This is a genomic window from Massilia sp. Se16.2.3, assembly GCF_014171595.1.
Classification (GTDB): domain Bacteria; phylum Pseudomonadota; class Gammaproteobacteria; order Burkholderiales; family Burkholderiaceae_D; genus Telluria.
Map to the genome: position 1 here is coordinate 2625988 of NZ_CP050451.1, position 224151 is coordinate 2850138.

The 224151-nt window shown below is 66.3% G+C and carries 206 protein-coding genes, 4 tRNA genes, 1 other RNA gene, 26 pseudogenes and 1 riboswitch (1 of these 238 only partly in view); of the genes and pseudogenes, 117 read left to right on the top strand and 120 right to left on the bottom strand.

Annotation, left to right across the window (positions count from 1 at the left end; all coding sequences use genetic code 11):
* Positions 1-71: 71 nt before the first annotated feature.
* Positions 72-212 (top strand): CBS domain-containing protein, encoded by a 141-nt coding sequence (locus tag G4G31_RS25915; protein ID WP_229425557.1) that lies wholly within the window; start codon positions 72-74, stop codon positions 210-212.
* Between the two features lie 106 nt (positions 213-318).
* Here the strand turns inward: G4G31_RS25915 and G4G31_RS11975 are convergent, their stop codons facing one another.
* Positions 319-1011, bottom strand: a complete 693-nt coding sequence (locus G4G31_RS11975) for a UPF0149 family protein (protein ID WP_182991588.1) — start codon at positions 1009-1011, stop codon at positions 319-321.
* A gap of 115 nt (positions 1012-1126) precedes the next feature.
* On the opposite strand from G4G31_RS11975, the gene G4G31_RS11980 reads away from it, so the two are divergent.
* The 3 genes from G4G31_RS11980 (at position 1127) to G4G31_RS11990 (ending at position 4610) form a co-directional block, all read left to right on the top strand.
* Positions 1127-2137 carry a serine/threonine protein kinase gene (locus G4G31_RS11980; protein WP_182991589.1) on the top strand — a complete coding sequence of 337 codons (1011 nt, stop codon included), beginning with the start codon at positions 1127-1129 and terminating at the stop codon, positions 2135-2137.
* A gap of 391 nt (positions 2138-2528) precedes the next feature.
* Positions 2529-3596, top strand: a complete 1068-nt coding sequence (locus G4G31_RS11985; protein ID WP_182991590.1) for a hypothetical protein — start codon at positions 2529-2531, stop codon at positions 3594-3596.
* Between the two features lie 42 nt (positions 3597-3638).
* Entirely contained in the window at positions 3639-4610 is a 972-nt protein-coding gene (locus G4G31_RS11990; RefSeq protein WP_182991591.1) for a hypothetical protein, read from the top strand.
* Between the two features lie 258 nt (positions 4611-4868).
* On the opposite strand, the gene G4G31_RS11995 is transcribed toward G4G31_RS11990, so the two are convergent.
* Together G4G31_RS11995 and G4G31_RS12000 are read right to left on the bottom strand one after the other, a co-directional pair.
* Positions 4869-5285: a hypothetical protein gene (locus G4G31_RS11995; protein WP_182991592.1), complete on the bottom strand. Its 417-nt coding sequence runs from the start codon at positions 5283-5285 to the stop codon at positions 4869-4871.
* A 125-nt stretch (positions 5286-5410) separates the two neighbouring features.
* Positions 5411-6469, bottom strand: coding sequence for a DUF475 domain-containing protein (locus tag G4G31_RS12000; protein WP_182991593.1), 1059 nt, complete (start codon positions 6467-6469; stop codon positions 5411-5413).
* Between the two features lie 187 nt (positions 6470-6656).
* Between G4G31_RS12000 and G4G31_RS12005 the strand changes: the two genes are divergently transcribed.
* The 3 genes and pseudogenes from G4G31_RS12005 to G4G31_RS12015 all read left to right on the top strand — a co-directional run bounded on the left by G4G31_RS12005 (position 6657) and on the right by G4G31_RS12015 (position 11758).
* The gene (locus tag G4G31_RS12005; RefSeq protein ID WP_182991594.1) at positions 6657-7076 is read left to right on the top strand and encodes a divergent PAP2 family protein; all 420 of its coding nucleotides are present in this window, start codon (positions 6657-6659) and stop codon (positions 7074-7076) included.
* Positions 7077-7338: 262 nt separating this feature from the next.
* Entirely contained in the window at positions 7339-8505 is a 1167-nt protein-coding gene (locus G4G31_RS12010) for an efflux RND transporter periplasmic adaptor subunit (protein ID WP_182991595.1), read from the top strand.
* 3 nt (positions 8506-8508) lie between these two features.
* Positions 8509-11758: pseudogene (locus tag G4G31_RS12015) on the top strand (efflux RND transporter permease subunit).
* A gap of 224 nt (positions 11759-11982) precedes the next feature.
* Here the strand turns inward: G4G31_RS12015 and G4G31_RS12020 are convergent.
* The 5 genes from G4G31_RS12020 to G4G31_RS12040 form a co-directional block, all read right to left on the bottom strand.
* Positions 11983-12465 carry a hypothetical protein gene (locus G4G31_RS12020; RefSeq protein ID WP_182991596.1) on the bottom strand — a complete coding sequence of 161 codons (483 nt, stop codon included), beginning with the start codon at positions 12463-12465 and terminating at the stop codon, positions 11983-11985.
* A gap of 643 nt (positions 12466-13108) precedes the next feature.
* Positions 13109-13603 carry a hypothetical protein gene (locus G4G31_RS12025; protein WP_229425558.1) on the bottom strand — a complete coding sequence of 165 codons (495 nt, stop codon included), beginning with the start codon at positions 13601-13603 and terminating at the stop codon, positions 13109-13111.
* Between the two features lie 482 nt (positions 13604-14085).
* Positions 14086-15048 carry an NAD(P)H-hydrate dehydratase gene (locus tag G4G31_RS12030; protein WP_182991597.1) on the bottom strand — a complete coding sequence of 321 codons (963 nt, stop codon included), beginning with the start codon at positions 15046-15048 and terminating at the stop codon, positions 14086-14088.
* 11 nt (positions 15049-15059) lie between these two features.
* Positions 15060-15824, bottom strand: coding sequence for a histidine phosphatase family protein (locus G4G31_RS12035; protein WP_182991598.1), 765 nt, complete (start codon positions 15822-15824; stop codon positions 15060-15062).
* 100 nt (positions 15825-15924) lie between these two features.
* Positions 15925-17325: an L-cystine transporter gene (locus tag G4G31_RS12040; protein ID WP_182991599.1), complete on the bottom strand. Its 1401-nt coding sequence runs from the start codon at positions 17323-17325 to the stop codon at positions 15925-15927.
* 267 nt (positions 17326-17592) lie between these two features.
* Between G4G31_RS12040 and G4G31_RS12045 the strand changes: the two genes are divergently transcribed.
* A complete protein-coding gene (locus G4G31_RS12045) occupies positions 17593-19305 on the top strand; it encodes a methyl-accepting chemotaxis protein (RefSeq protein WP_182991600.1) in 1713 nt (570 codons plus the stop codon).
* A gap of 210 nt (positions 19306-19515) precedes the next feature.
* Entirely contained in the window at positions 19516-20580 is a 1065-nt protein-coding gene (locus G4G31_RS12050; RefSeq protein ID WP_182991601.1) for a PEP-CTERM sorting domain-containing protein, read from the top strand.
* 25 nt (positions 20581-20605) lie between these two features.
* On the opposite strand, the gene G4G31_RS12055 is transcribed toward G4G31_RS12050, so the two are convergent.
* From G4G31_RS12055 to G4G31_RS12100, 10 genes are all read right to left on the bottom strand, one after another.
* Positions 20606-20947 (bottom strand): hypothetical protein, encoded by a 342-nt coding sequence (locus G4G31_RS12055; protein ID WP_182991602.1) that lies wholly within the window; start codon positions 20945-20947, stop codon positions 20606-20608.
* 212 nt (positions 20948-21159) lie between these two features.
* Positions 21160-21235: transfer RNA gene (locus tag G4G31_RS12060), tRNA-Lys, on the bottom strand.
* A 104-nt stretch (positions 21236-21339) separates the two neighbouring features.
* A complete protein-coding gene (ybgF, locus tag G4G31_RS12065; RefSeq protein WP_182991603.1) occupies positions 21340-22095 on the bottom strand; it encodes a tol-pal system protein YbgF in 756 nt (251 codons plus the stop codon).
* A 265-nt stretch (positions 22096-22360) separates the two neighbouring features.
* Positions 22361-22882 (bottom strand): peptidoglycan-associated lipoprotein Pal, encoded by a 522-nt coding sequence (pal, locus tag G4G31_RS12070; RefSeq protein WP_182991604.1) that lies wholly within the window; start codon positions 22880-22882, stop codon positions 22361-22363.
* Between the two features lie 46 nt (positions 22883-22928).
* Positions 22929-24194 (bottom strand): Tol-Pal system beta propeller repeat protein TolB, encoded by a 1266-nt coding sequence (tolB, locus tag G4G31_RS12075; RefSeq protein WP_182991605.1) that lies wholly within the window; start codon positions 24192-24194, stop codon positions 22929-22931.
* Positions 24195-24225: 31 nt separating this feature from the next.
* A complete protein-coding gene (tolA, locus tag G4G31_RS12080) occupies positions 24226-25167 on the bottom strand; it encodes a cell envelope integrity protein TolA (protein ID WP_308601978.1) in 942 nt (313 codons plus the stop codon).
* Between the two features lie 5 nt (positions 25168-25172).
* Positions 25173-25604 (bottom strand): biopolymer transporter ExbD, encoded by a 432-nt coding sequence (locus G4G31_RS12085; protein WP_182991606.1) that lies wholly within the window; start codon positions 25602-25604, stop codon positions 25173-25175.
* Positions 25605-25621: 17 nt separating this feature from the next.
* A complete protein-coding gene (tolQ, locus tag G4G31_RS12090) occupies positions 25622-26305 on the bottom strand; it encodes a protein TolQ (RefSeq protein WP_182991607.1) in 684 nt (227 codons plus the stop codon).
* Positions 26306-26352: 47 nt separating this feature from the next.
* Positions 26353-26757: a tol-pal system-associated acyl-CoA thioesterase gene (ybgC, locus tag G4G31_RS12095; protein WP_182991608.1), complete on the bottom strand. Its 405-nt coding sequence runs from the start codon at positions 26755-26757 to the stop codon at positions 26353-26355.
* A 313-nt stretch (positions 26758-27070) separates the two neighbouring features.
* A complete protein-coding gene (locus G4G31_RS12100) occupies positions 27071-27823 on the bottom strand; it encodes an SDR family oxidoreductase (protein ID WP_182991609.1) in 753 nt (250 codons plus the stop codon).
* 137 nt (positions 27824-27960) lie between these two features.
* A riboswitch (ZMP/ZTP riboswitch) is annotated at positions 27961-28066 on the top strand.
* 108 nt (positions 28067-28174) lie between these two features.
* Here G4G31_RS12100 and glyA point away from each other — a divergent pair.
* Entirely contained in the window at positions 28175-29422 is a 1248-nt protein-coding gene (gene glyA / locus G4G31_RS12105) for a serine hydroxymethyltransferase (protein WP_182991610.1), read from the top strand.
* Between the two features lie 91 nt (positions 29423-29513).
* Positions 29514-29972, top strand: coding sequence for a transcriptional regulator NrdR (gene nrdR, locus G4G31_RS12110; RefSeq protein ID WP_182991611.1), 459 nt, complete (start codon positions 29514-29516; stop codon positions 29970-29972).
* 42 nt (positions 29973-30014) lie between these two features.
* On the opposite strand, the gene G4G31_RS12115 is transcribed toward nrdR, so the two are convergent.
* From G4G31_RS12115 to G4G31_RS12130, 4 genes are read right to left on the bottom strand one after another with little or no spacing between them, the layout of a single operon-like run.
* Complete coding sequence (locus tag G4G31_RS12115; RefSeq protein WP_182991612.1) at positions 30015-31121, bottom strand: hypothetical protein; 1107 nt, start codon at positions 31119-31121, stop codon at positions 30015-30017.
* A 30-nt stretch (positions 31122-31151) separates the two neighbouring features.
* A complete protein-coding gene (locus G4G31_RS12120) occupies positions 31152-31988 on the bottom strand; it encodes a sugar phosphate isomerase/epimerase (protein WP_182991613.1) in 837 nt (278 codons plus the stop codon).
* A 4-nt stretch (positions 31989-31992) separates the two neighbouring features.
* A complete protein-coding gene (locus G4G31_RS12125) occupies positions 31993-32754 on the bottom strand; it encodes a pyridine nucleotide transhydrogenase (RefSeq protein ID WP_182991614.1) in 762 nt (253 codons plus the stop codon).
* A 53-nt stretch (positions 32755-32807) separates the two neighbouring features.
* A complete protein-coding gene (locus G4G31_RS12130) occupies positions 32808-33932 on the bottom strand; it encodes an NAD(P)-binding protein (RefSeq protein ID WP_182991615.1) in 1125 nt (374 codons plus the stop codon).
* A gap of 480 nt (positions 33933-34412) precedes the next feature.
* Between G4G31_RS12130 and G4G31_RS12135 the strand changes: the two genes are divergently transcribed.
* From G4G31_RS12135 to G4G31_RS12165, 7 genes and pseudogenes are all read left to right on the top strand, one after another.
* A complete protein-coding gene (locus G4G31_RS12135; protein ID WP_229425559.1) occupies positions 34413-34859 on the top strand; it encodes a type IV pilus modification protein PilV in 447 nt (148 codons plus the stop codon).
* 44 nt (positions 34860-34903) lie between these two features.
* On the top strand, positions 34904-35878 hold the full coding sequence (locus tag G4G31_RS12140) for a PilW family protein (protein ID WP_229425560.1): 975 nt from the start codon (positions 34904-34906) through the stop codon (positions 35876-35878).
* A complete protein-coding gene (locus G4G31_RS12145) occupies positions 35800-36447 on the top strand; it encodes a pilus assembly protein (protein ID WP_182991617.1) in 648 nt (215 codons plus the stop codon). Before G4G31_RS12140 ends, G4G31_RS12145 begins: the two co-directional genes overlap by 79 nt.
* Positions 36448-36564: 117 nt before the next feature.
* Positions 36565-36969 (top strand): type IV pilin protein, encoded by a 405-nt coding sequence (locus tag G4G31_RS12150; RefSeq protein ID WP_229425561.1) that lies wholly within the window; start codon positions 36565-36567, stop codon positions 36967-36969.
* A gap of 48 nt (positions 36970-37017) precedes the next feature.
* Complete coding sequence (locus tag G4G31_RS12155; RefSeq protein ID WP_229425562.1) at positions 37018-37527, top strand: GspH/FimT family protein; 510 nt, start codon at positions 37018-37020, stop codon at positions 37525-37527.
* Between the two features lie 96 nt (positions 37528-37623).
* Positions 37624-38731, top strand: a pseudogene (gene ribD / locus G4G31_RS12160) (bifunctional diaminohydroxyphosphoribosylaminopyrimidine deaminase/5-amino-6-(5-phosphoribosylamino)uracil reductase RibD).
* 12 nt (positions 38732-38743) lie between these two features.
* Positions 38744-39370 carry a riboflavin synthase gene (locus G4G31_RS12165; protein WP_182991618.1) on the top strand — a complete coding sequence of 209 codons (627 nt, stop codon included), beginning with the start codon at positions 38744-38746 and terminating at the stop codon, positions 39368-39370.
* Here the strand turns inward: G4G31_RS12165 and G4G31_RS12170 are convergent.
* Complete coding sequence (locus tag G4G31_RS12170; RefSeq protein WP_182991619.1) at positions 39309-40250, bottom strand: nuclease-related domain-containing protein; 942 nt, start codon at positions 40248-40250, stop codon at positions 39309-39311. The genes G4G31_RS12165 and G4G31_RS12170 overlap by 62 nt on opposite strands.
* 200 nt (positions 40251-40450) lie before the next feature.
* Between G4G31_RS12170 and G4G31_RS24560 the strand changes: the two genes are divergently transcribed.
* Genes G4G31_RS24560 through G4G31_RS24570 form a run of 3 tightly spaced genes read left to right on the top strand, consistent with a single transcriptional unit; the run spans position 40451 to position 42392 of the window.
* On the top strand, positions 40451-41179 hold the full coding sequence (locus G4G31_RS24560) for a hypothetical protein (protein WP_202033737.1): 729 nt from the start codon (positions 40451-40453) through the stop codon (positions 41177-41179).
* The gene (locus G4G31_RS24565) at positions 41176-41799 is read left to right on the top strand and encodes a hypothetical protein (protein WP_202033738.1); all 624 of its coding nucleotides are present in this window, start codon (positions 41176-41178) and stop codon (positions 41797-41799) included. Before G4G31_RS24560 ends, G4G31_RS24565 begins: the two co-directional genes overlap by 4 nt.
* Positions 41703-42392, top strand: a complete 690-nt coding sequence (locus G4G31_RS24570) for a S9 family peptidase (RefSeq protein ID WP_202033740.1) — start codon at positions 41703-41705, stop codon at positions 42390-42392. The genes G4G31_RS24565 and G4G31_RS24570 overlap by 97 nt, the downstream gene beginning before the upstream one ends.
* A gap of 236 nt (positions 42393-42628) precedes the next feature.
* Here G4G31_RS24570 and G4G31_RS12180 read toward each other — a convergent pair whose 3' ends face one another.
* Both G4G31_RS12180 and G4G31_RS12185 read right to left on the bottom strand, forming a co-directional pair.
* Positions 42629-45538 (bottom strand): pitrilysin family protein, encoded by a 2910-nt coding sequence (locus G4G31_RS12180; protein WP_229425563.1) that lies wholly within the window; start codon positions 45536-45538, stop codon positions 42629-42631.
* Between the two features lie 67 nt (positions 45539-45605).
* A complete protein-coding gene (locus tag G4G31_RS12185; RefSeq protein ID WP_182991620.1) occupies positions 45606-48299 on the bottom strand; it encodes an EAL domain-containing protein in 2694 nt (897 codons plus the stop codon).
* 376 nt (positions 48300-48675) lie between these two features.
* Between G4G31_RS12185 and ribBA the strand changes: the two genes are divergently transcribed.
* The 3 genes from ribBA (at position 48676) to nusB (ending at position 50937) form a co-directional block, all read left to right on the top strand.
* The gene (gene ribBA, locus G4G31_RS12190) at positions 48676-49788 is read left to right on the top strand and encodes a bifunctional 3,4-dihydroxy-2-butanone-4-phosphate synthase/GTP cyclohydrolase II (protein WP_182991621.1); all 1113 of its coding nucleotides are present in this window, start codon (positions 48676-48678) and stop codon (positions 49786-49788) included.
* A gap of 169 nt (positions 49789-49957) precedes the next feature.
* Positions 49958-50440, top strand: coding sequence for a 6,7-dimethyl-8-ribityllumazine synthase (ribH, locus tag G4G31_RS12195; RefSeq protein ID WP_182987946.1), 483 nt, complete (start codon positions 49958-49960; stop codon positions 50438-50440).
* 26 nt (positions 50441-50466) lie between these two features.
* Positions 50467-50937, top strand: a complete 471-nt coding sequence (gene nusB, locus G4G31_RS12200) for a transcription antitermination factor NusB (RefSeq protein ID WP_182987947.1) — start codon at positions 50467-50469, stop codon at positions 50935-50937.
* A 258-nt stretch (positions 50938-51195) separates the two neighbouring features.
* On the opposite strand, the gene G4G31_RS12205 is transcribed toward nusB, so the two are convergent.
* Positions 51196-52083, bottom strand: a complete 888-nt coding sequence (locus tag G4G31_RS12205) for a transglycosylase SLT domain-containing protein (protein WP_229424914.1) — start codon at positions 52081-52083, stop codon at positions 51196-51198.
* A 517-nt stretch (positions 52084-52600) separates the two neighbouring features.
* Between G4G31_RS12205 and ubiD the strand changes: the two genes are divergently transcribed.
* The 10 genes and pseudogenes from ubiD (at position 52601) to G4G31_RS12245 (ending at position 60262) form a co-directional block, all read left to right on the top strand.
* On the top strand, positions 52601-54100 hold the full coding sequence (gene ubiD / locus G4G31_RS12210; RefSeq protein WP_182987949.1) for a 4-hydroxy-3-polyprenylbenzoate decarboxylase: 1500 nt from the start codon (positions 52601-52603) through the stop codon (positions 54098-54100).
* A gap of 89 nt (positions 54101-54189) precedes the next feature.
* An RNA gene (gene ffs / locus G4G31_RS12215) (signal recognition particle sRNA small type) lies at positions 54190-54288 on the top strand.
* A gap of 180 nt (positions 54289-54468) precedes the next feature.
* Positions 54469-56653 (top strand): annotated as a pseudogene (locus G4G31_RS12220) (DNA polymerase III subunit gamma/tau).
* Positions 56654-56698: 45 nt separating this feature from the next.
* Positions 56699-57028 (top strand): YbaB/EbfC family nucleoid-associated protein, encoded by a 330-nt coding sequence (locus G4G31_RS12225; RefSeq protein ID WP_182987950.1) that lies wholly within the window; start codon positions 56699-56701, stop codon positions 57026-57028.
* Positions 57029-57038: 10 nt separating this feature from the next.
* Positions 57039-57341, top strand: coding sequence for a YciI family protein (locus G4G31_RS12230; RefSeq protein WP_182987951.1), 303 nt, complete (start codon positions 57039-57041; stop codon positions 57339-57341).
* A 14-nt stretch (positions 57342-57355) separates the two neighbouring features.
* The gene (gene recR, locus G4G31_RS12235; RefSeq protein WP_182987952.1) at positions 57356-57946 is read left to right on the top strand and encodes a recombination mediator RecR; all 591 of its coding nucleotides are present in this window, start codon (positions 57356-57358) and stop codon (positions 57944-57946) included.
* Between the two features lie 232 nt (positions 57947-58178).
* Entirely contained in the window at positions 58179-58766 is a 588-nt protein-coding gene (locus G4G31_RS25925) for a glycosyltransferase (protein ID WP_229424915.1), read from the top strand.
* Positions 58708-58869: a hypothetical protein gene (locus G4G31_RS25930; RefSeq protein ID WP_229424916.1), complete on the top strand. Its 162-nt coding sequence runs from the start codon at positions 58708-58710 to the stop codon at positions 58867-58869. The genes G4G31_RS25925 and G4G31_RS25930 overlap by 59 nt, the downstream gene beginning before the upstream one ends.
* Positions 58866-59312, top strand: a complete 447-nt coding sequence (locus tag G4G31_RS25935; RefSeq protein WP_229424917.1) for a glycosyltransferase — start codon at positions 58866-58868, stop codon at positions 59310-59312. The genes G4G31_RS25930 and G4G31_RS25935 overlap by 4 nt, the downstream gene beginning before the upstream one ends.
* A 146-nt stretch (positions 59313-59458) precedes the next feature.
* Complete coding sequence (locus G4G31_RS12245) at positions 59459-60262, top strand: DUF2334 domain-containing protein (protein WP_229424918.1); 804 nt, start codon at positions 59459-59461, stop codon at positions 60260-60262.
* 30 nt (positions 60263-60292) lie between these two features.
* On the opposite strand, the gene G4G31_RS12250 is transcribed toward G4G31_RS12245, so the two are convergent.
* Positions 60293-60571 carry a hypothetical protein gene (locus G4G31_RS12250; RefSeq protein WP_182987953.1) on the bottom strand — a complete coding sequence of 93 codons (279 nt, stop codon included), beginning with the start codon at positions 60569-60571 and terminating at the stop codon, positions 60293-60295.
* A 190-nt stretch (positions 60572-60761) separates the two neighbouring features.
* On the opposite strand from G4G31_RS12250, the pseudogene G4G31_RS12255 reads away from it, so the two are divergent.
* Positions 60762-63178 (top strand): annotated as a pseudogene (locus G4G31_RS12255) (penicillin acylase family protein); the annotation flags it as partial.
* Positions 63179-63196: 18 nt separating this feature from the next.
* Here G4G31_RS12255 and G4G31_RS25940 read toward each other — a convergent pair.
* From G4G31_RS25940 to G4G31_RS12275, 6 genes are all read right to left on the bottom strand, one after another.
* A complete protein-coding gene (locus tag G4G31_RS25940; RefSeq protein ID WP_229425693.1) occupies positions 63197-63991 on the bottom strand; it encodes an FG-GAP repeat protein in 795 nt (264 codons plus the stop codon).
* A 145-nt stretch (positions 63992-64136) separates the two neighbouring features.
* Positions 64137-66371, bottom strand: coding sequence for a bifunctional diguanylate cyclase/phosphodiesterase (locus G4G31_RS12260; RefSeq protein ID WP_182987954.1), 2235 nt, complete (start codon positions 66369-66371; stop codon positions 64137-64139).
* Positions 66371-66871, bottom strand: coding sequence for an Hpt domain-containing protein (locus G4G31_RS28275; RefSeq protein ID WP_308621383.1), 501 nt, complete (start codon positions 66869-66871; stop codon positions 66371-66373). Before G4G31_RS28275 ends, G4G31_RS12260 begins: the two co-directional genes overlap by 1 nt.
* On the bottom strand, positions 66820-69189 hold the full coding sequence (locus G4G31_RS12265; protein ID WP_308621385.1) for an ATP-binding protein: 2370 nt from the start codon (positions 69187-69189) through the stop codon (positions 66820-66822). The genes G4G31_RS28275 and G4G31_RS12265 overlap by 52 nt, the downstream gene beginning before the upstream one ends.
* 321 nt (positions 69190-69510) lie before the next feature.
* Positions 69511-69708: a YbdD/YjiX family protein gene (locus G4G31_RS12270; protein ID WP_182987955.1), complete on the bottom strand. Its 198-nt coding sequence runs from the start codon at positions 69706-69708 to the stop codon at positions 69511-69513.
* Entirely contained in the window at positions 69708-71774 is a 2067-nt protein-coding gene (locus G4G31_RS12275) for a carbon starvation CstA family protein (RefSeq protein ID WP_182987956.1), read from the bottom strand. Before G4G31_RS12275 ends, G4G31_RS12270 begins: the two co-directional genes overlap by 1 nt.
* A 354-nt stretch (positions 71775-72128) precedes the next feature.
* Here G4G31_RS12275 and G4G31_RS12280 point away from each other — a divergent pair, with 354 nt between their 5' ends.
* From G4G31_RS12280 to G4G31_RS12290, 3 genes and pseudogenes are all read left to right on the top strand, one after another.
* A complete protein-coding gene (locus G4G31_RS12280; RefSeq protein ID WP_229425597.1) occupies positions 72129-73118 on the top strand; it encodes an HDOD domain-containing protein in 990 nt (329 codons plus the stop codon).
* A gap of 104 nt (positions 73119-73222) precedes the next feature.
* Positions 73223-75287: pseudogene (locus tag G4G31_RS12285) on the top strand (putative bifunctional diguanylate cyclase/phosphodiesterase).
* Between the two features lie 173 nt (positions 75288-75460).
* A tRNA-Ser gene (locus G4G31_RS12290) sits at positions 75461-75550 on the top strand.
* Positions 75551-75638: 88 nt separating this feature from the next.
* Here G4G31_RS12290 and G4G31_RS12295 read toward each other — a convergent pair.
* The gene (locus G4G31_RS12295) at positions 75639-76049 is read right to left on the bottom strand and encodes an OsmC family protein (RefSeq protein WP_182987957.1); all 411 of its coding nucleotides are present in this window, start codon (positions 76047-76049) and stop codon (positions 75639-75641) included.
* Between the two features lie 246 nt (positions 76050-76295).
* On the opposite strand from G4G31_RS12295, the gene G4G31_RS12300 reads away from it, so the two are divergent.
* From G4G31_RS12300 to G4G31_RS12330, 8 genes and pseudogenes are all read left to right on the top strand, one after another.
* Complete coding sequence (locus tag G4G31_RS12300) at positions 76296-76775, top strand: hypothetical protein (RefSeq protein WP_182987958.1); 480 nt, start codon at positions 76296-76298, stop codon at positions 76773-76775.
* Between the two features lie 241 nt (positions 76776-77016).
* Positions 77017-77499 (top strand): hypothetical protein, encoded by a 483-nt coding sequence (locus tag G4G31_RS12305; RefSeq protein ID WP_182987959.1) that lies wholly within the window; start codon positions 77017-77019, stop codon positions 77497-77499.
* 41 nt (positions 77500-77540) lie between these two features.
* Positions 77541-80060 (top strand): dockerin type I domain-containing protein, encoded by a 2520-nt coding sequence (locus G4G31_RS12310; RefSeq protein ID WP_182987960.1) that lies wholly within the window; start codon positions 77541-77543, stop codon positions 80058-80060.
* Between the two features lie 20 nt (positions 80061-80080).
* Positions 80081-80392 (top strand): annotated as a pseudogene (locus G4G31_RS29075) (cohesin domain-containing protein); the annotation flags it as partial.
* Positions 80393-80558: 166 nt separating this feature from the next.
* Positions 80559-80669 carry a PEP-CTERM sorting domain-containing protein gene (locus G4G31_RS29080; protein ID WP_183108246.1) on the top strand — a complete coding sequence of 37 codons (111 nt, stop codon included), beginning with the start codon at positions 80559-80561 and terminating at the stop codon, positions 80667-80669.
* Between the two features lie 571 nt (positions 80670-81240).
* A complete protein-coding gene (locus tag G4G31_RS12320) occupies positions 81241-83226 on the top strand; it encodes a hypothetical protein (RefSeq protein ID WP_182987962.1) in 1986 nt (661 codons plus the stop codon).
* 442 nt (positions 83227-83668) lie between these two features.
* A complete protein-coding gene (locus G4G31_RS12325) occupies positions 83669-84745 on the top strand; it encodes a porin (protein WP_182987963.1) in 1077 nt (358 codons plus the stop codon).
* A gap of 179 nt (positions 84746-84924) precedes the next feature.
* The gene (locus tag G4G31_RS12330) at positions 84925-85362 is read left to right on the top strand and encodes a hypothetical protein (protein WP_182987964.1); all 438 of its coding nucleotides are present in this window, start codon (positions 84925-84927) and stop codon (positions 85360-85362) included.
* Here G4G31_RS12330 and G4G31_RS12335 read toward each other — a convergent pair.
* From G4G31_RS12335 to G4G31_RS12345, 3 genes are all read right to left on the bottom strand, one after another.
* A complete protein-coding gene (locus G4G31_RS12335; RefSeq protein WP_182987965.1) occupies positions 85321-86406 on the bottom strand; it encodes an SDR family oxidoreductase in 1086 nt (361 codons plus the stop codon). The genes G4G31_RS12330 and G4G31_RS12335 overlap by 42 nt on opposite strands.
* 182 nt (positions 86407-86588) lie before the next feature.
* Positions 86589-87596: a sulfate ABC transporter substrate-binding protein gene (locus G4G31_RS12340; protein ID WP_182987966.1), complete on the bottom strand. Its 1008-nt coding sequence runs from the start codon at positions 87594-87596 to the stop codon at positions 86589-86591.
* A 474-nt stretch (positions 87597-88070) separates the two neighbouring features.
* The gene (locus tag G4G31_RS12345) at positions 88071-88283 is read right to left on the bottom strand and encodes a hypothetical protein (RefSeq protein WP_182987967.1); all 213 of its coding nucleotides are present in this window, start codon (positions 88281-88283) and stop codon (positions 88071-88073) included.
* A 140-nt stretch (positions 88284-88423) separates the two neighbouring features.
* On the opposite strand from G4G31_RS12345, the gene G4G31_RS25945 reads away from it, so the two are divergent.
* The 3 genes and pseudogenes from G4G31_RS25945 to G4G31_RS12355 all read left to right on the top strand — a co-directional run bounded on the left by G4G31_RS25945 (position 88424) and on the right by G4G31_RS12355 (position 90037).
* On the top strand, positions 88424-88810 hold the full coding sequence (locus G4G31_RS25945; RefSeq protein ID WP_229424919.1) for a hypothetical protein: 387 nt from the start codon (positions 88424-88426) through the stop codon (positions 88808-88810).
* 8 nt (positions 88811-88818) lie between these two features.
* Positions 88819-89043: pseudogene (locus tag G4G31_RS25950) on the top strand (phosphatase PAP2 family protein); the annotation flags it as partial.
* A 157-nt stretch (positions 89044-89200) separates the two neighbouring features.
* On the top strand, positions 89201-90037 hold the full coding sequence (locus G4G31_RS12355; RefSeq protein WP_182987968.1) for a metallophosphoesterase: 837 nt from the start codon (positions 89201-89203) through the stop codon (positions 90035-90037).
* Between the two features lie 40 nt (positions 90038-90077).
* Here the strand turns inward: G4G31_RS12355 and cls are convergent, their stop codons facing one another.
* The 8 genes and pseudogenes from cls to G4G31_RS12395 all read right to left on the bottom strand — a co-directional run bounded on the left by cls (position 90078) and on the right by G4G31_RS12395 (position 99897).
* A complete protein-coding gene (gene cls, locus G4G31_RS12360) occupies positions 90078-91469 on the bottom strand; it encodes a cardiolipin synthase (RefSeq protein ID WP_182987969.1) in 1392 nt (463 codons plus the stop codon).
* Positions 91466-93627, bottom strand: a pseudogene (locus tag G4G31_RS12365) (site-specific recombinase). The gene cls and the pseudogene G4G31_RS12365 overlap by 4 nt, the downstream one beginning before the upstream one ends.
* A 94-nt stretch (positions 93628-93721) precedes the next feature.
* Positions 93722-94309: an NUDIX domain-containing protein gene (locus G4G31_RS12370; protein ID WP_182987970.1), complete on the bottom strand. Its 588-nt coding sequence runs from the start codon at positions 94307-94309 to the stop codon at positions 93722-93724.
* Positions 94310-94433: 124 nt separating this feature from the next.
* Positions 94434-97295 (bottom strand): TonB-dependent receptor, encoded by a 2862-nt coding sequence (locus tag G4G31_RS12375; RefSeq protein ID WP_182987971.1) that lies wholly within the window; start codon positions 97293-97295, stop codon positions 94434-94436.
* Between the two features lie 308 nt (positions 97296-97603).
* Positions 97604-98272, bottom strand: a complete 669-nt coding sequence (locus G4G31_RS12380) for an OmpA family protein (protein ID WP_182987972.1) — start codon at positions 98270-98272, stop codon at positions 97604-97606.
* A 142-nt stretch (positions 98273-98414) separates the two neighbouring features.
* Positions 98415-98561, bottom strand: a complete 147-nt coding sequence (locus G4G31_RS12385) for a lmo0937 family membrane protein (protein WP_136223041.1) — start codon at positions 98559-98561, stop codon at positions 98415-98417.
* A gap of 107 nt (positions 98562-98668) precedes the next feature.
* Positions 98669-98908 (bottom strand): hypothetical protein, encoded by a 240-nt coding sequence (locus G4G31_RS12390; RefSeq protein WP_182987973.1) that lies wholly within the window; start codon positions 98906-98908, stop codon positions 98669-98671.
* Between the two features lie 204 nt (positions 98909-99112).
* Positions 99113-99897: pseudogene (locus G4G31_RS12395) on the bottom strand (glycine zipper 2TM domain-containing protein).
* A 193-nt stretch (positions 99898-100090) separates the two neighbouring features.
* Between G4G31_RS12395 and G4G31_RS12400 the strand changes: the two are divergent.
* Positions 100091-100821: pseudogene (locus tag G4G31_RS12400) on the top strand (Crp/Fnr family transcriptional regulator).
* A 255-nt stretch (positions 100822-101076) separates the two neighbouring features.
* Here G4G31_RS12400 and G4G31_RS12405 read toward each other — a convergent pair.
* The 5 genes from G4G31_RS12405 to G4G31_RS28290 all read right to left on the bottom strand — a co-directional run bounded on the left by G4G31_RS12405 (position 101077) and on the right by G4G31_RS28290 (position 104247).
* Positions 101077-101298, bottom strand: coding sequence for a glycine zipper 2TM domain-containing protein (locus G4G31_RS12405; RefSeq protein ID WP_182987974.1), 222 nt, complete (start codon positions 101296-101298; stop codon positions 101077-101079).
* A gap of 101 nt (positions 101299-101399) precedes the next feature.
* Positions 101400-101711: a BON domain-containing protein gene (locus G4G31_RS12410; RefSeq protein WP_182987975.1), complete on the bottom strand. Its 312-nt coding sequence runs from the start codon at positions 101709-101711 to the stop codon at positions 101400-101402.
* Between the two features lie 93 nt (positions 101712-101804).
* Entirely contained in the window at positions 101805-103178 is a 1374-nt protein-coding gene (locus G4G31_RS12415) for an AsmA family protein (protein WP_308621393.1), read from the bottom strand.
* The gene (locus G4G31_RS28285; RefSeq protein WP_308621395.1) at positions 103166-103876 is read right to left on the bottom strand and encodes an AsmA family protein; all 711 of its coding nucleotides are present in this window, start codon (positions 103874-103876) and stop codon (positions 103166-103168) included. Before G4G31_RS28285 ends, G4G31_RS12415 begins: the two co-directional genes overlap by 13 nt.
* A gap of 212 nt (positions 103877-104088) precedes the next feature.
* Entirely contained in the window at positions 104089-104247 is a 159-nt protein-coding gene (locus tag G4G31_RS28290) for a hypothetical protein (RefSeq protein WP_308621397.1), read from the bottom strand.
* A 14-nt stretch (positions 104248-104261) separates the two neighbouring features.
* On the opposite strand from G4G31_RS28290, the gene G4G31_RS28295 reads away from it, so the two are divergent.
* The 6 genes from G4G31_RS28295 (at position 104262) to G4G31_RS12445 (ending at position 107319) form a co-directional block, all read left to right on the top strand.
* Positions 104262-104453, top strand: a complete 192-nt coding sequence (locus G4G31_RS28295; protein WP_308621399.1) for a DUF4398 domain-containing protein — start codon at positions 104262-104264, stop codon at positions 104451-104453.
* A 200-nt stretch (positions 104454-104653) separates the two neighbouring features.
* Positions 104654-105556 (top strand): OmpA family protein, encoded by a 903-nt coding sequence (locus G4G31_RS12425; RefSeq protein ID WP_182987976.1) that lies wholly within the window; start codon positions 104654-104656, stop codon positions 105554-105556.
* Between the two features lie 30 nt (positions 105557-105586).
* A complete protein-coding gene (locus G4G31_RS12430; protein WP_182987977.1) occupies positions 105587-106126 on the top strand; it encodes a bacterioferritin in 540 nt (179 codons plus the stop codon).
* A 41-nt stretch (positions 106127-106167) separates the two neighbouring features.
* Positions 106168-106503 (top strand): YqjD family protein, encoded by a 336-nt coding sequence (locus G4G31_RS12435; RefSeq protein ID WP_182987978.1) that lies wholly within the window; start codon positions 106168-106170, stop codon positions 106501-106503.
* A 17-nt stretch (positions 106504-106520) separates the two neighbouring features.
* Positions 106521-106907: a phage holin family protein gene (locus G4G31_RS12440; protein ID WP_229424920.1), complete on the top strand. Its 387-nt coding sequence runs from the start codon at positions 106521-106523 to the stop codon at positions 106905-106907.
* A gap of 22 nt (positions 106908-106929) precedes the next feature.
* On the top strand, positions 106930-107319 hold the full coding sequence (locus G4G31_RS12445; RefSeq protein ID WP_182987979.1) for a hypothetical protein: 390 nt from the start codon (positions 106930-106932) through the stop codon (positions 107317-107319).
* A gap of 735 nt (positions 107320-108054) precedes the next feature.
* Here the strand turns inward: G4G31_RS12445 and G4G31_RS12450 are convergent.
* Complete coding sequence (locus G4G31_RS12450; protein WP_182987980.1) at positions 108055-108387, bottom strand: hypothetical protein; 333 nt, start codon at positions 108385-108387, stop codon at positions 108055-108057.
* Between the two features lie 161 nt (positions 108388-108548).
* A complete protein-coding gene (locus G4G31_RS12455; protein ID WP_182987981.1) occupies positions 108549-109022 on the bottom strand; it encodes a glycine zipper 2TM domain-containing protein in 474 nt (157 codons plus the stop codon).
* Positions 109023-109214: 192 nt separating this feature from the next.
* On the opposite strand from G4G31_RS12455, the gene G4G31_RS12460 reads away from it, so the two are divergent.
* From G4G31_RS12460 to G4G31_RS12470, 3 genes are read left to right on the top strand one after another with little or no spacing between them, the layout of a single operon-like run.
* The gene (locus G4G31_RS12460; protein WP_229424921.1) at positions 109215-109775 is read left to right on the top strand and encodes a hypothetical protein; all 561 of its coding nucleotides are present in this window, start codon (positions 109215-109217) and stop codon (positions 109773-109775) included.
* Between the two features lie 60 nt (positions 109776-109835).
* Positions 109836-110150: a BON domain-containing protein gene (locus tag G4G31_RS12465; protein WP_182987982.1), complete on the top strand. Its 315-nt coding sequence runs from the start codon at positions 109836-109838 to the stop codon at positions 110148-110150.
* Positions 110151-110196: 46 nt separating this feature from the next.
* A complete protein-coding gene (locus tag G4G31_RS12470) occupies positions 110197-111450 on the top strand; it encodes an AI-2E family transporter (protein ID WP_182987983.1) in 1254 nt (417 codons plus the stop codon).
* A gap of 354 nt (positions 111451-111804) precedes the next feature.
* Here G4G31_RS12470 and G4G31_RS12475 read toward each other — a convergent pair whose 3' ends face one another.
* Positions 111805-112719: a YihY/virulence factor BrkB family protein gene (locus G4G31_RS12475; protein ID WP_182987984.1), complete on the bottom strand. Its 915-nt coding sequence runs from the start codon at positions 112717-112719 to the stop codon at positions 111805-111807.
* A gap of 153 nt (positions 112720-112872) precedes the next feature.
* Complete coding sequence (locus G4G31_RS12480; RefSeq protein ID WP_182987985.1) at positions 112873-113928, bottom strand: OmpA family protein; 1056 nt, start codon at positions 113926-113928, stop codon at positions 112873-112875.
* 469 nt (positions 113929-114397) lie between these two features.
* On the opposite strand from G4G31_RS12480, the gene G4G31_RS12485 reads away from it, so the two are divergent.
* The 3 genes and pseudogenes from G4G31_RS12485 (at position 114398) to G4G31_RS12495 (ending at position 117047) form a co-directional block, all read left to right on the top strand.
* A complete protein-coding gene (locus G4G31_RS12485) occupies positions 114398-115012 on the top strand; it encodes a winged helix-turn-helix domain-containing protein (RefSeq protein WP_182987986.1) in 615 nt (204 codons plus the stop codon).
* Positions 115013-115373: 361 nt separating this feature from the next.
* Positions 115374-116144, top strand: coding sequence for a glutathione peroxidase (locus G4G31_RS12490; RefSeq protein WP_182987987.1), 771 nt, complete (start codon positions 115374-115376; stop codon positions 116142-116144).
* A 22-nt stretch (positions 116145-116166) separates the two neighbouring features.
* Positions 116167-117047 (top strand): annotated as a pseudogene (locus G4G31_RS12495) (zinc-dependent peptidase).
* Positions 117048-117103: 56 nt separating this feature from the next.
* Here the strand turns inward: G4G31_RS12495 and G4G31_RS25955 are convergent.
* On the bottom strand, positions 117104-117373 hold the full coding sequence (locus G4G31_RS25955) for a hypothetical protein (RefSeq protein WP_229424922.1): 270 nt from the start codon (positions 117371-117373) through the stop codon (positions 117104-117106).
* 135 nt (positions 117374-117508) lie between these two features.
* Between G4G31_RS25955 and G4G31_RS25960 the strand changes: the two genes are divergently transcribed.
* Together G4G31_RS25960 and phbB are read left to right on the top strand one after the other, a co-directional pair.
* The gene (locus G4G31_RS25960; protein ID WP_229424923.1) at positions 117509-117679 is read left to right on the top strand and encodes a hypothetical protein; all 171 of its coding nucleotides are present in this window, start codon (positions 117509-117511) and stop codon (positions 117677-117679) included.
* Between the two features lie 221 nt (positions 117680-117900).
* Positions 117901-118653 (top strand): acetoacetyl-CoA reductase, encoded by a 753-nt coding sequence (phbB, locus tag G4G31_RS12505; RefSeq protein ID WP_182987988.1) that lies wholly within the window; start codon positions 117901-117903, stop codon positions 118651-118653.
* Here phbB and G4G31_RS12510 read toward each other — a convergent pair.
* The 6 genes from G4G31_RS12510 to G4G31_RS12535 all read right to left on the bottom strand — a co-directional run bounded on the left by G4G31_RS12510 (position 118650) and on the right by G4G31_RS12535 (position 124363).
* Entirely contained in the window at positions 118650-119012 is a 363-nt protein-coding gene (locus tag G4G31_RS12510) for a TraR/DksA family transcriptional regulator (protein ID WP_182987989.1), read from the bottom strand. The two genes, phbB and G4G31_RS12510, sit on opposite strands and share 4 nt — an antisense overlap.
* Positions 119013-119366: 354 nt before the next feature.
* On the bottom strand, positions 119367-119960 hold the full coding sequence (locus G4G31_RS12515; protein ID WP_229424924.1) for a hypothetical protein: 594 nt from the start codon (positions 119958-119960) through the stop codon (positions 119367-119369).
* 16 nt (positions 119961-119976) lie between these two features.
* The gene (locus tag G4G31_RS12520) at positions 119977-120837 is read right to left on the bottom strand and encodes a hypothetical protein (RefSeq protein ID WP_182987990.1); all 861 of its coding nucleotides are present in this window, start codon (positions 120835-120837) and stop codon (positions 119977-119979) included.
* A gap of 149 nt (positions 120838-120986) precedes the next feature.
* Positions 120987-121790: a 2-oxo-tetronate isomerase gene (gene otnI, locus G4G31_RS12525; RefSeq protein ID WP_182987991.1), complete on the bottom strand. Its 804-nt coding sequence runs from the start codon at positions 121788-121790 to the stop codon at positions 120987-120989.
* A 182-nt stretch (positions 121791-121972) separates the two neighbouring features.
* On the bottom strand, positions 121973-123382 hold the full coding sequence (locus G4G31_RS12530) for a DEAD/DEAH box helicase (protein WP_182987992.1): 1410 nt from the start codon (positions 123380-123382) through the stop codon (positions 121973-121975).
* A 201-nt stretch (positions 123383-123583) separates the two neighbouring features.
* A complete protein-coding gene (locus tag G4G31_RS12535) occupies positions 123584-124363 on the bottom strand; it encodes an inositol monophosphatase family protein (protein WP_182991772.1) in 780 nt (259 codons plus the stop codon).
* A gap of 174 nt (positions 124364-124537) precedes the next feature.
* Here G4G31_RS12535 and G4G31_RS12540 point away from each other — a divergent pair, with 174 nt between their 5' ends.
* A complete protein-coding gene (locus G4G31_RS12540) occupies positions 124538-125299 on the top strand; it encodes an RNA methyltransferase (protein ID WP_182987993.1) in 762 nt (253 codons plus the stop codon).
* 15 nt (positions 125300-125314) lie between these two features.
* Here G4G31_RS12540 and G4G31_RS12545 read toward each other — a convergent pair whose 3' ends face one another.
* Both G4G31_RS12545 and G4G31_RS12550 read right to left on the bottom strand, forming a co-directional pair.
* Positions 125315-126100, bottom strand: coding sequence for a DUF2145 domain-containing protein (locus tag G4G31_RS12545; protein WP_229424925.1), 786 nt, complete (start codon positions 126098-126100; stop codon positions 125315-125317).
* Between the two features lie 263 nt (positions 126101-126363).
* The gene (locus G4G31_RS12550) at positions 126364-126711 is read right to left on the bottom strand and encodes a hypothetical protein (RefSeq protein WP_229424926.1); all 348 of its coding nucleotides are present in this window, start codon (positions 126709-126711) and stop codon (positions 126364-126366) included.
* 255 nt (positions 126712-126966) lie between these two features.
* Between G4G31_RS12550 and G4G31_RS12555 the strand changes: the two genes are divergently transcribed.
* The 8 genes and pseudogenes from G4G31_RS12555 to G4G31_RS12585 all read left to right on the top strand — a co-directional run bounded on the left by G4G31_RS12555 (position 126967) and on the right by G4G31_RS12585 (position 132841).
* On the top strand, positions 126967-127488 hold the full coding sequence (locus tag G4G31_RS12555) for a hypothetical protein (RefSeq protein WP_182987994.1): 522 nt from the start codon (positions 126967-126969) through the stop codon (positions 127486-127488).
* Between the two features lie 58 nt (positions 127489-127546).
* Positions 127547-129196, top strand: a pseudogene (locus G4G31_RS12560) (GMC family oxidoreductase N-terminal domain-containing protein).
* Position 129197: 1 nt separating this feature from the next.
* Positions 129198-129677 (top strand): hypothetical protein, encoded by a 480-nt coding sequence (locus G4G31_RS25965; RefSeq protein ID WP_229424927.1) that lies wholly within the window; start codon positions 129198-129200, stop codon positions 129675-129677.
* Complete coding sequence (locus tag G4G31_RS25970; RefSeq protein ID WP_229425598.1) at positions 129587-130129, top strand: alpha/beta fold hydrolase; 543 nt, start codon at positions 129587-129589, stop codon at positions 130127-130129. The genes G4G31_RS25965 and G4G31_RS25970 overlap by 91 nt, the downstream gene beginning before the upstream one ends.
* 44 nt (positions 130130-130173) lie before the next feature.
* On the top strand, positions 130174-130869 hold the full coding sequence (locus G4G31_RS12570; RefSeq protein ID WP_229424928.1) for a response regulator: 696 nt from the start codon (positions 130174-130176) through the stop codon (positions 130867-130869).
* A gap of 73 nt (positions 130870-130942) precedes the next feature.
* The gene (locus G4G31_RS12575) at positions 130943-131485 is read left to right on the top strand and encodes a phasin family protein (protein WP_182987995.1); all 543 of its coding nucleotides are present in this window, start codon (positions 130943-130945) and stop codon (positions 131483-131485) included.
* 78 nt (positions 131486-131563) lie between these two features.
* Positions 131564-132256, top strand: a complete 693-nt coding sequence (locus G4G31_RS12580) for a TetR/AcrR family transcriptional regulator (protein ID WP_182987996.1) — start codon at positions 131564-131566, stop codon at positions 132254-132256.
* Positions 132257-132289: 33 nt separating this feature from the next.
* The gene (locus G4G31_RS12585) at positions 132290-132841 is read left to right on the top strand and encodes a TIGR00730 family Rossman fold protein (protein WP_182987997.1); all 552 of its coding nucleotides are present in this window, start codon (positions 132290-132292) and stop codon (positions 132839-132841) included.
* A 654-nt stretch (positions 132842-133495) separates the two neighbouring features.
* Here G4G31_RS12585 and G4G31_RS28300 read toward each other — a convergent pair.
* The 7 genes and pseudogenes from G4G31_RS28300 to G4G31_RS12610 form a co-directional block, all read right to left on the bottom strand.
* Positions 133496-134104, bottom strand: a complete 609-nt coding sequence (locus G4G31_RS28300) for an EAL domain-containing protein (protein WP_308621405.1) — start codon at positions 134102-134104, stop codon at positions 133496-133498.
* Positions 134101-135528: a diguanylate cyclase domain-containing protein gene (locus G4G31_RS28305; protein WP_308621407.1), complete on the bottom strand. Its 1428-nt coding sequence runs from the start codon at positions 135526-135528 to the stop codon at positions 134101-134103. Before G4G31_RS28305 ends, G4G31_RS28300 begins: the two co-directional genes overlap by 4 nt.
* Positions 135414-136304, bottom strand: a complete 891-nt coding sequence (locus G4G31_RS28310) for a cache domain-containing protein (RefSeq protein ID WP_229424930.1) — start codon at positions 136302-136304, stop codon at positions 135414-135416. Before G4G31_RS28310 ends, G4G31_RS28305 begins: the two co-directional genes overlap by 115 nt.
* Positions 136305-136314: 10 nt before the next feature.
* Complete coding sequence (locus tag G4G31_RS12595) at positions 136315-136746, bottom strand: phosphate ABC transporter substrate-binding protein (protein WP_182987998.1); 432 nt, start codon at positions 136744-136746, stop codon at positions 136315-136317.
* A 7-nt stretch (positions 136747-136753) separates the two neighbouring features.
* The gene (locus G4G31_RS12600) at positions 136754-137794 is read right to left on the bottom strand and encodes a hypothetical protein (protein WP_182987999.1); all 1041 of its coding nucleotides are present in this window, start codon (positions 137792-137794) and stop codon (positions 136754-136756) included.
* 1 nt (position 137795) lies between these two features.
* Positions 137796-138017: a hypothetical protein gene (locus tag G4G31_RS12605; protein ID WP_182988000.1), complete on the bottom strand. Its 222-nt coding sequence runs from the start codon at positions 138015-138017 to the stop codon at positions 137796-137798.
* Positions 138018-138242: 225 nt separating this feature from the next.
* Positions 138243-138759 (bottom strand): annotated as a pseudogene (locus G4G31_RS12610) (YgjP-like metallopeptidase domain-containing protein).
* Positions 138760-139037: 278 nt separating this feature from the next.
* Between G4G31_RS12610 and G4G31_RS12615 the strand changes: the two are divergent.
* Positions 139038-139421 carry a hypothetical protein gene (locus tag G4G31_RS12615; RefSeq protein WP_182988001.1) on the top strand — a complete coding sequence of 128 codons (384 nt, stop codon included), beginning with the start codon at positions 139038-139040 and terminating at the stop codon, positions 139419-139421.
* 253 nt (positions 139422-139674) lie between these two features.
* On the opposite strand, the gene G4G31_RS12620 is transcribed toward G4G31_RS12615, so the two are convergent.
* The 4 genes and pseudogenes from G4G31_RS12620 to G4G31_RS12635 all read right to left on the bottom strand — a co-directional run bounded on the left by G4G31_RS12620 (position 139675) and on the right by G4G31_RS12635 (position 142328).
* Positions 139675-140070, bottom strand: a complete 396-nt coding sequence (locus tag G4G31_RS12620; protein WP_202033615.1) for a KGG domain-containing protein — start codon at positions 140068-140070, stop codon at positions 139675-139677.
* A 112-nt stretch (positions 140071-140182) separates the two neighbouring features.
* Positions 140183-140854, bottom strand: a complete 672-nt coding sequence (locus G4G31_RS12625; protein ID WP_229424931.1) for a hemerythrin domain-containing protein — start codon at positions 140852-140854, stop codon at positions 140183-140185.
* Positions 140855-140894: 40 nt separating this feature from the next.
* A pseudogene (locus G4G31_RS29085) lies at positions 140895-141128 on the bottom strand (phasin family protein); the annotation flags it as partial.
* A 174-nt stretch (positions 141129-141302) separates the two neighbouring features.
* Entirely contained in the window at positions 141303-142328 is a 1026-nt protein-coding gene (locus G4G31_RS12635; protein WP_182988002.1) for an NADP-dependent oxidoreductase, read from the bottom strand.
* Between the two features lie 155 nt (positions 142329-142483).
* On the opposite strand from G4G31_RS12635, the gene purU reads away from it, so the two are divergent.
* The 3 genes from purU to G4G31_RS12650 are packed head-to-tail and all read left to right on the top strand — an operon-like array spanning position 142484 to position 144429.
* Positions 142484-143350: a formyltetrahydrofolate deformylase gene (gene purU / locus G4G31_RS12640; protein WP_182988003.1), complete on the top strand. Its 867-nt coding sequence runs from the start codon at positions 142484-142486 to the stop codon at positions 143348-143350.
* A 21-nt stretch (positions 143351-143371) separates the two neighbouring features.
* Positions 143372-143914 (top strand): YaeQ family protein, encoded by a 543-nt coding sequence (locus tag G4G31_RS12645; RefSeq protein ID WP_182988004.1) that lies wholly within the window; start codon positions 143372-143374, stop codon positions 143912-143914.
* A gap of 47 nt (positions 143915-143961) precedes the next feature.
* On the top strand, positions 143962-144429 hold the full coding sequence (locus tag G4G31_RS12650) for a copper chaperone PCu(A)C (protein WP_182988005.1): 468 nt from the start codon (positions 143962-143964) through the stop codon (positions 144427-144429).
* 145 nt (positions 144430-144574) lie between these two features.
* Here the strand turns inward: G4G31_RS12650 and G4G31_RS12655 are convergent, their stop codons facing one another.
* Together G4G31_RS12655 and G4G31_RS12660 are read right to left on the bottom strand one after the other, a co-directional pair.
* A complete protein-coding gene (locus G4G31_RS12655; protein ID WP_182988006.1) occupies positions 144575-145363 on the bottom strand; it encodes a head GIN domain-containing protein in 789 nt (262 codons plus the stop codon).
* Between the two features lie 116 nt (positions 145364-145479).
* Entirely contained in the window at positions 145480-146034 is a 555-nt protein-coding gene (locus tag G4G31_RS12660; RefSeq protein ID WP_182988007.1) for an RNA 2'-phosphotransferase, read from the bottom strand.
* 156 nt (positions 146035-146190) lie between these two features.
* Between G4G31_RS12660 and G4G31_RS12665 the strand changes: the two genes are divergently transcribed.
* The gene (locus G4G31_RS12665) at positions 146191-146664 is read left to right on the top strand and encodes a DMT family transporter (RefSeq protein WP_182988008.1); all 474 of its coding nucleotides are present in this window, start codon (positions 146191-146193) and stop codon (positions 146662-146664) included.
* Between the two features lie 97 nt (positions 146665-146761).
* Entirely contained in the window at positions 146762-147883 is a 1122-nt protein-coding gene (locus G4G31_RS12670; protein WP_182988009.1) for a type IV pilus twitching motility protein PilT, read from the top strand.
* A 31-nt stretch (positions 147884-147914) separates the two neighbouring features.
* On the opposite strand, the gene G4G31_RS12675 is transcribed toward G4G31_RS12670, so the two are convergent.
* From G4G31_RS12675 to G4G31_RS12700, 7 genes and pseudogenes are all read right to left on the bottom strand, one after another.
* The gene (locus tag G4G31_RS12675) at positions 147915-149741 is read right to left on the bottom strand and encodes a PPC domain-containing protein (RefSeq protein ID WP_182988010.1); all 1827 of its coding nucleotides are present in this window, start codon (positions 149739-149741) and stop codon (positions 147915-147917) included.
* A 400-nt stretch (positions 149742-150141) separates the two neighbouring features.
* Positions 150142-151025 (bottom strand): annotated as a pseudogene (locus G4G31_RS12680) (oxygenase MpaB family protein).
* Between the two features lie 57 nt (positions 151026-151082).
* Complete coding sequence (locus G4G31_RS12685; protein ID WP_182988011.1) at positions 151083-152351, bottom strand: cytochrome c; 1269 nt, start codon at positions 152349-152351, stop codon at positions 151083-151085.
* A pseudogene (locus G4G31_RS12690) lies at positions 152348-153094 on the bottom strand (cytochrome c). Before G4G31_RS12690 ends, G4G31_RS12685 begins: the two are co-directional and overlap by 4 nt.
* A 73-nt stretch (positions 153095-153167) precedes the next feature.
* On the bottom strand, positions 153168-153572 hold the full coding sequence (locus G4G31_RS12695) for a 3'-5' exonuclease (RefSeq protein WP_308621413.1): 405 nt from the start codon (positions 153570-153572) through the stop codon (positions 153168-153170).
* On the bottom strand, positions 153506-153766 hold the full coding sequence (locus G4G31_RS28315) for a hypothetical protein (protein WP_308621415.1): 261 nt from the start codon (positions 153764-153766) through the stop codon (positions 153506-153508). Before G4G31_RS28315 ends, G4G31_RS12695 begins: the two co-directional genes overlap by 67 nt.
* 31 nt (positions 153767-153797) lie before the next feature.
* On the bottom strand, positions 153798-154370 hold the full coding sequence (locus tag G4G31_RS12700; protein WP_182988012.1) for a ProQ/FINO family protein: 573 nt from the start codon (positions 154368-154370) through the stop codon (positions 153798-153800).
* An 892-nt stretch (positions 154371-155262) separates the two neighbouring features.
* Between G4G31_RS12700 and rpoD the strand changes: the two genes are divergently transcribed.
* From rpoD to G4G31_RS12715, 6 genes and pseudogenes are all read left to right on the top strand, one after another.
* Positions 155263-157677, top strand: coding sequence for an RNA polymerase sigma factor RpoD (gene rpoD / locus G4G31_RS12705; protein ID WP_374011307.1), 2415 nt, complete (start codon positions 155263-155265; stop codon positions 157675-157677).
* 1255 nt (positions 157678-158932) lie between these two features.
* A pseudogene (locus tag G4G31_RS29090) lies at positions 158933-158989 on the top strand (hypothetical protein); the annotation flags it as partial.
* A gap of 232 nt (positions 158990-159221) precedes the next feature.
* Positions 159222-159398 carry a methyl-accepting chemotaxis protein gene (locus tag G4G31_RS29095; protein ID WP_374011237.1) on the top strand — a complete coding sequence of 59 codons (177 nt, stop codon included), beginning with the start codon at positions 159222-159224 and terminating at the stop codon, positions 159396-159398.
* Positions 159395-159451: pseudogene (locus tag G4G31_RS29100) on the top strand (methyl-accepting chemotaxis protein); the annotation flags it as partial. The gene G4G31_RS29095 and the pseudogene G4G31_RS29100, both read left to right, overlap by 4 nt.
* A 64-nt stretch (positions 159452-159515) precedes the next feature.
* Positions 159516-159884, top strand: a complete 369-nt coding sequence (locus G4G31_RS29105) for a methyl-accepting chemotaxis protein (protein WP_374011238.1) — start codon at positions 159516-159518, stop codon at positions 159882-159884.
* A 201-nt stretch (positions 159885-160085) separates the two neighbouring features.
* Positions 160086-160574, top strand: coding sequence for a hypothetical protein (locus G4G31_RS12715; protein WP_182988014.1), 489 nt, complete (start codon positions 160086-160088; stop codon positions 160572-160574).
* Between the two features lie 513 nt (positions 160575-161087).
* Here G4G31_RS12715 and ppc read toward each other — a convergent pair.
* A pseudogene (gene ppc / locus G4G31_RS12720) lies at positions 161088-163925 on the bottom strand (phosphoenolpyruvate carboxylase).
* A gap of 166 nt (positions 163926-164091) precedes the next feature.
* On the opposite strand from ppc, the gene hemC reads away from it, so the two are divergent.
* From hemC to ppa, 5 genes and pseudogenes are all read left to right on the top strand, one after another.
* Positions 164092-165075 carry a hydroxymethylbilane synthase gene (gene hemC, locus G4G31_RS12725; RefSeq protein WP_182988015.1) on the top strand — a complete coding sequence of 328 codons (984 nt, stop codon included), beginning with the start codon at positions 164092-164094 and terminating at the stop codon, positions 165073-165075.
* Positions 165076-165086: 11 nt separating this feature from the next.
* Positions 165087-165855: pseudogene (locus G4G31_RS12730) on the top strand (uroporphyrinogen-III synthase).
* 151 nt (positions 165856-166006) lie between these two features.
* Positions 166007-167028 (top strand): annotated as a pseudogene (locus G4G31_RS12735) (uroporphyrinogen-III C-methyltransferase).
* Positions 167029-167100: 72 nt separating this feature from the next.
* Positions 167101-168268, top strand: a pseudogene (locus G4G31_RS12740) (heme biosynthesis HemY N-terminal domain-containing protein).
* A 528-nt stretch (positions 168269-168796) separates the two neighbouring features.
* On the top strand, positions 168797-169336 hold the full coding sequence (gene ppa, locus G4G31_RS12745; protein WP_182988016.1) for an inorganic diphosphatase: 540 nt from the start codon (positions 168797-168799) through the stop codon (positions 169334-169336).
* A 277-nt stretch (positions 169337-169613) separates the two neighbouring features.
* Here the strand turns inward: ppa and G4G31_RS12750 are convergent, their stop codons facing one another.
* The 11 genes and pseudogenes from G4G31_RS12750 to G4G31_RS12795 form a co-directional block, all read right to left on the bottom strand.
* Complete coding sequence (locus G4G31_RS12750) at positions 169614-171050, bottom strand: PA domain-containing protein (RefSeq protein ID WP_229424933.1); 1437 nt, start codon at positions 171048-171050, stop codon at positions 169614-169616.
* Entirely contained in the window at positions 171037-171336 is a 300-nt protein-coding gene (locus tag G4G31_RS12755; protein ID WP_182988017.1) for a post-PEP-CTERM-1 domain-containing protein, read from the bottom strand. Before G4G31_RS12755 ends, G4G31_RS12750 begins: the two co-directional genes overlap by 14 nt.
* A gap of 196 nt (positions 171337-171532) precedes the next feature.
* The gene (locus G4G31_RS12760) at positions 171533-172201 is read right to left on the bottom strand and encodes a choice-of-anchor J family PEP-CTERM protein (RefSeq protein ID WP_182988018.1); all 669 of its coding nucleotides are present in this window, start codon (positions 172199-172201) and stop codon (positions 171533-171535) included.
* Between the two features lie 464 nt (positions 172202-172665).
* Complete coding sequence (locus G4G31_RS12765; protein ID WP_182988019.1) at positions 172666-173739, bottom strand: branched-chain amino acid ABC transporter permease; 1074 nt, start codon at positions 173737-173739, stop codon at positions 172666-172668.
* Positions 173740-173752: 13 nt separating this feature from the next.
* Positions 173753-174781: a branched-chain amino acid ABC transporter permease gene (locus G4G31_RS12770; RefSeq protein WP_182988020.1), complete on the bottom strand. Its 1029-nt coding sequence runs from the start codon at positions 174779-174781 to the stop codon at positions 173753-173755.
* Positions 174782-174788: 7 nt separating this feature from the next.
* Positions 174789-175535, bottom strand: a complete 747-nt coding sequence (locus G4G31_RS12775) for an ABC transporter ATP-binding protein (protein ID WP_182988021.1) — start codon at positions 175533-175535, stop codon at positions 174789-174791.
* Positions 175528-176310 (bottom strand): ABC transporter ATP-binding protein, encoded by a 783-nt coding sequence (locus G4G31_RS12780; protein WP_182988022.1) that lies wholly within the window; start codon positions 176308-176310, stop codon positions 175528-175530. The genes G4G31_RS12775 and G4G31_RS12780 overlap by 8 nt, the downstream gene beginning before the upstream one ends.
* A 1-nt stretch (position 176311) precedes the next feature.
* Positions 176312-177512 (bottom strand): annotated as a pseudogene (locus tag G4G31_RS12785) (substrate-binding domain-containing protein).
* Positions 177513-177545: 33 nt separating this feature from the next.
* A complete protein-coding gene (locus G4G31_RS26000) occupies positions 177546-177821 on the bottom strand; it encodes an alpha/beta fold hydrolase (protein WP_229424934.1) in 276 nt (91 codons plus the stop codon).
* On the bottom strand, positions 177784-178443 hold the full coding sequence (locus G4G31_RS12790; protein ID WP_229424935.1) for an alpha/beta fold hydrolase: 660 nt from the start codon (positions 178441-178443) through the stop codon (positions 177784-177786). Before G4G31_RS12790 ends, G4G31_RS26000 begins: the two co-directional genes overlap by 38 nt.
* A gap of 167 nt (positions 178444-178610) precedes the next feature.
* Complete coding sequence (locus G4G31_RS12795; RefSeq protein WP_229424936.1) at positions 178611-180872, bottom strand: TonB-dependent receptor; 2262 nt, start codon at positions 180870-180872, stop codon at positions 178611-178613.
* Between the two features lie 300 nt (positions 180873-181172).
* On the opposite strand from G4G31_RS12795, the gene G4G31_RS12800 reads away from it, so the two are divergent.
* Positions 181173-182066, top strand: a complete 894-nt coding sequence (locus G4G31_RS12800; protein WP_182988024.1) for a LysR family transcriptional regulator — start codon at positions 181173-181175, stop codon at positions 182064-182066.
* Between the two features lie 181 nt (positions 182067-182247).
* On the opposite strand, the pseudogene G4G31_RS12805 reads toward G4G31_RS12800, so the two are convergent.
* Positions 182248-183379 (bottom strand): annotated as a pseudogene (locus G4G31_RS12805) (GNAT family N-acetyltransferase).
* A gap of 130 nt (positions 183380-183509) precedes the next feature.
* On the opposite strand from G4G31_RS12805, the gene G4G31_RS12810 reads away from it, so the two are divergent.
* Positions 183510-185558, top strand: coding sequence for an NAD(+) synthase (locus tag G4G31_RS12810; protein WP_182988025.1), 2049 nt, complete (start codon positions 183510-183512; stop codon positions 185556-185558).
* Between the two features lie 35 nt (positions 185559-185593).
* Positions 185594-185932 carry a P-II family nitrogen regulator gene (locus G4G31_RS12815; RefSeq protein ID WP_056339716.1) on the top strand — a complete coding sequence of 113 codons (339 nt, stop codon included), beginning with the start codon at positions 185594-185596 and terminating at the stop codon, positions 185930-185932.
* A 45-nt stretch (positions 185933-185977) separates the two neighbouring features.
* On the opposite strand, the gene G4G31_RS12820 is transcribed toward G4G31_RS12815, so the two are convergent.
* The 9 genes and pseudogenes from G4G31_RS12820 to trxB all read right to left on the bottom strand — a co-directional run bounded on the left by G4G31_RS12820 (position 185978) and on the right by trxB (position 193348).
* The gene (locus tag G4G31_RS12820; protein ID WP_182988026.1) at positions 185978-186949 is read right to left on the bottom strand and encodes a hypothetical protein; all 972 of its coding nucleotides are present in this window, start codon (positions 186947-186949) and stop codon (positions 185978-185980) included.
* Between the two features lie 277 nt (positions 186950-187226).
* Complete coding sequence (locus G4G31_RS12825; RefSeq protein ID WP_182988027.1) at positions 187227-188417, bottom strand: diguanylate cyclase; 1191 nt, start codon at positions 188415-188417, stop codon at positions 187227-187229.
* 236 nt (positions 188418-188653) lie between these two features.
* The gene (locus G4G31_RS12830; protein ID WP_182988028.1) at positions 188654-189262 is read right to left on the bottom strand and encodes a trimeric intracellular cation channel family protein; all 609 of its coding nucleotides are present in this window, start codon (positions 189260-189262) and stop codon (positions 188654-188656) included.
* Positions 189263-189302: 40 nt separating this feature from the next.
* Positions 189303-190115, bottom strand: coding sequence for a sensor histidine kinase KdpD (locus G4G31_RS26005; protein WP_229424937.1), 813 nt, complete (start codon positions 190113-190115; stop codon positions 189303-189305).
* Complete coding sequence (locus tag G4G31_RS26010; RefSeq protein ID WP_229424938.1) at positions 190094-190315, bottom strand: hypothetical protein; 222 nt, start codon at positions 190313-190315, stop codon at positions 190094-190096. The genes G4G31_RS26005 and G4G31_RS26010 overlap by 22 nt, the downstream gene beginning before the upstream one ends.
* A gap of 392 nt (positions 190316-190707) precedes the next feature.
* Positions 190708-190908 (bottom strand): annotated as a pseudogene (locus G4G31_RS28320) (GAF domain-containing protein); the annotation flags it as partial.
* Between the two features lie 423 nt (positions 190909-191331).
* On the bottom strand, positions 191332-191568 hold the full coding sequence (locus G4G31_RS26020) for a hypothetical protein (protein ID WP_229424939.1): 237 nt from the start codon (positions 191566-191568) through the stop codon (positions 191332-191334).
* Between the two features lie 145 nt (positions 191569-191713).
* Positions 191714-192376 carry a Smr/MutS family protein gene (locus G4G31_RS12840; RefSeq protein WP_182988029.1) on the bottom strand — a complete coding sequence of 221 codons (663 nt, stop codon included), beginning with the start codon at positions 192374-192376 and terminating at the stop codon, positions 191714-191716.
* 12 nt (positions 192377-192388) lie between these two features.
* Positions 192389-193348, bottom strand: coding sequence for a thioredoxin-disulfide reductase (gene trxB, locus G4G31_RS12845; protein ID WP_182988030.1), 960 nt, complete (start codon positions 193346-193348; stop codon positions 192389-192391).
* A gap of 191 nt (positions 193349-193539) precedes the next feature.
* On the opposite strand from trxB, the gene G4G31_RS12850 reads away from it, so the two are divergent.
* Both G4G31_RS12850 and lolA read left to right on the top strand, forming a co-directional pair.
* On the top strand, positions 193540-196134 hold the full coding sequence (locus tag G4G31_RS12850) for a DNA translocase FtsK (RefSeq protein WP_182988031.1): 2595 nt from the start codon (positions 193540-193542) through the stop codon (positions 196132-196134).
* Positions 196135-196319: 185 nt separating this feature from the next.
* Positions 196320-196952, top strand: a complete 633-nt coding sequence (lolA, locus tag G4G31_RS12855) for an outer membrane lipoprotein chaperone LolA (RefSeq protein WP_182988032.1) — start codon at positions 196320-196322, stop codon at positions 196950-196952.
* Positions 196953-197003: 51 nt separating this feature from the next.
* On the opposite strand, the gene G4G31_RS12860 is transcribed toward lolA, so the two are convergent.
* The gene (locus G4G31_RS12860) at positions 197004-197561 is read right to left on the bottom strand and encodes a hypothetical protein (RefSeq protein WP_182988033.1); all 558 of its coding nucleotides are present in this window, start codon (positions 197559-197561) and stop codon (positions 197004-197006) included.
* A 189-nt stretch (positions 197562-197750) separates the two neighbouring features.
* On the opposite strand from G4G31_RS12860, the gene G4G31_RS12865 reads away from it, so the two are divergent.
* Positions 197751-199055: a replication-associated recombination protein A gene (locus G4G31_RS12865; RefSeq protein WP_182988034.1), complete on the top strand. Its 1305-nt coding sequence runs from the start codon at positions 197751-197753 to the stop codon at positions 199053-199055.
* Between the two features lie 37 nt (positions 199056-199092).
* On the opposite strand, the gene G4G31_RS12870 is transcribed toward G4G31_RS12865, so the two are convergent.
* Positions 199093-199449, bottom strand: a complete 357-nt coding sequence (locus G4G31_RS12870) for a winged helix-turn-helix domain-containing protein (RefSeq protein WP_182988035.1) — start codon at positions 199447-199449, stop codon at positions 199093-199095.
* Between the two features lie 131 nt (positions 199450-199580).
* On the opposite strand from G4G31_RS12870, the gene G4G31_RS12875 reads away from it, so the two are divergent.
* The 3 genes from G4G31_RS12875 (at position 199581) to G4G31_RS12885 (ending at position 201706) form a co-directional block, all read left to right on the top strand.
* Positions 199581-200138, top strand: a complete 558-nt coding sequence (locus G4G31_RS12875) for a hypothetical protein (RefSeq protein ID WP_182988036.1) — start codon at positions 199581-199583, stop codon at positions 200136-200138.
* A gap of 99 nt (positions 200139-200237) precedes the next feature.
* Positions 200238-201533 carry a serine--tRNA ligase gene (serS, locus tag G4G31_RS12880; protein ID WP_182988037.1) on the top strand — a complete coding sequence of 432 codons (1296 nt, stop codon included), beginning with the start codon at positions 200238-200240 and terminating at the stop codon, positions 201531-201533.
* Positions 201534-201616: 83 nt separating this feature from the next.
* Positions 201617-201706 (top strand) — tRNA-Ser (locus G4G31_RS12885).
* A 251-nt stretch (positions 201707-201957) separates the two neighbouring features.
* Here the strand turns inward: G4G31_RS12885 and G4G31_RS12890 are convergent.
* On the bottom strand, positions 201958-202398 hold the full coding sequence (locus G4G31_RS12890; protein WP_182988038.1) for a thioesterase family protein: 441 nt from the start codon (positions 202396-202398) through the stop codon (positions 201958-201960).
* A gap of 109 nt (positions 202399-202507) precedes the next feature.
* On the opposite strand from G4G31_RS12890, the pseudogene G4G31_RS12895 reads away from it, so the two are divergent.
* Together G4G31_RS12895 and G4G31_RS12900 are read left to right on the top strand one after the other, a co-directional pair.
* A pseudogene (locus tag G4G31_RS12895) lies at positions 202508-203498 on the top strand (GlxA family transcriptional regulator).
* Between the two features lie 83 nt (positions 203499-203581).
* Positions 203582-203671: transfer RNA gene (locus tag G4G31_RS12900), tRNA-Ser, on the top strand.
* A 261-nt stretch (positions 203672-203932) separates the two neighbouring features.
* Here G4G31_RS12900 and G4G31_RS12905 read toward each other — a convergent pair.
* The 4 genes from G4G31_RS12905 to G4G31_RS12925 all read right to left on the bottom strand — a co-directional run bounded on the left by G4G31_RS12905 (position 203933) and on the right by G4G31_RS12925 (position 207767).
* A complete protein-coding gene (locus G4G31_RS12905; protein ID WP_182988039.1) occupies positions 203933-204418 on the bottom strand; it encodes a hypothetical protein in 486 nt (161 codons plus the stop codon).
* Complete coding sequence (locus G4G31_RS27875) at positions 204408-205934, bottom strand: tetratricopeptide repeat-containing diguanylate cyclase (protein WP_182988040.1); 1527 nt, start codon at positions 205932-205934, stop codon at positions 204408-204410. The genes G4G31_RS12905 and G4G31_RS27875 overlap by 11 nt, the downstream gene beginning before the upstream one ends.
* A gap of 11 nt (positions 205935-205945) precedes the next feature.
* Complete coding sequence (locus tag G4G31_RS12915) at positions 205946-206272, bottom strand: hypothetical protein (RefSeq protein WP_182988041.1); 327 nt, start codon at positions 206270-206272, stop codon at positions 205946-205948.
* A gap of 409 nt (positions 206273-206681) precedes the next feature.
* Positions 206682-207767, bottom strand: coding sequence for a class I SAM-dependent methyltransferase (locus G4G31_RS12925; protein WP_229424940.1), 1086 nt, complete (start codon positions 207765-207767; stop codon positions 206682-206684).
* Positions 207768-207923: 156 nt separating this feature from the next.
* On the opposite strand from G4G31_RS12925, the gene G4G31_RS12930 reads away from it, so the two are divergent.
* The 7 genes from G4G31_RS12930 to G4G31_RS12950 all read left to right on the top strand — a co-directional run bounded on the left by G4G31_RS12930 (position 207924) and on the right by G4G31_RS12950 (position 212991).
* The gene (locus tag G4G31_RS12930; protein ID WP_182988043.1) at positions 207924-208100 is read left to right on the top strand and encodes a hypothetical protein; all 177 of its coding nucleotides are present in this window, start codon (positions 207924-207926) and stop codon (positions 208098-208100) included.
* Positions 208097-208981: a neutral zinc metallopeptidase gene (locus G4G31_RS12935; protein WP_182988044.1), complete on the top strand. Its 885-nt coding sequence runs from the start codon at positions 208097-208099 to the stop codon at positions 208979-208981. The genes G4G31_RS12930 and G4G31_RS12935 overlap by 4 nt, the downstream gene beginning before the upstream one ends.
* Positions 208982-209178: 197 nt before the next feature.
* Positions 209179-210369, top strand: a complete 1191-nt coding sequence (locus G4G31_RS12940) for a zinc-dependent alcohol dehydrogenase (protein WP_182988045.1) — start codon at positions 209179-209181, stop codon at positions 210367-210369.
* 10 nt (positions 210370-210379) lie between these two features.
* Positions 210380-210982, top strand: a complete 603-nt coding sequence (locus G4G31_RS12945; RefSeq protein ID WP_229424941.1) for a hypothetical protein — start codon at positions 210380-210382, stop codon at positions 210980-210982.
* Between the two features lie 191 nt (positions 210983-211173).
* Positions 211174-211407, top strand: coding sequence for a hypothetical protein (locus G4G31_RS28325; protein ID WP_308621425.1), 234 nt, complete (start codon positions 211174-211176; stop codon positions 211405-211407).
* Positions 211408-211433: 26 nt separating this feature from the next.
* Complete coding sequence (locus tag G4G31_RS28330; protein ID WP_308621427.1) at positions 211434-211724, top strand: hypothetical protein; 291 nt, start codon at positions 211434-211436, stop codon at positions 211722-211724.
* Positions 211645-212991 (top strand): M4 family metallopeptidase, encoded by a 1347-nt coding sequence (locus G4G31_RS12950; RefSeq protein WP_308621429.1) that lies wholly within the window; start codon positions 211645-211647, stop codon positions 212989-212991. The genes G4G31_RS28330 and G4G31_RS12950 overlap by 80 nt, the downstream gene beginning before the upstream one ends.
* 195 nt (positions 212992-213186) lie before the next feature.
* Here G4G31_RS12950 and G4G31_RS12955 read toward each other — a convergent pair whose 3' ends face one another.
* Positions 213187-213897 carry a M23 family metallopeptidase gene (locus tag G4G31_RS12955; protein WP_182988046.1) on the bottom strand — a complete coding sequence of 237 codons (711 nt, stop codon included), beginning with the start codon at positions 213895-213897 and terminating at the stop codon, positions 213187-213189.
* 91 nt (positions 213898-213988) lie between these two features.
* On the bottom strand, positions 213989-215032 hold the full coding sequence (locus G4G31_RS12960; RefSeq protein ID WP_182988047.1) for a L,D-transpeptidase: 1044 nt from the start codon (positions 215030-215032) through the stop codon (positions 213989-213991).
* A 121-nt stretch (positions 215033-215153) separates the two neighbouring features.
* Between G4G31_RS12960 and G4G31_RS12965 the strand changes: the two genes are divergently transcribed.
* Positions 215154-215465, top strand: a complete 312-nt coding sequence (locus G4G31_RS12965; RefSeq protein ID WP_182988048.1) for a 2Fe-2S iron-sulfur cluster-binding protein — start codon at positions 215154-215156, stop codon at positions 215463-215465.
* Here G4G31_RS12965 and G4G31_RS26030 read toward each other — a convergent pair.
* Together G4G31_RS26030 and G4G31_RS12970 are read right to left on the bottom strand one after the other, a co-directional pair.
* Positions 215422-215853, bottom strand: a complete 432-nt coding sequence (locus G4G31_RS26030; RefSeq protein ID WP_229424942.1) for a S9 family peptidase — start codon at positions 215851-215853, stop codon at positions 215422-215424. The two genes, G4G31_RS12965 and G4G31_RS26030, sit on opposite strands and share 44 nt — an antisense overlap.
* Positions 215787-216368: an alpha/beta hydrolase gene (locus G4G31_RS12970; RefSeq protein ID WP_229424943.1), complete on the bottom strand. Its 582-nt coding sequence runs from the start codon at positions 216366-216368 to the stop codon at positions 215787-215789. Before G4G31_RS12970 ends, G4G31_RS26030 begins: the two co-directional genes overlap by 67 nt.
* A gap of 130 nt (positions 216369-216498) precedes the next feature.
* Between G4G31_RS12970 and G4G31_RS12975 the strand changes: the two genes are divergently transcribed.
* Positions 216499-216678: a hypothetical protein gene (locus G4G31_RS12975; RefSeq protein WP_182988049.1), complete on the top strand. Its 180-nt coding sequence runs from the start codon at positions 216499-216501 to the stop codon at positions 216676-216678.
* A gap of 159 nt (positions 216679-216837) precedes the next feature.
* Positions 216838-217002, top strand: coding sequence for a hypothetical protein (locus tag G4G31_RS12980; protein ID WP_182988050.1), 165 nt, complete (start codon positions 216838-216840; stop codon positions 217000-217002).
* Between the two features lie 85 nt (positions 217003-217087).
* Here the strand turns inward: G4G31_RS12980 and G4G31_RS12985 are convergent, their stop codons facing one another.
* The gene (locus G4G31_RS12985) at positions 217088-217282 is read right to left on the bottom strand and encodes a hypothetical protein (protein WP_182988051.1); all 195 of its coding nucleotides are present in this window, start codon (positions 217280-217282) and stop codon (positions 217088-217090) included.
* Between the two features lie 191 nt (positions 217283-217473).
* Here G4G31_RS12985 and G4G31_RS27565 point away from each other — a divergent pair, with 191 nt between their 5' ends.
* Together G4G31_RS27565 and G4G31_RS12990 are read left to right on the top strand one after the other, a co-directional pair.
* Complete coding sequence (locus G4G31_RS27565) at positions 217474-217608, top strand: hypothetical protein (protein WP_267873613.1); 135 nt, start codon at positions 217474-217476, stop codon at positions 217606-217608.
* Positions 217609-217680: 72 nt separating this feature from the next.
* On the top strand, positions 217681-218052 hold the full coding sequence (locus tag G4G31_RS12990) for a hypothetical protein (protein WP_182988052.1): 372 nt from the start codon (positions 217681-217683) through the stop codon (positions 218050-218052).
* A 147-nt stretch (positions 218053-218199) separates the two neighbouring features.
* Here G4G31_RS12990 and G4G31_RS12995 read toward each other — a convergent pair whose 3' ends face one another.
* The 3 genes from G4G31_RS12995 to G4G31_RS13005 form a co-directional block, all read right to left on the bottom strand.
* Positions 218200-218430: a hypothetical protein gene (locus G4G31_RS12995; RefSeq protein WP_229424944.1), complete on the bottom strand. Its 231-nt coding sequence runs from the start codon at positions 218428-218430 to the stop codon at positions 218200-218202.
* 61 nt (positions 218431-218491) lie between these two features.
* The gene (locus G4G31_RS13000) at positions 218492-221362 is read right to left on the bottom strand and encodes an EAL domain-containing protein (protein WP_182988053.1); all 2871 of its coding nucleotides are present in this window, start codon (positions 221360-221362) and stop codon (positions 218492-218494) included.
* A gap of 150 nt (positions 221363-221512) precedes the next feature.
* A complete protein-coding gene (locus G4G31_RS13005) occupies positions 221513-222334 on the bottom strand; it encodes a methyltransferase domain-containing protein (protein WP_182988054.1) in 822 nt (273 codons plus the stop codon).
* Positions 222335-222464: 130 nt separating this feature from the next.
* Here G4G31_RS13005 and G4G31_RS13010 point away from each other — a divergent pair, with 130 nt between their 5' ends.
* The 4 genes from G4G31_RS13010 to G4G31_RS27570 all read left to right on the top strand — a co-directional run.
* Positions 222465-222740, top strand: coding sequence for a hypothetical protein (locus G4G31_RS13010; protein WP_182988055.1), 276 nt, complete (start codon positions 222465-222467; stop codon positions 222738-222740).
* Positions 222734-222976: a hypothetical protein gene (locus tag G4G31_RS26035; RefSeq protein ID WP_229424945.1), complete on the top strand. Its 243-nt coding sequence runs from the start codon at positions 222734-222736 to the stop codon at positions 222974-222976. Before G4G31_RS13010 ends, G4G31_RS26035 begins: the two co-directional genes overlap by 7 nt.
* Before the next feature lie 611 nt (positions 222977-223587).
* Complete coding sequence (locus G4G31_RS26040; protein WP_229425601.1) at positions 223588-223935, top strand: GGDEF domain-containing protein; 348 nt, start codon at positions 223588-223590, stop codon at positions 223933-223935.
* 89 nt (positions 223936-224024) lie between these two features.
* Positions 224025-224151: the 5' end (the start) of a hypothetical protein gene (locus tag G4G31_RS27570; protein ID WP_182988056.1), read on the top strand. 344 nt of this gene lie beyond the right edge of the window; the window shows 127 of its 471 coding nt (coding positions 1-127); the start codon lies at positions 224025-224027; its stop codon lies off the right edge, out of view.

The window sequence follows — 224151 nt, forward strand, 5'->3', positions numbered from 1 at the left end:
TGCCGGGCGCCGCGCCGCGCGTGCAGGACGCCATGCGCCAGCGCGTGGTGGCCCTCGACGTTGCCGCGCCGATGGCCCAGCTGGTGCCGCTGCTGCGCGACGAGGGTTATCACCAGGTGGCGATCACGGGGGAGGACGGGGTGATGGTGGGGCTGGTCAGCCAGTCCGACCTGCTGGCGGCCTTGCTCGAAGAGCGGATCGAGCACGCCTAGGCGCGGCGGCCATTCCCGGCCGGGCACCCGTCCAAGCCGCGTCAGGGGCGAAAAAAAACCGGGGCAGACCCCGGTTCTTCCATCCAGCCGTACTACAGGCCGGGAATCACGCCGACTCCGCCCCGCAGCATTTCTTGAACTTCTTCCCGCTGCCGCAAGGGCAGTCGTCGTTGCGGCCCACCTTCGGCGTCTCGTGGCGCACGGTCTCGACCGCGGCCTTGCGCAGCGGCAGCCAGTAGCGGTGGATCGCCGGCAGGTTCGCTTCGATTTCCAGCGCCAGCTGGTGTGCCTTGACAGGGTCTTCGACCAGCGGCAGTTCGGCTTCCTCGATCTCGTCGGCACCCAGCAGGTAGAGCGGACGCATCAGTTCGGCCACCTCGGATTCCCAGATCGGGTCCCAGGAGCCGGGGCGCAATTCCATGCCTTCCCAGAAACCCCAGCACCAGGCTTCGGCGTCGATCAGGGTCTGGCCGGCGTGCTCGTGCTCGCAGTAGAGCGGCTCGAATTCCTTGGGCGCCACCTCGAAGGTGATCAGCACTTCGTTCATGAAGCGCATGATCAGGTTGAGGATGCGTTCTTCTTCCTTGGCATTCTTCCACTTCGGCGCCTGCTTGCCGTCCTCGCCCCAGACACGCGGCAGCCACTCGGCCGGCATGATGGTTTCCGGCCCGATCGCAATGGCCGTCAGGTAGCCGTGCAGGGTGTCCATCGTCATCGCGTCTTCCGGGCTGCGCTCGGAGAGGAGGAATTGGTCGAGTTCGTCGAATTCTTTTTCGGTCAGGGGCTGTTCGAGTTGCATGTCAGGGTCTTCGTTGCGGATGCGCGGGAACCGGGCGGCTCCCAAAGGCTGCCAGTGTAACGCCTTGGAGGCGTGCAGTGCGCGAAATAGGCCGCGCCGCCTTACAATGACGATCATGCACAACGAGTCCACCCCCACTTCGCCCGACGCCGGCCACCCGTTTTCCAGCCTCGACCCGGGCCGCGTGCTCGACGCGCTCGACAGTGTCGGCCTGCGCGGCGACGGCCGCCTGCTGGCCCTGAACAGCTACGAAAACCGGGTCTACCAGGTCGGGCGCGAGGAGGGGCCGCCGGTGGTCGTCAAGTTCTACCGTCCGGCGCGCTGGAGCGATGCCGCCATCCTCGAGGAACACGCGTTTGTCGCCGATCTGGCCGAGCAGGAAGTGCCGGTGGTGCCGGCCGACATCATCGACGGCCGTACGCTGCACAGCTTCGAAGGCTTTCGTTTCGCCGTCTTTCCGCGCCGCGGCGGGCGCGCCCCGGAACTGGACGACCCCAAGGTGCTGGAGTGGATCGGCCGCTTCATCGGGCGCATCCATGCGCTTGGCGCGACATCGGCCTATGCCGAGCGGCCCACATTGAACCTGCAAACCTTCGGACGCGAGCCCTTCGACTTCCTGCTGCGACACGACTTCATCCCGCACGAACTGCGCGCGACCTGGGCCAGCGTCGTCGAGCAGGCCTTGGCCGGCGTGGCGCGCTGCTACGAACGCGCCGGCACCGTGCCGCTCCTGCGCCTGCATGGCGACTGCCACGTCGGCAATGTGCTGTGGACGGATGCCGGGCCGCATTTCGTCGACTTCGACGACAGCCGCATGGGCCCGGCGGTGCAGGACCTGTGGATGCTGCTGTCCGGCGAACGCCATGAGCAGGTGCGGCAACTGTCCGACGTGCTGGCCGGCTACGAGGACTTCTGCGATTTCGATCCGCGCCAGCTCTACCTGGTCGAAGCCCTGCGCACGCTGCGCCTGGTCCATTACGCGGGCTGGCTGGCGATGCGCTGGGACGATCCCGCCTTTCCCGCCGCTTTTCCCTGGTTCAATACCCAGCGCTACTGGCAAGACCGCATCCTCGAGCTGCGCGAGCAGGTTGCACTAATGGATGAGCCGCCGCTCTGGCCCGTGTAGAGCGCGTTCTCGGGATACGGCTGAGCAGAAATGCGGGGTGAATACCGCGCAGTTCCAAGTGACATGATTGTCGTGTTTGACGGATAATGGTTTGGCGCGAGCGCGCGCCCAGCCAACCCGAGAACACCCATGGACAGCCAATCCGCACCACACGACGATACCGACTTCACGATCGACCTGCCTGAGTCGCAGGCTGCGCACGTTCCGGCCGCTGCGCCTGCCGGGCGCCCGCTGGAGCAGGGGGCGATCAAGGAAGCGATCGCCCGGGTCGAGGCCGAGGCCAAGGCGAACGTCGCCGCCGAGTCGCGCGCCCATGCCGAGGCGCACGCCCGCTCGCTGGCCGAGGAACGCGCCGCCATGGATGCCCAGGCCGCTGCCGCCGCGCTGGCCAATGCCCGGGCGTCCGAGCAAGCCATCGAAGCGAACCGCGCCCGCCTGGAAACCCCTGCGCGCCGCCGCCCAGGCCTCGAACGAGCGCCTCGAAGCGATGCGCCTGGAAACGGCCGACCTGCGCGCGCGCGTGCAGGCCGACCACGACAGCCGCATCGCCACCGAAGCACGCGCCCGCGCCGCCGAGGAAGCGCGCCGCCGCGCCGCCGAGCAGCTCGAAGCGGAAGCGGCGATGGCCGAGGAAGCCGCGCGCGCGGCCGAGGAATTGCTGGCCCAGACCGTCGAGGCCCGGCGCCAGGCTGCCGAGCGCCTGGCCGCGGTGCAGGCCGCCCGCGAGGAAGTGCTGCACAACGCCGCCGCCGACGCGCGCGTGGCCGTGCTGGCGCGCGAACGCGAACGGGCCGAGAAGGCGGCGCGCCAGACCGCGGAAAAGCTGGCCGAAACCGAGGCCGAAGCACTGGAACTGGCACGTCAGCGCGAACGCGCCGACCAGGTCGCCCTGTCCTCGGCCTTCGCGCGCGCCGCCGCCGAGGCCCGTGCACTGGAGGAGGCACGCGCGCTGGCCCACGTCGAACACGAACGCGAAGCGATTGCCCAGGCCCAGGCCGACTCCCAGCGGGTGGCGGCCGACACGTTGCGCACCCGCCTGCAGCTGGAAAGGAATTGCGCGACGCCGCGATCCACCGCGAGCGGGTCGAACACATGGCGGCAGCCAGCGCCGAGGCACGCATCGAAGCGGAGGCGCGCATTGTCGCTGCCACCGAGGCGCGGATCGAGTCCGACCGCAAGCTGCGCGAAGCGGCCGAGCTGCGCGCCGCGGCCGAACAGGAAGCGAGCCGGCAAGTGGAAGTGCGCCTGCAGGCCGAACGCGAAGCGGCAGCCCACGCCGCCCAGCGCGCCGAGGCCGACCGGCTGGCCGCGGCTGCGGCCGCGCGCGACGCCGAGGAACAGCAGCGCGAGCGAGCGCTCGCCGAGGAGCGCGCCGCGCAGGGCGCGCCGCTGCCGAAAGCGCGCGCGGCCGCCAACGCCGCCCAGGAGGCCGAACTGGCGGCCCAGGCCGAGACAGTAGCCGCCCAGCGTGAAGCGGCCGAACTGGCCGAGCGCCGCGCCCGTGAAGCCGAAGCCCCTGGCCGCCGCCGAGCGTGCCCATGCCGAGGCGGAAGAAGCCGCATTGGCGCGGCTGCAGGAAAAACTCGCCGTCGAACGCGAACTGGAAGCGGCCGCGCGTGCGCGCGTCAAGGCCGACGAAGAGCAGGCGCGCCTGCTGGGCGAGCAGCTGGTCGCCGAGGAACGTGCCGCGCGGGCGCGCCAGCTGGCGCTCGAGGCCCAGCGTGCCCAGGCGGCGCAGGCGCTGGAAGCGGCGCAGCAGGAAGAAGCCGCTGCGAGGCGCGAGCAGGCCGCGGCCCTGGCAGCCCAGGCGCAAGCGGCCGCGGCCGCGGAGCGTTCGCGCATCCAGGCCGAACACGCGGTGATGGAGGAAGCGCGCCTGGCGGCCGCCACGACGGCGCTCGAGACCGAACGCCAGGCAGCCGAGGCGGCACGCGCGGCGCTGGACATGGCCGAACAAAGCGCCGCCGCCCAGCGCCGCCAGGCCGAGCTGGAAGCGCGTGCGAATGAAGCAGCGGCTGCGCGCCTGGCCTCCGAACAGGAAGCGGCCCTGGCCGCACGGGTGCGCCAGGAAGCCGAGGAAGAAGCCGCACGCCTGGCCCGCGAACGCGAACAGGCCGAGGCGGCAGCGGCCCAGGCGGCCCTGGAAAAGCGCGATGCCCAGCGCGCGCTGCTGGAACACGCCCAGGCCCACGCCGAGATGCAGCGCAAGACGGCAGCCACCACCTTGCAGATGGCGCAGGCGCGGCGCGAGTTGCTGGAGCTGGAAACGAAGCGGCTGGAAGAGCAGGCCGCCGAGCTGTCGGCCACCGAGGACGCCATCAACGAACGCAAATCCGATGCGCGCCGGCGCGCCGCCTCGGAAAACATCACCCGCGAAGTCCTTGGCCGCCTGAAGCAGCAGCCGTCGGCACAGCAGGCCGCAGCCCGGCTGGCCGAAGTGATCATGAACCAGCGGCGTTCGGGGCTGGAGTAGGGTGGGGTGAATGAGGCCGGTGGCCTCATTCACAGATTCGCGCGGACGCCGTAGGGTGGGCACCCCGTTGTGAAGCCGTAATTGAGGCCCCCGGCCTCAATTACCCCACGCGGAACGATGATCTGTGTTGGCGGCTCTACTGCACAGCGTTGGCTCGAACAAGCGTCAACATCATTCCGCGTCCAGCGCTAACACCATTCATGCGTCCGCGTGGGCACGGGGTGCCCACCCTACGCATCATCCGGCGCCAACAATGTATTACATCCCCGCCGGCGCGTCGCTCGGCGCGACCGGGTTGCGCGGTCCGGTATGCACGCCGGTGACGAAATACTCGGTCTCGCCGAAGCAGGAGGTCGGCACGCCGCGGTGCTGTTCGTAGCTGATCTCGACGCGCTGGCCCATGGTCGACTCGAGCTGCTTGACCAGCTTGTCGTCGCGCACGGTAAAGGCGAAACGCTCGGGAATCGCGCCGGGCATGCTCGAGAGCAGGATTTCGCCTTCCCAGGTCTTGCACAGCCAGCCCTTCTTCGAGAACTTCTGCAGGTAGCCGGCGCGGGTACCTTCCGAGTACGACCAGGTCAGGGTGAACCAGGTGTACAAGCCCGCCAGCACCACGAGGGCGGCGATCAGGGAGAGCAGGATGGCGATGGCGCGTTGCGGCAGGGCTTTCGGCATGGTTGGTATCGTCGGTCAGGTAAGGAAGAAAACAGGTCAGGGCGCAAGGGCGCGCCGTGGCGACATTCTGCCACGGCGTCCGGGATTGTCAAAATGGCAGGCTGGATTGTCGCCAATGCGAGCGGTCACGCCACCTCGGCTTTGTCGCGCGCTTCCTCGAGTTCGTTGCGCTTGCGATGGCGGATCGAGGACCAGAGCGAGACCAGGATGAAGGCCAGCCCCGACAGGCCGGTGAACCATTCCGGAATTTCGTAGTGGACGCTGGCGAACATGATCAGCGCCAGGATGCCGATCGCGTAGTGGGCGCCGTGCTCGAGGTAGACGAATTCCTGCAGCGTGCCCTTGTAGACCAGGAACACGGTCAGCGAGCGCACGAACATGGCGCCGATCGCCAGGCCGAGCATGATGATGACGACGTCATTGGTAATGGCAAAGGCGCCGATCACGCCGTCGAAACTGAAGGAGGCGTCCAGCACTTCCAGGTAGAGGAAGCCGCCGATGCTGCCCTGGGAAATCATCTTGCCGATCGTCGGGTCTTCCTCTTCTTCTTCCAGCAGGCTGCTGATCCAGTCCACTCCGACGTAGACCAGCACGCCGACCACGCCGGAGATCAGCACGGCCAGCTTGCGCTCCTCGGGCATCAGGCTCATCGCGAAGAACACGGCCAGCAAGGTCAGCAGGATGGCCAGGCCCTCGGAGCCGTACTTGCCCACCTTTTCCTCGATCCAGCCGAGCCAGTGCAGCTCCTTTTCGCTGTCGAACAGGAAGTTCAGGAACACCAGCATCAGGAAGGCGCCGCCAAAGGCCGACACTTCCGCGTGGTGCTCGGTGAGGTGGCGCGAGTATTCCTGCGGCGTATCGATGGCCATGTGCCAGACGTCGATCAGGCCGAGGCCGGTAGCGACCGAGACGATCACCAGCGGGAACAGCAGGCGCATGCCGAAGACCGCGACCAGGATGCCGACGGTGAGGAAGAGCTTGCGCCAGAACTCGTTCCAGTGGCGTAGCACCGAGGCGTTGACGACCGCATTGTCGAAGGAGAGCGAGACCTCGAGCACGCCCAGCACCGCCGTGATCCACAAGGCCTGGATCAGGCCCGCCGTGCCGCCGTGCTGGAAGCCCCACCATCCCGCCAGGCCCATCAGCAGGACAGTGACCGCAATGGACAGCTTGAAGTGACGCATGCTTACCCCTTTGATTCCGATATTGGTTGAAATGCCACAGTTCCGTGGCATCTTAACCGTTAGATGCAGGGGAGCGGCGCAGCGCAGGTCGCCGCATGGGGTGGCTTCTGCGATAATGCCGCGCGGAATTACGCTACGCGGACCACCACTGCCCGGATCACCGCTGCTGAACCACTTAAGGAACCCCATGGACTTTGCTTATCTCGTCACGCCGGTACTGACCTGGATGGTCGTCGGCCCCATCAAATTCTTGATCAACAGTGTGCGCCAGCGGCGCTGGGCCTTCAACCTGGTCGGGAATGGCGGCTTTCCGAGCAACCATAGCTCGGTAGTCACGAGCATGGCGACGCTGATCGCACTGCGCCATGGCATCGATCACCCGGCCTTCGGCGTGGCGGTCACGCTCGCCTTCATCGTGATGATCGACGCCAACAGCCTGCGCCAGCACGTCGGCCGCCAGGCTGCCGCCATCAACCGTTTGGCCGCCGGCGCGGCCGGCCACACGACCCTGCGCGAGCGCATGGGCCATACCCTGGTCGAGATCTGCGGCGGCATCGCCACCGGTATCGGCATGGGTTTCCTTATTTATAAGGTTTTTGGCGGCTGATGCGCTGGCTGGGCGGGCAAACCCTGCCCGCCGCGCCTGTCGCGCAAGGGTATTCGCGCTCCCGCGCATGCAGTTCATCGCGCAAATACGCAGTTCATCCATACAAAACCACAACGGGCGGGATCCTCAATTGACTGGTGGGATCGCCTCCGGGATACTGCGCGCTGGCGCTTTTCATTCTCATTCTAATAAGGGCGCCCCGACAAGCCTGCGAGCTGTCCGGGGCCCCAACCATCATCAGAGTCCAACTCGGAGATCCACCATGCTGCGCAACACTCTACTCGTCCTTGCCATCGCGTCGGCCCTGGCCGCCTGCAGCAAGGAGGCGAAGGACCCGGCCAAGCCAGGCCCGAACGCCACCGCCCAGGCCAACCAGAAGGACAGCAAGCCCAGCCATGTGACGGTGGGGCCGGAAGACCTGCTGACGGTGCAGAGCGATGCGCTGGCATCCGGCCCCGTGATCACCGGTTCGGTCCAGCCCGAACGCCGCGCCGACCTGCGCGCCGAAGTCTCCGCCGTCGTGTTGCAGGTGCTTAAGGACAACGGCGAGCCGGTGAAGCGCGGCGACCTGCTCGTGAAACTCGACGAAACGGCACTGCGCGACAGCCTGCTCTCGGCCGACGCCGCCGTACGCGCGGCCGGCCAGGCGCTGGACCAGGCGAACCGCCAGCTCGAGCGCCTGAAAACCCTGCGCGCCTCGGGCATGACGTCGGCCGCCGCTTTCGATGAGGCCGAAGTGCGCCGCAACAGCGCGCTGTCGGAAGTGTCGGCGGCGAAGAGCCGCGCCGCCGTGGCGCGCCAGCAGATCGCCCGCACCTCGGTGCGCGCGCCCTTCGACGGCATCGTCAGCGACCGCAAGGTTTCCAGCGGAGATACCGCCAACGTCGGCAAGGAACTGGTGAAGGTCATCGATCCGAACAGCATGCGCTTCGAAGGACGCGTCTCGACCGACAAGATTGCCAGCGTGAAGATCGGCCAGCCCGTCAAGTTCCATATCAATGGCTACGGCACCCAGCAGTTCAGTGGTGTCGTCAAGCGCATCGACCCTTCGGCCAACGCCGTCACCCGCCAGGTCGAAGTGCTGGTGGGCCTGACCGGCGAACAGCCGCGCGTGGCCGGCCTGTACGCGGAAGGGCGCATCGACGCCGAGAGCTCGAACGTGCTGATGCTGCCGGAAAGCGCCCTGGTGCGGGCCGGCGACAAGACCTCGACCTGGCGCGTGAAGGGCAACCAGCTCGCGAAGGTGGACGTCCAGCTCGGCAGCCGCGACACGCGCACCGGCAACTACGAGATCAAGTCGGGCCTGGCCGCTGGCGACACCGTGCTGCGCAGCCCGGGCTCGAACCTGAAGGATGGCCAGAAAGTGCAGTACACCAACGCAGCCAAGGTGGCCAGCGTCGCCGCGCCGCAGGCCAGCGGAGGAAAATAAGTCATGTTCCTCTCCAATTTCAGTGTCAAGAAGCCGGTCGCCACGATCGTGCTGATCCTGGCGATGATGTGCATGGGGCTCCTGGCCCTGTCGAAGCTGCGCGTCAACCAGAGTCCCGACGTCGAGATCCCGGTCATCGTGGTCAGCATTCCGTATCCGGGCGCCTCGCCCGAGACGGCCGAGCGCGAGATCATCGACCGCCTGGAAAAACAGATGCAGAGCGTGCAGGGCGTGACCGAGGTCGAGTCTTATGCGAACGAGGGCAGTGCCACCCTGGTGCTGCAGTTCGACTTCAAGCGCAACCTGATCGAAGCCTCGGACGACGTGCGCAACGCCATCTCGGCGGTGCGCTACAAGCTGCCCACCGAGATGCGCGAGCCGATCCTGCGCCGCGTCGACCCGTCGGCGCGGCCGATCATGCAGCTGGCCCTGTCCTCGAAGAAGCAGAGCCATTCCGAGATTTCGCGCCTGGCCGAGGATGACCTGGCCGACCGCTTCCGCGCCATCGACGGCGTCTCGACGGTCAACGTGAATGGCTCGCTGCGGCGCGAACTGTCGGTGCTGCTGCGTGCGGACAAGCTGCGCGAATACAACGTCTCGGTGACGGAAGTCGCCAACGCCCTGCGCAACCAGAACACCAATGCACCGGTCGGCAAGGTGCGCGGCGTGCTCGACGAGAAAGGCATCCGCCTGATCGGCCGCATCGAGCGTCCCGAGGACTTTTCGCAGATTGTCGTCAAGCGTAACGGCGACACCATCGTGCGCCTGAACCAGGTGGCCGAGATCAGCGACGGCTTCGCCGACATCGACAGCGCCTCGATCCATAGCGGCGCTCCCAACGTCGGCATCTCGATCGTGCGCTCGCGCGACGCCTCGACCGTGTCGATCGCCAAGCGCGTGCGCGAACTGACCGCCGAGATCAACAAGGAGCTGGCGGACGGCACCGTGCTGACCGTCACCCAGGACGGCGGCGAGGAAGCACAGAGCAGTTTGAACAACGTCATCGAATCGCTGGTCTTCGGCGCGGTGCTGACCGTGTTCGTGGTCTACGCCTTCCTCAACTCGTGGCGCTCGACGCTGATCACCGCGCTGTCGCTGCCGACCTCGGTGCTGGCGGCATTCATCGCCGTCTGGCTGTGCGGCTTTACGCTGAACTTCATGACCCTGCTCGGCCTGTCGCTCGCTATCGGCGTGCTGATCGACGATGCCATCGTGGTACGGGAAAACATCGTGCGCCACATGGAAAACGGTGCCGACCGCCGCAGCGCGGCCCTGAACGGTACCGCCGAGATCGGCATGGCGGTGGCCTCGACGACCTTCTCGATCATGGCCGTGTTCATCCCGGTGGCCTTCATGCCGGGCGTGGCCGGCGAATGGTTCCGTCCCTTCGCGCTGACCGTGACCTGCTCAGTGCTGGTGTCGCTGTTCATCTCCTTCACGCTCGACCCGATGCTGTCGGCCTACTGGGGCGACCCGCCAGGCCAGCACCATGCACCAAAAAAGGGCATTTCGCGCGTGCTGGGCCGCTTCAACGACTGGTTCGACCGCCAGGCCAGCCGCTACGGCAACGTGATTGCCTGGGCGCTGCACCATCGCCGCTGGATGGGCGTGATTGCCTTCCTCAGCCTGGTTGCCGCCATCGCGCTGCAATCGACCGTGGGCGGCACCAGCTTCCTGCCCAAAGGCGACGGCAACAAGATCATGATCGAGGTGCGTACCCCGGCTTCGTCGAGCCTGCGCTATGCGCGCCTGAAGATGGAGCAGGCGGCAAGGCTCGCCCACGACATGAAGGAAACGCGCGCCACCGACGTCGTGGTGCGACCGAATGGCGGCCAGGTCTATGTCGAAATCGGCAAGCGCAACACCCGTAACCGTACGGCGGCCGAGATCGGTGCCGACCTGCGTGCCAGGGTGGCCAGCCTGGTGGGCGCCGAGTACACGGTGATCGACGACCTGGGCGGTGGCGGCAAGCCGGTGCAGATCGAGTTCACCGGCGCCGACTCGCGCAAGCTGATGGAGCTGACCTCGCTCTACATGGAGAAGCTGCGCCAGGTGCCGGGCGCGGTGGACGTGACGCTGTCGCAGCAGGATCCGAAGAACGAGCTGCAGATCGAGCTCGACCGCGGCCTGGCGAACTCGATGGGCGTGTCGGTGGGCGACGCCGCCACCGCGCTGCGCGTGGACCTTTGCCGGCATCGAGGTGGGCGACTGGGTCGACCCGACCGGCGAGACGCGCGACGTCGCGGTGCGCCTGCATCCGGACGACCGGGTCAACATCGAGAACATCGAGCGCCTGCCGATCGCGATTGCCGGCACCAATACCATGGTGCCGCTGGAGCAGATCGCCCGCATCAGCATGGGCAAGGGTCCATCGGAAATCCAGCACAAGGACGGCAAGCGCGTGATCACGGTCTCGGCCAATGTCCAGGGCCGCTCGAACGGCGAGGTCACGGCCGACGCGATGGCGCTGGCCAAGACCTTCGATTTCCCGCCAGGCTATGGCCTGGCCCTGGGCGGCGCCGGCAAGGACCAGCAGGAGCTGTTCCGCGAGATGACGATTGCGCTCCTGAGCGGCATCGGCCTGATGTACCTGATCCTGGTGATGCAGTTCGGTTCGTTCACGGCGCCGCTGGGCGTGATGCTGTCGCTGCCGCTGTCGCTGATCGGTGTGGTGCTGGCCCTCATCATCACCCGCGGCACCCTCAACCTGATGAGCTTTATCGGCATCATCATGCTGATGGGCCTGGTGGCGAAGAATGCGATCCTGCTGCTCGAGGCCGCCCGTACGCTGGAACACGAAGGCTATGACCGCGAAGAAGCGCTGATGAAGGCGGGGCGCCTGCGCCTGCGTCCGATCCTGATGACGACCTTTGCGCTGATCGCCGGCATGCTGCCGGTAGCGCTGGCCCTCGGTCCGGACGGCAAGTTCTACCAGCCGCTGGCGGTGGCCATCATCGGCGGCACGATCACCTCGACGCTGCTGACGCTGCTGGTGGTGCCGACCTTCTACGACAGCATCGAGTTCGCCCGCGAACGCATGGCGGTCAAGTTCCATCGCCGTGCCGAGCGCTGGACCGTGCTGCCGGCCTTCCTGATGACCTTCATCGAGGCCATCCTGACGCTGGTGCTGGTGCGCTTCGTGTACCGCATGATCGTCGGCGCCGGGCGCTTCGTCACCGGCCGTGGCCGCAAGCGCGGCGAGCCGGTGCCGCTGGTGAAGAAGCCACGCCGCGAGGCCGCCGAGAAGGTATGATTTCCCGCCGGTTCCGATAGAGAAAAAGCCCGCGCATGCGGGCTTTTTCCTGCTGCTTGCACAGTGGCCTGTCACGGAACACCCGTGCAGCGCCGCGCCCGTTGTGCGGGCAGCTGCGCGTGGGCGGGGCGGCACCTTCGCAGCTGTCTGGCGCATGCCTGCCGGGCTGGCAGTGCCTTTGCGCTTTCCAGGTCCGGGTGCGAGTCCGGCGCCGCCCTGGGGCATCAGTGATTGCCGCCTTCGTGTCCTGCACCCGGCTTGGTCGAGGCAGGACCGGTGCCGGTGGTGTCGCCGGTGTGGCCGACGGTCTTGCTGCCGGGAGCCGAGGTGGCCTGGGTCGGGCTGCCGCCCGGATTGGCGCCGCCGGTGGTGCCGCCCTTGCCGTCGACGACAACCGCGCCGTCCACGCCGCTGGCGCCGCCGGATGCGCCAACGCTGTCCTGCTTGGTCGATTCCTCGTTGCCGACAGTGCGCGGCGTCACGTTGGTGTTGTACTCGGTCGACGAGAGGCCGGCATTGCCCGCGTTGCCGGTGCCGGCGACGGTGCCGTCGGCCGAGCTGTTACCGGCACCTGGCGTCCTGCTCGTCACCGCGGCGGCGTCGCCTTCGCCGCCGATACCCGCGTCTTTCTGTTTGCAGCCACCCAGCAGGGCAGCCAGCACGGCAGCGGTCACGACGAGGGTAGGGAAGGTGGATTTGGTGTTCATCATGATGTCCTTGTCTAATCGATGCTGCCGGCACGCCCTGGTTTTCGCATTGCAGGGCCGCACCGGCTCGGGGGCAGAAACTGCTGTGAAGTGCACAGTGTGCGGCGGACGCGCTCCAGCGTCGGTGCGGGCGCCAACGTTCGCGAGACGAAAGCGATGCGGGTGGATGTGCGCCGGCGGATCGGCAAGCCGGACGGGGCGGACGGAACACCAGAGCCTCGGCGCAGGTGGAGCGACGCAGCAGCGGAACAGCGGAACAGCGGAACAGCGGAACAGCGGAATAGCGGAACAGCGGAACAGCGGAACAGCGGAACAGCGGAACAGCGGAATAGCGGAATAGCGGAATAGCGGAATAGCGGAACAGCGGAACAGCGAAACAGTGGCACAGCGGAACGGCGGAACAGTGGAGCAGAGAGGCGGAAATAGGGGGCAGGCCAACAGGGGAGGCAAGCCGCAAGAGGACATGCAGCAATGCTGGACGCGGAGACGCCGAGACGCGGAGACGCGGAGACGCGAAGACGCGAAGACGCGGAGACTCAGTCCGGTGCGGTCTGGCCGAGCCAGCGAGAAAAGCCGGCAAGCCGGCGGAACAACGGCAGAGCCCGCGCTGAGCGGGCTCTGCTTGGTAGGCAGCGAAGACCGATTAGCGGCCGGTGCCCGAGGTGCCGGTGGTGCTGCCGGTGCCCGACGAGTCGGTGCTGCCGGTGGTGCCGCCAGAACCGGTGGTGCCGGTGGTGCCCGAGGTGCCGCTGGTGCCGGTGCCGCCGGTGGTGCCGGTAGCGCCAGTGCCGGTAGCGCCGGTGCCGGTTGCGCCGGTGCCGGTTGCGCCAGCGCCGGTGGTGTCGCCGGTGGTGCCGGTAGCGCCAGTGCCGGTGGTGCCGGTTGCGCCGGTGCCGGTGGTGTCACCGGTGGTGCCCATTGCGCCCGTGCCGGTCGCGCCGGTGCCGGTGGCGCCCGTGCCGGTATCACCCGTGGTGCCGGTGGTGCCGCTCGTGCCCGACGTCGAGCTCGGCGCGGTGGCCGAGGTGTCGCCGGCGCCGCCGGTGCCGGCGGTGTCGTTCTTCTTGCAAGCGCCCAGCATGGAAGCCAGCAGGGCAGCGGTCAGCAGAATTTTTGGTGCTTTGGTGATTGCGTTCATTGTTTAAACTCCTCGTTCACGTCTATCTTGTGCCGTAGTCTCCAGGTGAGGCGCTGGAGGGGTAACGGCGCCAGTTCGGTTACACCATGAATCTCTTCGGCACCTCGATCACATTGCCAAACGTCGGATTGCCGCTTGCGACGCCCGAGGTATCCCGACTGCCCGGGTACCGCGCTGCTTCTCCACGTAATCCTTCGCTCGCCAAGCGTGCCCGACGTGCCAGTACGGGTTCATTGGCCTAACCCTCAGGGAACCGACGCAACACGCGGCCCCGTTCAGTGCACGAATTCGACTGTGAAAATTAGACTGCCGTAACTACCGCCAGTTCGCCGAATTGTGCCCTTCTTGCTTTATTCCGCAGTACTGCTCGCGGACTTTGATACCAGTCAAACGGTTGCCCGTTCAACCGGCCCCCCGGCGTTAGCCGGATGGTCGTTACGGGAGGCGGAACCGATTGCGGGTGCGGCTTGCGCCTTCGCCCGCTATGCCTGTTCGACGCTCCTCCCTGTGCCGGCCCCGTGGCCGGCAATCGATTCGAGTAATGCGGGGATCTCGTCGGGGATCTCCCGCGCCAGGTAGCCCAGCACACCGAGCCGCGCGGCCAGGCGTTCGCCGGCGCGCGCATGCAGGGCGACGCCCCAGCAGGTGGCCTGGGCCAGGTCCGCACCACGTGCGGCCAGGCCGGCGATGATGCCGGCCGGGGTATCGCCCGAGCCGGAAATCGCCAGGCCGACATTCCCGCCTTCGTGCTGCCACATCTCGCCATCGGGCGCGGCGATCACGGTACGTGCGCCCTTGAGCGCGACCACCGCGTTCCACTTCACAGCCGCGTCCGCCGCGCGTGCGTCCGGGGCGGCGACGATCTCGGGCTTTGGCGTGCCGGTCAGGTGCGCCATTTCCCCGCAGTGCGGTGTGACGATCACTGGCTGTTCGAAGCGGAAGGCCTTGCCAGGGTCCCAGCCTTGCGGCGCATGCAGCAGCGTGCCCATGGCACAGGCATCGAGCACGACGACGGTGTCGCTGCCCTGCAGGCGGCCCAGCAGGCCGTGCACCAGCTCGGCAGCCGCCGCTTCATCCTGCATGCCGGGCCCGATCAGGACCGCGTCGACGCGGTCGGCCAATGGATCCAGGCGGGCGATGGCATCAAGCTGGAAGCCGCCGGCTTCGGTTTCGGCCAGGCCGATCACGCGCGCTTCCGGCATGGCCAGTGCCACCAGTTGGGCAACGCTGGCCCCGGTGGCGACCGTGAGCTTGCCGGCACCGGCGCGCAGGGCGGCAGTGGCGGCCAGGATCACGGCACCAGGCATTTCGCGCGAGCCGCCCAGCACCAGCACGTGGCCACGCTCTTCCTTGTCGCCGCCCACGCCGGGCATCGGCAGGGGCCAGGCTTGCAGGAGTTCCGTGGTGACGTCGTGCATGACCGCAGCGGTATGGATGGCATTCATGGAAGCTCCGCTCAGGCCTTCGCCGCCGTCGGGACATCCTTGTCGACCGTGACCGGCGTGCCGGTTGATTCCAGCGGCGCGACGAAGTTCACCAGGCGCACCACCAGCTTGCCGCGCTTGCCCTCGTCCGGATGGAAGGCATACGAGGTGACCGAGCAGTTCGGCACGTCGCCGGCGCGGTCGTAGGCGAGGATGCTGGCCTCGTCGAGGCGCTCGATCAGGTAGCGGAAGCAGTTGACGATGACCTGGTGGGCGACGATGAGCACGCGTTCCTGGCGGTAGTCGCGCGAGAGCGTGTCGAGCACGCTGCGCAGGCGCAGGATGACATCGCACCAGCTTTCGCCGCCGGGCGGGCGGAAATAGAATTTGCCGACGTGCTGGCGCTGCGCGTAGAGCTCGGGATACTTGTGGGCGATGCCGTGCGTGGTGAGGCGGTCGAGGATGCCGAATTCCTTTTCGCGCAGGCGCTCGTCGGCATGCACCGCCAGCAGCGACTCGCGTTCGAGGCGGCGCATCAGGATCTTGGCGGTTTCGGCCGCGCGCACATAAGGGGAGTGCAGCACGACATTGGGCCGCTCGCCCCGGGGCAGGGCGGCGAACCAGGAAGCGAGGGCCTCGGACTGGCGCACGCCCAGCTCGGACAGGGGCACGTCGACGTCGCGCTCGGCGATGTCGATCTCGTGCCCGGCCGCGGCTTCGGCGACGTCGCGTGCGACGTTACCGGCGCTTTGCCCGTGCCTGACCAGCCAGATTTCCTGTGGCCACTTCTGTTCCATTACCTGCCCGTCGTTGATGTTGACATGACATCATCATAGACGGATTCGTCAGCGGGTCCGCGCACGATTCCGCGCGCAAACAATCGCAGCCGGCAGGCGTTCAGGCGGCTTGTTCTTCCCCGTCCAGATTGGTTTCCGCGTCGCTATTAAACACCGCCATGTCGGTGGCGCCGAGGACGCGCGCCGTGATTGTGCCGGCCGTGATGGAGCCGCTGACATTGAGCGCGGTGCGGCCCATGTCGATCAGCGGCTCGATCGAGATCAGGAGTCCGGCCAGTGCCACCGGCAGGTCAAGCGCCGACAGTACGATCAGCGCAGCAAAAGTGGCGCCGCCGCCGACCCCGGCCACGCCGATCGAACCGAACACGACGATCGCTAGCAGGGGCAGCAGGAAGCCGGCGTTCCAGGGATCGATGCCCACCGTCGGGGCGATCATCACCGCCAGCATCGCCGGGTAGATGCCGGCGCAGCCATTCTGGCCGATGGTGGCGCCGAAGGAGGCGGCGAAGTTGGCGATGCCTTCGGGCGTACCGAGGCGCGTCGTCTGCGTTGCCACGCTCATCGGGATCGCACCGGCGCTGGTGCGCGAGGTGAAGGCGAAGGCCAGCACCGGGAAGATTTTTTTCAGGTAGCGTGCCGGATTCAGGCCGCTGACGCCGACCAGCACCAGGTGCACGCAGAACATCAGGATGATGGCGCTGTACGAGGCCATCACGAAGCCGAGCAGGTTCAGGATGTCCTGCAGGCTCGAGCCGGCGACGACTTTCGCCATCAGCGCGAACACGCCGTACGGGGTCAGGCGCAGTACCAGGGTCACCATGCGCATCACGATCGCATGGGCGACCTGCACGAAATGGCTGAACGAGGCAAATTCAGCCGGCTTCTTGCCCGCGATGCCGGTGGCGGCGATGCCGATGAAGACCGAGAAGAACACCACCGCGATGGTCGAGGTCTTGCGCGCGCCCGTCATGTCGAGGAAGGGATTGGCCGGGATGAACGACAGCAGCATCGACGGCAGTGAAATCTCCTTTGCCGTCGACAGCGAGCCCTGCAGGTATTCGCCGCGGGCGACTTCGGCCGCGGATGCCGTCAGCCCGACCGCAGACAAGCCGTAGAGCTTGGCCATCAGGATGCCGAGCACGGCGGCCAGGGCGGTAGTGGCGATCAGGATCCCGATCGTCAGCACGCTGATCTTGCCCAGCGAGGCGGCGTCGCGCAGCTTGATGATGGCGCCAATGATCGACACCATGATCAGCGGCACCACGATCATCTGCAGCAGCTTGACGTAGCCGCTGCCGGCGACGTCGAGCCAGGCATTGGTGGCGGCCACTTCGTTCGACGCCGCACCGTAGAGCGCTTGCAGGGCCGCGCCGAGCAGCACTCCCAGCCCGAGACCGGTGAATACGCGGCGCGTGAAGGAGACATGGCGGGCCTGCATGCCGTAGAGCAGGGCGCAAACGGCCAGCGCGACGGCCAGGTTCAGGATCAGGGGCAAGGTCATGGAACGCCTTCCGTGGCAAACGAATGTTGCAGAAATTTAAACGCAGCATTCTATAGGCAAACGAACCCGGCCGCAGGAAGCGGTGCGTGAGCCTTTTGCCAAGTAGCTTGTCAGGGGAGTAAAGGAACGTTGCCGTGTAGCGACAAAACCCGCAAAACCAGCAGGGTTTTTCCGGGATTGTTTCCTTATGGATGGGGATATTTCTATAATTCAACGCAGCGTCCCGTCGCACTGTCGACCAACACCCACTCGCCCCAGCGCACCTCAATGTTCAAGACCCTCACTATCAAGACCCGGCTGATCTTTGTCATCGGCTTCCTTGCCATCGAACTGATTGCGGGATTCGCGATCGGTATCCTCAACCTGGAAAAGGCCAACGGCGCACTCGAGTCGATGTACACGGATCGGCTCAAGGCGCTGGCCCAGCTTGGCGACGTCGAGCGTGCCATGTTGCGCAACCAGGTCCTGATCGGCAAGGCAACCCAGCCGGGCGCAGCCGTCGGAGAGATCGTCGACCAGATGGCAGCCAACACCGCCATCGTGACGAAGAGCTGGACCGAATACGCCGCGACCAGGATGGACGCCAACGAAAAGCGTGCCGCCGAAAAGTTCACCGCTTCGCGTGCCGCCTTCGTCAACGGTGCCCTGCAGCCGATCGTGACGGCCCTGCGCGCCGGCGACATCGCCCGTGCCACCGAACTGATGAACGGCCCCATGCACGCCCTTGCCGTCCCGATGGGCAAGGACATCGATGCGCTGGTGCAGATCCAGGTCGAGGTCGCCCGCGCCGACTACCAGCGCTCGCAGGAGATCGTGAAAATCGTGCGTCTCGTCTGCGTTACCGGCCTGGCGCTGGGCCTGGTCATCGCGGCCGTGCTCGGCTGGCGCATGGTGCGCGCCATCGTGCGTCCGCTGGAAGAGGCGGTGAAGATTGCCGGCGCCGTCGCCCAGGGCGACCTGACCCAGAAGATCGAGGTGCGCTCGAACGACGAGACCGGCCGCCTGATGGCGGCCCTGAAGGACATGAACGATTCCCTCGTCGAGATCGTGACCCGGGTGCGTGCCGGTACCGACACGATCGCCACCGCCTCGAGCGAGATCGCCGATGGCAACCTCGACCTGTCTTCGCGCACCGAGCAGCAGGCCGGTTCGCTCGAGGAAACAGCCTCGTCGATGGAAGAACTGACCTCGACCGTCAAGCAGAATGCCGACAACGCCCGCCAGGCCAACGTGCTGGCCGGCTCGGCCTCGACGGTGGCGGGCAAGGGCGGCGCCGTGGTGGCGCAGGTGGTCGAGACCATGGGTGCAATCAACTCCCCGGCCAACAAGATCGTCGAGATCATCTCCGTCATTGACGGCATTGCCTTCCAGACCAACATCCTGGCGCTCAATGCCGCTGTGGAAGCGGCGCGTGCCGGCGAGCAGGGCCGCGGTTTCGCGGTCGTGGCCGGTGAAGTGCGCAACCTGGCCCAGCGCAGCGCCGCAGCGGCCAAGGAAATCAAGCTGCTCATCGACGACTCGGTCGAGAAGGTGCACCATGGCGCGGCCCTGGTCGACCAGGCCGGCGCGACGATGAACGAGATCGTGCACAGTGTCGGCCGCGTGACCGACATCATGGCCGAGATCAGCGCGGCCAGCCAGGAACAGAACGCCGGCATCGAACAGGTGAACTCGGCCATCGCGCAGATGGACCAGGCCACCCAGCAGAACGCCGCCCTGGTCGAAGAGGCATCGGCAGCGGCCCAGTCGCTGCAGCAGGAAGCGACGATCCTGGCGCGCACGGTCGGCGCCTTCCGCATCGAAGGCTCGGCGCCGCTTTCGGCGCCGGCCCGGCAGACGCTCGCCGCCCCGGTGGCCAGGACGGCTGCGCCTGTCCGCCTGGGCAAGCCCGCGTCGGCCAAGGCCGTCAGCAAGCTTGCCCGCGCCGCGTCCGCGCCGAAAGCTACCGCGACTGCGGGCGACGGCTGGGAAGAGTTCTGACGGCAACGTAGGTCAGCGCGCCGCGCCTGCGAGGGTAGCGGCCCGAACGGAAGGGAGGAAGGGGGCGACGGTGTCGCCCCTTTTTCTTTTTCCTTTACGCAAACACTGCCTTGAGAAAAGTCGATCTTCGGTTCTGCTGCGTTTGCGCAGACGCGTGCCGTACTGTCGCGCTTACGCTGGGAGCTCGACCGATCATTCCGAGGAGATGTCATGCGTCCTGTTGCATTCCTGCGCCTTGCCGGCGCTGCCTTGCTGGCCATGCCCCTGCTGGCGGCCGCCGTACCGCGCTATACCGTCACCGTGCTGGCCGGCGCCGGCAGTCTCGCATGGGACATCAATGCCGCCGGCCAGGTGGTCGGCGAAGAGGGCGGTAATGCCTGGCTGTACGCGGATGGGCTGTTCACGACCCTGGGTAGCGGCGCCGGGCGCGGCATCAACGACAGCGGCCAGATTGCCGGCGAATCGGGCGGCAACGGTTTTCTCTACAGCGGCGGTGCCATGACCTGGATCACCGGCTGGGGTGTCACCACGGTACGTGGCATCAACAACGACGGCACCGTCGTCGGCATGGCCGAATACGAAGACGAGGAAGAGGGTTTCGTGCGCCATGCCTACAGCTACCGCGATGGCGTTTCCACCGACCTCGGCACCCTGTACGGCATCCGCAGCCAGGCCAATGCCGTCAATAACCTCGGCCACATTGCCGGCGGCACCGATATCGGCGGAGCGCCCAACTGGCCTTTGACGCCCTTCCTCTACCGCGACGGCGGCATGAGCGACCTCGGGCCTTTCAACGGACCGTGGAGCGAAGCCATGGCGGTCAACGACCTCGACCAGGTGGTCGGCTATGCCGGCTACGCACCCCGCGGCGGCGAGCTCTATCCGCGCGGCGCCTTCCTCTGGGATGCCGGTACCACCTACGATCTCGGCGCATTGACCGGCAGCGACTACAGCTATGCCAACGGCATCAACAACCTGAGCCAGGTCGTGGGCTGGTATGGCGACGGCCTCGCAACGCGCGCCTTCCTCTACGAGAACGGTAGCCTGCTCGACCTGAACACCCTGATCGATCCCGCGTCAAGCTGGGTAGTGTCGGACGCCACCGCCATCAACGACCTTGGCCAGATCGTCGGCACCGCCTGCCGCGCTGGCGCCTGCCACGCCGTGCGCCTGGACCTTGTCGCGGCCGTTCCGGAACCGGCAGCGTGGAGTCTGTTGCTGGGCGGGGGCGTCATGCTGGGCTGGCGTCGGCGGGTGCGCGGAAGGCGTGCCTGATCCGCGCCGACGGCTGCCCGGGGTCCTACCGGCCTAACCAGCTGCTTTCGCCGAGCCGTTCGTCAGGCAAGCCAACATACCGAATGTGGATGCGTTCGGCGGGCCCGTCCGGCAAATACTCGACCGTCAACTTGCCGTCGCGCGAAGCAAGCGTCCGGTCCGTCACCGGCAGCAACTTGTGCCGCCGATACCGGTTCAGGTCGAGATAGAGCTCGTCGTCAACCAGCCGCATGCGGATCTTGCGTCCGTTGTCGAGCAGGTACTCTCCGGCGATGTCGAATTTCAGCTCGCTGGCATCGCCACGGCTGATCGAGGGAGAAGCAAGAACGGTGGTGGAAACGAAGGCGAGGCAAAGCAGTGCACGCATGGCTGTCCTCCATCGAAAGGTTCACATCGGGTGCTTACGAGGGTTGGACAGGGGAGGGGTCAACAATACTTCGCGTATGCATCGAATTTCTCTGCACACATGCCAGGTCACGCGGATCAAGGACGGCGTTCGTAGGAAACGCGAGGCGCAACCGCAAGGAAGGGAGCGAAAACAAAAACGCCAACCCGAAGGTTGGCGTTTTCGTTGAAACTTGGTAGGCCGTGCGGGATTCGAACCTGCGACCAACGGATTAAAAGTCCGCTGCTCTACCAGCTGAGCTAACGACCCGAAAGAAGCAAGATTATAGGGGCGCGCCGTCGTGCTGTCAAACGTGCAGCACCAGAATGTTGCTGTGCAGTCTTATTTCATCCGGTCAAGGCATCCAGCAGCACTTACTTCAGCGCCGCCAGCCGGTCCTTCGCCGCCTGCGCAGCCTGCGAACTCGGGAACTTCGACACCAGGGCCTGCAGCGCCTTCTTGGCCTTGGCCTTTTCCTTCAGCTGGGCGTAGCTGGTAGCGATGTTGAGCATGGCGTCCGGTGCCTTGGGGCTGCTCCCGTAAGCGGTGGTCACGACTTCCTGGGCGAGGATCGCGTTCTTGTAGTCGCCCAGCGCGTAGTAGGCATTGCCCAGCCAGTATTGCGCATTCGGGGCGTACGCCGATTCCGGATAACGCTTCACGAAATCCTGCAGGGCGCTTGCTGCGCGCTTGTAGTCCTGTGTCTTCAAGATTTCCATGGCGCTGTCGTAGGCCTGCTTTTCCGAAGGCAGCACTTCGGCGGTCTGGCCGTCGATATTTTCCTGGCGTGGCTCGAGTTTCTTGATGCGCGCGTCAAGGTCGGCATACAGGGTACGCTGGCTGTTCTGCGCCTTGGCCACTTCATTGGCCAGCACTTCGATCTGGCCGCGCAGCTTGGCGATCTCGGCCATGGTCTGTTCGTGCTGGTTCAGGATGTCGAGCGTGACCGTCTTGTCGGACTTGGCATCGAGGCGCGTCGTCAGGTCGCGTGTGATGTTGTCGACCTTGGCACGCAGGTCGAGGATGGCGCGGCGGGCTTCATCGTCGTCGAGCAGGCCGGCGGAGGCCTGCAGCGGCAGCACGAAGGCCAGCAGCATGGCGGCAAGGCGGGACGGGGACAGTTTGATCATGTCGTGTTCTTTCTAAACCAGTCGGAAGTCGAAACGGGGAGGCCCGGGGTGCATGGCCGCAGCTCGCGGCATGTTGCGATCCGAATGTTGCAATGAAAAACGGGGCGGTTGCAGTCTGCACTGCCCCCGCCCCGCTGTCAATCAGCCGCGCCTGACAGGCTCCCATGGCGGCGTTGCATTCGTCTCGCCGTACTCGCGTACTGTCTTCGACGATGCGCCTTGCCCTGGAAGCCCGTCAGGCACGGCAGGCTGCTATCTGGCCGGATTACTGGTAGACGATGTCGGCGCGGCGGTTTTCAGCCCAGGCCGATTCGCCCGAACCGGTTGCCTTCGGCTTTTCTTCGCCCAGCGACACGGCTTCCATCTGGTTCTCGGCCACGCCCAGCGCTGCCATCGAACGGCGCACGGCTTCGGCGCGCTTCTGGCCCAGGGCCAGGTTGTATTCGGTACCGCCGCGCTCGTCGGTGTTACCCTGGATCAGGACCTTGCGGCCTTTGTTCTGGTTCAGGTAGTTCGAGTGGTTCGCGACCACTGGCTTGCCGTCTTCACGCACGACGTAGCTGTCGAAGTCGAAGTAGACGCTGCGGTTGGCCAGCACGCCTTTCGGATCGTTCAGCGGATCGACGGTCGCGGTTTCCACCGGACGGATGTCGCGCGGCTCGGCGGCTGGGGCCGCTTCCGGCGTACGCTCGACGACCGGGGTCTCGGCGACTGGGGTTGGCGATTTGCAGGCTGCCATCAGGGCGGCTGCGGCGATGATGAAAGCTACACTCTTAACGTTGCGCATGGTTTTTTCTCCTGGTCTTGGTTGGTGATGTACTTCTTTTGCTTCTTTACTTCATGAAGGGACCCCAGCTGGGCTCCCGAATATTTCCCGCTTTGGTGCTCAAGCGCTGCTTGACCCGACCGTCCACCGATACGACGGCCAGCGAGACGCGCCCGCCACCTTTGTTCGCATACATGATGTACTTGCCGTTAGGCGAGAAACTCGGTTCGGTGGCGCCATCGGCCAGGCGCAGTTCCTGGCCGCTGGCGAGGTCCTTCGCAAAGAGGGAGAAGCCGCCGTCGCGCTGCGAAATCCAGGCCAGGGTCTTGCCGTCTGGAGATACGCGCGGGCTGATGTTGTAGTTGCCGTTGAAAGTGACGCGGGTCGCATTGCCGCCCGAAACAGGCATCTTGTAGATCTGCGGGCCGCCACTGCGGTCGCTGGTGAAATAGATGGTCTGGCCATCGGCCGAGAATTGCGGCTCGGTGTCGATGCCGTTGCCGGTGGTCAGGCGGCGCAGGCCGCTGCCGTCGGCGTTGACGATGTAGACCTGGTAGCTGCCCGACTTCGACAGGGCAATCGCCAGCTTGCTGCCGTCCGGCGACCAGCTCGGTGCCGAGTTGCTGCCTTTTTCGTTGGCGATCACGCGGCGCTTGCCGGTGACGAGGTCCTGCATGTAGATGACGGGTTTGCGGTCCTCGAAGGACACATAGGCGACGCGGCCGCCGTCCGGCGACCAGGACGGCGAAATGATGGGCTCGCGTCCGTGCACGGCCACGATCTCGTTCTCGCCGTCGGCATCGGCCACCGCCAGCGCGTAGCTGCGTCCGGCGCGGTTTTCCTTCACGTAGGCGATGCGGGTCGAGAAGATGCCGCGTGTGCCGGTCAGTTTTTCATAGACATCGTCGGCGATGCGGTGGGCCTGCAGGCGCGTGTATTTCGGCTGCACTTCGCCGCCCAGGGTCGAAATCTGGCTGCCCTTGACGGTGTCGTAGAGCTTGTAACGAACGGCAAAACGGCCGTCCGGCTGCTTTTGCACGCTGCCCACCACCAGGGCGTCGGCGCCGCGCGACTTCCAGGCCGCCGCATCGACGCTGGCGCTATCGCTGATGACCTGGCCGGCATTGATGACCTTGAAGACGCCGCTGCGCTCGAGGTCGTTGCGGACGATGGCCGAGATCTGGTCCGGCGCCATGGCTTCGTCGGCAAAGGCGGCAACGGCCACCGGAATCTGGTTGCTGCCTACGCCGGCGATTTCCACCTGCAGCTGGGCCTGGGCCGTCGACCCGATCAGGAGGGTGGCGGTAAATAAAAAGGTATGCAGTTTTTTCATGCGTTCTCTCGGCAAAGATTGTTCAGTGCGGTCATTCCAGGTCTTTCATGGAGAAGCCGACCACCACAGTGCGCTCCACCGTACCATCTTTCCTTTTTGGAAGTGGTGACGATTTGTTAATGCCGCGCTCCACCGCGTCGTCGAACTGCGGTATGCCGCTGCTCTTGGTCAGGCGTACCGACAGGATTTCGCCGGTCGGCAGCTGGTCGACCTTGAAGACGGCTTTCGGGTTACCCGGCACATCGGTGCTGCCGGTGAAGTTCGTGTTGCTCTTCACTTTCGCGGCAATCGCGGCCTGGTAGCTCGGGTCGCCTTTCGGTCCGCTCGACTTCTCGGCGCTGCCGGTGCTGCCGATTGCGCCCATCATGCGCTTGAGGTCGTCGGCGCGCATCTTGTCGAGCTTGGCCTGGTCGGCCTTGTCGGCCTTGAGCTTGGCGGCTTTCTCTGCGGCGGCAGTTTTCTTCTTGTCTTCGTCGGCTTTCTTATCCGCTTCCTTTTTCTCGGCTATTTTCCGTTCCGCATCTTTCTTGTCGGCCGCGTCCCTTTTCTTCTGTTCGGCGATCTCTTTTTGACGAGCGATGTCGCGCTCCTTCTGGTCGATCTCGCGCTGCTTCTTCAGTTCAGCCAGCTTCTTCTCGCGCTCAAGCTTGATCTCCGCCTGGCTCGGCTTCACCGGCTCCGGCTCGACCGCTTTCGGAGGCGGCGGCACCGGCTTCGGCTGCGGCGCCGGCTCGGGTTCCGGTTCGGGTTGCGGCGGCGTCGGCAGGGGTGGGGCGGCAGCCGTTTCGACCTTCATGTCCCAGACCTCGGCCTCGACCGCGATCGGCTCCTTGTTCTGCCAGCTGATGCCGAACCAGAGAAAAGCGAGCAGCACGGCGTGCACGCCCACCGCCAGCAGGATGGCCGGCATGCGGTTCGGTTCGGGAGGCACCGTGTAGGGGGCGCCTGGGGTGGCTGGCTTCATTGCGGACATGCTGTTTATTTCGTCGCGAGGCCGACGCGGTTGATTCCCATTTTCTTGGCGGCCGAAATCAGTTCGATGACGTCGGCGTACTTGCTCTCGCGATCGCCGGCGATCAGCACCGGATAATCCGGATGGTCTTCATGCAGCTCGCGCAGGCGTGCGAGCAGGGCGGAGCGGTCCGGCACCGCTACCGTCGGCGCGCTTTCCTTGCCGCCGACGCCGATCGTCATGCCACCCTCGGGCTTGACCGTCACCTGGATATAGGTGTCCGGCGGCAGCGACGATTTTTCCGCCTGCGGCAGGTTGACCACGTTCGGCGTTTCGTTGGCCGGCACCGCCATGAAGATGATGAGCAGCACCAGCATCACGTCGATGTACGGGACGACGTTGATTTCGGATTTCAGTTTGCTGCGGCGTCCACCGCGCATGCTGCTGGAAAAAGCCATGTCGAATGCTCCGGCGCTCAGCGCGACTGGCGCTGCAGGATGTTGGAGAATTCCTCGACGAAGCTCTCGAAGCGGATCGCGAGGCGGTCGATGTCGTGGGTGAAGCGGTTGTAGGCGACGACGGCCGGAATCGCGGCGAACAGGCCGATCGCGGTGGCGATCAGGGCTTCGGCAATGCCGGGCGCGACCACCGCCAGCGTTGCCTGCTGCACGCTGGCGAGACCGCGGAAGGCGTTCATGATGCCCCAGACCGTGCCCAGCAGGCCGATGTAGGGCGAGACCGAGCCGACCGAGGCCAGGAAGTTCAGGTGCAGGTCGAGGCCGTCGAGTTCGCGCTGGAAGGCCGCGCGCATCGCACGGCGCGAGCCGTCGAGCACGGCGCCCATGTCGAGCGCATCGCGCGACGCCTGCTTGCCCTTGATGAATTCACCCATGCCGGCTTCGAAGATGCGTGCCAGCGGGCCGCTCTGTTCGCGCTGGGCGGAAGCGGACTGGTGCAGGGTATGCAGGTTGCCGCCGGCCCAGAAGCTGCGCTCGAACTGTTCCGTCAGGCGGCGCGCGGCGCGGATGGCGAACAGTTTGCGGAAGATGTACGACCAGCTCACCACCGACAGCAGGAGCAGGAGCAGCATGATGAGCTGCACGAGGATGTGCGCGTTGCTGATGAGGGCAAGGAAGGAAAGGTCGTGGGTCGGTGTCATCGGGTGAGCAGGGAAAGCAATATTGTTGGTTGAATACTTTTATTGATTCAAGCGGCACGCATTTTATCAGCGACATCCTCGGGGAGCGAGCGCGGGCGTACCGTGGCGAGGTCGACGCAGCCGACCTTGACGCTGGCCGCGGCCAGCAAATGCTCGCCGCGCCAGGCCTTCTGGGCAAACCGCACCGAGGCGGGGCCGAGCTTGTCCACTTCCAGCGTCAACCGGATTTCGTCGTCCAGGCGGGCAGGGGCGTGGTAATCGATGTTCGCGTTCTTGACCACGAAAGCGGCACCCGAGCGCTCGAGCAATTCCTGCTGGCCAATGCCCGCAGCGCGCAGCCACTCGGTGCGCGCACGCTCGAAGAACTTCAGGTAGTTCGCATAGAACACGATGCCACCGGCGTCGGTATCCTCGTAGTAGACACGTACTGTCCAGGTGAAAACGGAAGGCATGTCAGATTGCCAAAAATGATAAAAGGAAACATTTTACGCTATCGCCGCCAATGTTCGCCAGCGAACATGGTTGGGACAGGCAACCATACCCGAGATGCATGCAAGTCGGCGCGCGTAGTAGACGGGAGACAATGCTGTCAGGACAATAACTGTAACACTTTCTCACAATTATCGAAGCTTGGGCGCACGCATGTGCAGCAGCGCTCGTAGGGTGGACGGGTTTCCCGTCCACGCGTTCAACGGTAACGTGCACATCGTGCCACCAGCCGTGTGCCGGTTGTGCTTGGACGCGTGGATGGCAGAGCCGTCCACCCTACACTGACGTCCGCTTGATAGTGAACGGCGAAAATCCCTGGCAAGTCGGCATCAGCTCGATACTGTTGACATTCACATGCGGCGGCAGGGTGGCGATCCAGTAGGCGGTCTCGGCGATGTCGCTGGCCGTCAGCGGCGTCGTGCCTTCATAGACCTTGGCCGCGGCCGCATCGTCGCCCTTGAAGCGCACGTTCGAAAACTCCGTACCGCCACAGAGGCCCGGCGCCAGGTTGGTGGCGCGCACGCCGGTGCCGACCAGGTCGGCGCGCAGGTTGAGGGTGAACTGGTCCACAAAAGCCTTGGTGGCGCCATACACGTTGCCGCCCGGGTAAGGGTAGGCCCCCGCTACCGAGCCGAGGTTGATCACCAGGCCGCTGCCGCGCTCGACCATCGCCGGCAGCAGGGCGCGCGTCATCGTCACCAGCCCTTGGCAATTTGTGGCGATCATGGTTTCCCAGTCATCCAGCGATGCGTCCTGTGCCGGTGCCGTGCCCAGGGCCAGGCCGGCGTTGTTGATCAGGACATCGATCTGGCGCCAGGATTGCGGCAACAGAGCAAGGGCTTCCTCGATCGAGGCCTTGCTGGTCACGTCCATCTCGACCGGCAGCGCCGATTCGCCCAGCTCCGCCGCCAGCGCCGCCAGCCTGTCCTTGCGGCGGGCCGCCATCACCACCTGGTGGCCGTTGCGGACGAAAGTGCGCGCCATCTCGGCGCCGAAACCGGCGGAAGCGCCGGTGATGAAAACGATCATGTGAGTTCCTCGGTGGCAGAAGCAACAAGATTGTAGCCGATATACTGGTAGCAGCCGGCCCGGTCCCCCGCTTGGGAGGGCCGCATGGGAGGTTCCTTGCCCTCGCCGGTCAGTTCACATACAATCCCGAGTCCATTTGCGTCTCACGTAACTGGCGAAAACCTCGGTGTCCTTGATGCCGTGGCAAGGTGGATATCCACCGGGGAACGTGAGACTTCACCGCCGTTCGCCTGGGCAGCCGACAATGGGACTGTGTTGCTGCGCGACTGTCCGCTTCATTGACCATGCTGCTGGCCCACGCCGATCCAACACTGCCGTTGCCCGGTTCTCTTATCGATTGGAGTTTTGTACATGTTTGCAAAAGATCACACGCTGGCCAAGATTGACCCGGAACTGTGGGATGCCATTCAGAAGGAAAACACCCGCCAGCAAGACCACATCGAGCTGATCGCTTCGGAGAACTACACCTCGCCAGCCGTCATGGAAGCGCAGGGCTCGCAGCTGACGAACAAGTATGCCGAAGGCTATCCAGGCAAGCGCTACTACGGCGGCTGCGAATACGTCGACGTAGCCGAGCAGCTGGCGATCGACCGCGTCAAGGAGCTCTTTGGCGCCGAAGCGGCAAACGTGCAGGCGAACTCGGGTTCGCAGGCGAACCAGGGCGTGTTCTTCGCCATGCTGAAACCCGGCGATACCATCATGGGCATGTCGCTGGCCGAAGGCGGCCACCTGACCCACGGCATGGCGTTGAACATGTCGGGTAAATGGTTCAACGTCATTTCCTACGGCCTGACCGAGCAGGAAGACATCGACTACGAACAAATGGAAGCTTTGGCCCGCGAGCACAAGCCGAAGATGATCATCGCTGGCGCCTCGGCATTCGCGCTGCGCATCGACTTCGAGCGCTTCGCCAGGGTCGCCAGGGAAGTCGGCGCCTATTTCATGGTCGACATGGCCCACTACGCCGGCCTGGTCGCCGCGGGTGAATACCCTAACCCGGTGCCCTACGCCGACTTCGTCACGTCCACGACGCACAAGTCGCTGCGCGGCCCGCGCGGCGGCATCATCCTCATGAAGGCCGAGTACGAGAAGCAGATCAATTCGGCGATCTTCCCGGGCATCCAGGGCGGTCCGCTGATGCACGTCATCGCCGGCAAGGCCGTGGCTTTCAAGGAAGCGCTGTCGCCTGAATTCAAGGCCTACCAGCAGCAGGTCGTGAAGAACGCGAAAGCCCTGGCGGAAGCGCTGATCGCGCGCGGCCTGCGCATCGTGTCGGGACGTACCGAGTCGCACGTGATGCTGGTCGACCTGCGCGCCAAGGGCCTCACCGGCAAGGAAGCCGAAGCCATCCTTGGCCAGGCCCACATGACCTGCAACAAGAACGGCATCCCGAACGACCCGCAAAAGCCGTTCGTGACCTCGGGCATTCGCCTGGGCAGCCCGGCCTTCACCACCCGCGGCTTCAAGGAAGAAGACGCGACCAAGGTAGGCCACCTGATCGCCGACGTGCTCGACAACCCGCACGACGCCGCCACCATCGAGCGCGTCAAGGCCGAAGTCAAGGTCCTGACCGACAAGTACCCGGTCTACGCCCGATAAACCGGGACGTCGCCCCGGCGACGGCAAGACCGCAAAGGAACGGTAGTCCGGCATCCCGGGCTACCCTTCCTTTTTCGTTTATGATTGCACCATGAAATGTCCGTTCTGCCAGCATGAAGATACCCAGGTCCTCGATACGCGTGTATCCGAGGAGGGCGACGCCATCCGGCGCCGGCGCCGCTGCGTGCAATGCGACAAGCGCTTCACCACCTACGAGCGCATCGAACTGTCGATGCCGATCATCGTCAAGAAGAACGGTAGCCGTACCGAATTTTCATCGAGCAAGCTGCGCGGCAGCCTGATGCTTGCCTTGCGCAAGCGCCCGGTATCGGCCGAGGCCATCGACGGCGCCGTCGCCTCGATCGAGGAAAAGCTGCTCACCAGCGGCCGGCGCGAGGTCGACACCGGCTATGTCGGCGAGCTCGTCATGCAGGAACTCAAGCGGCTGGACGAAATCGCCTACATCCGCTTCGCTTCCGTCTACAAGGACTTCAAGGACCTGGCCGAGTTCCAGCAGGCCCTGGCCGAAGTCGGCCATACCCACAAATAAACAAGCCCGTACGCGTCACGCACGGGCCCGATGCAGGCTTCGCTAACGCGTGCGCGCAAAGTAGGACGCTTCGATCGCGTCCGCATCCCGCGCGCGCGAGACAAAATCGGCGATGTTCGCGGCCTGGGCCAGCGGGTCGAAGGCCGAGCCACGGAGAAAAGCCGCTACCTCGTCCAGTTGCTGCGGTGTGACGCGGCTGCGGCGGGCGGCTTCGATCGCCTCGGCGAACGTGGCCGGCTCCGTCTCGTCATACTGGTACAGGATGTGCGGCACGCTGTCCTGCAGGCGGCATTCTTCCGGATGGCGCGGCCGTGGGCTCACGACGACGCGGCCCAGCCACAGCGATTCGACCGTGCGGCAGGCGAGTCCCCGGAAAATCGAGGGCAGGTTCACGATCAGCGGCAGGTGCTTCAGCACTTGGGTGTAGTGGGCAAAGGCGGCGTGCTTCAGCTGCCGGTAATGCTCGAACAAGTCCTCCGCCTGCAGCGGATCGTTCGCGGTGGCCAGCGCCAGGATGTCCTGGTGCACCTCGGTGAAGGCGTCCGGATAGGTGATGCGTCCCGCCGTGATCTGGCCGGCCAGTCCGGCCTGGCGCAGGAAACGCTGGCGCTTGGCATACATGCTGCCGACGAAAGCCAGTTCATTCGACACGTTCACCTCCAGCCCCGGCGACGGATCCGAGGAGGTAAATGGCGACCACAGCGCGCGCACGCCCATCGACCGCAGCACATCGGCGTCATGGCGATCGAAAGCGATAAAGGCGTCCAGCCACAGCATCGTCTGCATGATGGCGCGCAGGCGATGCTGGGGCATGACGTCGGCGTTTTCGCCATGGTCGTGGAACAGCGTTTCGATGGCGATGCCGGCAATCGGAATACCGCGCTGTTTCAGGGTCAAGAGCGGCGGAATCGGAATCTGGTGCGTGTTCGCATCCATGCGGCACAGGCCATGCACCACATCGATCAGCGCGAAATCGTAGTGTTCGCGGCTGGCCAGCAGCTCCAGGCGCGCGGTATGCGGCATCAGCACGCAATCGACTTCGTGGCCGCAATCGCGCAGTGCCGCCGGAATACCTGCCGAACAGTGGTAGGCCAGCGAGACGGAATCGGAAAACTGGTTGAATTCGTACTGGATGAACAGGATTTTCATTATTGGTATCTTTGAGGAGGGGCGTGCGCTTCAACTGCCGGGATGACGATAATGCCGGACCGCGAGCCCGAGTGCGCTGCGCACGGCCGCGACGGGATCCTCGGTCGCCGGCGTCAGCATTTCGATCGACACGGTCATGTCCGGCGGAAGAGCGTGGCGCAGCAGCGCGCCGAGATGAGCATGGTCCGCCGCGCTTCTTCCCAGCGGCTGCAATCCCGGCTCGCTGATGTGGACATGTCCGATCAGCTCGCGGTAACGCACCAGCAAATCCGCGGCGTCTTCTCCATTGGCCGTCACCGACCCGATATCGAACTGTAGTCGAATCGCCGGATGCGCGGTTTCCCGCACCATCTCCGCCGCTTCCGCCGTGCCGAGCATGAAATTGCAGCCGTAAGCGGCGGGATTCGCCTCGAGGCAGACGATGCATCCCGAGGCGGCCGCGATATCGCCGAGGCGGCGGAAGAAATCGATGGCCATCGCGGTGGTGGTCGCGTCATCGATGCCGCTGCGGTCGCGGTTTTTTGGCGAACCGAATACCAGGCGTTTCGCTCCGAGGGCGCCGCCGATGGCGGCTATGCGGGCCAAGTGGTTCAGCATCGCTTCCTGCACGGCCGGGCTGCCGAACATGTTCAGACCCGTCGTACCGAAAAGCAGGGCCTGCATCGCGACGATATCGATGCCGCATTCCTGCCACGCGCGGCGAACGGCATCGAGGCCTTGCGTGTTGGATTCCTGTTTCGCATCGGCGATCGGAAAATATTTTCCGGGTGCGATTTCGATGGCATCGAACGCGAATGCATGCAACAGGCCAGCAATGCGGTCATCGTATTCGGGGTTCCATGCGAGATTGGAAATGGACAGGCGCATGGCTTCATGCGCCCCGGGCATAGTCGCGCACGGCGGCCAGGGTCGCTGCCTTGTCGTATTGGTAGGCGCCGCTCGTACCGAACAATGCCGCGTGGCGGGTACGAAAATCGTAGCGGGCCGCTTCGCCTTCGGTCTTCGAAGGCAGGCGCACACCAAAACCTTCCAGCGCGATCTCCTCGACACTGATCGGCTCGGCCGTCAGGTGGACCAGGCGCAGGCCGGCGTCGCTGGCGATGGCGATGTCCTTCCACAAATTCATCATCGGGTAGAACTGGAACACGCCGCGCGGGTCGATCTGCGCCAGGTTGTTGCCATGCTTGAGGTCGAAAATGACATTCTTGCGCAACCCGGCGCCGACCAGGCCCGGCAGCCGCACCGTGAGCGCGTTGTGGAAACGGGCGGCGACGAATTGCTCCAACTGACGGCGGTGCAATCCGTAGGGCTGCAGGCCGGCGTCAATCACCGGCGAGGTTTCATCGACACCGACTGGATCGGCAAAGACGTCGACGGTGCTGATCAGAATGAGACGCCTGCATGCGACCTGATCGAGGCAGCGCATCAGGCTGTCGATCGCTGCCTTGTCTTGCGCGGGCGAAGCGTTGGCCTTCCATTTCACGCCCGGTGCTCCGGCGCAGACCACCGTATCGAAGCTGCGGCCGCGGATCTCGTCGATATTCGTCGATCGGTATAGCGCCGGGAAATCCGCCTGCGCCATCAGGGTCGAGCCGACGAAGCCGGTATGGCCAATCAGTGCGTTCTCATGCATGCCAGCAGCCGCTCCTTCAATCGATTGCAATCCGGCCCGGCCGGTGCCGGGCCTCAATAGGCGAAATTGTAATCGGGATTGTAATGCTGCCAGAATCCGCTTGCCTCGCCGCGATAGGCCTGCTCGGCAGGGTCGGCAAACGAGGCGGGCTCGTTCTCGATGCCCAGGATATTCAGGATCTTCTCGAACGAATAGAAAATCGAGTCGACTTTCCCCGACAGCACACTGATGACGCGGCGGTCCTGGTGGACGTAGCAGCTGCGGTCGTCATAAGCGCCAACCGGTTTGGTCTTGATCGCCAGCTGCGGTCCGAGGTAACTGAATTCCTTGCCGAAGGAGGGCAGGTAGGCTTGCACCTGCGCCTCCATGCGCTCGCGATGCTCGGCCAGTTTGCCTGCCGAAACACTGGACAGGAAGGCGCGCGCCTCGGCGGACGTCCTGAAACGTCCCAGCGGCGTATGCGGAACGCTGGACAGCGTGTACACGCCCCGCTTTTCGGTCGGATACAGCGAGCACAGATCGCCGTCGACGAAGGTATAGGCGGGGAAATCGGCCTCGGTGCGGTAATAGAACAGGATCGTCGGCTCGTAGAACACGTCCACTGGGGGCTTGGTCAAATGGCCCCAGGTCGTGTCGATCAGCCAGTCGAAACGCTGGCCATTGATGCAGGGCGCGTCGGTGGTCGTTTGATCGAGGCTGACTTTCGTGCCGAAGACGGCGCAGTCCTTCAGTTTGCTCCAGAAGTAGTTGCGCGCCTTGCTGGTCAGGATCACCCTTTCGTCGCAGCGGATGATGCCCCCGACTTCCTTGCCGCCCAGGCCATAGGGCGTGGCGCGCACCTCGTGGAAGTCGATGCCGGACGAGATCATGATCTGGCGATAAGTCATGAAATCGATGAGCGAGTCTTCCTTCGGAATGACGTAGAAATTCCTGTCGATTTTCTCGGACAGGAAGGGATAGCGCTCGATGAAGCGGTTGAAACCGTCGCGCGTCTGGATCCGGGTGCGGTGATGGCGCGCGTAGTGAAAACCCTGGTGCAGGCGGAACTGGTTGTTGCCTGACGCTTCGGGAAAGACGCCCATGTGCTGCTCGAACAGGGTGACGTCGTACCCGAGCATCTTCAAGGTGGTCGCGAAATGGCAACCGTACCAGCCGCTACCGACAACAGCAATTTTCATGGTCTTCGACAGTTTTATTGGATTATTCAGCGGCACCTGCAGCGCGCCTGTTGGCCGGATCGGGTACCGGCATCACGCACCGCTCCCATAGCCATGGTGCGGGCAAACCAGGATTGTATCGGCGCCTTGCCTGGCGGCACCTTCGAAACAGCGGGCGAAAACCCGTCCATTTCATCGTACGCAGGCCGGCAGGGGCAATGCGGAGGGGCCGCACAGGGAGCGACGCAGCGACCACTCAGCCGCCTTCGCGTGCCCTGCACACGCTTGAGCCAACGCAGGCGCGCACCGGGGCTCGCTGATAACTTCACATCTCGCGCGATGGTGCGCCAACTTGCCTGTGGAGGTTTCCTTGCAGCGGTGTCGGCACGGCAGTCTTCGGCTCCAGCGGGAGCGCGCTTTCACGCTCGTCGAGGTGCTGGTGGCACTATTCGTGCTCGCCGTCGGCGTGGCCGTGGTGCGGCCGCCACCCAGGCACGCACGATGCGCCTGCGCCAGCAGGCCGCGCTCGAGTCCGAGGCTGTCCAGCTTGCCGCGTCGCTGGGCGCGCGCATGCGTGCCAACCCGGTACAGATGGCCTTGCCGGATGGCGCCAACCCCTATCTGTCCTTCGACTACGACGCCGCCGGCGGCGACCCGCCCGCCGCGCCCGCCGACTGCCATGGCAGCGGCGGTTGCGACCCGGCGCAGCTGGCACTGTTCGACCTCCACGAGACCGCGCGCACCCTGCGCGCGGCCTTCCCAGGCGGACGCATCGTCGTCTGCCGCGACAGCCGCGCCTGGAATGCCGCGCTGGGCACACTGGATTGGGAGTGCGCGGGCGGCGCCGGCGCGCCTGTCGTCGCCAAGCTCGGCTGGCGTATCCGCGGCGCAACCGCGGACGGGGCTGCCGAAGCGGTGCCGGTCGTCGCGATGGTGGTGGCGCGATGAGGGCGCGGCGCAGGCAAGCAGGCCTCACTCTGCCCGAGCTGCTCGTGGCGCTGGCGCTCAGTCTCGGCGTGCTGCTGGCGGCCGGCATCCTGCTGGCGGGCGCCCAGGCCTCCTACCTCGCGCATGCCGACGCCGCCGACGTCGACGACAGCGGCCGTTTCGCGCTGGCGCTGGTCGGGCGCGCCGTGCGCCAGGCGGCATTTGTCGACTGGGAGCACAGCGGTGCGGCGGCCTCCGCGGCGACGGCGCCGGCTGCGATTGCCGGGCTGGACGACCGCTCGCTGGGCAGGAATACGGCCGCCATCAGTGCCCCGCTGAGCGAGGCGGTCAATGGCAGCGACGTGCTGGCCCTGCGTTATCCCGGCGCAGGCAAGGCACCCGACGGCGACGGCAGCGTACTCAATTGCGCCGGCTTTGCCGTCCATGGGATGGAAGAGGGCTGGAGCATCTTCTATGTGGCGAAGAACGCCGACGGCGTGGCCGAGCTGCGCTGCAAGTACCGCGGCACGGGTAGCTGGAGCGCGGACGCAATCGTGGCCAATGTCGACGGATTCCAGGTCCTGTACGGGGTCGACATGGACGTCCCGGGCGACGGCGTGCCGAATCGCTACCTGAACGCGACGGCGCTGGCCGCGCTCGATGCCGCACTGGTGCCAGGCGGCGCCACGGCGGCCGAACGCGATGCCGATTTCGCCCGGCGCACTTGGTGGAAGCGGGTAACAAACGTGCAAGTGGCGCTGCTGCTGCATGGCGAACGGCCGGCGCAGGGCGCGGTCGTCCCCGCGGACCATGCCATGTTCGGTCTCGCGTACGCCGAGACCTTCGGGAGCGCCGACCCGGGCGTCAGGCTGGTGCCGCCCCCGCCGGCGGGCGGGAAGCGCGCGCCGCTGCGGCGCCTGTTCACGGCCGTGTTTGCCGTCGGTGCGGCGGTGCCCCAGCCATGGTCCGTCCCGCTTCATTCGCCACCGAGCGCGGCGCAGCCCTCGTCACCGTGCTGTTCCCGGTGCTGGCCCTGTTGACGGTGACCATGTCCGGCGCGCGCGCGGCGCTGGCGGCCGCGAAGTCCGCCAGCGCCGAGCGCGATCGCCTGGTCGCGCATGCGCTGGCCGACGCCGCCCTGGTCGACGCCGAGCGCGACATCGACGGCGGCGCCGGCGCCGGCACGGCGCGCGCGGCCATCTTCGCCACGGGCGATGCCGGCGCCTTTCTCGAGCGCTGTGCGGGGTCGGCGGAAAGGCAGGGTCTGTGCCAGGCCGTACCTGCCCCGGGAATCCCTGCCTGGCAGCTGGCCGACCTGACCGGCGAGGCCGGCGTCGACTACGGGCGCTTCAGCGGCCGGGTACTGCCCGAGGGCGGGCCGCTGCCGGCGCGCCTGCCGCGCTACCTCATCGAATTGCTGCCCGCGCCGTCCGGTGGCGCGCTGTACCGGATCACCGCGATCGGCTTCGGCACGGGCGAGGCGACGGTCGTCGTCCTGCAGGTCTATTACCGCAGAGCGCTTGCGGGCGCAGCGCCCGGGGCGCCTGGCATCCGCCTCGGCTGGCGCGAGATTGCCAACTGGCCCGAATTGCACCGGGCCGCTTCCTGACAACCACGAGGAGACACCACGATGTATTGCGCGATGCCCGGCACGACATGCAGGACCAATGGGCGCGGATCCGGCTGCCGACGCGGATCCGGACGGGGGTTTTCCCTGATCGAGTTGATGGTGGTGCTGGTGATCCTGTCGCTGCTGGCCGTGGTGGCCTTCCCCAGCTATTCCAGCTACGTGAACAGGGCACGCCGGCTCGAGGGCCAGGTGGCGTTGGTCGACGCGATGCAGCAGCAGGAACATCATCACGCGCTGCACCACAGCTACGTCGCCTTCTCGGCCGCGGCGCCACGCGAGGGACTGCGCTGGTGGTCCGGCAACAGCGCGCTTGACAGCGCCTACGAGCTCGACGCCGAGGCCTGTCCCGGCAGCGAACTGCGCGACTGCGTGCTGCTGCGCGCGCGTCCCGGTACGCCGAATGTCGACGTGCGCTACCGCGACGCCGAATGCGGCGTCCTGACGCTCAGCAGCCGCGGCGAGCAGGGCGCGGACGGCCCGGGCAAGCGTTGCTGGCCATGAGGGCGCGGCGCACTACGGCAGGCTTCACCCCTGGTCGAACTGCTGGTCGTGGTGGCGGTTGCCGCCACGCTGCTGGCGGTGGCGCTGCCCGACCTGCGCGCCCCGGTGCAGTCAACCCAGCTGCGGGCAGCCTCCAACGACCTGTTCGACGCGATCGGCCTTGCGCGCGCCCAGGCGATCGCGCGCAACGAGCGCATCGCGTTGAGGCCGCGCGACCCGACCGGGCTCGACTGGGCGCAGGGCTGGACCGTCTTCGCCGACCGCGACGACAACGGCGTGCCCGGCGCGGGCGACGATATCCTCGCCGTGCACGGGGCGCTGGCGCCGGGCGTGGCGCTGGCGTTTGCCCTCACGAGTCCTGCGCCGCCGTACTACATCGCCTACAATGGCGCCGGACGCAGTTGCAGCGCGACGAGCAGCGGTGCTGCGCGCTGGGGCACGCTGTCGCTGTTTCATGGCGGCGGCATCCGCCGTATTAAAATCAACATGCTGGGACGGGCGCGCCTGTGCAACCCCGCGCGCGACGACAATTGCGACGGCGCCGCTGCGCCGCCTTGAGAGGGAACGCCGCCTCGAGCGGCGCCGGCCCGGGAACCGCGCTGAAGAGCGAAACTGAAGAACCACAGAGTGCAGATCGAGAACGACACCGACGGCATGGCGCTGGCCCCGGAATGGGCGGCGAAGGGCATGTACATCACCGCGCCGAATCCGCGCGTGGGCTGCGTCATCGTGAAGGGGGGGCGTCGTCATCGGCGCCGGCCACACCCAGCCCGCGGGCCAGGCCCATGCCGAGATCCGGGCACTGCGCGACGCTGCCGCGCGCGGCAACGATGTGCGCGGTGCCACGGCGTACGTCACGCTCGAGCCCTGCAGCCACTACGGCCGCACGCCGCCGTGCTCGAAGGCGCTGGTGGAAGCGGGCCTCGGGCGGGTAGTGGCTGCCATGGGCGACCCGAATCCGCTCGTTGCCGGGCGCGGCATGGCCCAGCTGCGGGCGGCCGGCATCGAGACCGCAACGGGCCTGCTGGCCGATGCCGCCTGTGAACTGAACATCGGCTTTTTTTCTCGCGCATGCGCCGCGGCCGCCCCCCGGGTGCGCCTGAAAACCGCGGCCAGCCTGGATGGTTTTACCGCCCTCGAGAGCGGCGAAAGCCAGTGGATTACCGGGCCTGATGCCCGTGCCGACGGCCATGCCCGGCGCGCGCGCGCCTGCGTCATCCTGACCGGCATCGGCACGGTCAAGGCGGACGACCCGCAGCTCACCGTGCGCGGGATCGATACCCCGCGCCAGCCGCGCCGTGTCATCGTCGACAGCCGTCTCGAGATTGCGCTGGACGCGCGCATCCTGCAGGGCGAACCCTGCTGGATCGTGGCGGCGGGCGCATATCCCGAAAAAGGAAGCCCTGCTGCGCGCCGCCGGCCACGAAGTGATCGTGCTGGCCAACGGCGCCGGCAAGGTCGACCTGCCGGCCCTGATGCTGGAACTGGGCCGGCGCGAAATCAACGAAGTGCACGTGGAAGCCGGCGCGAAGCTGAACGCCTCCCTGTTGCGCGAAGGCTGCGTCGACGAGCTGCTGGTCTACCTGGCCCCAGCCTGATCGGCGCCGGGCAGGGCATGTTCGCGCTGGCGCCGCTGGCGCGCCTGGCCGACAAGACCGCATTGCGTTTTCACGAGGTGAAGCAGCTCGGCGCCGACCTGCGCATCCTGGCGCGCCTGGACACGCCCGCACCAGCCGGGATTGAACCCGATATTCACACCTAAAGGACAAGCTGCATGTTTACTGGAATCGTCGCCGCCGTCGGCAACATCAACTCGGTCTCGCCACTGGCGGGCGGCCAGGACGCCGGCGTGCGCCTGGAGATCGACGCCGGCGGCCTGCCGCTGGCCGACGTCGCGCTGGGCGACTCGATCGCCATCAACGGCGCCTGCATGACCGTCGTCGCCAGGACCGACACGGCCTTTTCGGTCGACGTCTCGCGCGAAAGCCTGAACCGCACCGTGGGCCTGGACGCGCCGGGCGAAGTCAACCTGGAAAAGGCGCTGACCCTGGCCGAGCGCCTGGGCGGACACCTGGTCTCGGGCCACGTCGATGGCCTCGGGCGGGTGCACAGTTTCGAGTCCGTCGGCGAATCGCGCGAGCTGGTCATCGATGCGCCGCACGAGCTGGCCAAGTTCCTGGCCTACAAGGGCTCGGTGGTCGTGAACGGCGTGTCGCTGACCGTCAACCGGGTCGAAGACCTGGAAGCCGGGGGCGGCAAGGTGTGCCGCTTCTCGATCAACCTGATCCCGCACACGATCGAGGTCACGACCCTGAAGCACCTGCACGCGGGGGCCCGCGTCAATCTCGAGATCGACCTGATCGCACGCTACGTCGAGCGCATGCTGTCGGCTGCGCGCTGAACGCAGGTTCCACGGCGCCGGGCGGGCGCGTCAGGCCGATGCTCGCACCGCGTCGCGGGTGCTGGCCGGGCTGCTGGCCGGGGCATGGACCGGCGGATGCGGGACGGTAGCTGCCGAGGCAGACGCCGAGGCGGGAGCCGATGCGCGCGTGGCGTCCTGCGGCTTGAGCCCCTGCCGACTCCGAAGCGCGCCATGGTGTCGGCGGTCGACGGCCGGTGCAGCCCGGCGAGGCGCTTGGCGATGTCGCCGATGGAATCGTACAGGCCCGTGCGCAGCAGTCCGCCCATGGGCGCAAGCGCGCCGCCGGGCCTTCGGACAGGCCGTGCAGCCTGTCGAGGAAGACGTCGGCCTTCATCAGCGCGGACGTATCGAAGCGGCGCGGGCGTTCGATGCGCGCGGTCGGCGCCACCAGTACCAGCGCATCGATCGCGACGTCCTGCAGGCCGAGATGGGCCAGGGCCCGTCGCAAGACCCGGGCATTGTGTTCGCATTGCGCTAGCGGCGAGGGTGCCGGCTCGAAGCGCCTGGCGTCCGCGTTCCAGCGCAGGTAGCTACCGTCATCGAGGATCCTGACGTCCTGCGCGAAGCATTTGGTGTCGAGGATGTAGAAACGGCGCGTACGGTGGATCAGGACATGGTCGATCTGGGCCACGTGGCCGCTGCGCGAGTCGAGCCGCAGGTCGTGGATGACGGCAGTGCGGGTGGCGTTCCGGAGCCACGAGTCGAGCAGGCAGGTCGCTTCCCGTTCGCTGCGGATGCCGGCGCGCATCGCGCGCAGCTCCCGCTCGATCAGGGGCTGCTTGTCCGGTCCCGCCAGCTTCAGCATGCGCTCGAGGATGGCCACGACCGGTTCCTTGTTGTCGATATCCTTGTAGATCATCCTCGGCTCCTGGCTAGATCGAGTGTTCAAGTCTAGGGCTGCGTCAACTATCCGCCACCGGATTTCTTGCATCAAAGCAAAATTACCCTTCCCGCATGAATTTTGTTGCGCGGCGGACGCATGCGAATCCGCGTAGACTGCGCGTTGCCGTTCAAACACGAGCTGGGCCCGCGAGAGGCAGCCGAACACGAGGAGAGAAGATGAGAATGCAAAGAACAGCGGCAGGGGTCACGCTGGCCATGCTGGCATTGGCCGCGCCTGGCGCGCAGGCGGCGCAGATGCGCGAATACCGCGCGCTCGCCATCAGCGCCGGTGGCGAGCGCATTGCCGCAGTCGAGGCCGTCGACCCGGGCGTGCCCGGCCAGCGTGCCCACGGCCGGGTGGTGGTGCGCGATGCCGCCAGCGGGCGCATCGTGTCCGAATACGATCCCTGCGCCACCTGTTCTTACGATTTCCCCAGCTTCTCGCCCGACCGCAGCGCGCTGGCCTTCATCGCCTCCGACGCCCGGGGCGGCGTCGCCACCTTGTGGGTGGCACGCGGCGGCAAGACCGTGCCGGTGGGTGCGGTCAAGGGCGTGGCCAACACGGCGCGCTGGTCGCCGGACGGCGCCAGCATCGCCGTGCTGGCCACGGTCGGCGCCACCAAGCAGACCGGCGCCGTCGAAGCCGGCGCGCGCCTGGTCGGCGAGATCGGCAGCAGCGAGGATGCCCAGCGCATCGCGGTGGTGCCGACCGCGGGCGGCACGCTGCGCCTGGTCTCGCCCGCCGATACCTATGTCTACGAATACGACTGGACGCCGGACGGCCGCGGTTTCGTCGCCACCAGCGCCGGGGTAATGGCGACAACAACTGGTGGGTCGCGACGCTCGGCCACGTCGACGCGGGCAGCGGCGCGCTGCGCATCGTCGCGGCGCCGAAGATGCAGATGAGCCTCCCGCACGTCTCGCCCGACGGGCGCACGGTCGCGTTCGTCGGCGGCCTGATGAGCGACTTCGGCTCGGTGGGCGGGGACATCTTCACGGTGCCGCTGGCCGGCGGCGAGCCAGTCGACGTCACGCCGCGCTACGCCGGTTCCTTCAACGGCCTGGCGTGGAAGGGCACCCAGCTGCTCGCGTCGAGCCTGCAGGGCAGCGACATGGCCGTGGTGACGATCGACCCGGCCGCGCGCAGCGTGCGTACGGTGTGGTCCGGGCCGGTGGCGGCGAACGGCTCGCGTGACGGCCGCATCGTCTTCAGCGCCGACGGCGCAGCTGCCGTGTCGGTGATGGAAAGCTTCGAGCAGGCGCCGCGCATCGTGGCAGGCCGCCTGCCGGAGTTGAAGCCCGTCACGCACGACAATGACGGCTTCGCCCCCAGGTTACCGCACGCAGCATCAGCTGGAAGAACGAAGGACACACCAGCCAGGGCTGGCTGCTCGGGCCCCGCAATCCGAAGGCGGGCAGCAAGCATCCGATGGTGGTGCTCGTGCACGGCGGCCCGGCATCGGCCGCGATGCCGCGCTTCGTTGCCGAGGGCGAGTTCGGCAATCCTCTGGTGCGCGACCTGGTAGCGCGCGGCTACTTCGTGTTCCAGCCCAATCCGCGCGGCAGCTACGGCCGGGGCCTGGCCTTCACGATGGCCAACCGGCGCGACTTCGGCGGCGGCGACTGGCGCGACATCCTCGCCGGGGTCGACGCCGTGCTGGAGGCGGCACCCGTCGACGGCAACCGCCTCGGCCTGATGGGACACTCCTATGGCGGCTTCATGACCATGTGGGGCGTCACCCACAGCACCCGCTTCAAGGCCGCCGTGGCCGGGGCGGGCATCGCCAACTGGATCAGCTACTACGGCCAGAACGGCATCGACCAGTGGATGGTGCCCTTTTTTGGTGCCACCATGTACGACGACCCCGCCATCTACCGGGCCGCCTCGCCGATCGAATCGATCAGGAAGGCGAAGACACCGACCCTGCTGTACGTGGGCGAGCGCGATGTCGAGACGCCGGCGGTGCAGTCGATGGAATTCTGGCACGGCCTGCGCGCGATGGGCACGCCGACGGCGCTCGTGATCTACGACGGCGAAGGCCACGCGATCAGGAAGCCGGAACACCAGCTGGACCAGCGCAAGCGGACGGTGGAGTGGTTCGACAGGTATTTGAAATAGGGAGCCGTGGGCACAGGGTGCCTCGGCGGCCCCGCCCACCCTGCGGTTCTTGCCAACGGTCTGCGGACAGGCATCGAGCATTCGCGGCGATCAACACCCGGGCAACCCAGGGTGGGCACTCCGTGCCCACGCGCTACAGGCTTCGCCTTGCACCCGCGGCAGCGAAATCGCCGCTCGCGACGTTTCCGTGAGCCGCCATACGCCGGCGGTTCAGGCAATAGCGTACTACCCCAGGGTCAGTTTGCCTGGGCGGCGGCCGCTTCCTTCATGGCAGGCGCGGGCTGCTGCGACGGCTGCGCCGCTTTCGCTTTCTTCTCCGGATACAGCACCACCTGCACGTAGTTGTTCGTGTCCAGGTAGCGCCGCGCCGCCTGCTGCACGTCGGCCACGCTCAGCGCTTCCACGCGGGCCTCGTGGGTGAGGAGGGTGGCCGGGTCGGTGCCGTCCATCAGCGCCGACTGGATGCGTCCCAGCCAGTAGCCGTTCTCGCGCAGCGCCTTGCGGTAGTTCTGGATCCAGTTCTGCTTGACCTTGGCCAGGTCGGCCGCGCTCGGACCCTCGCGTTTGAGGCGGTCGAATTCCTCGAACGTGGCGGCGATCACCTTGTCGACGTTTTCCGGGCCGGTCGGCAGCGTCAGCGACAGCGAATAGCTGCCGTAAGGGATGCGGCCGAGCGAACCGCCGGCGCTGCCGCCGTAGATCAGCGACATCTTCTCGCGCAGCACCTCGATGATGCGGATGTTGAGCACTTCGCTCAGTGCCTGCAGGCGCATCTGCTCGTCTTCCGAGAACGGCGCTTCGCCGGTGAAGGTCAGCGAAATCGTGCTCTTCGGTTCGGTGCCGCTATGGACCGCGCGCTTGACCACGCCGCGCACGGGGCGCAGGCCGACGTCGCGCCAGCCGATCGGAAGCTCGGGCGTGGGCAGGCTGCCGAGGTAGGTTGCCAGCAGCGGTTTCACCCGCTCCAGGTCGAAGCTGCCGACCATCACGAAGGTCAGGTCCTTCGCGCTCGCGAAGCGCTCGCGGTAGATCGCGATGCTGCGGTCCAGGTCGATCTGCGCATACTCTTCCGGACGCAGCGGCCGTGGCGCGCGCGGGTGGTTGTTGTAGAGGGTGGCGACGAGCGCGTCGCCGAAGCGCGCGCCTGGCTGCGCATCGCGGTTGCGCGCGGCTTCGACCTGCTTGCCGATGAAGGACTTGAACAGGTCCTCGTCGCGGCGCACGGTATCGAAGCGCAGCCACAGGAGCTGCAGCATGGTCTCGATGTCGGTCGCGCCCGACGAGGCCCCGATCACCTCGCTGTAGCCGGACAGGCCGACGGTGACGGCGGCCGCTTTGCCGGCCAACACCTTCGACAGGTCGAGCGGCGAATAATCCTTCAGGCCCATGCTGGCGACGATCGCGCTGGCGTAGCGGGCGTTGAGGATGTCGCCGTCGCCGTACAGGCTCTGGCCACCATAGCGGGCCGCGCTCAGCAGCACCTGGTCGTTGCGGAAGTCGGTGGCTTTCAGGATCACCTTGACGCCGTTCGACAGCGTCAGGTGCGTCAGGCCCAGGGCCTTGTCCTGGCGCTCGGCGACGATCTTGCCGGGCTGCGGCGGCTCTGCCATCAGCTTGCCCAGGGATTTCTCGACATAGGGCGCGACTTCGGCCTGCTCGGCGCCGGCCACCGCCGCCAGCAGCGACTCGCCGCTCGGGGGCGGCAGGTCGGCGCGCTCGATGCCGCTGTAGATCACCAGCTTGCCGGAATTGGCGGGGATGGTGCGGCGCGCGTAGGCGTTCATTTCCTCGAGCGAGATCGTCGGCAGCATCTGGCGCGCGTAGCCGAATTCGGCGACGATGCCGGGAATCGGTTCCTGCTGCAGGAAGTTGCGCATGTATTCGGCCACGTAGGCGCCGGAATCGGTCTTCTCGCGTTCGTTGTAGGTGCGTTCGAAGCTGCGCATCATGTCCTTCTTCGCCCGCTCCAGTTCGGCGGCGCCGAAGCCGTGGCGGCGCGCGCGTTCGTTCTCGCGCACCAGGGCGTCGATGGCCTTGTTTGCGCCGCCGGGTTTCACGACGGCGCTGGCATTGAAGGATTTATGGAAAGGTGTGAGCTTGCCGAAGGCGCTCGAGCCTCCCAGGAAGGGCGGGTCCGGCAGCTGCGTCAGTTCCTGCAGCCGGCCATTGAGCATGCCGGTGAACAGGCTCTCGACCAGGCCCTCGCGGTAGCCGCGCACCGTGCTTGGCTCGCGCACCGGCTGCACCGGATAGCGGATCAGGAGGCCGTTACCCGTCGCTTCGCGGTCGGTGACGATGACGGCCTCGGTCTCTTCGCGGCGCCCAATCTCGGCATAGGGGCGCAGGCGGGCAGGGCGAGGATTGGTCAGCTTCGAAAAATGCGTGCGGATCAGCTTTTCGGCCGCCGCCGGCTCGATGTCGCCGACCACTACCACGGCCATCAGGTCGGGCCGGTACCAGTCGCGGTAGAAGCGGCGCAGTGCTTCGGGCGGGAAGCTGCGCAGCACTTCTTCCTTCCCGATCGGCAGGCGCTCGGCATAGCGCGAGCCGTTGTAGATCTTCGGGTAGAGTTTCTTGCCGATGCGGTCGCCCGCACCCTTGCCGAGGCGGAGTTCCTCGAGCACGATGCCGCGCTCCTTTTCGATGACCGCTTCGTCGAAAGCGATACCGTGGGCCCAGTCTTCCAGCACCTGGAAGGCGCGCTTGACGTTCTCGGGCCGGTCGGTCGGAATCGGCAGGACGTAGACCGTTTCGTCGAAGGACGTGTAGGCATTCAGGTCCGCACCGAACTTCACGCCAATCGACTGCAGGTAGTCCACCAGCTCATGCTTCTGGAAGTGGGTCGAGCCATTGAAGGCCATGTGCTCCACAAAATGGGCCAGGCCCTGCTGGTCCTCGTCTTCCAGGATCGAGCCGGCCTTGATCACCAGGCGCAGTTCGAGCTTGCGCTCGGGGCGGGCGTTCTTCTGGATATACCAGGTCAGGCCGTTGGCGAGCTTGCCGACCTTGACCTGGGGGCCGACGGGAATCGGCGCGTCCAGTTTCAGGGCGGCCCCGGCCCCGGCGGGCAGCAGGAGGGCGGCGGCGAATACGAAGCCTGGAACCAGGCGAAGGAGGGACGAGAAGCGTGAAAACATGGCGGTCATCGGCGAATCCGTGGCAAAGGCGGCGAGCCGCCATTGTAACGGTCGCCGCGCCGCCACGCGGGGCAAGTCAAACCTTAACGTAGCCGGCCCGCAGCAGGCTTTCCATTTCGCGCGCGGGGAGGGGCTGGCTGTACAGGTAGCCCTGCAGCACATCGCAGCCGATGCGGCCGAGGAAATCGCGCTGGGCCAGCGTCTCGACGCCTTCGGCCACCACGCGCAGCGACAGGCCGTCGGCCAGGGCGATGGTGGCCTGGGCGATGGCCGCGCTGCGCGTATCGGTGGTGATGTTGCGGACAAAAGCCTGGTCGATCTTGAGCTTGTCGAGCGAGAAGCGCGACAGGTAGCCGAGCGAGGAATAGCCGGTGCCGAAGTCGTCGAGCGAGAGCGACACGCCCATCGCGCGCAGCTCGGCCAGCTGGGCCTCGGCCGCGCTGGTATCGCCCAGCATCACGCTTTCGGTCAGCTCGATCTCGAGGTAGCGCGCTTCCAGGCCCGATTCGAGCAGCGAGGCGCGCACCACGGCAGGCACAGTGCCGGCCTTGAACTGGTGCGCCGAGACGTTCACCGCCAGCGGCACGCGCGGCAGGCCCGCGTCCTGCCAGGCCTTGTTCTGCAGGCAGGCCTGGCGGATCACCCAGTCGCCGATCGGCAGGATCAGGCCGGTGTCCTCGGCCAGCGGAATGAAGTCGGCCGGCGAGACCCGCCCCAGTTCGGAGCTCTGCCAGCGCAGCAGCGCCTCCATGCCAAGCACGCGGCCGTCCGCGCGCGCCACCTGCGGCTGGAAGTGCAGTGCCAGCTCGGCGCGGCCGATGGCGCGCCGCAGCCGCGTTTCCAGCGCCAGCCAGCGCATCGCCTCGTCGTTCATCTCGCCCTTGAAGAAGCGGAAGCCGTTGCGGCCGGCGTCCTTCTGGTGCGCCAGCGCGGCGTCGGCCGCTTTCAGCAGGTCGCCCGGGGCATTGCCGTCGCGCGGGAAGACGCTGATGCCGACGCTGGCGGTGACGACGACGTCGTGGCCCCCGATCGAATGTGGCTGGGCGACCGCTTCGATCAGGCGCTGCGCCGCGAGGATGATGTCCTCGGTGTCCTCGCAGCTGGTGAGCAGCACGAACTCATCGCCGGACAGGCGCGCCACCGTGTCGGCGGGGCCGGCGATCTCGCTGGCGCGGCGCGCCACTTCGCGCAGCAGGGCGTCCCCGGCCGAGTGGCCCAGGCTGTCGTTGATGCGCGAGAGGCGGTCGACGTTCACCAGCAGGAGTGCCAGCTGGCTGCCGTCGCGGCGCGCGGCGGCGATCGCCTGCTGCAGGCGGTCGTGGAACAGCGAGCGGTTCGGCAGCAGGGTGAGAGCGTCGTGATTCGACAGGAAGTCGAGCTGGTTGTGGGCGGCCTTCAGGGCCGACAGGTCGGTGGAGACCGAGACATAGGCGGTGAGCTTGCCGTCGTCGTCGCGCACCGCGCTGATGCTGGTGCGCTCGGGGTAGACCTCGCCGTTCTTGCGCCGGTTCCAGATCTCGCCGCGCCACTGGCCGTGCTCTTCCAGGCAGCTCCACATCTTGCCGTAGAAGGGCGTTTCGTGCCGGCCCGAGCGCAGGATGCGCGGGTTCTTGCCGATGACCTCGAACTCGCGGTAGCCCGTGATCTGCTCGAAGGCGGGGTTGACGGCGACGATGTTGGCGCAGGCGTCGGTCATCATGATGCTTTCCTGGGTGCTGTCGAATACCTGGCGCGCCAGCTCGAGCCGGTGTTCGCTCTCGCGCAGGGCGGCGTCGGCCTGGGCACGCGCGGTCGCTTCCAGCTGCAGCTGGGCGGCGTGGCGCTGCACGACGCCGTACAGGTTCAGGTTCTCGTAGGCCAGCGCCAGGTGCGCCGCCAGCGCCGCGGCCCAGCGCTCGTCCTCGCGCGTGAAGGGCGCCGCACCGGGGCAGCGCAGGAAGTAGATCCAGCCATGCAGCTGGCGCAGGTCGCGCACGGCCAGGCCAAGGAAGGAGCCGCAGCGCGGGTGGCCGGGCGGCAGGGCGGCCAGCATCGGGTCGCCCGGCCCGAGCAGCAGGGGCTGGCGCGCGTGCAGCAGCGCGCCCGGCAGGCGGGTGGCGGTGCCGGCGTGCGGCGCGATCAGGTCGCGCTCGAAGCCTTCGGTACACAGGTGGCGTACGCTGCGCTCGTCGCTGTCGAGCAGGCACAGGGCGAAGCCGTCGGCGCCGAGCAGGGGCGCGGCCGCCTTGCGGAAGGCCTCGACGAGGCCCTCGACCTTGCGCTCGCCCACCGGGTGCAGCAGCATCTCCTCGAGCGCGGCCAGGCGCACCGAGACGCGGCTGTCCTCGGGCACGGGCGGCGTCGGCAGGAAGGGAGCGAGCTCGCGCGCGGCCGCGGCGGCGGCCGGCGCGGTGGCGCTGTCGGTCATGCCCAGTTCGGCGTTCACGGCGTCGAGGATGTCCTGCGGATCGGAAGGTTTACTCAGCACCGTACGCACGCCGCAGCTGCGCGCCATCGCTATCGTCTCGCGTTCGGCATACACGGCAGAATAGAAAATGATGCGGGTGGCGGCAAGGTTGCGGTCGGCGCGCAGGCGCTGGACGAACTCGTAGCCGTCCATGGTCGGCATCAGGATGTCGGTAATGATCAGCTCGGGACGCTCGGCGCGTACCAGCGCGAGGGCGGCGGCGCCGTCCTCGGCTTCGAGCAGCCGATGTTCGGTAAAGCCGAGCAGCGCGAGCAGGTAGGCGCGGTTGCTCGGCCGGTCATCGACGATGAGGATGGTTGCCATCAGCACGTCTCCCGGGCTGCGGCGGTGGACTGAGGCGCGAATATCGGTACCAACATGACAACTCCAGGAATGCGCCGACGGCAGCACGCGGCGCGTTAGACCAGATCGCTGCATCATAATCCAGCCAATGTCGCGAGACACGAGAAAGTTGCATTGCAAAACGTGAAAATTAACAATTGTTCTTGAACAAATCCAATTGCGTTGCACTACTGCAACGTTTGCGGCGCGATCCGCATTTCCGTATGTGGCGAGTTGCGCCGTCTGCCCGCTGGAGGGAAATTCTGCTGCCGAGCTCCTCGCCAGGGCCGGTTGAAAGCTGGTAAATCCTTTAAAATAGCGGATTACGCACGATGCGTCACTGTTTCAAGGAAATCACATGTCTATCTCCAGCACCCAGGAAATCGTTGCCGAACTGCGCGCAGGGCGCATGGTCATTCTCGTGGACGAGGAAGACCGCGAGAACGAAGGCGACCTGGTGCTGGCCGCCGACTTCGTTACCCCGGAGGCGATCAACTTCATGATCCGCCATGCCCGTGGCCTGGTCTGCCTGACGCTCTCGGAAGAGATCTGCGACCGCCTGGCGCTGCCGATGATGACGACCCGTAACGGCACCTCCTTCGGCACCAATTTCACCGTCTCGATCGAGGCGGCAGAAGGTGTCACCACCGGCATCTCGGCGGCGGACCGTGCCCGCACGATCCAGGTGGCCGTGAACAAGGGCGCCCGTCCCGACGACCTGGTGCAGCCGGGCCACATCTTCCCGCTGCGTGCGGTCAAGGGCGGTGTGCTGATGCGCGCCGGCCACACCGAAGCCGGCTGCGACCTGACCGAAATGGGCGGACTGACCCCGGCCTCGGTGATCTGCGAGATCATCAAGGAAGACGGCACGATGGCGCGCCTGCCGGACCTGATCGAGTTCGCGAAAGAACACAACCTGAAGATCGGCACGATCGCCGACCTGATCCACTACCGCAGCCAGAACGAGAGCCTGGTCGAGCGCGTTGCCGAGCGTACCCTGAACACCGCCCACGGCGAGTTCAAGCTGATCGCCTACCGCGACAAGCCGAGCGGCAGCGCCCACCTGGCGATGGTGCATGGCGAGCTCAAACGCGAGGATGAAACCCTGGTGCGCGTGCACCAGCCGGTCTCGATCCTGGACGTGCTGGAACACCGCGCCACCACCCACTCCTGGACCATGGCCTCGGCCATGGACGCGATCAAGGCCGCCGACAGCGGCGTGCTGGTGCTGCTCAACTGCGGCGAGACCGCCGAGCAGCTCTTCGCCCAGTTCGCCTCGATCGACGCGCCCGGCGCTCGCCCGAGCGGCCGCGCGGCGACGATGGACCTGCGCACCTATGGCATCGGCGCCCAGATCCTGAAGGAACTGGGCGTGGGCAAGATGAAGCTGCTGGCCAATCCGCGCAAGATGCCCTCGATGACCGGTTTCGATCTCGAGGTGACCGGATACATCGCCTGTCCGGCGGCTTGAGCCTCGATAAACCTGCTGCGCGTCGGATTGTCGGCCTGCGATGCTCGCTGTGCGTTTGTACAGCTGCGCTTCTTGGCCAACACTCCTTCCGCTCGCTACGGTTTCCCGAGGCTTCGAGACAGGGTAGGATCACATTATTGAAACGAACAAATCACAGAAGAGGGTAGCCATGACGGTAGGAACTTATGAAAGCAATATGACGGGCGAAGACCTGCGCATCGGGATCGTGCAGGCGCGCTTCAACGCCGACGTCGGGCATGGCCTGCTGTCGTCGTGCCTGGCCGAACTGAAGCACCTGGGCGTGGCCGACGAGGACATCCTGCACGTGACCGTTCCGGGTGCACTGGAAATCCCGCTGGCGCTGCAGAAGATGGCCGAGACCCAGCAGTTCGACGCCCTGATTGCGCTGGGCGCCGTCATCCGCGGCGAAACCTACCACTTCGAGCTGGTCTCGAACGAGTCCGGCGCCGGCATCACCCGCATCGGCCTGGATTACGGCATCCCGATCGCCAACGCCGTGCTGACCACCGAGACCGACGAGCAGGCCGAAGCGCGCATGGCCGAGAAGGGCACCGACGCCGCACGGGTCGCGGTCGAGATGGCCAACCTCCTGATGGCGCTCGAAGAGCTGCATCCGGAAGAAGAAGAGTAAGCAGCAGAAAGCAGAGAAGGACGCATATGAACGACAAGACCACCCACGCCAACCCGAGCAAGAACCGCACCCCGCGCCACCGCGCGCGCGAGTTCGCGCTGCAGGGCCTGTACCAATGGCTGCTCAACAACGAGCCGTCGAGCACCGTGACGAACAACATCCGCGGCGCCCACGGCTTCGACAAGGCCGATGGCGAATATTTCGCGGCACTGCTCAACGGCACCATCAGCACCTCGATCGAGCTGCGCGAAGCGATTGCCCCCCTGATCGACCGTACGATCACGGAACTGTCCCCGATCGAGCACGGCGTGCTGCTGCTGGGCGCCTACGAGCTGAAGAACCATCCGGAGATTCCGTACCGCGTCGTCATCAACGAAGCGGTCGAGCTGACCAAGTCCTTCGGCGGCATTGACGGCCACAAGTATGTGAACGGCGTGCTCGACAAGCTGGCGGGCAGGCTGCGTCCGGAGGAAGTCGCGGCCGACGTGCGCCGCTGAGATTCGCCACGCGCTCTATATATATTAGTAGGGCCGGCTCGTAAGCCACCGATGCCTCGCGGCGCGGTGGCTTTTTTGTTGGGTGATGCGGGCAGGCGTGTACCCGTGGGGCGCGTGGGTGCCGACGTGGGTTGATCGCGTGGGCGGCGCGAAGGGCGCGGGCTCGGCCTGCGACGGCGTGGAGCCGCACACCCTGCGTCCGCGCCATAAAAAAGCCACCGCGAGCGGTGGACCATGAGGAGTGAAGGTTAATAGCGCTTACAGGTTGGCCAGCGCATCGGTGTGGGCTTCGGCCGCCGGGGCTTCCTCGGCTTTCGGCGCGGGGGCGCTGTCCGGGGCGGGCGTGGCCGGTGCCGCTGGCGCCGCCTTGTTGACGACCATCTGGCTCGGTGCGGCAGGAGCGTTGGTGGTCGGCACGTGCTTGCCGCCGGCGACCGCCTTCAGGCGGTGGTATTCGGCCAGGACCTTGGCACCGTAGCCGGAGTCGCTTTCCATGTCGGCCGCGCCGACGTAGGTCTTCAGGGCGCCTTCGACCGAGCCGGTGCGCTTGACGTAGTCCTTGAGGATCTGGGCGCCGACACGGATGTTGGCGACCGGGTTCAGGGCTGCCTGGGTGCCGCCGACTTCCTCGAACTTGTCGTGGTGGACCTTGGCCATGACCTGCATCAGGCCCTTGGCGCCCATCGGGCTTTCCGCAAAGGGATTCAGGCCCGATTCGATCGCCATGACCGCAAGGATCAGGAGCGGGTCGAGTTTCATCTCGTGCGCCGTCGTGTAGGCGGTCGAGACGAGCATGTTGGCGGCGTCGCCGGCCACGCGGTAGCGCTTGGCCAGCCACGAGGTCACGTTCTTTTGCTGCCTGCTGTTGCCGAGCACCTTGGGCTCGGCGGGTTCCGGCGCGGCCTCGGCCACGACAGGCTGGGCGGCAGGCGCCGGTGCACGGACGACGGTCACGCCGGCAGGCGCGCTGTCGGCTTCGGGAGACAACAGTTCGGACACCTTCCTGGCGGCATCCGGGTTCGTGTAGAGCAGGGCCAGTACCGCCACTGCCGAGAGACCGAACACGGTCAGTGTGTGCTGCATGGTGGTCAACAGACCACGTGCCGTCTTGCTCACTTGCGAAAACGTGATTGGCTGGCTGGCCATGGATTGGACGAGCCTTGCGCTCGTACCGAACAAACGATTGATCATCGAAGTCCCCTTTGTCGCGGCAAAAATGATCCCGTCGCTGCGCTATGGGCGCTGCGGAGGTCGGATGCCGTGCATCAGAAAAATCGTCAGGGCTTCCTGTGTGGAAGACCGAAACGCCGTCATTGCTTTGCTTCAGCTGGTCGCGCTTCCCAGTGGGGAATGGTCCAGTGGCTCAACAACTGTCTCGGGGAGGGTAGGCAGACGCCTAAAGAAAACACTCCTTAAAATGTCATATGGGGCCCCGACCCCGTGAATGTATGAGAACGGCTAGAATCTCGTCTACATGTGGCCGTCTCATCAAGTAGGGTGGATTCTAGGCGGTCGTTTATACCAAGTCAATACTAGCACGACTGCCCTTTATTACTTTTGAATCTTACTTATCTTGGGTGAGCTCAGCAATACCTTGCCAAATCAAATACTTGGCGGCGCAATTTGATTAACCGCAAGCAATCGAAAAAACAAGCAAAACTTGATGAAATATTCCGATCTCCGGGATTTTATGTCCCAGCTGCAACAAAACGGCGAATTAAAGCACGTTGGCCTCCCCATTTCCACCCATCTGGAGATGACCGAGGTCTGCGACCGCACGCTGCGCGCCGCCGGCCCGGCACTGTTGTTCGACCATGCGACGGATGCGCGCGGCGGCAGGCATGCGATGCCGGTGCTGGCCAACCTGTTCGGCACGCCGCAGCGCGTGGCCCTGGGCATGGGTGCCAGCGACGTAAGCGAACTGCGCCGCATCGGTCACGTGCTGGCGCGCCTGAAGGAACCGGAACCGCCGCGCGGCTTCAAGGACATCATGGGACTCGGGTCCCTCGTGAAAGCCGTATGGGACATGGCGCCGAAGGAAGTGAAGGGCGCCGCCTGCCAGGAAATCGTCTGGGAAGGGCAGGACGTGGACCTTGCCCGCCTGCCGATCCAGCATTGCTGGCCGGGCGACGTCGCGCCTCTCATCACCTGGGGACTGGTGGTCACCAAGGGGCCGAACAAGAAGCGCCAGAACCTGGGCATCTACCGCCAGCAGGTGCTGGGGCCGAACAAGGTGATCATGCGCTGGCTGGCGCACCGCGGCGGCGCGCTCGACTTCCGCGAGCACGCGATCGCCAACCCGGGCCAGCCCTATCCGGTGGCGGTGGCCCTCGGGGCCGACCCCGCCACCATTCTCGGCGCGGTGACGCCGGTGCCGGACAGTCTGTCGGAATACCAGTTCGCAGGCCTGCTGCGGGGCCAGCGCACGGTGCTGACGAAAGCCATCGGCAGCGAACTGCGCGTTCCGGCGTCGAGCGAAATCGTGCTGGAAGGGCATATCTACCCGGATGCGAACCACCCGTCCGGCTTCGAGCATGCGCTGGAAGGGCCGTACGGCGACCATACCGGCTATTACAACGAGCAGGACAGCTTCCCCGTGTTCACGATCGACCGCATCACGATGCGGCGCGACCCCATCTATCACTCCACCTACACCGGCAAGCCGCCCGACGAGCCGGCCGTGCTGGGCGTGGCGCTCAATGAAGTCTTCATCCCGCTCCTGCAGAAGCAGTTCAGCGAGATCACCGACTTCTACCTGCCGCCGGAAGGCTGCAGCTACCGCATGGCCGTGGTGCAGATGAAGAAGCAGTACGCCGGCCACGCCAAGCGCGTGATGTTCGGGGTCTGGAGTTTCTTGCGCCAGTTCATGTATACGAAGTTCATCGTCGTGGTGGACGAGGATGTCGACGTGCGCGACTGGAAGGAAGTGATCTGGGCCATCACGACCCGGGTCGATCCGACGCGCGACACGGTCCTGGTCGACAACACGCCGATCGACTACCTCGACTTCGCCTCGCCTATCAGCGGGCTGGGCAGCAAGATGGGCATCGACGCCACCAACAAGTGGCCAGGCGAAACGAATCGCGAATGGGGTACGCCGATCGTGATGGCGCCAGACGTGAAAACACGCGTCGATGCGATCTGGCAGCAACTGGGCCTGTAGCGAGGGGCGGGCAGGGCTGCGGATGGCGGCCCTGCCCACCCATTGAAATCGCTGCCCACAAAGCCGCGCGCTGGGTTATAATGCGCGCTGGCGGGCCCCTGCGCATTGTGGCATGGTTTACCTGGTCAGGTCGGGAACGAAGCAGCCAAAGCCGTTCACCGCAAGTGCCGCAGATCAGGCTCGCCTCCTTCGTTTTCCTCGTTGTACCTTCCCCTCTGCATTCTCTGTTCGGCATCTCGTGCCGGCGCTTCTATCTGCTCGACAATTGTTTGCCTGTCAAGACAGAAGTTGCACATTTGCATGCAATCTTCATCCCGGCCTCAGCCGGTAATGTTCGCGGCATGGCCCAACTGCGGTAAAATCGTGGCATGTCCTATCAAGTCCTCGCCCGCAAATACCGCCCCAAGAACTTCGAAACGCTGGTCGGCCAGGAGCACGTCGTGCGCGCGCTCACGCACGCGCTCGGCTCGGGCCGCCTGCACCATGCCTACCTGTTTACGGGGACGCGCGGGGTCGGCAAGACCACGCTGTCGCGCATTCTTGCCAAGTCGCTCAACTGTACCGGTCCGGACGGGCAGGGCGGCATCACCGCCGCGCCTTGTGGGCAATGCGAGGCTTGCCGCGCGATCGATGCCGGCCGCTTCGTCGACTATATAGAGATGGACGCCGCGTCGAACCGCGGCGTCGACGAAATGGCGCAGCTGCTCGAGCAGGCCGTCTACGCGCCCAGCAATGCACGCTTCAAGGTCTACATGATCGACGAGGTGCACATGCTGACCAACCACGCCTTCAACTCGATGCTGAAGACGCTGGAAGAGCCGCCCGAGCACGTCAAATTCATCCTCGCGACCACCGATCCGCAGAAGATCCCGGTGACGGTGCTGTCACGCTGCCTCCAGTTCAACCTCAAGCAAATGCCGCCCGGTCACATCGTCGGCCACCTCGAGAACATCCTCGGCCAGGAAGGCGTGAGCTTCGAACAACCCGCGCTGCGCCTCCTGGCGCAGGGCGCCCACGGCTCGATGCGCGACGCGCTGTCGCTGACCGACCAGGCCATTGCCTATGCCGCCGGCGCCGTCACCCGGAAGCCGTGCAGGGCATGCTCGGCGCGCTCGACCAGTCCTACCTCGTGCGCCTGCTCGACGCGCTGGCTGCCCAGAACGGCGCCGACCTGCTGGCCGTGGCCGACGAAATGGCCAGCCGCAGCCTGTCGTACAACGGCGCGCTGCAAGACACGGGCACGCTGCTGCACCGCATCGCGCTGGCGCAATCGGTGCCGAACGCGGTGCCGCAGGATTTGCCTGAACTGGCCGACATCCTGCGCCTGGCGCAGCGCTTCGATGCGCAGGAAGTGCAGCTGTATTACCAGATCGCCGTGCACGGGCGTAACGAGATCGGCCTGGCGCCGGACGAGTATGCGGGCTTCACGATGACCTTGCTGCGCATGCTGGCTTTCCGTCCGGGGCAGGGCGGTGCCGACAGCCTGCCAGCCGCGCCTGTGGCAAGCGCGCCGCGTGCGGCACCGGGCGCGCCACGTGCCGCGGCAGCGGCGGCAGCACCAGCACAGGCGAGCGCGCCGGCGGCGCCGGCAGCCGCAGCGCCACGTCCAGCGCCACCGAGCGCACCCGCGGCGGCCGCCAACCCGGCGCCGGCCATGAATTCGGCGCGTGCCGCCATCAATGCCGCGCTGGAAGCGGCGCGTGCGGCTTCTGGCCAGCGCGCGCCGGCCAAGCGTCCAGGCGCCGATGCGCCGCCGCCAGCACCTTCGGCACCAGCCGCCGAACCGGCAGCGCCGGCGCGGCCGATCCAGGTCGGCCCGTCCGCGCCTCCGGGCGGCACCGGTGCGCGGATGGCGCCGCCGCCTGCGCCCACGGCCGGCATGTCCCCAGCGCAAGGCGGCGGTACGCCGCCCCGGGACCGTCCGCAAGGCCAGGCCCGGGCACAGGCGCACGCCCAGGCCGACATGCGCCAGCAACCGCAGGCGCGCGCAGCTTACGATGCGGGCGCCGGCGAAGACGGTCCGCCCTCGTGGGTGACCGAATTTTCCGACGACACCGCCGTCGCCTCCGAAGCGCCGGCCGTCGTGACCGCGCCGGCGCCGGTGCGCGCACCGAGCGCGCCGCCGCATGCCTATGTCGTCACACCGGTGCCGCAGATCGATTGGGACGGCAACTGGCCGGCCCTGGACCGCCTCGCTGGCACTGCGCGGCGTGTCGCAGCAGCTGGCGCTGCAGACTGAATTGATTGGCTGCCACGCCGACGCCGGCTCGATCGTGTTCCGCCTGCGCGTGCCGGTCGACACCCTGCGCGCCAGCGGCAACAGCGAAAAAACTGCAGGCGGCCTTGCAGGAACGTTTCCCCGACAAGCGGGTCAATCTCGAGACCGAGCTTGGACCTGTCTGGTACACGGCCAGCGCCGAAGCCAAGGCCGCGCGCGAGGAGCGCCAGCGCCAGGCCGAGGCGGTCGTCGCCGGCGACGCTTTTGTCCAGGAGATGGAGCGCACCTTCAATGCCTTCGTCGTGCCCGGCTCGGTGAAGCCGCCGGCCGCCTGACCCGTTCGAACCCCATTTACTATCCGATCATTGGAGAACAGCATCATGATGAAAAACCAGCTCGCAGGCTTGATGAAACAGGCGCAAGCCATGCAGGACAACATGAAGAAGGCGCAGGAGCAGCTGGCCCTCGTCGAAGTCGAAGGCCAGTCCGGCGCCGGCCTGGTGAAGGTCACGATGACCTGCAAGAACGACGTCAAGCGCGTCCAGATCGATCCATCGCTGTTGGCCGACGACAAGGACATGCTGGAAGACCTGGTCGCCGCCGCCTTCAACGACGCCGTGCGCAAGGCCGAAGCCACCGCCGCGGAAAAGATGAGCGGCCTGACCGCCGGCATGCCTGGCCTGCCGCCCGGCTTCAAGATGCCGTTCTGATCCCGGATCCATGTTCATCGTTTCGCTCAGCTATACCGCCCCGCTCGAGGAGGTCGATGCGCACCTTGCCGCGCACCGCGATTTCCTCGCCGCGCATTATGCGAACGGAACCTTCCTGATGTCGGGGCGCAAGGTGCCGCGCGACGGCGGCATCATCGTCGCCAATGCGCCCAGCCGCGCCGCGCTGGACGCCGTGCTGGGTGAGGATCCGTTCGCCCGTGCGGGCGTCGCGCGCTACGAGGTCACCGAGTTCGTGCCGACCATGACGACCGAGGCGCTTTCCGCCTGGCGCGTCGCACAGCGCGCCGCGTAGGCTGTCCACACAAGATGTCCAAATCACTCGACTTCCTCACCGAGGCCCTGCGCCGCCTGCCCGGCATCGGCCCCAAGTCGGCCCAGCGCATGGCCTTCCACCTGCTGCAGCACGACCGCGAGGGAGCGGCGATGCTCTCGCGCGCGCTCTACCAGGCCGTCGACACGGTGCACCACTGCGCCATGTGCAATACCTTCGCCGACACCGAAATCTGCGAGATGTGCGCCGACGAGGCGCGCGACCACACGCTGCTGTGCATCGTCGAGACGCCCGCCGACCAGATGATGATCGAGCAGACCCTGACCTTCAAGGGCCTGTATTTCGTGCTGATGGGGCGGCTGTCGCCGCTCGACGGCATCGGTCCGAAAGACCTGCACCTCGACAAGCTGGTGGCACGCGCCGCCGACGGCGTGGTCGGCGAAGTGGTGCTGGCAACCAATTTCACCAACGAGGGCGAAGCCACTGCCCACTACATCTCCGAGATGCTCAAGGCGCGCGGCCTGCGGGTCAGCCGCCTGGCGCGCGGCGTGCCTGTCGGCGGCGAGCTCGAGTACGTCGATGCCGGCACGATAGCGCGCGCCATGCTTGATCGCCGCACTGCATAATGGTCGCAATGACAACCCGGTAGCCCCGGAGTGGCGGGTGCCCGTTTGCGTGCGCGCAATCCATGTTGAGGGTCCGCTGCTATCGTGGGCTCCTTCGAGCGAGGGAAAAAATTGTCAGGGCAAGACCCTGAGGGCGTGGCGTCATCGTCGAAGACAGTACACTGGTACGTCGAGACGAATGCAACGCCGCCATGGCGATTTTTTCACACGCTCTCCAAGCGGACCTGCGAGCATGCATCTTGTCGACATCACCATGTTCTACGCCGCCGAAGGCAACGGCGTGAGCACCTACCTGAATGCCAAGGCGCGCTGGCTGGCGCGTAACAGCCGCGTTCGCCATACGATTCTCAGTCCCAACGTGGACAGCGGCGGCGAGGCGCCCAGGCTGGTGCGCGTGCCTGCCTTTGCCCTGCCCGGCATCAATGGTTTTCGCATGCCGGTCTCGGTACGGGCGCCGGCCCGCCTGCTGCACCAGGCCGCACCCGACCTGATCGAGGTCGGCGACGCCGGTCACAGCGCCTGGGCCGCGCTCAAGCTGCGCCGCCGCCTTGGCGTCCCGGCAATCGCCTTCTACCATTCCGACCTGCCGCGCCCGGTAAGGCCGCGCTTCGGCCAGACCGCCGAACAGGCCACCTGCAAATACCTGGCCCACCTGTACCGCCAGTTCGACCTCGTGCTGGCGCCGAGCCGTGATGGTCGAGCAGCTGCACGACATGGGCGTGCAGGGCGCGCGCCACCAGTCGCTGGGCATCGACAGCGCCGTGTTCCACCCGTCGCGCCGCGTCGAGACGCTGCGCGCCCACCTGCGCCTGCCGCCTGACGCGCGCCTGCTGGTCTACGCGGGGCGCTTCACGCCCGAAAAGAAGTTGCCGCTCCTGATCGAGGCGGTGCGCAAGCTGGGGCGGCCCTATCACCGGTCATGATCGGCGGCGGCGCCGAGCTGCCGCGCTATCCGCAGATCACCTATCTGCCCTTCAAGCGCAACCAGCGCCAGCTGGCACGGCTGCTCGCCAGCTGCGACGTGCTGGTGCATCCGGGCGACTGCGAAACTTTCGGCCTGATCGTGCTCGAGGCCATGGCTTGCGGCCTGCCGGTCGTGGCCACCGGGGGCGGCGGCGTGGCCGAGCTCGTGGACGAGCGCACCGGCATCCTGGCGCGTCCGAACTGTGTCGACAGCCTGGCCGGCGCGATCGAGGCGATCTACGGTCGCGATCTGGCCGAGCTGGGCGCGAATGCGCGCCGCAAGGCGGCCGAATACTATGACTGGAACGAAATCCTGCCGCAGGTGATGCGGCGCTACCAGGCGGTGCTGGGTACGCGCGAGCAGGACGAACCGGGCGCGGAAGGCATCTGTGTTCCCGAATGAGGGGAAGGGCGCGTGGACCCCGGCAGCCGCATCGCCGGCGGCGTTGCCAGGCGGTGGCGCGGCTGGCGCGTTGTCGGCTGCGTCGGCCTCGGTACTGAATGCAGGTTCCGGTATGGCGCCTCAGCAGATGATCCAGGCCCCGCACGATGCGCTGTCATCCCCACGCCTCGCCCGCGCTGACGGCGCACCGCTGCTATGCGTTTCCATCCACGACGTCGCCCCCGCCACCGGGAAGCCTGTGCGCAGCTGGCCGAAGCCCTGCGTGGCATCGCCGACATCGCGCTGACCTGGCTGGTGGTGCCGCGCTACCACGACCGCGCGGACGACGAGCGGGCCATGCGCGCCGGTCTGGATGCGGCCCGGCACGTGGCGACGAACTGGTCCTGCATGGCTATACCCATCTCGACAGCGCGGCACCCGAAGGCAGCCTGCGTGCACGCTTCCTGCGCGGCGTGTACACCCAGCGCGAGGGCGAATTCGCCGCCTTGACGGCGGCCGAGGCGCGGATGCGGATCGAGCTGGGCCTGGCGTGGTTCCGGGCGCGCGGGTGGGAGCCAAGCGGCTTCGTCCCGCCGGCCTGGCTGCTGGGACAAGGTTCACGGGAAGCGCTGGCCGGCTACGGCTTCAGCTACACCACGACCTTCACGCGTTTTCACCTGCTGCCAGAGCGCGGCTCGGTGTTCGCGCCTTCGCTCGTCTACGCGGCGCGCAACCGGGCAGGGCGCCTGTTTTCGCCACTTGCTGCCAGCATGGCCGCCCGCGCGCTGGCAGGAAGCCCGCTGATGCGCCTGAGCCTGCATCCGCCCGATCTGCGCCATCCGCGCCTGATGGCGCATGCACGCCACATCGTCGCGCGCGCACTCGAGACGCGCGCCGCCGTCACCAAAGCCGAGTGTGCACAGCGCCTGCGCCAGCTGCATCCCGGCGCAGTGCGACCCGGTGCCCGCTAGCGCGGGAGCGTTCCGCCAGCGCGGCCAGTGTTACCAGCCCCGGCCCCAATAACCGCCACCCCAATAGCCGCCGCGCCATGGCCCGGCGTATCCTGGACTGCCGTAGCGCTGCACGTCGTCCTTGGTGCTCAGGCTGATGATGCAATCGCGCCATTGGTCCGATTGCTGGGCATAGCCGAGGCGGTCGCAGGCGGGGCCGTAGACGGCGATCATCTCCGCCATTTCGGCCTGCTTGCGCGCTGCGCGCTCTTGCGGGGTGGCACAGGCGCCCAGCAACAGCGCGGCCGTCAATACGATGTAGGTACGCATCGTTCACTCCTTTTTAGCGTTTGACTTGTTGGCTTCGAGCTTAGCGCAAGAATCCGAACACTGCTCGAATCCACCAATCGCGCGGTCGTAAGGGCGCGACTCGGGGCGCGCACGCAAGCGGACGCTGCTATGCGCGAACGTGGTTTTCTGGCAATATATTTAGCTTCGATAACAACAAGATGAGGGGACCATGCGCAAACCTGGCGCACCATCCTGGACCTTGCGCATTGCGCTGGGCTTGCTCGGCCTCGTCCTGCTGGCGCTGCTGGGTGCCTGGCTGTTCCTGCGCGCCAGCCTGGCGCAACTCGACGGCAAGCGCGAGACGGCCGGGCTGGCCGCCGCCGTGACGGTCGAGCGCGACGCGGCCGGTGTGCCCCTGATCCGCGGGGAGAACCGCCTTGACCTGGCCTATGCCACCGGTTTCGTGCATGCCCGGGAACGCTATTTCCAGATGGACCTGCTGCGCCGCACCGCCGCCGGCGAACTGGCCGAGCTGTTCGGGCCGCGCGCCTTGCCGCTCGACCGCGCACGCCGCCTGCACCGCTTCCGCGCCCGTGCCGGCAAGGTGCTGGCCGGGCTGGCACCGCAGGACCGTGCTTTCCTCGACCGCTATGTCGCCGGCGTCAACGATGGCCTGAACGCGCTGTCGGCGCGTCCCTTCGAGTACGTGCTCGCCGGCGCGCCGCCGGTCGCCTGGCGCGCCGAGGACAGCCTGCTGGTGGTCTGGGCCATGTACCTCGACCTGCAGGGCAACCAGGAAGCGCGCGAACTGGCGCGCGGCTGGCTGCGCGAACACAGCACCCCGGCCCAGTTGGCCTTCCTGCTGCCGGAGGCAAGCAAGCGCCTGGGATGCGCCGCTCGACGGCAGCGCATCCGCCTTGCCTGCGGGCGCGCCGCTGCCGCCGGGAGCGCCTGGCTGGTGGGGTAAACCGGCCGCGGCACCAGCGCGCGTAGCCATGCTCGAGCGCGGCGACGCCGTTGGCAGCAACAATTATGCGATTGCCGGCAGCCGCAGCGCCAGCGGCGCGGCGATCGTTGCCGACGACATGCACCTCGGCCTGCAATTGCCGAACATCTGGTACCGGCTGGCGCTGTCCTGGCCGTCCGCGCCAGGCGAGGCTGCCGTCAATGGGCGCAAGCGCATCGTCGGCGTGACGCTGCCGGGCGCGCCGCCGCTCGTCATCGCCGGCAGCAACGGCAAGGTGGCCTGGGGCTTCACCAACAGCTATGGCGACTATCTGGACCTGGTCGAAGTCGGGATGGACGCGGAGCACGCCGGCCAGGTGCGCCTGCCGGCAGGCTGGGAGCGCCCGGCCGAGCATGCGGAAACGATCGCGGTGAAGGGCGGCCCGGCCGAAACGCTGCTGGTACGCGAGACCACGCTCGGGCCCCTGCGCGTGGCAAACGGCAAGACCTACGCGGTGCACTGGATCGCCCACCATCCGCAAGCGCTCAACCTGAACCACCTGCGCCTGGAAGGCGCGGCCACGCTCGACGCAGCGCTGGGCATCGCGGCCACGGATGGCATCCCGGCGCAGAATTTCGTCGCCGGCGACGCCGCCGGCAACATCGGCTGGACCGTCGCCGGCATGCTGCCACGCCGCGCGGCGACGGAAGGCATCAGCTTCCCGCTGGCCGCCGCCGATGGCGTGCCGACCTGGGATGGCCTGCTGGCGCCGGCCGATTATCCGCGCGTGGTCAACCCCGCCGGCGGTCAGCTGTGGACTGCGAACAGCCGCCAGTTGCTGGGAGCGGGAAGCGCGCTGCTCGGCGACGGCGGTTTCGACCTCGGTGCGCGCAGCAGCCAGCTGAAGGACCGCCTGCAGCGGCTGGGGGGCGCGCACGGACGTAGCCGCCGCCTTCGACGCGGCGCTGGACGACCGCGCCCTGTTCATCGCGCGCTGGCGCGAACGCGCACTGAACACGCTCGACGTCGACGCCACCCGCGACCAGCCGCGCCGCGCCGAGTTCCGTCGCCAGCTCGAAACCAGCTGGAACGGCCGTGCCGCCACCGATTCGGTGGGCTACCGGCTGGCGCGTAACTTCATGTGGGCACTGCATGACGAGCTCTTTGGCGCGGCGAATGCGGCGATGGCCGGCCTCGATCCGAAGGCGACGTTTGCAGTGGCCAATCCACGCTGGCCGGCGAGCTTGGCGCGCCTGCTCGACGAGCAGCCGGCCGGCTGGCTGCCGCCGGGCCGGCGCGACTGGCGTGCGGTCCAGCTGGCGGCGATCGACCGCGTCATCGCGGATCTCGACAAGGAAGGCGTGCCGCTGGCGCAGGCCACCTGGGGCACGCGCAATACGGCGGCGATCGCGCATCCGATCGCGCTGGCGGTACCGGCGCTGGCGGGCGTGCTGGGGGTGCCGCCCGACCAGCTGCCGGGCGACTCGCACATGCCGCGCGTGGCGGGACCGAAGTTCGGTCAGTCGGAGCGGATGACGGTGTCGCCGGGCCGCGAGGAGGAGGGGCTGTTCAACATGCCGGGCGGGCAGAGCGGCCACCCCTTGTCGCCGTTCTTCCTGCGCGGGCATGCCGAATGGGTGCAGGGCAAACCGCAGCCGCTGTTGCCGGGCGCGGCGCGCCATACCCTGACGCTGGCGCCTGCGCGCTGGGACGGCGGTTCAGCAACCGTACTGGGTCGGGTCCCAGAAATAGAAGCGCGCCGCGGGACGCCGGGGCTTGCCGCTCGCGAGTTGGCTGGACAGGAAGAGCTGCATCTCGAGCGCGCGGCGCTCCAGCTGCGGCCGCACGACAAGGTCCGGCTTGCCGTCGCCATCGAGGTCGCCGATCCAGACGACGAAGTCGTCCGGCAGCAGCGGCGTGCCCAGTTCCGGCATCTCGCTGTCGGCAACCGCTATCGTGCGTTCGTCCTCGCCGAAGCGGACTTTCCAGTCCACTTTTACACGTGCCAGGCAAAATGTCGCATCCGAACACGGGTCTTCGAAGGTGGTCGACAGCGTGGCCGCAAGGGTGAGCGCCTGGCCATCGATGTCGTAGCGGCGCACTTCGCTGGCGCGCCATGGCTCTTCGGAGACCGGCTTCCCGCTCTGGAAGCGCTTGTTGAAATACCAGGTGCGCACCGGGCCCTCCTTCAGGCCAGGCAGGCCGCGCACCGGGAACAGCGCGGGCGCGCTGCCGGCGGTACGGGCGACTACACCCTGGGCCGGACCATCGGTCGTCGCAATCGGCTCGGCGCGGATGCGCACCTCGTCCTTCTTCAATGCACAGGTCTGCGCGCAGTGCAGGGCATGGTACTCACCGGCGGGAAACTGAATGGTATCGGCAAAGAAGGCGTAGCCCGACGGCTTGCCATGAATGAGGTGGATCTGTTCGGCGGCCTGCAGCGGGGCCGATGCGAGGATTGCGGCCATGCAGGCGAAGATGGCGATATGACGAACGACATGGATCGAAGACATGGGCTCTGGTCGCGAGGATGGCTGACCCCGGCAGTGTAGCACCGCGGCGGGCACGCCGGCACCGCTGGCCGCCGAGCGCTGAACGCCGGGCGCGTTCCCACGCGTCGGGCGTTCGCAAAACATGCGTGGCGGGAAAGCCGGGCGCTCAGCGCGCGGGCAGCTCCAGCGGCAGCTTGCGCAGCATCTGGTCGATGGCTTCGGCGCTCGACGGCCGGCCGAGGAAGAAACCCTGAACCACGTCGCAGCCGAACTGCTCGAGCAGCACCAGCTGTTCGTCGGTCTCGACGCCTTCGGCCACCACCGCCATTTTCAGGCCGTGCGCCATGGCGATGATGGCGCGGGTGATCGCCGCGTTTTCCGAGTCCTGCGGCAGGCCGCAAATGAAGCTGCGGTCGATCTTCAGCGCGCGCACGTCGAAGCGCTTCAGGTAGTTCATCGACGAGTAGCCGGTACCGAAGTCGTCGATCGACAGGTAGACGCCGATGCCGCGCAGCTGTTCGAGCGTGGCCATGGTCGCCTTGGCGTCGTCCATCAGCGTGCCTTCGGTGAGCTCGAGTTCCAGCAGCTTCGGATCGAGTCCGGTGTCTCCCAGGGCCGAGAGCACGATCTGCGACAGGTTCTCGTCCTTGAACTGCTTGGCTGACAGGTTCACCGCCATGCGCACTGCGCGCCGTCCCATCCCCTGCCACAGGCGCGCCTGGTTGCAGGCGGTGCGCAGCACCCATTCGCCGATCGGCACGATCAGGCCCGTTTCCTCGGCAAGCGGAATGAATTCGGTGGGCGAGATGATGCCGCGTTCCGGATGGCGCCAGCGCACCAGCGCTTCGACGCCGACGACGTCGAGCGAGCGCACGTCGAGCTGCGGCTGGTAGAGCAGGTAGAGCTCATCGTTCTGCAGGGCGCGGCGCAGGCCCACTTCGAGTTTCACGTGGCTCATGATCTGCATCGTCAGCGAAGAGCTGTACAGCTTGGCGTTGTTCTTGCCGCAGTTCTTGGCGTGGTACATCGCCGTGTCGGCGTACTTGAGCAGCGAATTGCAGTCGTCGCCGTCCTCGGGGAAGAGCGAGATGCCGATGGAGGCGGTGACGAAAATCTCGTTGCCGTCGATGAGGAAAGGGCGGCGCATCGCTTCCTTGACGCGGTGGGCCACGTTCAGCGCGTGTTCCACGCGTTCCAGGTCGGGGATCAGGATCGTGAATTCGTCGCCGCCCAGGCGCGCCATGTGCGTCGCGCCCGCAGTGGCGGCCTGTACCTCGTGCCCTTCCGGCGTGCCTTCCTGGACTACTTCCTCGTGCGGCGTCCCGTCGGGCAGGGCTTCGCTGCGCGAGACCAGGTCGCTGGGACGGATCGTCTCGCGCAGGCGTTCGGACACGATTTTCAGCAGGTGGTCGCCGACGTTGTGGCCGAGCGTGTCGTTGATGCGCTTGAAAGCGTCGAGGTCCATGAACAGCACCGCGAACTTCTTGTTGCCGATCTTCGAGCGCTGCAGCTCGCGTTCGAGGGTTTCGAGGAAGGCCTGGCGGTTCGGGATGCCGGTCAGGCTGTCGCAGTAGGCCAGCCGGCGGATCTGCTCCTCGGTGCGTTTGCGCTCGCTGATGTCGCGCACCAGGCCGAGCACTTCCGATGGCCCGGTGGCCACCAGGCGCGCCTCGAAATGCTGGACGACGCCGAAGCGCACCAATTCGTACTCGACCGAGCGCACCTGGCGCGTGCGCAGCACTTCCTTCAGCTGGGCCAGCATGCGCGCGGAGATCTCCTTCGGCAGCACTTCGCCGATGTGGCGACCGACGCAGCGTTCGCTGGTGAAGGGGGCCGGGGTGTCGTTGTCGTCGGCGCGCTGGCCGTGCCCGCCCGGACGCAGGCGTCCGCGGCCCGGTTCGTAGTCGAGGTAGAAGCCGTCGCCGTTCATGCGGAAGAAGGTGTCGGGAATCGCGGCCAGCACGGCGCGGTTCTGGGCGTCGGCGATGCGCAGGCGCGCGATGGCGTCGCTGGCGCGCAGCACGTACAGCACCCGGTGGCCGAGGATGGGCCAGTTGATCGGCTTGGAGACGAAATCCGTGGCGCCGGCTTCGTAGGCGCTGGTGACGGCTTCGACATCGTCGCCGCCGGTGACCATCACGATCGGCACCGAGGGACCGCCTGCTTCGGCCTGGCGAATGGCACGGCAGGCGGCGAAGCCGTCAACGTGCGGCATCTCGACATCCATCAAAATGAGGTCGGGCCGGCGTTCCCGTGCCAGGGCAATGGCCTGGCGGCCGTCCTCGGCCTCGATGCCATGCAGGCCGACGTTGTGCAGCATCTCGAGCATCAGGAGGCGCATCACCGGATCGTCGTCGGCCACCAGCACGACACCGCGTTGAGGGGAAGGGGAGGCTGGCATCATGTTTCCTTCTCTAGCATGGCATTGAGCGAATGGCGGACCGCGGGGAATTGCTGTTCCAGCCCGGTCACCAGTGTGGCCGCGCCTTCGACGCTGGCGGCGCGGCCGAGTTGTTCGAGTTCCCTGCACAGGCGGGCAAAGGCGTCGGCGCCGACGTTGGCGCTGGCCGACTTCAGGCTGTGGGCGACGCGGCGCACGGTATCGGCGTCCTGGCTGGTTGCGGCCCGGCGCAGGGTGGCCAGATGCCGCGGCGTGTCGCCGACATAGGCCGCGATGACCTTCTGTACCAGCGCGTCGCCGCCGTCGCGGCTGAGGGCGCGGATCTTCTCCAGTGCCGCCGCATTGATGACGTCGCGCTGGATCACTTCGCGCGCTTCCGGCGGCAGGGTCGGCGTGCACTCGTCGTGGTGGACGGTAGCGGCGATCGGCAATGCGATCCAGCGCCCCATTACGCCCGCCAGTTCCTGCTGGGTGAAGGGCTTGGAGAGGTAGTCGTCCATACCGGCGGCGAGGCAGGCTTCGCGGTCGCCTGCAACGCGTTGGCGGTAATGGCGATGACCGGCAGGGTGCGCGGCCGTCCCGCCTCGCGTTCTTCGCCGCGGATGGCGGCGGTGGCGGCAAAGCCGTCCATGACCGGCATCTGGCAATCCATTAGCACGGCCGCGTAATCGTGGATGCGCACGGCCTGCAGCGCCTCCGCGCCGTTGCGGGCGACATCGGCCTGCAGGCCCAGGCTCTCGAGCATGGCCTTGGCCACCTCGACGTTGACCGGGTTGTCTTCGGCCAGCAGCACGCGGCGCATGCGCTGGCGCTCGCCGGACGCCGGCAGCGCCTGAGGCGGCGGCAGGAACTGTGGCGCCGGCGCAGTGAGGCCGCGCGGGCGCGTCGCCAGACAGGCGAACAGGTCGGCCGCCCGCGCGGGCTTGATCAGCTGGTAGGCGACGCCGGCGCCGCGCCGCTGCACCGGATCAGCGGCGCTGCGTTCGGGGCTGATCAGGATCAGGCGGGTCGGGCGCGTCAGGGCGTGGGCGCGGATCGTGGCGGCGAGCAGCAGGCCGCTCGACTGCGGCAGCTCCATGTCGATCACGGCGGCGTCGAAGGGCGTGCCCGCGTCGGCGGCGGTGGCCAGGCGCCGCACCGCATCGCCCGGGTCGCCGCTGCCTTCGCACGCGACCTTCCAGTCGGCCAGGTGGCGCTGCATGCCGATGCGGCTGGTCTCGTTCTCGTCGACGATCAGCACGCGCATGCCGGCCAGGGTGTGCTGCTGCCCGCCGGGTGCATCGGGATCGACGCGGCGCTTGTCGAAGCTGACCGTGAACCAGAACACGGACCCGCGCGTGGTGCCATTGTCGACGCCGATCGCCCCGCCCATCAGTTCGACCAGCTGCCTGGAGATCGCCAGGCCCAGGCCCGTGCCGCCGAACTTGCGCGTGGTCGAGTCGTCGGCCTGGGAAAACGCTTCGAACAGGCGGCTCCTCGCTTCGTGCGAGATGCCGATGCCGGTATCGATCACTTCGAAGCGCAGCACGACGGCCTGGCTGTCTTCGCTGGCGACGCGCACGCGCGCTTCGATACGGCCTTCCTCGGTGAACTTGATGGCATTGCCCAGCAGGTTGGCCATGATCTGGCGCAGCCGGTTCGGGTCGCCGCAGATGGCGACCGGGATATCGTTGGCGATGTCGAAGTCGAGCGCAATGCCCTTCGCTTGCGCCTGCGGCGTGTAGACCGTGTGGATGTCTTCCAGCAAGTCCCACAGGTTGAAGTTGATGTACTCGATGGTGAGCTTGCCGGCTTCGATCTTGGAAAAGTCGAGGATGTCGTTGATGATGACGAGCAGGTGCTCGCCCGAACGCTTCACCAGCCGCGTGTAGTTGCGCTGGGTGTCGGTGAGCTCGGTCCCGAGCAGCATTTCGGTCATGCCGAGCACGCCGTTCATGGGGGTGCGAATCTCGTGGCTCATGGTGGCAAGGAATGCGCTCTTCGCGCGGCTGGCCGCTTCGGCCGCGTTCTTGGCGCGCTCGAGCTGTTCGGTGCGCACCGATACCTGGCGTTCGAGTTCGTCGCGGTGGTGGGTCAGTGCCGCGCCGCGGCCCTCGATCTGCGACAGCATGTCGTTGAAGCTGTCGATCAGCGTGCCCAGTTCGTCGCTGCGGCCGTGCGCCACGCGCAGCGTGTAGTTCTGGCTTTCCGACACCTTCTGCGCGGCGCCGATCAGCTTCCTGACCGGGTCGGTGATGCTGCGCGTGAAGCGCCGCGCCAGCACCAGCGAGACCAGCAGCGCCGCGCACATGGCCGCACCGAGCACGCCCACGCTGCGCAGGATGTCGCGCCACATCGGCAGCAGGTCGGCTTCGATCACGATGACGCCGACCCGGGCGCGGTCGTTGGCGACCTGGCGGTACAGGCGCATGCGCGTCGACACCAGGCGCGCGCCGTGCAGGTTCGCTTCCACGAGTTCGACCTCGTCGGCGATCGCCAGCGTCGGCGCCGTCTTCGCGGTGCCATGGGCCGGCGCGACGTAGTCGGCGAACAGGCGGCCATGGCTGTCGTAGAGCGCCGCGAAGCTGATCTCTTCTTTCGCGGCGAGCGAGGCGAGCAGGGTGCGCGCCAGGTTGCGGTCGTTGAAGACGAGGGTATCGGCACTGTTGGCGGCCACCACCGCGGCCAGCGAGGCCAGTGCCACGCGCTCGTCCTTGCGCCCGTTGACCACCGAGGCGCAGGCAAAGGCGATGAAGACGAACAGCAGCGCGGTACCGGTCGAGAGCAGCGACATCGACGTCAGTTTGCGGTTCAGGCTGGAGCGCTCGGATGTCGGCATGGAGGCATCAATCAGGGCAGGAGCGGCGGACGGCGTGGGCCGGCGCCAACGCGCGCGTGCCCTCCTTGCAGAAGTGAAAATTCCTGCAAGAAAAAATAGTACGTGGGAGGGGGAAGGGGGACTTTGCGGTGGCGCAAGTAGGGTGGGCAAGCGTTGCCTACCCGACGGTTCTGGGCGATACCGCTCGTGCGTTGTCGTAGCGTGACGGCTCCGCCGCCCACGCGTTCAACAGGCAGATGCCATCCGAACCACAGTCAAAGCTGGAACGCCGAAAGCGTGGACGGATGGCCCGTCCACGCGTCCTTCAAACTACGGCCGAGCTCAGCAGCAACCCCCGCTGCGCCCGGACCCGTACCGCGCTTCCTGGCGCTCGCGGAAAAACTCCTCGTAGGTCATCGGGGTTTTATCCGGATGCTCGCGCTCCATATGCGCCAGGTAAGTGTCGTACTCCGGCAAGCCGACCATCAGGCGCATGCTTTGCCCGAGGTATTTGCCGGCCTGGGCGAGGGCGGCCAGCATCACCGCACCTGCGCCGCCGGGGCCGCCACGAACGGCGATTCCTTCACCGTCGGGTTGCCGTTGTTGCGCGCATTGATGACGGTGCGGATGCCGTACACCAGCACCGCCACCACCACGACCATGAAGAAGCCGCACAGCGTGGCGTCGACATAGTCGTTGAAGACGATGCGGCTCATCTGGTCGAGCGACTTGGCCGGAGCCAGCACGGTACCGGCGTCGAGCGCGGCCTGGAATTTCTGGGCGTGGGCGACGAAACCGACCTTCACGTTCGGGCTGAAGATCTTCTGCCAGCCGGCTGTCAGGGTGCAGATCAGGAGCCAGATGGTCGGCACGATCGTCACCCAGGCGTACTGGCCACGCTTCATCTTGAACAGCACCACGGTGCCCAGCGTCAGGGCGATACCGGCCAGCATCTGGTTGGCGATGCCGAACAGCGGCCACAGGGTGTTGATGCCGCCCAGCGGATCGACCACGCCCTGGTACAGGAAGTAGCCCCAGGCGGCCACGCACAGGCCGGTCGCCAGCAGGTTGGCCGGCAGCGATTCCGTGCGTTTCAGCGATGGGACAAACGCGCCCAGCAAGTCCTGCAGCATGAAGCGGCCCGCGCGCGTTCCTGCGTCGACCGCGGTGAGGATGAAGAGCGCCTCGAACAGGATCGCAAAGTGGTACCAGAAGGCCATCATCGCCTTGCCGCCAACCACGTTGGCCAGGATGTTGGCCATGCCCACGGCCAGCGTCGGGGCGCCGCCCGCGCGCGAGATGATGGTGTGCTCGCCCACGTCCTTGGCCACTTGCGTGAGCGTTTCAGGCGTGACCACGAAGCCCCAGTTCGAGACCGCGGCGGCAGCCGACTGCGCGGTGGTGCCCAGCACGGCGGCCGGCGCGTTCATCGCGAAGTACACGCCCGGGTCGATGGTGGACGCGGCCACCAGCGCCATGATGGCGACGAACGATTCCATCAGCATCGCGCCGTAGCCGATGAAGCGGGCGTGGGTCTCGTTCTCGATCATCTTCGGCGTCGTGCCCGAGGAAATCAGCGCGTGGAAGCCGGAGACGGCGCCGCAGGCGATGGTGATGAACAGGAAGGGGAACAGATTGCCCGACCAGACCGGGCCGGTGCCGTCGATGAAGCGGGTCACGGCGGGCATCTGCATGTGCGGTGCGACCAGCACGATGCCGATGGCCAGCGCCACGATGGTGCCGATTTTCAGGAAAGTGGAGAGGTAGTCGCGCGGCGCCAGCAGCAGCCACACGGGAATGACCGAAGCGACGAAGCCGTAGCCGATCAGCATCCAGGTCAACTGGACGCCGGTGAAGGTGAACATCGGGCCAAGCGTGGCCGAATCGTGCACGTACTGGCCGCCGATGATGGCCAGCATCAGCAGGATGAAGCCGATGAAGGAGATTTCGCCGATGCGGCCCACGCGCACATAGCGCGAATAAATGCCCATGAAGAGCGCGATCGGGATCGTCGCCATCACGGTAAAGCTGCCCCAGGGCGAGCCGGTCAGGGCTTTCACCACGATCAGCGCCAGCACCGCCAGGATGATGACCATGATCATGAAGGTGCCGAAGAGGGCGATGATGCCGGGGATTTCCCCCATTTCGGATTTGATCAGGTCGCCCAGCGAGCGGCCGTCGCGGCGCATCGACATGAACAGCACGATAAAGTCCTGCACGGCGCCGGCGAAGACGACGCCGGCCAGGATCCACATCATGCCGGGCAGGTAGCCCATCTGCGCGGCGAGGACCGGACCGACCAGCGGCCCGGCGCCGGCAATGGCCGCGAAGTGGTGGCCGAACAGGACGTATTTATTCGTCGGCACGTAGTCGAGGCCGTCGTTGTACTTGTAGGCCGGGGTCTGGCGGCCGGGATCGAGTCCCATCACCTTCGTGGCGATGTAGAGGCTGTAAAAGCGGTAGGCGATGAGGTAGACGCAGACGGCGGCCGCCACCACCCACACGGCGTTGATCGACTCGCCGCGGCGCAGGGCCACATAAGCGAGCGCGACAGCGCCGAAGAGTGAGAGCGCCGCCCAGCCGAGTCGATTTCCGAGACTTTTCATGGGTGGCTCCTTAGGTTTTTTTCTCATGGGGGTACGGCGCAGCCGGGACATGCCCTCGAACATGCCGAAGCGTGCACGGACAGCGGCAGGCGGACGGCGTGTCGCCCCCATCTTGCCCCATTATGGAAATGGCAAGCGCATGATTCTAACCCGTCAAGCTTGCCATTCAGGCTACGTAGAATCACGTATGCACGCACGTTGGAATATGTCCACGTGGAAACATTTTTAGTTGCGTTTAGTTAAGCCGTCGACTAAGATGACCCGACCGATCACTCTGAAGATGCCGATGTCTGTGCAGGACTCCCAAGCGTTCCCGCTGGTGCGGCTGCACCCCGTCGCCAATGGCCAGAACGAGTGGGTTGCACTGCTGATCGACCCGGTGCCGGGACCGGCGCTGCACGAGATGCTGGCGGCGCTTTTCGGTACGCCCGACCTCCTGAGCGCGGTCGCGCCGCTCGACTGCGTGCTGCGCATTCCCGATCCCGCCGAACTCACCCCGAACCTGCTGTCGCTGCTGCCGCCGCAACGCGTGGTGCTGGCCGTCGATGCCTTGTCCGCCATTCTCGATGGCCGTGCCGAGCAGACGGCGGCGCTGCGGGAAGGTGGCTACCGCGTGCTGCTCGAGCGCGTGCCAGGCCCCGGCGCGGGGCTTTCGGCACCTCCGCAGAGCGTGGCGCGCGACTGCTCGGGGGATCGCTGCCGCCCGGCAGCCTGCCGCCCCTGTTCGCTCCGCACCTGGCCTCACCACGTCGACAGCGCGCCGCGCCTGCTGGACTGCGCGCGCGCCGGCTTCACCTGGTTCAGCGGCGCCTATCCGCTCGACCCGGCAGGCGCCCCCGGGAACCCGACGGGCCCTCGCGCCGGCGCGTACTGGGCCTCTTGGCGCTGCTCGCGCGCGACGCCGATTCACGCGAGCTCGAGCTCCTGCTCAAGCAGGACCCGGTCCTGTCCTTCCACCTGCTCAAGCTGGTCAATTCCGCGGCCTTCGCCGTCAACACCCAGATCACGAGCTATGCCCAGGCGATCGCCGTCCTCGGACGACGCCAGCTGCAGCGCTGGCTGCAGTTGCTCCCTGTACGCACGCGCCGCCGCCGACGGCGCGCCGAACCTGCTGCTGCCGCTGGCGGCGCTGCGCGCAGGGCAGCTCGAGATCCTGTGCAAGGCAGACGGCGGCGAGCGCGACGACCAGGACCTGGCCTTCATGACCGGCGCCTTTTCCCTGCTCGACCGCCTGCTCGGCATGCCGATGGCCGCCATCCTGGCGGACCTGCAGCTGCCGGCCCACGTCGAGGCGGCGCTGCTTTGGCGCGAGGGGGAGCTCGGACGGCGCCTGGCGATGGTTGAAGGCGGAGCCGACCCGGCGCAGCTGGCCCGCGCCGGCATCGATCCACAACGCTGGTGGGCCAGCCAGCTGCACGCCCATCACTGGGCGATCCAGGTAGGCCGCAATGTCTGAGCTGCTGGCGGTGCGCTGCCACGACTTCGTCGCCTCCAGCGCGGCCCTTTCCGCCGCCGTGCTGCGCCTGCGCGGCGAAGCCCCTGGCCGAGGAACTCGGACGCATCGCGCGCGAGCTGCTGACCAGTCCGGCAGGGCGCTTCGTGGCATCCGATCCGCTCGACCTCGCCGCCTCCGTTCCGCGCGCCGCTGCGCCCGGCACCCTGCTGCAGGAAATCCACACCGAGGCCGGCTACCATGGCTATTACGAAGTCGGCGGACGCACCGACTACAGCGCGGAGGACCGCCGCCACCTGGCCGCGCTGGGAGCGCTCACCGGCACGCTGCTGCAAGTCCATTCGCTGGCCCAGCGCGCTACCCACGCCTATGCCGGCCTCGAAGCGCAGGCGGCGCGCCAGACGCAGATCCTCGAGCAGATCCACGAATCGGTCCTGACGCTCGACCAGATGGGCTATATCACGGGTTGGAACCGCGGCGCCGAGGAGCTGTTCGGCTATTCGGCGCTGGAAGCGGTGGGCCGCAACATCCTGTTCCTCTACGCCGACCAGGACGAGGAAGCCAGCGCGCTGCCCGACGCGTTCGCGGAAGAGGGCGGACGCATGATGGAAGTGCGGCGCCGTAAGAAATCGGGAGAGGTGTTCTGGGCCAGCCTGTCGCTGTCGCCGCTGCGCGACCTCGACGAGCGCCCGGTCGGCCTGATCGCCTACCTCACCGACATCACCGAGCGCAAGCTGGCCGAAGAGCGCCTGTACCATCTGGCTTATTACAACGAATTGACCGGGCTGCCGAACCGTTCGCTGTTCGCGCGCCTGGTCGACCAGGCCCTGACGGTCGCGCAGCGCAACGAGCTGTCCGGCTGCCTGCTCTTCATCGACCTGAACCGCTTCAAGCTGGTCAACGACACCCTCGGACGCAGTATCGGCGACGAATTGCTGCGCCAGGTGGCCGCGCGCTTTCGCCAGGCGCTGCGCGAGGAAGACGTGGTCGCGCATTTGTCGGGCGACGAATTCGCGGTCGGCCTGTTCGACGTGCGCCAGCATTTCGAAGCGACCACCGTCGCGCGCAAACTGCAGGCGGCACTGGACGCGCCCTTCCTGATCGAAGGTCACGACCTGCGCGTGGGCGCCAGCGTCGGCATCAGCGTCTATCCCCAAAACGGCATGGATGCCGATACCTTGCTGCGCATGGCCGACATCGCCATGGCGCGCGCCAAGGAAGGCCACGCCAACCCCGACCACAGCGTCGCCTTCTACAGCCTCGACATGAACAAGGGCATGCACGAGCGCATGCGCATCGAATCAGGCCTGCGCCACGCGCTCGGCCACGACGAGCTGCTACTGTATTACCAGCCCAAGTTCGAGATCGGCAGCGACCGCATCGTCGGCGCCGAAGCGCTGGTGCGCTGGCTGCACCCCGAGCGCGGCCTGGTACCCCCGGGCGAATTCATTCCGATGGCCGAGACCACCGGCCTGATCGTGCAGGTGGGCGAATGGGTGCTGGAGCAGGCCTGCGCCCAGGCGGCCAGCTGGCAGCGCGCGGGCTTGCCGCCGCTGCGCCTGGCGGTGAACGTCTCGGCGCGCGAATTCACCGAATCGCTGCCCGACCGCGTCGCCGACACGCTCGCGCGCCACGGGCTCGACCCGTGCTGGCTCGAACTCGAGATCACCGAAAGCACCCTGATGCACGACATCGACCGCGTGATCGGCATCATGGACCGCATCAACGCGCTCGGCGTCGCGCTCTCGCTGGACGACTTCGGCACCGGCTACTCGAGCCTGTCCTACCTGAAGCGCTTCCCGATCCAGACCCTGAAGATCGACCGCTCCTTCACGACCGGCATCCCGCTTGACGCGAGCGACTGCGCGATCGCCAGCACCATCATCAGCATCGGCCGCCAGCTCGGCCACCGCGTGATCGCCGAAGGTGTGGAGACGCTCGAGCAGTTGTCCTTCCTGCGCGACTCGGGCTGCGACGAGGTGCAGGGCTACCTGTACGCGGCGCCGCTGCCGGCAGGGCGCTTCGAGCAGGGGCTGCGGGAGAACTGGCTGCTGGTGTGATGCGTAGGGTGGACGCGGTCGGCGAGGCGGGTTCCCCGTCCACGCGGTGATAGGCTGACGATGATCTATCGCGCCCGCTCCGCCCTGACCGCACTATCTTGGCCGGCGCTTCTACTTCCACCACCACTGCCCCCCCCCGCAGAGTGATTTATGTATAATGCCGGTTCCTCAAAGGAAGCGTGGCCGAGTGGTTGAAGGCAGCAGTCTTGAAAACTGCCGACGGGGGAACCCGTTCGTGAGTTCGAATCTCACCGCTTCCGCCAGCATGCCGAACAAGAGCCCCACGACGTGGGGCTTTTTTCTACGGTCTCAGCGCGGCCTGGCTTCACCCTTTCTCACTCACTCACTCACTCACTCGGGTAACTGCCAGGCCATTGTCACCGCTACCCCGGCACGCAGCGTGTTGTGCACCTCGGCCACCGCATCGGTCTCGCTCAGGAGACGCGCGATGCCGGCGGCGGGAGCGGATGTGCGAACGGTCGCGTGGTAGCGGATGTTGGTGGCCGCCAGGCCGATTCCGGGGAACTCGGCAGTGGCCGTGACCTCGACCACGTCGATGGGAATCCCTAGTCGCCTGGCTTCCCGATACAGGTCATTGCAATAACATGTAGCGAGCGCCAGCATCAGGAATTCGCCGCCATTGAGCGCCGATCCGCCACCACCCGTCTTGCCTGGTACAGGAAAGGGGCGGCTGGCCCCATCGCTGCCGACCGTCACCTCATGGGTGGTTGGCGAACTGCATACCCGTGCCACGATCTCCATGACGTTCTCCTCGAATGGTCTTTCGGCGAGTCTTTGTCCATGACGCGCGGCTCGATGGCACTCGCACCGGTATTGGACAAATCCAGACCCGTTTCGGCTGCGGCGCCTCCGTGCCGGCCGACTCCTGGATCAATCCGGCAGCGCCGCGCGCCGCCGACCCAACGTAACTGCTAGCTTCCCACCGAAATTGCTTGTCGGTATGATTGCGCTAACTCAATAACAATCAAGAAAAAGGGGGGAGCTCCGATGAAACGACCAGGCACCGTCACACTGCGTTTTACCTCGCGTTGGCCTTATAACCCGATGAGCCTCTTGATCGCCACCTTTACCGGCTCGCGCTTCTTCAGCCATGTGGTGACCATCATCGGCGAACGCGCTTACGAAGCCTCGATGACCCATGGCTGCCGCGGGGGTGCGGTCGCGGAAATCATGCAGGGCGTGGTGCGCTATCGCGACATGCAGGTCGAGGTGCCCGACATCGATGCGGCAATCGCCTTTGCCGAGGCCCAGAACGGCAAGCCCTACGATTTCGGCGGGGCCTTCGCGCTGCCGCTGCTCACGTCCGATAACTGGAACGACGACAGCAAATGGTGGTGCAGCGAACTCGTGTTTGCGACCGTGATGGCCGGCGGCGTGACGCTGCTCGATCCGGACGAAATGCACCGCGTGACGCCGAACGACCTGTACCAGTGCTTCTATCCGAAGGGCGACATGATCCGCGCCTGAGCCCGCACACTGCAATGCAGCCCTCCAGGCCGGCTCGCTCTCGGGCTGTCCAGGCTTGGCGGCTTGCAGAGGGACGACGGCTCGTCCGCAATCCGCGCCCGCACCTGGGCCGCCCGCTATTCTGCTATTGACGTAGATCTATTGCCCTCAATACATGCATTGGTGTATTTACATTGCGCTAATTTTGATGCTACCTTAGCCACATTGCCTACAAAACAATGCGCCCAGCGCACACATCCTCATGAACCAGCGCCCCGCTTCGTTCTCCAGAGTGATCCTGCTTCTGTGCGCGTCGCTGTGCTTCAGCGCGGCACAGGCCGCCATTCCTCCTGAACAAGCCGCCTGCAGCGCCCGCCTCCAGGCCATCCGGCCCGACGATCCCAGCTTCAAGCGTCTCGACAAGATCTACCGCCAGAGCCTGCGTTTTGGCGGCACCGTGCACCGCATCCTTCCCAGCTTCCATGCCACCCACGACGACCTGGTCGCGGCGAAGAGCAGGATGTCCGCGCAGGACATTCCCTACATGGTCTACGAACTGGCGCAAGCCGAGGAACCGAACGCACGCCAGCGCGTCGCCGTCGGCGTGCTTGGACTGTTCGGCCCGCAGGCCCTGCCTTGCATCGCCGCGGCCATGCTCGATGCGCGCATCCCGGGGCGCTTCACGCTCAACCAGATAAGAATCGGTATCGAGGCCGAAAGGGTTTCGACAACCCGTGCGCAGTAGCAGTCCGTCCACGCTGTTTTGTCCAAAACAAGGGAGGGTTCATGTCACGCAAATTCAACTCCGCGCTTCGCACGGCGGCGCTCGTCGCCGCGCTGGGCGCGGTCGGCAGCTCGTACGCCTTTGTCCCGTCGGTGGGGCTGGGGGCGATCACGCCCGGCGAGTCGCACGCGGCCATTACCAAGACCGGCTTGACGACCATCTACGGGGAGCTGGGCATCACCTCGGTGTCGCGCACGATGGAGCAGGCGCGCGATACCATGCTCGAGGCCAATGCCCAGGTCGACAAGACCTTCGAGACTTCGACCGCCCACCATTGCGATGCCGAGAACATCAACCGCTGCAACGAGGTGGTGGTTGCCGCCTTCGATTCGGCGGTGCGCTCGGTGCAGGCGAATAACCTCGACGACGCGCGCAAGAACTTCGGCGCGGCGCTGCACACGCTCCAGGATTTTTATTCGCACAGTAACTGGATCGAACTCGGCAACAACAGCCTGCATCCGCAGATGGGCCGGCCGGGACGGGTAACCGGCATCTCGCCGAGCACCTTCAACGGCGACACCACCAATGCGCCCACCTGCATCGAGTCGCCCACCGGCGCCTGCATGCGCAACAACCTGATCACGCCGCTGCTGACCAGCGGCTACTACGGCGGCCAGAACCGTGATCGTCCGCCCGGCAAGTGCCGCCACGGCGGCTTCTTCGACAAGTCGCCGGGTGTCGGCGGCATCAACAAGGACATGGCGGCTTGCCTCGGCACCACCGGCAACGGCCTCTTCGACTCGCCGCACAGCGACCGCCATCCGGAAGCGGCAGCCCTGGCGGCGCAAGCCACCGCCGACCTGCTGCGCCAGATGAAGGCGAAGGTCACGCTGCGCCAGTTCAAGTCCTTCCTCGGCATCGGCGCGCCGTTTGCGTTCGCCATCGATACGACCGGCAGCATGGGCTCGGTCATCGAGGGTGTGAAGAGCCAGGTCAACGTGATCATCGACTCGCGTGCGAACACACCGGAAGAAGCCAGCCAGTACGTGCTGGCGCCGTTCAACGATCCGGGCGTGCCCACCGCGATCGTGACCGAGAACCCGGCAGCCTTCAAGAGCGCCCTGGCCGGATTGTTCGCCAGCGGCGGCGGCGACTGCCCCGAGCTGTCGATGGCCGGTGCCTACAATGCGGTGGCCGCGGCCGACAAGGGTGCGCAGGTCTACCTGTTCACCGACGCCAGTGCCAAGGATTTCTCGACCTACGGTTCGGTGCTCGACCTGGCCAGTACCAAGAAGTCGCGCCTGTTCTTCGCCCTGTTCGGCAACTGCTCGCCCTACGACCCCGTGTATTTCGCGCTGGCGCGCAACACCGGCGGCCAGGTGTTCATCCTGAACCGTCCGGAAGCGGCCCAGGTCTCGCGCCTGGCGGATGCCTTCTCGCGCACCGACACCGTCGACATCCTGACGATTTCCGGCACGCTCACACCCACGCCGCGCACCTACCAGTTCCCGGTCGACAGCCATATCAGCCGCATGAACCTGTCGGTGGCGCGCACGGCGCCCGGCACGGTCGTGGTCAGGCGCCCGGACGGCTCGACGCTGACACCGACGACGCCAGGCGCCACCGAAATCCCGCTCAGCAACACCACTGCCTATGCCATCACCACGCCGCAGCGCGGGGTCTGGTCGATCACCGTCAGTGGTTCCGACACCTTCTCGATCCTTGTCAACGGCGAGAGCGACTTCGCGTTCTCGCAGTTCCAGTTCGTCGAGCCGGGCGGACGTCCGGGCCACAGCGGCGCTTTCCCGCTGACGGGTTCGCCCGCACCCGGCAAGCAGGTATATGCGCTGGCCAACGTCGGCAGGTTCGCGGTGACCAAGTCGTACGAGTTCCGCAGCCCCGAGGGAAGCGTGCTGGCCCGCTTCGACCTGAGCAACAACGACGCCGCCGACCCGACCTCGGAGACCGGGCAGGTCACGATCCCCACGGGTCCCTTCAAGGTGTATGCGCTCGGCCAGGACAACAACCGCAACGCCTACCAGCGCGTGGTCGGCAACGTCGTCAATCCGCAGACGGTATCGGTCAGCGCGCCAACCGCCGTCGGCCTGCCGCAGGGCCAGGTCACGACCTACATCTTCTCGGTCAGGAACGACGGCCCGGCCGCGACCTTCCGCTTCAGCGCCATCGACGACAAACGCTTCGTCAGCGGCCTGGCGCCGCAGACCGCGACCATCCCGACGGGCGGCAGCGCGCTGGTGACGGTGCGCATGACGCCGCCGGCAGGCACCCCGGTGGGCACGGTCTCCACCCTGACCTTCAGCGCCGAGGATGCGAGCAACCCGGATGCGCGCAACTACGCCAGCCTGTCGAGCAGCGTGATCGCGCCGCCACTGGTGGGCGATGTCAACCGCGACGGCCGCGTCGATTGCGACGACCTCGGCATCGTGCGCGCCTCCTTCGGCTCGCGCCCGGGCTCCGGCAAGTTCAATCCGAACGTGGACCTGGACGTCAACGGCGTGATCGACGTGCGCGACCTCGCCATCATCACCCGCCTGATCCCGGCGGGCACCGTGTGCAAATAAGCTTCACGAAAGGAACCATCATGAAAGCATTCACCAAACTGCTGTTACTGGCGCTGTCGCTGCTGCTCCTGGCATCGCACCCCGCGCAGGCCGTGCCGATCCTGACCTTGACCACCGATAGCACCAGCGTGGAGCAGGGCGCCGAGTTCAGCATCGCCCTCGATGTCGCCGACATCGCCGACCTGTTCGGCTATAACGTGACCATCAACTACGATCCCGCGAAGATCCGCTTCGTCTCCGTCAGCGAAGGAGGCTTCCTGGGCAGCGCGGGCACGAGCTTCTTCGTTCCAGGCGTCGACGACGGCGCCGGCTCGGTCGCCTTTTCCGGCGCCGCGCTCATCGGAGCGATCGGCGGCGCGAACGGCGGCGGCAACCTGCTGAACTTCGTGTTTGCCGGCAGGGGGGCGGGCGCGGCCCTGTTCACGCTGTCGGACCTGCTGTTCATCGACTCGACCCCCGGCATCGATCGAGGTCGGCGGCGCCTCGCTCGGCGTGGTCGTGCGCGGCACACCGTCCGAGGTACCGGAGCCGGCTTCGCTGGCGCTGATTCTGGGCGGTGCGCTGGCGCTGGCTGCGCGCCGTCGCGCCGGGTGGCCGCGCCGAAAATGAGGAACTGAGCTTCCCGCAAAAGCCCCGCAGGCCGGGGCTTTTGTGCGCCTGGAGCACGCGAAAGCGAAAACCTGCTTTCATGGAAGGCTGCGGGAGGGGCGGGTTAGCAAAACGATGTGTATTGGAAATATTTTGCATATAATCTTGGCAATTTTTGTTGACGGTCGATATTTCCTTTGCCGCTGAGCAGCAGGGGGAGGAAGTGTGTCCGTTCCTGATTCCCAAGGATATCCATGCTCAAGTTGTTGCCGGCAGTCGTAGTGATGTTTGCTCTCTCCGGATGCGGAGGCGGCGGCGCCGACACTCCGGCCCCGGGGAAGGGGGGTGAGGGCCCGCCGTCTCCACCGCTTCCAACGTTCTCGGTCGGCGGCTCGGTTAGGGGCCTGGCTGCCAACGCCAGCCTGACGATTCAGAGCGGCACTGGCGCGTCCACGACGGTACCGCGGACGGCGACTTCACCTTCCCCCAGAAGCTCGTTGCTGGAGGCAGCTATCAGGTTTCGCTCGGTGCAAGCCCGCCGGGCCAGGTCTGCACGGTAGGCGGCGCGAGCGGAACCGTCGCCGCGGCGGACGTGCGCGGTATCGAGATCCTGTGCAATCCCGCGAGCGCAAGCGTGGTCCAGAGCGGAATGGCGGTGACCACCTTCGCGGGCTACCCCGGTTCGCAAGGCGAAGGCGACGGCAAGCTGACCGATGCGACCTTCGCTTGCCCTTTCGGGGTCGCGCTTGACGATGCCGACAACGTGTATGTCACCGATGCCCAGGGCGAATCGGTAAGGAAGATTTCGCCAGCGGGCATCGTGAGTACGCTGGCCAATCCCCTGGACTCGCCCGGCGGTATTGCACGCGATGCATCCGGCAACCTGTACGTCGCCAGCACACGTACCGACAAGATTTTCCAGATCAGTCCGTCGGGCGCGCTGTCGTCCACCGCCGTACGGGAGTGGGGCGGCGCCACGGTCTTGCCGGTTGGCGTCGCCATCGATGGGGCAGGCAATACCTATGTGGTCGGCCGGGGCACGCATGCCATCTACAAATTCAGTCCCGGGGGTGCTGCGAGCGTATTCGCCGGCGGCGAGAAAGTGGAAGGTTCAGCCGATGGCACCGGTGCTGCGGCACGCTTCAAGCTGCCATTTGGCGTGGCGATCGACCCGGACGGGAATGTGTTCGTCTCCGACGAAGGGAACCATACGATTCGCAAGATCACGCCGGCAGAGGTGGTGACGACGGTCGCCGGCGCGGCCGGGGTAGAAGGTGCCTCCGACGGTAGCGCGGCTACCGCCAGGTTCAGCCATCCCGCTGGCGTGACGATCGGGCCGGGCGGCAACCTGTACGTCGTCGATAACGGAAACCGCACAATTCGCATGATCACGCCCGATGGCGTCGTCAGCACGGTGGCCGGTACCGCCCTGGCAACGGGCGCTGCCGACGGATATGGCGCCGCGGCCAGCTTCAGCGATCCCTACGGTATCGTTGCCGACAAGGCGGGCGCCCTGTATGTGACCGACTGCGGCAACCATACGATACGAAAGCTGATTCCTTCGATCGGCACCAGGACCGTCAGCGTGACGCCGCCGCCGATGGTCTTTGCCGAGACGGGGACCGTGACGACGCTTGCCGGCAAACTCGGCGAAGGGGGTTCTGTGGATGGCACAGGAGAGTTCGCTCGTATATGGAGCGACACCATGCGTGCCATGGACCCGGACGGATATCTCCTGCTCGCCGAGGGCTATCCCACGCATGCTTTGCGCAAGGTGTCGAAGACCGGCGTGGTCTCGACGATAACGAGAGAAAACAACGCAAACGACACCTTGGCTTATCCGGCGTTCACCTTCGATCCAGCAGGAAATATGTACACTGCCAAGCGGCGGCCCGGCGGGTCGGTCGAAGGGCTGACGCGGCGTGACACGTCCGGCAATGTGACGACGATTTACGCTGAAGTATATGGCGCTCCAGGACTTGGCAGGATCGTCGCCGATGGTTTCGGCAACGTCTATGGCATCGATGGCGACCAGATCGACAGGATCACGGTTTCCCCGGTCAGCGCGACGGTCTTCGCCGGTACGACTGCCTCGTTCGCGCCACGCTACCATTTCGATGGCCCCGGACCTGTTGCACGTTTCCAGAGCCCGAGTGGCATCGTGGTCGATACCGAAGGGAATGTGTTTGTCACCGATGCGGCGAATCTGGTCATCCGTAAAATCAGTCCGGATGGGGTCGTCAGCACCTTTGCCGGCAAGGTGGGGCGCTCGGGTACGGCACCAGGTTATCACTCGGCAGTTGTCGATGGAACCGCAGACGCTGCACGGTTCTATTACCCGCAGGGGCTGGCTATCGACGGCCAGAATAACCTGTACGTCATCGACAACCATACCATTCGCAAGATCACGCCGAATCGTGAGGTGCGGACGATTGCCGGACTGGCGGGCGTAAAAGGATTCGCCGACGGCATGGGCGCGGCGGCCAGGTTCAGCCGGCTGGACTCGATCGTCGTCGACAAGGAGGGAACCATCTACGTCGGCGACAACAATACGATTCGCAAGATCGTGCAGAAATAGCCGGGGAAACGTGTGCTTGCGGATAAGGCCTGGGCAGCTGCCCAGCCCGGCGGACCCGCATGCGGTTCTACGCGCACCTGGTCGGTTCCGCGCCCATGTCGGTCGATGTCCCCAGGGTAACGCCGCCCACTGAAGGCAACAGTCCTGCTGGTCGGGGCTTTTGTTAATTCCGAAATGTTGCAGCGTAACAAACAGACGGCGCCTGGTTTGCGAAGCCCTTCTGTTTGCCCATGGGAAATGTATAATGCCCCACCTAAGCTGCCAAACGGCAGGGCAGGGACCGCGTGGTTGTTGCGTCGGAGGCAAGGTAGCTGGCATGGACGACAAGATTGTCGGAGTCCGCCTACGTCAAGACGAGCGGAACTGGTCAGCCGTATGTGTGATATTCGACAGATGAACTCGCTTGAGAGGGGTAAGGTAGAGGCGTAAAGAGGATACGCCGATGCTCAAGTCGTTAATCACATTCGCAGTGTTGGGAGGAAGCGCCGCCGTCGCGTGCGCCCAGAGCGGTGTCACCACGTATGGCGTAATCGATGCCGGCGTGGTCGGGCAGGGCGGCTGTGCGGGAAACTGCGCTACCAGGGTCGGTGGCGGCGTCGCCTCCGAATCGCATATCGGCATCCACGGCAGCGAGCCGGTGGGTGGCGGTGCGACGGCGATCTTCGCGGCCGAAACCGTGGTGCGTGCCGACACCGGGCGCGCCGACCAGGGCGAGCGTCCCTTCGGACGCCAGGTCTGGGTCGGCCTTGCCGGCGAATTCGGGGCAATCACGATCGGTCGCCAGTACAACCTCCAGTACCTTGCCCTGACCAACGTGGCCGACCCGTTCAAGGGCGGCATGGCCGGCAGCGCGGGCAACCTGATCGGTGGTGGGCAGCGCGTCGACAACAGCATCCAGTACTACGGCGCCCTGGCGCGCGGCATCTCGGCCGGCGCGTCCTATGCCTTCAGGGAAAAAGTCGATACCTCGCCGGCCGGGCGGGCCTGGGGCATGACGGTCGGCTTCGAGCACGGTCCGCTGACCCTGCGCGCCGCCCACCAGAACCTGAACGCCGTGCGCGTCCAGTTCAACAGCAAGACCAGCAACGACACCGCCGCCAGGAATTCGATCCTGGCCGCCAACCTGCGCCTGGGCTGGGGAACGGCCTACGCCGCCTACAGCCTGAGCCGCGGCTGGGCCAGCTCGCCCCTGTTCAACCCCGACAATCCCTACAGTGCCGGCCTGGCTCGCACGCCATCGAACAACAGCCGCGACGTGCTCGTCGGGCTGGCGGTCCCGGTCTCGCAGCGTACGACCCTCCTGACCTCGTACATCCAGAAGGACGACCGCGACCTGGCCAACCAGGACGCCAACCAGATGGCCATCGGCGCCAGCCACGCGGTATCGCGGCGCACCGATTTCTATGCCGCCTATTCGCACATCCGCAACCGCAACGGCGCCGGCTATACGGTCGGCAATGCCAGCTCGCGCGGCAACGGAAACTCCGCCTTCAACGTCGGCATGCGCCACGCTTTCTGATGAGCATCCGGCAAAGCTTTCAAGGCCCTCGAGAGCCGCGCACTCGAGGCCCCTGAAGCTTTGCCGAATGCTCGAGCCCGAATTGGCTGATCGGAGGCGTGCGCTGCGACGCCGGCTGGGAAATTTCGGTAGCCTGAACCTATTCCATTATCTTCATTCACCATCTTCACGGAGGCATCATGACTGGCAGCAGCACTCTTGATCCGGACAACTTTCCGGAAGGCCCAGACCGTAGCCTGGGCAAGGGCCACGGCACCGACGCCCTCGGTCCCAGCGATTTGTCCGACACCGGCAGCGATGTGATGGGCGGCCCCGGCTTCGCGGCCAACCTCGATGACGACCAGTTGGTCCATCTCGACGGCGGCACCAACGAAGACCAGGAAGCGAGCTTCGCCGGCGACACCGCCGGCCCGGACGTCGGCGACGCCAATTTCTCGGGTGACAGCGATGTCGGCGGCACCGGCGAACGCGCCGCGGCGGGGCGCGACACCATCGTCAAGGATGGTGCCGACATCGATACCGACCAGGTGGTATCGATTCCCGACCTGCCGCTGACGGAAGAAGATACCGACTTCCTAGCGAGCAAACCGCCGACGGGCGAGTCCGGTTCCCGTTAAATCGGCCAGCGCCTGGCGCCGACCTGTTGCGGGGCGCGCCAGGCCCCAGGCCGCCAGCAAGGCGCCCCCACCCAGCAGGATGGCCATCAAGGGCTTTGAGCGCAGGGCGGTGGCCGTATAGGCCGAGCGCTCGAACACGTGGCGCTCGGTCATGCCCTGGCGTTCGCGCAGGGTCTGGGCCGGGTCGGGCGCGTGCAGGGCGTCGGGCCGGCCGGGCAGCTTGTCGAACTTCGACTTTTGCTGGCGCCACATCGATGCGTTCATGAATTTGTCGAGCATGCGCGGCATGTAGGCGTTGCCGGCCGAGATCATCTTGGACGCGCCGCCGACGAAAATGTCGCGTTTCGGATGCTGGGCGCAATACAGGATGGCCTTGGCGACCACTTCCGGCGCATACACCGGAGGTGGCAGGGCCGCTTCCTTGTCCATGTAGTTCTTGGCGTGCACGGCGAACAGGGTGTCGATGCCGGCCGGCTTGACCAGGGTCACCGAGATCGGCGCCGCTTCCTTTTCCAGCTCCATGCGCAGCGAGTCGGTGAAGGCTTTCACCGCGTGCTTGGACGCCGAGTACATGCCCTGCAGCGGCGCCGCGCGGTCCGACACTTCGCTGCCGACATTGATGAGGGCACCGCCGCCGCGCCCCTTCATGCGCTTCACCGCTTCCAGCGATCCATTGACGACGCCCCAGAAATTGGTCTGGAACAGGCGCATGTGGTCTTCCAGCGCCACTTCTTCCAGGCGGCCGAAGGTGCCCACGCCGGCATTGTTGACCCAGGTGTCGATGCGGCCGAAGCGCTCGAGCGCCGTCTGGCCGACGCGTTCGATGTCGCCGGCATTGCCGACGTCGGCAGCGACCGTGGCGACCTGGCTGCCGTGGCGGCGCAGTTCGCTTGCAAGCTGGTCGAGGGCGTCGCCGTTGCGGGCTACCAATACCAGTTTGGCGCCGGCCTCGGCGGCCATGCGCGCGGTGGTGAGGCCAATGCCGCTGGTGGCACCGGTGATGACGATCACCTGTTCGTTGATCTTGCGAAGTTTCACTGACATGACGGTTTCCTTTATCTGATCGATACGGGAAGGACCGCTTGGCGGGCGCAAGTTCGCTGCGCCCGGCAGGCAGCCACGATGGGAGATGACGGACGAAAACCCGAGGGGCCGTACAGCTCCTCGGGCCCGGCCGTACAGTCTTAGCGAACTAACACTGTCGTGGCCATCTGCGCGATTTCAAGTCATTTTTTGCCGGGCTGGTAAATCTGGTCGAACACGCCGCCATCGGCGAAGTGGGCTTTCTGGGCTTGCGTCCAGTTGCCGGCAACCTGGTCCAGCGTGAACAACTTGATGTTCGGGAACTGCGGAGCATACTTGCGCGAGAATTTCTCGACCGTCGGGCGGTAGTAGTTCTTCGCGATGATGTCCTGGCCTTCGTCGCTGTACAGGTACTCGAGGTAAGCCTGCGCCACCTGGCGGGTGCCGCGCTTGTCGACGACCTTGTCGACCACGGCAACCGGCGGCTCGGCCAGGATGCTGACGGACGGTGCGACGATCTCGAACTTGCCCGGGCCGAGTTCGCGCAGCGCCAGCAGGGCTTCGTTTTCCCAGGCCAGCAGCACGTCGCCGATACCGCGTTCGACAAACGTCGTGGTGGCGCCGCGCGCGCCCGAATCGAGCACCGGCACGTTTTTGTACAGGCGCGCGATGAAGTCGCGCGCGCTCGCTTCGTTGCCGCCGGGCTGGCGCAGGGCATAACCCCAGGCTGCAAGATGGTTCCAGCGCGCGCCGCCCGAGGTCTTCGGGTTCGGGGTGATCACGGACACGCCAGGCTTGACCAGGTCGCCCCAGTCGCGGATGCCTTTCGGGTTGCCCTTGCGCACCAGGAAGACGATGGTCGAGGTGTAGGGGGCGCTGCGCGACTTCAGGCGGTCCTGCCAGTTGTGCGCGATAAGGCCGCGTTCACTGATAGCATCGATATCGTAGGCCAGGGCCAGCGTGACGACGTCGGCCGACAGGCCATCGATCACCGCGCGCGCCTGCTTGCCCGAGCCGCCATGCGACTGGCGAATCGTGAGGTTGTCGCCCGTCCTGGCTTTCCACTGCTTGGTGAAGGCGGCGTCGACGTCCTGGTAGAGCTCGCGCGTCGGGTCGTAGGAAACGTTCAGCAGGGTGATGTCGGCTGCGAAGGCGCCTGCATGGGCCAGCAACGCGGCGGCGGCGAGCGAATGGGCGATTTTTTTCAACATGGTGTTTCTTCCGGATGAGTTGGGGGGAGTTAGCGCCAGCTTATGGCCCGGCCCTCCGGAAGAGAACGAATGAATTCAGTTATCGATATGCGATTTTCAACGCATGCCGGACGCTGCCGCATGGGAAGGCATGCGGAAAGGCATGCGGCAGGCATGTGGGTAGAGCTTGCGGCAGGGCATGCAGTCAGACGCCCATGCAGAAGCGGCAGACCCAAAAACAAAAGCCCACGAATAGGTGGGCTCGGGAGAAATGCTGGTGCAGGGAAGACCGGTCGACCGTGAACTACCGCCTTCGGGCCAGGCATGGAAGGGCGCGAGAAACTGCAGCGAACGTGGCGTGAAGCGGGCCGGCGGATCACCCCGGCCGATCAGGGCCGTGGGAGACACGCGGGGCGCTCATGCACAAGCCGCGTCGCGGGCAGGGCACCCGCGGCCACGTACCCGGTGCGCAGCAGGCTCATCGAGCGCCAGGCCTCAGTGGGCTTTGGACAGGATGAGAAGCCAGCGGCCGAAGAGCAGTACTTCCACGTGACCTGCTTCGACACCGGTATCGCACTCGATGATCGGGTTGATCGGATAAAAACGCTTGCGGAAATCGCGGGTGATCAGGATTTCACGGCGGCCAAAGCGCATGAGGAAAGGTGCAGGAGCGTATTCCAGGCCGAAGGCATTGTTCAGAGTGGTCATTGACGGATCCCTTTGTTTGAATTGTGTTGTCAGTGAAAACAGGATAGCACAACTACTGTATAAATCCACAGCTACTGTACAAAACACCAGTAAAATTTTTTAAGTGTAGTTTTTTTGCCATCGAGCCCCAATTGATCCGCATGGACAGCTCCCACACCGACAGCTCGCCCTTTGCACGCCTGCACCGCTTTGCCGCCGCGCGTTTCTCGCCGGCCGAAGCGTTCGGGCTGCACCTGACGCTCGGCGTGCTGGCGCTGCTCCTGGCCATGACCGGCTTCGCCCGCCTTGCCGGGGCGGTGGTGGCGGGCGCGCCGATCACGCTGGTGGACGTGCAGCTGGCGAACTGGCTGCACGCGCACGCACACGACAACCCGCTGCTGAGAACTGCCATGCTGGCGCTCACCCAATTGCACAGCACCCCGGGCATGCTGGGCCTGACGGCGCTTGCCGGCTGGTGGCTGGTGCGGCGCGGGGCGCGCCACTGGGTACCGGCCCTGGTCGCCGCAGTGCCGGGGGCATGCTGCTGAACGTGGCGATGAAGCACACCTTCGAGCGCGCGCGGCCGCATTTCCTCGAGCCCATCGTCAGTCTCGACACCTACAGTTTTCCCAGCGGCCACACGGTGGCGGCCACCCTGCTGTATGGCTTCCTGGCCTGCTACCCGGTGCGCCACGTGCACGGGCGCGCGCGCCAGATGGCGATCGTGCTGGCGGCCTGTGCGATGGTGGCACTGGTGGCCGGCTCCCGCCTCTACACGGGGGCCCATTACCTGACCGACGTGCTCGCGGCCACCCTCGAGGGGCTGCGCCTGGCTGGCGGTATGCGTCACCGCGACGGCGACACTGCGCCGCCGGCGCGCCCGTCGCACCCGCGCGGCCGGCACCACTCCCCATTCAATCGACAACGAGGAATCCTGAATGCGCACACTCATCCACCTGTCCGACCTGCATTTCGGCCGCGTCGACGAAGCCCTGCTGGGGCCCTTGCGCGACCTGGTCCACAGCATCGCTCCCGACGTCGTGGTGGTGTCGGGCGACCTGACCCAGCGCGCGCGCAGCGAGCAGTTCGAAGAGGCGCGTGCCTTCCTCGACACCTTGCCCGGGCCGCAGATCGTGGTGCCCGGTAATCACGACATCTCGCTCTACAACGTGTTCCGCCGTTTCGTCAAACCGCTGGCACGCTACAAGCGCTACATCACGGACGACCTCGACCCGGTCTATGTCGACGACGAAATTGCCGTGGTCGGCGTGAACACCGCGCGTTCGCTGACGATCAAGGATGGCCGCGTCAACAAGGAGCAGGTGGCGAAGATCCGCGAGCAGCTCGATGGCCTGGACCCGAAGCTCACGCGCATCGTCGTCACCCACCATCCCTTCGACCTGCCGACCAGCTTCGAGGAGGACGACCTGGTCGACCGCGCGCCGATGGCGATGGAAGTGTTCGCCGAGTGCGGCGTGGACGTGCTGCTGGCCGGGCACATGCACGTCAGCCATGCGGCCAGCACGGCAATGCGCTACCGGATCGATGCCTATGCGGCGCTGGTGGTGCAGGCGGGGACGGCGACGTCGACGCGGGGCCGCGGCGAAGTCAACTCCTTCAACGTGCTGCGTGTCGAGCACGAGCGGGTGGAAGTGGACCGCTATGGCTGGGACATGCTGACAAACACCTTCCGCGTGATCGTCACCGAGAAATTCCTGCGCAGCGGAAATGTATGGTCGCCGGCCTCGGAAGGCATGCTCGCCGCCGGCATCTGAGCAACGCGGGCCGGACGCGTGCCGCCTGGCCCTTTGCCCACTAGATCCAGTACTCGGTCAATCGGGCCATCCATTCCTTGACGCGGTCCGACCAGGGCCGGCTGCGCCAGGCCTCGCGCGTGACCTCCTTCGAGTCGCGCAAGTCTTCAATGAAGGCGGCCTCCATGTCGCGCCCGAAAGCGGGGTCGATCACCACCACGTTCAATTCATAGTTATGGATGAAGCTGCGGCGGTCGATATTGGCCGAGCCGATGGTCGACCAGGCTTCGTCGATCACCGCGGTCTTGGCATGCAGCACCGCCACCTGCAGCTGGAAGATGCGCACGCCGCCGGCCAGCAGCGGCTCGTAGAAGGCGCGGCCCGCATGCATCACCAGGCCATGGTCCGACACCCCCGGCAGCACCAGTTTCACGTCCACGCCGCGCTTGGCCGCCGCCACCAGGGCATCGACGATTTGCGGGTCCGGCACGAAATAGGCCGAGGTGATATGCACCGATTTCTTCGCCTCGTTGATCGCCACCAGGAGCGACTTGTAGATTTCGGAGTGGCCGTCCGGCTCGGTCGCCAGCACGCGCACGAACTTGTCGCCGACGGGCGCCAGGCGAGGGAAGTAATCGCCCGGAGGCAATTCGCCCGCTTCCTGGCGTACCCAGTTGTTGACGAAACTCCACTGCAGGGCAGCGACAGCCGGGCCCTCGATCTTGACGTGGGTATCGCGCCAGCCAACCTTGTCCTTGTCGACATTGTCCGGCTTGCTGCGCGAGCGGAACAGCGAGCTGTTGGCATAGTCGCTGCTGATGTTGATGCCGCCGGTGAAGGCAACCGAGCCGTCGACCACCATCAGCTTGCGGTGGTCGCGGTTGTTGACCGACCAGTTGCCCTTGGCCTTGGCCGGGTTCACGGGATTGAAGGCGAGCATGTTGATACCGGCTTCACGCATGCGCCCGAAAAACGCGTCGGGCGTGCCGATGGTGCCGACGCTGTCGTACATCACGTTGACGATCACGCCCTGGCGCCGCTTTTCCATCAGCAGTTCGGCGAACTGCAGGCCGATCGGGTCCTGGTCGAAAATATAGGTTTCCAGGTTGATGCTGTGGGTGGCGGCGCGCGCGGCCGCCATCATCTCGCGCATCGTCGCCGGGCCGTCGAAGAGCAACTGGACGCGGTTGCCGGCGATGAGCGGAATCCCCGTCGCCTGCTCCTCCAGCACGGCCAGGCCCTTCAGGTCGGGCGTGGCGTTCGCCCAGCGCCGCGCCAGCAACTGCGCCGCCCGGGCCTTGGGCAGGGGGTGCCGCGCGCGGTGGCGACCGTCGGGTTGGCCTTGGCGGGCGTGTCGGGCAGGGTCCCGGCGTCGGGCAGGGGTGCGGCAGGCCGCGACCGTGCACAGGAGCAGCAGCGCGGCAAGCCAGGTATGGAGGCGGTTCTTGTTCATTTCGTTCCCCTTGAGGAGGCCGGACCGGCCTCGTACACGTCGGCGTCCTTCGGGCCGATGAAGAAGTCGAGCGGCGCATGCAGGAAGCGCCGGCCGAGTGCGCGTAGCAGCAGCAGGACGCTGCGCGTGAAGCGGATCTTGCGGGCGCGCAGGGCTACCCACAGCGCCAGGTTGAAGCTGACCAGCAGGTTGACGGCGCCGATCAGTCCCACCCCGAGCGCGGCATTCGCGGCTTCCTGCGGCGTGATCATGTAGTCGAGCCCCACCAGGGCGGTGGCGAAGTTCGCCGTCGAGAAGGTGACGTGGCGGATGTCGAGCGGCAAGCCGAGCAGGTAGCCGACCGTGCCCGTGGTGCCGAGCAGGATGCCGAAGAAGAAGTTACCCATCAGGCCGCCCAGGTTGTCCTCGATGTATTGCGACACCCGCGCGCAGCGCGCGCCGGCCCGAGCAGCCGGCACATCGGGCGCAGCTGGCGCACGCGCTGGCCCATGCGCGTGTACAGGGCCTTGTTGTCGTAGTAGCCGGAAATCAGGCCGGCGACGAACAGCCACACCCCGGCAACCGCCGCGTAGAACAGCGCCGGCGTGCCGAGCGGGTCGATGTCGTGCAGCAGGTGGCGCGCCTTGTCGGGCGTGACCAGGTGGGCACCGGTGGCTTGCTGCCAGCCGATGGCGATCAGCAGCGCCGTCGGGAAGGCGACGATCACGTTGCCGAGCACGGCGACGATCTGGGTGCGGAATACCTTGTTGACGAGCTCGGCCATGCTGTCGAAGTCGATGCGCCCGCCGTCGCGGCTATGCAGCCCGGCGGCGATGCGCTGGGCCGTCATCGCCGGCTGCTTGGTGGCGATGGTCCAGTGCAGCATGTGCACGAGCATGAAGCCGAGCGAGTAGTTCATGCTGAAGAGGAAAGCCTCGACCAGGGGCGCGGCGCGCAAATACGACAGCAGTATCTTGAAAGTGGCCATGAAGCCAACGATGAAGCCTGCGCCGGAGGCCGCCTTGAACATGTGCCGCAGCTGGGCGCGGCTTTCGGCGATGTAGTGCTCGCCGGTGCGGCTGGCGTTCTCGGTGACGTTGCGTGCCAGCAGGTCGATATTGTCGTGCACCAGGCCGCGCACGCGGTATTTGGTGTTGTGCGCTTCCACCAGCTCACGGGCCAGCGCCAGCGCGGCCGCGCGGCGCGCCGTGAGCGGGCGCGGCGGCTGGGGTGTGGCTGCGGCGGCAACCAGCGCGCCGGGTTCAGCCGCCTGGGTGCTTGGGACGGCCGATGCCGCCGGCAAGGCCAGCGGCGTGCTGTTTTCCTGGCCCGCTTCGCTCAGGTCGACAAGGAACAGGAGTTTGCGCAGCCGGTCGATACTCTGGGTAATGGCCACCAGCACATAGGTCAGCGCGACGCTGGTACCGAAGGAGAGCGCATTGCGCCGGATCCTGCCCACCACTTCTTCGCACTGGTCGAGCATCACCAGCAGGTGGCTGGGATCGTCCGGGCGCGGGCGCGCGCCTTCCAGGAAGCGTCCGTACTCGTCGAGGTAATGGTTGACCTCGATGTTCTGCATCAGGAAAGGCGAATCGAATTCCTCGATCTGGCTATGGCTGTGCACCAGGCGCGGCTCCAGTCCCAGCGCGCAGATGCGGCAGGACAGGGTGCGGATGGCGTCGAGGATGCCCAGTACCGTGACCTCGCGTGCGCGGTCGGGCGCGGCGTCCATGGGCGGCGGCGCTTCGGCAACGACGTCGAACAGCGCCAGCCATTCGGCGTCCGGCACCGAACGTACCCACTCGTAGTCGTCATCCTTGTACAGCACCTGGTCGAGCGCGTCCGACAGGTAGAGATCGTCCAGCGCCGGCGGCAGCACGCGGTAGGAAATCCTGCGCTTGAGTTCGGTGAAGAAGCCGTCGTTGGAGAGGATGCCGATCTCGCTGTAGAGGCTGGTGTGGCGGCGCTTCTCGAGCAGGGTGACGATGTAGCTGCGCAGCGCCCAGGCCTGCTCGGGATTGCCGCGCAGCAGCTGGGTGAGCGTGCGGACGGCATCGCGCGCCTGCCCGGCGTCCGGAGCGCGCAGCAGGCGCCGGCGCGGACGCAGGCTGTCGACCAGCTCGACCAGCAGGTCGATGCGGTCGCTGTGCGGGTCGATCCGTTCAAGAATGGCAAGCATGCATTATCCGTTTCCCAGAAGCGTACAGTGTACGCGCTGGGGCCGCCGGAACTTGGTACGCCAACGAACAGATGCGGCGCCGCTCGACAGCGATTCAAACGGAACGATCGGCCACCTGCAACTGTAAATACTGCAGCAGCACCACCGTCTTGGCATCCTCGATCTCACCGCGGGCGAGCATGGCGAAAGCCTCGTCGAAGCCGATCTCGAGCACGTCGATGTCCTCCCCTTCGTCCTCCTTGCCGCCGCCTTCGCTGCAGCGCTGGCCAGGCTCGTATTCGCCGACGAAATAGTGCACGCGCTCGGTCAGCGTGCCGGGGCTGGCGAAGAGGGTCATCACGTGGCGCAGGTCGTCGACGGCGTAGCCGAGTTCCTCGCGGATCTCGGCGCGCATGCGTTCCTTCGGGTCGGCGCCTTCGAGCATGCCGGCGGCCGTTTCGATGAGAAAGCCCTGGTGGCCCGACAAACGCGCGCCGATGCGGAACTGGCGCGTCAGCAGTACGGTGCGGCGGGCGCGGTTGTAGAGCAGGGCGGTCACGCCGCTGTCGCTGGCATAGACTTCGCGCGTTTCCTCCTGCCGCTCCCCGCTGGCGCGGCGCTGCGCGTACTTCACTTCCTTGAGCGGGAAGTAAGCGTCGGAGAGGAGTTTTTCGTCGAGAATCTGGATCGGGTCGTCTCCCATGCTCGGCTCCTGGAAAGGGATGGTGCCAGCATACATGAGGCAGCCCGGGCGCCCGCGCACCGGACCGGGCGGAAAAAAAGCCGCCCGGCTTGCGCGGGGCGGCTCCGTTCAGGCTACAGGTCGATCAGAACTTGTAGCTGGCGGTGAGGCGGAAGTTGCGGCCCATCGCATTGTGCAGCTGCGGGTTGAAACCTTCGATGCCGTACGACGCATCGTAAGGTGCCGCGGTATCGAACACGTTGCGGATGTTCGCCGACAGGGTCCAGTTCTTGAAGCCCGTGTACGAGTACGACAGGTTCACCGTGGTCCACTCCGGCACCGAGCAATCGTTCACCCAGTTGCTGTACTTCGGCAGGCCGCCCAGCGAGTAGGCGGTCGACGGCTGGCCGCTGCCGTAGTAGCAGTAGATCTCCGGATAGGTCTCATAGTTGTCGGTACGGCGGTACTGCGAGACCGGGCCCACGTAGTCGATCGAACCGGTCAGCGCGTGCACGCCGCGGGTCCAGGTCGAGGACAGGGTGGCACGGTGGCGCGGGATGTCGTCGACCGAGGTGTTCCAGTCGGAGATGCCGCCGCTGGTGCCGACCAGGTTCACGGCGCGGTCGCCCTTGTGCTCTTCACGCTTGTAGGTCAGCGCGTAGTTCCAGTCCAGCCTGGTGGACAGGCGGCCCTGCTCGCCCAGCGACAGGCGGTGCGTCACTTCGAAGTCCAGGCCCGACACTTCGGTCGAACCCTGGTTCACGTAGTAACGGTTGACCGCGCTGATCGGACCGGTGCCTGGAACCGGGTTGCCGTTGGCGTCGAGGACGAAGTTCGCCGGGTTGGTGTCGCGCACGATCAGGCCCGGGTAGTCGGCGGCGTGGGTGGCCACGTGCGATGCCGACAGCAGCACGGTCTCGTCTTCCTTGCGGATCCGGTAGTAGTCGATCAGGATGTCGAGGTTGCGGGTCGGATTGAGGATCGCGCCGAACGAGAAGCTCTTCGAGGTTTCGGGCTTCAGGTCCGGGTTCGGTGCCGAGAAGCTCGACACGCGGCGCGGGCAGTCCGACGAATCGGCGCCCGGCAGCGGATTGACGCCGTCCGGGCAGCGCAGCGGGTCCTTGATCGAGGTGAAGGACTGCACGCCGCCTTCGGCGATCTGCGACAGGGCTGGCGCGCGGAAGCCTTCGGCATAGGTCGAACGCAGGGTCAGCTTGTCGTTCACGGCCCACTTGGCGCCCACCTTCGGCACGAAGCTCGATTCAGTCGGGTACTTGTCGTAGCGGCCGGCGAAGTCCATCTCGAAGTTCCTGGTGAACGGGGTGCGCAGTTCGACGAAGGCCGACTTGACGACGCGGCTGGCGTCCATCATCGAGTTCGCCAGGCCCAGGATGGTGCCGGTCTGGGTCGCCATGTCCGGGGTCATCGACAGCTTTTCCTGGCGGATTTCGCCGCCGAAGGCCAGGCCGATGTCGCCGCCGGCCAGGTGGCCGACCGTGGTCGATGCCTTGGCATCGAACTGGGCCACGTGCGCGTAGCCTTCGTTGACGACGTCGCGCACGGCGCTCGGGTCGGCAGCGGTCTGGGCCAGCGTGCGGTTCTCGGTCAGGATGCGGCGGATGACCGGCAAGTAGAGGAAGCCGCGCGCGGTCTCGGTGCGCTCGCTACGGTTGAGCAGCAGGCCGGTTTCCCAGTCCCAGGTACCGGTGGTGCCCTTGACGCCGGCCAGCAGGCGGCCGGCCTCGTTGACGTTGCGCGAACCTCCCGGGGTGTTCACGAAACGGTAGGCCACGGCGGAGCGCGAGTCGGCCCATGGATTGTCCGGATGGCCGGCCGGCAGGATCAGCTGGAAGTCGCTCGGCGCGCCGTTCGTGCGGAAGACGGTGGTCGGCGAGGTCGAGGAGATGGTCGGCGAATTGCCGGTGTACTCGCGTTCGACGCGGCTGTAGCCGAATTCGGCGAAGGCGGTGATGTCCGGTGTGACCTGGAAGGTCAGCTTGCCCAGCAGGTTGGCGTCCGTACCCTTGCTTTGCGCCTCCTGGTTGTTCCAGGTGTCGTAGTTGCAGAAGGTGCGGCCGATCAGGATCGAGCTGGCCGACAGGTTGTGCTCTGCGCGGCTGCCGGTGAGCTGCTGCGACGGGTCGCAACCGGTGCGGTTGACGATGCCGGCGGCGTCCTTCTGGGTAGTCGAGAAGTCGCGTGCGCCCGGGGTCTTCTCGCGGAAGAAGAAAGGCTGGTCGGACACATAGCTGCCGTACGGATTCAGGCGCGCGTTGATGTCGCCGTACATGTTCTGCTTGATGTCTTTGACATCGCGCGCGGCGGTGCGGTCGCGCCTGGCCAGGTCGACGCTGAAGAAGGCGTTGTAGCGGTCCTGTTCCAGGTCGCCGAAGCCGAACACGCCGTTGACGTTCCTGCGGGCGAATTCGCCGTCGTCGTTGGCGCTGGCCGAGGCCTTGATTTCGGCGCCGCGGTAGTTGCTCCTGGTGATGAAGTTGATCACGCCGGCGATCGCGTCCGAGCCGTAGACGGCCGAGGCGCCGTCCTTGAAGATCTCCACGCGTTCGATGGCCGAGACCGGAATGCTGTTGAGGTCATAGACGGCCGACTTGCCCTGGTTCGGGTCGGCATAGGCGGACGAGGTGATGCGGCGGCCGTTGAGCAGGATCAGGGTCGCGGACGAGCCCATGCCGCGCAGCGATGCCGTCGAGGTGCCTTTCGAGAAGCCGCCTTCGATGATGTCGTTCGAGGAACCCGAGCCGAAGGCCGGGATGTTGTGCAGCAGTTCGGCGACCGTGTTGGCACCGGTTGCTTCGATCTGCCTGGAGGTCAGGACGCCGACGGGCGAGGAGCCCTCCTTGTCGGCGCGCTTGATGTTGGAGCCGGTCACGTACACCTTCTGGACCGGTGCGGCAGCTTCCTGCTGCGCGAAAACGACGCCTGACGAAGCCAGGGTCAGGGCGACAGCGAGAACGCTGCGCTTTACTACGGGGTGCTGCTTGGTCAAAGAAATCTCCGATACATCTGAAACACGAACCGTCCTGGCTGGCCGACGGTCGGGCGACCTGGGCCGCCTTGACGCTTCGTACTTGTTGCCGTTACTTGGGATGCTCAGGCAGCGGGGTGCGCCTGAGGGCAACATAAAAGCATTTCAGCCAAACAAAAGTCAAATCGACGTGGATTTTTGTTTGTCACTTACAACACGTATAAGCTCAGGTGATGGGAGGATGCGCGTTTGCTAAGGCAAGCGCATAAAAAAACTTGCCCATGCATAAGTAAAACTGATGCATGGGCAGTGGGGGGAGGGAGACGGGATCAGCCGCGTGCCGGTTCGGCGACGTAGATTTCGACGCGGCGGTTGCGTGCGCGACCGGCGTTGTCGTTGTTCGAAGCGATCGGCTCGCGTTCGCCGCGGCCTTCGATGCTGATGCGGCTCGGGTTCACACCGCGCCCTGCGAGGTAGTCGCGGGTGCGGGCGGCGCGGTCGACCGACAGCGGCTGGTTGACCGCATCGGTACCGGTGTTGTCGGTATGGCCGATGATGACGACGTTGGTGGCCGGGTTTTCGTTCAGCGTGGCGGCAAAGCGCTCGAGGACAGGCTGGAAGTTCGACTTGATGTCGGCGCGGCCGGTGTCGAACGAGATGTCGCTCGGGATCTCCAGTTTCAGGCGGTTGTCCGAGGTCTGGCTGACCTGCACGCCGGTACCCTGGGTGGCCTGTTCCATGGCCTGCTTCTGCTGTTCCATGCGCTTGGACCAGATGTTGCCGATGACTGCGCCGGCGGCACCGCCGATGACGGCGCCCTTGGCCGCGCGGCTGCCGCCACCGCCGTGGGTGGTGCCGCCGATCAGCGCGCCGAGTGCCGCGCCGGCCCCGGCGCCGGTGGCGGTGCCTTTCTGGGTGGCGCTCATGTCGGCGCAGCCGCTCACGCCCAGGGCGAGGATGGTGGCGGCGATGGCGGATTTGGTCAGATTGCTATGCATAGTGCTCTCCTAGAAAAAAATCCGTTTCGGAGGCGCGCCCGTGGGGCGCGTCCGCGAAACGGATTGGTCAAACAACTTCGGTACTGCGGGTACCACGCCGCGGCATTGCGGCGCAGACCAGGTCAGGTACTGCATGGCCTGTCTATATTCCTCGACCGCTGATCAGGCGTACCAGGATCATGATGACGGCAACCACCAGCAGGATGTGGATGAAGCCACCGATCGTGTACGAGGTGACCAGGCCGAGCAGCCACAGGACGATCAGGACAATGGCAATGGTGTAGAGCATGATGTGTCTCCTCATTCAACCGGCGCCGCAAGTGGCGCCGTGAAATCAGTATCGCTCTCCCTGCTCAGCATCACCGTTCGATGGCGTACATTTCGCGCAATTTTTTTTCAGGCGCGCGATTTCATGCGCGATCCGTCGTCGCCGCGCAGGCCGGGAATCCAGCCCATGAAGCCGAGCAGGCCAACGATGCCGATCAGGCAGGTCAGCAGTCCACCGCTGACCAGGAAGACGACGTCGTGCGCGGCCAGTTCGGGTCCTGCTTCGGCCGGTGGCCCGACGGACACGAGCCCGAAGCCAGTAACCACCAAACCCCAGACGATGATGCCGATCCATGCAAGGCTGTTCATGCTGTTCCCCTTTCGACGTTGTGTGGCGCGGCCGATCCGCACGCGGCGGCCGCGTTGAACGCGTAACAAGCGTAGGAATCCATTGTCGGGGTAGCTCAGCAGTATTTCCGTGCGATGGCGCACATTGCGCTGTGGAAAATGCTAAAAAAGTCGAGGCCGGCGATCCTTGCGGAAGGCCGGCCTCGGGATGGAAGGGGGCAGGGCTCAGGCGCTGCGCAGGTGCCCCTTGACGATGCGCACGCGGTCGCCGCTGCGCCATTGCGGCTCACTGCTCTGGCGGAAGGTACGCAGGCTGCCGTCGTCCAGGCGCACCCGGATTTCATAGGTGGTGGTGGCCTTCATGTTGCCCTCGACCCGGTTGCCGACCACCGCGCCGCCGACCGCACCGGCGACCGTGGCCAGTTGACGGCCGTGGCCGCCGCCGACCTGGTTGCCCAGCAGGCCGCCGATCACCGCGCCCCAGCCGCACCCAGGCCGCTGCCCCGGGCACGCTGCTTGATGGCGCGCACCGATTCGATGTTGCCGCAGTTGCCGCACCATTTCGGTTCGGCGGCCGCGACCTGGACCGGCTTGGACCTCACCACGGTGTGCGGTGCCGGTTCCGGTTCCGATTCGCGCACGGGGGCATGGGCCGGGGCGCTCGGCGCCGGCGCATAGGCTTGCGCCACCTGCTGCGCGGGATAGGCGGGAGCAGCTGGAACGGCCGGGTAGGCGGGAGAGGCCGGATAGGCACCGCCCACGGGCTGCCGGACCATGCCGACATCGGGCGCGACCGGGGCGACTGCCGCCTGGGCGCCCGGCATGCTCGCGGCCAGGGCGGCGCGGTCGGCTTCATTGAGCTGGCGGCTGGCATTGCCGCCGATCGAAGACGGGATCCAGCCCATGATGGCCGCGGTGCCGATCAGGCAAAACAGCACGACGGCCAGCGCCGCCAGCAGCAGCAAGGGGTGGTGCTGGGCACGCCCTGGAGGGTTCGGAATATTGTTCATGACGGTCCTTGTAGAAGGTGTGGGGGCATGCGCCCGCCGATGTAAAGATTGTCCCGAGGAACAACAGAGTATTCCGTGCGTCACCGAACATACTTCCCCTATCAGAGCCTTTACGCTGACTGAAATTGTTTGCAAATGTATCCGTCGCCGTTTTTTGCCCTCGTGGCGGGCGGCGGCCAACTGCGAGGGTCCGATGAACTTTGCTGTTTCTCCCGGCGTCGCCGAGCACAATGCCAATCAGCTGCTGGCCGCGCTCCCGCCGCAGGAGCTGGCCCAGGTGCTGCCGATGCTCGACCAGGTAAGGGTCGAGGCCGGCGAGGTACTGTCCGAGGCGGGTGAACCTTTTCGATATATCTATTTTCCGCACGACTGCCTGATCTCCCTGCTCGGGGTGGCGGGCGGGCGCATGACGCTCGAAGTGGGGCTGGTCGGCCGCGAGGGCATGCTGGGCGCCACCGTCGCGCTCGGCCACGAAACGGCCCGGTGCGCGCCGTCGTGCAGCGGCCGGGCAGTGCCAGCCGCATGGACAGCGCGGCCTTCCGCGCCGAGTTTGCGCGCAACGGGGCGCTCCAGCGCGTGCTGTACCGCTATACCGACACCCAGCTGGCGCAGGCGATCCAGATCGCCGTCTGCAGCCGCTTCCACGTGCTCGAGGCGCGCCTGGCACGTTCGCTCCTGATCACGCGCGACCGCCTGCAATCGGACAAATTCCACCTCACCCACGAATTCCTGGCGCACGCACTGGGGGTGCGCCGGGTTGGCGTGACGAAGGCCGCCAGCGCGCTGCAGCAGCAGGGCCTGATCATCTATAGCCGTGGCAATATCGAGATCCTCGATGCCGACGGGTTGGCGGCGGCGGCCTGCACCTGCTACGAGATCGTCAAGGACGCGGGCGTGGGGGCGCTGTCGAGTGCGTTCGTGTAGGCTTCGAGCCCGTGCGGATGATGAGGGCGCAGGTCCCTCGGCGGTGAGGCCGCGTGGACTCAGGAGTTCACCCTGCGATTGTTTCGGGCCGTAGGGTGGAGTTCGTAGGGTGGAGTCCCGACTCCACGCGGTATCACGCACGCGCGTCGAGACCCCGAACCATTCCAGCATGCCTTCAAACGCAACGCCCCGCCTGCACGATTGCAAGGCGGGGCGTCCCGTGTGTTTGCCTGGTACTACAAGCTTGACTGCAAATTAGTGGGTTTTGCCGGTCTGGTTGCCGATGACACCGCCAACCGCTGCGCCGCCGACCGTGCCCGCTGCGCTGCCGCCGGTCAGGGCGCCGCCGATGACCGCACCGGCACCTGCGCCGATCGCGGTGTTCTTGTCCTGTTGCGACATGTTCGAGCAACCGGTCAGGCCCAGTGCCAGGGTAGCCAGGGTAGCGCTCACTGCCAGGTGTTTGATGGTTTTCATGATGGATCTCCTTTGGTGGGTTAAGCGAACCTCAATCGCTGCGGTGCCTGAGCGGCGTCGCGGACGCCATCCCTTGCACGCGCAACGGTTTGACGAGGTCCTTACTTCAGGCGCAGGTCGTTCTTGACCGACTTCACGCCTTTCACGGTGCGCGCAACCGACGCTGCGGTTGCCACGCTGTCCGCCGAGCTGACAAAACCGCTCAGCTGCACAATGCCTTCCCGGGTCGCGACATCGATATCGGCCGCCGTCAACTCCTTACTGCTTCCCAGCGCCGCCTTCACGCCGCTGGTAATGGCACCGTCGTCGACCGGCACGCTGGCGGCCACCATGGTGTTGCTGCCGCATCCGGCCAGGGTCAGTCCGAAAGCCAGGCTTGCCAGCAGCGCCAGGGCAGGTAGTGAATGCGTCATGCGAGTTCCTCGATGCCCGAACCGGTGGGCGATGGTTACAGGCTACGCAGGCTGCATGGTCGAGTCTGTTCGAGAACGCACACAGGCAGCTCGTCAGCGCGTCCGGGTCTTGCCCGGCGGCGGCGCGGTCGGCTTCTCCCTGGCCAGCGCCACCAGGCGCCCGCACTCGCTGTTCTCGCCCGGACCGGTGTTAATCAGGGGCAGCAGCGCCGCTACCGGTGCCGCCACCGCGGCCAGCGCCGCAGCACCGCCCGCCTTCAGGGCCAGCACCTTCTTGTCGACCGAGACGTCAGGCTTGCTGAACGGGCCGCGCACGTACAGCGGGGCGCGCAGGGTGAACAGGCGCAGTGCCTTGGTTTCCGGCTTGATCGTCAGGTCCATCTGCTCGTTGGCCAGGCTGATGCTGCCGTTGACGTTGATGAGCGCTTCCTCGGTGTCGACAACGAACACGTTCGACTGCATCAGGCCCTTGTTGACGTCGAAGTCGGCCGCCATGCAATTGAGCTGCACCGGCTTGTCGCCGAACAGCTTGGTGACGACGATGTTGCCCACGTTCAGGCCCATCATCTCGAGCAGCATCTTGCTGATCGTGCCCTGGTTGACCAGTGCCTTGACTTCGCCGTTCGAGGTGGCCAGCAGCGAGGCGACCGAGGTGCCCGTCGCCGACAGCTGGGCGTCGCCGTTGATCGTGCCGACCGTTGCCTGCATCTTCTCGATGGTCGGGAACAGCTGCTTGATCTCGATTTTGCGCGCGCTGACCTTGGCCGTGGCCGCGATCGTGTTCTTGCCCTTGGCGCCGCTGCCGTCCAGCCGGATCGTCGAACGCAGGGTACCGCCGGCCACGCCGAAGTCGAGCGGCGCCAGCGTGATCACGCCGTCCTTCATGACCAGGTGGGTCGAGAGCTTGCTGATCGGCAGTGTCTTCTCGCGGCGGATGCTCTCGGCGGTGTAGCGCACGTCGGCATCGATCGCCTTCCAGCGCTCGGTGCGGAACTCTTCCACCGGCAGCACCTTGCCGCCCGGCTGCACGGCATCGACGCCGCGCGCCTTCTTGCTCTCGTTCGAATCGCCGCCGACCAGCGGGCCGAGGTCGGAGAACAGCAGCTTTTGCGTCGCCACGTTGCCGCTGAGTTTGCCGCGGGGCTTGCCGCCTTCGTAGACCAGCTTGCCGCTGATGTCGCTGCTGCCGACCTTGCCCTTGAAATTCTCGTAGGTCCAGCGCCCGTATTCACGGTCGAGTTCGCCGCGCAGGCGGCCCGAGGTCGAGAAGGCCGGCGTTTCCGGCAGCGTGATCCTGGTGAAGTTGTACAGGCGCGCCATGCTGCGGCCGGCCAGTTGCAGCTGCAGGTCGACGGCTTTCAGCTTGGCCGGGCTGGTGACGGTGCCCTCGATGGCGATGCGGCTGGGGCCGCTGCGCATGTCGGCCTTGACCGGGTAGGGTACGTTCTGGTCCTTCAGCGACAGCACCTGGCCCACCTTGCCCCCCCGCCGGTGACGGGCGCGCCGTTGTAGCTGCCGGTCACTTCGAATCCGACGCCGTACCTCGGGTCGTTCGCCAGCGTGCGCACGTGCGCGGTGATGTCGGCGTCGGTGACGGCATCGACCACGCGCACGACCCCGTCGGTCAGCACCACGCGCTCGAGGTCGAGCTCCCACTTCGATTCCTTCTTTTCCTTTTTGTAGACCCAGTTGTAGTGGGTGCTGTCGGTGCGCTGCAGTTCCACGCGCGGCGAGTCGAAGCGCAGCACGGGGATGCCGATGGTGTGGTGCAGAAGCCCGAAGGGGTTGAGCGAGAACGAGAACTGGCGCACGCTGGCCATGTCCATCTGCTTCATGTTCGCCGGGTTACCGACGTGCACGTCGTTGGCGATCAGGTGCGGCCAGGGCAGCCAGTCGCGCAGGTGGCGGTCGCTCGGGGCCATGCTGCGCGCGGGTACTTCCCATTGCACGGCCAGGTTGCCGCGGATGGCGAAGGGCCGCTCGATCGCTTCGCTGACCTTGGCGTTGAGCCAGGGCCGGGCCCGGTTCCAGTCGAAGGTCAGGATGAAAATGACGGCGATGACGGGAATCGCGATCAGGGTGGCGAGGACGCCGAAGAGGATTTTCTTCTTCTTGTGCCCGCCGTGCTGCTTGGCGGTGCCGGGTGGGGAGGTGGTGTCGGGCATGACGATCCTTTGCGTGGGAGTCTGTCTTGGGGCCAGATTAGCGCAAAGGGTATGGTCATCAATGTGCGGTGTCGCACCGTGTGGCAGTCGAGCTTTCGGGAAGTGCCCTCTATGTGCGGCAGCGAACCGAACTCGGCTGATAACAAGCTTATAACGTTAACAACTTCCTCACATAAACAGGAGATCGCAATGAACCCAATTCGCCCAATGAATCAGCTCGCCGGCGCCGCTGCGCTGGCCGCGATGCTGGCATTGACGGGCTGTGCCAGCCCGAACCGGGCGCCGGCCGCGGCCGACGTGGCGGTGTCGAAGAATGCCGTCGACAACGCCGTGCAGGCCGGCGCCGCCGACCTGGCACCGGAAGAGATCACGGCCGCGCGCCAAGATGATGCGCGCCAGCGAAGCCCTGGCCGCGAAGGACTACAAGCTGGCACGCGAACTGGCGGTGCAGGCCCAGGCCGACGCCCAGCTGGCCCAGAGCAAGGCCAATTCGGCCAAGGCGACGGCCGCGTCGAACCAGCTCAACGAGGATCTGCGCGTGCTGCGCCAGGAAGTCGACCGCGCCAATTCGCAATAACTCGGCAGTAAAGCGCGGCAGTAAAGCGCGGCAGTAAAGCGCGGCAGTAAAGCGCGTGCAGTAAAGCGCGCGCGGCAAGCCGGGCGGCTTGCCCGCCACGCGACAACGATGCAGCAGCGCCGGCAGTGCGCTTCCCCTGGGGGCGCCGGCGACATGAACAACACCAACGCGCCACCGCGGCGCCCATGGAGGGAAAGATCATGCAAGTACGCTTCCTGAAACCGGCCATCTTCGCCAGCGCCGTGCTGCTGGCCGCCTGCAGCACCACGCCGACCACCACGCCGACGCTGGACCAGGCCCGGGCCGACTTCGTCGCCGCCAACAACAACCCGCAGGTGTCGAGCTACGCGCCGCTGGAGTTCAAGCAGGCCAGCGATGCGCTCGACAAGGCCAATGCCGCCGCCGCGAAGAAGGAAAGCCTGGAAGACATCGACCGCCTGGCCTATGTCGCCAAGCAGAAGATCGCCACCGCCCAGGAAGTGGCCCGTACCAAGGCCGCAGAAGCCAACATCGCCTCGGCCTCGCAGGAGCGCACCACCGTCCAGCTGGAAGCGCGTACCGCCGAGGCCGAACGTGCCAAGCGCGAAGCCGAGCAGGCGCAAGCGGCCGCAATGGCTGCCCAGCAGCAGGCCGCCAGCGCCCAGGACCAGGCCCGTGCCATGGCCGAGCGTACTGCGAAACTCGAGGCGATCCTGGTCGAGCTGCAGGCCAAGCAGACCGAGCGCGGCATGGTCGTCACCATCGGCGACGTGCTCTTTGCCACCGGCAAGGCCGACCTGACCGCCAACGGTATGTCGACCCTGCGCAAGCTGGCCGACGTGATGGCGCAGAACCCTGAGCGTACCGTGCTGGTCGAAGGGTTTACGGACAACGTCGGCAAATCCGACTACAACCAGGAGCTGTCGCAGCGCCGTGCCGACGCCGTGGCGAACGCACTGGGCAGCATGGGCGTGGCACGCCAGCGCATCGCCACCCGCGCCTATGGCGAAACCTTCCCGGTCGCGGCGAACGATACCGCCGCCAACAAGCAGCTGAACCGCCGCGTCGAGATCGTGCTCTCGAAAGACGCGCAGCCGATTCCGCCACGGTCGGCAGGGCGCTGATGCGCCGTAATGCAACCTAGAGGAAACATCATGGAACAGACCACCCCGAACCTGGCACATGGCTTCGACGTCGAGGCGATCCGCCGCGCCGCCGCCAACCTCGATGACGGCGCCGTCACCGTGGGCTACCAGGCCGACCGCGAAGCCGTGATTGCCATGCTGAACGACGCGCTCGCCACCGAACTGCTGTGCGTGCTGCGCTACAAGCGCCATTACTACACCGTGGGCGGCCCGAATACCACCGCCATCAAGGCCGAGTTCCTCGAGCATGCCCAGCAGGAGCAGGACCATGCCGACCGCATCGCCGAGCGCATCGTCCAGCTCAACGGTTCGCCGAACTTCAACCCGGCCACGCTGACGGCCCGTTCGCATGCCGAGTACGACGATTCGGACGATGTCCAGGCCATGATCCGCGCCGACCTGATCGCCGAACGCGTGGCAATCGAGTCGTATCGCCAGATGATCCTCGCCATTGGCGACAAGGACCCGACCACGCGCCAGATGCTGGTCGAGATCCTTGCCGTCGAGGAAGAGCACGCCGACGACCTGCGCGATTTCCTCGCAGCCTGATTCTTTTTACCTTCTACAACAACCAACAACAGGAGTTCATCATGCTAGACACCACCACCCGCGGCACCTCCCGCTCGATCGACAGTAGCCTCAACAACGCCAGCGCCGACATGAAGCTGCTGGTCAAGGACGCCCAGGCACTGCTGACCGCTGCCGCATCGCTGACCGGCGAGAAGGCCGAAGAGTTGCGTGGCCGCGGCATGGAGCTGCTCGACCGCGCGATGGGCAAGGCCAGCCACTACCAGGGTCAAGCCAAGGTCAAGGGCAAGGAACTGGCCCAGACCGCCGATGTCTATGTGAAGGACAACCCGTGGCGTACCGTCGCCGCCGCAGCGAGCGTCGGCCTGCTGGTCGGCATCTACCTCGGCCGTAAATAATTCCACCGGAGAACGCCATGGAAAAGACCGAAACCGTCGTGCATGGTCCTGGACTCATGGGCGGCATCTCCGGGCTGGCGAAGAACCTGTTCGGCCTCATCGTGTCGCGGGTGGAACTTGCCGCGCTCGAGATGTCGGAAGTGCGCAATCACGTGATCGAACTGCTGGCGATCTTCGCCGGCGCCGTTCTCGCCGTGTGGTTCGCATTGGCCTACGGCACCGCGACGATCGTGGCGCTGGCCTGGGACGCCATGGGCTGGAAGATCCTGCTGGTGCTGTTCCTGGTGTTTCTGATTATCACGGCCGTGCTCGTGATGAAGGGGCTGTCCATGCTCAAGCAAGGCAAGCTCGCTTTCCCGGAAACGATGAACGAACTCCGTCACGACCGCGACGCGCTGCTGTAGGCGCCTGACCCAGGGGAAGAACATGGAAAAACACAATCACAAGGACGAGCCGACCGGCCTGGCCGGCCACAAGCACAGCCGCGATCCGGTCACGCGCAAGGCCGAGTTGCTGCGCGAAGGCGAGTTCTATCGCGCCGGCGTCACCTACGCCAAGGCCCAGGTGAAGCACGGTGCGCGGCCGGAAGTCATGCTGCATTCGGCGATCGACCACGCTACCTGGGCACTGCGGGCCCGTGCCGATGCTCTGCTGAAACCTACCGGTACGAGCATCTCGGTGCTGGCACCGTACGCGCTGGGCGTTTTCAATTTCGTGCGCCAGCGCCGCATGGGCAAGCAAGCTTTGGCAGGCGCGGTGCTGCTGGGCGTGGCGGGCTGGTTTGCCCAGCGGCGCCGGGCGCAGCGCGAGATCTGAAGCAGGGGCGTGCGCCATCAGGCGCACGCGCAACGCATGTCGTCGCAGGATTTTCATGCCCTTCGCCTGCCATCCGGGGCGAGGCGGCATGAAGAGCGTCTGGCAAAGCCCTCCGGGCGCTTCGCGGAAATCGCGTACGGGAGTACCCGGTTGCACGCGACGCCGCACATGGCGGCGCACATGGCGGTTTTTCAGGCGCGCCATGCATCATGAATAGTGGCAGCACAAGTGCAGTGTCATGCCGGACAGGTAAGCTGATTCCAGCGCAGGCTTCTGCGCAGCACGCGCCGCGTTCGCGCAAGCGGGCGCCCCGCCCGAGCGCTTTGCGGCATGATGGATACCAGGCGCGATCGTTCGGGCGCGGTTGGTCGGCTTGTTTGAGCGCCGGTCTGCATCGCGCGGGCTGGACTCGCGGCAGGACACGACGCAGCGTGTCAACGAAGGCCGGCTTGTCGCCTTCGATACGCGGACAACGCGCAGTCCGTCGTGCCGCTGCAGGATGGTTGGCGTGCACGCGCCGTGACGCCGCAAGCGACGTCGACAGAATATGGTGGGGCTTGAGCGGCGTCGCAATCGTTGATTGGACGCCGTCTTTTTTTGTGGAGCGCCACCACGCGGCGGCATCCTCCCGCGCGCCGCCGTTCGCGCTGCCGGGCGACCCATGCCGTGCCGGATCCAAGCCGTGACGCGCCCGCCTAGCGCGCCGCCTAGCGTGCCGGCTGCGCGCCGGTTTCGCTACGCAGGCCCGCCATCTCTTCCTTGTAGGTTTCCTGCGCCGCCTTCAGGCAGGCGGCGCGCCCGGCTTGCGGGCCCCGGCGGCACGCGTGCCTGGCTTCGTCCAGCGCCGCCGCGATTTCCCTTCTGGCGCGAGCGCATCCGCTGGCCAGCGGTCGCGTCCTCCTTGTACCAGCGCGCCGGATCGCCCTGCGCGATCTCGCGTGCCTGCTTGTTCGCCGCGGCCGGCGCCACGTTCGCATCGCTGCTCTGCGCGAGGGCGAGGCCGCTGGTCGCCAGCAGCACGCCGGCCAGGGTGGCGGCAAGCGAGCGGCGTATCGATAGTCTGTTCATCTGCACCTCCAGAATGGAAACGGGCCGGCAGGCGCCGGCCCGGTTGCATGACCGGCTTCCCGCACCGGCCCCGGGAGGGCGCGGCGCAGGGCGCGCTGCGGAAGGATGCGAATCCATCCGGGCATGCCGTCCGCCGTATCGACGCCGGGGTCTCGCGGGAATCAGTAACGGTAGGCGCGGCCGTCGACCAGGCGCACGCGGTTGCCCGGACGCAGATCATAGGCGCTGTCCCGGACCACGGTGCGGTATTCGCCATTGTCCATGCGGACGTTGATCTGATACATCTCCCGGCCATTGGCGTTGCGGTTGCGCTCGACGTTGTTGCCGATTGCGGCACCGGCGACGCCGCCGGCCACGGTGGCGGCGGTGCGGCCGCTACCGCTACCGACCTGGTTGCCTGCCAGTGCCCCGACAGAACCGCCGACGACGGCGCCGGCACCGCTGGTGCGGTTCTCGCCCTGCGTGACCTGGATCGATTCGATGGTGCCATAGCCCATCGATGCCGTGCTGCCATAGCTGCCGGCATTGGCGTAGCCGCCGCTGTTGGGGTTGCTGTACGACGGCGAGCTGGCGCAGCCCGAGAGCAGGGCGCCTGCGGCGACCACGGCTGCTGCAAAGGTACGGGTAGTTTTCATATTGTTCTCCTGACAAATGATGTACATGCAGATTAGACATCCCAGCGGCAGGGGTCTGTGCGATCACGCACGCATTGTTGCCGGTTTGATATGACTTTAAGACATCGCATGCTTATGTTCGGCAGCGAACAGAATCGCTGCCGCGTTAGGCGTAAAACGTTATTAGCGTTTTGATAAATGGAGTACGAGAACATGACGGCGAAAATGAAAAACGTGCATGTGCTGCTGATCGCCGGGGCCGCGTTGATGTGGTCCAGCCAGGGCCGTGCCCAGTCCGTGCCCGACGCGAAAACGGCCTACAACCAGGCACGCGACCTGGCCGCCGCCAACTACAAGGTGGCGCGGGCGCGTTGCGATGCTGTCACAGGCAATCCGCACGATGTCTGCGTTGCCGAGGCCAAGGCCGAGCGCGTACGCGTCGAGGAAGAGGCCGGCGCTGCCTACAAGAACACCCTGAAGGCTTACACCCAGGCGCGCATGCGCATTGCCGACGCCAACTACGAGCGCGACAAGGCGCGTTGTGGCGCCACCACGGGCAACGACCGCGACGTGTGCATCAAGCAGGCGAAGGCGACGCTCGTCGCCGCCCAGGCCGATGCCAACGCGGACCGCAAGACGATCGAAGCGCGCAGCAATGCGCGTGAAGACAAACTGACGGCTGAATACCGGGTCGCACTGGAAAAGTGCGACGCGTTTGCCGGCGCGGCGAAAGACAAGTGTGTCGACGCCGCCAAAACCGCGTACGGAAAGTGACGTACCGGCGCTCTCCTGAGCATTGCTTGACCTTTGACCAACGATAGAAAGGGATACATCATGAAAATCACCCAACGTCTCGCCACCGCCGTCTTTACCGGCGCCCTCGCTTTCACCATGGTTGGCTGCTCGTCCTCGCCGACGAAGGAAAGCGCAGGCGAATTCGTCGACGACAGCGTCATCACCGCCAAGGTGAAAGCAGCCTTCGCCGCTGACCCAACCGTGAAAGCGACCGAAATCAACGTCGAGACCTTCAAGGGCGACGTCCAGCTGTCGGGCTTCGTGGCCCAGCCTGGCGATGCACAGCGCGCCGTCGAGGTTGCACGCGGCGTGAAGGGTGTAACATCCGTCAAGAACGACATCCGCGTGAAATAAGCAGCGCCGCCGTGGCGGCGGTCTGGCAACTTTTTTTGGCAAACACATGCAACTCGCCAGTCCAGGCTCGGTCGCAACCGAGCCGAACGATTCCGCCGCCATCGGGGCAGAGCCGGCCATACAGGCCGACTCTGCCGCACCAGAAGTCCATGCCGGGCCAGGCGACGAGCTGACCCTGCACGCGGGCAGCCTGCGGCTCCCCATCCATGTGAACGCCCGCGGCCTGTCGCTGGGTATCCTGGCCACCGTGGCCTTTGTCTTTGCGCTCCAGTGGGCGCAGAAATTCTTCGTTCCCCTCCTGCTCGGCATCTTCATTGCCTATACCCTGAGCCCGGTCGTGCGCTGGCTCGAACGCATCCACATCAAGCGCATTGTCGGCGCCACCCTCGTGACGGCGCTGCTGATCGGCGGCCTGGGCGCCACCATGTACCGGCTGCAGGACGAATTCTTCAACATCATCGACGAGCTGCCCACGCTCACCCACAAGGTCACCAGGCTGCTCAGTACCGCCGCGTCCGGGCAGGGCTCGACGATCCAGCAGATGCGCAAGGCTGCCGCCGAGATCGAGCAGGCCACCGCCAGCGTCGGCGAGAACCGCGACGGCCGCGTGGTGCAGCGCCGCCCGAGCGTGTCGCAGCCGCATGCGCCGGCTTTCCGCATCACCGACTGGCTGCTGGCCGGTTCGGTCGGACTGGCGGCCTTCCTCACCCAGGCGACCATGGTGGTCTTCCTCGTGTTCTTCCTGCTGCTGGCCGGGGACACCTTCAAGCGCAAGCTCGTCAAATTGACCGGTCCCTCGCTCACGCGCAAGAAAGTCACGGTGCACATCCTGGACGACATCAATACCTCGATCCAGAACTACATGTTCATGCTCCTGGTGACGAACATCCTGCTGGCGCTCCTGATGTGGGTGACGCTGCGTGCGATTGGCCTGGAAAACGCCGGCGCCTGGGCCATCTTCGCCGGCGTGGCACACGTCATGCCCTATTTCGGACCACTCCTGATCACCACCGCCACCGGGCTCGTCGCCTTCCTGCAATTCGAGTCGCTGCGCATGGTCATTTTGGTCGCCGGCGCCTCGATGGGCATCGCTACCCTGGTCGGCATGGTCGTCACCACCTGGATGACGGGCAAGATCGCCAAGATGAACCCGGCTGCCGTGTTCGTCAGCCTGCTGTTCTGGGGCTGGCTCTGGGGCATGTGGGGACTGCTGCTGGGCGTGCCCGTGGTCGTGATCCTGAAGGTCGTGGCCGAGCGCGTCGAGGGAATGGAAGTGCTGGCCGAGTTGCTCGGGGAATAGGGGCCGCACCCTGCCTGCTCCTGCCGAGGTGGACCCGCTCTCGTAGGGTGGAGTCGAGACCTCCACGCTGTTTCGTGCCCTTGCGCCCCCGGTCCTGTGTGCTGCGAATTGCGGTTCCGCTCTCGTAGGGTGGGGTCTCGACCCCACGCCGTCTTTCGTGCCTTTGCGCACCCGGCCCTTTTGCTGCCAGCTGCGGTTCCGCTCTCGTAGGGTGGGGTCTCGACCCCACGCCGTCTTTCGTGCCTTTGCGCACCCGGCCCTTTTGCTGCCAACTGCGGTTCCGCTCTCGTAGGTGGGGTCGAGGCCCCACCCCACGGATTGGCAGGCGCACTGGTTCGCGCCGCGCCTGCTCCATCAGGCCATGCGCTTGACGTTCTTCGCACCGGTGACATGGGCAGGTGCATGGCGCAGGCTGCCCAGTTGCAGGGCGTACTGGCGGGCGAACTCGGCGCCGAGGAAGAAGATCTGCGCGGAGTAATACACCCACAGCAGCAGCGCGATCAGCGAGCCGGCGGCGCCGAAGCTGCTGGCGGTGCCACTGTTGCCGATGTAGAGGCCAATCGCGAACTTACCCAGCGTGAACATGGCAGCCGTACCGAGGGCACCGATGGTCACGTCGTGCCAGGACAGCTTGATGCGCGGCAGCAATTTATAGATCGTGCCGAACAGGATCGCGATCACCAGGAAGCTGATGCATGACGAGACCCAGCCCATGATCACGGTGGCTTCCTTCCACATGCCGCCCAGGTAGTTCTCGACGACGGCCAGGGCGGCGCTCACCACCAGCGACACCATCAGGAGGAAGCCGAGCACGAGGATCAGGCCGAAGGAGAGCAGTCGGGTACGCACCGTGTTCCACCAGCTGGCGTTCTTGGGTGGGGGCACGTCCCAGATTTCGTCCAGGCTATCCTTCAGTTCCGCGAACACGGACGTAGCGCCCACGAGCAGCAGGACGGTGGCGATGATCGTTGCCAGGCGCCCGGTTTCCTTGTTCTGCGCGCCGGCCAGCACCGACTGGATTGTTTCGGCGCCCTGGGCACCCACCAGGCCCCGCAGTTCGTTGAGGAGCTGGCCCTGGGCTGCTTCCGCACCATAGAAGAAACCGGCGATCGCGATCACCAGCACCAGGATGGGGGCGAGCGAGAACAGCGTGTAGAAGGCCAGGGCGGCGCCCTTGCTGGCGGCGCGGTGCGCGAGCCATTCCGTGACCGCACATTTCATCACATGGATGACCTGGCGCGAGAATGGAAACCATTTGTTGACAGCCATACCAGCCCTCCAGAAAAGAAAAAGGGGCACTTGGCCCCCTCGTGTACGCCCGCAGGTATGATCCCGGGACGCCCGTGAGATCGGGCCAAGTACCCCGCTGGCCGCACCCGTCGGTGCGGCCCTGCGACCTTCCGCCCGCAGGCGGAGCGGCAATTACTGAACGCGCTTTTCGATCACGATCTGTTCGATCTCGACGCGACGGTTTGGCTCCAGGCACTTGATCAGGTCCGCACGCTTCTTGTTGTTGCAGGTGACGACCGGGTTGGCTTCGCCTTTGCCGTAGGCCTTCAGGCGGCCACCGTCGACGCCCTTGCTGACCAGGTAATCGCGCACCGAGTTGGCGCGGCGCTCCGACAGCTTCTGGTTGTACTTGTCGGTACCCAGGCGGTCGGTGTAGCCGGTGATGTCGACATCGGTGATGCTTGGGTCGGCCTGCAGTGCGGCAGCGACTTCATCCAGGCGTGGTGCCGGCAGGATGACGTCGGCCTTGTTGAACTCGAACAGCTTGCTCGTTTCCAGCGTCACTTTTTCGAAGCGGGCTGGTGGTGGCGGAGCGACCGGTGCTGGCGCTGGTGCCGGTGCGGCTTCAGCCACTGGCGCAGGTGCTGGAGCCGGTGCCGGTGGTGCTGGCGGTGGGCTGAACGCATAGTTCAGGCCGACGGTGACGTATTTGTTATTGCTGCGCGAGAAGCCGAACTGCTCGTCGTCACGCAGGAAGCCGCGCACCGAGCGGAGGTCGGCCTGCAGCGACAGCTGCGGGGTCAGGGAAGCCTGGAAACCGATACCGGCGGTAGCGTACGGCGAGGTCTTGCTCAGGCGGTTGATGCCGCCGTTCGGGTTTTCGACGCGGTCACGCTGGGCGCCGACACCGAACAGCACGAAGGGACGGAAGCGCTCGCGCGACAGCATCAGCAGCGCGTCGACGCCAACGAGGGTCTGGCGGTAGGTTGCTGGAAATTCCTTGGTGCGTGCGTGGGTGACACCGGCCTGGACATCCCAGTACGGGTGCACGGCCTTGCCGACTTTCAGGCCAGCGCCCCAGTCACGGTCGTTCACGCCGAAGTCCGCGTCCGGCTTGAAACCGACGACGCTCGGCTGGACATACCAGGACGGATTGATTTCTTGCGTTGGCATGGATTCTTGAGCCAGCGTGGAGCCAGCTGCGCAGAGCAGGGCGACGGCCAGGGCGATCTTCTTCGTATTGTTCACAGGAAACTCCCATAAGTTGAAAAGGTAGGGTGACATCGCGTGCCTTGACAGTGATGTTGGAGTCAAGAATACGAGTCCGAGTTCCAGAGGGTCGGTGCGCTAGCGCACCTACAGATACTGCTGAGTGACAAAACTACAACATTGGCGACTTTTTAAGTCATGCTTCTATATAGAGGAGGGGAGAAAGACGGCAGACTGGGCTCCAAGCTTTATCCGCAATGGATAAGACGATTTCGTTGTATTTTTGCTACAAGCGCCCAGTTTCGCGCGCACAATTGATTTTTCTTAAAACTTAATTGACGAAATGCTTCGAGGAATTTTGCCAATGTGGGCTGGCGCACAGACCGGCTACCCTGACGCAGGCAATCTTGAGGTCAGTTAAGCGGAACCCGAGGTGTTGTCAGAGTGTCAGACCACACACAGCGACCCGGGCCACCCCAGTCTCTCTCTTTCATTGGAGCATATCAACATGCATGCAACGACTCATCACAACGCGGTGCAAGGCGACATCGGCGCAGTGCACACTTCCAGCAACTCAGCGTTGATCGAACGTGTGCCGCCACAACCGACCGAACGTGCGCCCATCTCGCTGGCGCCGATCGAGCGTGTGCGTTCGACGTCCGCCACCCAGCGTCGGATCGAGAACATGCAAAAGCTGATCAACGAACTGTCGACGCACGAAATGCTGGCCGATGAGATCGCGTGGTTCCTGAAGTTCTCGCCGTCGGGCGCCCGCAAGTATATCCGCGACCTGCGCGAAGCCGGCGTCATCGAACTGGCGCGCTACATCGAAGGCACCGCCACCTACCTCGGCAAGGCCGTCTACCAGATCTGCCCCGACCAGGAACGCGTGAAAGCCTTCCTGGCTGCGATCTGCCAGCCGAAGCGCGAAGGCGTTGCCCCGCGCAAGGAGCGTCCAGGCCTGCGCGAGCAGAGCATGGCCGGCAGCGGTCGCCATTTCCACATCCTGGCCGATGACACCCACTATGCCATCCGCGTGAACCGCAGCCCGGTCACCCGCGATCCGCTCGTCGCCGCCCTGTTCGGCCCGGCCCCAAGCCAGGTGGGCAAAGAGCGCGCCTGACCTTGCTACAGGAGCGTGCCGCGGCAGAGACCCGTAGCACGCTCCGTACCGACGATCGCTGTCGTCACGCACAACGCCGCGCACCGCGCGGCGTTTGCCGTTTACGTCTCCCCATCGCCGTCTCCCCATCTCCCCCCACGCCTTGCCGGTCGCTTCCACGCGCCATCGCGCCGTCGCCGCCCGACCCGCTGCGATCTTCCGGTCGCAGCGCCGCGGTCCTGGTGACTTTGTCTGCCCCTCGCAAGGCAGTCTCCACGCCGCGCAGGGCGCCGCGGGCCGAACATTGAAAACCCGGCAACAGGCCCCACCTCCGCAGGAGCGCGGCGCGGTGCCGTGCCAGACCACTCGAAAAGGACATCCCATGCTGCCAAGTGCCGATACGCTGGAAGGCAAACCCGTGCCTGACGTGACGTTCAAGGCGCGCCCGGACAACCAGTGGCGCGACCTCACGACCGATGAGCTGTTCAAGGGCAAGACGGTCGTCGTGTTCTCGCTGCCGGGCGCCTATACCCCGACCTGTTCCTCCACCCACCTGCCGCGCTACAACGAGCTCGCGCCCGTGTTTCGTGACAACGGCATCGACGCCATCTACTGCGTCTCGGTGAATGACGCCTTCGTCATGAACGAGTGGAAGCAGGGCCAGGATGCCAGGGACATCACCTTCATCCCGGACGGCAACGGCGACTTCGCACGCGAAATGGGCATGCTGGTCGACAAGCGCGACCTCGGTTTCGGCATGCGCTCCTGGCGCTATTCGATGCTCGTGCGCGACGGCATCATCGAGAAAATGTTCATCGAACCGGACAAGGAGGGCGATCCCTTCGAAGTCTCGGACGCCGACACCATGCTTCGCCATATCAATCCAGAGGCGCGCGCGCCGGAACCGATCGTGATCTTCTCGCGCCCGGGCTGCCCGCATTGCGCGCGTGCCAAGGCGGCGCTGGACGGGCGCGATTTGCGCTATACCGATTTTTCGCAGGACCAGAAGATCAACACCAGCGTGCTGCGTGCCGTCAGCGGCAACATGACCTGGCCCCAGGTCTTCATCGGCGGACGCCACATCGGCGGGGCCGACGAGCTCGAGGCTTACCTCGGGCAAGAGGCGGGAAACGCAAAACAGGCGCGCGCGTGAACACCCCGACGGAGAAGACGTGATGGAAGCCCTGATCCTCTCGAGCGTCCTGGCCGCGCTGGCCCTGGCCTGGGCCGTGCCGCGCTGGCGCCTGCGCCGTGCCCCGGCGCGGCCGCTGGACGCCGCCGCAATTGCCGTTTTAGAACGCAATGTCGAGCAATACCGGGGCATGGATGCAGGGCAGCGCGCGCGCCTGGAGCGCCTGGTGCGCCGCTTCCTCCACGAAAAAACCTTCGTCGGCTGCGCCGGCCTGGAGATCACCGACGAGATGCGCCTGACCATCGCCGGCCAGGCCTGCCTGCTGCTGCTCGGCAATCGCGGCGACACGGTGTATGCCAGCCTGCATTCGGTACTGGTCTATCCCGGCGCCTTCCGGTGCCGCGGCGCCAGGTCGATGCCGCCGGCGTCGTGAGCGAGCAGCGCCGGGACTTGCTGGGCGAGTCCTGGGGCGACGGCCGCGTGATCCTGTCCCGGAACCACGTGCGCCGGCCTGACGCCGACACGGTGCCTTCGCACAATGTCGTGCTGCACGAGTTTGCCCACCAGCTCGACAGCGAATCGGGCAGCACGAATGGCGCGCCTTACCTCGGCAGCGCCGAGCGCTACCGCAGCTGGTCCGAGGTGCTCTCGCGCGACTTCGCGGCCCTGCGCCAGGACGCCTGGTTCGGCCAGCAGGGCGTGCTCGACCATTACGGCGCGACCAGCCCGGCCGAGTTCTTCGCCGTGGCCACCGAGGCCTTTTTCGAGCAGCCCCACCTGCTGGCATCGCGCCACCCGGCCCTGTACGAGGAATTCCTGAAGTACTACCGGGTCGATCCGCGTCACTGGCAGGCGCCGCCCGCACCCGAGCCTGCGCTACCCGAGCTGCATGCCGGCCAGGTTCTGTATGGACAATGGCAATAGGCTGCGTGCGTTTGCGTACAGAATGGCCAGCCCAGCAGGAGCATGCTTGCCGCTATCTAACAATGCAGGAGAAATCCATGTCCATCATCATTGCAGGGCATTTCCAGCTCCAGGATGAAGCCGAAGCCGCGCGCCGCGCGCTGCTCGACGCCGGTTTCAATGCCGAACGCACCAGTACCTTTTACCTGAGCCAGCCAGGGCAGCACGACATGACGCCGATCGGTGGCGACCATATCCAGTCGCCCGGCGCCAAGGAGACGCCAGTCGGCGTGCTGCAGGGGCAGCGCCACCGGCGGCGCGGTCGGTGCCGCGGTCGGTGCCGTCACGGCGCCCCTGACCGGGCCGGCCGGTCCCATCGTCGGCGGCCTGGTCGGCGCCCACGTCGGCTCGCTGTTCAGCTTTTCGAAAATGAAGGAAGCAGGCGAGCGCGAGCAGGGCGGGCGGGCACCCCGGAACAGCGCATGGCCGGCATGCTCGTCGCCGTCGCCTTCGACGACGCCGGCCAGGAATCGCAGGCCGTCGACCTGCTGCGCCGCCTGGGAGCGGTTCAGATCGAGCGCGCGCGCGGCAATATCGTCGAGGGCGACTGGGCCGACTTCGATGCTTCCAGCCCGCCGGATATCCTCCACTGAGGATCCACTTAGCATCAACTGAGCATCCACTGAGCATCCACTGAGCATCCGCTGAGTATCCTCGCCGCATGCCCTGCCAACCCGTCCGGTACGGCAGGGCAGTGCTGTCGGGAGCCGACGACACAGCCGACGACGTTTGATCCACCTCAAGATTGCTCTCCTTCTCGTCCCTAGACTTGGCGCTTCCGGCCGCTTGGCCGCAACGACAAAAGGGGAACAACATGAGCAACAGCACGGGCAAGGTGGCATTGGTAACGGGCGGCATGGGTGGACTGGGCACGGCACTGTGCCGCCACCTGCACGACGCCGGCTTCACGGTCGCGCTCACCTACTCGCCGGGCAACACGACCCCCGAGGCCTGGCTGTCGGCACAGCGTGACGAGGCCTACCGTTTCCAGGCCTACCGCCTCGACGTGACCGATTTCGCCGCCTGCGAAGCCACCGTCGCAGGCATGCTGGCAGACCTCGGCCGGATCGACGTGCTGGTCAATAATGCCGGCATCACGCGCGACCGCAGCCTGCGCAAGATGGGCCTGGAGGACTGGAACGCCGTGCTGCGCACCAACCTCGACAGCGTGTTCAACATGACCCGCCAGGTGATCGAGCCGATGACGTCGCAGCGCTGGGGCCGCATCATCAATATCTCGTCCGTGAACGCGAATGCCGGCGCCTTCGGCCAGGCGAACTACGCGGCGGCGAAGGCCGGCATGCACGGCTTCACCAAGGCGCTGGCGCTGGAAACGGCGCGCCATGGCATCACGGTCAACACGGTCTCGCCGGGCTACCTGCGGACCAGAATGGTCGAGGCTGTGCCGCAAGACGTGATGATCAACAAGATCCTGCCGCAGATTCCGGCCGGCCGCCTGGGCGAGCCGGACGAGGTGGCCGCACTGGTGGCGTATCTTGCTTCGGATGCGGCCGCCTTCGTGACCGGCGCCGACTTCGCCATCAACGGCGGCCAGCACATGCGCTAACGCTTCTCCAGGCGCGTCTGGCAGGTAATGCACAGGCGCGCCTCGGGGCGTGCCTGCAGGCGCGAAAATCCGATGTCCTGGCCACATTCCTCGCACAGGCCATAGCTTCCGTCTTCGAACTTTGCCAGCGCATGGCGCAGTACGTGCAGCTGGGCTGCATGGTGTCCGGCCGCTTCCAGTGCAAGGTCGTTCAGCAGGCGCACGGTGGCCTTGTCCGCAGGCGAGGTTTCGATTTCGGAGACGGGCAGGTCGCGTTCGGCGCCGGCCAGTTGCGGCTCGGCGGCGCCCGCGAGGGCATCGAGGCGGGACGCCAGCGTGGCGCGCAAGGCTGCCAGCTGGGCTTGGTCGAGAGCGGCCATGGCGGTCTCGCGCCGGTCAGACGAAGGAGGCGCGTGCATGGCGCCGGGCGGGTTGGCCGAGCGGGGAAAAGCCGTCCATCGCATCCTCCCACATTCACTGTGTGGAACCAGTGTAGCGCGATGCGCGCGCGATGAACATGGGCGCACGGGACGGGTCGGGAGGGGTGTCGCAGCGGTGTCGCGCAAGCGGTGGCCTACGGGCCGACAAGCGTGCCGACAAGCGTGCCGACAAGCGTGCCGACAAGCGTACCGACAAGCGCGTCGGCAAGCTTGACGAATCGGTGCCCGGTCAAAGCGGAAGCGGCGGCACCTTCGTGCCGCCGCTTCGTCCACCGTGGCATACGCTGGCTGGGCTCAGGCCGGCTTGGCAGGCGGGGGCTGGTGCGATTCGAGCACCTTGATCTGGGTATGCAGGTTGTCGAGCGCCATGATGACCGGCACCGCCTGCCCGGTGGCGGCGGCCCCCGCCAGGTGCAGCAGGCCCGCCACCAGTCCGGTAACGTCGCCGATCAGCGTGATCTTGCGGATCTTCTCGGCCGCGGCCGTCGTGAGCGCGACCAGCTTCTGCTGCGGCCTGCCGAGCGACTTGACGATGTAGGTGGCGGCGTCGGCATACAGGCCGTTCGCACGCTGGCGCAACAGCAGCTCATCCTCGAGCAGGGTGCGCGCGGCGGTCTGGACACGGTAAGGCACATTGCCTTCCTCATAGGCGCGGATGTCGCGCATGATGCGTTCGTGCAACTGGTCGGCGCAGGCCGAGAGCTGGTCGGCCAGCTCGACGATCTGGGCCACGCTGGCCAGGCCGTTGTCTCCCGCCGGGGCAGGCGCCGCTCCTGTCTTCGCCGCCACCTCGCCATCGCCGGCACCGGCACCGGCACCGGCACCGGCAACCGCGCCCTTGCCTGCGTCGCCGCCCGCCATCGTCTTGTCGTTCATCTGCTCTGCCATCTTGCCTCCGAATGGTTCAATCGCCCGCCAGGCCTTCGCGGATCATGCGCAGGTCGCGCCCGTAGTTGCCGAGCATGCGGCGCACCTCGTCCTGCGACAACTTGTGCATGTTCTCGCGCAGCTTCTGGTGGCCCAGCGCCACCTTGGTCAAGCCCTGCAGCGCCAGGTCGTAGCGCCGGTCGATGAGCTTGTATTCGCTCGACTTGTTCAGGTAGTGCACCTTGGCCAGCGTCACGAGCATGCGGTCGGTGTTGCGGTTCGTGAACGGCAGTTCGACGTCGAAGATCCCGAGCACGGTCTTCTTTTCATTCTCGTTGGTCTTGTAATACAGGCGGGTGAGCGAAATCATCGCTTCGAGCAGGGTCTGGACGTCGGCGTCACCGTCGCGCACCATGGTTTCCACGCTGCGGTTCTGGTAGCCCGAGGCGATCACCCGGGTCAGCAGCCGGGTCAGGCCGGTGTAGGCGGCGATATGGCGCTGCTGCAGGCCCGACTCGGCATTGGCCTTCAGGCCATTGCCGAGGTCGTCGATGCGCGGCGTCAGGTCGTAGCGGTCGTCGCCTGCAAGGAGGCTCAGCGTCTGCATGTAGAGCACCACCGCCTTTTGCACGCTGACGAAGTCCTCGTAGACGGCGCGGCGCTTGGCATCGTTCTCGCGCGCCAGCTTGTCGACGGTCGCCGGCAGGTAGGGCTGCTCGCGCTCGTAGGTGTCGCGGTAGCGGCGCGACAGCTCGGCATAGCCGCCCAGCTTGGCCGAGGCGTCGGCGAACTCGCGCACTTCCTGCAGGCTGACGGGGCCGTTGGCGGTGCCGCAGCCGCCCAGCAGCAGGCTGATGCCGAGAAGGCTGGAAGCAAGGGCAGGGCGAAATGAAGTCATCGGGTCCTCTCGACGGCAATAATGCCGGACGGAAAGGCCCATTCTGGCAAACGCGACCTGCCCAGACTTTGGTTTAGATCAAGTCACAAGGGATGAGTGCGTCGATGCGGCTATCTGCGCACGCCCCGTGCACAGGATGCGGTCGCTGTTCAGCTCTTTTGTCGCGGCGACGCCGCACCCGCCAGTGCCGTGCGCCATGCCAGGCCTTCGAGCGTGCCGGCCTGCGGCGTGTATTCGCAGCCGATCCAGCCGCCGTAGCCGAGCTCGTCCAGCAGGCGGAACAGGTAGGGAAAGTGGATCTCGCCCGTGCCCGGCTCATGGCGGCCCGGCACGTCGGCCAGCTGGATGTGGCGGATCAGGGGCAGCAGGCTGCGGATGCTGTTGCCCAGGTCGCCTTCCATGCGCTGCATGTGATAGATGTCGAACTGCAGGAACAGGTTGTCGACCGCGCATTCTTCGATGATGGCTTGCGCCTGGCGCGACCTGGTGAGGAAATAGCCCGGCATGTCGCGGTCGTTGATCGGCTCGATCAGCAGGTCGATGCCGCGTGGCGCCAGCTCGGCGGCGGCAAACTTCAGGTTGGCGACAAAGGTGGCGTGCGCGCGCTCGGGCGCGACGTTCGGCGGCAGCTTGCCGGCCATGCAATGGAGGCGCTTGACGCCCAGCTCCTCGGCATAGTCGATGGCGAGCTCGACGCTGTCCTGGAATTCCTGCACGCGGCGCGGGTCGCAGGCCATGCCTCGCTCGCCCGCCGCCCAGTCGCCGGCGGGGAAATTGTGCAGTACGAGTTCCAGCTTGTAACGGGCCAGCCGTCCGGCGATCGATTCCGGTTCGCAGGCATAGGGAAACAGGAATTCGACCGCGTCGAAGCCCGCCTCGCGTGCCGCGGCGAAGCGGTCGAGGAGGCTGAGCTCGTTGAACAGCGTGCTCAGGTTGGCGGCGAATTTCGGCATCGGGTGGCTCGAATGTTGTCAGCCCACTATCGTAGCACCTGGGCGGGGAATGCGCCGGGCAGGGCAATCGTGCGCGCGCGTGTTGGCAGGGTGGGCGGCCCCGCCCACCCTACGAAAAGCCAAAAAAAACAGCCCGGCGAACCGGGCTGTTTTTGCTTTTCCTCTCCGCTCAAGCGAAGCGCTTAGCGGTCGCGGCCACCTGCAGGACGCGGGCCGCGGCCGGCGCTGTTGCCGCCACCACCAACCGAACGGCCACCGCCGTTGCCGCCATTCGGACGGCCGCCGTTGCCGGCAGGACGCGAACCGGCTGGCGCCGCGGCGCTGCGTGGCTGGCCCTGGCCGCTACGGCCACCGCCACCGCCACCGCCGGGACGGCCGCCGCGATTGCCGTGGCCAGGCGCGCCGCTGCGCAGCTGGATCGGCTGGGCCTTGGCGTTCATGTCCGGCTCGAAGCCCGGGATCACGTGACGCGGCAGCGTCTGCTTGATCAGCTTTTCGATGTCTTTCAGCATCTGGTGCTCGTCGACGCAGACCAGCGACACCGCTTCGCCGGTGGCGCCGGCACGGCCGGTACGGCCGATCCGGTGCACATAGTCTTCCGGCACGTTCGGCAGGTCATAGTTGACCACGTGCGGCAACTGGTCGATGTCGATACCGCGCGCGGCGATATCGGTGGCAACGAGGACCTGCAGGCTGCCGTCCTTGAACTCGGCCAGCGCCTTGGTACGCGCCGTCTGGCTCTTGTTGCCATGGATCGCCATCGCGCCGATGCCGTCCTTGCCCAGTTGCTCGACGAGTTTGTTGGCGCCGTGCTTGGTGCGGGTAAACACCAGCACCTGGTGCCAGTCGTTTTCCTTGATCAGGTGCGACAGCATCGGGTGCTTCTTGTCGCGGTCGACCGGGTGGATCTTTTGCGAGATCACTTCCACCGTCGAATTGCGGCGCGCCACTTCGATCGAGGCCGGGTTGTTCAGCAGCTTGTCGGCCAGGGCCTTGATGTCGTCCGAGAAGGTGGCCGAGAACAGCAGGTTCTGGCGCTTCGGCGGCAGCAGGGCCAGCACTTTCTTGATGTCGTGGATGAAGCCCATGTCGAGCATGCGGTCGGCTTCGTCCAGGATCAGGATCTCGACCTTCGAGAGGTCGACCGTGCGCTGGCCGGCGTGGTCGAGCAGGCGGCCTGGCGTGGCGACGAGGACGTCGACGCCGTGCTTCAACAGCTTGATCTGCGGGTTGATGCCGACGCCGCCAAAGATCACGGCGGAATTCAGGTTCGTGTACTTGCCGTACAGGCGCACGCTTTCCTCGACCTGGGCGGCCAGTTCGCGGGTAGGCGTCAGCACCAGGGCGCGGATCGCGCGCGGGGCGGTCTTGCTCTTGAGCGCGGCGCCAACCGCGTCGGTCGACAGGCGCTGGAGGATCGGCAGGGTGAAGCCGGCGGTCTTGCCGGTGCCGGTCTGGGCGCCGGCCAGCAGGTCGCCGCCGCCGAGGACGGCGGGAATGGCCTGCGCTTGAATCGGGGTCGGCGTGGTATAGCCCTGTTCAGTGACTGCGCGAACGATGGCGTCGGACAAGCCGAGGGTAGCAAATGACATTAGGTCTCTTCTGGTAAGTTGTTCCGCCGCGGCGCAAGCGGCGCCAGGATCGGAGAGGGTGACGAAGGACACTCCCGGGTCACCGTACAGGCGCGCCGAAAAAGTGCCGGGTCATTATAGTGGGTTTGTTGCGCGGTGGAAATGCTTTGATGAGGATGCCGACGATTGCACTGCGCGAAAATCGTCGGCCGGAGCGCTATTTTACGCGAAAGGAACCATCAGCGGGATCATCTGTGCAAATACCTTCGGGCCGGCGGCGATGATGTCGCCCTTGTTGATGTATTCCGACTCGCCGTTGAACTCGCCAACGATGCCGCCCGCTTCCGTCACCAGCAGCGAACCTGCGGCGATATCCCAGATTTTCAAGCCCTTCTCGAAAAATGCGTCGACGCGGCCGGCAGCCACGTTGGCCAGTTCCAGCGCGGCCGAACCGCTGCTGCGCACGCCGTGGCAGCGCGAGGCGACGACTTCGTACATGCGCAGGTATTCGGCCAGCGCGCGCGGATCCGGGCCGTGGCCGGCGGCGATCAGCGCCTTGCCGATGCGGTCGTGGTTGCGCACGCGGATGCGCTTGTCGTTGAGGTAGGCGCCGGCGCCCTTGCTGGCGGTGAACAGGTCATTGCGCACCGGGTCGTAGACGACGGCCTGCGTGATCACACCGCGCTGCTGCAGCGCGATCGAGATGCAGAAGTTCGGGTAGCCGTGCATGAAATTGGTGGTGCCGTCGATCGGATCGATGATCCAGACGTATTCGCTGTCGTCGTTCAGGTTGCGCGACGGGCCGGACTCTTCGCCGAGGATGGCGTGGTCGGGATAGGCCTTGAGCAGGGTTTCGACGATCGCCTGTTCGGAGGCCTGGTCGATGTCGGTGACGAAATCGTTGTGTTGTTTTTCAGAGACTGTAATACGGTCGAGGTCGAAAGACGCGCGGTTGATGACGGTGGCGGCGCGGCGAGCGGCCTTGATGGCCGTATTGAGCATTGGATGCATATTGTTTTCCCTGAAAAAAACGCTGACGCCCACGGGCGAAGAGCGCGCCGCGGACAGTCGGAGACGAGAGTGAATTAAAGAGCAAAGCGGCGCCGAACCCGTTAAAATCCCGGCCTTCTCTGCCAGAATGTCAACGTTCGTCGCCGCGCGATGGCGCTATTTTAAATGAACCAGCCCGATTCCGACACGTCTCTTTTTACCCGCCTGCCGAATCGGCTCAGATTCGTGCTCGTCGAAACCAGCCGCGCCGGCAACGTCGGCTCGGTCGCGCGTGCCATGAATACAATGGGTTTTTCCGAGCTGGTGCTGGTGGCACCGCGCTGCGCCGACCCGTTGCGCGACCCGGAAGCGATCGCCTTTGCCAGCGGGGCGATTGACGTGCTGGAGGGCGCACGCATCGTCGGCAGCATCGCCGAAGCCCCGGAGGGCAGCAATTTCGCCGCCGCCGTCTCGGCGCGCCTGCGCGAATTCTCGCCGCCGGTCTGGACCCCGCGCCAGTTCGCCGGCCACGCGGCGGCCCAGGGCGAACTGCGTCCGGCCCTCATCCTCGGTAACGAGCGCGTCGGCCTGCCAAATGAGATCGTCGAGAAGTGCAATGTCCTGATCAATATTCCGGCGAACCCGGCGTATTCCTCGCTGAATTTGTCGCAGGCGGCCCAGGTGCTGGCCTACGAATGCCGCATGGCGGCCATCGGCGACAGCTTGCCGGAAACCCCCATCGGCTTCCAGGGCGACGCCGCCAGTGTGACGCAAATCGAGGGCATGTACGCCCACCTGGAAGAAGCCCTGGTATCGATCGGCTTTCTCAACGCGGACAATCCGAAAAAGCTCATGCCGCGCCTGAAGCGCCTGTTTTCGCGTACCCAGCTGGAAACGGAAGAAGTCAATATCCTGCGCGGGATTGCCAGGCAAATCCTCAAGCGTTAAGTCTTGGGCTGAGGCTCAGGACCCGAAGGCAATCACTTCGTCGCCCGGCCCCGGCTTGCACTCGGCCCCTAGCGGCTCCCACCCCCGGTGCACCACGATGCGTTCCTTGTCGTGGCATAGCTCGACGCGCTGGGCGTTCGGGGCCTGCTGGCGCACGAAGGCTTCGATCGACGCCGGCACGCTCACCTGCAGGGCAAGCGCATGGATGTCGTCGATCGGATGGTCGTTCACATGCACCAGCGGCACGAACTGGCCGGCGAACATCATCGCATGCGAAGGAACCTTCACGGGACCGGCCTGGTAGCGGCGTTCGCGCAGCCATTCCTGGGCGCGGCTGCGCGCATCAAGCCCGCCCGCCAGGCCACCCCAGGCGCTGGCGAGGAGCTCGGCCACCCACTGGTTGCAGTTCTGGTAGCGCGTGCTGAAGGCATGGGCGTTCGCGCTGTACTGGCCGGCCAGCAGCGACAGCGCCAGCGGCTTGTCGAGTGCCGCCGCGGCCACGCTCGCGCCCCCTCCGCACCGGGCAGGAAGACCAGCGACATGTGGCCGCGCGCCGGCGCTTCCGCCCCGAGCGCGAAGCCGGCGATGCCCTGGTCGAACAGGCGCGGGCGCGATTCGTCGCAGGCGTAATACAGCTGGCGCACGGCCCGGGGGGCTGGCCGGGTTGTCCTTCAGTGCGATGGCGGCGTGCGAGTACAGCAGGCCGAAGCGGGACAGGTCGAGCCCCGCGCGCGACACCAGCGCCGCCTGCCCGCCAGAACGTTCCAGCTCGCGCCTGACGACGCCGGCAAAGCGCAGCACGCGGTCCTGGTCGGCTGCGGTGATCTCGGCCGAGCGCGCAAAAGGTGGGAATGCCGGCCCAGGCGCTGCCGCCGGCGAAGAACGCGCAGGCCGCGAGCAAGCCGCGCAGGCTTGTCCCCAAGCGCCGGCGCATGCCCGGCCGTTCACCCATCAGATGGCGACTTTGTGCGAAGCGAGGTCGCGGTACCAGCCATCCTGCAGGGCCGGGAAGAAGGACTGGCGGGTGTCGGCATGGGCGAACTCGTAGCCGTAGTCGCGTTCGTTCACTGGATGAGCTCGTCCTTGCGCACGGCGCGCTGGGCCAGGGCACGGTCCGGCACGTCGAGCGTGAATGCGCGTGCACCGTTTGCTGCGCGCAAGGTCAGGCGCGTGGTCTCGCGCTTGCCCGGGGCCTGGGCGATGTCGATCACGCGGTACTCGCCGGCGGCCACTTTCTTGTCGTCGCCCGAGCTGTCGCTGGAGGCGCCGATCGAGTCCGAGATGCTGCCCGACGAGGCGGCGCCGGCGCTGGAGGCGGACGAGGCAGCCGAGCTGCCGGCCTGGGCGGGAAGGGCGCAAGCGGCGGCGGCCAGGGCGAGGCACACGGCGCGGAACAGGGAAGAGATGGTCATGGGAGGCTTTCGTAGTCGAGCAAATGGCGCTATGGTACAAGCCCGGCGCCAGCCTGAGAAGGGCAGGCGCAACGGTGCGCGGCGAATCGCGGCCCTTGTGGCCCGATGCAAACATCCTGTGCCCTGGAAGCCCCACCGGCAGACGATGTTTGCACGCCAGCACCTGGGGCCGCATTTTCGACGACATCCTCTATTCCTGGCGGCGGCAACGGGCGTCCTTTGTCGTACACTGGGAAAAACAACAGGGATAACCAGATGGAGACAAAGCGCAGATCCTTTCTCAAGGCGGGCGTACTCGGTGCGCTCGCGCTGGCCGCCGGTGGCGGCATCTACCGCATGGCCAATCCGCCGGCGCCAGGCCGCTTCGTGCTCGACGGCGAGGCGCGCAGCGCGCTGGGGGCGATCGTGCCGGCCTTGCTGGCCGGCGCCTTGCCAGCCGCGCCAGCCGAGCGCAAGGCCGCGATCGACACGACGGTCCAGGGCGTGCATACCGCCATTTCGAACCTGCCCCCGGGCGTGCAAAAGGAAGTGCAGGACCTGTTCGGCCTGCTCGCGCTGGCACCGGCGCGGCGGCTTCTGACAGGTGTCTCGGGCGGGTGGGCGAATGCCGGCGAAGCCGAGGTCACGGCTTTTCTCCGGGACTGGCGCATGCACCGCTTCGCGCTGCTGCGTACGGCCTACGGCGCGCTGCACGACCTCGCGCTCGGCGCCTGGTATGCGCAGCCGGCCCATTGGGAAGCGATCGGCTATCCCGGGCCGATGAAGGAGTTGTCGTGAGTACGGCAGCGCCAACGATGCAAGCCCCCATCCCACGCATCGCTTCGAGAACCACACCATGAGCGACAAGAACATTCCCCTGACACCGGCTGAAAGCATCGTCCCCGACCCGATCCGCGCGGGCCTCGCGCGCGGCTGGAAAGTCGTCGATGCCGCCGCGCTCGATGCCGACCGTACCCTCGAGGCCGACGTCGTCATCGTCGGCAGCGGTGCCGGCGGCGGCGTGACGGCCGAGATCCTGGCAACGAGCGGCCTCTCGGTCATCATCGTCGAGGAAGGCGCGCTGCGCTCCTCGAAAGACTTCAAGATGCGCGAGGCCGATGCCTATCCCGGCCTGTACCAGGAGTCGGCCGCGCGCCAGACCCTGGACAAGGGCATCAAGATCCTGCAGGGCCGCACCGTCGGCGGTTCCACCACCGTCAACTGGACCTCGAGCTTTCGCACGCCCGCGCCGACCCTCGACTTCTGGCGCAGCCATTTTGGTCTCGCCGGTTACGACAGCGAGAGCCTGGCGCCCTGGTTCGCGCGCATGGAAGCGCGCCTGCACATCGGCGACTGGCAGGGCGCGCCGAACGCCAACAACGACCTGCTCAAGCGCGGCGCCGACAAGCTGGGCATCGCCTCCGGCTTCATCCGCCGCAACGTCAACGGCTGCTGGAACCTCGGCTATTGCGGCATGGGCTGCCCGACCAACGCCAAGCAGTCGATGCTGGTGACGACCATCCCCGCCGCGCTCGACCACGGCGCCACGCTCGTCACGCGCGCCCGCGCCGAACGCTTCGCGCTGCGCGGCGACCGTGTCGAGGAACTCGTCTGCACCGCCCTCCAGGCCGACGGCGTCGCGCCCAGCGGCCGCAGCCTGCGCCTGCGCGCGAAGCACTTCGTCGTGGCCGGGGCGCCATCAATTCGCCGGCACTGCTGCTGCGTTCGAACGCGCCGGACCCGAACAAGCTGTTAGGGAAGCGCACCTTCCTGCACCCGACCCTGATCTCGGCCGCGATCTTCCCCGAGCGCGTGGAAGCCTGGAACCGGCGCGCCGCAGACGGTGTATTCCGACCACTTCCTGCACACGGGGGCCATCGACGGCCCGATCGGCTACAAGCTCGAGGCGCCGCCGCTGCATCCGGTGCTGCTGTCGACCACGCTCAACGGTTTCGGCCGGGGCCACGCGGAATTGATGCGCCAGTTCCCGCACCTGCAAGGCATGCTGGCGCTGCTGCGCGACGGTTTTCATGAAGCGTCGCCCGGCGGCAGCGTCGGTCTGAAGGACGGCGCGGCGGTGCTCGACTATCCGCTCAACGACTTTCTCTGGGACGGCGCGCGCCGCGCGCTGCTGACCATGGCCGAGATCCAGTTCGCGGCCGGCGCCAGCGCGGTGCAGCCGGCGCACGAGACGGCGCGCCGCTACACCTCGTGGAACGAGGCGAAACGCGAGATCGCCGCGCTGCCGCAGCAGCTGCACATGACGCGCGTGGCCTCGGCCCACGTGATGGGCGGCTGCACCATGGCCGGCGACGAGCGCCGCGGCGTGGTGGCCCCCGACGGCCGCTACCGGGGCCTTGCCAACCTGTCGGTGCACGACGGCTCGCTGTTCCCGACCTCGATCGGCGCCAATCCGCAGCTGTCGATCTACGGCATCACGGCACGCCTGGCGAGCGGGCTGGCGGCTAGCCTCACCGGCAAACCGGCGCCGACGGTGGCGGCTTGACGTGAAGAGCGCGCGCCGCATCCTGCGCACCGTGCTGCTGGTGCAAGCGGCGGCGGCGCTGGCGATCGCGTGCGCCGCCATGGCCTGGGGCGGCGCCGGCTTCCTGCGCGCGCTGGCGCTGGGCGCAGCTTGCGTGGCGCTGGTGCGCCTGGCCATCAACATGAACAACTTCGTGGTCAGCAGCCTGTACGCCAGCCCGACGCCGCCGGAATACCGCCTGCGCGGCACCGCGCGCCTGCGCCTGCTGTGGGAGGAATTCCGATCGAGCATGCTGCACACGTCCGGCACATGCCGCGCGCGGCTGCCTGCCGGCACGTTTATCCGGACGCGAAAGGAGCACCGGTGCTGCTCGTGCACGGCTATGGCTGCAACGGCGGCTACTGGGCCTACCTGCGCCCGCGCCTGGAACGCGCGCGCATCAGCCATGCGACGGTCGACCTGGAGCCCGTTGCCGCCCCGATCGACAGCTACGTGCCCCTGATCGAGCAGGCGGTGGAGGAACTGCGCGCCGCCACGGGTTCGCAGCAGGTGGCGCTGGTGGCGCACAGCATGGGCGGGCTGGTGGTGCGCGCCTGGATGCGCCGCCACGGCAGCGAGCGGGTAGCGCGCGTGATCACCCTCGGCACCCCGCACCACGGCACCGGCATGGCCAATTTCGGACTCGGCGCCAATGCCGTCCAGATGCGCTGGCGCGGCGGCGGGCCGAGCGCCTGGCTGCGCGCGCTGGCCGCCAGCGAGGACGGCGCACGGCGCGCGCTCGTCACCTCCATCTTCAGCCACCACGACAACATCATCGCGCCGCAGACCTCGAGCCTGCTGCCGGGCGCGCGCAACCTGGCGTTCGGCGGCATCGGCCACGTGGCGCTCGGCTGCAATGCGCGCGTGCTCGACGCTGTCATGGCGGAACTCGGCGCGCTCGCGTTCGCGGCCTGATCCACGATGTGCTAGATTCGGGCCGGACGCAATCCGGAGGCCCCGTGGCACGCATACTCATCATCGACGACGACTTCGCGACCGCCGCGACGGCAGCCGCGCTGCTGCGCGCACGCGGCCACGTCATGATCGGCGCCGAAGGGGAGGCGTCAAGCTGCGACCTGGTGCTGTGCGGCGCGCGCCACCCGCATGCCTTCGCACTGGCAGGGCACAAGGCAGGGACCGTGCTGCTGGCCATGAGCGCGCCCGGCGACGAGGCGCTGCGCGACCGGCTGCTGGCGGCCGGCTACAACGGCTACATCGGCTTGCCGATCGAGGCCGACAGCCTCGTCGACGAGGTCGAGGCCTTCCTGCCGCCGCCGGCGCTGCTGCTGGTCGACGACGACCCCTTCATGCTCGGCGTGCTGGCCGACCAGGTGGAGGGGCAGGGCTGGCGCGTGCTCCGTGCGGCATCAGGCGAGGAGGCGCTGGCGCTGCTCGAGCGCGAGGCGGTGGCGGTCGTGCTGAGCGACCACTGGATGCCCGGCATGCGCGGCGCCGCGCTGCTGGCCGAGGTGCGCAGGCGCCGCCCAAGCGTCTTTCGCATGCTGCTGTCCGGCCAGAGCGCGGACGAGGCGATTGCGCGGGCTCTCGCTTGCGGCGACGCCGAACGCTTCCACCAGAAACCCTGGCAGGGCGCGGCCTTGCTCGATGCGCTGCACGAGGCCTTTCGCCTGCAGCGCGGGCGCGGCCCCGTTTAGAATGCGCGTTCTATCGGGCGCGCCTACAATGGCGTTCGAGCGCATGAGGTCAGGCGCGCAGCATGGGGGCAGAATGAGCAAGAACATCAAGGAACTCGAGCAGGAAGAAGAAGCGCTGGCGCGCGCGGTGCGCAGCTCGGCCCAGCAGATCTGGCAGGCCGGCCTGGGCGCGTTCGCCAAGGCGCAGGCCGAAGGCGGCCGCGAATTCACGCGCCTGGTACGCGACGGCAGCGAGCTGCAGAAGCGCGCTCGCCAGGTCGAGGATGCCACCGACACGGTCGCGCGCAAGGCCGAACGCGCAAGCCGGCGCACCTCGAGCTCCTGGGGCAAGCTGGAGCAGGTGTTCGAGGAACGGGTGGCGCGCGCGCTGGCCACCATCGGCGTGCCGGCGCGGGGCGAAGTCGAAGCGCTGGCGCAGCGGGTCGATGCGCTCGAACGGACGCTGGCCGAGCTGGCGGCCGAACGGCGACAGGTGCCGGCCGTGAAGCCAGCTGCGAAAACAGCCGCAAAGGCCGCGACAAAGGCAGCCGCGAAGCCAGCAGCAAAGTCCGCGGCAAGGCCGGCAGCGAAAAGAACCGCCGCGGCACGCGCCGCCGGGTCGAAGACCCGGGCATGACGCCGCGCCGGTCCACGGCTGTCGTCGGCACCGGGTTCAGTGATATGCTTGCGGATGACGCCAACAATGCCGCCTTCCATGCTACAGAAAGCCCCGCGCCGCACCCGTGAACGCATCCTCGAGCTCTCGCTCAGGCTGTTCAACGAGTTCGGCGAGCCGAACATCACGACGACCGTCATTGCCGAGGAGATGAACATCTCGCCCGGCAACCTGTACTACCACTTCCGCAACAAGGACGACATCGTCAATTCGATCTTCGTGCAGTTCGAAGCCGAGATCGGGCGCATCCTCACGGTGCCGGCCGGCCGGCGCTCGAACATGGAAGACGTCTGGCTCTACCTGCACCTGATGTTCGAGCTGATCTGGCGCTACCGCTTCTTCTACCGCGACCTCAACGACCTGCTCTCGCGCAACCGCAAGCTCGAACTGCACTTCAAGGCCATCCTGGCGCACAAGATCAAGGTCGCGCGCCAGCTCTGCGAAGACCTGCGCAGCGAGGGTTCGCTGCAGGCGAGCGACCAGCAGATCGGGGCAATGGCCACCAACATGGTGGTCGTGGCGACCTACTGGCTGTCCTACGAATACGTGCGCAATCCGCGCAAGTACAGCGAGCAGCAGGCCATTGCCGACGCGCTCGCGCGCGGCTGCTACCAGGTGCTGTCGATGCTCGGGCCCTACCTGCGCGGCGATACCAGCCTGCTGTTTGAAAAGCTCTCTGAAGAGTACTTGAAAAAGCTGCCTGACGAGGGTCGGGATCCGGGCGCCGCATAGGATCCGCCGGGTTCTCACATCTTTGGAAAGTCCATGAAATCAATCGCTGTCTACTGCGGCGCCTCGAACGGCGCCAGGCCCCTGTATGCCGACGCGGCCCGCCAATTGGCGCGCGCGCTGGTCGACCATAACATCGCTCTCGTCTACGGCGGCGGCAAGGTCGGGCTGATGGGCGTGATCGCCGACGAAGTACTGCGCCTGGGCGGGGAGGCGACCGGGGTGATTCCCCGCGCGCTGGTCGAGCGCGAAGTCGGCCATGCCGGGCTGACGCGCCTGTTCGTGGTGAAGGACATGCACGAGCGCAAGGCCATGATGGCCGAGCTGTCGGAAGGCTTCATCGCCATGCCGGGCGGGATGGGAACGCTGGAAGAGCTGTTCGAGATGATCACCTGGGCCCAGCTGGGCATCCATGCCAAGCCGATTGGCCTCTTCAACGTGGACGGCTTCTACGACGGCCTGATGGCTTTTGTCGCGCACCAGGTGCAGGAAGAATTCGTGCGCCCGGCGCACGCGGCGCTGCTGCACATCGATGCCGATGCCGAGGCCCTCGTGCACAAGCTGCGCGCGCCGTCCGTCGCCGGCTAGCCGGGCCGCGGTATCGCCACGCGGTGCCGGGCAGTCCGTGTTCCGGCACGGCGCCGTTTTCTTGTCAGCGCCGTGCCAGGCAAGGGCATCATGACGCGCGTGTGCAACCAGCCATGCGACCACGATGAAGCCCCTTCTCCTTGCCTGCCTCGGCTTTCACCTGCTGCTCTCCGGCTGCGCCGTCCCGGCGGAGCGGCGGGGCGCCTTCGGCTTCCTGCAGGAAGAAGCTTATCGGCGCACCAGATCCCATGTCGACCCCAGCTCGATCGGGAGCGAGCATGAACGCCTCGTGGTGAAGGACGCCATCACGCCGATCGCGCGTTTTCTGGTGGGGATGGCCTTCGTGAAGCTGCCGCCGGCCATCGAGAGCGGCCTCATGACCGCGCACGGCCGCGCGGTGCTGCGGCGCGCGCCGGCGGACAACGCCTACAACCGCTATTCGGTAACCCATGTCGGCAACTGGCGGGTGTGCGGCGGCGATGCGCTGTCGTTCACGGCGGTCTTCCGGGATCTGCTGCGCAAGCATGCGTGGAAAGAAGAATACCGTTTCGTGAAAACCGGGGAAGCTGGCGCTTCGATGGCCACGAGGCGCTCGCCTGCGCGCAAGGCGGATGAAGCCGGGGAAGGGCACGATCGCGCGCTTCCCCGGCGGTCTTACATGGCCTCGGTCGCGGCCCTGGCCGCTGCCGGCGCGGTGCCGGCAGCGTCGATGAGCGCTGCCGCCTCGACGCTGGCGCCGGCGGGCGCCGGGATGCAGGGGCAGCCGACCGGCATGGACACGTGCGCTTCGAGCATGTCGGCGATTTCGCCGGCCGGCACCGGGCGGCTGAACAGGTAGCCCTGCATCTCATCGCACTCGTTCTCGCGCAGGAAGGCGCACTGCTGCTCGGTCTCGACGCCTTCGGCGATCACGCGCAGGTTCAGCTTGTGGCCGAGCGAGATCACCGCCATCGCAATGGCCTGGTCGTCCGCATTGTCGGCCAGTTCGCTGACAAAACTCTTGTCGATCTTCAGGCGGCTGATCGGGAAGGTCTTCAGCGACGACAGGCTCGAGTAACCGGTGCCGAAGTCGTCGATCGACAGCGACACGCCCATCGCCTTCAGTTCGCGCATGCGTTCGACCGACTTGGGCATGTCGCGCATGATCAGGCTTTCCGTCACTTCCAGTTCCAGCAGGGCGGGCGCCAGGCGGCTGTCGTCGAGCGCCGCGGCGACCCGTTCGACCAGGCGCGCTTCCTCGAACTGGCGCGGCGAGACGTTCACCGAGACGGTGAGCGGCGGCAGGCCGGCATCGATCCATTCCGGGCCTGGCGGCAGGCTTCGCGCACCACCCAGTCGCCGATCTCGACGATCAGGCCGCTTTCCTCGGCCAGGCCGATGAAGCGCTGCGGCGGCACCATGCCGTGTTCCGGGTGCTGCCAGCGAATCAGGGCCTCGACGCCGAAGATGCGGCCGCTCTTGAGGTCCACCTTCGGCTGGTACAGCAGGCGGAATTCGCTGCGCCCAAGCCGGCTGTCGAGCGTGCCCGCGACCGCGTTGCGCAAGCCGTCGAGCATCACCAGCTTCTCTTCCACGCTGGCGTTCATTTCGCGTGCGTAGAACTGGAAGTTGTTGCTGCCCAGGTCCTTGGCGCGGTACATCGCGGCGTCGGCGTTCATCAGGAGCGCGCTGGCGTCGAAGCCGTCGCGCGGGTACATCACCACGCCCATGCTGCAGCTGACCTGCACCGACTGCCCCGACACCTGGATCGGTTCGGTGACGGCCACGCGGATCTTCTCCAGCAGCGGCGCCAGCACCATCGGATCGATGCCCTGGTCGGGCAGCAGGATCACGAATTCGTCGCCGCCGAAGCGCGCCAGCGTGTCGTTGCGGCGCAGGCAGGCGCCCATGCGCTTGCTGACCACCTTCAGCAGTTCGTCGCCCGCCTTGTGCCCCAGGCCGTCGTTGACGAGCTTGAAGCCGTCGAGGTCGACGAAGGCGATCGCCACGCCGGTACCCTGGCGCTCGGCGGTGCGGATCGCCTGGTCGATGCGGTCGTGCATCAGGTTACGGTTCGGCAGTCCCGTCAGTTCGTCGTGGTGGGCCATGTGGAAGATGCGTTCCTCCACCAGCTTGCGCTCGGTGATGTCGCGCACGATCGCCACCACGCCGTCCTCGACGGCGACGACCTGGCGGTGCAGCCAGCGTCCGTGCGCATGGCGGTGTTCGGCCAGCCATTCGCCTTCGCGCGGCTCGCCGTCGAGGGCCACCGACACCATATCGTCGAAGATGCCGTTGCTGCGGTAATACGGGAGCAGGTCGCACAGGCGCATGCCGCGCAGTTCGTCGCGGCTCACGCCGAACATCTCCTCGGCGCGGCTGTTGGTGTCCTCGACTTCGAAGTCGTGGATCACGCCACCGGGACCGCGCAGGGCGCGCAGCACGCAAAAGGCGTCGAGGCTGCCTTCGGATGCGGCGGCATAGGTTTCGCGGGCGCGGCGGGCACGGCGGCGGACGCGTGCCAGCTGCCACGACCATACCGACACCACGCCGACCACCAGGCCGAGCAGGGCGGTGGCGGCGGTGGCGGCCATCATCCAGGCACGGCGCGCTTTCTCGAAGGACGCCATCTGCTCGTCGCGGCCGAGGCCAATGACGATCGCCAGCGGGAAGCCGTGGAGGCGCTGCACCGTGGTGTAGCGCGCCACGCCGTCCGGTGCGCCGGAGTGCAGGGTGATGGTGCCGCCGGCGGCGTTGCCCAGTTCGATGCGCTGGCCCCGGTGACGTTCTCGCCGATGCGCATCGCGCGCATCAGGCCATCGGTGCCGGCCAGGCCGAGCAGGCCCTGCTCGCCGTCGCGCGAAGGCTCGTAGGCGCTGGTGAAGTAGGCCGGATCGGCCTCGACGATGGCGATGCCGTCGAACTTGCCGTCGGCGTCGTTGATGCGGCGCGAAAAAGTGCAGGTGCGGCTCGCGCTTGGCGGCGTCGCCCACGGTCGCGCCGACGAACACTTCGCCGTCGTCGTTATCGCGGTGGTAGAGGAAATAGGGGGCGCTCGAGACGTCGAGCGGCGCGGATTCGGGATTGCTGGCGACGACGCGGCCGCCGCGGTCCGACACCGCCACCACGAACACCAGTCCCGGCGGCAGCAGGCCCTGCTCGCGCAGCGCCGGCAAGGCGCCTTGCGCGCCCCTTTGAGTTCGACGGCGTACTTGAGCACCTTGAGGGTCTGGTCGATGCCGTTCAGGCTGCGCGCCATCTGGGCTTCATAGGTGTCGAGGCGTTCGCGGGTGGCCGTCTGCGCCGCGTTGATGGCGCCAGCGCGTTCGGACTCGATGAAGCGCAGCGTCAGCACCCACATCGCCAGCACCAGCAGCAGGGCGAACAGCGGCAGCGAGATGTGCGTCTCCAGGCCGCGGCCGAGCCAGCGGGACAACTGGGTACGGCGCGCCGTGCGGCGCGCCGGGATGGTGGATCGCTTCATGCGCGCGCTCTCAATGCACCAGCAGTACCGGGCGCACGCTCGAATCGAGCGCTTCGCGATCGATATAGCCGATCAGCGCGGGATCGTCGGCGACGGCGCGGCGCACGGCGAGGCTGTCGCGCAGTTCGCGCGGCGGCTGGCCACGGCCGGTGAACACCATCTTCGACCAGTAAGCCTTGAGCAGGGCAGGGGTCTTGCCGGCCACGTTCTGGTAGAAGTGGTCGCGTTCGGGCGAACCGATCGGCTGGTCGAGCGCGGTGGCGACGGTGCCGTCGGGGAAGCGTGCGGCCTGGCCGAGGAAAATGGCCGATACCTGGTCCGGGCGCAATGCGGCGATCGGGCTGCGTGCGGAAACGACGACGACCAGTTCGCCGGCATGGGCAAGTACAGGAAGCAGGAGCAGCGCGCCGGCGGCGAGCAGGCGTGAAATGTAGTTAGCCATGGCGCCCTCAGAACACGAAGTCCAGCGCCAGGCTGGTGACCTGCGCCGTCTGTCCGGAACGGAACTCCGGCTGCAGGTTGTTCATGGTGCCGCGGCTGCCGCTGCGGGGCGTGACACGGTCGTACTGCAGCTTGAGCGCGACGTTCGATGCGAAATCCCAGCGCAGGCCGGTGGTTATCGAGCTCTGCGAGGCAATCGCGTTGAGCATGGTGTCGAGGTAGCTGTTGCCGAGCGCACCGTAGGCGGCGTAGGCCGGCGGCAGGCCGGTCAGGTCCAGCATGGTCGGGCCCGCCGGACGCTTGCCCCAGACGCGCGAAAAGCCCAGGTAAGGGGTGAAGTCGCCATGGCGGACACCGCCGCTGACGTACATCGACTTCATGCGGCCAGGGAAGGCATCCACCTTGGTGTAGCCGGCTTCGCTCATCAGGAACCACTTGCCCGGGTCGTAGCTCAGGCCCACGCTTGCTGCCGTGGCACGCTTGTGCTGCGCTTCCAGGCTCTCCGCGATCTCGGCGCCCTGGGGGCCGAAGGTGCGGACCGCGTCGAACAGTTCCGGGAACAGCGTCATCGTCAGGCGCGCATTCAGGATCGACGCGCGCGCGGTGAACGCGCCGCTTTCGATCGTGTGCGACAGGCCGCTGATGCCGGTGGCGCGCAGGCGCCCGCCGTCGTACAGCGGCATGTCGGTATGGCCCCAGAAGGCCTGGGTGTTGCTGCGCACCGATTCGCCGTTCCAGTGCCAGGTGATATCGACGCCGTCGCTGTTGGTGAACGGCAGGCCGGCATAGACTTCGACCGGGGTGCGCACCCATGGATAAGCGTAGCCGACCTTGCGGTATTCGGCGGCGATGAACATCGGCAGTGCGATGCGGCCCAGGCGCACGGCCAGTTCCGGCGTCGCCTGGTATTTGATGTTGGCCCATTCCAGGCGTGGCTTGTAGGACGCATCCATGCGCTGGTCGGTGACGACCTGCACCACCGCGGACCAGCGCGGGTCGAGCGTCAGGTCGAGCTGGCCGCCCAGCTTGCTGTCGACGTGCGGGCTCACGCTACGGGTGCCGCCGGCGCCGTGACCCTTCAGGAACCGAGGCAACGAAGTCGGCGTTCTTCTCGGTCGAATGGACGGCACCGATCGTGCCGAAGCCGGACAGTTTCCGGGACGGGGAGGCGGTGGTGTCGGCCGCATGGGCAGCGCCGGTCAGCAGCAGCGCCAGCAGGCTGGCGCATGCGGCGCCGGGAAGGGCGCCGCCAGTCGTTTGAAGCGGGTACATGGTCATGCTTTCATCAAGAATTCGCGGCTGCGCGGGGTTGTTTCCCCGGGGCCGGGCGGGGACAGCCTGGCAACAGGCGGCCGCTGCCAGCCAGGCGGCCGGCAGCGTTCAGTGTCCAGCCCTCCGACTTTAGCGAACGGATGGGTGAAAGTCGATAAATTTACCTGTCAAACCCGTCAATTCGATACCAAACTGTTGTTGTGAGGCAACGACAATTGCTGACTGCTAAGTGGCGCTCCACAGGCGTTCGCCGCCGTGGTCCAGGTGCGTGAGATAGAGGCGCAGGTCGAGTTCGAACTGGTGGTAGTCCGGCTCCATCCAGCAGCACAGCTTGTAGAAGGCCTTGTCGTGCTGCTTTTCCTTCAGGTGCGCCAGCTCGTGGACGGCGATCATGCGCAGGAAGGGGAGCGGAGCGTCGCGGAAGACGCTGGCGATGCGGATCTCGTGCTTGGCCTTGAGCTTGCCGCCCTGGACACGCGAAATCGCCGTATGCAGGCCCAGCGCGTGCTGCACCACATGGATCTTGGTGTCGTAGGCGACCTTGGCGACTGGTTCCGCATTGCGCAGGTAGTCGTCCTTCAGTTCCTGTACGTAGTCATACAGGGCCCGGTCGGTGCGCAGGCCGTGGGCGCGCGGATAACGGCGCGCGCAGGAGCGCGCCGAGGCGGCCTTCGGCGAGTAGGCCGGCCGCCTGCTGGCGCAGGGGTTCTGGATAGGCGGTGAGGTAGGGAAGCGCTTGCATAGGCGCGGCAATGTATCACAGCCGCAGCGCTTGCGCGACGGCCCGCTTGCCGCCATGGCGCCGACCCTGCCTGCTGCTGTTGGCGCTTCCGCAAGGCCGGCAGCCTTGCCTGGCGCAAGGCATGGCAGCCCGAGCCGGGGACGGATACCGGCAACGGGGCGGCGCCTTTTCCTTGCTCGCTTCGCAACAAAGCCCTTACACTGGGCGGTCGAACGTCTGCCGCCCCGGCCGGGAAGGGCGTTCATATTGCCCTGTCTTTTTCTGCAGCGAGAAGCCGCTTGACGATCGAATACCGAACCCAGCCCTTGGCGCCTGCGCTGCTTCTCGAGGAGCTGGCGTTCTATGGCGAGGTGCTTGCCCGTCGGGGCATCGTCACGACGACCGCCATGTTCGGGTGGGACAGCTGTCTCGACATCGACGACATGTGGCAGGACATGCTGGTGCCGACACGGGACCTCGTCGACTGGTTGCTGGCCGCGCAGCAGGCCGGAACGGTGATGGTCGGCAGGTCGGACGTGATCGTCTCGGCCGGAGACTGCACCTTCACCCTGTGCCACGAAAGCGATGTGCACATTGCCGCCGCAGCTGACGCGGCAGAGGAATTCTGGGTGCGCTGGACGGAGGAGGGCTATGCGCCGTATGCCGTTCCGCCGCTTCGGTAAGCTAACCGGGCGACTGCGGTTCGGCTGGGCAGTGCGGGTGGCGCACCGGCTGCCGTCCGGATTGGCACCTGCCGCGCTGGTCGTGGTGCGCCGTCCCATGTGTCGTGCCGATGAAGGCCACGCGTCTCGCATGCACTGTAAGGGACGGATGCAAGACGGTCGCTACTCGCCGCCGGGCATCGGCCGGGCCCGAAATGGCGCGCCCCCATGCGGGATGCGAGACGCGCCAGGGGCGGGCTGTGCAGCCAGCCCTTTACTCCTCCTTGGCCGACTGGCGGTTGCCCCCTTTGCTGCCGCCGTTGCTCGAGCCAGCCGACCCGGCCGAACCACCTGCCGCGCTTGCCGTACGGCTGGCCGACTGCCGGCTCTCGCCACCCTTGCGGCCGATGTCGGCCATGTGGGCACGGTTGCGGCTCACGGCTTCCCCGCCTTTCTGGCCGGCGCGGCGCGCTTCCTCGGAATCGAATTCGTGCGCCGTGCCTTTCTGGTGGGCTGCCTGCCCGCCCTTGCTGGCAATTTCACGCTGCTGGTTCTGGTCCATCGCCGCAAAGCCCCGTTTGGCGGGGCCGCTGCCGCTGCCGCCACCACTTTTTTGCGCGCTGCCGCCGGAACTGCCAGCGCTCTTGCCGTTCTCCTTGCTTGTCGCCATGTCGCTCTCCTGGTTGCCCTGCAGGTGAAGGGAAATGAGCACCGCATTGATGCGCTCGTGCGGTTAGAGACACCACCTGTTCGATAGTTCCGCCTGTTTTGCCGACTCGTCCTCAATCGGGGGCGCGCCGCGCGATGCGCATGCCCTCGCGCGGCGCCATCGCGTCGATCACGCCGCCGGCCGGGTCGATGTCTTCCTCGAGCTGGCGGCGCCGCTCGGCGAGCTTGTGGCCGAGCCGGTCCAGGTCCAGCCCTGCCGCGCGCGCGGCCTCGAACATCTCGCCTTCCTCCCTGGCGACGTGGTGTTCGACTTCCTCGGCCAGTACGGCGACGGTGGCCTCGAAGTGTTCGTCGCCGGGATACATGACCTCGAGCTGGGCGACCAGTTCGCGTACGCCCGCATGCTCGATGTCGGCTTCGTCGACCATCTCGTCGTCGCCGCTCGCCGCACGCAGCGCCGGGTAGAAAATCTCTTCCTCGAGCAGGCCGTGCGTGATCAGCTCGGCGCAGAGCTCGTCGATCAGGCCGGCCTTGCGTTCGTCTTCGTCGTCCATGCCGCGCAGGCGCGCGAAGGCGCCGAACAGCTGGCGGATGCGCTCGTGGTCGGCGCGCAGCAGCGTCAGCGCGTCGGCCGGCCCGTCCGGGCGGGGTGTGCCGGGGTTGCCATGGGACCTCCTTGGTAGGTTGAAAGCTAGGTGGGATTCGTGGCGGTGCCGGCCGTGGCGCGGGCTGCCTGCCAGCCGCCGTCGCTGGCTTCGCGCGCAGGGCCGCGCCGCCCGAGGCAAGCAGGTTCATCAGCTCGGTCTGCCAGTGGCGCCAGTGCTCCAGCGCCGGCTGCGCTTCACGCACCGACACGCCCGTCATCTGGAACGGGTCGCTGCAGGCGCCGAGCTGGCGGCCCAGGTGGATGGCGTCATCAAGCAGCTGGCGCGTGGTGCGCAGGTTCAGGGCGCCGAGCTGGCCGAGCGTCTCGACCGCATGGCGCGTGAGCTGGGTGAGGAACTGCACTTGCGCGTCGAGCTGCGCGTGCAGGGCGGGAGGAGTGGGGAAGGCTTGCATGGATGTCCTTGACGTGAACGAGGGGAGCTCGTCCGCAGGGACCGGCCATGGACGAACGAGCGTCGGTATAGACGCCGTTCGTGCGATGGAGTTCAAGGAGATTGCGCGCGCCTGCGTTTCGGTCAAGCGGGCGTCACATCAGGCCATGCCGCGTGGCGGCATGGCATACCGGCCTCAGGCGTCGGCAACTTTCAGGACCAGCTTGCCGAGGTTCTCGCCCCTGAACAGCATCAGCAGGGTTTGCGGGAACGTCTCGAAGCCTTCGACGATGTGTTCGCGGCTCTTGAAGCTGCCTTCCTGCATCCAGCGCGCGATGGCGGCCACGCCTTCCGGATAGCGGGCAGCGTAGTCGGTCACCAGCATGCCTTCCATGCGTGCGCGGTTCACCAGCAGCGACAGGTAGTTGGCCGGGCCCTTCACGGCACTCGTCGCGTTGTACTGGGAGATGGCGCCGCAGATCACGATGCGGGCTTTCATGTTGATGCGGGTGAGCACGGTGTCGAGGATGTCGCCGCCGACATTGTCGAAGTAGACGTCCACGCCCTGCGGGCAATGCTGCTTCAGGCCGCCGTGCACGTCGCCGGCCTTGTAGTCGATGCAGGCATCGAAACCGAGTTCCTCCACCACGAAGCGGCATTTGTCCGCGCCACCGGCGATGCCGACCACGCGGCAGCCCAGGTGCTTTGCCACCTGGCCGACGGTCATGCCGACCGCGCCGGCCGCGCCCGACACCACCACCGTGTCGCCGGCCTTGGGCTGGCCGACCTCGATCAGGCCAAAGTAGGCCGTCATGCCCGGCATGCCGAGGGCATTGAGCCAGGTCGGCAGGGGCGCCAGCGCCGGATCGACCTTCACCGGGGCGGTGGCCTTGTCGTCGGCAGGACCGGTCCAGAAGCGCTGCACGCCCATCACGCCCATCACGTGGTCGCCGACGGCGAAGCGCGGCGAGCTCGATTCGACGACGACGCCGACGCCGCCGGCGCGCATCACCTCGCCGATGGCGACCGGGCGCACATAGGATTTGCCTTCGTTCATCCAGCCGCGCATGGCCGGGTCGAGCGACAGGTAGAGCAGCTTGACGCGCACTTCGCCGGGCTGCAGATCGGCCAGGGCCGGTGCGGCGCGGCTCCAGTCGCTGTCCTTGGGCATGCCGACCGGGCGGGCGGCAAGCAGGAATTGGTCGTTGGCGGCTTGCGTCATGGGTGTCTCCTTCAGGGATGGTGGAAACGGTGACTATACCGAAAAAATACGGTCGTGCGTTTTTGGTGCCCGATTTTTTGTGGCTGTTTTTGCATGGCTGTTTTTACAAGGCATGCGACAATGCCCGAGCTCCTTCGACTACCATCCCCGCCACCATGACGCATCCGGAATACATCCTGACCCTGTCCTGCCATGACCAGCGCGGCATCGTGCTGCGCGTGGCCGGTTTCCTGGCCGAGCACGGCTGCAACATCATCGATTCGGCCCAGTTCGGCGACCCGGAATCGCAGCTTTTCTTCATGCGCGTGCACTTCGCGCTCGAAGACGCGGGCGTGGCCGATGGCGACCTGCGCGGGGCCTTTGCGGCCTTCTGCGAGGCGAACGCCATGCGCGGCGAGCTGCACGATGCGCATGCCAGGCCGCGCGTGCTGATCATGGTCTCGAAGATCGGCCACTGCCTCAACGACCTGCTGTTCCGCTACAAGAGCGGCCTGCTGCCGGTGGAGATTCCCGCCATCGTGTCGAACCACATGGACTTCTACCAGCTCGCGGCAAGTTACAATATCCCGTTTCACCACTTGCCGCTGGCGGCCGGCGCGCCGGAAGAAGCCAAGCTGGCGCAGGAAGCGCGCATCATCGAGCTGCTCGACATGCACCGCATCGACCTGGTGGTGCTGGCGCGCTACATGCAGATCCTGTCGCCGGGACTGTGCGAGGCCTTGAAGGGGCGGGCGATCAATATCCACCACTCCTTCCTGCCGAGCTTCAAGGGCGCGCGCCCGTATGCCCAGGCGCACCGCCGCGGCGTCAAGCTGATCGGCGCGACGGCCCACTTCGTCACGGGCGACCTTGACGAAGGCCCGATCATCGAGCAGGACGTCGAACGGGTCGATCACGCGATGACGGTCGATGAATTGACCGCCATCGGGCGCGACGTCGAATGCGTGGTGCTGGCGCGCGCGGTCAAGTGGTTCGTGGAACACCGCATTTTGCAAAATGGCGACCGCACGGTCGTTTTTTAATCACTGGGTATTCAAGCATCAATGGCTCTTAAAGCAACCATCTACAAGGCAGACCTGCAGATCGCGGACATGGACCGCAACTACTACGCCGAGCACGGGCTGACGATCGCCCGCCATCCGTCCGAGACCGACGAGCGCGTGATGATCCGCGTGCTGGCCTTTGCCCTGCACGCGAATGAAGCGCTGGGCTTTACCAAGGGCCTGTTCGACACCGACGAGCCCGACCTGTGGCAGAAGGACCTGACCGGCGCCATCGATACCTGGATCGAGATCGGCCAGCCCGACGAGAAGCGCCTGCTGAAGGCCTGCGGGCGCGCCGAGCACGTGGTCGTGTACAGCTACAGCGCCACCAGCCACATCTGGTGGAAAGGCATCGCCAACAAGGTCGAACGCGCACGCAACCTCACCGTGATCAACATTCCGGCCGAGGCGAGTGCGGGACTGGAAAAGCTGGCCAAGCGTGCCATGCAGCTGCAGTGCACGATCCAGGACGGCCAGCTGTGGCTGACCGACAGCGTCGACACCGTACTGGTCGAGCGCGAAGTCTTCAAGGCCGCCGCCTGAGCCGGCCGGCACTATAATCGATCGTCTTTCATCCTCGAGAGTACCCCATGACCCGTTCCGTGATTGCTTTCCTCGCCTGCGCCCTGGCATCGAGCGGCGCACTGGCCCAAGTGAGCGTCCTCGACCCCTGGGTGCGCGCCACCGTGCCGCAGCAAAAGAGCGCGGGCGCCTTCATGCGGGTCCAGTCGACAGCGCCGGCCCGCCTGGTGGGCGTGAGCACGCCCGCGGCCGGACGCGCCGAGATCCACGAGATGGCGATGGAGAACAACACGATGCGCATGCGCCAGGTCGACGCCATCGCGCTGCCGCCCGGTAAGCAAGTGAACCTGGCCTCCGGCGGCTACCACCTGATGTTCTTCGACCTGAAGCGCCAGCTGAAGGAAGGCGAAACCGTGCCCGTGACCCTGGTGGTGGAGGATGCCGCGAAGAAGCGCAGCAGCGTGACGGTGGAGGCGCAGGTGCGGCCGCTGACCTATGTCGCGCCGCAGGTGGGGCAGGGGCACGCGGGACACTAATCGGACCGCGTGGGGTTATCGGGGCCGGGGGCGTCGATAACGTTGGCTACTGTACGATGACTGCGTGGGCACGGGGCGCCCACCCTACGATGATCACGTTGCAGGGTGGGCGCCGCGTGCCCACGCGGTACGTGAACCGACGGCGTTACAGCGGCGCCGCCCCGATTCGCTTCACATCCCCCGACCCCACGGTCGACTTGCTGACGCGCGGGTCGCCGTAGTAATTCACGTCGCCCGAGCCGGCGATCGTGACGGACAACTCGTTGCGCGGCCAGACGGTGGCTTCGCCGGAGCCGACCACGGTGACGCTGGCGCGGTTCGCGGCGACGCGTCCAAGGTCGACGTCGCCCGAGCCGCCGATCGACACCGTCAGCGCGCCGACCGTGCCGCGGCCGGCCTTCAAGTCGCCGCTGCCGCCGAGCGACACCGCCAGCGACTCGCTTTCCACGCCTTTCAGCTTGATCGAGCCGGAACCGCCGATGTCGACTTCCAGCGCGCGCCCGCGCAGGGCGTCCGACTCGATGTTGCCCGAGCCGCCCAGTGCCAGGCGCTCGATCGCCCGCGCCTGCACCACGACGCGGATCGATGTCGACTGCAGGTTGAGGTTGCGGCGCGCCGGGCGGATCTTCAGGGTATTACCCTCGACAACGGTCTCGAGCAGGGGCAGCAGGTTGTCGTCGGCTTCCACCGTTACGCCTTCGGTGTCGCCGATACGCAGTTCGACGCTGCCCGGCACCGCCAGCGACAGGCCGTTGAAGCTGCCCACCTGGCGGGTCTGCTTGACGATCTTGCCGCTGCCTTGCACCTGCTCGCCGCCCCAGGACCGGGGCGCGGCCATGGCGGTGGCGGTGTAGGCGGCGCCGGCCAGGCTTGCCGCGATACAGGCGGCCAGCAGGGTGCGGCGGCCGAAGGAGGAAAGCGTGTTCTTGTTCATGGTCGTGTCCTCGTGGTGGTCGATGCTGGCACTGTAGCGCCGGGCCGCGGGCGAGGGCAGGGCTTTGCGACGAAATGCGGGCAAACGCGACCAGGATGCAGCGGACGCGGACAGACTCAGGATCGTCCCGGCACGTCCAGGTAGCCCGGCGGCACGCTTTCCGTCAGCCAGACCCCGTTGTCGGCCTGGTAGAAGCGCAACCCGTCCGCATGCATGGTGGCGGCATCCACGCGCAGGACGACCGGCTTGCCATGGCGCGCGCCCACCTCGACCGCGGTGGCATGGTCGGGCGACAGGTGGACGTGGTGGCGTGAGCCCGGGCGCAGTCCCTCTTCGCGGATGGCGTCGAGGAAGCGGGTGGCCGTGCCGTGGTACAGCTGGGGCGGCGGCACGCTTTCCCTGTGCCGCAGCTGCACGCTCGTGGTCGAATGCCCCTGCACGGCGCGGATGCGCAGGCCGTCATCGGACACGGCAAAGCGCTTCTTGTCGTTGCTGCGCACGACCTCATCGACCAGGGCACGATCGATGGAGCGCCCGTGGCGGCCCGCCGCCTCGATCAGGGTGGAAACCTCGACCCAGCCTTCGCTGTCGAGGGCGATGCCGATCGCCTGCGGTGCGTGGCGCAGCACGAAGCTCAGGAACTTGCTGGTTTCGACGGCGTGCTTGCTCATCTGTTTTTCGCTCTTGATGTGGACGATTGCGCCATGATAGCTCCGCAGCTGTGCATTCTGACAACAGCGCGCTACGCCGGACCGTGCAGCGGAACGCCACTTCCACTACAATCTTGCCCTTTTGTTTCCGGCAGTCCCCGGTAAGGAAGTGATGTCATGAATGCGGTTTTGTTTCTCCTGGCCTTTTGCGTCGGCATCTTCATCTCGGTGCAAGCGGCGGTCAACAGCCAGCTCGCCAGTGCCCTGCATGCCAATTCGGTGGTCGCGGCCCTGATCTCGTTTTCCGTCGGCACGCTGGTGCTGGCCATTGCCGCCTTTGCCCGCGGCGGCGTCGGCGAAGCCCTGGGCGCCTTGACCCAGCAGCCGCTGTGGAAACTCGGCGGCGGCGTGCTCGGCGCCGCTTTCGTGTTCGGCACCGTGTTCCTGGCGCCACGCATTGGCCTCTTGAACCTGGTGGTGCTGGTGATTGCGGGCCAGCTCATGATGTCGATGGCGATCGATAATTTCGGCCTGGTGCAGATGGCGGTGCGCAAGGTGTCGAACGTGCGCATGGCGGGCGCCCTGGTGGTGGTGGCTGGGGTTGCCCTGACGCTGTTCGGCGACAAGATTGTTGCAGCACTGGGACGTTAAATAATTTCTTTCTTGCAGCTGCAATTTCTGGCGAGCATGGTTTTATAATGATCGGCATTGTCGTAACGACACACTGATCGATCAAGAGCCACGCCAGATGGAATTCCACCAGTCCTCGCAAATCCCCACGCTGTCGTATGTCGAAAACGAAGACCACCCGGTCTTCGGCACCCTGGTCGAGCAGATCCTGCACCTGCTCAACTCGCGCCTGGTGTTTTCCGACGTCATCATCCACCAGAACAGCCCGCTGATGCTGCGCCAGCCGAAAGGCCTGGTTGCCGTCACCGATTCGCCGATCACGCGCGAGGAGCTGGAAGAGTTCTTCGAAGTCATCGAGCCGAACTGGGCCGAACGTATCCTCGACCGCGCCTTCGACCGCTCGATCGACCTGCACACGGCGCGCATCCGCGCCAACTGCTTCAGCTTCCAGGGCAAGAAGCGCCTGGGCTGCGTGATCCGCCGCTTCCCCAAGGAACCGCTGCCACTGGCCGAACTCGGCCTGGACGCCAACGCCCAGGAACTGGCGCGCGCGACCAGCGGCCTGGTCCTGATCATCGGCGACACCTGCCAGGGCAAGTCGACCACGATCGCCTCGATGATCGACGAGATCAACGGCCGCCGCTCGGGCCACATCATCACCATCGAAGATCCCGTCGAGACCCTGATCCCGCAGCGCAAGTGCATCATCACCCAGCGCGAAGTGGGCGTCGACGGCGACGTCGAGAGCTATTACCAGGGGGCGCTGGACGCGCTGCGCGAACGCCCGGACGTGATCATGATCGGCGAAATCCGCGACGCCCGGACGGCCCAGGAAGCACTCGCCCTTGCCGAATCCGGTCCCCTCGTGCTTGCAACTCTTCATGCGCGCTCGACCGAGATGGGCCTGCAGAAGATGCTGCGTCTGCTCGGCAACCTCGATTCCCAGGCCCAGGCGCTGGCACATGCCCTGCGCGGCGTGCTGTGCCAGGCGCTGGTGCCTTCGCTCGATGCCAACCGCTACCACCTGGCCACCGAATGCCTGACCATGAACCCGACGGTGGCGCGCCTGGTCGAAGCGGGCGACCTGGGCGCCGTGCGCGACTACATGAACAGCGGTCGCGACCCTCACAGCCACACGATGAACGTCTCGCTCGAAAAGCTGCTGGCCACCCACCGCATCGGCGTCGACGACGCGCGCGCGGCCACGACCGACCGCATCGGGTTCGCCGACCTGGTATGAAGCCGGCCGCCGTCGCGCTTCCCGCGCCGGGTCAGTAGTCGACCCGCGCGCTCACGCTCGAGATCGCCGAATAGGCGTAGACGCCCACGTACCAGGTGCCGGCCGCCGGGTTACTCAGCGTGCACGACTCCGCGGCGTTGGGCGAATCCGACTTGCAGGCATAGCTGCTGCTGGACGGGAGTTGTCCCTTGCTGACGAACATGTCGGGGTCGCCGCCGGCGCCGCTGATGCCGAAGGTCAGGCTGGACTTGCCGGCGGGGACCTCGACCTGGAAGTACTGCCAGCTGCCAGCGGCTGCGCTCTTGCCGCTCGTCCAGGCGCCGTCCGTCAGCACCGGATACGCGCTACCGGTGCCACTGCCGGTCAGGGTGCCTTTCATGCCAAACCAGCCCAGCGAGGAATAATTCGAAAAGCCGTTCGCGGGCGTGCCCTCGGCGCCGCCGCGCACGACCAGGCGGTAGCTGCCGGCTGGCAGCGAGAGGTTGGTGAACTGCGCCGAGCGGTTCACCGACAGGTTGCTCGTCGCCACCGCCACATTCGCGGCGTTGTAGATCGTTGCCGAGACGTCGAGCATGCGCAGGTATTCGAGCGGGTCGATTCGCAGGTTCAGCGTCGACACGCCCGTGGTGGTGAAGGTGAAGGTGTCGGTGTCGGTGTTACGCTCGATCTGCCCGAAGTTGCGGGCCGGGTCGATGGCGCCGCCGCTGCCAAGGACGAGCGCGCGCCCGTTCGGATTGTCGTCGGCCATGTAGGGAACGCTCTCGACGGTGGTCATGCGGTACAGGTCGTCTTCGCGGTTCGTCGCCGTCGAATACTCGCCCCGGCTCCAGGTGAACAGCTGGTTGGGCCAGTAGGCGCCCATCCAGTAATTGCCCATGATCGGACCCCACTGGTAGGCTGCGATGCCCTCGAAATATTCGCCACCGGTGCCGCCCCCGTCGTGGCCCATGCCCATCTGGTGGCCGATTTCATGGGCGCCGGTCATGCCGATGCCGTAGCCGTAGTCGAAGCCGGCGCTCGGGTTGCGGTAGAGCGTGCCCGCGGTGGTGGAACCGAAGGAATTGAGCGGCGCGAACGAGCGGCCGTCCTGGTTGACGAAGTTGATGATGCCGGTACGCAGCACATTCGCTGCGCGCGCCGCATCGTAGACGGCGCGGCTGGTGGTCACGTTCAGGTTCAGCATCGAGTACTGGTCGGCAACCGATTGCCAGGCGCGGTACATGTTTTCCCTGGTGACGCCGTTGAGCGGCGTGGAGCCGCTCATCACAGCGGCGGTATTCAGGTAAAACACATACGGGCTGCCGGGTTTGCTTTGCAGCTGCAGCACATCCTGGTTCTGGTAGGGGCCGATATGCGGCGCCTGGCGCAGCGCCATCGGGCTGTAGACCGGGTGCGGCACGGCCGCCGTGGGCCTGACGATCGAATCGGGCACCTTGAAATCCGGATCGAAGTCCGGAACGATTTTCTTGATGTCGACTTCGGTCAGCCAGACCTTGCCCGCCGCATCGGTGGTGTATTCGAAAGCCTGTTTCGTATCGTACTTGAGCAGGTAGCCATAGATTTTCTTCTTGCTCCCTTTCAGCATGAAAGCGGAATGCGGCGTATCGATCGCCGTACCCGAAATCGATACCACGCCGTCTTTCTCGAAATAGTCGCGGATGTTTGCCGCGACGGTTTTTCCATTCATCGAATGGGCGACCATCGAGCGGCTATTCGCGCGCTGCGCGGCGAAACCCTTGATGACGGTGTCCACCGTGCCGATTTCCACACCGCGCGCCGGGCTGGCGGCGGGTGCCTGGGCAAATGCGGCGCCCGAGGCGAGAGCGGCGGCAAGGGGCAGGATAAAATGAGGTGCCATGTCTTTTCCGATATATTTATTTATATTGAGTAATAGTTTTCGCATCCCACAAGTTGGCGGAATGATCGGGTGTCAAAACCGATGGCACGACATTAAAGCTGAGATTGCATTTGAGGCAATGCGATTTGGGCGAAACGCGCGCATTCCAGGGGGCGACATTGCGCCTGTCGCCAGGCCAAATGAAATTTGCCTCCAGCGCGGCGGGTCAATGTATTTACCGGAAATAATTCGTACGGCTGGGCTTCAATTATCCAGTCGGAAAAATTTCCGTTTATTATTTTGTTGTATCCAAAGAAATTCGTTGGCTCGATTCCACAGCCCTTGGCCAAATGGCGACACGACTCGTTTCTAGGTGGCACGGAGTCGATTCGGCATGCATCGGATATTGCTGTGGCGGCGCTTATCGCATCTCGCGCCCGGCCAGCCGCCGCCGGGCTTGCCGCTCCGGTGTGTCGCCCAGCGGCAGCAGCGGCGCCAGCCGCGTGAGCAGGCGCACCAGTGCCGCTTCACCGCGACGCAGTCCCTGACCGCGCAATTGCGGCAGTGAAGCCACCGGCCTTGGGACGATCGCGACCGCCGCGCGGACCAGCAGCCGTTGCAGCGGCAGGAGGGGGGGCACGATGGGCGCCTCGTTCATGATCCGCAGGAATTCGAGCAGGATGGCGGAACCCTCGAGCCGCGGCGCGGTGGCGCCGAGCAGCGCATCCCATCCGGCCCGGGACTGGGGCACGCCTGTCGCGCCATACAGCCGCGCCGAGGGCTGGGCCTCGACGAAGGCGCGGTCTTTCTCGGCCGCGCTCAAAGGCGCCGCGTAGCGATGATAGGCCTCGATGAATCCAAAGACGGCGGTGGCCTGCACCCAGTCGAGCAGGCGCGGGTCGTTGGCGTGGTAGGGCAGGCCGTCAGGGGTGCTGCCTTCGATCCGCCCATGCACGCGCACCACCGGGCGATCAACTGTTCCGCAGCCGAACGCGGCCCGTAGACGGTCATCATGGCGGCAAAGCCGGTGCGGCGCAGGCGCATGCCGGGGTCGCGCTGGAAGCCGCCCTTGTCCCAGACACCCGAACGCACCGAAGGCTCCGCCAGTTCCAGCAGCACCGCGGCCACGCCGCCGATGAAGAGCACCAGCGGATTGGCGAACACACGCCGGGACACGCCGTCGGCCGGCGCCAGCGCCGGTTCGCCGGGCGGCTGCCTGAAGTCGAAGGCCATGCCCGGCGGCGGCTGCATCAGTTCCCGTATCGTCTTCCACATCGTCGCCTTCCTTCGGTAGCGCGTCCGCATGCTGGCGGGCGTCGGCGAGCACCGCGCCTTGCAGGCCGGCGGCCTGCCGGCACCCGGTCAGTCCAGCGGTACGCTGCGGTAGCGGTTCACTTCCGCGCTCGACACGGGGGCGGCGGCATTGCCCCAACTCGTGCGCAGGTAGGTCACGAGCGTCGCCACTTCGGTGTCATCCGGGGTGTGGCTGAACGGGGGCATGCCGTAGGGACGCGGATTGCCGGCGGTGCCGGGCGGGAAGCCGCCGTTCAGGATCACACGGATCGCGTTCACCGGTTCGGCCAGGGTCAGCGCGCGGTTGCCGGCCAGCGCAGGGTAGGGGCCCTTGCCCTCGCCGCGGGCGCCGTGGCAGCTGGCGCAATGCTGGCGATACAGTTCGGCGCCGGCCTGCAGCACGGCCTGCGGTGCCGGCGTGTACGCGGGTGGCGCGGGGTTCTTCTCCGCCGGGAGCGACTTCAGGTAGAGCGCCATCGCACGCAAGTCCGCGCCCGTCATGTGCTGCAGGCTTTGCTGGACCACTTCGGCCATGGGCCCGGTCACGCCGGCGCCGGGTGCGACCCCGGTTCCCAGCAATTGCACGATGTGTTCGACGCTGCGCCCGCCCAGGCCCGCTTCGGCGTTCGAGGTCAGCGACGGCGCGTACCAGCCGAGCATCGGAATCAGGCCGCCGCCGAGCGTGTTGCCGGTGGCGCCCAGGCGGTTGCGCGTGCTGTGGCAGGCACTGCAATGTCCCAGGCCCTCGACCAGGTAGGCGCCGCGGTTCCAGGCGGCGCCCTGCCTGCCATCGCTTTGCTGCACGCCCGGCTTGAAATACAGCAGGCGCCAGCCGGCCAGGGTGATCTGCTGGTTGTAGGGGAAGCGCAGATCGTGCGGCGTGTTCGGCTGGCGTACCGGCGGCAGGCTGCGCAGGTAGGAGAACAGGGCATCCGAATCGGCGCGCGTGACCTTCGTGTAGTTCGTGTAGGGGAAGGCCGGGTAGAGCAGGCGGCCGTCGCGCGACTTGCCGTTGTGCAGGGCGCGCCAGAAATCGTCGGCGCTCCACTTGCCGATGCCGGTAGTGGATTCCGGCGTGATGTTGGGCGCATGCAGGCGGCCGAAGGGCGTGTCAAGCACGCGTCCGCCGGCATAGGGCGCGCCGCCGCGTGCCGTGTGGCAGGCCATGCAGTCGCCGGCGCGGGCAAGGTAGGCGCCACGGGCGATGTTGACGGAGGTGGGGGCGTGGTCGGCGGGCGAAGCCGAGGCGATGAATTCCTCGCGCGGCCAGGCCAGTGCGATCACGAGTGCGGCCAGCAGCGCCGCGGCAGCCAGCACCAGGAGGGCGCGGCGCTTCATGGCAGGCTCCCGCAGGCCAGTGGCAGCGGTGCGGCCGGGTGCTCGGCCGGACGCGCGTCGGGCGGCGTCGGCTGGGTGGCGAGCCAGGCCGAGATGGCGGCGACGTCGCCCGGCGCCAGGCGTTCGGCGATGGTGGCCATGCAGTCGGGCGCGTGCGCGCGGCGCACCCCGTTGCGCCAGGCGCCGAACTGGGCGTTGACGTAGTCGCGCGGCAAATTCAGCAAGCCCGGGATGGTGGGCGCGACGCCCGTCAGGCGCTCGCCGTGGCAGGCGATGCAGGCCGGCACCTTGAGGGCGGCATCGCCCCGGCGCACGAGGCGCTGGCCGCGCTCGAGCACGGCGGCAGGAACGGCGCTTGGGGCCGGCGCGGGCACGGGGGATGCTGGTTCGAAAAGTAGTCGGCGATTTCGAGCAGGTAGGGGTCGGGCAGGTGATCGACCATCCAGGTCATCAAGGGGTACTGGCGCCGGCCTTCGCGGAAGTTGAGAAGCTGGTTGTACAGGTAGCCCGAGGGGTTTTCCGGCGATGCGCGGGAAGTACTCGCCGCGCGCGCGGGTGCCGGCGCCATCCTTGGGGGCATGGCAGGCGATGCAGGCGGCCACGCGCTGTTCGATCGTGTCCGGCACGGGGCGACCCCGCCGGCTTGCGCGGGCGGCCGGCGCCGGCAGGGTGCAAGCGAGCAGGAGGGCGACGAAAGAAGAAAGGAGGAAGCGGGCAAAGCGTGGCGCTGCGGCTGGCGGCATACCGGTGTCCAGGTTGTCAAAAGTCGGCAAATGCCGGAATGATAACCCAAGCGCGAATGAGGCCAGGCAGCGCTCAGGCAGCGGGCGGGTTGGCGCGCCAGTGGCGGTAGATGCGCAGCGCCACGTGGGCGTCGTCGGCCGCGTACAGGATCTGCTTTTCGGACAGGCGCGGCAAGGCCCAGTTGGTGGTGGTGATGCGTTTCGACTTCTGCAGGCGCTGGCCGAAATGGCGCTCGACCGCCGTCCCGGCGCCGAGCGTGTTGCGCTCGCCGCGGCGGCGCAGGGCCGTCGACAGGTCGAGCACGTTGTTGGCCTCGATGCCGAGTTTGCTGCGCAGGCGACGCAGGTCGTCGCCCAGGCCAAAGCCCACCTTCAGGATGCTTGCGGACTCGAGCACCGGACGCAGCACCGTCAGCGCCGTGGCGGCGTCGGCGCCGATCTGGAACAGCCAGGCGGTGTCGTCCGTTGCCAGCTGCACCGGTGCGGGCCCGTGGATTCCTCGCCCTTGGCGAAAGTGGGTTTCGACTCGGTGTCGAAGCCGATGACATCGGCCTGCGAGAGCGCCGCCAGCGCGGCCGCGGCGTCCTCGCCGGACTTGACCAGGCGCACGTCGGCCATTGCGATGCCCGCGTACGGGGGCAGCGCGTCTTCCGGCACGGAATTCATCGACAAGGCGGCTTCGACAAGGGCAGGTGGCGCCAGCTCAGCCGCGCGAGAACTTCGAGGCCAGCTGCTGCAGCTTTTCCTGGCGCAGGCGGGCCGCCTCCGCTTCGGCGGCGGCGGCTTTCTCGGCCTTCTTGCGCTCGGCTTCTTTCTTGAAGCGCTGCTGCAATTGTTCCTTCGCATGCAGGCGATGGGTGTCGGTCACTTCGGCACCGGCCACACCGTCGAGGTCGTAGCGCACGGTGCCCTTTTCCATCGCGCGCAGGTAGCGCATCGAGCCGGTGTGGATGCCCAGGGCTGCGCGCATGGTCTTGCGGTCCAGGCCAGGGATGCGCGACAGCAGTTGCTTGTCGATGCCGATGGACAGCGGCAGGCAGTCGCGGAAAGCCGGGAATTGCTGCTGCAGCTGCTTGAGCAGGGCACGCGCCGAGGTCGGCGCCGCCGGGGCGGCTTCCTGGACCGGCGCGCCGGCAGCGGTGTCGCTGGACGATTCGGCCGGCGATGCGGTGGCCGACACATCGGTCGGCTCGCTGCTTGCCGCGCTGTTCGGGGTCTCGGCTGGGGAAGGGGTGGTGGCGTCGACGGACTCGGCGGCAGGACTAATGGTGTTCATTGACTTCATGGTAATAACAGGAATCCGAAGGATAGCATGCTGGCCCGCACTAGTGCGCTGCCAATCGTGTGACTTCCACTGAGGATGGCCGGGTGACCGGGCGTTGTCATTGCTGCACTGCGCCGCCGGCCGCGAAATCGTGTATGATCCGCCTCTTGCCCTGCGCCCGGCTTGCGTGCGCGCAGACGGACGGAAGAGGTGTTCGTGGACTGAAGGGCAACAATATGTGGTTTGCTTATATCCATTATCGGATATATCAATTATCACCGATTCTTGCTTTAAGGCATAATGCTGCCTGTCCCATCTTTTGATCCGACAGAGACAATGCAAGCCCGTTTCGAGCCAACGGGCTTTTTTCGTTCCGACATGACCACCGCGATATTGATCCTTGCACATCGAAGCCTTGCCAGTCACACACCCGGCCACGCCTGGTGTTTTTGCAGGCTCGGTGCGCTTGATTTGCGGCTTGTCCGCCCTTAGCTAGGGCCATCCCGTTTCTTTTCCCCCCGGCCCATGCGGGCCATGGTGAATTATTGACCTCGCAGGCGGATAGCCGCCGCGACAGGAGAGTTTTTTTATGAAGAACACCGCCAAGACACTGACACTGACCGCCAAGAAGGCGCCGGCCAAGAACGCCGCGGCGCAGCTGGCAGTGCCGAAAACCGCGACCTCCTACTTCCTCGAAACGGAAGCGGCGGCCAAGGTAACGGTGGTCAAGACCCGCTCGCGCCTGGCATCGCTGAAGGCACAGGCCGAGGCGCCGGAAGCTGAGATGCCGGTAGCGGACATGCCGGTAGCGGACGTGCCGGTAGCGGACATGCCTGTTGCTGAAGTTCCGGCAGCGGACGTGCCGGTCGCGGACATGCCAGTCGCGGACATGCCGGTTGCGGACATGCCGGTCGCGGACGCTCCTGTTGCCCAGGCATCCGATGTGCCCGCTGCCCTGACCGCCGTTGCGGAAGAGTACCAGGCCAGTGCCGCCCCGGCGGGCCCGGCGCCTGTCATCGTAAGGAAGCGCACCAAGCTCGCCGCCCTGAAAGCGGCCGAGGCCGCGCCGGCAAGCGAAGCGCCTGTGCCGGTCGCCGCACCCGCCGTCGCCGCCAACGACGAAGCACCCAAGGTCGTGCGTGCCCGCGCTGCCCGCCGCATGGAGCCGTCCGTCGCTGTCGTCCCGAGCGCACCCGCCGCCGTGAACGCCGTCAGCCAGACCACCGATGCCGCCGTGCTGGCCGCGATCGATACCTCGGGCTACCTGCTGCCGGGCGTGAAAGTGCCGGGCCGCCGCGGCCGCAAGCCGAGCGAATTCACGCCGGAAAACGACGAAGTCGCGGCACTGAACGCGGTCGAGCGCGCCGAGCTGAAGGCCGTGTCGAAGGCGCGCGAGCGCAAGGCCAAGGGTGCCGGCCTGCTCAGCGGCGAAGGCTTCTCGGGCGAGGAACTCGAAAAGCGCCGCACCCAGCTGAAGAACCTGATCAACATGGGCAAGGAGCGCGGCTACCTGACCCATGCGGAGATCAACGACCACCTGCCGGAAAACATCGTCGATCCGGAAGCGATCGAAGGCATCATCGCGACCTTCAACGACATGGGCATCGCCGTCTACGAGCGTGCGCCGGAAGCGGAAATGATGCTGCTGTCCGATAACGCCGTGACGCCGACCAGCGAAGACGAAGTCGAGGCCGCCGCCGCGACGGCGCTGTCGACGGTCGACTCCGACTTCGGCCGCACCACCGACCCGGTCCGCATGTACATGCGCGAAATGGGCGCGGTGTCGCTGCTGACGCGCGAAGGCGAAATCGAGATCGCCAAGCGTATCGAGGAAGGCCTGAAGGACATGGTCCAGGCGATCTCGGCCTGCCCGACGACGATTTCCGAAATCATCGCGCTGTCGCACAAGATCGCCAGCGACGAGCTGAAGATCGACGATGTCGTCGATGGTTTCGTCGACCACAACGACAACGCCCCCGCCCCGGTCGCCGCACCGGGCAAGACCGTTGCCGGCGATGACGAGGACGAGGAAGAGGAAGAAGTCGAGGAAGAAGAAGACGGCGACGCCGCGGGCGGCGCGGCTGGCTATTCGACCGAGCAGCTGGCGCAGTTGCGCCGCGGCGCGCTGGAAAAATTCGCCCTGATCGAAGAGCAGTTCGACCGCATGGGCCATGCCTTCAAGACCACCGGCTACGGCTCGGCGGCCTACGAGAAGGCACAGGAAATCATCTCCACCGAGCTGCTGGGCATCCGCTTCACCGCCAAGATCGTGGAAAAGCTGTGCGACACCCTGCGCGGCCAGATGGACGAAGTGCGTTCCATCGAGCGCGCCGTGCTCGACATCTGCGTGAACCGCTGCGGCATGCCGCGCGCCCACTTCATCAAGGTCTTCCCGGGCAACGAAACGGACCTGGCCTGGGGCGACCGCGAAGTCGACTGCGCCTATCCGTACAGCGCCGTGCTGGGCCGTAACCTGCCTGCGATCAAGGAACTGCAGCAGCGCATGATCGACCTGCAGGCACGCGTGGCGCTGCCGCTGGCCGACCTGCGCAAGATCAACAAGCAGATGGCAGCGGGCGAGAAGCGTGCCCGTACCGCAAAGCGCGAAATGACGGTCGCGAATTTGCGTCTGGTGATCTCCATTGCTAAAAAATATATCAACCGCGGCCTGCAATTCCTCGACCTGATCCAGGAAGGCAATATCGGCCTCTTGAAAGCGGTCGACAAGTTCGAATACCGCCGCGGTTATAAATTCTCGACCTACGCGACCTGGTGGATCCGCCAGGCGATCACGCGCTCGATCGCGGACATGGCCCGAACGATTCGCGTGCCGGTGCACATGATCGAGACGATCAACAAGATGAACCGCATCTCGCGCCAGATCATGCAGGAAACAGGCAGCGAGCCGGATCTCGCCACCCTGGCCCAGAAGATGGAAATGCCGGAGAACAAGGTCCGCGAGATCATGAAGATCGCGAAGGAACCGATTTCGATGGAAACCCCGATGGGCGAGGACGGCGATTCGCAGCTGGGCGACTTCATCGAGGACAACACCACGCTGGCCCCGCTCGACGCCGCGCTGCACGCGTCGATGCGCAACGTGATCAAGGAAGTGCTGGACTCGCTGACCCCGCGCGAAGCGAAGGTGCTGCGCATGCGCTACGGCGTCGAGATGTCGAACGACCACACGCTGGAAGAAGTGGGCAAGCAGTTCGACGTGACGCGCGAGCGTATCCGCCAGATCGAAGCCAAGGCCATGAGCAAGCTGCGCCAGCCTTCGCGTTCGGACAAGCTGAAAACCTTCTTGCACGACAAGTAACAGCATTGCGCCTGGTACCGAAAACGCGTCCTCCATCCGGGGACGCGTTTTTTTTTGCCTGCTTCACTCGCGGCGTAGGGGCAGGGCTAGCGGGACAGGATGCTTGTCGCAACGCAAACGCCTTCAGCACATCCGCAACGTTTCCTTATTTGTTCGCAAACGGTTCGGCCGAAAACTGTTGACCATAACCAGTAGTCGCGCAAAGATTCCATACGGCAATATAATCGCCGGAAGAATTTTTGTTCAATTAAGCCGACAGACCATGGTTGCCCAACTCCTACGCCGCGCCTCCATCCGCACCAAGCTTCTCGCCAGCATGGCCGCCTGCCTGCTGCTGCTGCTGGTCATTTCCGCCACCCTCAGCGTCACGCTGACCAGCCGCAGCCTGCGCGAGCGCGCAATCTCCCAGGACCTGCCCGCCGTGGTGGGCGAAATCCGCAACGACGTGCTGCGCCGCATCGGCCAGCCGGTCACGGCGGCGCTGGCGGTCGCCAACAACACCTATGTGCGCGACTGGGAGCGTGCCGGCCTGCCCGACGAGGGCCTGGCTGCCTGGCGCGCCTATGCGGCCCAGATGAAGGCGGCGAACAAGGCGATGGGCGTGTTCTGGGCCTCGCCGACGACGCTGAAATTCATGGACGAGAGCGGCCTGAGCTACACGATCGACAAGGCCAACCCGAAGAACGCCTGGCTCGACGCCTTCATCAACAGCGGCGCGCCCTACGAACTGAGCATCGATCCGGACATCAAGACCGGCGTCATGAAGCTGTTCATCAACGCCCGCGTGGAACTGGGCGAGGGCAAGCTGGCCGTGGCGGGCCTGAGCCTGGGTGTGAAGGATATGGCCGACGCCGTGCGCGCCTACAAGATCGGGCAGTCCGGCTACGTGTTCCTGGCCCGCGCCGACGGCAGCATCGTGCTGCACCGCGACCCGACCCTGGGCGACGGCGAGCACAACGTGAAGGACTTGCCGGGCTATTCGCCGGAACTGATTGCTGGCCTGACGAAAAAGGCGACCTTCGCCAGCGCGCGGCGCGAATCGAGCCACGGCACCCTGATCATTGCCTCGTCCTACATTCCGGAACTCGACCTGTACGTGATCGCCGAGGTGCCGGAAGCGGAAGTGCTGGGCGGCGTGCTGCGCTCGGCCACGATTGCCAACATCGTCGCGGGACTGATCGGCGGCTGTGTCGGCCTGTTCGTGATCCTGCTGGTCAGCCGCGCGATTGCGTCTCCGGTGGCGCGCGCCGCGCGGATGCTGGGCGAAATCGCCGACGGCAGGGGCGACCTGACGCGGCGCATGCGCGTCGAAACGCAAGACGAGGTCGGCGCGCTGGCGCATGCCTTCAACCGCTTCGTCTCGTCCCTGAACAGGACGATGGGCGAGGTGCGGCGCAGCAGCGACGCCATTGCCGGTGCCGCTGCGGAAATCGCGGCGGGCAACATGAACTTGTCGAGCCGTACGGAAGCGCAAGCTTCCAGCCTGGAAGAAACCGCGGCGGCCATGGAAGAACTGACCTCGACCGTGCGCCAGAATGCCGACAATGCGCGCCAGGCCAACGCCCCTGGTGAGCTCGGCCAGCGAGCAGGCCCGCCGCGGCGGCGAAGTGGTGGGCGAAGTGGTGGCGACGATGGGCTCGATCACGGACAGTTCGCGCAAGATCGGCGACATCATCGGCGTCATCGACGGCATCGCCTTCCAGACGAATATCCGGCGCTGAACGCGGCCGTCGAGGCGGCCCGCGCCGGCGAGCAGGGACGCGGCTTTGCCGTCGTCGCCAGCGAGGTGCGCAACCTGGCCGGACGCTCGGCCGCCGCGGCCAAGGGAAATCAAGGCCTTGATCCAGGATTCGGTTGGCAAGGTCGACGCCGGCGCGCGCCTGGTCGATACGGCCGGTGCGACCATGACCGGCATCGTGCAGGCGGTGGCCCGGGTGGCCGACCTGATGAGCGAGATCGATGCGACCAGCACCGAACAGAGCCAGGGCATCGGCCAGGTGAACGGCTCGATCGCGACGATGGACGACGTCACCCAGCAGAACGCGGCCCCGGTGGAAGAAGCGGCGGCTGCGGCCAGCGCGCTGGAAGAGCAGACCGCGACGCTGGCGCGCGTGGTCGGCGTGTTCAAGCTGGACGAGGCCTGGCGCGATGCCGTCCCGGCCGCCGGCGTCCGCGCGCAGCCTCAGGCGCCTGTCCTGGCGGCCTGAGACCGGCGCCCGAAGCGGGGAAGCCGTGCGCGGCTCCCCAATCGCGCGAGGCCGGCAGGTCGGCAGTTGTAATATCGGGGCGGAGCCGGCGGATCGGCCGCCTGGCCAGCCGCCATGGAGCCGCGCATGCCACGTCCTTGTCCTCGTCTTCGTCCCGCCGTATCCTCCCGCCTGTCGTTCTCGTTCCCCTTGGGCCTGCTGTTGCTGGCCGCCGCCAGCGCCGCACCTGCCCGGGAGCGCGAGGGCAAGGACGAGCCGATCTCGGCCGACCGGCCGGATTTCGTCGAGTCCAGCGAAGTCGTCGGCAAGGGCAGGGTACAGCTCGAAACCAGCTTCCTGAGCGAGCGCGAGCACACGCTGTCGATGCCGACCCTGCTGCGCGTCGGCGTGGGCGAGGCCGTCGAGCTGCGCTTCGAGACGGAAGGGCGCACCCTGCGTCACAGCAGGGAGGCGGAGACGGGCGAGCGCAGCACACTGGGCGGCTATGCCGATACCGCCGTCGGCCTGCTCTGGCATGCGCTAAGTACTCGACCGAAAATAAATGGGAATTTTGGCAAACAGAACCGGATGCGGTGCAAGACGGCGAGAGCGCCGCAGTGCGAGCACTGCCCCGCAAGCGGACGCGAGCCGACGCAGCAACGCGCCGGTTCTGGAAGCCAAAAACACATTTATTTTCGGGTGAGTACTTAGACGCCAAGGGTGGCATGCCATCGGTCGGCGTGCTGGTCGGCGCCGAGCTGCCGACAGGCTCGCAGGGCGCTGCGCGGCGTGGGCGTACGGCCATCGCTGCGCGTGGTCGGCGAGTGGGAGCTGCCCGGCGAGATGCAGCTGGGCGTGATGCCCGGCGTCGCCGTCCTGCACGAGCGCGATGCCGAGCGCACAAGCTACGGCCTGCTGGGTATCGCACTCGAAAAATCCTTCGACGCGCGCCTGCGCGGCTTCGCCGAGCTGACCCCTGCCGCACATCGCGCGCAGCCGGCACGGCGGCACCGAGGCCAGCGTCGGGCTGGGCGCGGCCTGGCTGCTGTCGAAGGACTGCCAGCTCGACACCATGTTTTCGCGCGGGCTGAACCATCGCACGCCTTATGCCAGCTGGACCGTGGGCTTGTCGTTCCGGCTCTGAGCCGGCTTGGCGGGCGCATGGTGGGTGCCTACCCTACGGATGCGCAATGCGATATGCCGGCATGGCGCACCCTGCAGGGATCAGCCGGTATTGCGCAATCCCGCCGCCACGCCGTTGATCGACAGATGAATCCCGCGGTGTACGCGGGGGTCCATCTCGCCAGGCTTGTGGGCCATGGCGCGGTGGCGATGGATCAGCTCGACCTGCAGGTGGTTCAACGGGTCGAGGTAGGCGAAGCGGTTCTGGATCGAGCGTGCCAGCAGCGGATTGCCGGCCAGGCGTTCGCTGTTGCCGGTGATGGCTTCGAGCTGGCGGATGGTTTCGCCATGCTCGGCGGCGATGCGCTTGAAGATGCGCTCGCGCAGTGCCACGTCGGGCACCAGGCCGGCGTAGCGCGAGGCGATCGCCAGGTCCGTCTTGGCGAGCACCATGTCCATGTTCGACAGCAGCGTCGCGAAGAAGGGCCACTCGCGCACCATTTCCTGGAGCATGGTCAGGCGTTCTTCCTGCGGACCGTCGGCCAGCCAACTGGACACGGCTGAACCGAAGCCGTACCAGCCCGGCAACAGCAGGCGGCACTGGCCCCAGGAGAAGCCCCAGGGAATCGCGCGCAAGTCCTCGATGCGGCGCGTCTTCTTGCGCGAGGCCGGGCGCGAACCGAGGTTCAGTTCCGCGATCTCGGCGATCGGCGTGGCGGCGAAGAAGTAGTCGGTGAAGCCCGGGGTCTCGTAGACCAGGTTGCGGTAGGCGGCATATGCCCGCTGCGACAGTTCGGCCATGACGGCCTCGTAGGCGGCGAGGCGCTCGGCCTTGCCGCGGTCCTGTCCATGCGGCATCAGGCTCGCTTCCAGGGTGGCGGCCACCAGCAGTTCCAGGTTGCGCCGGCCGATCTCGGGATTCGAGAACTTCGAGGCGATGATCTCGCCCTGTTCGGTCAGGCGGATCTGGCCGTTGACGGTGCCCGGCGGCTGCGCCAGGATCGCCTGGTAGCTCGGGCCGCCACCGCGGCCGACGGTGCCGCCGCGGCCGTGGAACAGGCGCAGCTTGACGCCGGCGCGTTCGAACACGTCGACCAGTTTCAGTTCGGCCTGGTACAGCTCCCAGTTCGAGGTGAGGAAACCCCCATCCTTGTTCGAATCCGAGTAGCCGAGCATGACTTCCTGCAGGCGGCCCTGGTTGTGGATGATGCGGGTGACCAGCGGCAGCGCCATCCACTCTTCCATGATGGCGCTGGCGCGCTGCAGGTCGGGAATGGTTTCGAACAGCGGGATCACCATCACGTCGGCGATGCCCGCGCCAATGCGCAGCAGGCCCGCTTCCTTCTGCAGCAGCAGCACTTCCAGCAGGTCCGACACCGCCTCGGTGTGCGAAATGATGTAGTTGCGGATCGCGCGGGTGCCGTAGCGCTGGCGGATCTCGCGCGCGGCGCGCACGATCGCCAGTTCCGACTGGGTCTCGTCGGTATAGGTTTCGAAAGGCGAATACAGCAGGCGTGGCTGGGCCAGTTCGGCCAGCAGCAGCTTGCACTTGTCCGCTTCCGAGAGAGCAGCATAATCCGCTTCGACCCGGGCCTTTTCGAACAGTTCGGCCAGCACGCGCTCGTGCACGTCCGAGGTCTGGCGCATGTCGAGCGAAGCGAGGTGGAAGCCGAAGATGCGTGCGGCGCGCATCAGGCCGGCCAGACGCGGCGTGACCAGCATGGCGCCATGGTTCAGCTGCAGCGATTCCGCCAGCACCTGCAAATCGGCGGCGAATTCGGCCGCGTCGCGGTAGGGGGCGGCATGGCCCACTTCCTTGCGCAGGATGTTCACCGCACCAAGTTCGCGCGCGCTGGCGGACCAGCCGTGCGTACATGCCGATCAGGGCACGGCGGTAGGGTTCGTCGGCGCGGTGCTCGGACTGGTCGGTCGAGCGCTCGGCCAGGGCCTGCATCGCCGGCGTGATGTCCACCATCAGCGTCGAGGTCGACAGCTCGGCGCCGAGCGCGTGCACCTCGTCGAGGTACCACTCGAGGATGGTCGTGGCATGGCGCATCGTCGCGTGGCGCATGGTGTCGGCGTTGACGTTCGGGTTGCCGTCGCGGTCGCCGCCGATCCAGCTGCCCATCTGCACGTAGGCAGCGTCGCCCAGCTGCGCCGGGCTGCCGTGGTACTGGACGCCGATCTCGTCTTCGATATCGTCGTACAGAGCCGGCAGCTCGCGCAGGAAAGTGATGCGGTAGTAGGACAGGGCGTTTTCGATTTCGTCGGCCACCGTCAGCTTGGTGTAGCGCAGCATGCGCGTCTGCCACAGGGTGGCAATGCGCGCCTGCAGCAGCTGCAGGTTGCGCACCTGCTCCTTCGGCGTCATCGGCAGGTCGCGTTCGGCCAGCAGGCGCGCGATGTCGTGCTCGGCATCCAGGATGCTCTTCCTCTGCACTTCGGTCGGGTGGGCGGTCAGCACCGGGGCGATCAGCGCGTTGCGGAAGAAGGTTTCGACCGTCTTCTGGTCGACGCCGGCGCCGCGCAGCCGGCTCAGTGCATGGCCGACGCTGCCTTCGCGCGGACGCGAACCGGCCAGCAGGTGGGCGCGGCGGCGGCGGTTGTGGTGCTGGTCCTCGGCGATGTTGGCCAGGTGCGAGAAATAGGAAAAGGCCCGCACCACCGAGATGGTCTGGTTGCGCGTGAGCTTGTGCAGCAGCGTGGTGAGCTCTTCGCCGGCTTCGGGGGGTCGGCGTCGCGGCGAAAGCGCACGGCCGTCTGGCGGATGGTTTCGACGACGTCGAAGACGGCATCGCCCTCCTGGTCGCGCAGCACGTCGCCGAGCAGGCGGCCGAGCAGGCGGATGTCTTCCTTCAGCGGCGCGTCCTTGTCGGTGGTTTGCACGGCAGGTGCGTCCGGGTTGTCGGCGGGATTGTCTAGTGCAACGGGTTTGTCCATATCGGCCACAGGTTCGCTATATAAAAGTCGTCGGTTGTGCATGGCGATCGGCCACGGTATGCAGGTAGGCGCATGCTAAAATTTGTGATTCTTTGCAAGAGCCGCAGCTGGCGCAGGCCGGGTTGGGCGCGGCACCAGGTCCATCATTCATTTTGAAAGCACGAACATGACGCAGCAGGGGCTGGCGCAGCAAGACCAGGCGCAACGCGCACCATCGAAGCTGGTTATCGCATCGCGCGAGAGCCGCCTCGCCATGTGGCAGGCGGAGCACGTGCGCGACCGTCTGGCTGCATTATATCCACAGTGTCAAATTAGCATCCTCGGGATGACGACGCGCGGCGACCAGATCCTCGACCGCACGCTGTCGAAAGTCGGCGGCAAGGGCCTGTTCGTCAAGGAACTGGAAGTGGCGATGGCCGAGGGGCGCGCCGATCTGGCCGTCCATTCGCTGAAAGACGTGCCGATGGAGCTGCCGGAAGGCTTCGCGCTGGCCGCCGTGCTCGAGCGTGAAGATCCGCGCGACGCTTTCGTGTCGAACGATTACGCCAGCCTGGACGACCTGCCGCCTGGCGCCGTGGTCGGCACCAGCAGCCTGCGCCGCCAGGTTCTGATCGCCGCGCGCTACCCGCAGCTGGTGATCCAGCCGCTGCGCGGCAACCTCGACACGCGCACGGGCAAGCTCGACCGTGGCGAGTACGCCGCCATCATCCTGGCCGCCGCCGGCCTGAAGCGCCTGGGTCTGCCGCAGCGCATCCGGGGCGTGCTCGATCCTTCGATGAGCCTGCCGGCCGCGGGGCAGGGCGCGATGGCCATCGAGGTGGCAACCGGCGCGCGCAGCGACGGCCTCGACCTGGCGGCCGTGCTCGCGCCGCTGAACCACTTCGACACCGCCCAGGCCGTGCTGGCCGAGCGCAAGGTGTCGCGCGTGTTCGGCGGCAGCTGCCAGATTCCGCTGGCCGCCCATGCGACCGTGGACGGCGAGCAGCTGCACCTGCGCGCGATGGTGGCCACGCCCGACGGCAGACGCAGTGCCTTTGCCGAGCTGGCCGGCCCGGTCGCCCAGCCCGAGCTGCTGGGGGAGCAGGTGTCGGCGCTGCTGGCGCAGCAGGATGCGCAGGCGATCCTGGACGCTTGCCGCCAGGACGCTTGAGCCCGCGCCGCATGCCTGGGAAGGTCGTCATCACCCGTCCCCGCGCCCAGGCCGATGGCCTCGCGCAGGCCGTCGCCGTGCTCGGGCGTACGCCGGTCCTGCTGCCCCTGCTCGAGATCGCGCCTTTGGCGGACACCACGCTCCTGCGCGCGGCCCTGGCAGAGTTGTCCAGCTTTGCCCCGGTGGCCTTCGTGTCGCCGAACGCGATCGACGCCGCCTTTTCCCATCTGACAGACTGGCCGCGCGAAGTGGCGATCGCCGTCCTGGGCGAAGGCAGCCGAGCGACGCTGGCGCGCCGCGGCCTCGACGCGTCGAACGCGACCATCCTCGGCCCGCAGGACCCGGCGCGCAGCGATTCGGAGAACCTGCTGGCCTCGCTCGACCTGGGGCAGCTTGCGGGCAAGCGGGTGCTGATCGTGCGCGGCGAGTCGGGGCGCGAACTGATGGCGGACGGGTTTCGCGCCGCCGGCGCCGAGGTAGTGGTGGTGCCGGCCTACCGCCGTAGCGTGCCGCCGCTCACGCCCCAACTGGCCGCCACGCTGCGCGCCTTGCTGGGCGGGCCGAACGACTGGATAATCACGAGCTCGGAGGCGCTGCGCGGCCTGTTTGCGCTTCTGGACGAGCTCGACCCCGGCTGTGTCAGCCAAATGCGCGGCCAGCACCTTATCGTGCCGCATGCCGGGATCGCCGAAACGGCGCGTGCCCTCGGACCTGGAGCGCGTGACGCTCACCGGCTCGGGCGACGAGCGATTGATTGCCGCGTTACAATCTCGAACATGAACGAACTGCCGAATAATTCAGATCTGCCGGAATCCGCACCGCCTGCGCAGCCCGCCATGCAGCCACCCGTCGCGCCTCCGGTGCGCGCATCCGACGCGCCGGGCTCCGACGCCTATGGCGCGCGTGTCGTGCACCGCGCACCGCCCCGAGCCTGGCCGACCAGTTGCTGCGGCCGCTGCCGCTGGCCGTGGGGGCGCTGGCCTTCCTGCTGGCGCTCCAGACCTGGTCGAGCCACAGCCGCATCAACACGCTGCGCCAGGAAATGGCGCGCAGCCTGCAAAAAGGCAACGAGATGAATGCGGAGACGGCTGCGCTGGCGCGCGACGTCGCCGAGCAATCGAAAGCGTTGCAGGTCAAGGTGGGCGTGCTCGAGAGCCGCCAGCTCGAGAACCAGAGCCAGCAACTGGCGCTGGAACAGCTCTACCAGGATTTGTCGAAGAGCCGCGACGAATGGGCGCTGTCGGAAGTGGAGCAGGTGCTCTCGACCGCCAGCCAGCAGCTGCAACTGGCGGGCAACGTGCAGGGCGCCCTGATCGCGCTGCAGAACGCCGACCGTTCGCTGTCGCGCTCGGACAAGCCGCAGTTCATCAACGTGCGCCGCGCGATCGCCGGGGACATGGAAAGCTCAGGGCGACGCCCGCCGTGGACCTGGCCGGGGTAGCCGTGCGCCTCGACAGCGTCATCGCCCAGGTCGATACGCTGCCGCTCCTGTCCGACGAGAAACCTTTACTGCCGGCGGCGCCGGTGCGCGCCACCCGCGCGAAGGAGGCGCCGGCGCCGGCCGTCAAGATGACGCTGGGCGAGCGCGTGCTGGCGACCTGGCGCAACTGGAGCGCCGAGATGTGGGACGATGTGCGCCAGCTGATCCGCGTCCGCAGTGTCAATACGCCGGAAGCGCTGATGCTCTCGCCCGACCAGAATTACTTCGTGCGCGAGAACCTCAAGCTGCGCCTGCTCAACGCCCGCCTGGCGCTGCTGTCGCGCGACGAGACGACTTTCGCCAGCGACCTGGCCGCCGCACAGGAGTCGCTAAGCAAGTACTTCGATACCGGTGCGCGCACGACGCAGCAGGCCCAGGCCGCGCTGCGCCAGGTCCAGGCCAACAACCTGGCGATCGAGATGCCGACGCTGGCCGACAGCTTGACGGCAGTGCGCAACTACAAGAAGCCTTAACCCGTCTTCTCCATACGAAGTCTTAACAAGAAGTTCGAATACATGCGTCTACTTCTCTGGCTGGTTGCCCTGATGCTCGCCGCGATCGGCATCGCCGTGACGGCCCGTTTCAATCCGGGCAACGTGGTGCTGTTCTACCCGCCGCACCGGATCGACATGTCGCTGAACCTGTTCGTGGTGCTGCTGGGGCTGCTGTTCCTGACGCTCTACGGCCTGGCCCGGGCGGTGGCGGCGACGCTGCGCATGCCCGAACGGGTGGCCGCCTACCGCCTGCGCAAGCGCGAGCGCGAGGGCAACAAGGGCTTGCGCGATGCACTGAAAGCCCTGTTCGAAGGCCGCTTCGGCCATGCCGAGAAAGCGGCGATGCGTGCCGCCGAGCTGCCCGAGAACGCCGGCCTGGCCGCGCTGATCGGCGCGCGGGCCGCCCATCGCATGCGCGAACCGGCCCGGCGCGATGCCTGGTTGGCCGGCATCGCCCACGACAACACCCTCAAGACCGCGCGCCTGATGACGGTCATCGAGCTGCTGGTCGACGACCACCAGCCGGAAGCGGCCCCTGGCGGCGGTGGCGGAACTCAACGCCAGTGGCCAGCGCCATATCCACGCGCTGCAATGGTCGATGAAGGCGAACCAGCAGGCGCGCAACTGGCCGGAAGTGCTGCGCCTGGTGCGTATCCTCGACAAGCGCCGCGCGCTGCATCCGGCACTGTCGAGCCGCCTGCGCGAGATGGCCTACGACAGCCTGCTGTCGGAAGAGGGACGCGACCCGGAAGCGATCCGGCGCGTGTGGGCGGACGTGCCGGCGCAGGACCGCACCAAGCCGTACATCGCCGCGCGCGCGGCCGCCGCCTTCAACGCCAGCGGGCTGCAGGACGAGGCGCGCGTGATTGCCGAGGAATCGCTCCGTGCAGGCTGGGACGAACGCGTGCTGCGCGCCTACCGCGACGCAGCCGACCCGGCCGGATCGAGCACGCTGCTGTCGCAGATCGAACACTGCGAGACCTGGCTGCGCGAGCGTCCGCTTGATGCCGAACTGGCATTGACCCTCGGCTCGCTGTGCCTGCGCCAGAAGCTGTGGGGCAAGGCCCAGCGCTACCTGGAGCAGGCGCTGTCGGACGCGCTCGACGCGACCATGGTGCGCGACGCCCACCTGAAGCTGGCGCAATTGCACGAAGCGCTCAGCCAGGAAGAGCAGGCGGCGAATCATTATCGGCAGAGCGCGCTGGCGAATCTGTTGTGATGGCGGGCTGAGGCATCAGTCCCCTCGTTTGGTCGAGATTGATCGGCACTGACGGTGTCGTAGGGTGTGCGGCTCCACCCGACCGGCTGATCGCACGCGACGTGGGGCGCCGCTCACGCGTTCAACCCATGCATGCAGGCCCGCGGCCCGGTATCCAACCTTGATCTCCACGCCTCTGCCGAGGCCTTATCCCGGAACCGCACTTCGACCCGCAACCGTGCGTTGAACGCGTGGACGGCGTTTGCGCCGCGTCAGGGCGGGCGTGCGGGTGGAGCCGTCCACCCTACGGTTTTTTTCGCGTCCCCGGCAATATTTCGCGTCCCCGGCAATATCGCTCGGCAAGCACCATTTCTCCCACTGCGACGCGATTCGATGCGCGTCTTTGCGTCGCATGCAAGCCGCTCTTCTCGCGCCTCGCGTGATTCCACCACCACCGATCCGCACGGCAAGGTGCTGCGCCGCACAAGCTTATGCCTATTCGATATAATGCTCCCCTTTATTGATTCTTCAGCAACCAAGGACCCACCCATGAGCTTGAATAACGTCCCAGCCGGCCGCGACGTGCCGAATGATTTCAACGTCATCATCGAGATCCCGATGAACGCCGATCCGATCAAGTACGAAGTCGACAAGGATACCGGTGCGATCTTCGTCGACCGCTTCATGGGTACCGCGATGCACTATCCGTGCAACTACGGCTATGTGCCGCAAACCCTGTCGGACGACGGCGACCCATGCGACGTGCTGGTCATCACCCCGTTCCCGCTGATCCCTGGCGTGGTCGTGCGTTGCCGCGCGATCGGCATGCTGAAGATGACGGACGAAGCCGGTGGCGACGCCAAGATCCTGGCCGTGCCGGTCGACAAGATCCTGCCGATCTACAGCCACTGGCAGAAGCCGGAAGACCTGCAGGACCTGCGCCTGCAGCAGATCCAGCACTTCTTCGAGCACTACAAGGACCTCGAAAAAGGCAAGTGGGTCAAGATCGAAGGCTGGGTCGGCCCGGAAGAGGCGAAGGCCGAGATCATCGGCGGCGTCGCCAAGTTCAAGGAAAAAGAACAGCAGTAACAGCGCAGCGCGGCTGCCGGCGTGCACGCGCCGAGGGGCCGCGGCCATTGCCCATGCCGGAAATGGCATGGGCAATGGCATTGCGGCTGCATACCGGCTGCATCATGAAAAGGCCCGGCACCATCAGGTGACCGGGCCTTTTTTTGTCTCACGCGCTGCACCCCGGGCCTCGGGCCGCACCTGCCTGGGCACGCATCCGGGCACGCATCCGGGCAGGTCGCTGAGCACGTCACTGAGCACGTCACTGGGCGCGCTCAGGAGCACGTCGCCGCCAGTGTTACCAGCCGATGTCCTGCAGCAGCGGGTAGGTGAGGTCGCGCGGCGGCGTCACTTCGTGCGTCAGGTCGGAGTTGATGGACGGCTCCATCAGCTGGTTCGGCTTGGCTTCCGTGGTGTAGTGCGACACCGAGGACCCGGGCGCATTGACGGTCGGCGTGTACATCAGGATGCGGCGCCGCGTATCGGTGCCGGCCAGTCGCGCGGGGTCGATGCCCGGGCTGGCGACGACGCCGGACCGGGTGCGCGAGCGCGACTGCAGGGCGCCCAGCAAGGACGCGCCTGCCGCCTGCGTGACGCGCACCGACGGGATCGTGATGCTCGGGTCGGCGCCGCTCATGCCGGTCGGGTCGCCCGGGGCGTTGTCGGCCACCACCATGCCAATCGCACCCGCAGCCTGGACATTGCGTGCCTTGTCGACGAAGGGGCAGGTACCACGCGAGACGAGGGCGATGTTGCCGCGCACGGCCAGCGCGTTGAGCGCGTCGAGCGGGGTGCAGGCCTGGCCCAGCGCGTTGGCCGCTTCGACCACCGGCATCAACTGCCCCGTGACCGGGGTGGCGCCCAGCGGCGGACCGAAGGAGGCGTCGCCGACGTCGTAGTTGCCCGCCGCCCCGCCCGCGGCACTGCCGCCGACCGTCAGGCGCGAACGTGGATCGAGCACCTGCGGTACCGCGGCGGTGACGATCGGGCCATTCCAGGACAGGCCGTTGCCGCTGATGGCCGACGCGACCCGTTCGGCGTCGGTCATGTCGACCCAGGGCCGTTCGGTGCGGTTGTCGACCAGGTAGTAGTCCCAGATGGAAGGCACGCCGAGGATTTCGGCACCGGTTTCGTCGTCGGTGAAGGTCTGGAAGCCGAGGCCGTGCGCCATTTCGTGCAGCAGCACGGTGACGAGGTCGATGGCGGCGCCGGCATTGCGGTCGAAGCCGAGGTAGAAGCCGGGTCCGGGCAGGCAGTCGGGGAACAGGCCGAGGCGCGAATTGAAGCGTGCGATGATGTGGGGCTCGCCCGGAGTGCTGACGTCGGTGCCGGCCAGCTTGCTGGCCAGGGCGCTCGGATACCGGTGCCGGGACGCGGCGCGTTGGTGAAGTCCGACCAGATCTCGTTCGCGCCGGCCGAGCCGAGCACGGCGCTGTTCTCGGTGCAGGACAGCGGCACGAAGGAAGCGCCGATGCGGATCGGCACCTTGCTGGTCAGGGTGGCGCCCCAGATGTCGGCCGCGTGCTGGAAGGCCAGCAGGCGTTGCTGGCCGAGCGTGGTGCCGGGATTGCCGCCCACCGGCGTGACCGGGGTCGGGTCGTTGAAGCCGACACCCGGGGGCGTTCTGGTTGACGATGGTGATGGTGGCCGCCTGCGCGCTGGCCACGGCGGCACAGGACAGGAGCAGCGTTGCGAGCCGGCGCAGCGGCGTGGTGAACGACTTAGCGAACATCATGGCTGTGCTCCTCGGTGTGGGCTGGCGCGCTCTGCGCTGCATGGACGGCCTTGTCGGCGGCGGCCGCGCCCTGGACGCATTGCTCGGCCAGCTTGCCATCGGGGCCGCGCGTGACGACCGAATACACGAGGCTGCGTTCGCCCAGCCGCACCTGGCGGCTGCCGCCTGGATGGGTGATGAGCGCAGGTTGTGCGGGCGCGCGCAGCGCGCTGCTGCGGCTTGGGGCCAGCGCGCGGATTTCCTGCGGCGTGGCGGCGCGCATCTGGCCGGTCTGGGCGTCGCGCACGACAACCATTCCCTGCTGTGCGGCGCCGCTGCTGCCTGCCGCCGCCGGTGCCGCGGCTTCTGGGGGGCGCGGCCGAGGCGCCGGCCGGGACGAACAGGCCGGCGAACAGCGCGGCCGACAGCGCGGCCGACAACACGGCGCACGGCAGCGCCTTGCGATGTTTGTTATGTGACATGGTGGGGTCTCCGGAGAAGCGTCAGGTCGACTTGCGGCGCATGAAGCCCAGTGCGCCCAGGCCGAGGGCCAGCATGGCGTAGAGCGACGGTTCGGGTACGGCGGTGACTACTCGGACCGAATCAAGGCCAATGTAGTTCAGGGTATTGGCATAGCCGACATAGCGGAAGGCAAAACGGCCTTCGCCCTCGATGTTCAGGCTGCTGCTCCATTCGCTCCAGTCAGCCGGGTAGCCGCCGGTGCCGCCAATGGTGCCGAGCAGCGTGGTGAAGGCCGAGGTGCCGCCGCCGGCCCCGGAAGCGAAACGCACTTCCAGCAGGTCGGAGAAGCCGGGGATGTCTTCATGCCGGGTCCAGAAGGTCAGGTTGGTCACGCCGGTCAGCGACAGCACGGGCGTGATCAGCCAGTTGTCGACCACGCCGAGCGGGTCGCTCGTGCCGAGGAAGCTGGCGGCGGCATAGGAATTGGCGGCGCCCGACTGCGAGCCGAAGATATCGCTGTTGCCCTGCGACCAGCTGGCGCCGCCCGGGACGCTGCTGTTGACGAGGGTCCAGGTAGACAGGCCGCCGACGTTGTCGAAGCCTTCGTTGAGCGCCTCGACCGCCCCATGGGCAGCGCCGGGCGTGGCCATCGCCAGCGCGATGGCGCCGGCCGCAAGGCAGGAGGGGAGGGACGACTTGAGAGTTTTCATGGGTGAGCTTTCATGCGGAGCCAGAAGGATGGCGTTCCACTCGCGCTGGCTGTCACGAGGCCATGGTTGATTTCATCATATGAGCTGAACGATAACGAACATTGATATTCATTCAATGTGTGCGGCAACTCGGCTGTATGGCGTAAGGTCTAACCAGGACAGGCGAAACGTGGCGGCACGCGCGTGTTTCCGCACGCCGTCAGCGCTCTTGCGCAAGCGAAAACTGGTGGACTGGCGGCGGGTTCCGGAGGGGCAGCGTGGAAGCGAAGTGGCGAAGCGGAAGCGGGAGTACGAACGCGGGAAAGGGTAAGAGCATCTAACACAACCTGCAGCGCAAGACGCTGCAACGCAGCCATGCAGGTTGTGTTAGATGCTCTAAAGCGTAGAGGACAAACGAGAGGAAACAAGCAGCGAAACTGCATGCGGACGGCGGGGCGCCGTCCGCATCCAAACAAAGACGCCGCTCAGCGCCGCGCCAGGTAGCTGCGCAGGCGCAGCTTGCCGACAATGCCGATCGGGAAGAAGTAAATCGACAGCACGAACAGCACGCCCAGCCAGAGCATCCAGCGGTCCGGATGCAGGGCCGCGGCCAGGACGGGCACGCCTTCGAGCGCGCTCGAGCCATGGGCCATCAGTTCCTTCAGGTAGTTCTGCGCCAGGATGAACAGCGCCGCACCCACCACGGCGCCATACATCGTGCCCATGCCGCCGATGACCACGATCAGCAGGATGTCGGTCATCACCTCGAAGCCGAGCGAAGTCTTGGGCCCGACATAGCGCAGCCACAGGGCCATCAGGGCGCCGGCCAGCGCCGCCACCAGCGCGGCCAGGCAGTTGGCCCAGATGCGGTAGACGACGGTGCGGTAGCCCAGGGCCTCGGCGCGGAACTCGTTTTCGCGGATCGCCTGCAGCACCCGCCCGAATGGCGAATTCACCAGGCGCAGCAGGAACAGGAAGAGCAGCAGGCAGCCGAAGAAGACCAGGTAATAGGTCAGCAGCTTGCCGTCGATGGAACGTCCGAACACTTCATTTTCCAGCAGCGTGAAGCCGGGCGTGAGTACCTCGGGTACGCTGAAGGTCTTGCCGTCCTCGCCGCCGGTGAAGTCCGACAGCTGCGAGGCCAGCACCGCGAACGAGGACGCCACCGCCAGCGTGATCATGGCGTAGAAGATCGCCCGCACGCGCAGCGCGAACAGGCCCACCACGAGCGCCAGGGCGAGGGCCACCAGCAGGGCAAGCCCTAAGCCGGTGAGCGCCGCCGACCAGGTCGGCTCGTCGACGGACGCCAGGCCGAGGCCAATGCCGTAGGCGCCGATCCCGTAGAACATCGTGTGCGCGAACGAGACGATGCCGGTGTAGCCCAGCAGCAGGTCATACGAGGCCACCAGCACGATGTAGACGCAGATGGTGGCAGCCGTGTTGAGGGGGCGCGCGCCGGAAGTCAGGAAGGGCGCGGCCGCCAGGCCCAGGAAGATCAGCAGCAGGAGGAGCGACAAGGCGCGGCTGCGCGGCAGGTCGCCCGAGAGAAGTCGGTTCATAGGTCCCATGTTGTCAGCCCCGCGCTTTCGAATACAGTCCGGCCGGGCGCCACAGCAGGATCGCGATCATCAGCACGATGTTCGAGACCAGCGCGAATTTCGGTGCGAGAAAACCCGCGTAGTTGGCCACCAGGGCCATCAGGAGGGCGCCGATGAAGCAGCCGCCTACGGAACCCAGGCCGCCGATGATGATGACGATGAAGATCATGACCATGATCTCGCCGCCCATCGCGGCCGAGAGCGTTTCCTTGTACAGTCCCCACATCACGCCGCCGAGACCCGCCAGCGCGGAACCGGCCGCGAACACGGCCACGAAGAGGCGGCGGATGCGGTAGCCCAGGCTTTCCACCATCTCGCCGTTCTCGACGCCGGCACGAATCAAGAGGCCGATCTTGGTGCGGTTCAGGGTCAGGAACATGGCGGCGAACACCACCACGCCCACCACGACCGCTACCAGCCGGTACTTCTCGATGGCGGCGTCGCCAAGGAAGATGGCGCCGCGCAGGGAAGTCGGCAGCGGCAGCGGAATGGTCTCGGCCCCCCAGATCACGTTGATCAGCTGTTCGGCGACGATCATGCCGCCCATCGTGATCAGGATTTGTTTCAGGTGCTGGCCATACACCGGCATGATGATGACGCGTTCAAAAGCCCAGCCGAGCAGGCCGGTGACCAGCATCGCCACCGTGACAGCCAGCGCCAGCACGCCGAGGTTGGCCAGCAGCGAATCGACCTCGAGCCAGCCGCGCATGGGCAGCAGCACGAGGGTGGCGGCAAAGGCGCCGACGGAAACAAAAGCGCCGTGGCCGAAGTTCAGCACGTCCATCAGGCCGAACACCAGAGTCAGGCCGCTGGCCATGATGAAGATCATCATGCCCATGGCGAGCCCGGCGACGGTGAGCGTGACCCAGGTCGGGAAACTGCCAACCAGGGGCAGCATCAACAGGATCAGGGCGGGGACCAGCAGCAGCGGCGCGATGTCGCGCGGTGCGCTCGGCAAGGGCGCATCCTGCTGGGGCGTTGCGAGGGGAAGGGAAGCACTCATTGGATTCCTATTGGTGGGAGTCGAGCGACAGGCCCAGGAGGCGCTGCTGCAAGGCGTCGTCGCCGGCCAGCTGCGCCATGCTGCCGGCGTGGGCGACGCGGCCATCGTCCATCACGCTCACCGTGTCGCCGAGCGAGCGCACGAAGTTGAAGTTCTGCTCGACCAGCAGGATCGTCGTCTCGAGCGCCTTCAGTTCGCGGAAGGCTGCGATCAGGCTGTGCACGATGGCCGGGGCCAGGCCCTTGGTCGGCTCGTCCACCAGCAGCAGCTTCCTTGGCTCGACGATCGCGCGGGCGATGGCCACCATCTGCTTCTGTCCGCCAGAGAGATTACCCGCGGGGTAGTTCCAGAATTTCTTCAGGGCGGGGAAGAAGCCGCAGATCCAGTCGACGCGCGCCATGTCGAGCGGGCCGTTCGTGGCCGCCAGGTACAGGTTCTCGCGCACCGTCAGGTTCGAGAACACGGCCATGCTCTCGGGGACGTAGGCAATGCCGAGGCGGGCGATGTCGGGCGTCGCCATCTTCGTGATGTCGCGGCCGTCGAAGACGATGCTGCCCGCGCTGGCCTTCCACAGGCCCATGATGGTGCGCAGCGTCGTGGTCTTGCCGGCGCCGTTACGGCCCAGCAGCACCGAGAGGCCGCCGCGCGGCACGACCAGGTCCACCCCTTGCAGGATGTGATACTGGCCGATATGGGTGTGCACGCCGGACAGGGTCAGCAGGGGTGCTGTATCCGCCTTCAATGGGTCAGGCATGTTCGGTTTCCGGTGTTCCAAGATAGGCTTCCTGTACGATCTTCGATTGCATGACTTCGCCGGGATTCCCGTCCGCCACCAGGGTGCCGTTGTGCAGCACGATGATGCGGTCGGCCAGCTGGCGCACCACGTCCATCTTGTGCTCGACCAGCAGCACGGTCTTGTTGGCATCGCGTTTCACGGCATGGATCAGGTCGAGCACGACCGGCACCTCGTCCACGCTCATGCCGGCGGTCGGCTCGTCGAACATCAGGATGTCGGGTTCGAGCGCCAGCAGGATCGCCACTTCCAGCTTGCGCTGGTCCCCGTGCGAGAGCGAGCCGACGCGCGCCTCGCGTTTGCCGGCCATGGCCACGCGCTCGAGGTAATGCTCGGCGCGCTCGATCAATTCCTTGTGGCCGAACCAGACCGAGAACATGTTCAGGCCCAGCCCCGCGCGGCTCTGTACCGCCAGGCGCACGTTTTCCATCACCGTCAGGTTGGGGAACAGGTTGGTCAGCTGGAAGGCGCGGCCGATGCCCAGGCGCGTGCGGCGGGCGGCGCCCTGGCGCGTGATGTCCTGGCCATTCAAGAGTACGCTACCGGAAGTGGCCGCCAGCTGGCCCGAGACCAGGTTGAAGTAGGTGGTCTTGCCGGCACCGTTGGGACCGACGATCACGGTCAGCGTGCCCGGATAAAAGTCCGCCGTCACCCCGTTCACGGCGACGTGCCCGCCGAAGCGGATGGTCAGGTCGCGCGTGGACAGGGAAGGCTGTTGCGAATTCACGGCAGTCATCTCAGCGCTTGTTCTTCACCGGCAGCGGCAGTTCGGTGACGGGAATTTCGCGCACGAGTTCCAGCAGGTCCCATTCGTTGGCCTGGTTCTTCTTGATGCGGAAGTGGTACATCGACTGCAGCGCCTGGTGATCCTCCTTGCGGAAGGTCATCGGGCCTTTCGGGGTCTCGAAGCGCATGCCTTCCATCGCCGCCACCAGCTGCTCGCTGTTCCCGGTCGGGACTTTCGACAGGGCGGTGAACACGGCGCTGGCCGCCGCGAAGCCGCCAGCGGTGAACATGTCGGGCGGTGCCTTGAAGCGCTTCTGGTGCTCGGCCACCAGCCAGTCGTTCATCTTGTTCTTCGGGAAGGCGTAGTAGTAATAGATCGTGCCTTCGGTGCCGGCGTAGTTCTTCCAGGTCTTCATCACCGGCAGGATGTTGCCGCCGGGAGCGAGGGCGATGCCGAAACGCTCGGGCTTCATATCGGCGATCTTGTTCATCGGGTTCGGGCCGGCCCAGACGATGCCGAGCACGCGCGGCTGCGGCTTGTCCTTCAAGGCGTCGAACAGGCGCTGGGTCGGCGCGGTGAAGTCGGTGGCGGTGGCCGGCGCGTATTCCTCGTGCACGACCTTGGCGCGGCTGCCGGTGGCGGCCAGCGCTTCCCTTGCCGGCCTTGACGGCGTCGCGGCCGAAGGCATAGTCCTGGGCAAGGAAGGCGACGCTGCCGCCCTTGAGCGTGCTGGCGGCGGCCAGCGCATCCTGCATCGAGCTGCGCGCGGTGCGGAAGATGTACTTGTTCCACTTTTCGGCCGTGATGGCGTCGGCCACGGCCGGCTCGACGATCAGCACCTTCTTGTACTCCTTGGCCACCGGCAGCATGGCGATCGCCGAGCCGGAGGAGGTGGTTCCCACCGCGATGTCGACCTTGTCGTCGCCATAGGCTTCGGCCAGCAGGGTGCGGCCCAGGTCAGGTTTGCTCTGGTCGTCCTTGACGATGACCTTCAGCTTGCGGCCATTGATCTCCATCTTGCCGCCGGTGAGGTATTCCAGGCCCATCATGAAGCCGGTCTCGGTTTCCTTGGCATAGGCTTCGAGCGGGCCGGTCTTGCCGGCGATGACGGCGATCTTGAGGTCGGGGCCCGCGGCCAGTGCCAGCGGCGCGGCGCCGGCGGCGAAGGCGGCCATGAGGGCGATGGACAGGGGTTTGATCAGGTGGTTCATGGTGTCTCCTGTGATGCTGCGTGGTGCAGTTATTTATGGAAGCCGGGACAGGAACTGGCGGATGGCCGCCAGCGCTTCCGGTTCGGTGAGCATCGGTGCATGGCCGACGTTCGGCACTTCGGTGTATTGCAGCGTGGGCGCGGCGCGCCGCATCCAGGCCGCCTGTTCGGGTTCGACCAGGTCGGACAGGGCGCCGCGGACCAGCAACACCGGACGCTTGTGCGCCAGGCGCTTGTAGGCCAGGCGCGCGGCGAGCGATGTCGGACGCAGTTTACCTGTTTGCAGGGGAGCGCGCAATGCTGGGGTCATAGCGAAGCGCGAGCTTGCCGGTGTCGTCTTCCTCGAAGGCGCGCGCGGCCCACTTGCGCCATTCCGTGTCCGGATTGTCGGGGAAGGCGCAGGCGTTGATGTCCTTCAGGTAGTCGGCCGCGTCCTGCCAGCTCGAGAGCGTGTTGCAGCGGCCCGCGTAGCCGGCGATGCGCGCCAGGCCCCGGGTCGACAGCACCGGCCCCACGTCGTTGAGGACGGCGCCCGCGATGAGCTCGATGTGGCGCACGGCCAGGGTCATGGTGATCAGGCCGCCCATCGAGGTGCCGATGAAGATGGCGCGGGAGATGCCCAGGTCGTGCATCAGCTTGACGACGTCGCCGGCGTACACGTTCGGGTTGTAGTTGTCGGGGTTGGGGTCGCGCGCCGAGTGGCCGCGGCCGCGCACATCCGGCGCCAGCACGCGCCGGCCCAGGCCTGCGATTGCAGGCGCCAGCTCGTCGAAATCGGCCGAGTTGCGGGTCAGGCCATGCAGGCAGACGACCGGCAGCCGTGCCGGCACGCGCGCCGACGGGTTGGCCTCGATGGCCAGCGCCGGGTAATCGCGTGCGTACAGTGCCAGCCCGTCGGTGCTCTGGTAGCTGATAGGTGTGTAGTTGGACACGCTGGCTCAAATCCTGTGATGCTCGAAAAGAAGGGGCCATCCGCAGGGCGCGGCGGGCGCCCTGTGGCGGCGGTTGTTCCTGCAGGATGTGGTGGCTGCAGGTGCCGTCCTGCCGTCGACCGGGGCGGCGCGTGCCTGCCGCCCGATCGTTCGTCAGGAGCGGGCCGTCAGAAGCGGTACTCGAGGGTCGCCGACACCGTGCGCGGGTTGCCGTAGAAGGCCGTCAGCGTTCCCTCGTTGCCCAGGGTCGGGAACAGGTAGCCGGCGGTCTTGTAGCGCTCGTCGCTCAGGTTCTTGCCGTGGATGCCGGCGCGGATCTTGCCGTCGGCGCGGGTCCAGATCACGCTGGCGTCATACAGCTTGTACGACTCCTGGTCCAGCACCGAGCGGGTCTCGAACTGGTTGGTGGCACCCTTGTAGGAAACGCTGCCGATCAGCGAGATCTTGCCGTTGGCGCCGAAGAGCGGCAGGGCGATGTCGTAGTTGGCGCGCAGGTTGGCCGAGTTGCGCGGGGTGTTCTGGAAGACGCGCTGGTTGGCCACGTTCACGCCGGCCACGATGTACTCCTTGTACTCGGCATCGATGTAGCTGACCATGCCGGCCACCATGAAGTCGCGCGTCAGGTTGGCGACCGCCTCCAGTTCCACGCCCTTGATCTTGGCCTTGCCGGCATTCGTGGTGACGCCGGCGAAGCTGTCGTCGACGCCGTCGCCGTTGGTGTCGATCGCCACCGAGCCCGGGATCTGCACATCCTGGTAGTCGCTGTAGAACAGGGCGGCATTGGTGGTGATGCGCCCGCCGTTGAAGGCGGACTTCAGGCCCAGCTCATAGGTTTCGATGGTTTCCGGCGCATAGCCGGCGCGGGCCTGGGCCAGCGGGATGCGGGTGCCGACCACGTTCAGGCGCGGGTCGAAGCCGCCGCCCTTGAAGCCTTCGGCATAGGACGCGTAGACGTTGTGGTCGGGGTTGATCTTGTAGTTCAGGGCGATGCGCGGGGTGAACTTCTTGTCCTCGCGCTCCAGGCCGTTGCGCAGGTCGGTATCGGTGCGGAACAGGATGGCGTTCGGGTTGCCCATTTCCGGGGTGCCGTTCAGGCCCAGGTAGATCTGGCGGTAGATCGAGGCGGTGCGCTTGTCGACGGTGTAGCGTCCGCCCAGCGACAGGCTGAGGGAATCGGTGAGGTTGTAGCTGCCGTCGATGTAGGCAGCCCAGGCCTTGGTGCCGATGTCGCCGCTGGTGAAGGTCGAGCTCGGGAAGGCGCCGGCCAGGATGGTGTCGAACTTGTTGTAGGCCTGGGCGTCGATGTAATAGATACCGGCCACGCCCTGGATGCGGTCGCCGGTGTAGGTCAGGTTGAATTCCTGGCTGGTCTGTTCGTTCTTGTACAGGGCCGGCACTTCCATGTCGACGACCGGCAGGGCGTCGAAGTCGATCGGCGCGTACGATTTGTCCTTGCGGCTGGCGGTGATCGACTTGACCGTGAACTGGTCGTTGATGCGGTATTCGACCAGGGCGGAGACGCCGTAGGCCTTCACTTCCTGCTCGTGGCCGAGCGCGCGGGTCAGGCTGGCGCGGGTGTCGAATTCGTTTTCGAGGATCGGGGCGCCGCTGGTGCGGCCGACCGTCAGGCGATGGCCGTTCTTCGGGCTCGAGTCGTCCTGGGTGCCGTCGGCGGCGATGCGGATGAACAGGTCCGGGGTGGGCGTGAACTCGGTCGACAGGCGCAGGGCGGTGACGTCCTTGTCGTAGTTCTCGGCGCCGGTGTAGAGGTTCTTGCCGAAGCCGTCGCGCTTGAAGCGGGCCACGGTGCCGCCGATGCGCAGGCTGTCGGTGACCGGGGTGCTGGCCGTGGCGACGCCTTCGATCTGGCCATAGTCGCCGACGGTGGCGCGCAGGCGCAGGTCGGGCTTGGAGCCGAGCTTGCGGGTGACATACTTGACCGCGCCGCCGATGGTGTTGCGGCCGTACAGGGTGCCCTGCGGACCGCGCAGCACTTCGATGCGCTCGACGTCGTAGATGTCGGCCACGGCCGCCTGCGGACGCGCCAGGTAGATGTCGTCGATGTAGATGCCCACGCCCGACTCGAAGCCGGCCAGCGGGTCGGCCTGGCCGACACCGCGGATGAAGGCGGTCAGCGTGGAGTTGGTCGCACGCGAGGCTTTCAGGGTGGTGTTCGGCAGGGCCAGGGCCAGCGCGGTCACGTCCGGCACGCCCTGCTTGGAGAGCTGGTCGGCGGAGAAGGCCGTGACCGACACCGGCACGTCCTGCAGCGACTCTTCGCGGCGGCGGGCGGTGACGACCACTTTCTGGACGCCGGAGGCATTCTCGCCATCGGGAGCGGGCGCGCCTGCCGACTGCTGGGCGTGGGCCATGCCGGCCATGCTGCTCGACAGCGCGAGCAGGGCGGCGGCGGAACTGATCAGCTTCATGTTGTACGTTTTGTTCTTTGTCAGGCGCATCTTGTGTCTCCTAATTTTTGGTATGGCGGCATGCTTGGATTCGCACGCCATGCAGTGTGCTCCGGTTCGGTCTGGCTGAAAAGATAACAGCGCGCCCACCCCTTGTGCGTGAATGCACAGGCCCCGGCACCGTTTTGGGGCCTGCGCTGTCGAGGGCAAATGCTGCAAACGCACAATTTACGTGCCCTCAAACCTGCATACGGGAATAGATTGCGGGAGGAATGTGCACTGGTGCACAATAGGGCGTCTTGATCTAGAACAAGTGCGCCAATGAATACCCTGCCTGAGTGGACCGACCTGCGTTTTTTCCTCGAGCTGGCCCGTGCCGGCACCCTGTCGGGCGCCTCGCGCCGCCTCGATGTCGAGCACACCACCGTGGCGCGGCGCATCGACCGCCTGGAAAAGGAACTCGGCACGACGTTATTCGACCGCTCGCGCGAAGGCTATGAATTGACCGAGATGGGACTGGCCCTGCTGCCGCATGCCGAGGCGATGGAAGGCGCGGCGCTGGCCGCCGCCGAACAGCTGGGCGGGGCGGAAGTAGCCGCCCACGGCGTGGTGCGCCTGGGCGTGCCGGAAGTGTTCGGGGTCAAGGTGGTGGCGCCGCTGCTGGTGGGGCTGCTCGATGCCAATCCCGACCTCACCATCGACCTGCTGGCATTGCCGCGCTTTGCCAACCTGGCCAATCGCGAAGCCGACCTGGGCGTGATGCTCGATCCGCCCACGACCGGGCGCTACATGGTCACGCGCCTGGCGTCCTTCCGCTTCTACCTGTATGCCTCGCCGGCCTACCTGGCCAAGCACCCGCCGATCCGCACCCAGGCGGACCTGGCCCAGCACTATTTCGTCGACTACGTACAGGACCGACTGGCCAGCCGCGAACTGTCCTACCTGGACGAACTGGGCTTCACGCCGCGCCGGCGCCTGTGCTGCTCGGGCATGACGGCGCAGATCGAGGCGGCCTCGCTCGGCATGGGCCTGATGATGGCGCCGCCCTATGCGGTGCCCGACGATGGCAGGCTGGTGCAGGTGCTGCCGGGCTTCTTCGCCGAGCGCTCGTTCTGGCTGGCCGCGCCCACCGACCTGTACCGGCTGCGCCGCGTGAAAGTGGTGTGGAATTTGCTGCGCGATTACGCCGACAGCCAGCCCTCATTGTTCGTGTAGGGTGGGCACTCCGTGCCCACGCGGTGATGGTTGGCAGCCGAATCATCCGGCACGAAATCGGAGCCGTTACCGAACATGGCGTGGGCAGGGAGTGCCTCGGCAGCCTCGCCCACCCTAGTACGTTGATCAGTGTCTGACGTCAACATGCCGCACCGATTCGCGTGGGCACGGAGTGCCCACGCTACCGAAACGGATTGCGCTCGTTGAGCTCACTCATGTACTCATCGATCCCACCCGCCTCGCGTGCGAGGAAGTTCTGGATCGCGTCCGCGAACGCCGGGTGCGCGAGCCAGTGGGCCGAGAAGGTGCGCGTCGGCAGGAAGCCGCGTGCCATCTTGTGCTCGCCCTGGGCGCCGCCTTCGAAGGTCGCGATGCCTTGCTCGATGCAGAATTCCAGCGGCTGGTAATAGGCGCACTCGAAATGCAGGCAGGGCACGTGTTCCAGTTCGCCCCAGTAGCGTCCGTAGAGCGTGTCTTCCGTGTGGATCACGAGCGAGGAGGCGATCGGCCGGCCGCCGCGCTCGGCGATGACGAGCAGGATATTCTCCGGCATGCTCGCACCGATGCGGCGGAAGAAATCGAGGTTCAGGTAGGGCGTCGAGTAATGCGCCGCGTACGTGTGGCGGTAGCAGCGGTTGAAGAACACCCAGTCCGCATCGACCGCGTCGACCCCGCGCACGCGGCGCAGCGTCACGCCCGCCTCGCGCACTTTCCGGCGCTCGGCGCGGATGTTCTTGCGCTTCTTCGCCTCCAGCGTGGCGAGAAAGTCCTCGAAGTTCGCATAGCCGCGGTTGAGCCAGTGGAACTGCACGCCGCTCCGGAGCAGGAACCCCGCCGCCTCGAGCTGGCGCGCGTGCTCCTCGGGCGGGAACAGGATGTGCGTGGACGAGACGTCCATGACCTCTTGGGCCGCCTGCAGTACGGCGATCAGCGGCGGCGCGGGCGGCGTCGTCGCGCGCCAGCAGGCGCGGGCCGGCCACCGGCGTGAACGGCACCGCGGCCAGCAGCTTCGGGTAGTAGTCGAGCCCATGGCGTTGATAGGCATCGGCCCAGGCCCAGTCGAACACATATTCGCCGTAGGAGTGGTCCTTGACGTAGAGCGGCAGCGCGGCGGCAAGTGCCTCGCCGTCGTAGAGCGCGATGTACTGCGGCTGCCAGCCAGTATCGGGCGCGGCGCTGCCGGACTCGTGCAGGGCATGCAGGAAGGCATACGACAGGAAGGGGTTCGCTTCGGCTTGCCGGGCCAGCAGGCCGTCCCATGCGGCCTCGCCTATCTCGGACAGGGAAGAAACGATATGCGTGCGATAATTCAAAAGCTTCAACCCTCGAAGGAAGTGCGCGAAATATGTATGCGGCAGGGGTGCGCAACCCGCGCCTCGTGCGTGGCCGGGCTGCCTGGCGTTCGCCGCGCTTTCCGCGCACTTCGACACGCGAAAGGCCAAGATGAACGACCGATTTTTAAACTTGTACTCGCACGGTTTTGCGCGCGTGGCCGTGGCCATCCCGCGCTGCCGCATCGCCGACCCGGCCTATAACGTCGAGCAGACCCTGAACCTGGCGCGCCAGGCGGCGAAAGAAGGCGCCGCGCTGGTCGCGTTTCCCGAGCTGGGACTGTCCGCCTACAGCTGCGAAGACCTGTTCCACCAGCGCGCGCTGCTCGATGCCTGCGAAGCGGCACTGGCCGCCATCGTCGAGGCCTCGACCAGCCTGCCCCTGGCGATGGTAGTGGGCCTGCCCCTGCGGGTCAATCACCAGCTGTTCAATTGTGCGGCGGTGGTCGCGAATGGCCGCGTGCTCGGCCTGGTCCCGAAAAGCTTCCTGCCGAACTACGGCGAATTCTACGAGTCGCGCCAGTTCTCCGCCGCCGATTGCGCGACCGTCGATGCGGTGCGCCTGTTCGGTGAAGACGTGCCTTTCGGCCCGAACCAGCTGTTCGAGGTCGAGAACCTGCCAAATTTGCGCTTTCACGTCGAGATCTGCGAAGACGCATGGGTGCCCGTGCCGCCATCCTCGTACGCGGCCATGGCCGGCGCCACGGTGCTCATCAACCTCTCGGCCTCGAACGTCCTGGTCGGCAAGAGCACCTACCGCCACCAGCTGGTGTCGCAGCAGTCGGCGCGCTGCATGGCGGCCTACCTGTACACCTCGGCCGGACGCGGCGAATCGACGACCGACATGGCCTGGGATGGCCAGGCGCTCATCTACGAGAAGGGCGATCTGCTGGCCCAGTCCGAACGTTTCCTCGACGAGTCCCACCTGATCTTCGCCGACGTCGACCTGGAGCGCATGTCGCAGGAACGCATCCGCGCCACGACCTTCGCCCAGTCGGCCCGCCGCCATGCCGAGCAGGTGGCCAGTTTCCGCGTGACGCGCTTCCCGCTGGCGCTGCCCCTCGAAGGCCGCCTGCTGCTGAACCGCGAGATCGAGCGCTTCCCCTACGTGCCGGCCAACCGCGCCTTGCGCGACGAGCGCTGCACCGAGGTCTACAACATCCAGGTGCAGGCCCTGATCCAGCGCCTGTCTTCCAGCGGCATCCAGAAGGTGGTGATCGGCGTCTCCGGCGGGCTCGATTCGACCCATGCGCTGCTGGTCTGCGCCGCCGCCATGGACCGCCTCGGCCTGCCGCGCACGAACATCCTGGCCTATACCATGCCGGGCTTTGCCACCAGCGGGCGCACGCTCAAGCAGGCGCACGAGCTGATGCGCGTCGTCGGCTGCAGCGCCCGGGAAATCGACATCCGCCCCAGCTGCCTGCAGATGCTGGAAGACCTCGACCACCCGTTCGCGAAAGGCGAGGAGCAGTACGACGTCACCTTCGAAAACGTGCAAGCGGGCGAACGGACGAACCACCTGTTCCGCCTGGCGAACCACCTGGGCGCGATCGTGATCGGCACCGGCGACCTGTCCGAACTCGCCCTGGGCTGGTGCACCTACGGCGTGGGCGACCACATGTCGCACTACAACGTGAACGCCAGCGTTCCCAAGACCCTGATCGCCCACCTGGTGCGCTGGGTGGCCGAGACCGAAGCGGTCGTGAAGGGCGGGGCGCAAGTCCTGATCAACATCCTGGAGACCGAGATCAGCCCCGAGCTGGTGCCGGGCAAAGAGAACGACGACAAGCCGGCGCAAAGCACCCAGGACGTGATCGGCCCCTACGAGCTGCAGGACTTCAACCTCTACTACATCCTGCGCTACGGCTTTGCGCCCACCAAGGTGGCCTTCCTCGCCTGGTCGGCCTGGCGTGCCAGGGAGGAGGGCCACTGGCCGGAAGAACACGGCGCCCGCAACGAGTACGACCTGGCCACGATCAAGCGCGTGCTGGGCATCTTCCTGTGGCGCTTCTTCAAGACCAGCCAGTTCAAGCGCACCTGCGTGCCGAACGGGCCGAAGGTCGGCAACGGCGGCTCGCTGTCCCCGCGCGGCGACTGGCGCGCACCGAGCGACTCCGAAGCCACCGTGTGGCTGGACGAACTGAAGAAGATTCCCGACTGAGCGCGCGACAAACCATTACCAGAAAAGGAGCAGACATGAAGCAGATTACCTGCGTAATCAAACCTTTCAAACTCGACGAAGTGCGCGAGGCCCTGGCCGACGTGAACGTCACCGGCCTGACCGTGACCGAGGTAAAAGGCTTCGGCCGCCAGAAGGGCCATACCGAACTGTATCGCGGCGCCGAATACGTGGTCGACTTCCTGCCGAAGGTGAAGATCGAAGTCGTGGTAGACGACGCCATCGTCGACCAGGTGGTCGACGCCATCATCAAGGCCGCGCGCACCGGCAAGATCGGCGACGGCAAGATCTTCGTGCAGGATGTGCAGCAGGTGATCCGCATCCGTACCGGCGAGACCGGGGCGGACGCGGTGTAGGATGCGGCGGGCGCTGGCCATGCCAGCCAGCGCGCCCGCCGATGATTACCAGTCCTCGTCCGTGCGTGCGCCTTCGTCATCCAGGTCGGCGCGCGGGATCGATTCAAACAGTGCTTGTGCCGCTTCGCGCGCCGCCCGATCCGACGCTGCGTCGAGCGGCTCGACCTCGAGTGCCTCTCCTCCTGCAACATGGAGCGGACCGCCGACATCGTCGTCATAGTCCGAGCCATCCTCGTGATAAGCTCGCAGAGTGCTTGCAAGCACATCGTTACCCAGCAAGCGCGCCAGGTAAATCCAGGTCCAGCGCTGTTGCGGATCGTCCTGGTCGTCTTCTACCAGGGCGCGCATTGCGCTGGTGTCACCTGCACTGGCGGCAAGCGTGTACCACTCGCGGGGATCGTCCGATCGTTCCGCAAGCACCCTGCGCGCCTCAAGGTGGCCCAAGCGTGCGGCGGCGGCCAGATGCTGCTCCTGAAGCAGCGCGTATTCACGTCGCTTTCGTTCATTGTCGGCCCATTCGGCCTCGACACCGGACAGCATCTTTCCTGCCTGCTGCCGGGCATACCAGTACGCGCTTGCCTGGATTTCGTGGGGATCATAGAGTCCAGCAAGAATCCAGTGCGCTTCGCCATGGCCGGCGTCGGCAGCGTGTCGTACAGCCTCGAGCAGGCCAGGAGACACGGTCTCCAGATCGCCGTCCCGGATCAGATCGAACAGTGTCGACAGCCCCATCGGTGCGATATGTGCCGCCGCCAGCATTGGGGGCAGCACGGTCGTGATGCGGCCGGTATCGAGCCGGAGCCGTGTGCAGCGCTCGCGCAGGAGCCATTCATGCAGGGCAGGGCGGGCCTGGTCACCCGGCCATTCGGTGAAGATGTGGTCTCGATGCAGCGCCGCGAATGAGTTGAAGCCGTAAGACGCGGCTAGCAGCTCGTAGACATGCGATCGCCGGACATCGAGCCCAGCGCTGGACTTGAGCTGCGCCTGAATGAAATATGCAAATGCTTTGACAGTCATGAAAACCTCTCCAGTTGTTCGCCATATTCGGAAGAGCGCACACGTTGAAGGTCCGAATGACGGCGGTCACGGATTGGTTTTGACGACGATGGGGAAAGGCAGCCTGTTTCTACTCGTGTGCAAGTATGGTGGGCACCGGAGGCCATTCTAGCACGAGGCCGGTGCCTGCCCATCCTTGCTACCCGAACTTCCAAGACCTTCCATGTCCCGGATCGGCACTGACGATCTGTCGGAGCAGGTTCCGGGCTGGCGTGCACCATGCCCGCCAGGCGCCGAGTCAGATCATGAATCCGGGTGCCGCGTTGTCCAGGCCGACACTGGCGCCGCATACCCGGTTGCGGCCGCCATGTTTCGCCAGGTAGAGCTGGGTATCGGCGAGCGCCACCAGCCTGGAGAACTCGAAACCATGATCGACCCGCATGGCTGCCAGGCCGATGCTGACCGTCGCGCCGGCAGGGAGCAGGGATTGCGTCATCCGGTGAAAGCCCTGCCTGGCCTGCTCGGCAAGGTCGGACAGGGACCGGCCGGTGAAGCCGTCGACGACGAAGCAGAACTCCTCGCCGCCCCATCGGCAAGGGACGGCATGGGCGCCGCCCAGGCCGTGCAGGACCTCGCCCATCGTGGCCAGGACCTTGTCGCCCACCTCGTGCCCGTACTCGTCATTGATGCGCTTGAAATGGTCGACGTCGAGTAGCAAGACGGCCAGCGAGGTCGTCGACCGTTCCGCTTCCAGCAGGCCGTCGACGTGCAGGCGCAGCCCACGCCGGTTCAGAAGCCCCGTCAGCGCGTCGTTCCCGGCAGCGGCCCGCAATTCGCCCACCAGGCGGAGCATGACGAGCAGGAACAGGATCCAGTTGCCGATCAAAATGTTCGACATCGTCGCAACCCAGGTAACGATATTCACGATCGGGAGCTCGGGTGCCGCATAGGTGATCGCCACGGGGCTCGTCAGGACAAACAACGCCTGTGCCAGTGCGGAGCCCGCCTGTGCAAGCGTCACCACGGACGCAACCGCGTAGGCATAGCGCGACCGCGCTTCGCGATGGCGCCAGAGCAGCCATGAGGTGAACGCGTTGGTAGCAGCCTGGAAGGAGGAGAGAGAGGCGATACGGGGCACGCTGTCGGGCAGCAGCAGCGTGAACACCAGCGTGAGCATGACCACGAGCGCCGCCAGCGCGGGCAGCAGCCACTTGGGACAGGGCCGTCCGACGAACTGCGCCGTTCCGACCAGGAAGAAGGCCTGGCCCAGGCCCAGTGGAATGTTAAACAGGAGCGAAGCCCATTGCCAGTTTTCGATCAGCCGTGGGCCGTCGAGGATGACCGCGAATCCGACGGCAAGTGTCCCGAAGGCCCACAGGCGCACGCCGGCGATATGGCGTGCGGAGGCATGCAGCGTGAAGAACATGGCACTTGCAGTGAGCGAGGCTGCGCCAAGTACCATCATCAGGGTCGGTTCGTCGATCGTCATTCGGATGCTTTCAAGGCAGCGGGCGTGCTTGTCGAAGTAGAAGCGTCAGCCTGGAAAAGTGATGGACTTTACGTGACGGTTCGTTGACGAATGGTACGTGACAGCGTCATGCAAAACACATGCGTGGGGGAGAACACCAGGCGAGAAAGGCACTTTTCCAATTAAATGTTGCTGTGTGGCAACACATTGGGTGAAAGCTCGTGCAGCGGGTGCGCGGGCGCGGTGTGCCAGGCTTCCTAGCGCCCCACCTGTACATCGAACTTCCAGGTAATCAAGCGCAGTGCGCTGATGAAGAGCGCGCTGGTCCACAGGGCGAAATCATGCGACACGCCCGTGTACAGCCCCATCAGCAGGAACATCCAGTTGCCGAGGAAGGCGCAGATGGCATAGGGTTTGCCGTCGCGGAAAACCATCGGTACCTCGTTGCAGACGATGTCGCGCAGGACGCCACCGAAAATGCCGGTGATCACGCCCATCATCGAAGCGATGAAGAGGGGCATGCCGGCGTCCAGCGCCGCCGAGACGCCGGCCACCGAGAACAGGCCCAGGCCGACGGCGTCGGCAATGACGATCAGGCGTTCGGATACGATGTGGCGCAGTGTGCGGATCAGCGGCGAGGCGATCAGGGCCAGGACAAAAATGGCGATTGCGTATTCCTGGTGCGTGACCCAGAACAGGGGGCGGCGGTCGAGCAGGATGTCGCGCAGGGTGCCGCCGCCGAACGCGGCGATGAAGGCAACGGTGAACACGCCCACCAGGTCCATGCGTTTGCGGCGCGCTTCGATGAAGCCGGAAAAGGCGCCGACAAGGATCGCCACGATCTCGATGAACTTGATGAGGGTCATGCGGGCTTGGAGGCTGTTGGCATGTTGCTAGCCTAACATGTCATGCAGCCCGGATGGTAGGACGAAGTTTGCCGCCGGCGGGTGCACTGGCGTGCCGGCTCAGGTCGGGACCGGCGCGTTCGGTTTCCGCCAGCGGCAGGCGCACCGAAAACACCACTTGCCCATCCTCGTGGCGGTAGGCGATTTCGCCCTCGTGTTCGCGCACGATGGTGGCGACGATATACAGGCCCAGGCCCATGCCGCTGCGGTTACGCGGATTGTGCAGTGAGCTGCGCTTGAAGGGATTGAAGAGGGTGGCCGCCTGTTCGTCGCCGATCGGCTCGCCGGCGTTGCTCACTTCCAGCATCGCCCAGCCGGCGTGGGCGGCCAGCGCCACCCGGATCGGACTGCCCACCTGGCCATGGTGGCGTGCATTGCTCAACAGGTTCGACAGCACCTGCGATATGCGCCCGCTATCGGCACGCACCGGCGTCGGGCCGGGCCTGGCGTACTCGTAGCGAATGGCCGGGTAGGCCAGGCGCATCTCCTCGACCAGGTCTTCGGCCAGCGCAGCCAGGTCGAGCGGCTCGAGGATCATGCCCAGCCCCAGGCCGCCGTCGATGCGGCTCATGTCGAGCACCTGGCCGATCAGGCGCTGCATGCGGTTGCTGGAGGACTGGATGCGCTTGCCGAGCGTGGGCTGGGCCTTGCTACGTTCGAGCAGGGTGCCGGCCATGTTGATCGAATTGAGCGGGTCGCGCAGGTCGTGCCCCAGCATGGCCAGCAGCTGGGCGCGGGTCGAGTCGAGCTGGGCGCGCCGCGCATTCGAGGCGCGCAGCAGTTCCGACAGCATCAGGCGGGCATTGTCGAGCACCGCCGCTTCCCGGGGTGGGCGCGCCCGGCCACGGTCTCGTGCCAGGCGTCAAACGACCCGCGCGGCGTCAGGCGCGCGCCCAGCGGCCCGAATTCGACGCTCTTTTCCGGACGGCCGGCCCGGGACACGTGTTCGATCTGCTCGGTGCGCAGCAGCAGGCACCAGCCGCCGCCGGGCGGATCGAAGGGCAGGGCCAGCATGCCGACCCATTTGCCCAGCAGCGGCTGCGGGGCCTCGGGCCACTCGTCCGGTGATCGCGCGCCAGCAGGTCGAGTGCGTCGGCCGGCAGCGAGCAGGCGATCGCCTCGGCGATGGCGCGCTCGATGGGGCCGTGATGGACGATTTTGCCGTTGTGCAGGCACACCATCGCCTGCGCGCCGGTGGCGCCCAGCAGGGGCCTCGGCATGGCGCGCCAGCGCGTCGGGGGTTCCTCGTCGACCAGCAGCGATTCGACGAGATCGGTGCGCACGCGCGCGGTGCGTTCGACCAGCTCGGCGTCCAGGCGCGCTTCGATGCTCTGGATGGTCGAGGCCATCACCTGCGCCAGCACGTCGGCCGCCATGCGGATCGCGTAGGGCACGATTTTCGGTGCCATGTGATGACAGGCGATCAGGCCCCAGAGGCGTCCATTGATGACGATCGACACGCTCATCGAAGCATGCACGCCCATGTTGCGCAGGTATTCGACGTGCACCGGCGAGACGCTGCGCAGTACGGCGAAGCGCATGTCGAGCGGCGCCGCGCCCGGCGCGCCCAGCAGCGGCACCGGCGCGTAGCCGATGTCGGCGATCATGCGCAGGGGTGTTCAGTACATACAGGCGGCGCGCCTGGGCCGGAATGTCGCCGGCCGGGTAGCGCTGGCCAAGGAAAGGCTGCAGGTCGTCGCGGCGTGCTTCGGCCACCACGTCGCCGCTGTCGTCGGGACGGAAGCGGTAGGCCATCACGCGGTCGAAGCCGGTGAACTCGCGCACCTGGCGCACGGCCGTCTCGAGCAGGCCTTCGATGCTGCGCTGGCGCCGCACCCGCTCGATCGAGCTGTGGGCCTTGACGGCGAACAGGGCCACTTCATCGGCGCGGACCGCGCGCGTTTCGAATTCGGCGACGATGCGCCCGGCCGTGCCATGCACGATGGCGTCGTAGTCGCGCCCGGCTATGGTGACGGCGGCCATCGCCGGCGGGCATTCGCCCTCGCTCAGCGACGCGGTGCAGTCGGCAATCAGGTCGAGGGCGACTGCGGGCAGGGGAAGACCGGTGCAGGGCCTGCGAGTTGCAGCAGCGCGCCCAGCGCGCCCGGCACATTGCCGCTCCAGCCTTCGAGCTTGCCGGCCGCATCCATGAAGAGCAGGAAGCCGTGCGGCTGGATCGAGCCCGGAATGTGGATGGGCTCGTCGGCGCAATTTGCCAGGTCGACCTGGCGGGGGACGGGCATCGGCTCGGCCTGGACTGTCTTCAATTCGCTTCCCTTATATTGGGCGAGCCACGGATGAACAGGTACGGGCCGGCAGGAGCCAATAGTATAACGGGGGATCGGTGGGCGCCGGACGACTGGTCGGGAGCAAGCGCGCCGCGGCGCCAGGAAGGCCGGCGCGGACAGGGGTTTACAGGTCGAGGGCGGGGCGCAGCAGCACGATCAGCGCGCCCTGGCCGCCGTCGGCGCGGCCGGCCACGCAGAAGGCGACGACATCAATCATCTGCACCAGCCAGCTGTGCACGACCGAGCGCAGCACCGGCTCGCCGTTCGGCGAACCGTAGCCGACGCCATGGATGACGCGCACGCAGCGCACGCCGCGCCGCACCGAGCGGTGCACGAAGTCACCCAGCTGGCCGCGCGCGACGTCGCGCGTCATGCCGTGCAGGTCGAGTTCGTCCTGCACGGGCCAGCGGCGTTTGCGCAGCTTTTTCACCACATCGGGCCCGACGCCTTCGCGCGCGTACGACAGGGTAGGATCGTCGTCGAGCAGGCCGTCGACGTCGAACAGGTCCGACAGCGACTGCTGCATGACCAGGGCATCGTCCTCGGCCTGGGTGCGCTGGACACGGGGCTGTTTCCCCTCGCGCAGCAGCGCTTCCTGGACCGGACGGTAGACGTAGCGGTTCGATTCCGGCATTTTCTTCACGCCGGACATCGCGCCCTGGAACTCGACGGCGCGTTCGCGCGCGATGCGTTCCTGTTTTTCCCGCTCGGCCTGTTCGATGGCGCGCAGCCGCTCTTCCTCGCGGAGGCGGTCGCGCAGGGCCTTCAGGTCAGCAAACTCTTTCATGCCCCTCCAGCATCACGAATCTTCCAGGGCCTCCAGGTAACGCTGCGCATCGAGCGCGGCCATGCAGCCGCTGCCCGAGCTCGTGATCGCCTGGCGGTAGATGTGGTCCTGGACGTCGCCGGCCGCGAACACGCCCGGTACGCTGGTGGCCGTGGCCATGCCCTCGGTGCCGCTGCGGGTCTTGATGTAGCCGTTGTGCATTTCCAGCTGGCCTTCGAAGATCATCGTGTTCGGCTTGTGGCCGATCGCCACGAACAGGCCGTGCACGGTGAGGTCCTTCGTGCTTCCGTCGGCAGCCGACTTCAGCCTCAGGCCGGTCACGCCGCTATTGTCGCCCAGGACTTCGTCCAGGGTCTGGTTCAGTTCCAGCACGATCTTGCCTTCGCTGACCTTGTGCATCATGCGGTCGACCAGGATCGGCTCGGCGCGGAACTTGTCGCGGCGGTGGATCAAGGTCACTTTGGAAGCGATGCCGGCCAGGTACAGGGCTTCCTCGACCGCGGTATTGCCGCCGCCGATGACGGCCACTTCCTGGTTGCGGTAGAAGAAGCCGTCGCAGGTGGCGCAGGCCGACACGCCGCGGCCCATGAAGGCCTGTTCCGATTCCAGGCCGAGGTACTGGGCCGAGGCGCCGGTGGCGATGATCAGGGCGTCGCAGGTGAATTCGTGCGAGTCGCCAACCAGGCGAATCGGCTTCTCGTTCAAATACGTCGTATGGATGTGGTCGAACACGATTTCGGTATTGAAGCGCTCGGCGTGCTGCAGCAGGCGCTGCATCAGTTCCGGACCCTGCACGCCCAGCGGATCGCCTGGCCAGTTCTCGACGTCGGTCGTGGTCATCAGCTGGCCGCCTTGCTCGACGCCGGTCACGAGCATCGGGGAGAGGTTGGCGCGGGCCGCATACACGGCAGCGCTGTAGCCGGCGGGACCGGAACCGAGGATCAGGACTTTGGCGTGTTTCGTAGTGGTCATGGGGTGCGAGTGAGTGTAAGGGAAGTGGGAAACTGGGGGCGCGGGCTGCAGAATCAAGTCGCCAGGCGCTCGCAGATTAGCAACGCAGATTATAGACGATGATGCAGTCAAGCATGAATGGACGGCCCCGGCGCCCATATATGGCTTAGAATGACAGATTCCGCAAAAGCGAACCCATCAGCACTAGCAGCATGAGCAAGAAGAGTCCCACCCCTGTCGTGAATGGTCCCCGCAACGCGTCGGCGCGCACGCCGATGCCAAGCCGTCTCGCGCGCCTCCTGCTGGAAGCGCGCTGGATCGCCATGGCGGTCGCATTCCTGTATTTCGTCATGATTTTGCTCAGCTACAACAAGTCGGATCCGGGCTGGTCGCATGCCAACACGGTCGCGTCGATCTCCAACCTGGGCGGCAAGGCCGGTGCCTGGATTGCCGACCTGTTACTGTTCATATTCGGTTTCTCCGCCTGGTGGTGGGGCGTGCTGTTCCTGCGCGCCGTCTGGCGCGGCTACCGCCGCCTGACCGACAAGCTGGCCACGCCCAGGGAACCGGAGCACCAGGACGAGTTCATCGTCCGCTGGATCGGCTTTGCCATCATGTTTACCGGCAGCCTGGGCCTGGAATACCTGCGCCTCTGGCAGTGGAAGGTGGAATTGCCGCGCGCGCCCGGCGGCGTGCTGGGCCAGATCCTCGGCCAGGCCTCCCAGGTCGCCTTCGGCTTCACCGGCGCGACCCTGCTCCTGCTGCTGCTCTTCGGCCTGGGCTTTTCGCTCTTCTTCCAGGTGTCCTGGCTGGCCGTGGCCGAACGCATCGGCGAGGCGGTGGAAAGCACCATCGACTGGTTCCGCCTGCGCTATGAAGACCGCGAAGACCGCCGCCAGGGCGAAGCCGCTGCCGTGGCGCGCGACGAAGCGCTGGTGAGCGAACGTGCGCGCAACGACAAGGCGCCTGGTCAGGTGCCCGGCCGTGCCGAGCCTGAACTGATCGAATTCGACGAGGTGGCACCAAACCGTCCGGCGCCGCGCAGTGCGCCGCCGCGTGCCGAGCCGGTTCGTCCCGTCGAGCCCCAGCGTGTCGATACTGGCCGTGCCGATACTGGCCGTGCCGATACTGGCCGTGCCGAGCCGGTGCTCGACGTGCCCGTTGCAACGCCAGCGTTCGCCACCGCGGCGCAAACCGCAGCTGCCGAGCACCTGCCGTCGCCGATCAAGATCGAAGCGCAGATGCTGTCGGTGCCGAAAGGCGAGCGCGCCGTCAAGGAGCAGCAGACGCCGCTCTTCCGCGACTTGCCGGGCGACTCGCCGCTGCCGCCGCTGTCCTTGCTGGACGAAGCGCCGCCGGTGCAGGAAACCGTGGCCGTCGATACCCTGGAATTCACCAGCCGCCTGATCGAGAAGAAGCTGCACGACTTCGGCGTGGAAGCCAAGGTTGTCGCGGCTTACCCGGGCCCGGTTGTCACCCGCTACGAGATCGAGCCGGCGACCGGCGTGAAGGGCAGCCAGATCGTCAACCTGGCGCGCGACCTGGCGCGTTCGCTGTCGCTCACTTCCATCCGCGTGGTCGAAACCATCCCGGGCAAGAACTACATGGCCCTGGAACTGCCGAATCCGAAGCGCCAGATCGTGCGCCTGACGGAAATCGTCGGCTCCAAGGTCTACAACGACAGCGCCTCGAACCTGACGGTGGCGCTGGGCAAGGACATCGCCGGTAAACCCGTGGTGGCCGACCTGGCCAAGATGCCGCACCTGCTGGTGGCCGGTACCACCGGTTCCGGTAAGTCTGTGGGCATCAACGCCACCATCCTGTCGCTGCTCTACAAATCCGACCCGGCCGACGTGCGCCTGATCCTGATCGACCCGAAGATGCTCGAAATGTCGGTCTATGAAGGCATTCCGCACCTGCTGGCGCCGGTCGTGACCGACATGCGCCAGGCCGGCCATGCGCTGAACTGGGCGGTGAACGAGATGGAGCGCCGCTACAAGCTGATGAGTAAACTCGGCGTGCGTAACCTCGCCGGCTACAACACGAAGATCGCGGACGCGGCCAAGCGCGAGGAGCACATCCCGAATCCGTTCTCGATCATGCCGGACAATCCCGAGCCTTTGGCCAAGTTGCCGACCATCGTCATCATCATCGACGAACTGGCCGACCTGATGATGGTCGTGGGTAAAAAAGTGGAAGAGCTGATCGCCCGTATCGCGCAAAAGGCGCGCGCCGCCGGCATCCACCTGATCCTCGCGACCCAGCGCCCATCGGTGGACGTCATCACCGGCTTGATCAAGGCGAACATCCCGACCCGCATCGCCTTCCAGGTGAGCTCGAAAATCGACTCGCGCACGATTCTCGACCAGATGGGCGCGGAAGCCCTGCTCGGCATGGGCGACATGCTCTACATGCCGCCCGGTACCGGCCTGCCCGTGCGCGTGCACGGCGCCTTTGTCTCGGACGACGAAGTGCATCGAGTTGTAAAACATCTCCAATCGCTGGGCGAGCCGAATTACATTGAAGGCATCCTGGAAGGCGGGACGCTGGAAGAGGGCGGTGCCGGCGGTGGGGGCGATGCCATGGCCGGCGAAGGCGGCGGCGAGTCCGACGCCATGTACGACCAGGCCGTGGCGGTGGTGCTGAAGAACCGCCGCGCCTCGATCTCGCTCGTGCAGCGCCACCTGCGCATCGGCTACAACCGCGCCGCGCGCCTGCTCGAGCAGATGGAGCAAAGCGGCGTGGTCTCGCCGATGCAAAGCAACGGCAACCGCGACATCCTCGTGCCGGCAACGCAGGCGGAGTAAAGCCGTTGCGGCCGGCCGTGGTGCCAGGAACCGTAGGGTGGGCACCCCGTGCCCACGCGGTCGTACTGCTGCACACCGCAAAGCGACCGCCGGCTGCCAGCATCCGCACTGCGTTAAATGCCCAGCCGACACCGCGTCGTTTCCCGTCTATCCTGCACCCACGATTACTGAACCAAAGGACCCCGATGCCCAACACCAAAAACACCATCGCTCTCTTGATCGCCGCCGCCCTGGCGCTCTCAGGCGCCGCCCACGCGGCCGCCCTCGACCAGTTCAAGAGTTTCGTCGCCGGCACCAAGTCCGCCAAGGGCGAATTCACCCAGCAACAACTGAAGAAATCCGCCAACGGCAAGGCCACGCCCGCCTCCAGCGGCAGCTTCGTCTTCGCCCGCCCCGGCAAGTTCATCTGGAACTACCAGAAGCCCTACGAACAGGTGCTGCAGGCCGACGGCGACCAGCTCTACATCTACGACAAGGACCTGAACCAGGTTACCGTGCGCAAGCTCGGCAATGCTCTCGGCTCGTCGCCTGCGGCGATCCTGTTCGGCAGCAATGATCTGGAAAAGAATTTCACGCTGTCGGAAGCGGGAACGCGCGACGGCCTGGAATGGCTGAACGCCGTGCCCAAGGCGCGCGACACCACCTTCGAGCAGATCAGCATCGGCATGCGCAACGGCGCGCCGGAAGCGATGGAACTGAAGGACACCTTCGGCCAGACCTCGGTCCTGAAATTCACCAGCTTCCAGCGCAATCCCGCGCTGGGCGCCCAGCAGTTCAAGTTCGAGATCCCAAAAGGCGCCGAGGTCAGCCGGCAGTAAACAGTTGTTGTCCTGATAAACAATTGTCGGGTTGGCGCGGGTGCGCCTGGTTCAATAGATCTGCGTGCGCAGGTCGATGTGCTTGCCTGGTTCAAGCCCGACGAAGACCCCATCGGTCGGCGCGGCGACCAGCGTCACCCAGACCGTGTGCTCCTCGAAAAAGTAGGAGCGGTCCGAGCCGAACAGGGACGAGCGGAAGCGTCCGTTCCAGTCGATGCGGATGCTGTCGCCGACGCCGCCCTCGAACAGGGGCGAGGGCAGCCAGGCGGGCCATTTGGTCGTCAGCATGCTGGCCCAGGGCGGCTGCAGCGACACGATGAAACGCTCGCCGCTCGCGCGGGCGACCACGTTGTCCGGGTGCCCTGGGCGCGCGCGGTCCCAGTCCGGGTCCTTGATCCTTCCCACGCGATGCACCGGCACGAAGCCGTTTGACTCGTGCACCATCACCTCGTGACGGATCGTCGCCTCGTTCGCTTCCGCCGTCAGCTGGGGCAGGGGGTGCACCCGCGGCACCGCCAGCCGCGTGCCGGCATCGGCAGCGGCACGTGTCGCCTTGGTCCAGCGGAACCAGACGTCCTGCATCATCAGGACGGGAGGGGCTTTCTTCATCCGGAACTCCAGGGGAAAAGCGGATTATAGTGGCAGCGCTTCCATGAAAACGCCGTGGGTGCCTTTGCCTGTCTCAAGCGTGCGCGCCATCGCGGTGCGCAGCCCGCACAGGCAGCATCGGCTACACTAGTCGCATGCACAACCATTCGCAACAATTCCGCTATCCGTCGCGGCTCACGGGAGCGCGCCGTGGATGACCTGTTCAGGAACGAACCGGCGGCGCCGCTGGCCGAAGCCCTGCGTCCGCGCACCATCGACGAGGTCATCGGCCAGAGCCACCTGCTCGGTCCCGGCAAGCCCCTGAACCTCGTGTTCAAGTCGGGCAAACCCCATTCGATGATCCTGTGGGGCCCTCCGGGCGTGGGCAAGACCACGCTGGCGCGCCTGACGGCCTATGCCTTCGATTGCGAATTCATTGCCCTGTCGGCCGTGCTGTCGGGCGTGAAGGATATCCGCGCCTCGGTCGAGCAGGCCGAGCAGTACCTGGCGCGCGGCAAGCACACGATCTTGTTCATCGACGAGATCCACCGCTTCAACAAGTCGCAGCAGGACGCGCTGCTGCCTTTCGTCGAGTCCGGCCTCGTGACCCTGATCGGCGCCACGACCGAAAACCCTTCGTTCGAGGTCAACTCGGCCTTGCTGTCGCGCTCGCAGGTGTATGTGCTCAAGGCCCTGAGCGACGACGAAATGCGCCAGTTGCTTGCCCGCGCCCAGGAGCGCGTGCTCAAGCACCTGAAATTCGACGAGATCGCCATCGACACCCTGATCGGCTATGCCGACGGCGACGCGCGCCGCTTCCTGAACTTGCTGGAGCAGACCAAGACCTCGGCCGAGACCTCCGGCATCACGACGATCACCGCGGATTTCGTGGACAACGCGCTGACCCTGAATTCGCGCCGCTTCGACAAGGGTGGCGACAATTTCTACGACCAGATCTCGGCCCTGCACAAATCGGTACGCGGCTCGCATCCCGACGCGGCGCTTTACTGGCTGTGCCGCATGCTCGATGGCGGCGCCGATGCGAAATACCTGTCGCGCCGCATCGTGCGCATGGCCTGGGAAGACATCGGCCTGGCCGACCCGCGCGCCATGCAGATCGCCAACGATGCCGCCACCACCTATGAACGCCTCGGCTCCCCGGAAGGCGAGCTGGCCCTCGGCCAGGCGGTGGTTTACCTCGCCATCGCGGCCAAGAGCAATGCCGGCTACAACGCCTTCAATGCGGCGATGGCGTTCGTGCGCAAGGACAAGTCGCGCGAGGTGCCGGTGCACCTGCGTAATGCGCCGACGAAGCTGATGAAGGAACTCGGCTACGGCCATGAATACCGCTATGCCCACGACGAGCCGAACGCGTATGCGGCGGGCGAAACCTATCTGCCGGACGGCATGCCGGAACCGGGCTGGTACCAGCCGGTGCCGCGCGGGGTGGAATCGAAGATTGCCGAGAAGCTGGCCTTCCTGCGCCAGCTCGACGAGGATGCGCGCGAGGATTGAGGGCTCCGGGGAGCAGCGACGGCGGCGGCCTTGACGCTCAGTCCGACTTCGCCGCCTGCATCAGGCACCCCGACAGCTGGTCGAAATAGGCCAGGGCCGCCGGCGTGAGGTCCACCTGCTTGCGGCGCGTGTCGTCGGTGTCGGCCAGCAGGATCCAGCCTTTCTTGCGCATGCCCTTGATGCGGGTATGGATGGTGGCTGGGGCGCCCAGTTCCGCCTGCGCCATCAGGTCGCGCACGCACAGGCGCTGCTGCGCTTCGCGGGCGCGGCCGACGATGGACAGGATGCGTTCCTCGAGCGGGTCGAGCGGCGGCAGCGAGGGCAGGGCGCGCAGGGCCTGCGCCAGGTTCAGGAAGCGCAGGTAGACATCAGCGGGGCGCGTTGCCTTGCTCATGCAGGCGCGCTTCCGGGGTGTGAGCTAGGCTTGTCGGCATATCCGGTCATGTGTCGATTTTGAAATAAAGTTTCTTGATATAATCTTTTTTACGGCACTTTTGCCTATTCTACCGAAGTCGCCGCGAGCTCATGCCAGAAGTGAAGTTCAAGTTGTCCTTGTGCGGCGCCACCGTGCTGTTGTTCCTCGCCACCATCGCCCTCAACGAATTGCTGTTCACCCGGCTCGAGTTCGCACCGGGAATCAACTGGGTCTACCTTCCCGCCGGCGTCAAGCTTCTCAGTACGCTCTTGTTCGCGGAAGCGGGCGCGGCTGGCATCCTGATCGCGTCCTGGCTGGTGTGCTTCGGCTACTTTTTTCCGGACGATCCGCTGCGTTCCTTTATCGGCGGCATCCTGGCCGCCCTCGCACCCTATCTCGTCTACCGCTTCATCCTGTCCTCCAACGGAGGCAACGCCAGCCTGGCCGGGCTGTCGGCGCCGCGCCTGCTGTTCTATGCGCTGGCGTTCTCGATCGCCAGCCCAGGTCTGCACCACCTGTGGTTTGCCTTGCAGGGCGGCAAGGATGAGCTGTGGCGTAGTTTCCTCGTCATGGCCGGCGGCGACCTGGCCGGTACGCTGATCGTTCTCTACGCCGCGAAAGCGGCCTTGCTGCTCGCGCGGCCCTCGTCCGGTTCCCGCCGAAATTGACAAATCCCGCCCGAGAATTCGCTGCCAGCTTGGTACAATTGCACAATAGATAAACTGCGCGACATACCGCCAGCCCGACCTCATACTCCGATACCCATAATGATAGACATCCAACTCCTCCGCAAAGACATCGACAACGTCGCCGCCCGCCTCGCTGCGCGCAAGTTCCAGCTCGACGTGGCCGCGTTCAACGCCATGGAAGCCGAGCGCAAGGCAATCCAGACCCGTACCGAAGAACTGCAGGGCAAGCGCAACTCGCTGTCGAAGCAGATCGGCGTCCTGAAGGGCAAGGGCGAGGACACGGCTGGCGTGATGGCGGAGGTGGCGGGCCTGGGCGACGAGCTGAAGGCCAACGAAGTGGCCCTGGCCGAGGTGCAGGCAAAATTGGCGCGCTTCATGGAAGCGGTGCCGAACCTGCCGCACGAGTCCGTGCCCGCGGGCGTGGATGAAAGCGGCAATGTCGAGGTGCGCAAGATCGGCACGCCGCCACACTTCGACTTCCAGGTGAAGGACCATGTCGACATCGGCGAGAAGCTGGGCCTGGACTTCGACACGGCGGCCAAGCTGACCGGCTCGCGCTTCTCGGTCATGCGCGGCGGTATCGCACGACTGCACCGCGCGCTGGCGCAGTACATGCTCGACACCCACACCGAAAAGCATGGCTATACCGAGTGCTACACACCCTACATGGTCAACGCCGATTCGCTGCGCGGCACCGGCCAGCTGCCGAAGTTCGAAGCCGACCTGTTCTCGGTGAAGAAGGGCGGCGCGGAAGGCGAGGGCGAGCACTTCTACCTGATCCCGACTTCGGAAGTGTCGCTGACGAACATCGTGCGCGACGAGATCGTGGCACTCGACACGCTGCCGATCCGCATGACGGCGCATACCCCGTGCTTCCGCTCGGAAGCGGGCAGCTACGGCCGCGACACCCGCGGCATGATCCGCCAGCACCAGTTCGACAAGGTCGAGCTCGTACAGGTGGTCCATCCGGAGCAATCGTATGCGGCGCTCGAGGAAATGGTCGGCCAGGCCGAGTTCATCCTCCAGAGCCTGGGCTTGCCTTACCGCGTGATGTCGCTGTGCACGGGCGACATGGGCTTCTCGGCCGCCAAGACCTACGACCTGGAAGTCTGGCTGCCGGCACAGAATACCTACCGCGAGATCTCGTCGCTGTCGAACTGCGAAGCCTTCCAGGCCCGCCGCATGGGCGCGCGTTTCCGCAACGCCCAGAACAAGCCGGAACTGCTGCACACCCTGAACGGCTCGGGCCTGGCGGTCGGCCGCACCCTGGTCGCGGTGCTGGAGAACTACCAGCAGCCTGATGGCAGCGTGGCGATCCCGGACGTGCTGCGTCCCTACATGGGCGGCCTCGAGCGCCTGACGCCGGCGGCGTGAGCTCGACGCGCAAATAGCTCTTCCGTTTTCGCAAGCGGCTGCTATAATGTGGCCTCTCGCGAATTACAAGCGACCGGTTACCAGGAGAGGTGGCAGAGTGGTCGAATGTACCTGACTCGAAATCAGGCGTACGGGTGACCGTACCGTGGGTTCGAATCCCACCCTCTCCGCCAGTAAATGAAAAAGGCTCCTTCGGGAGCCTTTTTTATTTGCTGGCGGAGAGGAGCAGGGTCCTGCGGACCCTGCGCGTGGGATTCGAAGACCCGCGCCTGCAGGCGCGGGGGCGGCCCGCGGCACGTGGGCGAATCCCATCAGGCCCCGCCGGGGCCTGTTCTGCGCTGGCTCAGTGGGCGTTGCGGTTATAGCCGATACCCGTAGGGTGGGCACCCTGTGCCCACGCGTAACCTCCGAGCAGCCCGCACCCCTACCTCACACTCCCCGCGAACTCCTGATAATCCCCACTCCTCTCCAACCCCCTCAACAAGCCCGCCAGCCCCTCCGGCGGCACCGTCAACTTCCGCTTCGCCAGATCGAACCACCCCGCCGTCGACGTCACCCGCGCGCACAGCACCCCCTCCCGGTAAAACTCATTCCTCAGCATCATCCGGCTGCCGTCCTCCGACAGTCCCGCAATGCCCAGCGTCACATCGATGCTGTCGAGCAGCCGGCACTCGCGAAAATACTCGACCTCGTCGCGCATGACGACCGGCCCCAGTTGCAGGCGCATGAATTCCGACATCGGGAAGCCGTGCTCCGTGAAATACATCATGCGCACATCGGCCGACTTGTCGAGGTAGGCGGTGTTGCGCATGTGCGCGTTGAAGTCCATGTCGCCCCAGCCGGCGACCAGTGCTTTCGTGTACATGTTTTCTCCCGTGATGGATATGCGAACGCCGTCGCCAATAAGCCCACTGTACAGACCTGGCAGCCGATGAGATACTGGCCGGATTGACTTCTATGGTAGCGAACTTGCCATGCACATCCTTGTCCTCGTCCTGAACGGCGCCTTCGATACGGGTCTCGCCGCGATGCTCGATGCCTTCCAGACGGCGAACGAGCTCTCCGGCATGCTCGAAGGCCCGCAACCGCGCTTCCGGGTGACGCTTGCCGGCGTGCGCGCCGACGTACGCACGGCGCAGGGAATGACGGTGCCGGTGGTGCCGGCCGGTGAATGCGGCGTGCCCGACCTGGTCCTGCTGCCGGCGCCCGGCGACAAGATGCCCGCGCCGCTGGTGCGCACGCTCGGCGGCGGCGAAGTCCAGACGCCGCTTGCGCCCTGCGCGACTGGGCCGGGCAGGGCGCGCGCATCGGCGCCGCCTGCATCGGCAGCTTCGTGCTCGCCGAAAGCGGCCTGCTCGACGGCCACGAGGCCACCTGCACTGGTGGCTGACGCCGCTCTTTCGCGAGCGCTATCCACACGTGAAGCTCGACGCCAGGCGCATGGTCGTCAGTTCAGGGCCGTATCTCACGGCCGGCGCCGCGCTCGGCCACCTGGACCTGGCGCTGTGGGTGATCCGCCAGGCCAGTCCGGCCCCGGCGGCGCTGGTGGCGCGCTACCTGATCGTCGACGAGCGTCCGGCGCAGTCGGCCTACGTGATCGCCGATCACCTGGCCCACGACGATGCGCTCGTCTCCGCTTTCGACCGCTGGGCACGCGCGCGGCTGGCCCGGGGTTTCAGCCTCGAGGAGGCGGCAAGCGCGCTGGCGACGAGCAAGCGCACGCTGGCGCGCCGCCTGTCGGACGTGGTCGGCAAGACACCGGTCGCCTATGTGCAGGACCTGCGCATCGAGCAGGCGGTGCACCTGCTGCGCACGAGCGACCAGCCGATCGAACGCATCGCCGAACTGGTCGGCTACCGCGACGGCGTCACCCTGCGCACCCTGCTGCGCAAACGCCTGGGCAAGGGTGTACGCGAACTGCGTGGGCAACGCAGCGCCATGGCCGCGCAGCGCCGGTCTGGTTAAAACAATGCAAGCCGATAAACTTGCCACAACCGGTAGAGTGTCGCTATAATGCGGCCTCTTGCAGCGACCGCAACACCGATTCAGGAGAGGTGGCAGAGTGGTCGAATGTACCTGACTCGAAATCAGGCGTACGGGTGACCGTACCGTGGGTTCGAATCCCACCCTCTCCGCCAGGCAATAAAAAAAGGCCCCCTCGTGGGGCCTTTTTTCATTGCTTGGCGGAGAGGAGCAGGGCCCTGAGGGCCCTGCGTGTGGGCCCCAAGGGGAAGATTCGAAGCCGTGCGCCTGCAGGCGCACGGGCGGCCCGTGGCACGTGGGCGAATCCCACCGGGCCCTCCAGGGCCCGTTCAGCGCTGGCTCAGCCGGGGTTGCACGCGAAAAAGGCTCCCAACGGGAGCCTTTTTGATTCCACCGCTAAATCCGCTAACTGCCCCTCACGGCCACGGACAAACACACCCCGTCTCCAGCGACACCAGTGGCAAACTCGAATTCATCTCCGCCATATACAACTGCCGGTCATACACAAAGAACAGCCACGGCAACCCTTTCGCATCGCCCTGGTCCTTGAACGAACCGACATGCCCGCGCGCACAGCTGAGGGTCGCCAGCCACTTCGCCAGGTACAAATGATATTCGTAGAACCAGTAGGACTTCAGGTTCGGACAGGTGAAGTGCACGCCGGAGAACATGCCGGGATGGTCGCTGGCGCGCCACGAGGCCGACACATAGGCGCCGCCCGGGAACATGTTGGGACCGCCCATCGGATAAGGCGGCGCGCCGAGCTCGAAGAAGGCATGCCGCGGCCAGCTGTCGGGCGGGTCGGGCCGCTCGTTGAACAGATAGTCGAGCGTATGCAGCTCGAGAGGCGACAAGTCGTCGCGCAGTTCGATGTAAAAGCTGAAGGTGCAACTATCGGCCATGCGTGCTCCGTGGGAGGGTAAGCAACCGGGAGACGATAGCATGCTGAAAGTGGTCGAAAATGCACACTTTGTTGCACTTAGGACTATTTCGATGAACCCTGGAGCAATCGAGCCCCGGGCCGCGGCGCAAGCTAGGCGGAATCCTGCTGGCGGGGTCCGCGCACGCAGTGCAGGTCCAGCAAACCTGGCGGCAGGCTGCCGTGTCCGGCCCCGTCCAGGTCGGCGAGCACGGCAGGCACCGGCGCAAGCAGGCCGGTGACGATCCAGGCCTGGTTGCGCCCGTTCTCCTTGCCGTGGTACAGCGCCCAGTCGGCAAGGCGCAGCGCGCCTTGCCAGTCGAGCGCGCCGCTTTCCGCCCCCCGGGCAGGGCAGGTAGACGACGCCGGCGCTCAGCGTGACCGCGACCTGGCAGCTGCCCGCGTCGACGGGCGTTGCGCCCACCGCATCGAGCACCCGGCCGATCAGTTCGGCAAGGTGGACTGGATTGGTTGCCGGGGCGTACCAGGAATTCTTCGCCACCCCAGCGCAGCACCATGTCGGTATCGCGCACCGCCAGCGCCAGGCGGCGCGCTACTTCGACCAGCACCGCATCGCCCACGGCATGGCCCCAGCGGTCGTTGATGGTCTTGAAGTGGTCGATGTCCATCAGGACGAAACAGTCGACGTCGCCCGGCGCCGCCTTGCGCCGCTCGCCGCTGCCGTGGGTGGCGCGCGCCGACATCTTGTCGACAAAGGAGCGGCGGTTGAACAGGCCCGTCAAGGCGTCGCGCATCGAGTGGAACTCGAGCTGGGTGTTGAGCTGCTGCAGGCGCACGGCGCTGCTGCGGGCACGCCGGTAGAGCACGAACACGACGGCGCCACCGAGCACAGTCAGCACGGCGGCAAGGGTCGTGACGAGCTGGGCCATGCGGCGGCTGCCCAGCTCGGCTTCCTTGATGCCGTTCTCGCGGTGCAGGAATTCGATCTGGCGCGTACGCTGGGTGGCGTCGAATTCTTCCTGGAGCGCCGCAATCGCCCGGTCGCGTGCAGCGCGATCGTTGGTGCGCCCCAGCTCCTGCTGCTGGCGCACGGTTGCCAGGGCTTCCCTGTACAGGCCGGCCTGTTGCTGCATGCGGCTCTTTTCGTCGAGCATTGCTTCGACGTCGCCCCAGACTTCGCCTTTGCGCAGCTCGGCAATCACGCCGTCGACCCAAGGGAGTCCTTCGGCCATGCGTCCCTGGCCCATCAGCGCAAAACCGAGGTTCGCCCTGGCCATCAGGATCAGGCGTTGCTCCTTGACGCGCTCCGACGCCGCCAATGCCAGCCGCGATTCGCGTTCGGCGCCGGGATAATCGTGCTGCCGCAGGAAGAAATCGGCGATGTTGCCGCGTATGTTGGCTTCCAGCGTGCTCAAGCCGCCCCGTTCGGCCGTGGCCAGTGCGTCGCGGAAGGCTGCAAGCGCCTCGCGGTCGCGTCCGAGGTGCACCAGCGCGGTGCCTTCCTTGAACTGGAGCTTGCCCATGGTGATCGGGCGCACACCGGGTTCCTTCAGCGCGCGGCGGGCGGTGTCGAGCCCTTTGCGGCGTTGTCGATGTTGATGTAGACCTGTGCGATTCTCGACCCGAGATAGGCACGGCGCTCGCCCGCGCCAGGTTCGTCCGGTACCAGGCGCAGGGCGCGCAGGAAGGCACCCAGGGCCTTTTCGTGCTGGCCCCTGGCGTTGAAGACATCGCCCCGGACCTCTTCCAGCGAACCGCGCAGCGCCGCAGTCGCGTTGGCCGGCATCGCTCGTGCGATGCGGTCGAGCTCGGCGGGCGCTTCCCCAGCCCGGTTCTGTTCGACCATTTGCTTGACCAGGCCGAGCCGGGCGGTCATCTCGGCCTGGGTGTCCCTTGTGCTGGACGGCCAGGCGCAGCAGCGTGCGCGCGTCCTCGTGAGCCCGTTCGACGTGGCCCGTTTCCACGTACAGGGGGATGCCGGCCTGCAAAACGTCACGCCGCAGCGCGTATGGCGCGTCCTTGCCGAGGCCGGCCTCCGGGGCCTCGAGCCGGCGCAGCGCCTGCGGCGAGGAGGTTTCGGCCAGTTTCGCGATCGCCGCGAGTTCCGCGCGTGCGGTGCTCCACTGTGCAGGCGCGGACGGGGCCGCCGACAAACTGGCACAAAGCAGGGAGGCAGCGAAGGCGAGGGCGGCGCGGGCGGCAAGCGGCATGGAGGGATTCGGCGTGGCTGGGAAGGTGGGGCGAGCATGGGTGTCGCCACCGTATCGCCGCGATCGCTCCATTATCTACGGAAATATAAATTGATGCAGAGCAATGTCTTCAAGCAAGAGGATGAGGCCACATGATTGATGTGTGTACGCAACAACAGCGCGCCGGTACGCCTGCGTCTCCTGCTGGTCAAGCGCGTCGCGTGGCTTGCAACCACACAGCCGCGATCCGTTCCACGTCCTCGTAGCCTTCGCAGTCGAGCTGGCCGCCGAAAATGTCCGGGTCGAGCTCTTCATACGTCCAGCCCGGACAGGTCGCGTCCAGGCGTGGAGCAATGACGTCGCGGAATTCGTCGCGGCCGTCGACAATCGCGATGCCCGTGTAGAGCAGCAGGGTGCCGCCCGGGTTGAGGCGATCGAGCGCGGCTTCGACGATCGCCAGCGACAGGCCGGCCCCATGCATGTCGCCGCCGTGGCGGTAGCGCAGCTTGTCGGGGTCGAGGATGGGGGGGGATTCGATAGCACCAGGTCGAAGCCGCCGTCGAGGTCCTTCAGCAGATCGCTGTGGCGCGTCTCGACGCGCGCGGTGCCCGCCAGGCGCGCATTCACGGCGACCAGTTCGAGCGCGCGCGCGTTGATGTCGGCGGCGACCACCTGCGCTTCTGGAAAACGCGCCGCCACTTCGATCGCGCCGGCGCCGCTGCCGGCCCCGATATCGACCGCCCGGCCGGGCGTTGCCAGCCTGGTCATGGCGCGCTGCGCCGCGGCGATGTAGCGGTAGGTATCGGGGCCGAAGAACACGGCATCGTCGTCGCTGGTGGGGAATCGCGAGTGGAAGTACAGGCGCTCGCCGATCGTCGAGGCGCGCACGGTGGCGCACAGGCCGCCGCCGCGGCTGGCCTCGCGCTCGCTGACGACACCGGCGCGCCGCATCAGCGCGAAGATGTGCGCGGGCAGGGTGTCCTCGCGAAACGGCCGGCTCCAGCCGAACACGCCGCGCAGGTCGCGCGCCCAGGCGTTCTCCTCGCGGCCATTGACGCGCCGGTGGGTGGCAGGGGTGACGGTGGTGAAACGGTAGCCTGCATCCTGCAGGGCCTGGCCCAGCGCGAGCAGGGCGTCGAAGTCGAGAGTGGTCTGGGTCATCCGGCGAGCATGCGCGAACACGGATTCATGCTCTGTACGGCAGCGAACAGAGTATCCCGTTTGCATGCAGCTCGTGCTTTATGTGAATGTCCGAACATACCGGCATGGCGCGTATCGCCATACTGGTGGCATGCCAGGCTGGCAAGGGTGCCGGCGGGCGTCACATCAAGGATGACCATGAAGCCATTGCTTCCGGATCAGGAACACGTCCGCGTCGAGCGCGAAGTCGCGCGTGAACGTCACGAGCGCGAGCTCAACGACGAAGCCCGCGCCGGCCTTGCCCGCGACGACGAATTTCGCCTGAAAGACGCCCGCGAGAGCCTCAATTCAAGCAACCTGAGGAGAACACGATGAAATGGGAAGGCGGTCGCGAGAGCGATAATGTCGAGGACATGCGCGGCGGCGGCGGTGGCGGCGGAGGAGGAGGTTTCGGGATCGGCGGCAAGTCGGTCGGCCTGGGCACGGTAGCGATCGCCCTCGTGGCATCGCTCATCTTCGGCGTCGATCCAGGCACAGTACTGGGGGTACTGGGCGGGGGCTCCCCTTCTCCCCAGGTGCAGCAGCCGCGCGATCCGAATGCGCCCCGCGCAACCGACCGTGAATCGCGTTTCGTGCGCACCGTCGTCGGCTTGACCGAAGATGTCTGGACGCCGCTGTTTCGCGAGCAGGGCGGCACCTACCAGGCACCGACGCTGCGCCTGTTCGAACGCCGTACCGATACGGCATGCGGCGCGGGCAACGCGGCCACCGGGCCTTTCTATTGCCCGGCCGACCAGAAGGTCTACATCGACCTGAGCTTCTTCCGCATGATGCAGGAGCGCTGGCAGGTCGGCGGCGAATTTGCCCAGGCTTATGTGATTGCCCACGAAGTGGGACACCACGTCCAGAACCTGCTGGGAATCTCCGACAAGGTCCACAACGCCCAGGGACGTGCGTCCGAAACCGAAGGCAATGCCTTGTCGGTGCGGCTCGAACTGCAGGCGGACTGCCTGGCGGGGGTCTGGGCCTACCACGCCAACAAGAAGCAGTCGATCCTCGAAGCGGGCGACGTCGAACAGGCGCTGGCGACCGCCACCGCCATCGGCGACGACGCCCTGCAGCGCCAGGCACGCGGCGAAGTGGTGCCCGATTCCTTCACGCACGGCAGTTCGGCCCAGCGCGTGCGCTGGTTCAAGCGCGGCATCGAGAGCGGCGACGTCCAGCAATGCAATACCTTCGAAGCGCGCCAGCTGTAAGTGGCGGCGGCGAGCGCGATGCCATCAGGAAGTTTCGCTTTCCTGCTGCGAACAGTCGGCAACAAGGCGTGAAAATCGTTTAAAAAAATGGCGTTCATTTCCGTGCGCCTATCGTAATTCATAGCGTTTTGACATAAGTTTAAAGCCCATGCGTCCGCACCGATGAGTGGACACGCAAAACTTTTGAGGAGGAATTTATGCTGGCAATGAACTACCGGGGGCCCTACCGCGTGCGCGCCCAATACAAGTCCGACCCGACCATCGAACACCCGGGCGACGCCATCATCCGCGTCACGCGCTCGTGCATCTGCGGCTCGGATCTGCACCTGTATCACGGCATGGTGCCGGACACCCGGGTGGGCCACACCTTCGGCCACGAGTTCATCGGCATCATCGAGGACGTGGGTTCCGAGGTCACCACGCTGAAGGTGGGCGACCGCGTGCTGGTACCCTTCAACATCTTCTGCGGCTCCTGCTTCTTCTGCCAGAAAGAGCTCTACGGTAATTGCCACAATGCGAACCCGCAGTCGACCGCGGTCGGCTCGATCTACGGCTACTCGCACACGGCCGGCGGCTACGACGGCGGCCAGGCCGAATACGTGCGCGTGCCGATGGCCGACGTCGCTCCCATCAAGATCCCCGACGACATCCACGACGACGACGCCGTGCTGCTGACCGATGCACTGCCGACCGGCTACCAGGCGGCGGAAATGGGCGACATCGAGGAAGGCGACACCGTCGTCGTGTTCGGCGCCGGTCCGGTCGGCATCTTTGCCGCCAAGTCGGCCTGGCTGTTCGGCGCCGGCCGCGTCATCGTTGTCGACGAGCTCGACTACCGCCTCGAATTCGTCAAGAACTATGCGCAGTGCGAAGTGGTGAACTTCAAGGAAGTCGGCGACATGGCGCTGCACATCAAGAAGATGACCGACTGGCTGGGCGCGGACGTCTGCATCGACGCGGTCGGCTGCGACGCCGCCGGCAGCGTGGCGCAGACCGTCACTGGCCGCCTGATGAAAATGCAGGCCGGCGCCGCCACCGTGCTCCACTGGTGCATCAATTCGGTGCGCAAGGGCGGCAATGTCTCGATCGTCGGCGTGTATGGCCCGACCTTCAATGCGGTACCGATCGGTAACGCCCTGAACAAGGGCATCACGATGCGCATGAACCAGGCCAGCGTGAAGCGCCACGTGCCACGCCTGATCGAGCACATCCGCGCTGGCCACATCGATCCGAAAGCGATCATTACGCACCGCATCCCGCTCGAGGAAGTCGCCGACGCCTACCACATCTTCTCGAGCAAGCTCGACAACTGCATCAAGCCGATCCTGATTCCGCCGCGCGCCTATGAAACGACGCGCCCGGTGACGAACAGCGTGTCGGAAGAATAAGGAGAAGCGCATGGACAACCGCACGATCGTCAAGACCGATTACTACCCCGACAACAACGCCGAGCAGGACCAGGACTACGCCCACCCGACCATGAACGTGCCGGTGCAGCCCGAGGCGCGCCAGCACCGCCGCACGCGCGAGTCGCTCACCCACATCAAGGGCTGGGGCGCCGACCTCGACCGCAAGAACCGCCCCGGCGTACCGATGGAACGCACGCCGCCGCGCTACACGCCGGCCAACATGCCGACGCCGCCCGCGCAGCACCAGCACGTCGAGGTGCTGGTGTCGAACGAACGCCCCGGTATCACGCCGCTGCACGGCACGGTGCAGCCGCCGTCGGGCCTGTCGGGCATGATGCGCCGCGCCGCCTTCAAGTACACCGAGAACGACCTGCGCCACTGGCTGATGCTGCTGGGTGCGGACCGCGTCAACGTGGTCGAGGGCATCGTCGAGGACCTGGCCCACGGCCATGTACCGAACATCCTCGGCGAAATGGGCATCAAGTCCGAATGGGAGCACAACAAGGCAGGCCTGGCGAAGAAGGTCGCGATCGCCGGCGTGCTGGCCGGTGCCGCCTACTACCTGCTCAAGCGGCGCGACGAGCGTTATTGAGCTGCGCCGCGGGCAGAGCCGCAGCCATCGCGGCACTCCATTGCGCCGCTGCTTCCGGGGCCCGCAGCCCGCACTACCGTGCGCGCTGCGGGACTTCTTGCGTTTGAGCAAAATCTCCCTAATCCAGCTCGTCCACACTCGAAGAAGGTCCGGGCCGCGTTTGCGTCCGGAAAACTTCGATTGGAGACGAGATGACCCTACCCGCAACGACCAAGGCGCGCCTGCTGGCCCTGCCGCTCGGCATCCTGATTGCCGCTTCCTGCGCCCGTGGCGCGCCCATGATGAGCGCGCCCAAGGCGATGACGAGCCAGGCCGGCGCCGACCTGGTATCGCGCCTGGCCCGGGGCGCGCTTCACGCGGGCTCGACAACAACCACGGCTTCACGGTCTCGCTCCAGCACCCCGGCATCCGGGGTAGCCAGGTAGTACGCGCCGCGCACACCTACAAGGGCTTGCGCATATTCGGCTCGGAATCGGTGGTCGTGGTCGACGCCGCTGGCGCCATCGTGTCCGAAGCGGCCTCCGAACGCCGCCTGCACACGGGACGCGGCCAGGCCAACCGGCTCGGCGCCGTCACGGCGGACTACAGCGTCAGGCCGGCCATGCCGCCGAAAGCCGCCATCGATGCCGCCGTGGCCGCCACCAAACCGGGGCGCCAGCCACGTGGCACCGCCGAGCGCGGAACTGCTGATCTACCCGGTCATGAAGATGGAGCGCATCCCGGAAGCGCAGGACAAGCCTGAATCCGAGCTCAATGCGCTGGACGTGCGCGACGTGGTCGACCACTACGAGCTGGCCTACCTGGTGCGCACCCGCATGCAGCGCGCCGACCAGCCCCTGTTCTTCGATACCGTCGTCAGCGCGAAGGATGGGCACATCGTCGAGCGCTGGAGCATGTTGCAGACCGTCGTCGGCGTCGGCAAGAGCCAGTACAACGGCGAGGTGCCGATCAGCACCACACAGGATGGCGCCACCTTCCGCATGCTCGACCCGGAGCGCGGCACCAAGGGCGCCTATGGCGCGATGGCGATTACCAACGCCAACAACTCGAGCAAGGCCGGCGAGATGTACACCAACAGCACCAATACCTGGGGCGACGGCAAGCAGTACATCCGCGGCGGCAGCACAGTCGACGCCAACGGCCAGACCGCGGCGGTCAATGCCATGTGGGGCCTGATGAACACCTACGACGCCCTGAAGAACGTGCTCGGCTGGCAGTCGCTCGACGGCCACAACACGGCCACCTACATCGCCGTGCACGTCAACACGGCCTACGACAACGCCTACTACAGCGACACCTGCCGCTGCATGTTCATCGGCGACGGCAGCAGCTTCAGCAGCCTGGGCTCGATCGATGTCATCGGCCACGAAATGGGCCATGGCGTCACCGCGGCCACATCCGACCTGGTGTATTCCGGCGAATCGGGCGGGCTGAACGAAGCGAGTTCGGACATCGGCGGCGAAGTCGTCGAGGCCTATGCCCGCGCCGGCGGCAAGGGAGACGCGATTCCCGCGGGCGGCAACGACTGGATGCTGGGCACCGAAATCAGCCGCAACAAGACCCCGCTGCGCTGGATGTACCGCCCGAGCAAGGACGGCAGCAGCCCGGACGCCTGGAGCACCTCGCTCAAGCGCCTGGACGTGCACTACAGCAGCGGCCCCAACAACCGCATGTTCTACTTCCTGGCGCAGGGATCGAAAGCGGAGAAAGACGGCGACTACTACAGCAAGTATCTGGTGAAGTCGCCGGCGGCGATGAGCGGCATCGGTACGGACAAAGCCTTCCGCATCTGGTTCAAGGCGAACACGACCAAGTTTACCTCGAGCACGAACTATGCCGATGCGCGCGCGAAGATGGTCGAGGCGGCCGAGGAGCTGTACGGCAAGGGCAGCGTTGAGGCGGTGGCGGTGCAGCGCGCCTACGCGGCCATCAATGTCGGGGCGGATGTGGACGAGCCTGCGACAGCGGAACCCGGCACCGAGGCGCCGGACGCGGTCGCGGCCAGGTAGTCCCGCGTAGGGTGGGCTCTCGAGCCCACGCGGTCTCATCGCTTGATCAGCGCCTCACGTGTTGCGAAATGGCATGGTGTGCAGGCCGCCATCACATGAATTCAGGTTTGTCTGCGTGGTTGCAACATCGCTGGTAGGCGTCCTGTGATACCACGTGGGCTCGAGAGCCCACCCTACGAATGCGACAAAGCCCGCTCAATCCCCCATCAGCGGATACGGATTGACCGGCGTCCCTTTCCACCACTGCTTCTCAGGCGTGAGCGCCACCACCGCGAAGTGCAGGTGCGGCGCGTTCGGATCGGCATTGCCGCTGACGCCGACATAGCCGATCAGGTCGCCCCGCTTGAGCTGCATGCCTTCCTTGATGCCGTCGGCGTAGCGGTCCAGGTGGGCGTAATAATAGGCGTGCTGTTCGTTCGGATCGAACTGGTACAGGGTGACGCCGCCCGGCTTGCTCTGGAACAGCTTGGCGACCTTGCCGTCGGCGACGGCGCGCACCGGCGTGCCTTTCGGGGCCATGATGTCGAGCGCCTCGTGGTGGCGCTCCTGGCCACGCGGCTGGTCGAAAGTATCGGTCAGCTGGCTGTAGGCCACGCCCTCGACCGGTACGAGCAGCTTGGCCGGCATGCTGCCGCCTGCGCTCAGTTCCGGCGCGGTCGTGCCGTTGCTGGCCACGTGCGGGGCGGGGCGGATCGGCAGGTCGGCTTCGCTCAGGTCGGTCTGTACCAGCCCGCTGTCGGAGCCCGTGGCGGCTGGAGCCGGTGCCGGCGGGCCGCCGGCCGGCGCGGGCAGGGCGCCGCCATCGGTAACGATCGGATCCGGCGCGTCGGCAATCTCGCGCAGGTAAACGAACAGACCGCCCGCGCCAACCGCGACGCCGAGCAGGAAGGTGACCAACCATCTCATGCAAGCCTCCCGATATCAATGGGCAGCGCACCGAGGCGCTGCCCGGATCGCTACTGAACTACCTTCGAATGTCCTTTGAACGACACCTGGATCAATCCTGCAGCACGACAGGCGTGCCCGCCGCCACCACACTGGCCACTTCGGCCGCGCTCCAGTTGGTCAGGCGGATGCAGCCGTGCGATTCCGTCTTGCCGATGAATTTCGGAACCGGGGTGCCGTGGATGCCGTAGTGGGGTTTCGACAGGTCGATCCAGGCCACGCCCACCGGATTGTTGGGGCCGGCGGCGATGGTGGCCTTCTTGTCGCCCGGTTCCGCGTCCCAGAACAGCTTCGGGTTGTAGTGGTAGGTCGGGTTCGGGTGCACGCCTTCGATCTTCCAGCTGCCGATCGGCAGCGGATCGTGCTCGCTGCCGGTCGAGGCCGGGTACTGGGCGATGACGCGTTCGGCAGCGTCGAACAGCATCAGCACCTTGCGGCTGTCGCTCACGACGACCTTGGCCGCCGGCGCCAGCGGCTGGCCGCCGTGGACGCTTGGTACCACGATCTGCTCGCCCGCGCGCGAGAAATTCTTGCCGGGGTTCAGGCGCGCGATCAGGTCGGGACTGGCGTGGAATTTTTCGCCCAGGCCTTCCAGTGGCGAGGCATAGCCCATCTTTTGCAGCTTGGCCTTGTCCATCATGTCTTCGGGAATAGGCTGGAAGGGACCGGCCACGTCCTCGGCCGCAAGCACATAGTTGACGAGGGTCGGCGTCGTGTCCTGGTTCAGCGCGTTCCAGGTCGCATCGTCGAGCTTGCCGGTAGCCGGCAGGTTGCGTTGTTGCTGGAAAGTGGTCACGGCCTGGCGCATGTTCGAGCCATAGGCGCCATCGATTTCGCCGGGCGACAGGTGCATGCGGTCGAGCAGCACCTGGGCGCGCAGGTTGCGCTCGAATTCGGCGCGCTCTTGCTCGCTTGACACCGCCTGGCCCGGCGCCCCGTTGGCCGCGAGGCCTGGCTGCTGGGCGGCTCCCGGGTTGGTTGTTGAGCCGGCTGTGCAGGCTGGGCCGCTGCGGCTGCCATCGAGGGCAGCCAGGGGCGCGGCGGCGAGGGCCGCGGCGAAGGCGGGGAGGGCGAGCTTGTTGACGATGTTTTTCATATGGCACCTGCAATACTTACTGAAGGAAACCTCAGCGTAGGCGCGCGCACCGGCCCGGTCTGTGCGCGAACGAACTCAGGCACGGGGCCCCGGGCGCGCCGCGCGGCGCTACAATCGCGCCATGGGCGACCCCACCAATTCCTTCATTATCGCGCTCGAACCGCTCGGCGCCAGCTTTTCCGGCGGCGACGGGACCGTGCTGGCCGCGGCCGAACACGCCGGCATCGACCTGCCCAGTTCCTGCCGCAACGGCACCTGTCGCACCTGCCTGTGCCGGCTCGAGCGCGGCAGCGTGCGCTACCTCGTCGAGTGGCCCGGCCTATCGATCGAGGAAAAGCGCGAGAACTACCTGCTGCCTTGCGTGGCCGTGCCCCTGTCCGACCTGGTCGTCAACGCGCCGTTGGCGAAACGGCGGCCGCCCCGGCAGGGCTAGCTTTGCCGCTAGCGTGCTCGAGCGCGCGCTCGATCGCGCCCAGTACCAGCGGCCAGGCGTGCGAGCTGGTGGCGACTTCGTCGTAGTGGCTCGCGCCCGGCAGGATCACCACTTCGGCGCTGTCGCCCGCCTGCCGCGCGCGCTCGGCGAAATCGTGCGCGATGCGCGGCGGCGAAATCGTGTCGAGTTCGCCCGTGACAAGGATGGTATGGCTGCCGTTGGGCAGCAGTTCGGCGGCGTTCGTGTCGGCATACACGTCGGGACGGCCGGGACCGGGCTCGCCCGCCAGTTCCGGCGTGTCGCGGCCGCAGTTGGCCTTGATCAGCGCGCGCTCGCGGCGCAGGTCGGCCAGGCCTCCCAGGCTGACCACGGCACGCACCGGCAGCATGCGTTCGCGATGGAGCGGACTTGTCGCGGGAATCTTCGCGCGTCCCGCGATCCACTGCACCAGCTGGCCGCCGGCCGAATGGCCCACCGCCACCACCCGCTCCAGGTCGAGCTTGCGCGCCGCGCCCCGGGCGGCCAGCAGGTCAGGGCCGCATGCATGTCCCGGTACATGCCGGGGTAGCCGCCGCCGGCTTCGTCCACGCGCCGGTATTCGACGTTCCAGACGGCGATCCCGCGTGCCCGCAAGGCGCCCGCCATGTTGCGGAACTGGGTGATGCCGCCGAAGCGCTCGGTCCAGCAGCCGCCGTGCACCAGTACCGCGACCGGGAAGGGGCCGGCGCCTTCGGGGACGAACAGCTCGGCGTATTGCGAGGGGGCGGGGCCGTAGGGCAGGCGTGCCGTGGGGGCCGGTCCCTGCAGGGCCATGTAGTCGGCCAGCTTCATCGGGGCGGCCGGGGCCAGGGCGGGCAGGAGGGAAAACAGCAGGGCGGACAGGCGCGGGAAGCGGTTTTTCATGGCAGAAATGGAAGCTGAAAATCGCACTATACGGGAGCGGGGCGGGATGCGCACGATTGAAAACCTTCCGGGTTCTTCCATGCTAGGCTGCGCAAAACCGCATGTTTTCACTCACCACGGGAGCAACATCATGAATCAGACGAAACAGACCGGAACCCAGAACAAGCAGTCCGACAACCTGTCGGAAGAGGAAATGGCGAAGCAGCGCGCCGGCAAGGAACACAAGAGCAGCCACGATGCCAAGTCGCGCGTGCGTGCCGGCACCGGCGAAGGCGCCGGCGGTGGCGCCAAGCAGAAGCAGAATCACTGATGGCACTGGGCGGCGCCGTCCGGTTGCCGCTCGATGTTTCCGGTAGCCGCCCGGGGACGGCGTACGTGCGAACCTGCGGCTACCGGGTCGCGATGGCAGCGGACGCCCATGGCGGCACCAGGCAGGCACGCGACCACACCACATTCACGCGAGACGCCAATGGCTACGACACACCTGCAAGATCGTGCCCATTCCACGCCCGATCCCGAGACCGATCCAACCCCACCCAGCATTCCCATTCCCGACGACGTTCCCGATCCCGCCCACGCGCCGGTCGAGGAGCCCGCGATCCCGGTGCCGCCGATCCGCGAACCGCGGGTCTAGGCGAAACCCCATGAAGAACGGCCCCTGCCGGTTGCCTGGCAGGGGCCGTTGTCATGCATGGGCGGTCTCCTGGTACTTGTAGCGCCTAGTCCTTCGGCGTCGTCTCGTCCTCGCGCTTGGCATTGTCGCGCGCGCTGCCCGGCTGCAGCGGCGGGATTTCCTTGATCATTTCCTCGGTTTCCTTCTGGCCCGGCGTCTTTTCGCCGCTGCCGATGTCGCCTTCTTCCATGTAGGGGCGGCTGCCTGCGGCCGGGTCGGTATTCTTGTGTGATGGATTCATGGTGCACTCCGCTGTTGATGACAATGTTCTGGTCATCCTAGCAGCGGCATCCGCCATCCGGCGCGCGCTAGGCCTTCGCCGGAGTGTTGCCGCCTCACACAAAGTTACAATTATGTTAGGTAGCGAACCAGCCACATGTGTGATTTTTTTTATAATATCTATTCATGACTGCATTGATTTCGGAGAAACAGATGGGCAACTCGCTGCACAACAAAATTTACCTCGGCCGCCACAGTGGATTCGCATCGCGCCGCTTCCAGGGCGTACTGGCCGTGGCCGGCATTTTCGGTGCCGGGCTGCTCTGGATCGCGCTGCGCACCCATTGAGAAAGAAACGATGGTTGCCGCCGGGCGTCACGGCGGTTACCATGACGGCCGCGAAGAACCACGAAAGCGGTAATGAAGAACGAAAAACTGACGACTGACGAATACAACGCGCTGGAATTCATCCGCCGCGGCGCCCGCAGCGACCGCGTGAATGCCTGCGTCGGGCGCAACGCCAAGCGCCTGTCCGGGCTGAAGATGATCACCTACGGCCGCGACGGTCGCGTCGACCTGACGGAAAAAGGGCAGCAGGTGCTGTTCCTGCGCAGCTGCATCGAGGCGCTGGGCGCGCTGTCCCAGGACCCGCAGGCGCCGGTGGCCGGCGACGTTGCACAGTTCCTGAGCCGCAAGTCGCACATCGCGCCGCGCCCGGAAGGCGGCTTCGACGTGACGGCCAAGGGCCAGGAGTCGCTGGCCGACATCCAGGCGCAGGAACCGCGCAAGTAGTCGTCAAGTAAGCGCCAGGCAAGCGCCGGAAAGCGCCAGGCAAGCAGTCGGCGCGATGGCGCGCGCACCCGGCGCGCATCAGCCGGGAACCGGCCACGGCGTGGCTGGATCCTTCGACACGCCGGGTGGGGTCCTGCGAGGGGGCTGTCAGCCGCGGCGGCGCCGTTGCGGATAGACGAGGGTACGCACGGCGACTTCGGCCGGCACGTTCATCGCCGCCGGGAACTCGGCCGCGCGCTGCAGGCCGAGCGTCGGCACCGAGGCCACCGCCTGGTTCACCAGGTCGCGCGTACGCAGGTCGGTACGCAGCACGCGCAGGCGCGCATCTTCCACTGATTGCGCCATCGATTCGGCGCCGAGATCGTCCATCTTCATCATGTTCGAGAATTGCTATAGAAACACAGCCATTCTAGAACAACGATGTGCAAATTGCTACATGTCAATACGAATTTGCCGCTCCGCCGTCCGCAATGGCCGGCTCGGCGGGCGCGATTGTTTCGTGCGGACGCAAACCGCGTCCTTCACGCAACAGTTGCTCAAATTCGAGCGCCGGTACGGGCCGGCTGAAGTAGTACCCCTGCATCTCGTCGCAGCCGTGGCGGCGCAGGTAGTCGAGCTGTTCGCCCGTCTCCACGCCTTCGGCGATCACCGCCAGCTTCAGGTTATGGGCCAGCGCGATGATGGACGTGACGATGGCCTCGTCGTTGGCGTCGCGCGTGATGTCGGCCACGAATGAACGGTCGATTTTCAGCACGTCGATCGGGAAGCGCGACAGGTAGGACAGGCTCGAGTAGCCGGTGCCGAAGTCGTCGATCGACAGGTTCACGCCCAGCGCCTTCATGCGGTGCAGCAGTTCCACCGCCGGCGTGATGTCGCTCATGAACAGGCTTTCGGTCAGTTCGATCTCGAGGTATTTCGGCTCCAGCCCGGTGTCGGCCAGCACCGCCGCGATGTCTTCGACCAGGTCGGGTGCGCCGAACTGGCGCGCCGACAGGTTGACGGCCACGCGCAGCTTGTCGAAACCGGCATCCTGCCAGGCCTTGTTCTGGGCGCAGGCGGTACGCATCACCCAGGCGCCGATCGGCACGATGAGGCCGGTTTCCTCGGCGATGCTCACAAAACGTCCCGGCGGTACCATGCCCAGTTCCGGATGCTGCCAGCGGATCAGCGCTTCCATGCCGACGATCTTGCCGGTCTTCATGTCGAGCTGGGGCTGGTAGTACAGCACGAACTCGTCGCGCTCCAGCGCATTGCGCAACGCGCCTTCGATGCGCACGCGCTCGAGCGACTCTTCGTTCATGGCCGGCGAATAGAACTGGAAGTTGTTGCGTCCCAGCTTCTTGGCGCGGTACATGGCGATATCCGCGTGTTCGATCAGTTCGTCGGCCGGCGTGCTCTCGCTCGGATAGACCGACACGCCAATGCTGCAGGTAACAAAAAATTCCTTGGTGCCGAGCAACACCGGCTGCGCCACCGCGTTCATCACGCGCTCGACGATGGCCGGCGTCAACTGCTGTTCGCCGTGTTCCGACACCAGCACGACGAATTCATCGCCCGACAGGCGCGCCACGGTGTCCGAATCGCGCAGGCAGGCACGCAGGCGCGCCGCCACCGTCATCAGGAGCACGTCGCCCGCCTTGTGGCCCATGCTGTCGTTGACGAACTTGAAGCGGTCCAGGTCGATCAGCATGACCCATACCGGGTTGCCGCTGCGGCTGGATTGGGCGATGGCCTGCGACAGCCGGTCCTGCAGCAGCGAACGGTTCGGCAGGCCGGTCAGCACGTCGTGCTGGGCCACATGGTGCACGCGCTGCTCGGTGAGCTTGCGCTCGGTGATGTCGCTGCCGGTGCCGCGATAGCCGGCGAAGCCGCCGTGTTCGTCGAAGACCGGCTGGCCGTTGACGCAGAACCAGCGGGTGTCGCCGTTGTCGTCGCGCAGCTGGTATTCGAAATTGGCAAAAGGCTGGTGCGCGCGCACCTGGGCGATATGGGCGCGGCCCGCTTCGCTGTCGGGAATCGAATCGATGAATTCCCAGCGCGTGCGGCCGAGCAGGCGCTCGAGCACGATGCCGGCCTTTTCGGTAAAGCCGCCGGTCACCATCGTGAAGCGGAAATCGCGGTCCTGTTCCCAGTACCAGTCGGAGGACATCGACACCAGCTGGCGGAAGCGCTGTTCGCTGTGCTGCAGCGCCTTTTCGGTGCGCTCGCGCGCGATCATGTCGTCGACCAGGCGGCGGTTGATGCGTTTCAGGTCGGCGGTGCGCTTGCGGACCAGTGTCTGGATACGCTGGGCACGCGCGCTCGATGCCTGGATCCAGGCGGCGCTCATCAGGCTCAGCAGGATGCCGCCGGCCAGGGTCGCCAGGGAGGCGAGGTGGTCGGCGGCGAAGGGGCGCGGCTGCGCCGTCACCTCGACCAGCCAGGGACGGCCGGCCACGTCGAGGGTGCCTGCAGCACGCGCGGTGTATTCGGGGGCGACCAGGCGGCCAAGCGGGTCGGTGCCCGGCTGGCCGGCGTCGCCGCCGCTGCTGAACACCAGGTTCGCCGGTTCGGCCTGCGGACCCGCATACACCGACATCCGGATCCGCTGTTTGCCCAGCAGGCCGGCGGCGGCCGGGGTGGCGCGCACCAGTTCGCGCCCGCGCACGACCGCGGCGGTATCGCCGATCAGGGCGCCGCTGCTGTCGTACACCGGCATCAGGAGCTGGAAACTCGGCTGGGGAACGGGATTCTGCACCAGCGGGAACAGCGTGGAGGCGGCGACCTGGCGCCCGGCGTGGGCACGCGCCAGTGCCGCATTGATCGCAGGGCGCGTTGCCGAATCGAAGCCGAAGGCCGCTTCATTGCCGGCCATCGGTTCCAGGTACTGGACGATGTTATAGCGTGCGCGCCGCCCGGCCGGCACCATCCTGCCGCCCTGCGCCTCGCTGATGAAACTGCCTGGAACGACCGTGTTCAGGTCCGCCTCAACTGCCGCGCGCTCGCTGTCGGCGATTTGCCGGTGGAAGTTGAAGGCCTGGATGTAGGGATGGCGCTGCAGCAGCGGCGTCGTGAAATCGTGGAACTGGCTGCGCGTGACCGGTGCGCCGAGGGCAAACAGCTGGTTGGTGACCGCTACCACCTCGACGGCGTCATGCAGGCCCTGGCGCACCGTGGCCACGCGCTCGTCGGCCTCCTGGGCGAACACCAGTGCCAGGTTGTCGTATTCGAGTCGGCTGACCCCGACGAACAGCACGCAGGAGGCGGCCAGGCCGGCCCCCAGGGTGAGGGCCGCCGCGCGGGTCAGGGAAAACGGCAGGCGACGCAACATGTCCTGTTCCTAGAAAGATTTTTTGCCTGTAGGCATGAAAACGACCAAGTGTGTCATATCTTGGCCCGTTTTCGCAAACACTTCCTCTCCCGGGCAGCGGTGGGCGGTGTCATTGTCGCCGCGATCAGACAAGCGCCGTTGTCGGGCTGATCAGGTTTGCATCCGCCGTGCGCGCGCGGGCCGCCATGCCAGCCAGGCGACGACGGCGCGCGCGAGCAGCCGGTTCAGCAGGCCGAAACCGAGGCCGCGCCGGCGCATGACACGCCGCTGCATGCGCAGCGCGGGGAGCGAGCTGGCGTCGACGCCGGCGCAAACCCGGACTGCGAAGAGCAGGTGGTTGTTGCCGGCGATGCCCGCAAAATCGCAGACGCGTCCGCCGAAGGCCGCCGCCAGACGCGCCGCCAGCTGGGTGCGGGCAGGGTCGTAGCTGAGGAAGTTGGCGACCAATACGCCGCCGGCGCGCAGGGCGCGGCGGCAATCGGCGTAGAAGCGTTCGCTGCCGAGCGACTCCGGCATGCCGGTGGCGTCGAAGCCGTCGACCAGGATCACGTCGACAACCGCGTCGGGCAAGGCGTCGGCGCAAGCGAGGTAGTCGGCGGCATCGGCATGGACGATGCGCAGGCGCGCGTCGTCCGGCGGCACCCGGAACTGCTCGCGCAGGGCGATGACTTCGCTGCTGATCTCGACCACGGTGATGCGCGTATCGGGGAAATGGCGATGGCAGAACTTCACCATCGAGCCGCCGCCCAGGCCCACCATCAGGATATGGCGCGGATGCGGCACGAACAGGGCAAAGCACATCATGGCGCGCGCGTATTCGAGCACCAGCGCGTGCGGTGCGGACAGCAGCATCTCGCTCTGGATGTCGCCTGGCTGGAATTCGAGGGTGCGGCGGTTGCCGCGCGTGCTCACCAGCGCAGTGGAGGCCCGCGCGGCGGCGGGCGGATCGGCAGGGTCGAGGCGGGGCGGCATGGCGCCAGTATACCGATGGGCGCGCGGCGGCGAGCACCGCTGCCAATGCAAGGGTGGCAAGGCGGCGCTCGCCTTGTCCACAGGCATGAAGTTCTGCTAAGCTGGCCCTTGCCGCCACACGGAGTCGTTCATGTTTCTCGATCATCCATCGATCACCGCCACCAACAGCCAGACCGAGCCCGACCGCATCGAGCGGCTCAACCGCGTCTATGGATATGCGATGGCGCTGGCCGACAGTGCCGGCAATGCGCACTTCGTCGACAAGCTGACCCAGCTGCATGACCACAAAGGCACCCTGATCGTGTTCTGGAACGAGCCGCCCGACGAGGCCGAGCGCGCGTATTTCGCCCGGGCCTGGGCCAGCAAGGTCGGCGACGGCAGCAGCAACGTCGAACACGAATGCTGAACCCGACCATGCTCGCACTCGATTCCACCACCATGGTGCTGGTGCTGGCACTGGGCAACCTCGCCCTGTGCAGCCTGCTGTTCTTCTTCGATTACGGGGCCGTGCGTACGCCGGCAATGGCGAGCTGGAGTTTGTCGCGCCAGGTCCAGGCCGCGAGCTGGCTGCTGCTCTGCCTGGGCGGCGCGCGCGCGTGGTGCCCGAACCGCTGGCGCTGCCGGCCGGCTGGGCCCTCCTGATCGGCGGCGTGGCACTCGAAGCCGGCGCGCTGTGGGAAGGCGCCGGTTCGGCGCGCCTGCGGCGAGCCGCTGTGCCGCTGGCGGTGGCCGCGGTGCTGGTGTTCCCCGGTGTCGTACTGGATCGATCCGCTCGGCCTGCGCACGCTGGCCGCGGCGCTGCTGCTGGGCGCTTTCTACCTGATGGGCGCGGCGGCGCTGGCGCGCGGCTGGCGGGCTGCCAGCATGCTGCAGCGTGCGCTGGCCATCGTCACGGCGCTGCTGGCGCTGGTGGTGGCGGCGCGCGGCATCCTGGTGCTGGTCATGCCCGACGGCTGGCGCTGGCTTTCGCACGACCTGCTGCGCCAGTTGTCCACCGCCGCCTTCTACCTGCTGATGCTGGTCGGCGCCTTCGGCTGCCTGCTGCTGGCGCGCGAGCGCCAGCAGGCCGACCTGGCGCGCCTGGAGACAAGCGACCTGGTGGCCGACGTGGCGAACCGGCGCGGCTTCTTCCAGGCGCTCGCGCCCCGGATCTCGCTGGCGCGCCGCCCAGGTTCGGCCACTGCGCTGCTCGTCCGGACCTCGACAGCTTCCGCCGCGTCAACGACGGCTACGGCCACCCGGTGGGCGACGTCGTGCTGCGCCATATCGCCGACCTGTGCAAGCGCCAGCTGCGCGACAGCGACCTGCTGGGGCGCCTGGTCGGCGGCGAATTCGTGCTGCTGCTGCCGCGCACCGGCGCCGAGGAAGCGCTGCTGGTGGCCGAACGCATGCGCGCCGCGATCGAGGCGACGCCGGTCAAGACCGAGCGGGCGATGATCTCGATGACGGCCAGCTTCGGCGTCACCACGATCCGCCCGGACGACAGCAACGTCACGCTGCTGCAGCGCGCCCGGGAAGCGCTGCGGGGCGCCAAGGACGCGGGCCGCAACCAGGTGCGGCTGGCGCCGCGTCCCCAGGCCGTCGAGAGCCAGGAGAGCTAGGCCGCAGCCAGCCACGGCTTGCCGCGTCGTCATCGGGCCGTCACAATGGCGGCCCATACTCGGGGTTCCTCCATGACCGGGACGAACCGATGGCCGTCACTTATTCCGTCCCGATGTATGCCGCGGTCGAACTCGGCTCGAACGGCGTGCGCATGCACGTGGCCAGCTGCGAAGCCGGCGTCGTGCGCGTGGCCGCGACCCTGAGCGAGACGATCC

What these genes read in the sequence shown, in the direction of transcription:
- G4G31_RS12540 (WP_182987993.1), top strand. Translation starts at nt 124,538, where the DNA reads ATGAACCAGCCCGATTCCGACACGTCTCTTTTTACCCGCCTGCCGAAT.
- G4G31_RS12675 (WP_182988010.1), bottom strand. Translation starts at nt 149,741, where the DNA reads ATGGCACCTCATTTTATCCTGCCCCTTGCCGCCGCTCTCGCCTCGGGC.
- G4G31_RS12030 (WP_182991597.1), bottom strand. Translation starts at nt 15,048, where the DNA reads ATGAATGCCATCCATACCGCTGCGGTCATGCACGACGTCACCACGGAA.
- G4G31_RS12125 (WP_182991614.1), bottom strand. Translation starts at nt 32,754, where the DNA reads ATGCATGAGAACGCACTGATTGGCCATACCGGCTTCGTCGGCTCGACC.
- G4G31_RS12620 (WP_202033615.1), bottom strand. Translation starts at nt 140,070, where the DNA reads ATGGCGACAAGCAAGGAGAACGGCAAGAGCGCTGGCAGTTCCGGCGGC.
- G4G31_RS12535 (WP_182991772.1), bottom strand. Translation starts at nt 124,363, where the DNA reads ATGCTCAATACGGCCATCAAGGCCGCTCGCCGCGCCGCCACCGTCATC.
- G4G31_RS27565 (WP_267873613.1), top strand. Translation starts at nt 217,474, where the DNA reads ATGGGCAACTCGCTGCACAACAAAATTTACCTCGGCCGCCACAGTGGA.
- G4G31_RS12355 (WP_182987968.1), top strand. Translation starts at nt 89,201, where the DNA reads ATGCGCACACTCATCCACCTGTCCGACCTGCATTTCGGCCGCGTCGAC.
- G4G31_RS12300 (WP_182987958.1), top strand. Translation starts at nt 76,296, where the DNA reads ATGAAACGACCAGGCACCGTCACACTGCGTTTTACCTCGCGTTGGCCT.
- G4G31_RS12930 (WP_182988043.1), top strand. Translation starts at nt 207,924, where the DNA reads ATGAAGCCATTGCTTCCGGATCAGGAACACGTCCGCGTCGAGCGCGAA.
- G4G31_RS12935 (WP_182988044.1), top strand. Translation starts at nt 208,097, where the DNA reads ATGAAATGGGAAGGCGGTCGCGAGAGCGATAATGTCGAGGACATGCGC.
- tolB (WP_182991605.1), bottom strand. Translation starts at nt 24,194, where the DNA reads ATGAAAAAACTGCATACCTTTTTATTTACCGCCACCCTCCTGATCGGG.
- G4G31_RS12980 (WP_182988050.1), top strand. Translation starts at nt 216,838, where the DNA reads ATGGCTACGACACACCTGCAAGATCGTGCCCATTCCACGCCCGATCCC.
- G4G31_RS12435 (WP_182987978.1), top strand. Translation starts at nt 106,168, where the DNA reads ATGCTAGACACCACCACCCGCGGCACCTCCCGCTCGATCGACAGTAGC.
- G4G31_RS12655 (WP_182988006.1), bottom strand. Translation starts at nt 145,363, where the DNA reads ATGAACAAGAACACGCTTTCCTCCTTCGGCCGCCGCACCCTGCTGGCC.
- G4G31_RS11995 (WP_182991592.1), bottom strand. Translation starts at nt 5,285, where the DNA reads ATGCCGAAAGCCCTGCCGCAACGCGCCATCGCCATCCTGCTCTCCCTG.
- G4G31_RS28325 (WP_308621425.1), top strand. Translation starts at nt 211,174, where the DNA reads ATGACCCTACCCGCAACGACCAAGGCGCGCCTGCTGGCCCTGCCGCTC.
- G4G31_RS28275 (WP_308621383.1), bottom strand. Translation starts at nt 66,871, where the DNA reads ATGGACGACTACCTCTCCAAGCCCTTCACCCAGCAGGAACTGGCGGGC.
- G4G31_RS12440 (WP_229424920.1), top strand. Translation starts at nt 106,521, where the DNA reads ATGGAAAAGACCGAAACCGTCGTGCATGGTCCTGGACTCATGGGCGGC.
- G4G31_RS12050 (WP_182991601.1), top strand. Translation starts at nt 19,516, where the DNA reads ATGCGTCCTGTTGCATTCCTGCGCCTTGCCGGCGCTGCCTTGCTGGCC.
- G4G31_RS26000 (WP_229424934.1), bottom strand. Translation starts at nt 177,821, where the DNA reads ATGACCCCAGCATTGCGCGCTCCCCTGCAAACAGGTAAACTGCGTCCG.
- G4G31_RS12575 (WP_182987995.1), top strand. Translation starts at nt 130,943, where the DNA reads ATGAGCAAGAACATCAAGGAACTCGAGCAGGAAGAAGAAGCGCTGGCG.
- G4G31_RS12025 (WP_229425558.1), bottom strand. Translation starts at nt 13,603, where the DNA reads ATGAACGCAATCACCAAAGCACCAAAAATTCTGCTGACCGCTGCCCTG.
- nrdR (WP_182991611.1), top strand. Translation starts at nt 29,514, where the DNA reads ATGAAATGTCCGTTCTGCCAGCATGAAGATACCCAGGTCCTCGATACG.
- serS (WP_182988037.1), top strand. Translation starts at nt 200,238, where the DNA reads ATGATAGACATCCAACTCCTCCGCAAAGACATCGACAACGTCGCCGCC.
- G4G31_RS12585 (WP_182987997.1), top strand. Translation starts at nt 132,290, where the DNA reads ATGAAATCAATCGCTGTCTACTGCGGCGCCTCGAACGGCGCCAGGCCC.
- G4G31_RS12165 (WP_182991618.1), top strand. Translation starts at nt 38,744, where the DNA reads ATGTTTACTGGAATCGTCGCCGCCGTCGGCAACATCAACTCGGTCTCG.
- G4G31_RS12515 (WP_229424924.1), bottom strand. Translation starts at nt 119,960, where the DNA reads ATGGCAGAGCAGATGAACGACAAGACGATGGCGGGCGGCGACGCAGGC.
- G4G31_RS12800 (WP_182988024.1), top strand. Translation starts at nt 181,173, where the DNA reads ATGAATACCCTGCCTGAGTGGACCGACCTGCGTTTTTTCCTCGAGCTG.
- G4G31_RS12120 (WP_182991613.1), bottom strand. Translation starts at nt 31,988, where the DNA reads ATGCGCCTGTCCATTTCCAATCTCGCATGGAACCCCGAATACGATGAC.
- G4G31_RS12830 (WP_182988028.1), bottom strand. Translation starts at nt 189,262, where the DNA reads ATGACCCTCATCAAGTTCATCGAGATCGTGGCGATCCTTGTCGGCGCC.
- G4G31_RS12815 (WP_056339716.1), top strand. Translation starts at nt 185,594, where the DNA reads ATGAAGCAGATTACCTGCGTAATCAAACCTTTCAAACTCGACGAAGTG.
- G4G31_RS26030 (WP_229424942.1), bottom strand. Translation starts at nt 215,853, where the DNA reads ATGCTGCCGGTGCGTGCCGTGGTCAGCCTGGGAGGCCTGGCCGACCTG.
- G4G31_RS12960 (WP_182988047.1), bottom strand. Translation starts at nt 215,032, where the DNA reads ATGAAAAACATCGTCAACAAGCTCGCCCTCCCCGCCTTCGCCGCGGCC.
- tolA (WP_308601978.1), bottom strand. Translation starts at nt 25,167, where the DNA reads ATGTCCGCAATGAAGCCAGCCACCCCAGGCGCCCCCTACACGGTGCCT.
- G4G31_RS12330 (WP_182987964.1), top strand. Translation starts at nt 84,925, where the DNA reads ATGACTGGCAGCAGCACTCTTGATCCGGACAACTTTCCGGAAGGCCCA.
- G4G31_RS12945 (WP_229424941.1), top strand. Translation starts at nt 210,380, where the DNA reads ATGGACAACCGCACGATCGTCAAGACCGATTACTACCCCGACAACAAC.
- G4G31_RS24570 (WP_202033740.1), top strand. Translation starts at nt 41,703, where the DNA reads ATGGTGGTGCTCGTGCACGGCGGCCCGGCATCGGCCGCGATGCCGCGC.
- G4G31_RS12660 (WP_182988007.1), bottom strand. Translation starts at nt 146,034, where the DNA reads ATGAGCAAGCACGCCGTCGAAACCAGCAAGTTCCTGAGCTTCGTGCTG.
- G4G31_RS12510 (WP_182987989.1), bottom strand. Translation starts at nt 119,012, where the DNA reads ATGGCCGCTCTCGACCAAGCCCAGCTGGCAGCCTTGCGCGCCACGCTG.
- G4G31_RS12605 (WP_182988000.1), bottom strand. Translation starts at nt 138,017, where the DNA reads ATGTACCCGCTTCAAACGACTGGCGGCGCCCTTCCCGGCGCCGCATGC.
- G4G31_RS11985 (WP_182991590.1), top strand. Translation starts at nt 2,529, where the DNA reads ATGCCCGGGCGTCCGAGCAAGCCATCGAAGCGAACCGCGCCCGCCTGG.
- G4G31_RS24565 (WP_202033738.1), top strand. Translation starts at nt 41,176, where the DNA reads ATGAGCCTCCCGCACGTCTCGCCCGACGGGCGCACGGTCGCGTTCGTC.
- G4G31_RS12530 (WP_182987992.1), bottom strand. Translation starts at nt 123,382, where the DNA reads ATGTCATTTGCTACCCTCGGCTTGTCCGACGCCATCGTTCGCGCAGTC.
- G4G31_RS12295 (WP_182987957.1), bottom strand. Translation starts at nt 76,049, where the DNA reads ATGGAGATCGTGGCACGGGTATGCAGTTCGCCAACCACCCATGAGGTG.
- G4G31_RS12685 (WP_182988011.1), bottom strand. Translation starts at nt 152,351, where the DNA reads ATGAAGCGCCGCGCCCTCCTGGTGCTGGCTGCCGCGGCGCTGCTGGCC.
- G4G31_RS12005 (WP_182991594.1), top strand. Translation starts at nt 6,657, where the DNA reads ATGGACTTTGCTTATCTCGTCACGCCGGTACTGACCTGGATGGTCGTC.
- G4G31_RS12055 (WP_182991602.1), bottom strand. Translation starts at nt 20,947, where the DNA reads ATGCGTGCACTGCTTTGCCTCGCCTTCGTTTCCACCACCGTTCTTGCT.
- G4G31_RS12020 (WP_182991596.1), bottom strand. Translation starts at nt 12,465, where the DNA reads ATGAACACCAAATCCACCTTCCCTACCCTCGTCGTGACCGCTGCCGTG.
- G4G31_RS12135 (WP_229425559.1), top strand. Translation starts at nt 34,413, where the DNA reads ATGCGCCTGCGCCAGCAGGCCGCGCTCGAGTCCGAGGCTGTCCAGCTT.
- rpoD (WP_374011307.1), top strand. Translation starts at nt 155,263, where the DNA reads ATGCCGGTCGCGGACGCTCCTGTTGCCCAGGCATCCGATGTGCCCGCT.
- G4G31_RS12595 (WP_182987998.1), bottom strand. Translation starts at nt 136,746, where the DNA reads ATGGCTAACTACATTTCACGCCTGCTCGCCGCCGGCGCGCTGCTCCTG.
- G4G31_RS12040 (WP_182991599.1), bottom strand. Translation starts at nt 17,325, where the DNA reads ATGACCTTGCCCCTGATCCTGAACCTGGCCGTCGCGCTGGCCGTTTGC.
- G4G31_RS12345 (WP_182987967.1), bottom strand. Translation starts at nt 88,283, where the DNA reads ATGACCACTCTGAACAATGCCTTCGGCCTGGAATACGCTCCTGCACCT.
- G4G31_RS28285 (WP_308621395.1), bottom strand. Translation starts at nt 103,876, where the DNA reads ATGCCCGACACCACCTCCCCACCCGGCACCGCCAAGCAGCACGGCGGG.
- G4G31_RS12265 (WP_308621385.1), bottom strand. Translation starts at nt 69,189, where the DNA reads ATGCCGACATCCGAGCGCTCCAGCCTGAACCGCAAACTGACGTCGATG.
- G4G31_RS12150 (WP_229425561.1), top strand. Translation starts at nt 36,565, where the DNA reads ATGGTGGTGCTGGTGATCCTGTCGCTGCTGGCCGTGGTGGCCTTCCCC.
- G4G31_RS26035 (WP_229424945.1), top strand. Translation starts at nt 222,734, where the DNA reads ATGCTGAACCCGACCATGCTCGCACTCGATTCCACCACCATGGTGCTG.
- G4G31_RS12310 (WP_182987960.1), top strand. Translation starts at nt 77,541, where the DNA reads ATGTCACGCAAATTCAACTCCGCGCTTCGCACGGCGGCGCTCGTCGCC.
- G4G31_RS12385 (WP_136223041.1), bottom strand. Translation starts at nt 98,561, where the DNA reads ATGCTCTACACCATTGCCATTGTCCTGATCGTCCTGTGGCTGCTCGGC.
- G4G31_RS12820 (WP_182988026.1), bottom strand. Translation starts at nt 186,949, where the DNA reads ATGACTGTCAAAGCATTTGCATATTTCATTCAGGCGCAGCTCAAGTCC.
- G4G31_RS12325 (WP_182987963.1), top strand. Translation starts at nt 83,669, where the DNA reads ATGCTCAAGTCGTTAATCACATTCGCAGTGTTGGGAGGAAGCGCCGCC.
- G4G31_RS12185 (WP_182991620.1), bottom strand. Translation starts at nt 48,299, where the DNA reads ATGGCAACCATCCTCATCGTCGATGACCGGCCGAGCAACCGCGCCTAC.
- G4G31_RS12370 (WP_182987970.1), bottom strand. Translation starts at nt 94,309, where the DNA reads ATGGGAGACGACCCGATCCAGATTCTCGACGAAAAACTCCTCTCCGAC.
- G4G31_RS12975 (WP_182988049.1), top strand. Translation starts at nt 216,499, where the DNA reads ATGAATCAGACGAAACAGACCGGAACCCAGAACAAGCAGTCCGACAAC.
- G4G31_RS12180 (WP_229425563.1), bottom strand. Translation starts at nt 45,538, where the DNA reads ATGACCGCCATGTTTTCACGCTTCTCGTCCCTCCTTCGCCTGGTTCCA.
- G4G31_RS25945 (WP_229424919.1), top strand. Translation starts at nt 88,424, where the DNA reads ATGGACAGCTCCCACACCGACAGCTCGCCCTTTGCACGCCTGCACCGC.
- G4G31_RS28310 (WP_229424930.1), bottom strand. Translation starts at nt 136,304, where the DNA reads ATGAAGCGATCCACCATCCCGGCGCGCCGCACGGCGCGCCGTACCCAG.
- ppa (WP_182988016.1), top strand. Translation starts at nt 168,797, where the DNA reads ATGAGCTTGAATAACGTCCCAGCCGGCCGCGACGTGCCGAATGATTTC.
- trxB (WP_182988030.1), bottom strand. Translation starts at nt 193,348, where the DNA reads ATGACCACTACGAAACACGCCAAAGTCCTGATCCTCGGTTCCGGTCCC.
- nusB (WP_182987947.1), top strand. Translation starts at nt 50,467, where the DNA reads ATGAACGACAAGACCACCCACGCCAACCCGAGCAAGAACCGCACCCCG.
- G4G31_RS12765 (WP_182988019.1), bottom strand. Translation starts at nt 173,739, where the DNA reads ATGAACCGACTTCTCTCGGGCGACCTGCCGCGCAGCCGCGCCTTGTCG.
- G4G31_RS12760 (WP_182988018.1), bottom strand. Translation starts at nt 172,201, where the DNA reads ATGAAAACTCTCAAGTCGTCCCTCCCCTCCTGCCTTGCGGCCGGCGCC.
- G4G31_RS12940 (WP_182988045.1), top strand. Translation starts at nt 209,179, where the DNA reads ATGCTGGCAATGAACTACCGGGGGCCCTACCGCGTGCGCGCCCAATAC.
- G4G31_RS12700 (WP_182988012.1), bottom strand. Translation starts at nt 154,370, where the DNA reads ATGAACACCATTAGTCCTGCCGCCGAGTCCGTCGACGCCACCACCCCT.
- G4G31_RS12990 (WP_182988052.1), top strand. Translation starts at nt 217,681, where the DNA reads ATGAAGAACGAAAAACTGACGACTGACGAATACAACGCGCTGGAATTC.
- G4G31_RS25960 (WP_229424923.1), top strand. Translation starts at nt 117,509, where the DNA reads ATGGCCGGCATGCTCGTCGCCGTCGCCTTCGACGACGCCGGCCAGGAA.
- G4G31_RS28295 (WP_308621399.1), top strand. Translation starts at nt 104,262, where the DNA reads ATGATGCGCGCCAGCGAAGCCCTGGCCGCGAAGGACTACAAGCTGGCA.
- G4G31_RS12390 (WP_182987973.1), bottom strand. Translation starts at nt 98,908, where the DNA reads ATGAACAGCCTTGCATGGATCGGCATCATCGTCTGGGGTTTGGTGGTT.
- ybgC (WP_182991608.1), bottom strand. Translation starts at nt 26,757, where the DNA reads ATGCCTTCCGTTTTCACCTGGACAGTACGTGTCTACTACGAGGATACC.
- G4G31_RS12635 (WP_182988002.1), bottom strand. Translation starts at nt 142,328, where the DNA reads ATGACGCAAGCCGCCAACGACCAATTCCTGCTTGCCGCCCGCCCGGTC.
- G4G31_RS25940 (WP_229425693.1), bottom strand. Translation starts at nt 63,991, where the DNA reads ATGTCTTCGATCCATGTCGTTCGTCATATCGCCATCTTCGCCTGCATG.
- G4G31_RS12100 (WP_182991609.1), bottom strand. Translation starts at nt 27,823, where the DNA reads ATGATCGTTTTCATCACCGGCGCTTCCGCCGGTTTCGGCGCCGAGATG.
- G4G31_RS11980 (WP_182991589.1), top strand. Translation starts at nt 1,127, where the DNA reads ATGCACAACGAGTCCACCCCCACTTCGCCCGACGCCGGCCACCCGTTT.
- G4G31_RS29095 (WP_374011237.1), top strand. Translation starts at nt 159,222, where the DNA reads ATGCGCGCCAGGCCAACGCCCCTGGTGAGCTCGGCCAGCGAGCAGGCC.
- G4G31_RS12970 (WP_229424943.1), bottom strand. Translation starts at nt 216,368, where the DNA reads ATGAAAAACCGCTTCCCGCGCCTGTCCGCCCTGCTGTTTTCCCTCCTG.
- G4G31_RS12965 (WP_182988048.1), top strand. Translation starts at nt 215,154, where the DNA reads ATGGGCGACCCCACCAATTCCTTCATTATCGCGCTCGAACCGCTCGGC.
- G4G31_RS12450 (WP_182987980.1), bottom strand. Translation starts at nt 108,387, where the DNA reads ATGAACAGACTATCGATACGCCGCTCGCTTGCCGCCACCCTGGCCGGC.
- glyA (WP_182991610.1), top strand. Translation starts at nt 28,175, where the DNA reads ATGTTTGCAAAAGATCACACGCTGGCCAAGATTGACCCGGAACTGTGG.
- G4G31_RS12270 (WP_182987955.1), bottom strand. Translation starts at nt 69,708, where the DNA reads ATGCTGGCCGCCCTCGCCCAGGCCGGCAAATACCTCGGGCAAAGCATG.
- G4G31_RS12670 (WP_182988009.1), top strand. Translation starts at nt 146,762, where the DNA reads ATGGAATTCCACCAGTCCTCGCAAATCCCCACGCTGTCGTATGTCGAA.
- G4G31_RS12955 (WP_182988046.1), bottom strand. Translation starts at nt 213,897, where the DNA reads ATGAGATGGTTGGTCACCTTCCTGCTCGGCGTCGCGGTTGGCGCGGGC.
- G4G31_RS12230 (WP_182987951.1), top strand. Translation starts at nt 57,039, where the DNA reads ATGTTCATCGTTTCGCTCAGCTATACCGCCCCGCTCGAGGAGGTCGAT.
- G4G31_RS12460 (WP_229424921.1), top strand. Translation starts at nt 109,215, where the DNA reads ATGACGGCGAAAATGAAAAACGTGCATGTGCTGCTGATCGCCGGGGCC.
- G4G31_RS12000 (WP_182991593.1), bottom strand. Translation starts at nt 6,469, where the DNA reads ATGCGTCACTTCAAGCTGTCCATTGCGGTCACTGTCCTGCTGATGGGC.
- G4G31_RS12470 (WP_182987983.1), top strand. Translation starts at nt 110,197, where the DNA reads ATGCAACTCGCCAGTCCAGGCTCGGTCGCAACCGAGCCGAACGATTCC.
- G4G31_RS12405 (WP_182987974.1), bottom strand. Translation starts at nt 101,298, where the DNA reads ATGAAAACCATCAAACACCTGGCAGTGAGCGCTACCCTGGCTACCCTG.
- G4G31_RS12115 (WP_182991612.1), bottom strand. Translation starts at nt 31,121, where the DNA reads ATGAAAATCCTGTTCATCCAGTACGAATTCAACCAGTTTTCCGATTCC.
- G4G31_RS12870 (WP_182988035.1), bottom strand. Translation starts at nt 199,449, where the DNA reads ATGAGCAAGGCAACGCGCCCCGCTGATGTCTACCTGCGCTTCCTGAAC.
- G4G31_RS12905 (WP_182988039.1), bottom strand. Translation starts at nt 204,418, where the DNA reads ATGGCCGATAGTTGCACCTTCAGCTTTTACATCGAACTGCGCGACGAC.
- G4G31_RS12250 (WP_182987953.1), bottom strand. Translation starts at nt 60,571, where the DNA reads ATGCGTACCTACATCGTATTGACGGCCGCGCTGTTGCTGGGCGCCTGT.
- G4G31_RS12555 (WP_182987994.1), top strand. Translation starts at nt 126,967, where the DNA reads ATGGAGACAAAGCGCAGATCCTTTCTCAAGGCGGGCGTACTCGGTGCG.
- G4G31_RS12305 (WP_182987959.1), top strand. Translation starts at nt 77,017, where the DNA reads ATGAACCAGCGCCCCGCTTCGTTCTCCAGAGTGATCCTGCTTCTGTGC.
- G4G31_RS12335 (WP_182987965.1), bottom strand. Translation starts at nt 86,406, where the DNA reads ATGTCAGTGAAACTTCGCAAGATCAACGAACAGGTGATCGTCATCACC.
- G4G31_RS12425 (WP_182987976.1), top strand. Translation starts at nt 104,654, where the DNA reads ATGCAAGTACGCTTCCTGAAACCGGCCATCTTCGCCAGCGCCGTGCTG.
- G4G31_RS12475 (WP_182987984.1), bottom strand. Translation starts at nt 112,719, where the DNA reads ATGGCTGTCAACAAATGGTTTCCATTCTCGCGCCAGGTCATCCATGTG.
- G4G31_RS12810 (WP_182988025.1), top strand. Translation starts at nt 183,510, where the DNA reads ATGAACGACCGATTTTTAAACTTGTACTCGCACGGTTTTGCGCGCGTG.
- G4G31_RS24560 (WP_202033737.1), top strand. Translation starts at nt 40,451, where the DNA reads ATGAGAATGCAAAGAACAGCGGCAGGGGTCACGCTGGCCATGCTGGCA.
- G4G31_RS12775 (WP_182988021.1), bottom strand. Translation starts at nt 175,535, where the DNA reads ATGCCTGACCCATTGAAGGCGGATACAGCACCCCTGCTGACCCTGTCC.
- tolQ (WP_182991607.1), bottom strand. Translation starts at nt 26,305, where the DNA reads ATGACACCGACCCACGACCTTTCCTTCCTTGCCCTCATCAGCAACGCG.
- G4G31_RS12840 (WP_182988029.1), bottom strand. Translation starts at nt 192,376, where the DNA reads ATGAAAGAGTTTGCTGACCTGAAGGCCCTGCGCGACCGCCTCCGCGAG.
- G4G31_RS12465 (WP_182987982.1), top strand. Translation starts at nt 109,836, where the DNA reads ATGAAAATCACCCAACGTCTCGCCACCGCCGTCTTTACCGGCGCCCTC.
- G4G31_RS12225 (WP_182987950.1), top strand. Translation starts at nt 56,699, where the DNA reads ATGATGAAAAACCAGCTCGCAGGCTTGATGAAACAGGCGCAAGCCATG.
- G4G31_RS12410 (WP_182987975.1), bottom strand. Translation starts at nt 101,711, where the DNA reads ATGACGCATTCACTACCTGCCCTGGCGCTGCTGGCAAGCCTGGCTTTC.
- G4G31_RS12875 (WP_182988036.1), top strand. Translation starts at nt 199,581, where the DNA reads ATGCCAGAAGTGAAGTTCAAGTTGTCCTTGTGCGGCGCCACCGTGCTG.
- G4G31_RS12860 (WP_182988033.1), bottom strand. Translation starts at nt 197,561, where the DNA reads ATGAAGAAAGCCCCTCCCGTCCTGATGATGCAGGACGTCTGGTTCCGC.
- ybgF (WP_182991603.1), bottom strand. Translation starts at nt 22,095, where the DNA reads ATGATCAAACTGTCCCCGTCCCGCCTTGCCGCCATGCTGCTGGCCTTC.
- G4G31_RS12770 (WP_182988020.1), bottom strand. Translation starts at nt 174,781, where the DNA reads ATGAGTGCTTCCCTTCCCCTCGCAACGCCCCAGCAGGATGCGCCCTTG.
- G4G31_RS12550 (WP_229424926.1), bottom strand. Translation starts at nt 126,711, where the DNA reads ATGACCATCTCTTCCCTGTTCCGCGCCGTGTGCCTCGCCCTGGCCGCC.
- ubiD (WP_182987949.1), top strand. Translation starts at nt 52,601, where the DNA reads ATGAAATATTCCGATCTCCGGGATTTTATGTCCCAGCTGCAACAAAAC.
- G4G31_RS13000 (WP_182988053.1), bottom strand. Translation starts at nt 221,362, where the DNA reads ATGTTGCGTCGCCTGCCGTTTTCCCTGACCCGCGCGGCGGCCCTCACC.
- G4G31_RS12445 (WP_182987979.1), top strand. Translation starts at nt 106,930, where the DNA reads ATGGAAAAACACAATCACAAGGACGAGCCGACCGGCCTGGCCGGCCAC.
- G4G31_RS12045 (WP_182991600.1), top strand. Translation starts at nt 17,593, where the DNA reads ATGTTCAAGACCCTCACTATCAAGACCCGGCTGATCTTTGTCATCGGC.
- G4G31_RS12915 (WP_182988041.1), bottom strand. Translation starts at nt 206,272, where the DNA reads ATGACCGCCCGGCTCGGCCTGGTCAAGCAAATGGTCGAACAGAACCGG.
- hemC (WP_182988015.1), top strand. Translation starts at nt 164,092, where the DNA reads ATGACGCAGCAGGGGCTGGCGCAGCAAGACCAGGCGCAACGCGCACCA.
- G4G31_RS12490 (WP_182987987.1), top strand. Translation starts at nt 115,374, where the DNA reads ATGCTGCCAAGTGCCGATACGCTGGAAGGCAAACCCGTGCCTGACGTG.
- G4G31_RS25935 (WP_229424917.1), top strand. Translation starts at nt 58,866, where the DNA reads ATGATCGGCGGCGGCGCCGAGCTGCCGCGCTATCCGCAGATCACCTAT.
- phbB (WP_182987988.1), top strand. Translation starts at nt 117,901, where the DNA reads ATGAGCAACAGCACGGGCAAGGTGGCATTGGTAACGGGCGGCATGGGT.
- G4G31_RS12430 (WP_182987977.1), top strand. Translation starts at nt 105,587, where the DNA reads ATGGAACAGACCACCCCGAACCTGGCACATGGCTTCGACGTCGAGGCG.
- G4G31_RS12890 (WP_182988038.1), bottom strand. Translation starts at nt 202,398, where the DNA reads ATGTACACGAAAGCACTGGTCGCCGGCTGGGGCGACATGGACTTCAAC.
- pal (WP_182991604.1), bottom strand. Translation starts at nt 22,882, where the DNA reads ATGCGCAACGTTAAGAGTGTAGCTTTCATCATCGCCGCAGCCGCCCTG.
- G4G31_RS12130 (WP_182991615.1), bottom strand. Translation starts at nt 33,932, where the DNA reads ATGAAAATTGCTGTTGTCGGTAGCGGCTGGTACGGTTGCCATTTCGCG.
- G4G31_RS12985 (WP_182988051.1), bottom strand. Translation starts at nt 217,282, where the DNA reads ATGAATCCATCACACAAGAATACCGACCCGGCCGCAGGCAGCCGCCCC.
- G4G31_RS12850 (WP_182988031.1), top strand. Translation starts at nt 193,540, where the DNA reads ATGAGCAAGAAGAGTCCCACCCCTGTCGTGAATGGTCCCCGCAACGCG.
- G4G31_RS12645 (WP_182988004.1), top strand. Translation starts at nt 143,372, where the DNA reads ATGGCTCTTAAAGCAACCATCTACAAGGCAGACCTGCAGATCGCGGAC.
- G4G31_RS12010 (WP_182991595.1), top strand. Translation starts at nt 7,339, where the DNA reads ATGCTGCGCAACACTCTACTCGTCCTTGCCATCGCGTCGGCCCTGGCC.
- G4G31_RS12995 (WP_229424944.1), bottom strand. Translation starts at nt 218,430, where the DNA reads ATGATGAAGATGGACGATCTCGGCGCCGAATCGATGGCGCAATCAGTG.
- cls (WP_182987969.1), bottom strand. Translation starts at nt 91,469, where the DNA reads ATGAACAAGAACCGCCTCCATACCTGGCTTGCCGCGCTGCTGCTCCTG.
- G4G31_RS12085 (WP_182991606.1), bottom strand. Translation starts at nt 25,604, where the DNA reads ATGGCTTTTTCCAGCAGCATGCGCGGTGGACGCCGCAGCAAACTGAAA.
- G4G31_RS12035 (WP_182991598.1), bottom strand. Translation starts at nt 15,824, where the DNA reads ATGGAACAGAAGTGGCCACAGGAAATCTGGCTGGTCAGGCACGGGCAA.
- G4G31_RS12650 (WP_182988005.1), top strand. Translation starts at nt 143,962, where the DNA reads ATGACCCGTTCCGTGATTGCTTTCCTCGCCTGCGCCCTGGCATCGAGC.
- otnI (WP_182987991.1), bottom strand. Translation starts at nt 121,790, where the DNA reads ATGCCGAAATTCGCCGCCAACCTGAGCACGCTGTTCAACGAGCTCAGC.
- G4G31_RS12580 (WP_182987996.1), top strand. Translation starts at nt 131,564, where the DNA reads ATGCTACAGAAAGCCCCGCGCCGCACCCGTGAACGCATCCTCGAGCTC.
- G4G31_RS12205 (WP_229424914.1), bottom strand. Translation starts at nt 52,083, where the DNA reads ATGGCCAGCCAGCCAATCACGTTTTCGCAAGTGAGCAAGACGGCACGT.
- G4G31_RS12340 (WP_182987966.1), bottom strand. Translation starts at nt 87,596, where the DNA reads ATGTTGAAAAAAATCGCCCATTCGCTCGCCGCCGCCGCGTTGCTGGCC.
- G4G31_RS12260 (WP_182987954.1), bottom strand. Translation starts at nt 66,371, where the DNA reads ATGCCAGCCTCCCCTTCCCCTCAACGCGGTGTCGTGCTGGTGGCCGAC.
- G4G31_RS12380 (WP_182987972.1), bottom strand. Translation starts at nt 98,272, where the DNA reads ATGCATAGCAATCTGACCAAATCCGCCATCGCCGCCACCATCCTCGCC.
- G4G31_RS25915 (WP_229425557.1), top strand. Translation starts at nt 72, where the DNA reads ATGGCCCAGCTGGTGCCGCTGCTGCGCGACGAGGGTTATCACCAGGTG.
- G4G31_RS12795 (WP_229424936.1), bottom strand. Translation starts at nt 180,872, where the DNA reads ATGAAGCTGATCAGTTCCGCCGCCGCCCTGCTCGCGCTGTCGAGCAGC.
- ribBA (WP_182991621.1), top strand. Translation starts at nt 48,676, where the DNA reads ATGTCTATCTCCAGCACCCAGGAAATCGTTGCCGAACTGCGCGCAGGG.
- G4G31_RS12520 (WP_182987990.1), bottom strand. Translation starts at nt 120,837, where the DNA reads ATGACTTCATTTCGCCCTGCCCTTGCTTCCAGCCTTCTCGGCATCAGC.
- G4G31_RS25925 (WP_229424915.1), top strand. Translation starts at nt 58,179, where the DNA reads ATGCATCTTGTCGACATCACCATGTTCTACGCCGCCGAAGGCAACGGC.
- purU (WP_182988003.1), top strand. Translation starts at nt 142,484, where the DNA reads ATGACGCATCCGGAATACATCCTGACCCTGTCCTGCCATGACCAGCGC.
- G4G31_RS12245 (WP_229424918.1), top strand. Translation starts at nt 59,459, where the DNA reads ATGCGCTGTCATCCCCACGCCTCGCCCGCGCTGACGGCGCACCGCTGC.
- G4G31_RS12275 (WP_182987956.1), bottom strand. Translation starts at nt 71,774, where the DNA reads ATGAAAAGTCTCGGAAATCGACTCGGCTGGGCGGCGCTCTCACTCTTC.
- G4G31_RS13010 (WP_182988055.1), top strand. Translation starts at nt 222,465, where the DNA reads ATGTTTCTCGATCATCCATCGATCACCGCCACCAACAGCCAGACCGAG.
- G4G31_RS12455 (WP_182987981.1), bottom strand. Translation starts at nt 109,022, where the DNA reads ATGAAAACTACCCGTACCTTTGCAGCAGCCGTGGTCGCCGCAGGCGCC.
- G4G31_RS12485 (WP_182987986.1), top strand. Translation starts at nt 114,398, where the DNA reads ATGCATGCAACGACTCATCACAACGCGGTGCAAGGCGACATCGGCGCA.
- ribH (WP_182987946.1), top strand. Translation starts at nt 49,958, where the DNA reads ATGACGGTAGGAACTTATGAAAGCAATATGACGGGCGAAGACCTGCGC.
- G4G31_RS12780 (WP_182988022.1), bottom strand. Translation starts at nt 176,310, where the DNA reads ATGACTGCCGTGAATTCGCAACAGCCTTCCCTGTCCACGCGCGACCTG.
- G4G31_RS12825 (WP_182988027.1), bottom strand. Translation starts at nt 188,417, where the DNA reads ATGACGATCGACGAACCGACCCTGATGATGGTACTTGGCGCAGCCTCG.
- G4G31_RS26010 (WP_229424938.1), bottom strand. Translation starts at nt 190,315, where the DNA reads ATGCTGGCCCTGCCCTTCGATCCGCCCGGCGGCGGCTGGTGCCTGCTG.
- recR (WP_182987952.1), top strand. Translation starts at nt 57,356, where the DNA reads ATGTCCAAATCACTCGACTTCCTCACCGAGGCCCTGCGCCGCCTGCCC.
- G4G31_RS11975 (WP_182991588.1), bottom strand. Translation starts at nt 1,011, where the DNA reads ATGCAACTCGAACAGCCCCTGACCGAAAAAGAATTCGACGAACTCGAC.
- lolA (WP_182988032.1), top strand. Translation starts at nt 196,320, where the DNA reads ATGCCCAACACCAAAAACACCATCGCTCTCTTGATCGCCGCCGCCCTG.
- G4G31_RS12145 (WP_182991617.1), top strand. Translation starts at nt 35,800, where the DNA reads ATGGTCCGTCCCGCTTCATTCGCCACCGAGCGCGGCGCAGCCCTCGTC.
- G4G31_RS12665 (WP_182988008.1), top strand. Translation starts at nt 146,191, where the DNA reads ATGAATGCGGTTTTGTTTCTCCTGGCCTTTTGCGTCGGCATCTTCATC.
- G4G31_RS12750 (WP_229424933.1), bottom strand. Translation starts at nt 171,050, where the DNA reads ATGATGTTCGCTAAGTCGTTCACCACGCCGCTGCGCCGGCTCGCAACG.
- G4G31_RS13005 (WP_182988054.1), bottom strand. Translation starts at nt 222,334, where the DNA reads ATGCCGCCCCGCCTCGACCCTGCCGATCCGCCCGCCGCCGCGCGGGCC.
- G4G31_RS12170 (WP_182991619.1), bottom strand. Translation starts at nt 40,250, where the DNA reads ATGATCTACAAGGATATCGACAACAAGGAACCGGTCGTGGCCATCCTC.